This is a genomic window from Paraburkholderia sp. JPY465 (assembly GCF_050436725.1).
Lineage (GTDB): Bacteria > Pseudomonadota > Gammaproteobacteria > Burkholderiales > Burkholderiaceae > Paraburkholderia > Paraburkholderia youngii.
The window spans coordinates 228,620-455,587 of record NZ_JBNDMT010000002.1 but is presented as its reverse complement, the minus strand read 5'-3'; the positions used below and the strand labels follow the sequence as shown (position 1 = coordinate 455,587).

Here is a 226,968-nt window from a genome sequence, read left to right as displayed (position 1 = left end):
CGTTGGCGAGGGCAAAGGCGAACTCCGGTGCGGCATAGTGGATATAGACATCCTTTCCGCTGGAAACGACGGTCGATGTGCCCCAGCCGCTCATGCGCAGGTACTGCGCGATCGTGGTACTGAAGCCGCCGGAGTTCGAGAAGATGGCGATCGATCCCCGGCGCAGCGTTGCGCCCGGATCGTCACCGCCGAGCGCGCCGCCGATACGCACGCGCTGCCACGAGTCCGCGACGCCCAGCCCGTTCGCGCCGAAGATGTCGACGCCCGCCTGTTGTCCCATTGCGCGGATTTCACGGGCGTCGTGCACGGCGATCTTCTCCGTGATGATGAAGACCTTGCGCAGATCCGGATTCACACGGATCAGCTCGGCCACGCCGTCGCGCGCGGCCGACGGAGGCAGGTACACCACGCCACAGTTGAACCGATGACCGGCTTCCAAACCCTCTCTCACGTTGTTGAAGACCGGAATGTCGCCTGCGGGCGTCGCGAGCACTTGCCCGCCTTTGCCGGGCGCGGTGCCGAACACGACGTTCGCGCCCGAGAAAGCGTGGCTCACCGGCGTGACGTCCGACGACTCGCCCCCAAGAATATTGAGCACGCAGACGCGATCTTCACGCGTGGCGATGTCCGCCAGCGACTGGATTCCGACGAAGTATTTGAAGTGGCTGTTGCCTTGCTTGTGCATGTCGATCTCCTCAGGCCGATGCCGTTTGCGATTGAGCGTCGCGCGCGCCGATGCGCGCCGCGACCTGCGAGCGTCCACCCGAGCGCATCCATGCGTCGGCCTTACGGGCGTACTGGATCACTTCGCTGATATCGGAGTCAAAGCCAAAGAGACGATAGGGCAGGCCGAGCGAATCACAGGTGTCGCGCAGTGCGGACATGCCACGAACCAGGTTAGGACCGCCGCGGCCGAGGACGACGTAGAGCGGCGTCGGACCGTGCTCGCTGAAGTGCTCGCGCAGCGCATCGGCCATCGCACGCAGGGTTTCGTAAATATCGGTGTTGTTGGATTTGCCGCCGATGATGAATAGCACGTTCGATTGCTTGAGCCAGTGCCGGAAGCAGATGCGCGCCACTTCCTTCATTTTTTCGTAGGGCGGGTTGCCACCGAAATCGGACGAGATAATGGCGGCGTCGCCCAACATCTCGGTGACGAGTGAGTTCGCCCCGCCCCCGAACGTGGGCGCGAGGATGGTTCCCTTGTCGTTGATCACGTAGACATCACTTTGGCCCTGGTGCGTGCGAAGCTGGTTGATCTCCTGCTCGAAGTCCGAGTAGTCTGCGGCGAACAGGTGGGGCGGGAGACCGAGTCGCGAAAAGCGCGGATCGTCGCGATCGAATCCGCACTTGAAGTCGCATGCCACGGGCGTGAGACGCCCCTTTTTGTCCTCGCGCATGCGGATCGGGTTGAGTTCGAGCGTCGTCATGCCGAAGTCATGGAAGAGTTCCCAGAGCTTCGGCAACTGCTGCACGAGTGGCGAGATGATTTCACGCGGCGCCCCGATCTCGCTCAGCGCATTGGCGACGACGAACGCCTTAAGTCCGGTCAGCGCATCGAACGGCACCATCGCGACGTGCTTTGGATCGACCTCCTCGATGTCCATTCCTCCCATGTGCGACAGCGTCATGGTGGGAGCGCGAAAACGCGTGGAATCGGAGATCGAAAAGTAGACTTCATGTTTGGCGGGCACACCCGCTTCGAATGTCACGCCGTTCGCCTTCGCCCGCACGTGACTTACAACGTGCTCGGCAAAGTACAACCGTTCTTTTTCCGCCAGCGCCGTCTTGAGATCGGTTGCGCGGCCGAGCAGGCCTGCCTTGCCTTTCTTGCCAACGCCGCCCTTGAATACCGGCTTGATGAATATCTGGCCATGCCGGTCGATGAGCGACTTGATCTCTTCTTCGCTGGCGCCCGGGCCCAGCACTTCGCTGGACGGAAAGCCGACGAATTGCAGCAGGCGCGCGCCGTGCAACATTCCGGTGATCTGCATGTGAGTGTCTCCCGAATTTGAAGGTAATGACGAATGAAGCGGATACTGGATATTCAGTCAGCTCGCTGCGGCAGGCGCGAGACGCACCGCTGCCGTGGACGCGCTCGAAGGCGGCGGCAGGAGAATCACGTGGCGAGGTGGGGCGGGCGAGATGCGCGTCGGTACCTCCAGGCGGCAGCCATAATCGGGCTTGCACTGGGAGAGGCGAAACACGGTTTTGCGCTTCGCGCCTTTCTCCGACGAGTTCTCTGTTATGAACGTCTTGGGGATCGATATTTGCGCAGGACGCGCAAAACGGGAAGTGCAATTTTTCGAAGCATTGATGTCCCAAGGTTATCAATGCAGACGTGCAAAGGGGCCCCGCAGCGGGTAACGCATTGGCCCGGCGGTCTCGCTCGCGGTGGCTGAGGCAGGAGCAACCCTCAGGCGAGCAACGCGAACCGCCCGGCTACTGCCTCGCTCGCCACGGGAGCGCGGCCGGTCATAAAGGGGCACCTGGTCTCGTGGGCTGTCTTGCCGACAGTTGCCCCTTCATGCTGGCGCTTCTGTTGCCAGTCAACCGCTCCATGCCTGCCGCGTGGGTTACTGGATCGACGGCACCACGCCGAGCTTTTCAGCCAGCATCCTCTCGTAGACACCGAAGTGCAGGTCGACTTCCTCCTGTGTAACGATGGTCACGAAGATGTTGATCTGCGCTGGCTGCAAACCCAGTACGGTCGCGATCGCCGCTTCAAGCTGCGGCACGCATAACCGGTCGTCAGCGAGCGTGGTGCCAACCGCAATTTTGTAAACGGATTCCTATCCATTCAGCAACGGTTGGAACGCCTTCAAGAAGTTGACGGCACACGCTAGCGCTGGCGAACGCGAGGCTTTGTTCCGGGGAACCGCGCGCAAGGCTTATCGCCTTACGTGAACGGGACGGATGGAGCGGCGGCAAGCAGTAAGCCTGGAATGACCGCAGTCCATCCGACAGCTGTAGCGGCAGTCCTTGCCATCCAATCGGTAATCAAATTTCCAGACTTTCGAACCCGAGACCGAGACCCGCAAATACATGGAATCGCGATCACGAAGTTTATAGGGCTTGCTCTGCGGTTTGGCGTTCTTCAGGAGCGGGTAGGTGAGCCTCATGGAGTTCTCCTTGACGGACAACTACCAAAAATTTTTCCCGCAATTTACCCGCAAAACCGGCGGAAGCAGCCGGATTTCCTCGGCCTGAGTCGGACGTGCCGATCGCCACCGGATGCGCTACCGCAGCGAATCCATAGCGTCTGACCCATTCGCTGTAACCCTTGACCAGAAAGGCTCCGGAGCGTTCTATGTACTGCTGGCGGGACGTTTGATAGACCGTCCGAAGCGCAAACCAGGGCACCTGCGGCAAGTCATGGTGAACCAGATGATAGTTGTTGTTCAGAAACAGCAACCGCCACAGCCATCCCGCTTCATTGATGACCGTGCGATGCGCGGGCTCCTGCGCAATCCGATGCTCATGAAACGAACGCACCGATGCAAGCGCGAGCGAGCCATACCCCGCACCGACGATGAACACCCACGCCGGTATCCCGCACCGCTGCTGCAACCACACAGTGAGTGCAACCAGCGCGGCGAGATGCGCGAGCCATGCGGGCAGGTCGCGCCAATCGCCGTCGCGAATCTTGTCGAGTGCCTGCGCACCGGTCGCGGCAATCGCAAACGCCGGCCCGACCAGCAAGCGACCTATCAACGTATTGCGGAAAACCAGCAACGCACGCAGCGCGGTGCCCGCGCGTTGCCAGTCCGCTGCGCTAACGAAATAGCTTTCCGGATCGCTGCCGGGCTCGGTCAAATACGCATCGTCGTGATGGCGCAGATGCGACTCGCGATACACGTGATAAGGGAACCACACCGCGAGGGGCGCGAAGCCGAGCAGCGCGTTGACGAATCGCGAGCGCGTCGGATGGCCATGCAGCAGCTCGTGCTGCAACGACATGTACCATGCGCCGAAGATGGCCAGCAGCGCGGCCGTCAGCGGCAGACCCAGCAGACGCGCGTGCGCGGCGACGCCGAACCAGCCACCGTAGATCGCGACGATCAGCGCCCATGTCGGCCACTGCGTGCGCCAGGCCCGGCCAGCGGCCAGACGGTCGATATCGTTGCGCTGGGAGTCGTCGAGATAGATCGCCATCGTTGCATCGGTCCGCATTTATGTTCGAACCCGCGATGTTGACTCGCAGGTCCAGACCGATCCTACGGGGCGACGCTGTGCGCCCGAACCATTTTATTGAGCAATGCATCCACGCAATCGTGGAAAAGCGGGCGCGGATAGTGCGTATCCGGTAAGCGTTCAATGATCGTCCGCCACGCGGCAGGCGTGATCGAGCAGCCCTTCGGCCGTGCCGCTGCCGCCATCGATGTCGATACCGCTGTTGACGATCAGCCAGCCATCCCAAGCCGCGGACGGTCCCGCGCCGGTGACCAGGATGGTTTGCGTGGCCATCGTCGCCGGATCGGGATTGTCGCGCGCGACGATCCTGAACGGGGCGTCGGCGCCGCTTAGCGAGCTCACGCGCATGATCCTGTAGCGCTTGCCATCGAGCGTCGCCCAGCGCCATTCGCCGGGCGCGTCGTGAGCGTGACTGGCGAGCGCGGCGCTGACTTCACGCCGCATGCAATCGATGTGGATATGCAGCTGGTTCTGCGAGCGACGATATTCGGAGTTGATTTCGAGGCCGAGCTGATCGTCGGGCAATTCGCGTTTGACCGCTTGCTGAACGTAATGGCGCGAAACCCACGCGTCGCTCCAGTAGTCCTTCGCATCGGCCGCGAGGATCAGCGGACTTTCGATGCCGGTGATGCGATCGGTCGGCATCAGCAGAAACTGCGAGCGGCCGAGAATGTCCTTCAGGATGACATAGCGCTTGTCGAGATCGACGACCGTGCATTGCCCCGGCGTGCCGGTGGCCAGCTGCGAAGGCACGCAGCGAATGTCGACGATCTTCCACAGCGCGTTGGAATCGACCGTATCGAGGCGCGCGCAGGCGCTGGCGGCGAGAGCGGCCGCGAGCACGGCGGTCAAGTGAACGATGCGGCGCGCGAGGCCGCGAGATGAGAGGGCGGTGGCGAGGTCCGTCATCGTCGCTTGGGTGGGGTTCGGGCAGGGAAAGCGCCGCAATGCGGGCTGCAATGCGCAGGCATTAGAGCACAAACCGGATGGCGCCGACGTGAAACTCGGGCTTCACAGCACCGGCGCCGGCAACTCTCCCAGTACCTGTTCAATTGCGACACCGATGGCCAGCAGCCGCCTGTCCGAGCCGAGCGGTCCATCGAGTTCGAGGCCGACCGGCAGCCCGCTCGCGCTGATACCCGCCGGCAGCGACAGCCCCGGAATGCCGGATGTGCTGGCCGGATCGGTATTACGCAGGAACGCTTCCATCGTATCGATCGGCGGACCGCCATCGATCGTGACAGTCGACGAACCGTTCAGATCGTCGATCGGCACCGCGACGAGCCGCGTCGTCGGAAACAGCAACGCATCGAGACCGGCATTCGCGAACGTCGCGGCGACGTAGTTCTGCAGCCGCGGCCGCCAGTAGTTGAGCGCTGCCGAATAGTGCGAGCCGAGCACGTCGGCGAGCACGTCGTCGTAAATCGCGCGCACGTCCGGGCTCGCGATGCGCACGGCCAGATCGGCGACGGTCTGCACCGGCGCCTGATTCGCGACGAGCCACGCGAGCACGTCGTCGCGCGCTTCGTGAATGGCGAGCGGACCGCCGACCATGCCGTTCAGATGCTCCAACTCGGTCATCGCGACCGGCACGAAGGTGACACCGGCCGCTTCGAGCTTTTGCAGCGCGGCGCGCGCGACGTCTTCGACCTGTCGCTCGAGAGCGTCCCACAGCGGCGCGGGCAAGCCGATGCGCAAGCCGTCGAGCGCAATCGCAGGCAACGCGCCGTCGCCGGTGATCACGCCGTCGAGCAGCGCCAGATCGGCGACGCTGCGCGCCATCGGGCCCACGGTGTCGCGCGTATGGCTGATCGGCACGACCGCGTTGGGGTCGTGATAGCGCCGCTCGGCGCCGCCATTGCCGACCGATGGACGAAAGCCCGCGGTGCCGGTCAGCGCGGCCGGGATGCGGGTCGAGCCGCCGGTGTCGGTGCCGAGCCCGGCGGGCGCGATGCGTGCGGCGATCGACACCGCGGTGCCGCCCGACGAGCCGCCCGGCATCAGCGACGGATCGTACGGGTTGCGCACCGGCCCCGCGTGCGCGGACAGGTTGGTACTCGTGATGCCGAACGCAAGCTCGTGCATATTGGCCTTGCCGAGCACGATCGCACCCGCGTCGACGAGTCGTTGCACCGATGGTGCATTGGTGTTCGGCACGAAGCCGGCGAGCGCGGGCGTGCCGGCCGTCGTCGGCAGGCCCGCGGTGTTGATGTTGTCTTTGACGACTATGGCCAGGCCGCAAAGCGGCAGTCGCGCCCGCTCCGCTGGCGTCAATGCGTCGATGCGCTGCGCGGCGGCGAGCGCGCCGTGGAAGTCGAGCGTGGTGAGCGCGTTCAACTGCGTGAGGGCGGCGGCGCGCGCGAGCAGGGTGGCGACGTAGTCGGCGGCTTTGAGCCGACCCGCTTGCAGCGCCTCGACCGCTTGTGCCGCGCTGAGCGCGAGTTGTGCATCGACGGTCCATGTCATTACCGGCGTCTCCGTATCGATGGATGCGTCGCGGGCGGCGCGAGGTTCGACTGCATCCGTCGAAGTAGCGGACAGGTCACGCGGGCAGACAGCGAACGCAAGTGTTCAGCTATTCTGGCACATCCGCCTGAAAGCCGATGCCGGGCGATGCACAACGCGCGTCGCGCTCGCTTTCATCGATATCGATGCGCTTACCGGTGATTATCGATCCACATGCGCCCCCAGTCCGACGCATAGGCGAGCGCATGCTCTTCGTCGAAGAAGTAGTCGAGCGCGTCGAACGAATAAGCTTTACGCGTATTCTCGTCGCGCTGCTCGATCGTCAGATTGGCGGCGAATAATCCGTTGGGGAGCAGTTGCGTTGCCGCTTCGACCTCGTAGCCCTTGTAGCGGATGTGTGAGTTCATGATCCTGACTTGTCTGTGTGTCCGCGGGTGTCGTGCGGAATACCAATGCGTGCGGCGCGGCCCCGTCGTTGCCGAAGGTGGGTGAAGCGGCGGGCAGGGTCAAGCGTAGGGCGCGCTGCGCAGCGGGTGAACCAATCTTTCGTCGGAAGCAAATCAGCGCGGCGCGGGAGTGGTAATCAGAAGCCCGGATTGGATCGAAGTCGCTGTGTTCGGGACTCTATTCGAGCGGGGTCGCGATGTCTGTTATGTGGCGCACGGTCGCTCGACGCAAAGCGTGACGCCACGCGCAATTGCGGCGGCGTCACGGGTGCCGGGGGAGTATTTCAGACCGCGTGCAGGACGCGCGCGGAACGGCCGTCCGCGGCGATCGAGGTGGTGTTTTGTGCGGAGGTCCGGCTCGCGGTCGAATGGCTCGACGTGGCGGGTGCGCCGTGCGCACGCTGTGCATTGAACGCGAGCGCGAACTGCGCGGCTTGCTGGCCGACGGTCGCGAGTTGCTCGATGACTTTCGGATCGGAGCAGCTGTCGACGCTATCGAAACGCGTCTCCAGCGTGTTGATGCCGGCACCGAACGGCGTCGGCCAGCCACGCAGCGCATGCACGATCGAGCGCAGCGACGTCAGCACGGAGCCCGCCGCCTGCCAGCCGTAGGCGGTGACGATGCAGCCCACCGCGCGGCCATCCAGATACGGGCGCTCGTCGGCGCGCAATTCCTCGAGCGTGTCGAGCGCATTTTTCACGAGCCCGGATACGCCGCCGTGATAGCCCGGTGTCGCGATGATCACCGCGTCCGCGCGACGCACCGCGTCGAGCAACTCGAGCTGTTCGTCGGTGCGGGCCGGCTGTTCCGGCGCGTAGTGCGGCAGGCTATGCAGAAAAGTGCCGCCGAACAGGCGGGTTTGCGCACCGGCGGCTTCGGCGCCGCGCAACGCGAAGGCCAGCGCGCGCTCGGTCGACGAGGCCGCGCGCGTCGTACCGCCAATACCGATGATGAGCGGCGGGCGGGAGTGATCGGATCTGCTCAACGAAATGCTCCTTCGATTGCGGTTCACGCTGCGGTTGACGGCGCGGTCGATGCGGGACTCATGCAGCGTCAGCAACGCATGTGCACGGCCGTGAACGGACCGACCGGAGTGAACCGGACTTTGAAGTGTCATCTTAATGAGCGAGCGCCGCGCCGCTAAGCGACTTTTTGTTCTAACGATATAACCATGCGGCCACAACGCGCCGAGTCGCATCTGCGATGCACGTGAGCAAGCGGGCGATAAGCATATGGCGAATCGTTGGTTGGGCGGGTGCGGGCAAGACCCTAAGATGGACTCGTCTCCTCCATAGATCGCGTTAGACATGGGACTCGGCCTCGCTACGCAAGTGGTGGGGCCTTTTTTTCGTGGGTCGCTGGCGGACGTTGCGCCATGGCGGCAATGCCGGTTGCATGCGCCTGCGTGGTAGCCGCTTCACGATGACGCCGCTTTTTGCATGCTACGATGCCCGCAGTGATTTTCCGCGAGATCGAGCCCAGCATGGCAACCCTGTATGACACGCTCGGCGTGCCCGCGCACGCCACCGACGACGAAATCAAGCGGGCCTACCGGAAAGCCGCGATGAAGTGGCATCCGGATCGTAATCACGGTGCCGAGGACGTGGCGCGCGCGGCGTTCCAGGAAATCAAGGACGCATACGCGATCCTGTCCGATGCCGAGCAGCGCAAGGTCTACGACACGGTCTACGCCGAACAGATGCGCGAGTGGGAGGCGCAGCACACGCGTCGGCAACGCGCGCAGGCGAAGCGTGAGGCGGCGGCGCGAGCGGCCGACGAAGCCGCGTATGCGGAGATGGTGTCGATCGCGATCCGCTTCGCCGACCAGGGCCACAATCGCGACGTGCTGTTCGGCGTGCTGCTTGGCCGGCAATGCGAACCACAGCGCGCCGCGCAGATCGCCGACAGCGTCGCGGCGTTGCAGGCGGCGCGCCGCGACGAGGCGGACGCCGCGCAAAATGCCCAGCGCGCGGGTAAGGCGGCGAAGGGCGCGGCAGCGGCGCAAGCTGAGGCGGCCGAGGCCGAACCGGCGAAAACCGCGCACGAAACCAGCACGGCTTCAGAAGCCGCCCTTCACGACACACCGCATGTCAAACGCGCGAACCACGCGAAGCGCGATGAGACCGCCAGCGACATCCATCCGGCCGGTGCGCTCGGCAGCCTGTGGTTCCAGTTCCTCAACAGCCTGAAATTCTGACGCGTCGCGACGATCCGGGTTGCCTGCGGCAATCTCATTCGAGGCGACGCTTCCCGCGTACCGCGTATACCCCTACGCGCAGGTCCGCGCGCTGCGATCACGACCCGGCCACGCCGATCGCGCCGATCGCGCCGGATCGCCGCACCGGCGGCAGCGTCGCCTGATCTGACAAATATTGAAAAAGGGTGCTGAAACTGGGGGCAGGACACTGGTACACTGCCCATTCGCAAAGTTGTGCTCTGTGCCCCGGACTCGAGATAGCTGGCGTGAATCCCGTGGCGCAAATAAAAAAAACGCCGTAGTGTCACGGGGGCGCAAGACTGGAGCGGCACAATTCCGCCCAGAGGTTAAATAAAAAAACATCGGTACGGGGTAAGCGTGTCCAGAAAATATAAGGTGCTGTTTCTCTGCCGCGATAATTCGATCCGCAGCATCATTGCAGAAGCTTTACTTCGCGAACTGGCGGGGCACCGGTTCGAGGCGTTCAGCGCGGGCCCTGAACCGGCCGCGCGCCTTCATCCACTCGCGGTCGCGCAATTGCAGCCCGGCATTTCGGGGCGCGCGGTGCTGAGCCCTAAAAGCTGGCTGGAATTCACCGGCGAATGGGCGCCGCGCATGGATATCGTGATCGCGCTCGACGAATTCGTCGGCGGGCTGCATGCGCCGGTATTTCCCGGCGCGCCGGCATTCGTCTATTGGACCATTGCCGATCCGCTCGCGGGCGGCCACGGGTCCGCTGACGAGCAGGCCCGTCTTTTCGACAAGACCTTCTGGCAGATCGTGCGTCAGGTCAGCGCGTTTATCGAGTTGCCGCAATATGCGCAGCCTGCCTCGAATCGCGCGAATCACGCGAATATCGTCGATGCGGCGAATGCCATCAATGCGGGGAATACGGTGAATGCCGCGAATACCGCGAATATGCCAGGCGGTGGCACAAAACCGGTGCGTGGCACGGCGGTTCGTTTCGAATCCGCAGCCATGGTGTCCGCGCCTTCGAGCGCGGCGGCCTGCACCTAGCGACTATTCGGGCGCGCGAGCCGCGTTCCGGCGAACGGGTCATTCGACCAGTCCACCTGTTTTTTCGGTTGGGCTTTCGGTTGGGGTGCGGGCGCCGGTTTGGCGGCCAATTCAAAATGCTCAATGCTCTGGCCGGCACTAATGGCCTGCTTCAACCATTGCGGCATTTCGCCATTGCCATCCCAGCTGTCTCCGGTCGCATTGCGATAGCGCTCAGCGTTTTTGGCCAATGATTCGTTAGCCAGCGCCGCGGCAAGGTCTTCTGGCCTGATACCAAACTCTTCCATGCGATGGCGGAGATACGCAATCATGCTATCTCGCTTCCGTTCGTCCATAGGATATTTGTCCTTCTAAAACGTGCAGCGTACTGTCGAAGACAGATTGCGGGGAAAAAGCTGCGAAGCGTCGAGCCCGACTGAGTGGGGCCGCCCCGCGGTGGAGTTGTCGATTGACGGAAATGCCATGTGCCGGGTTAAAAAACGTTGCTCCCGAATTTGCAATACGGCCTCGGACAAAGACGGCCGCTGGAACAACCGACCCTCAAACTGAGAGCCCCAATCAGCAAATATTTCAGCATGTCGCAGCGCGGCGAACGAGGCCGGTAAGCCTGACGTTCGCTATGAAAAACTCTGAGTCTCGATGCAATGATTGCGAATGGATGGAGTCACTCCACGCTGTCCGTCTTTCACCGGACTTTCGTCGATGTGCGGGTTCGCTTTTTGTGCTTTGTAGCAACATCATAACGCAATGCGCGAGCAAAGCACGCTTAGTTCACATTGAATTTGTCAGTGAATGCGGTTTATCGAACGGTGTGGACAATCGGCCACTCTGCTGGAAGCTCCTGGATTGAATTCCGGGGGGCGCGACCTATAAAAGAAAGACGAAAAGCTGCGCAACGCAGACTTACAACCGCCTTATGTCCGCCGATTCCGCCGACGCTCCAGGAACGCGTCGAGGCATCGGTTGCAAGCGCGGTAATTCTTCATCTGTTTAGTTCGGTGACCCGTCGCAGCAGTAGCGCATTGGCATCGACCCGTTCCTCGGCCCCATTGGGCAGGCTGGCTGTTCGCGGATCAATTCTTGTGGAGGACGAACACTGCTGCGCCGGATCGAGGAGTCCGGAAATGAGAGCACGTATATTGATGATTGCCGCGACCGCCGTCCTGTTTCTGGTACCGAGAACAGCCACCGCGGAGGAACTGAGCGGCCAGGCGGACCCCGGCATGTCAGGTCGCGCGATGATGCAGTTCAATGCGAACGAATCGGCGCAGGCGACGACCGATATGTCCTACGGTCGCAGTTGGGACCCGCGCGAGCAGGGCGTGCGCAACGCGTCGTATGGCGGTGTTCCGGCGGGCGAGTCACAAGCCGGTGGCCGACACAGCCAGTCCTGCTCGTTCAGCACGGAGTGCAAAACCTATTTCGGTCAATGACCGATCGGTGAGCGGCAGCAGGGCGCGCCTAACGAGGCGCGCCCGAATGACTCTGGGTTTCCAGGCAAAGGGCAGGCGTCGCGCGCCGCCGCGGCGGTGCATGCGCTTGACCGCAAGCGCATGCCATTTCACGAGAATGCCAGTTCCCGCGAAACATCAGCGCTGCGCTCGCCGAGGCGCGCGACGATATCGTCGACGCCGCGTACCGTATCGTTGTTTTCCGCCGGATCGTAGTAACCGCGGAACACTTCCAGCAGTGCGCGCCAGGACCCATGCCAGCGCGTTTCCCTTAGACAGACGCCGGTCGGATCGGCAATACGCAATACGCCGTTGTCCGGATAGAAAGTGAGCGTGACGAGACGGCCGTCGATGACGCAGGCGGCGGTGCAGGGGCGAGTCGTGACCATGTGTGTGGTGTCCTTTCGATAATTCCAATGTTTGTGCGTTAAACGCCGACGCGAGCTGCAGCAAACGCTGTGCCTGCGATGCCAGATGGCTGTGATCTCGATGGCAAAATTCGCTCGATCAATCCGGCCGTGTGGGCAGTATTCCAATGATTGACGACAATTTTTTGTATTCGTCGCGAAGTGATGCGCAATAGCGTCAGTATCATCCATTAAGGGTTTATGCTGAGTCGTTCGCTGATTGCTAATTCGTCCACAGTCGAAACGACGAGCATCATATTTTTATCGCAAATGAATCGCCACTCGTCATAAAAGTTTTGACACAGCAAGCCAGATTAATCCGCAATAGCGATGCGCGATCCTTTGTCTTGCCATTCCTTTACCCGTTTGCTAGCATCCCCGAGACAGTTTGAAATAGTCATAACGTACGGCAATTTCCGGACCCGCTTACATTGGGTCACCCGGTAGTCCATCTCCTTGCGAGGTATATGTTATGGCTAGCTCTCAACCCCTCCGCTGACGCTCCGGGAACGCGTGCGCAAAGCCGCGCCGCTCCTTGCGCGCACTCACCCGCTGCCACGCGCTCTTCACGATCAGTTCTGCGAGACAAATCGGCGCATCAGAAAAGAACCGTTACCGGTTTCAAAAATGCGTACCCGTCTGCTAAAAGCGATTAATAGTCCGTTTTCCTTTTTATTCGAAGCGACCGCAGTTGCCGCTGCTGCGCATAGTACGCGATCTGCGACAAAACATTTGCCGTAACAACGACGCAATCAAAAGGAGCATTTCATGGCTTGCAATACAACGGGCTCCAGGCTCATGCGAGTGAAGGCGATCACGGTTGCGTTCGCGGTTTTGGTCGCGCCGGCGGGTTCGGCGTTCGCGCAGGACAACGCGGCGTCCGCGCCGGAACAGCGGGCAATCGGCGCTGCCGCGCTGCTGCACGTTCAGGCGCGCGTCGTCGCGATCGATCCTGCGACGAACAGCGTGACGCTGCGCGGCCCACACGGCGGCGACGAAACCTTCGACGTGAATCCGCAAGCCGCCGACGTCAGCAAGCTGCATATCGGCGACATCGTGACGATTGCGTACAAAAACGCGCTGCTCGTCGGCGTCGACAAACTCGCGCCGAGCGGAATTCGCCAGCGCATCGATACCGAAGTCACGCAGCCCGCGGCCAACGGTGTGGTTGCATCGGCGCGCCGCGTCGAAGTCGTGGCGACGGTGCGCAAGATCGATCGCAAGAAGCGCACGATCACGCTGCGCGGGCCGTCGCGCACCGAAACGCTCGACGTGGCGCCGGACATTCCGCTCGAAAAACTGAAGGTTGGCGATTCGGTGCGCGCGGTGTTCGTGTCGGCCATCGCGGCGGCGGTGTCGCGCAATGGCGCGGACGTCAAATAACGGCGCTCGGGAAGGCTTAAATAAACTACGCTGAAGCGTATCGAGGCGTGCGGCGTCGAACCGCAACCGGGGGTTCGCCGTCGCGCGCCGGCCATCGCAGCTCAGGTTTCACAAGATCATCGCGTCGCGCGCGAAGGAGCGGGGAATGGAACAGAGCGAAACGGAAACCACTGCCGAATCGGAGCGCAAAAGGCTGGTCCGCAGCAAGATCCACGTGGGCCTCGCGGCGGTCGGCACGTTGTCGTCGGTGTTCGGCATCGGCATAGCGATCATCGGCGGCATCAACTTCGACCGGACCAAGGTGCTGGTCGGCGTCGGCATCATCGTCGTGTCGACCATTCTGTATGTGTCGATGCTTTTCGTCGCTGCCGATGACTAGCATCTTCGCTTCCCATTAGCGCTCGATCCCGCCGCCGATTCACTTTTGCTATCGCCCACTTCGATAGTCGAATTGTTGGTGCATCGCACCGCCCGTATATTGACTGCAGCGATATACAACAACTCGACGGCACGCCACACGGCGGCCCACAGGAGCACAGCAATGAATCGGATCGATCTGGAGGGGCGCGCGGTCGTCATCACCGGCGGCGCGCGCGGTATCGGCTACGCGGTCGCGCAGCGGGCGTTGAAGTCGGGCGCGTCGGTGGCGTTGTGGGACGTCGATAGCGAACGCCTCGCGCGCAGCCAGCGCGAGCTGAGCGAGCTCGGCAAGGTCAGCGCCGTCACGGTCGAGCTGACCGACGAAGCCGCGGTCCAGCAGGCCACCGCGCAAACGCTCGCCGAGCACCGCTCGATCGACGTGCTGATCAACTGCGCGGGCATCACCGGCGGCAACGGCACGACGTGGGAGCTCGAGCCGGACACGTGGCGCCGCGTGATCGACGTGAATCTGATCGGCCCGTACCTGACCTGCCGCGCGGTCGTGCCGCAGATGCTGAAGCAGGGCTATGGCCGCATCGTCAATATCGCGTCGGTGGCGGGCAAGGAAGGCAATCCGAATGCTTCGCACTACAGCGCGTCGAAGGCGGGCTTGATCGGGCTCACCAAGTCGCTCGGCAAGGAACTCGCAACCAGAAACATCCTCGTCAATGCGGTCACGCCGGCCGCGGCCAAGACCGAGATCTTCGATTCCATGTCGCAGCAGCACATCGACTACATGCTGTCGAAGATCCCGATGAACCGTTTCCTGCTGCCGGAAGAAGCGGCGTCGCTGATCCTGTGGCTGTCTTCCGAAGACTGCGCGTTCAGCACCGGCTCGGTGTTCGATCTTTCCGGCGGCCGCGCCACTTATTAATCGCGCTGCTCGAGCATTGCTCACGCGTCGAACGCGCGTTGTCGAGCCGCTTCGACGCCTCTCTCTCACGGAGCCCTTTCATGGCCATGCCTACCATCCGGCACGTGCGTGCCTTCATCGTTCGCGGCGGCGGCGCGGACTATCACGACCAGGCCGGCGGGCACTGGATCGACGATCACATCGCGACGCCGATGGCGCGTTATCCCGAGTACCGCCAGAGCCGCCAGTCATTCGGCATCAATGTGCTCGGCACGCTGGTCGTCGAGATCGAGGCGAGCGACGGTACCGTGGGCTTCGCGGTGACGACCGGCGGCGAGATCGGCGCGTTCATCGTCGAAAAGCATCTCGCGCGTTTTCTCGAAGGGCAGCTCGTGACCGACATCGAGAAGATGTGGGATCAGATGTACTTCGCGACGCTGTACTACGGGCGCAAGGGCGTCGTCCTCAATACGATTTCCGGCGTCGATCTCGCGCTGTGGGATCTGCTCGCGAAGGTTCGCAAGGAGCCCGTATATCAACTATTGGGCGGCCCGGTGCGCGACGAGCTGGTGTTCTATGCGACTGGCGCGCGGCCCGATCTCGCGAAGGAGATGGGCTTCATCGGCGGCAAGCTGCCTTTGCAGCACGGTCCCGCGGAAGGCGAAGACGGACTCAGGCAGAACCTCGAGAAGCTCGCCCACATGCGTTCGCGTGTCGGCGACGACTTCTGGCTGATGTACGACTGCTGGATGAGTCTCGACGTGCGCTATGCGACGCGGCTCGCGCAAGGCGCGCACGAATACGGCCTCAAATGGCTCGAAGAATGTCTTCCTCCCGACGATTACTGGGGTTACGCCGAACTGCGCCGCAACGTGCCACGCGGCATGATGGTGTCGACAGGCGAGCACGAGGCGACGCGCTGGGGCTTCCGGATGCTGCTGGAGATGCAGTGCTGCGATTTGATCCAGCCCGACGTCGGCTGGTGCGGCGGCATCACCGAGCTGATCAAGATTTCCGCGCTCGCCGATGCGCACAATGTGATGGTGGTGCCGCACGGTTCGTCGGTGTACAGCTATCACTTCGTCGTCACGCGCCATAACTCGCCGTTCTCCGAGTTTCTGATGATGGCGCCGAAAGCCGACGAAGTCGTGCCGATGTTCAACCCGCTGCTGCTCGACGAGCCGGTGCCGGTGAACGGGCGCATGAAGGTGCCGGACACGCCGGGCTTCGGCGTGCGGCTCAATCCGGAATGCGCGCTGGTGCGGCCTTACCAGCATTGAACGATTTGAACGCTTTGAACGCGTGCCGAACGGCGAACCCTGGCAAAGGAGACTAAGGTGCTGCTCAAGGACAAAGTCGTGATCGTCACCGGCGGCTCGCGCGGCATCGGACGCGCGATCGCGGTGGCCTGCGCCCGCCAAGGCGCGGACGTGGCGATCAACTACTGGGGTGACAACGACGCATCGTATGGCCGCCGCTCGGCGGTCGAGGAAGTGGTCGGCGAAATCCAGGCGTTGGGGCGGCGCGTGATCGCGGTGGAAGGCAACGTCGCCGCGCGCGATACCGGTCAGGAGCTGGTGCGCCGTACGGTCGACGCGTTCGGCAAGGTCGACGTGCTCGCGAGCAATGCCGGCATCTGTCCGTTCCACGCGTTTCTCGACATGCCGGCCGACGTGCTCGAATCGACGGTTGCGGTCAATCTGAACGGCGCGTTCTTCGTCACGCAAGCGGCCGCGCAGCAAATGAAAAAGCAGGGCACCGGCGGCGCGATCGTCGCGACGAGTTCAATCAGCGCGCTGGTGGGCGGCGGCATGCAGACGCATTACACGCCGACCAAGGCCGGCGTGCATTCGCTGATGCAGTCGTGCGCGATTGCGTTGGGGCCGTACGGCATCCGCTGCAACTCGGTGATGCCGGGCACGATCGCAACCGATCTGAACGCGGAAGATCTCGCCGATGAAGCGAAGAAGGCCTACTTCGAGAAGCGCATTCCGCTCGGCCGCCTCGGGCATCCCGACGACGTCGCCGATTGCGTCGTGTTTCTCGCGTCGGACCGCGCGCGCTATGTGACGGGCGCCGCGCTGCTCGTCGACGGCGGCCTGTTCGTGAACCTGCAATAAGCGACGCGAAATGCGGGCGTCAATTGACCGTGGCGGGCGTAGTCAGCGCGCCAGGTGCGATGGCAGGATTGTCGCGCGCAAGGTTGCGCGAGAAGCCGCGCAGCAGCTCGATCAAGCGCAGCGCCGGCTCGGCGAGCGGCTCTTCCTTGCGCGTCAGAATGCCGAAACCCGCGAGACTCTTGCCGATTTCCAGCGGCAGCGCGACGAGCAGCCCGCCGCGCACATGATCGCGCACGACCGACTCCGGCAGCATCGCGACCGCATCGTAGTTTTCGAGCAATTGCAGCGTCGCGAAGATCGACGCGCATTCGGTCAGATTGACCGGCGTGGCGAGCCCCGCGCGCGCGAGTTCTTCCTCGAACAGCACGCGCGCCGGACTCGTGATCGGCTGCGCCACCCACGGCCACGCGACCAGTTCGCGCAACGTGATGCGCGGGCGCAACGCGAGCGGATGCACGGCGCGCACGACGAGCAGCAGCGTTTCACGTGCGAGCGGCTCGAAACTGAAGTCGTTGTGCTGCAAGGGATTGGTCAGGCGCCCCAGCGCGAGATCGACCTCGCGGCGATGCAGCAATTGCACGACCTGGTCGCTCGTTTCTCCGAGGATGCGCACGTTGAGCAGCGGGCTTTCGGTCTTCAGCGTGGCGACCGACATTGCCAGCAGATCGGGCGCGGCGCCCATGATCGCGCCGACGGTCAGTTGGCCGTGGCCGCCACGGCGTTTGACGTCGAGGTCTTCGGCGAAGCGTGTGAGTTCGGCAAGCGCGCGGCGCGCGTAAGCGAGCGTGACGACGCCGAGCGGCGTCGGCGTCATGCCGCGGGCGTTGCGTTCGAACAGCAGAAAGCCGAACGCTTCCTCGATATCGCCGAGCATGCGGCTCGCGCTCGGTTGCGCAACGTTGACGGCCTCGGCGGCCTGGTGCAGGTTGCGGGTGTCGTCGAGCGCGACGAGCAGGGCGAGATGCTTGAACTTCAGACGGTTGACGAGTGCGACGGCGGCTGAATGTTGGCTCATGGTTGCCAGTAGAGGTGCCCGTGCGATTCGGTTTGTGGATCGCCCAATCCCAACAACGGATTGAGAGGCTATCGATGCAGGAATTATAGTCGTTCGAAGAAGTCGACAGGAGACAGGCCGCAATGGAGACGATCGCTTTCCGAATGGTGCTGAACCCCGGCATGCGCGAAGAGTACGAACGGCGTCATACGGAGATCTGGCCCGAGCTCGTTGACGCATTGCACAACGCCGGCGTGCGCGACTACCGGATTTTCTTCGACCCCGACACGCATCATCTTTTCGCGGTGCTGTCGCGCACGAGCGATCACACGATGGATCAGTTGCCGCAACTCGACGTGATGCGCAAATGGTGGGATTACATGGCCGACATCATGCAGACCGCGCCCGATCACACGCCGCTGTCGCAGACGCTCGAACCGGTCTTTCATCTCAGTCATTGAGGTGCCGCATGCAGGTTGTCGATTCGCATATCCATCTGTGGGATCTGAAAACGCATCGCTATCCATGGCTGGAGAACCCGGGCGTGTCGTTCGTCGGCGATGCGCGGGAGCTGAAGCATGACTATTTGCTCGACGATCTGCTCGGCGAAGCGGGCGACATCGACGTGCTGAAGCTCGTGCACGTCGAAGCGAATCACGATCCGGCCGATCCCGTCGAAGAAACGCGCTGGTTGCAATCGATCGCGGATCGCGGCGCGTCGCGCGGCATGCCGAATGCGATCGTCGCCGCCGTGGACCTGTCCGCGCAGAACGCACCGGCGTTGCTCGAAGCGCATGCGTCGTTCGCCAATACGCGCGGCATCCGGCAGATCCTCAACGTGCACGACAACAAGCTGTTCGATTACGTCGGCCGTCACTATATGCGCGAGCCGCAGTGGCGCGAGCATTTCGCATTGCTGCGCCGGTTCGACCTGTCGTTCGACCTGCAAATTTATCCGTCGCAGATGGAACAGGCGGCCGCGCTAGCGCGTGCGCATGCGGACACGCTATTGATCGTCAATCATGCGGGCATGTTCGTCGATCGCAATAGCGTGGCCGGTTATCGCGCGTGGCGCGACGGCATGCGCGTGCTCGCGGCCTGTCCGAACATCGCGGTGAAGATCAGCGGGCTCGCGATGTTCGATCATCACTGGACCGTCGAAAGCCTGCGCCCGTATGTGCTCGAAACGATCGATACGTTCGGCGTCGAACGCGCGATGTTCGCGTCGAACTTTCCGGTCGACCGGCTGTTCGGTTCGTATACGGATTTGTGGCGCGCGTATGCGGCAATCGTCGCCGATGCGAGCGAGGCTGAGAAAGACGCGCTGTTTCGGCGTAACGCGGAACGGTATTACCGGATTTGACGCGCCGCCGCGTCGAGCAGAACACAGCCGCAAAAAAGGAGACACGCAGTGCAGCCATCCCCATCCGTGGTGCCGCGACTCGAATTGCGGCACGCGAGCAAATCCTTCGGGCGGGTGCGCGCGCTGTCCGACGGCGACCTCGTGCTGTGGCCCGGCGAGGTGCATGCGCTGCTCGGTGAGAACGGCGCGGGCAAATCGACAGTCGTGAAAATTCTCGCCGGCGTGCATCAGCCCGATGCCGGCGAATTGCTGGTGAACGGCGAGGCGCGCCGCTTCGCGACACCCGCCGAAGCGCGCGACGCCGGACTCGCGGTCATCTATCAGGAGCCGACGCTGTTCTTCGATCTGTCGATCGCGGAGAACATCTTCATGGGCCGCCAGCCGGTCGACCGCTTCGGCCGCATCCAGTACGACGCGATGCATCGCGAAGTGGACGGACTGCTTGCCTCGCTCGGCGTCGAACTGCGCGCGGATCAACCGGTGCGCGGTCTGTCGATCGCGGATCAGCAGGTGATCGAAATCGCCAAGGCGTTGTCGCTGAACGCGAGCGTGCTGATCATGGATGAACCGACGGCCGCGTTGTCGCTGCCCGAAGTCGAGCGGCTGTTCGCGATCGTGCGCAAGCTGCGCGAACGCGACGTCGCGATTCTGTTCATCACACACCGGCTCGACGAAGTGTTCACACTGACGCAGCGCGTGACGATCATGCGCGACGGCGCGAAGGTGTTCGATGCACTGACCGCCGATCTGAACACCGACGCGATCGTCGCAAAGATGGTCGGCCGCGATCTGGAAACGTTCTATCCGAAGGCCGATTGCACGCCTGGTGAAGTGCGTCTGTCGGTGCGCGGCTTGACGCGCATCGGCGTGTTCAAGGACGTCTCGTTCGATGTGCGCGCGGGCGAGATCGTCGCGCTCGCGGGTCTGGTCGGCGCGGGGCGCAGTGAGGTCGCGCGCGCGATCTTTGGTATCGATCCGCTCGATGCGGGCGAAGTGTGGCTGTCCGGCAAGCGGCTCGACACCGGCAAGCCCGCGGCCGCGGTGCGCGCCGGGCTCGCGCTGGTGCCGGAGGATCGTCGCCAGCAAGGCTTGGCGCTGGAACTGAGCATCGCGCGCAATGCGTCGATGACGGTGCTCGGCCGGCTCGTGCGGCATGGCCTCATTTCGACGCGCAGCGAAACGCAGCTCGCGAACAAGTGGGGCACGCGGCTGCGCCTGAAAGCCGGCGACCCCAATGCGCCGGTCGGCACGCTGTCGGGCGGCAACCAGCAGAAGGTCGTGCTCGGCAAATGGCTCGCGACCGGCCCGAAAGTGCTGATCATCGACGAACCGACACGCGGCATCGACGTCGGCGCCAAGGCCGAGGTGTATAGCGCGCTCGCCGAACTCGTACGCGACGGCATGGCCGTGCTGATGATTTCGAGCGAGCTGCCCGAGGTGCTCGGCATGGCCGATCGGGTCCTCGTGATGCACGAAGGCCGCATCAGCGCGGAGGTCGCGCGCGCCGACGCGAACGAGGAGCGCATCATGGGCGCCGCGCTCGGTCAGGGACTCTCACCATTGGGACGTGCAGCATGATGCGCCATTCGACCCATCCCGCGCCGGTCCAGCAATCGCTGCCGAAACGTTCGGCCGCTTCGTCGGGCGGTCTTGTCGCGAGCATCGCAAAGAGCCGCGAAACCACGTTGTTCGTCGTGCTGATCCTGCTGATCGCGGGGACCGGGCTTGCGAAGCCGCAGTTCCTGAACATGCAGAATCTGCGCGACGTGCTGCTGAACGTGTCGATCATCAGTCTGCTGACGGCGGGCATGACCGTCGTGATCCTGATGCGGCATGTCGATCTGTCGGTCGGCTCGACGGTGGGTGTCAGCGCGTATGCGGTGGGGAGTTTGTATGTTGCGTTCCCGCATATGCCGGTGCTCGTCGCGCTGGCCGCGGGACTCGCGATCGGGCTCGTCGCGGGCGGCATCAACGCGCTGCTGGTCGCGGTGGGGCGCGTGCCTTCGCTGGTCGCGACGCTGTCGACGCTGTACATCTTTCGCGGCGCCGATTACGCATGGGTGCACGGCGGCCAGATCAACGCGACCAGTCTGCCCGACGCGTACTCGCGGCTCGCGACCGGCACGCTGCTCGGTATCCCGACGCTCGCGCTGATCGCGATCGTCGTGCTTGCCGGGCTGTCGGTATATCTGAAGCAGTTTCGCGCCGGTCGAGAGCACTATGCGATCGGCTCAAATCCGGAGGCCGCGCGGCTCGCGGGCGTCAACGTCGAGCGTCGCGTGATGTCGGGCTTCCTGTTGTCCGGCGCGATCGCGGGCTTCGCGGGCGCGTTGTGGCTCGCGCGCTTCGGCACCGTCGATGCGAGCACCGCGAAGGGCATCGAGTTGCAGGTCGTCGCGGCGGCGGTGGTCGGCAGCGTCGCGATTACGGGCGGCGTCGGCACGATCCTCGGCGCGACGCTCGGTGCGCTCGTGCTCGGCGTGATCAGCATCGCGCTGGTCGTGCTGCACGTGTCGCCGTTCTGGGAGCAGGCGATCCAGGGCGCGCTGATCGTCGCCGCGATCGCCGCCGATACGCTGCTGGCCCGCTCCGTCGCCAAACGCATGATGAGGAAACGCGATCATGGCTAAACCCGATTCCGCGCTGCTGACGCGCAAACGCGAAACGCCGCTGCAATGGGAAGTGTTGCTGGTGATCGTGCTGATCGTGTCGCTGGGGTTGGGGCGCTGGTTGTCGCCGGTGTTTCTGACCGGCGCGAACCTGAGCAACGTGTTCGCCGATCTGACCGAGATCGCGCTGATGGCGCTGCCGATGACGCTGATCATCGTCGCGGCCGAAATCGATCTGTCGGTCGCGTCGGTGCTGGGCGCATCGAGCGCGCTGATGGGCGTGCTGTGGCACATGGGTCTGCCGATGCCGGTCGTGATCGTGCTGGTTCTGATCGCCGGCGCGTTGGCCGGTCTGCTGAACGGCCTCGTGATCGTCAAGCTGAACCTGCCGTCGCTCGCGGTTACGATCGGTACGCTCGCGCTGTTTCGCGGTCTCGCGTATGTGCTGCTCGGCGATCAGGCGGTCGCGGATTTTCCGGCCGCGTATACGGCGTTCGGCATGAACACGCTTGGGCCCACCTTCGTCCCGTTGCCGTTCGTGATCGTGATCGTCGCGGCCGTGCTGTTCACCGTGCTGCTGCAAGCCACCGCGTTCGGCCGCAGCCTCTACGCGATCGGCGCGAATCCGACCGCCGCCGCGTTCTCTGGCATCGAAGTCGCGAAGATCCGCTTGCGCCTGTTCGTGATGTCGGGTCTCGTCAGCGCGCTCGCGGGCATCGCTTATACGCTGCGCTTCACCAGTGCGCGCGGCGATAACGGCGAGGGCTTCGAGCTATCGGTGATCGCGGCGGTGCTGTTCGGCGGCGTCAGCATTTTCGGCGGACGCGGCTCGATGGTCGGCGTGCTGCTGTCGCTGCTGATCATCGGCGTGCTGAAAAACGCGTTGACGCTCGACGACGTATCGAGCGAAACGCTGACCATCGTGACCGGCGTGCTGCTGCTCGCGTCGGTGCTGATTCCGAACCTCGTCGCGCGCTGGCGTGCGGCGCGCGACCGGCGTTTCATCGCGAAGTCCGCAGCGGCGTCTTCTTCATCCTGATCGTCACCGTTCTTACGAAGCTCCCAAGGACCGATAACCCGGCCCCCTCTCTGTCCAACAACAACGCAGGAGACACTTCATGTTCAAACCTCTACGTCACACCGGCATGGCTGCGCTATGCGCCGCGCTGCTCGCGATCAGCTGCGGCGGCGCATTCGCCGCGGACCTGAAAAGCGGCCTGAAGATCGCGTTCGTGCCGAAGCAGATCAACAACCCTTATGAAGTGATCGCCGACGACGGCGGCCTCTCCGCGATCAAGGAGTTCGGCGGCGTGGGCAAGGCGGTGGGGCCGTCGGATGCCGGAGCATCGTCGCAGGTGTCGTATATCAACACGCTGATCACGCAGCGCCAGGACGCGATCGTGATTGCCGCGAACGATGCGAACGCGGTCGTGCCGTACCTGAAGAAAGCGATGGGCCAGGGCATCAAGGTCGTCACGTTCGACTCCGATACCGCGCCCGAAGGCCGCCAGCTGTTCGTCAATCAGGCGAACGCTGAGGGCATCGGCCGCGGCCAGGTGCAACTGGTCGCGAAGCTGATGGGCGGCGAGGGCGAGTTCGCGATCCTGTCCGCGACGCCGAACGCGACCAACCAGAACACGTGGATCAAGTGGATGCAGGAGGAATTGAAGAAACCGGAGTACTCGAAGATCAAGCTCGTCAAGATCGCGTACGGCAACGACGACGATCAGAAGTCCTTCGTCGAAACCCAGGGCCTGCTGCAGGCCTATCCGAACCTGAAGGCGGTCGTCGCGCCGACGACGGTCGGTATCGCGGCGGCGGCGCGCTACATCTCGTCGTCGTCGAGCAAGGGCAAGGTGGCGGTGACGGGCCTCGGCACGCCGAACCAGATGCGCGCGTTCGTGAAGAACGGCACCGTGACCGCGTTCCAGTTGTGGGACCCGAGCGAGCTCGGCTATCTGGCCGCGTACGCGGCGGCGTCGCTCGCGTCGGGCAAGATTTCGGGTAAGGAGGGCGAATCGTTCGACGCGGGCAAGCTAGGCAAGCGCACGATCGGCGCGCAAGGCGAGATCATTCTCGGGCCGCCAACCACGTTCGATGCGAGCAATATCGACAAGTACAACTTCTGAGCTTCGGCGGCGCCGACTGTCCACTCGACCGCCGTCGGCGGCGCGTGGGCAGTTAGCGCATCAGTACGAGCGTTCGCGTGCGGTCTGCTCAGCGGCGGATCGCGAAACGCTGTCCATACGCGGCGGGCGATGATCCGCTTCCCCACACCTCACCATCGATCAATACCCGTGTCACATCCTCGCCAGGCACCCGCACGTTCACCCGCGCGGCGGCCTCGCGATACAGCTGCGTCTGGTTGATGCGCGCGGCGATCGCTTCGTGATCGTTGCGTGCGTCGATGATCCCCCAGCGCTCGAACTGCGTAAGGAACCACGCACCTTCGATTGGATGCGGATAGTTGACCGCGCCGTCGTCGAAGAAGCGCATCGGCAGGCGGCGCGGGTACGCCGTGTCGACCCGGTCGCCAAGCCGCGCTGCGATCAGCGATTCGTCGATACCGATGTAATCGGACCGCGCGAGCCAGCGCGCAATTTCGTCGCGGTGCCCGGCGCCGTCGAGCCAGCGGCACGCTTCGAGCACGGTCTGCACGAGCGCGCGTGTCGTGCGCGGATGCGCGTCGACGAAATCGCGGCGGCAGGCGAGCACTTTCTCCGGATGCTCGGGCCACACCTCGCTCGTATAAGCGATCGTTGTGCCGACGCCATGCGCCTCGGCCATCGCATTCCACGGCTCGCCGACACACAGGCCGTCGAGCCGGTCTTCGGCGAGCGCCGCGACCATCTGCGGCGGCGGAATCGCGACGCTGTCGATGTCGCGCAACGGATCGACCCCTTGCGCCGCGAGCCAGTAGTACAGCCACATCGCGTGCGTGCCGGTCGGGAAGGTGTGCGCGAACACCGGCTTGCGGCCGAGCGTCGCGAGCGCCTCACGCAAAGTCCCGTGCTTCGCGAGCGCATCGGCGAGCCGGTTCGACAGCGTGATCGCCTGGCCGTTGCGGTTCAGCACCATCAGCACGGCCATGTCGGTGCGCGGTCCGCCGAGGCCGAGCTGCACGCCATACACGAGCCCGTAAAGCGCGTGCGCGGCATCGAGATCGCCCGACAGCAGTTTGTCGCGCACGGCGGCCCACGACGGCTGGCGGCACAGTTCGAGCGTGAGTCCATGCGCATGGCCGAACTCGAGCAGCTTCGCGGCGATCAGCGGGGCCGCGTCGGACAACGCGACGAAGCCGAGCCGCAGGTGGGTCTTTTCAGGCGGCTCTGCAAAGGCCGCCGCGGTGACGGAAGTGGCTGGATTCATGAGCGCATCATTTGAGCGAGGCGGCCGACGCGACGACCTCGCGCGCGACCTCGGCGAGTTTGACGCCCTGGTTCATCGCGCGTTTGCGCAGACTCGCGTAGGCGGCCGGTTCGGTGAGTTTCTGCTGATCCATCAGCAGGCGTTTCGCGCGATCGATCAGCTTGCGCTCAGCCAGTTCGTTTTCGGCCTGCGCGAGCCGTTCGCGCAATTGCGACTCCTGCGCGAAACGCGCGAGCGCGACTTCGAGGATCGGCGCGAGCCGCTCGGTCGCGAGGCCTTCGACCAGGTACGCGGTGACGCCCGCGTTGACCGCTTCGCGGATCAGTTGCTGGTTCGCGTCGTGGCTGAACATCAGCACGGGGCGCGGCGCGGTCGCGTGCATCACGGCGAGCTGTTCGAGCGTATCGCGCGACGGCGACTCCGTATCGATGATGATCACGTCGGGCCGCTCGTCCTGCACCGCGCGATGCAGCGCCTGCGGCGTCGCGGTGCCGGCGAGCATTTCGCAGCCGAGACAGGCGAGCGCGTCGCGCAGATCGCCGATGGGTTTGTCGGTGTCGGTGACAAGAAGAACGCGCAGCATGGAGTCAGGGGAAGGGACATCTGACTACCGGTAAAGCAATGGATATGCCAGTCATCGCGCGATGGGGATTGGCGACGTGTGTGAGCAGCGTGCGCGCGCGCAAATGGCGCGGGCAAATCGGGATTTTTGTGACGATCGCCGCGAATCGTCCGCGAACGAGATGTGCGGCTATCTCGATCGCGCTGCACCGGCACGGGGCACGCAGGACAGCGGACGCCCGATGCACCGAAGCGGCGCATCGCATACAAAGCGGTCGAAGGCTCGAAGCCTCAAAGCCAGCGCGAATAACTGCGTGGCGAAAACAGCAAGGTCACCGCCATCATTGCGGCGATGCAGCCGGCGAGCATGATCCACGCGGCGGCGAACCCGCCGCTCCAGCCGCGCACGATCCCGGCCACGAGCGGCGTGACGGCCGCGACGATGAAGCCGACGCCCTGCGTGAACGCGACCAGCTGGCCGGCCACGCGATGATCGCTCGAATGATCCATCGCGGTCACGAGCGTCAGCGAAAACACGCCGCCGAGCCCCGCGCCCGCGATACCGACCCACAGCAGCGGCGCGGCGTCGGGCAGTGCGATCAGGCCGAGCACGCCGGCCAGTTGTGCCGATAGCCCGAGCATCAGCCACGGGCGGCGATCGCGGAACGACGCGGCGGCCAGCGGCAGCAGCAATGCCGACGTGGCCTGGAAGACCGTCATCGCAGCGAGCAGCGAGCCGCTCGCTGCGACGCCCGTGCCGCGCTGCTGATAGAACGCCGGCAGCCACGCGACCAGACTCGTATAACCGCCATTGACGATGCCGAAGTACAGGCCGAGCGTCCACGCGCGCCGCGTGGTCCACGGCGAGAACGCCGACGCGGGCACGGCAGAGGTGCGCAGCGTGGCGGGGGCCAGCGCATGCCGCCGCGTCAACAGCCACCAGCACGCGAGCGCGCCACAGGCCGGCAGCGCCCACACCGCGAGCCCCGCGTGCCACGTCTGCATTGCGCGGCTGACCCACGGACCCAGACTCGCGCCGAGGCCGCCTCCGCCCATGATCGACGCGGAGAACACGCCCATCGCGAGCGGCACGCGGGCGTGGAAACGCTGCTTGATGACGGCGGGCAGCAACGCCTGAATCGCGGCCACGCCAGCGCCTGCGAGCAGGGCCGTAGAAAGCAGCGTGAAGCCGCTCGACGCAATCCAGCGCGCGGCGCACGCAAGCGCGATCGCGGCGAGGCCGAGCGCGACTCCGCGCGTTTCGCCGACGCTGCGCGTCAACGCCGCTGCGCCGAATGCGCCGACGCCCATCGCGACGACCGGCAGGCTGGTCAGCAATGACGCGCCGTAGAAGCTCAGGCCGGTCGCGCCGCGAATCGTGGTCATCAACGGGCTGATCGAGGTCAGCAGCGGACGCAAATTGATGCCGATCACGACGATCGCGCCGAGCCACGCGAGGTCGTGCCATGTGAGCGCGGAGCGGGCGCGGCTTGCGGAGGTACTGTGAGGAGTAGCGCTGGTGGGCGAATTCATGGCGAGCCTGAGAGCCGGACTGCGGGAAAACGTTGCAGTCTGCGTTTTGGTCAACCATAGTAACTTAAAATGGTTAACCATTTTCCCGAATGACCGGTATAAGCAGCGGCGTAGCCCGGCAGATTGGCGTCGTGCGCGGGGCATCGCTAGAATGCTGCGGCGTTGTTCCGTTCTTGTTTTCCACCGTCTACGGTCACTGAAATCATGGCTACGCGTTCCTCGCGTTCTTCCTCCGCAGAATCCGCTCCGACCGAACCCCCCGCGAGCGGCGACGCCTCGCCGAGCGTCGAAGAGCGCATTTACGCGTCGATTACCTCGGCCCTGCTGCAGGGGCGTTTGCGGCCCGGTGCGCAACTGGTCGAGCGCGATCTCGCGGCCGCGTTCGGCTGCACGCGCGGCGCGCTGCGCAAAGTGCTGGCGCGGCTAGGCTTCGAAGGCAAGCTCGTGCTCGAAGCGAATCGCGGCGCGTTCGTGCCGTCGCCGTCGGAGGAGGACATTCGTCAGGTGTATCGGGCGCGGCAGATCGTCGAGGCGGGCATCGTCGCATCGCTGTGCGGGGCGCTGAGCGGCGCGCATAAGCGGCGCTTGCGCGCGCATGTGCGTAGCGAGGAAAAGGCGCTGCGCGCGGGCGCCATCGATGAATCCGTGCGCCTGGCCGGCCAGTTTCACGTACTGCTGACGGAGCTGGCGGGCGGCACCGAGTTGCTTGGACTGGTCGGGCAACTGGTCGCGAAGACGGAGCTGTACAAGGCGCTGTTCGACCCGTCGAAAGGTTCGAGCTGTTCCGCCGATGAGCACGCGCGGATCATCGACGCGCTCGATGCCGGCGACCTGCAAACCGCGTTGACGGCGATGCGCGAGCATCTGTCGGAGCTGGAGGAGCGGGTGGTCGAGCAGGTGCGCAAAAGCGCGGATGGGGAGGATTTGGGGGCGGTGTTCGGAGTGTAGCGAGACGCGCTGCGACGTGCGTGGTCGCCGAAGCGGCGCGCCGCCAGATTTCAGTCAAGACGCCGCGCGTTCGTTCAGGCAGGACGCGGAGTCGGAAGGTATAACGCGAGTCTGTAGGGCCTCGCGCTGACTCTTGATGCTCGGGCGGGCTGCCCGCGTCACCTGCATGGCATCGCAGGTACGCTGGGCGGCGCCGTCACCACTGCTTATCTACGCCGCGCACCCTGCGACGCCGGCCGTGGCGCGCCGCCGCCGCTCGGGCGTTCGTCCTTGTGGCGGAAATTGATCCGTCCCTTGGTCAGGTCGTAGACCGACATTTCGAGCGTCACGCGATCGCCCGCGAGAATACGGATATGGTTCTTGCGCATGCGTCCGGACGCATAAGCGCCGACCACGACGCCGTTGTCGAGCGTCACGCGGTAGCGGCTATCGGGAAGCACTTCGTCGACGATACCGTCAAGTTCAATCAGTTCTTCTTTCGCCATGCATCACTCCTGGTCGATGGGATAAAGGGGAAATCGGCCGCGGGCATTGCGAGCGGCGCGACTGTGGATTCGTTGGAAAAGCAGCGGCGCCCGCAAGCACGCTGCGCGACATGAGTGACGCGCCGATGACGCCGCTCAAAGATCGGTGACCGACTGACCGCTCACCTGGCCGTCGATCAGCCGTTCCGCATGCGCCATGCACGCGATGCGCGCCTTGCCCATGCCGTCGAACGGAAACAGATACTGCAGACGGAACACCCGGCCGTCGGCCGCCGGATTGGCGCCGACGCGGCAGATCCGCACCGACGCGTCGTAACCGGCGCCAGGATTGCGGATCGCTTGCGCGCCCGCCGCGCGGCGCGGATAGACGAGCGGGTGAATTTCGTAACCCTTGTAGGTCCTGACTGCTGAATTCATGAAAACGTGTCCTGTATTGCGTGGTCCGCGCGCCGCGTGCGGGGCGCTGCTTGCGGCAACGTCTCCTCGAGGCGTCGTGACGCGGACCGGCGGCGCAGCACCAATGGGCGCGCCGCGATGAAAATGGTTGGCACAGGCCTGCTAGACCCGGCGGGCTCAATGACAATGGCTCGAGCGGTCGCGCGAAAACGCGGATTCGACCGAAAACGCTGAAGCGGCGCGCCGATTCGTGCGCCGGGCGCATGATGCTGAACCGCTCGGTGTACTTCTCGCGGCGGCGAATGCGGACGTCGCATTGCCGGAGTGACGGGATCGCCGATAAGGGGCGGTCGAACTGTCGGGGGTGGTGCGGCGATGCCGGGTTGAGACTGCCTGGTGCTGCCAGTGCTATATGGGTGCGAGGTGCAACTATTGCAATATGATGCCTGAAATAGGCCTGATTGGATAGTGCAAACTTCAGCACACGGCCGGACCGCCCGCCTGACGGGGCTTCGCGGGCGTCAGCGCGACGTCTCGGCGACGCGCTTCTGCAATTCGCGCGCGGCTGCCAGCGGCAAGCGCGCATCGTTCCAGCTGGCCAGCCATTCGACTTCCTTCGCCGTGAAGACCTGACCATAGTTGCGCAGTGCGTACTGCAGCGAATCGATGATGTGATTACGAATGATCTCAGGCGTACGCGTGTCGTCGAGCACGGCGCGAAGCGCTTCGAGTGTGGCCATCGGTTGGCTCCGGACGGTTGGATGTCGGTGGATCAGTGTTTATCGCACGAAAAAAATGCGCTCGCGAGATCGACAAAATTGCCGTCTGGCGTCGATTCGCGGCGCCCGCGCGAGGCCGCTACAATGGCGGCTTCCTGAATGGCGGACCGAGCATGCGCGCCGAAGCCTGCTGCTGGCATCTGGCAACTGGCATCCGCGATCGCGCGCCGCCTCCCTCGAACCTCGCGTTTTTTCCATGCGCAACCCGAACGTGTCTCCTGTCAAAGACCTGCTGTTGAAGCGCTACGCGCCGATCGCCGACGGCATCGCCGCGCTGCTCTATCCGTGCGCCGAAGTGGTAATTCACGATCTGCGCGATCAGACCATCGCGTATCTGGCGAACAATCTGTCGCGGCTCGAGGTGGGCGCGCCGTCGGTGCTCGACGACGCGCACTTCGCGGCGCGCGGCCAGACCATCGGTCCCTACGAGAAACTGAACTGGGACGGCCGCCGCATGCGCTGCGTGAGCAACATCCTGCTCGACGACGATGGCCGGCCCGCCGGCATCCTGTGCGTGAACTTCAATATCGCGGTGTTCGAGGATGTGCGCTCGACGCTCGATCTGTTCATCAAGGGCGGCACGATGACGGACGCGCCCGGCGACGATCTGTTCCGCGACGACTGGCAGGACCGCATCAACACGTATCTGCACACGTGGTTGCGCGACCGGCAGATCGGCATCAATGCGCTGACGCGCGAGCACAAGCGTGAAATCGTCGAAGCGCTGCACGCGCAGGGCGCGTTTCGCGGCCGCAGTTCGGCGAACTACGTCGCTGCGGTGCTAACGATGGGTCGCGCGACCGTCTACAAGATCCTGAAGCAGATGAAAGAGGGCGGCTGAGCTCAGGCGCGCCGTGCTTGAAAATGCTTCGATGACGCCCAAAATAAGGACATACGCGATGCGCTACCGACACTACAAAGGCGGCATTTAGGAGCTGGTCTGCGAGGCCACGCTCGAATCGGATCCGACGGTCACGATGATCGTCTACAAGGCGGCCAATGGTACGATCTGGACCCGTCCAGCGACGGTGTTTTTCGAGCTGGTCGAGCAGGACGGCGTCAAGGTGCGGCGCTTCGCGCCGCTCGATGAGTTCAACAACGAAGCAGATGCGTCCCGCTCGGACTAACGCATGCTGCCTTAACGACAGGAACAGGAAAACCGAATGCGTCTTTTGCTTGCCATCATTCTGCCGTGGTTGCAGTTTTTCACGATCGGCCGTCCGTTTGCGGGCATCATCTGCCTGATTCTGCAAATCACGGTGATCGGCTGGGTGCCGGCGGCCATCTGGTCGGTGTATGCGCTGAGCCAGTACAACACGGACAAGAAAATCGCCCGCGCGATGGGCAACGGGCGGTAACACGCGGCGTCTGAAGCCGTCGGCGAGTGTGGGCGCGTCGCGCTCACGCTCGCGCCATCATTCACCTCACCGGTATCACGACCGCATCTGGAACTTCGATCACCACGTCGGTTTCCGCGATCGCCACGCACGGCAGGATATAACCGTCCGCCTTTTCCTCACGGCTCACACCGGGCCATTCGATCGAATAGCGCACACGCCCCGACGTCATCCGGCACAAGCATGTGCGGCACGTGCCATTGCGGCACGAACGCGGCAAACGCAGATTTGCGAATGCGGCGGCTTCGAGAATCGTCAGCGAATCGGGCGCTTCGAAGCTCTGGCCGAGCGGTTCGACGCGGACTACAGGCGGGCGGGTGGGGGCGGACATCGTGCGGGTCGGTTACCAGGTGCGCGACACTTTACACGGGATCGGACGCCGCTTGATGCCGCGCTGCAACATAGGCAAATCAGTCGCATCTTCAAGAAAAAATCGGGGAAATCTTGCACCTCGCCCGAACTCGTCTAAAGTGAATCAATTCACCTCCGCGTGGCGCGAACTGACTATGCCGCCTTGAGGTGACGGCCCGCGTCGACTGCATGGGACAAGGAGGAACTAGCGGCTGACGCGATAGCAAACAATCGGCGCGCGCATTACCCGAGCGCATCGCGTGCGCACTCTTCCAGGTGACTCCCATGCAGATCCAATTTCCGAACGAAGCCCCTGAATATTCAGGTCGCGAACTTACTTTGGCGTTTCCGGCAATGGTCGATGGGCAGAGGGTGGAGTGCATGATCACCGCGGAAGCGCTCGAGGATCACTTCGGCGCCGCGTCCCCCCGGCAGGAAGACATGATCGTTGCGTTCGACACGCACCGGCCGCGCATCGAGGCCGCCACGCGCCGGCTGTTGTCGGAAACGCGCGCGCAGTGTCTGGTGCTCAGAAGCGGCTACGTGCGTTTTTACGAGGCGAACTGGCGTAACTGACTGCACGCAGCCGGCCGCATCGCTTTCAAATGATCCGCCGCAGCGCCCGATCCTTGAACACCACATGGTGCGCGATCGCCGCGAGCGCATGCAGGCCGATCACCCAGTAGAACACGTTGCCAAGCCACTCGTGTGCGTCCTTCAACAGCGGCCGCGCGATCGAATCCGCTCGCACCAGCGTGAAGCTGATGTCCGTCCAGGCGAGCGACACCGGCCGCCCGCCCGCGTTGACCATCAGAATGCCGAGCAGCGGCTGCGCGAAGATGAACACATAGAGCGCGAGGTGCGCGGCGCGCGCGACAAAAGCGAGCAGCTGGTTGTTTTCGAGTTCGTCCGGCGCGCCAGCCCACAGTCTCCATAGCAGCCGGAGCACGGCCAGCACGAGCACCAGCGTGCCCGCCCAGAAATGCACGCCGGTCCAGAACTCGCGGCCCTCGGAGCCGCGCGGTCCGCGGATTTCGATGGCCAGATAGGCCAGCGCCACCAGCAGAAAAATCATCCAGTGGAAGAAAATCGCGGGCCTCGTGTAGCGGTCCGTCGTGCGGTTATATGAGGACATGGCGGCTCCTGGGGCGGCGACCCGTGTCGCTGCGACCCGGGCGATCGTCGTTCGAAAGATCGGATGATAAACGGTCCCTGAACCCGACGACACATTCGCCCCCGGCCCCGCAACATCCTCACTCGCTGCCGAGATAGAAATATCGGAACAGGAAAATCGCCGCGATGATCCATACGACCAGCTTCACCTGGCGCGCCTGGCCCGTCAGCAGCTTGAGCGCCGCGTACGAAATGAAGCCGAACGCGACGCCGTTCGCGATCGAGTAGGTGAACGGCATCAGCAGCGCGGTCAGCGCGGCCGGCACCACTTCGGTCGCGTCGTCCCACGGCAGGTCGACCAGTTCGCGCAGCATCAGGCACGACACATACAGCAGCGCGGGCGCGGTCGCATACGGCGGCACCACTTCGGCGAGCGGCGCGAAAAACAGCGCCGCGACGAACAACAGGGCGACCGTGATCGCGGTCGCGCCGGTACGGCCGCCGGCCTGCACGCCCGACGCGCTTTCGATATACGCGGTCGTCGACGACGTGCCGAGCATCGAGCCAGCCAGAATCGAGGTGCTGTCGGCGAGCAGCGCGCGATTCAGCCGATGCATCTTGCCTTCGACGAGCAGCCCCGCGCGGTTCGCGACACCCATCAGCGTGCCGGTCGCATCGAACAGCTCGACGAGGAAGAACACCAGTACGACGTTCAGAATCCCGCTCGACAGCGCGGTGCGGATATCGAGCTTGAACAGCGTCGGTGCGATCGACGGCGGCATCGACAAGACGCCGTGAAACTGGTTGCCGCCAAAGAAAAAGCTCAGGATCGTCACGCCGACGATACCGATCAGGATCGCCCCGCGCACGCGCAGATGATCGAGCGTGACGATGCCGAAGAAGCCGATCGCCGCGAGCACGACGTGCGCGTCATGCAGATTGCCGAGCGTGACGAGCGTGGCCGGATTGCCGACCACGATGCCCGCCGACTTCAGCGAAATGATCGCGAGAAAGAGGCCGATACCGCCGGTGATCGCGATCCGGATCGAATGCGGGATGCCCTTGACGATCACCTCGCGCACGCGGAACAGCGTGACGATCAGGAACAGGCAGCCGGAGATGAACACCGCGCCGAGCGCGGCCTCCCACGTGTAGCCCATGCCCTTGACGACCGTGTACGCGAAGTACGCGTTCAGGCCCATGCCGGGCGCGAGCGCGATCGGGTAGTTCGCGTAAAGCCCCATGATCAGCGACGCGAGCGCGGACACGATGCAGGTCGCGACGAACACCGCGCTCTTCGGCATGCCGGCGTCGCCGAGAATCGCCGGGTTCACGAAGATGATGTAGGCCATCGTCAGGAAGGTGGTCACGCCGGCTAGCACTTCGGTGCGCAGGTTGGTGTCGACGGCGTCGAAGCCGAAGTAGCGTTTGATCGAGTCCATGGGGCGGGTTTCTCTTTCGTCGTTCGGAAAGTGTTTTTGTGATTGAGGCAGTCTCCGCGCGGCCCCGGCAAAACAGGCCGCGCGGCGGTGTTACGGCGGAATTGTAAACACCAACGGCGGCGCCCCCTCGCTTGCGGCTGCCCCGGCAGGCCTGCCGGGCCCGTCAGGCGGGCGGTTTGCCGGGCGACTGTGACGCCGGCACATCACCGCGCGGCGCATGACGCGCGAGCCAGCGATCGAGTTCGCCAGCAAACGTCTTGCCATCCCGCGCGCTGAAGGCGGACGGACCGCCCGTGTCGACGCCGCTCGCGCGCAACTGGTCGAGCATCGAGCGCATGCGCAGCCGTTCTTCGATCGTGCCGGGCGTGAACCAGTTGCCGCGCGGATCGAGCGCGTGGGCATTTTTTGCCAGCACGGCGGCGGCGAGCGGGATGTCGCCGGTGATCACGAGGTCGCCCGCGACGACCCGCTCGACGATCAGCTGATCGGCGGCGTCGAAGCCGGCCGGCACCTGGATCGCGCGGATCAGCGGCGACGGCGGCACGCGCAGGAACGCGTTGGCGACCAGCGTCAGCGGCATGCCGGTGCGGCGCGCCGCGCGATAAAGCATGTCCTTGACGACGGCCGGGCAGGCGTCGGCATCGACCCAGATTGGCATGGTGCGGGTTCCGGCTAGGTGCGGCTGGTTTGCGGCGTGGGGGGTGGAAGGACGGGATGATACCTTGCCGCGACGCAAAGGGCTTCCCTGCCGCCCGCGGCGGGCGGCATTCAGGCTGCGGGTGCGGCAGCGACTGCTTTTACTGCACTGTCGTCGGTTCGAGGCCTTGCCGTTCGGCGCGGCGTTGCGCGACGATCCGGCCGGCTTCCTGCGCGTTCTCCGGATAGTTGACCCAGTCGTTCGGATCGTAGCCGGCGGCAAGCCATTCGATGAGTTCGGCGCGGACCTGGGCGCGCGTTTTCGGCGCCGACGGGTCGTTGGGCTGCATCACCGTTTGCGCGTAGACGGTGCTGATACTTACGGCGGCCAACAGCGTGCCGAGTCCAATGCGGGAGAACAGATTCATGGCGGGCTCCTGCGGAGCGGAAAAACAGCCGGGCCTGGTCATTTTTCGGTGCGCGCCGGGTAAAGCAGTAGAAAGCGGCGCACCATTTCTGCCGGCGGATCGAACCCGCCGCGAGCCGAGTTCCCCACGGAGCGCAAGCAACGCGGAAGCGGGCGGGTTTGGCTAAAACTTCAAAATTTCGGCGCTAGTCGATGCCAAATGGGCGTCCTGACAAGATCTCGTCCTATCACGCCGAGGGCTTGCCGAACCGTTCCATCACCGCGCTCACCAGGTCGATCGGCAGCGGAAACACGATCGTCGAGTTCTTGTCGGCGGCAATCGTCGTCAGCGTCTGCAGATAGCGCAGCTGCATCGCCTGGGGTTGGCGCGCGAGCGTCTGCGCCGCTTCGAGCAGCTGCCGCGACGCCTGCAACTCGCCTTCCGCGTGAATCACCTTCGCGCGCCGTTCGCGCTCGGCCTCAGCCTGACGCGCGATCGCGCGGATCATCGTTTCGTTGATATCGACGTGCTTGATCTCGACGATCGACACCTTGATGCCCCACGCATCGGTTTGCGCGTCGAGCACCTTCTGGATGTCGGTGTTCAGCTGTTCGCGCTCGGACAGCAGCTGGTCGAGGTCGTGCTTGCCGAGCACCGCGCGCAGCGTCGTTTGCGACAGCTGGCTGGTCGCCTCGAAGTAGCGCGCGACCTGGATCACCGCCTTCTCCGGATCGACGACGCGGAAATACACGACCGCGTTGACCTTCACCGACACGTTGTCGCGCGTGATGACGTCCTGCGTCGGCACGTCGAACACGACGGTGCGCAGATCCATGCGCACCGCCTGCTGCACGATCGGAATGATCAGCACCAGCCCGGGCCCTTTGACCTTCCAGAAGCGGCCGAGCATGAACACGACGCCGCGTTCGTACTCGCGAAAAATCCGCACCGACGACGCGATCAGCACGGCCACCAGCAGGATCAGGATGCTGCCGAAGCCGAATGTGAAGCCGATCATGAGGGTTCTCCTTGTCCTTGTATTGGGGCGGCTGGCTTGACGGGCACCACGGTCAGCGTGAGGCCGTTGCGCGCCGTGACGCGTACGCTCTGCCCCGGCGCGGCCGGCGTCGTGCTCGACACGCGCCAGCGCTCGCCGTGCACGCGCGCCCAGCCGCCAAGCGGGCCGCTGGCCGAGTGTTCGGGTTCGGGCAGCAAGCCGCCGTCCAGCACCACGCCGACGCAGCCGATCAGCGCCTCCGAGCCTGTCACGACCGGCCGGCGCCGCGCGCGCAGCGCGAGCCGCGACACGCCGAGCACGAACGCGACGCTGAACACGACGACCGCGGCGATCAGCGGCAGCGGGATGCCGTAGCCGGGCACGTCGGTATCCATCAGCATCATGGCGCCGACCACGAACGCGACCACGCCGCCGAAACCGAGCGAGCCGAAGGTCGGCAGGAACGCTTCACCGATCAGAAAGGCGATGCCGAGAAAGATCAGCCCGAGGCCGACATAGCTGACGGGCAGCATCTGCATCGCGAACAGACCGAGCAGCAGGCTGATCGCGCCGACCACGCCGGGCAGCACGAAGCCCGGATTGGCGAATTCGAAGAACAGGCCGTACATGCCGAGCATCAGCAGAATCAGCGCGACGCTCGGATCGGTGATCACGGCGAGGAAGCGGCTGCGCCAGTCGGGTTCGAGCGTGATCAGCGGCGCATGCGCGGTCTGCAGCGTGACGCTGCCGGCGCTCGTGACGACTGTGCGGCCGTTCAGCTGGCGCAGCAGGTCGGGCACGTCGCGCGCGACGATATCGACGACATGCTGCGCGAGCGCCTCTTCATCGGACAGGCTGACCGCTTCGCGGACCGCGCGCTCGGCCCAGTCGGCGTTGCGCCCGCGCATCTGCGCGAGGCCGCGGATGTAGGCGGCGGCATCGTGGACCTGCTTGCGCAGTTCGGTCGATTGGGTGTCGAGCGGCAGCGCGCTGGCGGCTTCGGATGACGCGCCGGGCGACCCAGGCGCCGACGCGGACGCGGGCCCGGACGCGCCGCCCGGCAGCGTGCGCATGTCCGGCAGTCCCGGCGTGCCTGGGGTGCCCTGCGTTCCCGGTGTTCCGGGTGTTCCGGGTGTTCCTGGTGTGCCCGGCATTCCCGGCGGGCCGCCGGCGGGCGGCTCGTTACCGCCGATGCCCATCTGGATCGGCGTCGCGGCGCCGAGGTTGGTGCCCGGCGCCATCGCGGCGATATGGCTCGCATAGACGATGTAGGTGCCGGCGCTGGCGGCGCGCGCGCCGCTCGGCGCGATGAAGGTCGCGACCGGCACCGGCGACGCGAGGATCGCCTTGATGATCTGCCGCATCGACGTATCGAGGCCGCCGGGGGTATCGAGTTGCAGCACTGCGAGCTGCGCGTGCTGACTGGCCGCGCGCTGCAAGCCCCGCACGATGAAATCGGCGCTGGCCGGCCCGATTGCGCCGTTCACCGGAATCACCTCGACACTGTCGGCGGTTGCGGCGGCAACGTTGGCCACGCGCGCCGCATTGGCCGCTTGCAGCGGCGCCAGCGCTCCGCACGTCGCGAAGCCGAACGCGCAAAGCACGCCGAGCACGGCGATGCCGCGCATCAAACGGCCCGCGATGCCGCCGTGGATAAGCGGCGTGCGCGGACCGGACTGCCGGAGCGGGAGACGCGGAGTCGTGTTCATCGCTGACGGCCGTCGCGCCAGCCGGTGCGAACCGGCGGCGCGGGCCCATACCTCGATCAAGGCTGGCCGGTTGCCGCTTAAAGCTTAGTCCGATTCGGCGCGACGCGTGAGATCGAGCCCCGCGGCCCGGGCCGGCCGATAGTCGGTCGGGCGCATGCCGGTCCATTTGCGGAACGCGCGATGAAACGCGCTCGGCTCGGCGAAGCCGACGGCGTTCGCGATATCGGCGATCGTGCGCTGCGTTAGTTGCAGTTCGGCAATCGCGATGTCGCGCCGCAGCGCGTCCTTGATCGACTGATACGTGTGGCCCTCCTGCTTCAGATGCCGCCGCATCGTCGCCTCGGCAACGTGCAGTCGCGCGGCCATCTGATCGGCCGCGGGCCAGCCGGACATCGGCAGCGCGCGCAGCGCCTTGCGCACGCGCGCGGCGAGCGAACCCGGATTGCGGTACTTGACGATGAAGCTGCCCGGCGCATCGCGCAGAAACGGGCGCGCCGAGCGCGAAGTCTGAATCACTGGCAGTTCCAGAAACGCGGGATCGAGATCGACGTACGATTCGGGCTCGTCGAAATACATGTCTTCGCAGAACATCAGCCGGTATTCGTGCGCGGCCGGAGGCGCGGTGCAGCGAAAGCGCGCTTCGAGCAACGGAATGCGCCGGCCGACGAGCCAGCAGACAAGCCCGTACACGAGAATGAAATACGTCGCGTAAGCGAACATCGCCGGCTTGCGCTTGCCCGCGCGTTCGACGAACTTCAGGCGCACGCGCTCGGCGTCGGTGTCGATCGTCGCGCCGAGGTCGTCGAGCACCAGCCGCATGAAGCCGACCGCGCGCGCGAGCGCCTGCGCGCCGTTGCGCGCGCCGAGCGCCATCTGCGTCATCGCGATGAAGCTGCCGCTTTTCATCGGATGCGAGTCCTGGCCGAAGAACTCGTCGTCGAGCGCGCGCGCGATGCCGGCCCACAGCGCGCCGTATTGCGCCGACGACACGCGGCTTTTCGGCGACGCGAGCATCGGCGCGGCAATGCCGGCTGCTTCGGCGAACGCTTCAGCATCGAGCCCGCGCGCCGTCGCGAGCGCGAGCGTTTCCTCGACGAGACTGACGGAGATCGTGCCTTTGTCGCTTTTCATCGGAATTCGGTTTTTCTGGCAAAAGCGCTCAGCATCGGTTGGCTCGTGGTTCGCGAAGCCCCTGAAATGACGAGGCCCGATGCACGCGCATGGTAGCAGTATGGCAAAAGCGCTCAGCAAATGTGAGCGCAGCGAGCATCGAGTGGCGCGAGCCGCTTGCCTACACTTGCCGCATCACCGAGATCGCCAGCACGGCCGTCAGCACCCACGAGGACGCAGTCATGGACAGCTTCTACACCGACGAACAACGGATGATCCGCGACGCCGCGCGCGACTTCGCGACCGACTGTCTCGCGCCGCACGCGGCGCAATGGGATCGCGACGCGCAGTTGCCGGCCGAGGTCGTCGCGCAGATGGGCGAGCTCGGTTTTCTGGGCATGATGGTGCCGGCCGAGTGGGGCGGCTCCTACACCGACTACGTCGCGTACGCGCTCGCGCTCGAAGAGATCGCGGCGGGCTGCGCCGCCTGCGCGACGCTGATGAGTGTGCACAACTCGGTCGGCTGCGCGCCGATCCTGAACTTCGGCAGCGCCGCGCAGAAGGACCGCTATCTGCGCGACCTTGCCACTGGCTGCACGATCGGCGCGTTCTGCCTGACCGAGCCGCAGGCAGGCTCCGAGGCGAACAATCTGCGCACCCGCGCGCAGCTGCACGACGGGCAGTGGGTTCTGAACGGCAGCAAGCAGTTCGTGACCAACGGCGCGCGCGCCGGGCTCGCAATCGTGTTTGCGGTCACCGATCCCGAGCGCGGCAAGCGCGGCCTGTCGGCCTTCATCGTACCGACCGCGACGCCGGGCTTCGAGGTCGGCCGGCCGGAACACAAGCTCGGCATTCGCGCGTCCGACACCTGTCCGATCTCGCTCGATCACTGCGCGGTGCCCGAGGCCAATCTGCTCGGCGAACCGGGCGAGGGTCTGCGCATTGCGCTGTCGAATCTCGAAGGCGGGCGCATCGGCATCGCCGCGCAGGCGGTCGGCATCGCCCGAGCCGCGTTCGATGCCGCGCGCCGCTATGCGAGCGAGCGTGAACAGTTCGGCAAGCCGCTGAAGGACCATCAGACCATCGCCAACATGCTCGCCGACATGGCGACGCGGCTGAACGCCGCGCGCCTGCTCGTGCATCACGCGGCGCGGCTGCGCTCGGCGGGGCGGCCGTGTCTGTCGGAGGCGTCGCAGGCGAAGCTGTTCGCGTCGGAGCTGGCCGAGCAGATCTGCTCGAACGCGATCCAGATTCATGGCGGCTACGGCTATCTGGAGGACTATGCGGTGGAGCGTCACTATCGCGATGCACGCATCACGCAGATTTACGAAGGGACGAGCGAAGTGCAGCGGATGGTGATCGCGCGCCATGTTTGAGGGCGGCGTTTGAGCGCACAATAGCCTGGCTGCGAATGCTTCGTTGAGCGTCGCGGCGGCAAAAACCAGAGGCAAAAAAACCGAGCGCGCCCTGCGCCGAACAGGAGACGACGATGACAGCAGCGAAAGCCTTTCTCGAAGCGCGCGATCTGCTAGTGCGCCATCGCACCGACTACGAGCGCGCGTACCGCGAATTCACCTGGCCGGCGCTCGACGAGTTCAATTGGGCGCTCGACTACTTCGACGCGATCGCGCGCAACAACGACAACCCCGCGCTGTGGATCGTCGACGATCCTTCCAGCGACGGCCTGCGCCTGTCGTACGCGCAGATGTCGGAGCGCTCGTCGCGGATGGCGAACTTTCTGCGCGGCGCGGGCGTCGGTCGAGGCGACCGTGTGCTGCTGATGCTGCCGAACCGCGTCGAGCTATGGGACGTGATGCTCGCCGCGATGAAGCTCGGCGCGATCGTGCTGCCCGCCACCACGCAGCTATCGGCCGACGACGTGCGCGACCGCGTGCAGATCGGCGGCGCGAAGTTCGCCGTGGTCGACAGCGCGGAGCTGGGCAAATTCGATGCGCTCGAAGTGCCGCTCACGCGCTTCTCGGTCGGCGCCCCGCGCGACGGCTGGATCGATGTCGCCGCCGCGTACGAGGCGGCGCCGGATCTCACGCCGGACGGCGTCACCCACGCCAGCGATCCGATGCTGCTGTACTTCACGTCCGGCACCACGTCGAAGCCGAAGCTCGTCGAGCATACACATCAGAGCTATCCGGTCGGGCATCTGTCGACGATGTACTGGATCGGCCTGCAACCCGGCGACATCCATTGGAACATCAGCTCGCCGGGCTGGGCCAAGCACGCATGGAGCTGCTTCTTCGCGCCGTGGAACGCGCAGGCCTGCGTGTTCGTGTTCAATGTCCCGCGCTTCGTGCCCAAAGACACACTCGCCGCGCTCGTGCGCTTCAACGTGACCACGCTGTGCGCGCCGCCGACCGTCTGGCGCATGCTCGTGCAGGAGCCGCTCGGCGACTATCCGGTGAAGCTGCGCGAGATCGTCGGCGCGGGCGAGCCGCTGAATCCGGAGGTCATCGAGCGCGTCAAGCACGCGTGGGACATCACGATCCGCGACGGCTACGGTCAGACCGAGACGACCTGCCAGATCGGCAATTCGCCGGGCCAGCCGGTCGTGGCCGGCTCGATGGGGCGTCCGCTGCCCGGCTACCGCGTCGAACTGCTCGATGCCGACGACCAACCCGTGACCGAAGGCGAAATCGCGCTGCCGCTCGCCGAACGGCCGCTCGGCCTGATGACCGGTTACGCGAACAATGCTAACGCGACCGCCCAGGCGATGCGCAACGGCTTCTATCGCACGTCGGATGTCGCGCTGCGTCGCGACGACGGCTACTACGTGTACGTCGGCCGCTCGGACGATGTGTTCAAGTCGTCCGACTATCGCCTGAGTCCGTTCGAACTCGAAAGCGTGCTGATCGAACACGAGGCGATCGGCGAGGCGGCCGTCGTGCCGAGCGCGGACGCGTTGCGCCTGTCGGTGCCGAAGGCGTTCGTCACCGTGCGTCAGGGCTATGAAGCCGGTCCCGAACTCGCGCGCGCGGTGTTCGCGTTCTCGCGCGAAAAACTCGCACCGTACAAGCGGATTCGTCGTCTGCAATTCAGCGAACTGCCGAAGACGATCTCCGGCAAGATCCGCCGCGTCGAGTTGCGGCGCCGCGAAATGGAGCGCACGGCCGAGCCCGCGCGTCTGCCCGACGAGTACTGGGAGGAGGATTTTCCCGACTTGCGTTGACTGCCTTTATTCCTCGCTATTGCTGGTTTTCCCGCACCGGTTTGAATCGCACGTGTTGAATTCGAGCTTCGGATTCGACGCGTCGGGGCACCGTTTTTTCTTCCCTATCGCTGTCCGGCCGCCGCGCGGCCATCGCACAGGAGTTTCAGCATGAGCACCCTTGCTTCGAACGAGACCAGCCGCGACGTTGCCGGCGCCGTGGCCACCGTCAAACTGCTGATCAACGGCGAGTTCGTCGAATCGAAGACGACCGAGTGGCGCGACGTCGTGAACCCGGCCACCCAGGCGGTCCTCGCCCGCGTGCCGTTCGCGACCGTCGCGGAAGTCGACGCGGCGGTGCGCAGCGCGCACGCCGCGTTCAAAACGTGGAAGGACACGCCGATCGGCGCGCGCATGCGCATCATGCTGAAGTACCAGGCGCTGATTCGCGAGCATATGCCGCGCATCGCGAAGACGCTGTCGGCCGAGCAGGGCAAGACGATTCCCGATGCCGAGGGCGACATCTTTCGCGGCCTGGAAGTCGTCGAGCACGCGTGTTCGATCGGCACCTTGCAGCAGGGTGAATTCGCCGAGAACGTCGCTGGTGGCGTGGACACCTACACGCTGCGTCAGCCGCTCGGCGTGTGCGCCGGCATCACGCCGTTCAATTTCCCCGCGATGATCCCGCTGTGGATGTTCCCGATGGCGCTCGTGTGCGGCAACACCTTCGTGCTGAAGCCATCCGAGCAGGACCCGCTGTCGACGATGCAGCTCGTCGAACTCGCGCTCGAAGCCGGGCGTGCCGAAGGGCGTGCTGAACGTCGTGCACGGCGGCAAGGAAGTGGTCGATGCGCTGTGCACGCATGAGCTGGTAAAGGCGATTTCGTTCGTGGGCTCGACGGCGGTCGGCACGCACGTCTATCGCCTCGGCAGCGAACACGGTAAGCGCGTGCAAGCGATGATGGGCGCGAAGAACCACGCGGTCGTGCTGCCCGACGCGAATCGCGAACAGACGCTCAACGCGCTCGCGGGCGCCGCGTTCGGCGCGGCCGGGCAGCGCTGCATGGCGACTTCGGTGGCGGTGCTGGTCGGCGCCGCGCGCGAGTGGCTGCCCGAGCTGGTTGCGAAGGCGAAGACGCTGAAGGTCAATGCGGGTCACGAGCCGGGCACCGATGTCGGGCCGGTCGTCTCGCGCGCGGCGAAAGAGCGCATTCTCGGATTGATCGACGCCGGCGTGAAGGAGGGCGCGACACTCGCGCTCGACGGCCGCGACGTGAGCGTGCGGGGCTATGAGCAGGGCAACTTCATCGGCCCGACGGTATTCAGCGACGTCACGACCGACATGGAAATCTACCGCACCGAAATCTTCGGACCGGTGCTTGCGGTCGTCAACGTCGCGACGCTCGACGATGCGATCGCGCTCGTCAACGCGAACCCGTTCGGCAATGGCGTGGGCCTCTTTACGCAAAGCGGCGCGGCGGCGCGCAAGTTCCAGAGCGAGATCGATATCGGCCAGGTCGGCATCAACATTCCGATTCCGGTGCCGGTGCCGTTTTTCAGCTTCACCGGTTCGCGCGGCTCGAAACTCGGCGATCTCGGTCCGTACGGCAAGCAGGTCGTGCAGTTCTACACGCAGACGAAGACGGTCACCGCGCGCTGGTTCGACGACGACACCGTTAACGACGGCGTCAACACGACGATCCGCCTGCATTGAACGCATTGAACGCATTGAACGCACATACGGAGACGACACCATGAAAATAGCCTTTATCGGACTCGGCAACATGGGCGCGCCGATGGCGCTGAACCTGCTGAAGGCGGGCCAGGCGCTCAACGTGTTCGACCTCAGCGCGCAGGCCGTGCGCATGCTCGTCGACGCGGGCGCGCAAGCGGCCGGCTCGCCGAAGGCGGCCGCGAGCGACGTCGAATGCGTGATCACGATGCTGCCCGCCGCGGCTCACGTGCGCAGCGTGCTCGTCGCGGACGACGGCATCCTCGCCGGCATCGCGCCGGGCGTGCCGATCATCGATTCGAGCACCATCGATCCCGCCAGCGTGAAGGCGTTTGCCGAACTCGCCGCGGCACATGGCAACAGCTTCGTCGATGCGCCGGTCTCGGGTGGCACCGGCGGCGCGGCCGCGGGGACGCTGACCTTCATGGTCGGCGGCAGCGCGAGCGCATACGAGCAGGTGAAACCCGTTCTGCTGGCGATGGGAAAAAACATCGTCCATTGCGGCGATACCGGCACCGGCCAGGTCGCGAAGATCTGCAACAACCTCGTGCTCGGCATCTCGATGGCGGGCGTCGCGGAGGCGATGTCGCTCGGCGAGGCGCTCGGTATCGACACGAAGGTGCTCGGCAGCATCATCAACACGTCGACCGGGCGTTGCTGGAGTTCGGACACGTATAACCCGATGCCGGGCGTGATCGAAACCGCGCCTTCGTCGCGCGGCTATACCGGCGGCTTCGGCACCGACCTGATGCTGAAGGACCTCGGCCTCGCCACCGATGCCGCGCGCGGCGTGCGTCAACCGGTCTATCTCGGCGCGCTCGCGCAGCAGCTTTATCAAACGATGAGCACGAACGGCGCGGGACGTCTGGACTTTTCGGCGGTGATCAAGCTGTATCGCTCGCGAGAGCGCGGCGGTGACGGCCAGGGAGGCGCGCAATGATCGAGCTCGATCACGCGCACGACGGCGCCGTTGCGTTGATCACGTTGAAACGGCCGCCCGCGAACGCCTTCACGCCCGACGGCCTGCTGCAATTGCAGCGCACCGTCGAGCAGTTGAACGCCGATGCGCGCGTGCGCGCGCTGGTGATCACCGGCGACGGCCCGAAGTTCTTCAGCGCGGGCGCCGATCTGAACACGTTCGCCGACGGCGATCGGGAAGTCGCGCGCACCGCGGCGGCGCGCTTCGGCGCGGCGTTCGAAACGCTGCAGAATGCGCGGCCTGTCGTGATCGCGGCGCTCAACGGCTTCGCGATGGGCGGCGGTCTCGAATGCGCGCTCGCGTGCGATATCCGCATCGCCGAGCAGCATGCGGTGCTGGCGCTGCCCGAGACCGCGGTCGGCCTGCTGCCTTGCGGCTGCGGCACGCAGACGCTGCCGTGGCTCGTCGGTGAAGGCTGGGCCAAGCGGATGATTCTGACCGGCGAGCGCGTCGATGCGGCGAGCGCGCTGCGCATCGGTCTAGTCGAAGAAGTGGTGGAGCGCGGCGCCGCGCGTGAAGCCGCGCTGAAGATGGCGCAGCGCGTCACCGGTTTGAGCCCCCAGGCGGTCAGCTTCAGCAAGGAGCTGATCCATCAGGCGCGGCATGGCGTGCCGCGCGCCGCCGCGCTCGCGCTCGAACGCGAGCGTTTCGTCGATCTGTTCGATGGCGCGGATCAGCGCGAGGGCGTCAACGCGTTCCTCGAAAAACGCGCGCCGCGCTGGCAGACGAGCCATGCACCACGGGAGACGCAGCGATGAGCACATTGCAAAGCGTTGTGGTCGAAACGCGCGACGCGTCGAATTCGCAGGCCGAAGCGGACGTGCTGTTTCGCATCGTCAACCGCGTGGCGATCATCACGCTGAACCGGCCTGCCGCGCTCAACGCACTGTCGCACGCGATGGTGCGCGAGCTCGCAGTGCTGGTCGAGCATTGCCGCACCGATGCCGGGATCGTCGCGCTGGTGCTGAAGGGCGCTGGCGACAAGGGCTTTTGCGCGGGCGGCGACGTGCGCGAGGTGCATCGGCTCGCAACTCAGGGCGATCCGCGCTGGCTCGCGTTCTTCGTCGACGAATACCGGCTCGACTACGCGTTGCATATGTTTCCGAAGCCGGTGGTCGCACTGCTCGACGGCATCGCGATGGGCGGCGGCATGGGCCTCGGCCAGGCGGCGCGGCTGCGCATCGTGACCGAGCGCAGCCGCATCGCGATGCCGGAAACACGCATCGGCTTCGTTCCCGATGTCGGCGCAAGCCATTTTCTGAGCGTGATGCCGGCCGAGCTTGCGCTGTATGTCGGGCTGACTGGCGCGACGCTAGCGGGCGCCGACGCGATGCGCCTGCAACTGGCCGACCTGTGCGTGCCGGCCGACTGGCTGGCGAGCTTCGAGGAGCGGTTGCAGCGCATGCCGCACGACACGTCGGACACCGGGCGTATCGACGCGCTGCGCGCCGTATTCGAGCCGCCGTGCAATATCGTGCCGCACGCGCCGCTCGGCGTGCTGACGCAACTGATACTGCGCCACTTCGACCGGCGCTCGGGCGTCGAGCGCATCGTCGCGACGCTGCGTCAGGATCTCGAACGCGAACCGCCGCGCGAGGTGCGGCAATGGCTGCAAGCGACCTTCGACGCACTGAGCGCCCATTCGCCGACGATGCTGCACGTGACGCGCGAAGCGCTGCTGCGCGGCCGGCAGATGACGCTCGCCGAATGCTTCCGGATGGAGCTCGGCATCGTGAAGCGCTCGATCAAGGAAGGCGATTTCCGCGAGGGCGTGCGCGCGCAACTGATCGACAAGGACCGCCGGCCGCGCTGGTCGCCGGCGACGCTCGCCGAGGTGCAACCCGAGCGCGTGCGGCATTTCCTGAGCTCGCCGTGGCAAGGCGACGCTCATCCGCTGGCGGGGCTGGGCGCGGATCATGGCGACTGACTTGTGCGGCATCGCGCATGCCGCATGGTGAGCGGCGAGCGGGGCCCGGCGTCCGCGCGCCAGCCTGGAGCGCCAGCGGCCTTAGCTCTGCCTGGCATCACGGCTCCGGACGTCCCACCCGTCAGCCGCCCGGCGCCGATTGTGGTCTGGCGCACACAGACCGCGCGCGCTAATTGACATCCACCTGGGCGCAATCTTAGATGGAGAGTTCAGCCCCGTCCCGACTGGCATAGCCTGCTCACAGCCCTCATCACGGGCGCTCTTCCGACCTACGGTGCGTTCAAACGTCACCGTTTCCGCATTCTCGTGCTCTTGATCGGATCAGGAGGCAATGCGTATGGAAAAGCCGTCAGATGAGAATCGCCGCTCCAAAAGCTTCGGCGACAAACCCGATTCCCGCGTCGAGCAGGGCCCCAGTGCAACAAAGCTCGTCCTCACTGCGCTAGGCGGCATGGTGGTGGTGGCGGGCAGCATCGTCTACTGGGTACTCACCTTTTCGCATCGCGTGCCGGGTGCGAATTGCTTTCCTCCCGGCATCGAGTGCTTTAACAAGGTCGTCGCGGTGATGAAGGAAGTCAGCGACGCGGAGCGCGCCACCAGCATAGGCGAGAGCTGGCTGCTCGCATTGCTGGTCACGGCCTTCACGTTCCTGGTTTTCTACGTGCACATTTGCCGTGGCGAGGAAGAGCGGGCTCGGACGATCGCGGAGCGTGAATTCGAAGAGCGCAAACGCATCGCGGAAGAGGAAGGGGAACCCGCGCCCGCAAGCATCTCCCGTTCGAAGGGGGGAATCGGCAGGCTGCGAAAGTGGTTCGTGTCGCGCTGGTGGATTCCCGTGTTCTGCTATTTCCCCGCGGTACTGCTGTTCGGCGGAGAAATATGGGAGGGCTATACCGATGCGGTCGTACTCGCGTTGGCGCTCGCCGCGATCTATGTGGCCGCCGAACACTATTCCGCGCTCGAGCAGCAGCGCAAGCTCGTCGATGAGCAGGAAGCGGTGCTCGAGACCATCCGCAAGGAACTCAGCGACAAGGTGGCCAGTATCGATAACGCGATGGGAACCCGCTACGGTCTTCGCGTGATTTACGACGCTTATCGCGACCCAAACCGCGACCAGTCCCGCGCGGATGAGAGAAAGCGTTCGCAGCCGGGTGGGGCGCATCAGGCCCAAGGCGGCGCGGCGAACGTTCACGAGTCGGAGAAAGGCATTTTCTCGATCTATCGTTTCTTCGATATCGACAAGCAATGGTGGGCGCGCGAGTCGTGGGACGAGTATTGCAACAGCCCTGCGGCGACGCTGTATCGGACCTTGAAGGAAGGCGCGCGCACGAAGATGACGCTGGTGACGCCGCTCGAATATCCCGAGTTCCACGACGAATCGATGCAGGACAAGGCACTCTTCTTCGGCAAGTTCATCGGCCTCGTATGGCATTACGTCGTGTTGTGGCACGTCCGGCGCGCGCTCGAGGGCGACTCGAAAGAGCTCGTGTGCGAACACAAGATCCGCATTGCGCAGACCTCGCTGTGGCTGCATGTGGTCGACCGGACCGTCTATCAGATTCTCGGCGACGATCGCGGCAGGGACGTCAAGGTGCGCAACCTGACGCATGACATGGATGAGATCTCGGTATCGCTCGCACGCTGGGCCAAGCGCGAAATTCAAACGCTGGCCGCGCGTGGCCCGACCGCCGAGGAGTACATCTGCACCTGCCTGACCGACGCCCATCAGGCCATACCCGCGGACGGCGCCGCCACCTTCGGACAGAACGAGGATCACATACTCGACAGACTCGGATTCAAGGAGTGGGCGAACGAGGGCGACGCGCCGTCGGGCATTCGCAAGAAAGTACTGGCGGCACGCTGCAAGGGCTTGATCCGGTATGCCGTGGCGATCATCGCCGCGTCCGAGCCGACGCAGACGGCGACGATCGACGGCCAACACGATCCGTCGATCAAAGAGATCGCAGCGGAGGTTGAATGATGAGTACTTCCATCGATGCGATGCTGGCCGACCTGGAGATCATCAGCGACCTGGTGATGTCCATCGTGGTGCCGACAAAAACCACGGACCGCTCGAATTTCACGACGCCGATTTCATTGATGGTCAGGCATCATCTGGTCGGCGGGCAGTCGCCGCTTGCCGATCGCGACGTGCGCGCTCTCGTCGACCGGCTCAAGGCCTGCGCCAGCGCGCTGTGCAAGGTCGGTTCGGGCAAGAAGCTGCTCGCCGACCCGCAGTTGATGCGGGGCATTCCGGCAGCGCCTTATCAGGCGAATCAGTTCTATGTCGAGTTGCTGACCGCGGTGTCGCTGGGTCTTTACTTCCTCGGCGTGCCGATCGGCGAGCCGTGGGATCTGGTGCAGACCTGGGCCGACGAAGAGGGCGGCGGACTGCCGAACGGCATCTGCGTGGCGAAGGCGATCGGCGATATCGTGCGCTCGTCGCGCAAGTGGCATCCTTCGTTGCCGGCGCAAGCCGATGCGAACGAGCGCGCCAAACGCCGGGCGTCGACGGATCTGATCGTCCATTCGTTCCTGCCGATGATCCTGTTTCGCGATCTGATCCTGTGGGGCGGCGGACAACCGGAACCGGAGAATTCAGGGCTGCCGGACCATCCGTCGATTCGCAGCCAGACGGCGATCGGACCCAGCGAAGGTGACGAGTCGGATGAAAGGTCTTTGCTCGTACCGTCGATCCATGCGTTGGGGCGCTGTTACGAAGTGTTTCAACTACAACTTTACCTGAGGGCCGGTTATCCGATTTACTATGCCGTGCCAGAGGACATTCTGAAAGCCGAAATCTTGCGGTCTTGCGCGAAGGGAAAATCCACCGCGGAGTGCTGGGAAGAAATGTGCACTTTTCTGCGGGACAAGATCTTCCGTGGCAAGCTGCCGGAGGCCGGCAATCTGCAGAAGCAGTGCGTCTATGTGATCGACCGGACCAAGCCTCCCGCGTGCTTCATCAATCACGATGCGGGGCTGCTGACCTTCGAGGGCATCGATCTCGATGTGGGCAGCCGGGAACTGCCGTTACCGGCGAGCTACATGCTCGACGAACGCAGGGAGCGCTACCGCAAGCGAGTGCTTTCGTTCAAGCCCGCGGATGACGATGCCGCGCTGCGGAACCTTTTGAATGGCGCAAAGAACAAGGAACTATTCCAGCATATCTTTCACGGCCCGAAAGGCGATCATCCTGAACCGGCTCAAGGCAAGGATGCCGCCAGCGACGCCGCGAAGGGCACCGTCACGGTCAAGTGACGAAGTGCGGCGCATGAGTATCGGGAACGTCGCATGCTAGGAATTTTCAGGTTGCTCCGACGCGGATCGTTTCGTCAGAAGGGATCCGCGCCATCACGAGGCGCGTCGCGCCGTACGTTGGCTGTTTCGTTGCAACGCCAGAGGCAACTCCACAGTCAAACCTAGCAGGAAGGCACCATGGACAGGAATCGAGAAGAAGGTACAGCGAAGGAGCTCAAGGGCTCCGTCAAGGAAGCGATTGGCAAGGTCACCGGCAATCGCGCGAAGCAGGCCGAAGGAGCGGCCGAGAAGATCGCCGGCAGAATCCAGGCGAGGATCGCCGAAGAAGCCCAGGAGGAACGTGAGCGCGTGAAGAGCTAGCGCGTCGCGGTTTCGCGTACCCCAGCGTTACCTATCCGGACTGCCCGGTTTCGGGCGCATCAAAGTCAGGCACGCGATTCGTGCACTGACGCACCACGTGCGTAGCGCCTCGCACGCCGTCGGTGCTCGTCGCGTCGCGCCCTCGCGGCGCGGTATTCGACACACGTATCGTGTAAATTTCTGTTACGGTCCAGAGTCGGCCGGCGCATTCCTTGCGTCGGTACCGCATCGCTCATTCGAGGACGCTTCATGCTGGGATTCGACGTCGGCGCGGCCAGGAAGGTCTGGACCGCGTCTCTGCTCGCGCTGCTGTTTTTCGTCATCTATGTCGCGTCGACGACGGTGCTCGTCATCGTGTTCGCGGTGTTCTTCAGCTATCTGATCTACCCGATGGTCGCGCTGGTCGAACGCGTGAGGCCGCGCCGCGTGCCGCGCGTGATGTCGATCGCGGTCGTGTTCGTCGTCGTGGTTGCGCTGCTCGCGGTGGTCGGCTCGGTGTTCGGCGTGGAATTGCAGGATCAGGCGACGCGCCTCTTTTCGCAATTGCCCGGGCTGCTACGCACCGACGTACCGAACCGTTTGCCGTTGCCGCATTTTCTCGAACCGCTGCGCGAGCGGATCGTCGATTTCCTGCGCAGCCAGATCGAGACCGGCTCCGACAAGGCCGTGCCGTTGGCGCGCAGCCTCGGGCTCGGGGTCGTGCATGCGGCGAGCAACCTGATCTATCTGGTGCTGATACCGATCCTGAGCTTCCTGCTGATCAAGGACGGCGAACGGATGCGCGACGCGTTTCTCGCGTTGCTGAACCGGCGGCATCGCGTGCTGTGGAACGAGATCGTCGACGATGTGAACGTGCTGCTGTCGAAGTACGTGCGCGCGCTGCTGTTCCTGTCGCTCGCCACGCTGTTTTGCTACGGCATCGCGTTCTCGCTGCTTGGCGTGCCGTATGCGTTTCTGCTCGCGGTCAGCGCGGGGCTGCTCGAATTCGTGCCGTTCGCGGGGCCGCTGGCGGCAGTCGCGATCACGCTGGTGGTTGCGGTGTTCAGCGGCTATCCGCACCTGTTGTGGCTAGTGATTTTCATCGGCCTGTACCGGCTGTTCCAGGACTACGTGCTCAATCCGTATCTGATGAGCGAAGGCGTCGAGGTCAGTCCGTTTCTGGTGATCGTCGGACTGCTCGCGGGCGACCAGCTCGGCGGCGTCGCCGGGATCTTTCTCGCGGTGCCCGTGATCGCTACGCTAAAAATCGTGATTGGCCGCGCGCGCGTGTTTTACGCGGCGTCGCACGAGCAGGGCGAAGCCGCGCGGCGCGCGCTGACCGGCAGCACCGACGACGAGACGTAGCGCGCGGCCTTGCATCGTCAACCTTCTCCGGCGATGTGCGCTTCGAGGCCAGCAGCGCGAGGCATCGTCGCGCCAGCGTCGCTGGCCGGCGCCGCTTCGCGCGGCGCGGCCTTCACACGCGAGACCCACAACACCGCCGCACACGCGACCGCCACCGCGGTCCAGCCGACGGTTCCATACCCGGCGATGCGGCCATCGGCCGACGTGCTCAGCATCAGGCCACCGAGCCACGCGCCGGTGCCCGTGCCGAGCGCCTGCAGCGCGCTGTTCGCGCTCAGGAACGCACCGCGTCGGGCGGGCTCGGGGACCGTGGTCAGCAGCGCCTGCATCGGCACCATGCGGCCGTTCATCACCACGAGGAAGCACGGGAAGAACAGCAGGAGCGCATAGAACGGCAGGTCCGGCAGATGCGTGACGAACAGCACCGGCACGAACGACAGCAGCGCCGCGCAGCGGAACACGCGCTGCGTGCCGAAGCGGTCGGCGAGCCTGCCGACGAGCCGCGACGTGAAGAAGGTCGCCGCACCGCCGCCCATATACAGCCACGACAGCTGACGCGGCGCGACCCCGTGATTGGCGACCAGCATCGGCGAGATGAACGGAATCACCAGCATGTGCGCAATCATCATCACGAACGTCAGCGCGAACGCATTCAGATGCCGCGGGTTGCTCAGGAGCCTCCACAGCTCGGGCAGCACTTCCGCGAGCGGCGGCTGTCTGCGGCTCAGATGCGCGGCCAGCGACGGCACCTGCCGCGAGGCCGCGAACCACACCAGCAGCGACAACGCGACCAGCAGGAAGAACGGCGCGGCCCAGCCGAACTGCGCGCCGAGCATCACGCCGGCCGGCACGCCGGCGATCGCCGCGAGCGAGAACGCGGTCATGATCGTGCCGGTCGCGGCGCCGCGCCGTTGCAGCGGGATCACGTCGCCGACGATCGCCATGATCACGGAGCCGAGCACGCCGCCCGTGATGCCGGCGAATGCGCGCGCGGCGAGCAGCAGCGCGAAACTCGAAGCGAGCGCGCACGCAAGGTTCGACAGCACGAACAGCGCGTAGATGGCGAGCAGCAGACGGCGGCGGTCGAAGCGGTCGATATAGGTCGCCGCGAACAGACCCGACAGCCCCGAGCACCACGAATACGCGGACACCGCCGTCGCGAACGCGGCCGGCGCGATCTGGAACGCGCTCATGATCTGCGGGCCGAGCGGCATCATCACCATGAAGTCCATGATGATGGTGAACTGCGTGAGCGCGAGCACCCACAGCAAATGGCGTTCGTGCCGTGCAGTGATTGAGTACATCGGTTGATTTCCCTTTGTTGTTGTTCGAAGTACGCCGCTGATGCCGCGCGCGACGCGAGCAGGAGCTCAGTCGTCGATCGTTTCGTGGACCGCGACCGCACCCTGTTTCCAGTAGCTGGCCGCGCGAATCCGCGCTTTGTCGACGCCGCGCTCGCCGCACAGATGCTGACGCACCGCGCGGATCGCCGCCGCCTCGCCGGCGGCCCACACGTAGCCTTCGCCGTTCTCCGGCAGCCAGGTATCGCGCACCGCGTGCAACAGCGCTTCGCCGCGCGTGCCGGTCTGCGTGTCGGCTTCGCTGCGATAGCACCAGACGAGGTGCAGCTCGGCTTCAGTCGTGAACTCGATGCGCGCGGACGGATCGGCGACCTCGATTACCGCGGCGACGCGCGTGCCGGCCGGCAACTCTTCGAGACGTCGTGCGATCGCGGGCAGCGCGGTGTCGTCGCCGATCAGCAGATGCCAGTCGAAGCCGGTCGGAATCACCAGCGAGCCGCGCGGGCCGCCGACGCCCAGATACTGGCCTACCTGCGCCTGCGCGGCCCATATCGCCGCGGGGCCTGCGTCGTGCAGCGCGAACTCGATGTCGAGCTCGCGGGCGTCGCGATCGAAACGGCGCGGCGTGAAATCGCGCGCGGTCGGCCGCTTGCCTTCGGGGAACACCGGGCCGTCGGGGCCGGCTTGCGGCAGCGTCGGTTTGTCGGCGCCGGGTTCGGGGAAAAACACCTTGATGTGGTCGTCGAACGACGCTGACACGAAGTCGTGCAGATCGTCGCCGGTCAAGGTCACGCGAATCAGGTGCGGCGTCAGCGCGCGCACCTGTTTGACCTGCAGCAGACGAAACTTCAACGGATGCCGCACGCGATGCACGGCGAGGTCGGGGCGAGTGAGTTGTTCTTGCATGAGCGTGGTGCTCCTGTTCGGTTTGGGAGGACGCGCGGGTTGTCTCGTGGACGAGCGCGCGTTGTCAGACGGTCGGCTCGCTGTCGTTGCCGGTCTTCGCTTTGTTGCCGTTGCCGCCGCCTTCGATTTCCCTGGCCGCGCTCATCAGGATCGCGGCGATGCGGCGCTGCTCGTCGGCCGGCGCGTTGTCGCGGCGCAGCAGCGCGTTCTTCAGCGTGCGGCGCGCTTCGTTCAGCTCCGGCACCCAGCCGCCTTCGCTGACGTCGGCCGGCTCTTCGCCGGCCAACGCGCGGCGCACCGAATCCATCTTGCGGGCGATATGCGAGAGCCGCGCGAACATCAGTTCGACGCGCTCGCGGTTCGCGGCCAGATATTCGCGGCCCGCATCGGCCAGCTCATAGCGCTTGCGGTTGCCTTCGAGCTGCACGGTGACGTAGCCGAGCTCTTCGAGATAGGTCAGTGCCGGATAGACCATGCCGGGGCTCGGGCTGTAGAAACCGTTCGAGCGGGTTTCGAGCGCCTTGATCAGTTCGTAGCCGTGACTCGGCTGCGTGTCGATCAGCGATAGCAGCAGCAGTTGCAGATCGTCGGAGCTGAATTTGCGGCCACGCGGGAAGCCATCGCCGTCGCCGCCGAAGCCGCCCGGGCCGCCGCCGAAACCACCGTATCCGCCCATGCCGCCGGGGCCGCCATGACCGCCGAAGCGCGAGCCGCGGCCGCCGAAGCGTTGCTCGTGATGATGGCCGAAGCCGTGAAGCAAAACGTGGAACAGGAAGCGGTGCCGAGGGTCGAGGGAAGCGCCGCGGCCGGCGACGTCGCCCGCATGCAGCGGCGGATGGCCGAAGCCCGCGTGACAACGGTTCTGCGCATCGCGCGGACCGGAAAAACGATGAGGATGACGCATCTGGGATGCCTCCCATAAATGTCGTAAGATGCATCGTAAGATATATATCTTAAGATAGTCTGTCAAATTATTTTTTATCTGCCACAGACCTATCGGGGCACAACAAAGTCTGCGGGAAGGCAAAAATTGCGTTTCGGGAACACCAAAGTTTCGGGAATCTCGAAACTCGGTCTACCACGCACAATTTTTCGCGAGCTTTGCTATCGAAGGAGGTGATTCTGATAGAACGACAATGACGCGCAGATTATGTGCACCGCGGAGCACAGGGCGCTTCTTCGTTTGTCCAAAATTTGGGGCCATGTTCAACCCGACCGGCTCGCATGTTTGAAGCGCCGGCTTTTGAAGGCGAAACGTAATATAAAACTTTCCAGACATTCCTAAAGTAAAACCCGGTTCTTGCCGTTATTCGTCACACAAAAGCGCGACTGCAACGACCGCGCGTAGTAGCCGATTGACCAAAGAGAACCCGCAACGACCGGTTGCGTGAACAGAAAAATGTTGACCAGCGTACGAAGTAGCAGCGCGGGCCACGGGGGCTCGCGTCGATATGGATTGCAAGTCAGGTTGATTGTCGCCGCGCTCACTGCCGTCCCCTACAGTTCTTATGCAGTTGGCATATCGGTTGATGGCGGAACTACAACCACTGTTTCAACCAGTGCAAATGGCCATCAAACTGTCAATATCGCGCCGGCGTTCGCGGGCGTTTCAAATAATACCTACACGAATTTCAGCGTAGACGCGGCAGGCGCCACGCTTAATAACGTGGGTATTAATGCCAGAACGATTGTCAATCAGGTAACAAGTACCAATCCCAGCATAATCAGCGGTCAAATCGATGTGCTTGGTTCGCGTGCCAACGTGATATTGGCGAATCCGAACGGCATTACGGTTAATGGTGGGTCTTTCGTCAACACGGGGCGCGTTGCGCTCACCACTGGACAGGTCAGTTTCAAGGACACCATTCCGATCGCGGGGCCTCCGGAGCGGGACATCTTGCTCGACACGAACACCGGGACCATCGTCGTCGGTCCGCAGGGACTGGCGAGTGCACTGATTGGGCTCGATCTGATCGCAAAGAACGTGCAGCTCATCGGGGCGCTCAGCAACAGCTTCTCGTCGCCGACCGCGTACGTGCGTGCCGTGGCAGGCAACAGCCATGTCTCCCTGAACACGGCAGTTTCGCCCAACGATAACTCTAACGACTGGCTTACGCTGAGTCCGACCATCAGCGCGGCCACGGCCAGTTCATTCGCGATCGACATCACCGCTGCGGGCAGCCTGGCGAGTGGCCGTGTGCAGCTGATCGTCACCGACAAGGGCCCAGGCGTGCGCAGCGCGGGGCCAATGAACGCGACCCTCGGCGATTTCACGCTGGCGTCGAACGGCTCGGTGCAGTTCCTGAACACTTCTCTCACGGCGGCGAACAACCTCGATCTGCAGGCGCAGGACGGCATCACGCTGTCGGATACGACGCTGACGGCGAAGGGTGGCTCGGCGACATTGACCACCACTGGCGCCGTGAGCCTCACGGGCAGCAGCGTGCTCGCGAATGCTGGCATCGACGTGAGCGGCGCGGGCATCGCGTTGGCGCAGGACGTCGCCGGGCAATCGGTTATTGGTTCGACCACCAGCGGTGTCGTGCTGACCAGCACGGGCGACATCACCAGCGTCGGTTCGCTGATACAAGGCCAGCAGAAGAACGCTCAGGACAGCGCATCGCTCGGCGCAGTCACGCTGAAGGCGGCAGGCAACGTGCTGAACCGGTCGACGCCCGACAGTTCCCTCGCCGTGATATTCGGGAGGGGCGGCGATGTGTCCGTGACGGCCGGTGGCTCCGTGACGAATCAGAACGCGCGCATTTTGTCGAACCACAATCTGACGATCAGTGCGGGCGGCGATGTCGACAACATCGTCGATCATTCGAGCGGTGTGAACGGCGGCGCACCGGTCAGCTACTCGGACCGCAGCTGGCGCCTGATTTTCGTCGAACACCGTGACGACGGTTTCAACGTCGACTACGGCGCGCTCGCCGATCCGGACAAACTCTCTTACCTGAGCGCGAACGCCGGCAACGTGACCATTGCCGCGCAGAACGTGCACAACATCGGCGGCACGATTCTCGCGCAAATCGACCCGCAGAATCCGACCGTTGGCGGCTCCATTTCGATCACCGCACGTGACCAGTTACTGACGCAGGCGATCTTCACCGGGCAGGCGTCGTTTCATCAAACATGCTTCTTCTTCTGCAGTTCGAGTTCGTCGAGCAATGTGCAGGGCTACGGCGGCGTGATCCAGGCGAACAATGACATCGCGCTGAAAGCCGGCACGCAGATCACCAACACCGGTGGCCTGGTGTCGGCGGAAGGCACGCTCAAACTCGACGCGCCTAAAACCCTCGCACAAGCTGTACTCGGCTACACCGCGATCAATCGTACGCATGATCTCAAGGCGTGGTTCGGCAACTCGTGGTCGGCGATCTTCGCGGCTGATACGGGTGGTTTGTTCAGTGGCGGCTCTGGCCAGGTTGAGCTGACCGGTGAGGCGGATATTGAAGGTGGCTCGTTCAACGCGCCTGGCGGCGTCAACGCCGCGGGCGGTGTGAATACCATTCGCGTGCCGTATCGCGCCCCGGTCACGATCGGCAATCACAACCATCTTGGGCTCGTGTCGTGGTTCGGTCTATGAAGTGGGCCTCGGACATGGTCACGAGTTGGGCAACAAGCCGGACCACTCCGCGCGCTGTGAAGCGCCACAAGCCACGGCTTGGACGTTGCACGCTGGCGATACTCGCCGGTGCAGCGGCGGCGCGGGGATTCGCGCAAGCGCCGCCGAGTATGCCGAATGCGGCGGCATTGGGCGGCGTGCCGTTCCGGGCCGAACAGGACCCGGCGCAACGGCTGCTGCAAGAGCAACGCGACCGCCAGCGGCGCGACGAAATCCAGCAGCCGCCTCCACAGATCGAAGTGCCCCAGCCGACAGTAGTCAATCTGCCCGAAGGCGCGGATGTCGAAACGCTGCCCGACGTCGAGCCGCTGTTCAAGATCGACCACATTGATTTCATCGGTGACACCGTGCTTGGCGCGAGCGAACTCGACCGGATCGCCGCGCCGTTCATCGGCAAGCAGCTCGGCCGCAACCGCATCAACCTGCTGTTGCGCCGCGTGACCGAGGCGTTCATCGCACGAGGCTACATTACGACGCGTGCATATCTCGGCGCGCAGAATCTCGCCTCCGGTACGCTGAGAATCAACATCGTCGACGGCAAAGTGTCGGCCTTCACGCTGAACGGAAAACCGCTGCGTCCACGCGATCCGAACGAGCCGTGGTACACGACACACGGCGGCGGGCTGCTAACGGATGCGGGCACCGTATGGGCCTTCGGCGATAGTACGGGCGATGTGCTGCGCTTGCCCGATCTCGAACAGGGCGTCGACCAGATCAACCGGTTGCGCCGCAATCAGGCCGAGATCCAGATCATGCCAGGCGCGACGCCGGGCGATTCGGTGGTGGCAATCACGAACCACTACGGCGACCGCGTTTTCTATGACATCGGCATCGACAACTACGGCAGCTCGCAAACCGGCACGCTGCGCTACCGCGCCGGTGTCGAAGCGGACAACGTAATTGATTTGCAGGAGTCGTTGTCGTTCAACTACGTCGGCACGCAGGACAGCAACGCCGTGGTGTTTTCCGCGGCGGCGCCGTACGGCTATCAGACCTTTAGCTACACGACGTCGCTCTCCGAATACCAGCAGACCATCAGTGATGTCGCGCTGCTCCAGGGCCGCACATTCAGCCAGATTCTCGGCTGGAACGACGTGCTGACGCGCTCGCGCGCCGGCCGAAGCAGCGTCGACGTGACGCTCACCAAAATGCGCACGGAACGCAGCCTGAATGGCATCGACCTGGCGCCGCAGGACCTCACGGTGTTACGTATCGGCTTGAACGGCTTACGCCGCTTCGTCGCGCAAGATCAGGCCGCGGCCGCGACGTGGGACATCGGTGTGTCGCAAGGCTTGCCGTGGCTCTGCGCGAGCCATGACGCCCCCGATATCGACGAAGTCGATGCGCACAGCCAGTTCACCAAAGTGGACGCGACCGCCACGCTGCAGGTCGCGCTCGGGACGTTGGCTAGTATGCAATGGACCTATCGCGGCATGTTGCGTGGCCAGTACAGCCATGTCGCGATGTTCGGCAACGAGCAGATCTTCCTCGGCGGCATGGGTTCCGTGCGCGGCTTTACCGAAGGCGGCATTGCCGGCGACAGCGGCTTCTATCTGCGCAACGAGGCCGCTTGGCAAAACGTGCCGGTCTGGCACGACGCGCATCTGGAACCGTACGTCTTTCTCGACGGCGGCAAATCGCATCTGGTCGCGCAGGGCGGCTGGCCGACGCTCATGGGCACCGGCATCGGCGCACGCGCGCAATGGCGCTACAAAACACAAACCGTCACTAGCGAGGTGCTGCTTGGTCAGGCCTTGCTCCAACCCGCGGCGCTGGGGAGAAAAGCCACCGTGCTGCTCGCCACACTCAACTGGTCACTCTAAAGAGGTTCACATGAAACATCGTCCGATCGCAGTCAGGATTCGCAACGCCATGCTGATCGCCACGATCGGTCTTGCAGCCGGTTTGCCGCCCGCGGCGCATGCTGCCAACAGGCCCAAGGCAAAAGCCCCGGCCGACAAAGCCGCAGATGCCATCGGTGGTCCGTTGCCCGCCAACGGCGTGGCACGCGTCAACAACGTCGTGATTACGCAGGACCAACTCGACCAGGCCGTGCGTGCGTTGAACGTGCCGGATACGCCCGCGTTGCGCGCGGCAGTCAGGAACCAGCTGATCGCGCGTGAACTGTTCCGCCAGGCTGCTGAGAAGCAGCATTACGAATCGCGTCCGCAAGTCGTGGCCGCCGTCGAGCAGGCGAAGACCGCCGCGATGATCGCTGCGTATCTGCGCGATGAGGTCAAGCCCACACCCGTCACCGATGCCGATGTGAAGGCGAAATACGACGCGATCGTCGCGACCCTCGGTGACAACGAATACAAGCCGAGCGCAATCGCCGTGAAAGATGCCGACACCGCTCAAACGGTGCTAGCGCAACTGAAGAAGGGCACCGACTTCGCGCAACTCGCGAAGCAGTACAGCCAGGGCCCGGGCGCGGCACAAGGCGGCGCAATGAACTGGATTTCGTTCAAGACGCCAATTCAGCCGGGTAACACACAGAACTGGCCGCAGCCGCTCGCCGAAGCGCTCGTCAAGTTGCCGCAAGGCGGCGTTTCAAGCACGCCGGTGCAAACCGGCGACGCGTACTGGATTCTGCGGGTCGACGAAAAGCGTCCGACGCAGATTCCCCAATACGACCAGATCAAAGATACGTTGCGTAAGCAGCTCGAACAGGTCGCGCTGGAGAAAGCCACGGCACAGGTCGTGGTCGATCTGATGAAAAACGCCCGCATTCAGCAGCAATAAAAAGCCTTGCTTTTGCAGAGCGCGCAGCGGACGGGATGAAACCGCTGCAACGCCGTTTGGGTTGGTCGCCCGGAACGGCGAAGAAGAAGTGCCGGAAGTACAAGAACCAAAAAAAACGAGCGCACCATGAACGTGTCCACACGCAACGCTTTACGACAACTCGAACAAAACCGTCAGGCACACGACGAGCGGCACGCCCGCGGCATGCGCTCCGCGCGGCTGTGCCGGGCGGTGCCGATGCCTGCGCGTGCGTTTCGCGTATGGCAGCGCGCGGTGTCGGCGTTCGTCGCATTGACGCTGTTCGCCGGACCGCTCTCGATCACGTTCGAGCAAAGTCGCGACGCTGCAGGAGTGCTGGCTTCCGGCAGCCATCGTCTGGATGACGAGGCGTGGCAACGCATCATCGACCTGAGCGCGGTGCGTATCCGTTTTGCGATGCAAATGGCGCAGGCCGCGCCAATTGTCGATCCGAGTGCGCCGATCACGTTTCAACCTAAGATCACGCAGACCACCGGCGCGGGCGGCGGCGTGCCTGTCGTGAACATCACCGCACCAAATGCGACAGGGATTTCGCTTAACAAGTACCAGCGTTTCAACATCGATCCGGTCGGTCTGATTCTGAATAACAGCCTGATGGGTGGCACCTCGCTCACAGGTGGCGATCTGCAGGCGAATCCAAATCTCGTGGGCCGTACAGCGAGCGTGATTGTCAATCAGGTGACGTCGACGGGCGCTGCGTACGCGAGCTTGCTCAACGGGCCACTCGAAGTGTTCGGTGCGCCTGCAACCGTCATTATTGCGAATCCCAACGGCATCACGACCAACGGCACCGGATTCACGAATACGATCGGCGTCACCTTGACGACCGGCACGCCCCAATTTTTGAGCGACCTCAAAGGCACGGTTACCGATTTTAATAGCGCGCAGGCGATCGGTTATAGCGTAACCGGTGGCCATATTCAGGTCGAAGGCAACGCGGGCGTAAACGGCCCGGGTGCCGGTATTGAAGGCACGGTCGGCACGATCGACCTGATCGGCGAAACCATCGGCATCAATGCACCTCTGTATGCCGGCTCGCGGATCAATGCGATTGCCGGGCGACAGTCCGTGCTGCCGTCGGCGGTGAGCAGTAACGGCACCACGTATGCGACGTCCGCGAACGGTTCGGATAACTCCGCCAACGCGATCAATAGCGCCAACGGCCACGCCAATAACGGTCTCGCCATCGACGCCACGGTGTTTGGCGCGATGACCGCCGGCCAGATCCAGGTGATCGGCACCGCGGCCGGCATGGGCGTGCGCACCGATGCGCAGATGGCGGCGAATACCGGCGATCTGCTGCTGTCGTCGAACGGCGACTTGACGGTGAACGGCTCGGCCGCGCAACAACAAGCCACGCTGCAGGCGAGCGGCAACCTGTCGATGACCGGCGCGCACGTCGGCATCAGCGGTTACTCGATCAACGCGAATGGCGACGTCACGTCGACCGGCACGATTCAGACCGGCGGGAAGCTCGCCGTCACGGCCGGCGGCAACGTCAACGTGGCGAATGCGCAATCGGACGGCGATACGGCGGTCACGGGCGGCGCGAACGTCACGCTTGGCGACGTGCAAACCGGCGGCGCGCTCGCGGTGAGCGCTCGAGGCAACGGCGGCACAGGCGACATCAACCTGAACGGCACCTCCGTCATGAGCGGCGCGACGAGCTTGCAGGCCGCGCGTGACATCAACGTCAACGGGCAGACCAACGGCAGTACGTTGCAGGCGGCAGCGCAGCGCAACGTCAACGTGAACGGCGCGCTGCAAACGTCGAGCGATCTCGCCTTGACCGCGCGGCAAGGCAGCGTGACGACCAACGGAACCGTCAGGAGCGGCAATAACCTCGCGCTGACGTCGGGTCAGGACACGAATGTGGTTGGGCAGGCCACCGCGCAGAAAGGCGTGGTGGTGACGGCGGGCCAGGACTTCTCGGTGAGCGGATCGCTTGCAAGCGGCACCACGCTCGCAGCCAATGTCGTGCGCGATATCTCGGTAGCGGGTTCGCTGCTCGTTGGCACCGGTGCGCAAGTGAGCGCTGGGCGCAACCTCGACGTTCCGGGCGTGGTCATCGTGCAGCAGGATGGCGAGTTCAATGCACAGAACAATCTCACCGGCAGCGGATCGGTGGCGTTCGGCCAGAACGGTACGTTGACGACGGGACAGGACGTCGCGTTCACCGGCAAGCTGCTCGCCAATGGTCTGCAAGTCACGGCGGGCAACGACGCGAGTCTTGCCGATGTGCAGGCGGGCGGTGCGTTCAACGTGGCGGCGAACGGGATCACCAGCAATCCGGCCGGCGGCGGTGACGTGACGTTCAACGGCAACGCTGCTTCGGTTGGCGCGGCGAATGTTCGGGCGGCACGCGATGTGATCGTCAATGGCACGCTGGCGGGTGGCTCGCAGGTCACGCTGACGGCGCAACGCAATGTTGCGGTTGCAGCGGCGGGCACCGTGCAGGCGGTTGGCGATCTGTCGGTCGCGGCGGTGAATGGCAGCGTGAATTCGAGCGGCACATTGAACGGCGCGGCGGACCTCGTCGTTAGCGGTGCGCAGGATGTCGCGCTGATCGGTTCGACGAGCGTAACCGGCGATACGACGCTGACGGCGGGGCATGACCTAACCATCGGTGGCACGCTGGCGGGGCAGGGCGCGGCGACGCTGAGCGCGGGTCATGACGTGATCGCGGGCGGCAGCAGTGGGTTCGCCAATGATGCGAACGTCTCTGCCGCGAACGACTTGTCGGTGACTGGCGCGTTGCAAGGCGCGGGCGTCGCGTTGACTGCAGGTCATGGTGTGGCGTTGAACAACGTGCAGGCGAACTCGGCGCTTCATGTTGTGGCGAACGGTGGCACTCTGGCAGTCAACGGACTGGTGGCGTCGTTGTCGACGGCGTCGTTGACTTCGAGCGGCGACACGTCGATCAATGGCGCACTGCAAAGCGCGAACCCGCTGAACGTGACGAGCGGCGGCAACACGTCGATCGCCGGCAGCGTCGCGTCGAACGGCAACGTCACGCTGACAAACGCAGCGGGCTCGCTGACGAGTACCGGCAACATTCAGTCCGGCGACAACTTGCTGATTAATGCAGCGCAATCGGTCGACCTCGGTACGCAAGGCACTTCCGCGCTCGGCGATCTGACTGTCAACGCGGGCCAGAGCCTGACGATGAACGGCTCGGTCGTCGCGCAAGGCAACGGCACGTTGACGGCTGGCGGCACGATTGCGGGCTCGGCGACCAGCGCGTTCGGCCTCGCGGCGAACGTCAGTTCCGGTGGCGACACGACCTTGACGGGTTCGCTGCGCGGCGGCACCGTGCAGACGAACGCGGGCGGCTCTGCGACGTTGCATGACGTGCAGGCGGCATCGAGCCTCGCGCTTTCGGCGACTCAGGATCTGAACATCACCGGTGCGGTGACGGGCGGTGCGGCGGTCACGCTAAATGCCGGTCAGAACATCGGCATCAGCGGATCGATTCAATCGGCTGGCGACACCACGCTGACCGCGCAGAACGGTAGCGTCGGTTCGACAGGCACGATCGCGAGCAACGGCGCGTTCAACGTGCAGGCTGGCACCGACATCAACTTCGGCGGCACGACCACCGCTGCGTTCGACGCGACGCTCAACGCAACGCGCGACGTCAACGTGACCGGCATGCTTGCCGGACAGGGACAAGGCATTGTCACAGCGGGTCGTGACATTAGCGGCGCGGGCACGATGACCTTCACGCAGGCGACTACGCTGAACGCGGGCCGCGATGTGGCGCAAGGTGGACTGATCCAGGGTCAGGCGGTTCAGGTGACGGCGGCGGGCAACATCAGCGTCAACAACGTCGAATCGGCCAGCACCGTTGCGTTGAACGCGAACGGCACGAATACGGCTAATGGCTCGGGCAATCTCACGGTCAACGGTTCGGTTGCCGCGGCAGGTACTGTGACGGCGACGGCGCAGAACGATGTGACAGTGGCGACGACGGGCAAGATCGCCAGCGGCACGACCGTTGGCATTAACGCGCAACACGATATCAACGTTGCGGGCGCGGTCGAGTCGGTTGGCGATTCAGTGCTCAATGCGCGGCAGGGCAGTCTGAACGCGACGGGCGGTATCAACAGCGGCGGCGCGCTGGCGATCACGGCCGGTCTCGATCTATCGTTGGGCGCGAGCACAAGCGCGGTCGGCGACGTCACGTTGAATGCGGGTCGCGATGCGTTCCTGAATGGCTTGGTGGTCGGCCAGGCGAATGGTGTCGTGGCGGCGGGGCGCGATATCGGCGGTGCCGGTACGCAGGCGTTTACACAAGCGGCGCACTACACGGCGCAACGTGATATCGCGCTGAGCGGCGGGGTGCAGGCGAATGTCGTCAATGCGACGGGCGGCAACAACGCATCGCTGAACGACGTCAATTCGGCGACCACGCTGACGCTCATCGCGAACGGCAATGCGGGCGGCGGCGATGCCGCCATCACGGGCACGGCAACGGCGCCTGGCGTCGTCACGCTGGCTGGCGCGCGCGACGTGCTGCTCACCGGTTCGCTAACCAGCGGCGACGCGCTGACCCTGGCCGCGCAACGCAACGTGACGGCAAGCGGCACGCTGCAAACCACGGCCGGCGATCTGACTGCGACGGCCGCGACCGGCAGCATCGCGCTGTCCGGTGCAACGACGACCTCCGGCGCGCTGAACCTGATATCCGGGCTCGATACGCAGCTCGGCGGCCAGATCAACGTGGTCCAAGCCGTGACCGTGCAGGCCGGTCGTGATATCCAACTGACCGGCGCGCTTGCCGGCCAGCTCGGCGGCACGCTGACGGCATCGCACGATATCAACGGCGCGGGTACGGCGGCCTTTGCTCAGGCAGTAACACTGAACGCGGCGCATGACCTGGCATTGACCGGCGCACTGCAAGGCGCAAGCGTCACGGTGACGGGCGGCAACAACGCCGGCCTCGGTAGCGTGCAGGCGGTGACCGGCAACCTCGCCGTGACCGCGAATGGCAACGCAGACGGCGGTGACGTCACGCTCGCCGGCACGGCGACGGCACTCGGCACGCTGACGCTGCAGGCCACGCGCGATGCCACCGTGGGCGGCGCGATCAATGCCGGTGGAACGACGACGATCGACTCCGCGCGCAACATCGCACTCGCCGATGTCAATGCCGCGGGCGATCTGACGCTGACGGCGACCAATGGCAACGCGAGTGCTGCGAATGTCATAACGCAAGGCAACCTGAACGCGAACGCTGGCCAGGCGCTGACCTTCTCCGGTGCGACGACGGTGGGCGGCAATGCGCAACTCACATCGGCTGGCGACCTGACGTTGACCGGTGGCATCGGCGCACAGAACGTGGGTACCTTGACGGCAGGCGGTTCGATCAACGCGGGTTCCGTCGCGTTTGGCCAGCAGGCTACGCTGAACGCGGGCGGCAGCATCGGTGTGAGCGGCATCGTCGCGACCAACGGCACCTTGAGTGCGACAGCGGGCAACGATCTGTCAATGGGCATGGCGCAAGCCGGCGGCGCAATTGCGTTGCAGGCGCAAGGACACGATGGCGCGGGCGATGTGAGCGTGGGCGGCACGCTCGCCTCGGGCGCGTCGCTCAGCGTGACGGCCGTGCGCGACGCGACGATCGGCGGAAATGCTTCGGCTGTCGGCGCGCTCACGGTGACCGCGGGCCGCAATCTCGCGGCAAACGGCATGCTCGGCGCGAATTCGGATGTCACGTTGAGCGCGGGCGGCGGCATTTTGAGCGTCGGCGGCGCGGTGACGAGTCAAGGCAACCTGAAGGTAACATCGGGAGGCGCGCTGGCGCTGAATGGTGGACTCGTCAACGGCGACACGACGATCAGTTCAGGTGGCAATGCTACGTTGACCGGCGCATTCCTCGGCCTCGGCCTCGCCACCATCAACGCAGGCGGCTCCGTCTACGGCAGTGGCTCGCTGACGTTCGGCAAGGACGTCACGGTCGGTGCGGGCGGCGCCGTCACGCTTGGGGAGATCCAGGGCGCGGGCCTATTCACGGCGACCTCGGTTGGTGATATGTCGCTCGGCGCGACGACGGCCGTGGGCAATGTGACGGCAAATTCCACGGGCGGCAGTGTTGGCTTTAGCGGCAACGTGCAGTCCGGCGGCAACGTGGCGATTCAGGCGGCCAATAACGCGACGGTGATCGGCGCAGTGTCGTCGATGGGCACGGTCAATGTCGCGGGCACGCACGGCAATGTTAACGTGGCGGGCGTCTCGGCGAACGGCGATACGACGCTGAGCGCCGGGCAGACGCTCACGTTGAGCGGGACTAGCACGGTGGCGGGGCAGTTCACGCTGAACGGCGGCAATGTCACGTTGAGTGGCTCGCAAGGCGGCTCGAAGAATGTGAACGTGAGCGCGCAGGGGACGGTCGATGCGAGCCAGACGTCGATGGTGTCGACAGGCAACATGCAGTTCAGTGGCACGAATGTGAGCTTGGGTTCGGCGCTTGTCGGCGGGACCTTGGCGGCCTCTGCGTCGAATCAGCTCTCATTGGTCGGCGCCGCGATAGATGTGGTCGGCGGGGCGACGCTGACCTCCGGCAATGGCTTTTACAACGCGAGCCAGGTGTTGTCCGGCGGTGCGTTGTACGTGTCCGCCCCGAGCCTGACGAATGCGGCGAACGCGTCGCTGGCGTCGACGACCACAACGACGATCAACGCAACGAACTTCACCAACGCGGGCCTAGTGAATGGCTCGACGACGAATATCTCCGTTGCAGGCAGCCTGAATAACTCAGGCGGATCGTTGATGGCCTTGAACGGCCTGTCGGTCAACACGGGCACGTTGAATAACCAGAACGGGCTCATCTTCGCGGGAAATCCGAATGCACCCGGTGGCCCGACGACTGGCGACGTCTCGCTTACGATCAACGGCGGGGACGGTTCGTTCTACAACGCCAGTGGCCAGATTCTCGCGCAGCGCAACAGGGGCATCAGCGCCGTGAATATGGCGTTTGATCCATCGCAGGGAACGATTAGCCAGGGCGGTCAGCTCTCGATTACCGCGGGGTCCATCAATAACACCGGAACGTGGAGTTATGGCGGTCAAAGCGTGACGCTAACGGGGCTGAACGGGATCAACAACTACGGCACGATGACCGGCACGGCGCCGTTGACGATCACGACCAATGGCGCGTTCACGAACTTCGGTCAGATCGCCGGCAACGACGTAACGTTCAACGGCACCTTGAACAACGCCGTCGGCGCGGTGATGCATGCGGGCGACGCGCTGACGCTCAACGGCAACGCTACGAACCGTGGCACTGTGGAAGCGGGCAACCTGCTTTCGGTGAACGGGGGCAACTACGACAACCAGGGCGCGACGACGCAGTCCAACGGCAACATGCAGTTTTCGCTGGGCGGCACGCTGCAGAATACGACGGGCACGATCTCGGCCGCGGGGAACCTCACCATCAATGCGGGCGCGGTCGTCAACGATGGTGTTCAGGGCGGTTTGACATCGTCTACCCAAGTGGTTTCGGCCGCCGACGACCCGTCACTGTATGGCTCGATAGTGGTCGGCACGCAGACGGTTCATGGGTTCACGGGCGGCAACGGCGGATCGTATTACGACGCGACCTATACCTACAACGCGACCTTGTCCGACCTGGGCCCCGACCTGGCGAATGGCGTGCTCGACGTGGCGCACAACGCTGCCTTGACCGGCATGTATGGCGCACAACTCACGGAGCCGACGCAGGTCGGCAGCAATTTGCAGCAAGCCGGCGTTTCATATCAGACGATCGCTCTGCCGGGTATCGATCGCACTGTCACGGCTCCAGGCGCCGGCACGCCGGGCACCATCATGGCGGGGGGCAACATCACCCTGACCGCAGGTTCACTGTCGAACGCCGATGGCATCATTTCTGCCGGCGGCAATGTCAACTTCAACCTTCAGTCGCTGAATAACGGTTCGCTTGGAGATGTGACGGCGACGGTGGTGGACACGGTCGACCAGACACAACTCAACGCTTTCATGGCGCAACTGCATGCGCTGGGGAGCGTCGGTCTTTACAACGCGCCGATCCCTTACGAGCTTGGCGGATACGTGGGCGGCGAAAGTACGGCTACGTTCAATTCGACCGCGTCGGTTCCTGCGAGCATCACGACTACGACCACAACGTTTGGCCAGCAAGGCTTGATCGTGGCCGGCCAGGATGTGAACCTGTCGGGCGGCAACCTCGTCAACAGCGGGAATATCTATGCGGGCCGCAATTTCAACGCAAGTGGCGCCCAGTCATTCAGCAACCAGGGTGAGCGCATTACGTCGACGAGCAGTTCGCCCGGATGCGCGACGGGCGTGTCGGCCAGCGAGTGCGCCGCCGGAATGGGCTATCGGGGAGACAACCCGACGACGACGAGTTTCAGCTACGCGCAGCAGAGCGCGACGATATACGCCGGCAACGACCTCGTTATCGCCGCCGGCCAGGTCAGCAATACGTATGGCAATCTTCTCGCTGGTCACGACATCGTGATTGGCGGTGTCGGTACGACTGCCAGTGCGACAACCCCTGCGCAAGCACTGACCAACACGTCCGGCCAAATCGTGGCGGGCAACAATATCACGCTCAACGTGTCGGGCGCGATAACCAACACGTTGCCGCCGCCAGTTCCGGTTCATCAGGACTATGGCTCGAAGGAACAATATTCGGGCTGTATGACGGCGGGCGGTTACAAGGAGAGCTACTGCGAAGGTTATGTCGACCAGCAGTCGGGCAGTTCCTCGGTGATCAGCGCGGGCAATAACCTGCAGATCAATGCGGGCAGCCTGACGAACATTGGCAGTCTGATTAGCGCGGGGACTGCGGCGACTATCACGGTGGCAGGTCCGGTGGTGAATGAGGCACAGACGCTCAATGCGTACTGGCACTCGCACTGGGTGCAGGAAACCGGCATGTTCAGCGCGGACAAGCGTCATGACGTCTGGGCGTGCGGGTCGCCGGCCGAGTGCACGGCGCTCTATGGCAGTGCCTATACGAACACGGGGGGCACGATCGATCCGCCGCAGCCGGTCGGCAACATTGCGGCCACGATTCAGGCGCCGAATCTGACCATTACGTCGGGCGGACAGATCCAGAATGTCGGCAACGTGATCGGCACGTCGGTTACGTTGACCGGGCAGAAGCTGATCAATGGCATCACGACGGCCAACACCTATACGCCGCGTGTCAATGGGCCGTCGCAGGTTATTTCGCTCAGCCCGGTGAATATGCCTGGCATCAGCATCACGATGCAGCGTCAGGTGGGCGGCGCCTTACCGGCTGCAGTGGCTGGGAAGGCTTCATACGTGGATGGCTCGCTGGGTACGTCCACGCTCGGCAACCTCGGTCCGCAGGATTTGATCAATGCGCTTCCGGCCAACCTTCAGCCTACCTCAACGCTGTTCTATTACAACCCGCAGGAGGAAGACCTGGTTTTGCAGCAGGCGGCGTTGCAGCAAACCGGCAAGGCGAGCTTTGTCGATGGACTGACGTATGACAGCAAGACCAATACCTCGGTGACGGAGCAGGAGAAGAGTTACCTGTATCAGAACGCGCTCGACTACGCGACGGCGAACAACGTCCAACTTGGTGAGGCGCTGACGCAGACGCAGATCAACGCGCTCGACAAGCCGATGCTGTGGTATGTGGAGCAAACCGTTCCGGATCCATCGTGTACGGCGACGGGCCCGGCGTTGAATACGTGTCCGACGATCACAGCGCTAATGCCGCAGGTTTATCTGCCGACCAGCAGCAATGCAATGTCGGCGGGCGGCAATATCTCTGGCCAGGACGTCACGCTGAATTTCGGCAAGGATGACGGTGGCAGCATTCTCAATACAGGGAGCATTAGCGCTTCGGGTACGCTTACGGTCAACACCGATACGTTGACCAACCAGGCCAACCAGGTCGACGTCGGGCAGATCTGGGCGAAGGTGAAGGGCGGCTATATCGAGGAGACAGGTACGACGGTTCAGCCGGGCGGCTTCATGAGCGCGGCGAACATGAACCTGAACGTCGAGACGCTAAGCCAGATTGGTGGAGCGCTGCAGAAGCTCAATGCGGATGGGACGGTTGATCAGCCTGGTACGCAGATGATTCTCGGCCAGATTCAGCAAGAACTCGGCAGCGCGTTTTCGCAAGTCGCAGTGAGCGACAACCTGCATACGCAGTTTGTCCAGGAGGGCGGCCTCGGCGCATTTGGTCAGGTGCTGAGCGCGGCGATTGAGATTGTTGCGTCGTTCTATCTCGGTCCGCTTGCCGGTGCGCTTATCGGCAGCATCGCCGGTCAGATAATCACGACCGGGTCCGTGGATTGGGGTTCTGTCGGTTAAGCGGTAGCGGTTGAAGAACTCACAGCTGGTATTGACTCCGGGCTGGGGCTGGACAGCGTTAGTGGGTTCAGCGACCTCGGCAACGGCGTGGTAGCCGCAGATTCATCCATCACGCTCGCCAATTTGGGACAGACGGCGCTCAGTGTGGGGGAGCGCTCGCTTGTTAGCGCAGGTGTCTCGACTGCGATTTACGGCGGTAGCTTTGGCCAAGCGCTAAAGAACGACCTGGTGACGAATATTGCCGCGGTCGGAGCAAACGCGATTGGAGACACTTTCACTGACTCGTCGGGCATGTTCAGCAACACGAGCCCGCTTTACTATGCGGCACATGCGGCATTGGGCTGCGCGGCCAGTGCGGCGGAGGGCACAGGGTGTGCAGGCGGAGCCGCGGGCGGTGCACTCTCCGCCGGGCTGAACCCGGTTATCGATGCGAACGGGAATATCCCGCCGGCCGCATTGACGGCGATCGAGACGCTCGTGAGTGGCAGCGTCGCGGGAGCCCTCGGCTTCAATGTTCAGGGCGCGATGACGGCGGCCCAGAACGAGACGCTGAACAACTACCTCAACCATGTGCAAACAGCGAATCTTGCCGCGTCGCTGAAGAGTTGCGCACCGGGCGATACGGCCTGTATCAATCAGGTGACGGCGAGCTATCAAAGCATCTCGGCGCAGCAGCAGCGCGACGCGCAGAACTGTAGCAGCGTGACTGACTGCGCGACGATCAAGAACGATACATTGAGCGGTTACCGGGATCAGTGCGTCGGACGCGCAGTCGTATTGTCAGGGTAACGCGAATTGCGTGTCATTCTTGACCGGGTTGGGCAATCAGGACGTTGCCGCGAAGTCGATCGCGACGACGAACTGGAACGACATCTCGAACGCGGTCTACATGCAGAACGCCCAACAGGCGTTGATCAGTTCGGGATTCTCGCCGACTACGGCAGCGGTGTTGTCGGCCGCGACACCGCAGGATGCAGCGGGAGCGACCGAGGCGATCACCGGTTCGTCAGCATCCAATGGGCCAAAAGTACCTCAAAATCTCCAACCATTCACAAATCCTGCCCAAGCTCCAGTCATTCCTTCCGATTGGGTGAGTCGTCCCGGTCGAACGCCCGGAAGTATCATTTACTATCCGCCTGGCACTGATCCCAGTGCTGCGGGGAGTACCTACATTCGCGTGATGCCTTCCGGCTCTACGCCGGTGCCCGGCTTAGAGAATGGTTATTGGACGTCTGTGGTGAATGGACAGCCGATCAATCCGGCCAATGGATCGCCGAACGCAACCAAGGGGGATACTCACATCCCGCTCCCGCCTAACTCTATGCCACCGGCAAGGTAATTCCCATGCTTGAAAAGCGCGATCTTGCGGAGATTGTTGGAAGAGAGGTTACCGGGGTGACGGTAAATCCTAGCTCGGTTTCGTTGTCTTTCAACGGCAGTGGTGGTAACGGCGGCTGGATTCTGGTTCAGTGCCGGTTCGTGTTACAAGCGGCTGGGGGCCAGACGATTGGAAATGCCACCCTTCCTGAGTCTGCCGCTCCTTTGTTGAGTTGTTTGAAAAGGAAGATCGTCGACGCCCGTTTTGACGAAAGTAAAGTGCTGACATTGCACTTTGAGGATGAGCAGTTTTTACAGTTGATTCCGGAGAAGGACGGGCTCGAGTCTTATGTCTTGCACACGGCAGAAGGGGTCGTTCCAGTGATCGACTTCTGAGTCGAACCCGGCCTCGTGCCGGGTTCATGCTTTATGGCGCAGGCGAGCGGCGTTGCACTGCTGTCCGATTTGCTTCCTTCGTTGCCCGCCGCGAGCCGGCACCCGCCCGCTAGAAAATCCCCCTCGCCACTTCGCGGCGCACGTCCTTGAAGCGCCCCGGGTTTTCCGGAGACTCCACTTCTTGAGAAAATGGAGCTATGGAAAACACGAAGAAGAAGTCCCCGAGGTACTCGCCGGAAGTTCGTGAGCGGGCTGTGCGAATGGTACTGGAACATCAAGGCGATCGCGAATCGCAATGGAAGGTGATCGCGTCGATCGCAGCGAAGCTTGGCTGCTCGGGCGAGACGCTGCGTAGCTGGGTACGCAAGGAAGAGCGGAATCGGGGTTTGCGCCCGGGCACGAGCACGCAGGAGCAGGATCGGATCAAGGAACTGGAGCGGGAAGTGCGTGAGCTTCGGCAGGTCAATGAAATCCTGCGCAAGGCGTCAGCGTATTTCGCACAGGCGGAGCTCGACCGCCGACCGAAGTGATGATCACGTTCATCGATGATCACCGGCACGTCTACGGGGTCGAGCCGATCTGCAGGGTGCTGCCAATCGCACCGTCGACGTACTACACGCATGTGGCCCGCCGCGCCCATCCTGAGCTGGTGCCGGCGCGGGCCCAGCGCGACAGGATGCTCAAGGACGAGATCCAGCGTGTGTGGGAAGAAAACTTCCAGGTCTACGGCGCAGACAAGGTCTGGAAGCAATTGAAGCGCGAAGGCATTGTCGTGGCGCGTTGCACGGTCGAGCGGCTGATGAAGCAGATGGGCCTGCGCGGTGTGGTGCGGGGCAAAACGGTCCGCACGACAGTGAGCGATGGTTCGACGCCGTGCCCGAAGGATCTGGTGAAGCGGCAGTTCACGGCCGAACGGCCCAATGCGCTGTGGGTGTCAGATTTTACGTATGTATCGAGCTGGCAAGGCTTCGTCTATGTCGCGTTCATCATCGACGTGTTCGCCCGGCGCATTGTCGGCTGGCGCGTCTCGAGCTCGGCGCGAACGGACTTCGTTCTGGACGCACTGGAGCAGGCCTTGTACGAACGACAGCCGGCGCAGCAGGACGGGCTGATCCATCACAGCGACCGCGGCGTGCAATACGTATCGATCCGCTATACGGATCGGCTGGTCGAGGCTGGCATCGAGCCATCCGTGGGCAGCGTGGGCGACTCCTACGATAACGCGCTGGCTGAAACGATCAATGGCTTGTACAAGGCAGAGGTCATTCACCGCCTCGGGCCGTGGCGCAATCTGCAGGCCGTTGAAATGGCCACGCTCGAATGGGTGGACTGGTTCAACAATCGTCGGCTCTTCGGCCCCATCGGCAACATTCCACCTGCCGAGGCAGAAGCCGCTTACTATGCAAATCTCGCTGAGTCTGTCACTGTGGCATGACGCAAGCAAAACGGTCTCCGGAAAACCCGGGGCGCTTCATCCTCGTCGAGGTGCATCTGCCGGATTCCATCGATCGCGCGCCGGAGCCACGCATCGACAATGACGCGATGATCGTCGTGGAGCCGGTCGGCCGGCGCGGCCGTGGAATTGCGCAATTGCTGGTCGCGGTTCGTCATCGAGATCCCCTTGTAGTAGTACACAGACATGACGCACGTAACAAAACGCGTGCGGATCGGGCTGCCAGCCTTGCCGGTATTGGGTTTGCGGCGGTGCACGGAAAAGTGTAACTTGCCGATGCTGGAAACGGTTGACGGCCTGAAACCCAGGCGTAGCAAGGCTTTGCGGCGTGGTGCAAATTGCACCATGCGGTGTTCAGCGTGGACGCGGTGCCGGGTTCGTCGCACCGGTTCGTCCGTCGTTGTACTCGCGCACCATCTGGCCGAAATGGACGAGGTGTTGCACGATGGTTCGCGTGGTATCCAGCTTCGTTTGTCCAGCAGTCGGTGCCGCGCGGTTTGCCGTAATTCGGGCAATGCGACTGCTGGACATCGGGAATCTGAAATTTAAACTTGACTGCGGAGAATGAAGCCCGATGGGAACTCCTTTATCGCTGAACGGCCTGTTCGGCGTATGGTCTGAGGCCATGGCCCGTAATGAGCCGACGATCGCGTTTGAAGTGCGTAATGGCCGCGGCCGATTCCTGTTCATGATGTTCTTTGATCCTGACGATACGGCCACAAATGACCGCCTGCTTGTGTTTCTGCAGAATACCCGGCACATGCTTGAATTGACGCTCTATGGGGCCCATGCGCGAGGGCAGTTTGATATCTATCTCAAACAGCGGGACGTGGCCGCGATCAGGCGAGAGCTCGAATTGGCAGGGGATACTGGCCTGCCGTTCGATGAAGCTCGCTTCATCGGCGCATTGAATGCCGTGTTGCCTGCTTCATTGCCGCTGGCGGCAAAAGTCGAAACATTGCGGACGAATATGCCAGCCATCCGGGATCGATTGAGCACCATTCTCGACGATCACAACAAGACTGAGCTTATTGGGGAAAAGCAGCTTCCACAGCAGCAGCGTCCGAGAGAGAAGACGTTAAGAAAGCTCTATTTGTATTCGACGGACGCCCCGGAGGCTGTTGCTGTTTACATTGAGAGTCTTAAAAAACGGAATTGCACGTTGGCATGGCGCGTACCGGGTACGGCATGAGTTTGCTTGTATGTTTTAAAAAAAGAAAAGCCACCCCCAAACCCCGGCCTGAGCGCCGGGGTTTGTTCTTTAGCCGTCAGTGTTGCGGCCGGGTCAGTGCTGGGCCTGTGCCAGCACGGCGTCGAGCATCTGGGCGATGAACTGCTGCTTGGCCTTCGGCAGTTGCGCGATGGTTTCGATCTGCTTCTGCCACTTCGGCGCAGGACCGCGCTTGCTGCGCGCGGCGTTCTCCGATTCCCCGAACAGGTCATCCAGCGAAACGGACAGGGCGCGGGCGATGGCAGGCAGGAGCGAAACCGGCAGGCGTCGGCGACCAACCTCATACGACTGGTAGGTCTGTTGCGTGAGTCCGAGGGTTTGTGCGATCTGCGCCTGCGTGATGCTTCGTTCCTTGCGGAAGCGCGCCATACGTTCGCCCAAGGCGACAAAAAAAGCGCGATCGTCGTCGGTGATCGGTAAGGCTGGCATGGCGTCAGGCAGTGCTTCGAACATGAGGATTGCCATAACGATACCCCGAGGTTTGCAAATTGGCGTCGAGTATACGTCATAATGACGTATACTGCTGGCGAGTTATTTTTACGAAAACCCCCTTGACAGGTTTTTAGCGGAGGCCCGAAACACGATGCCGACGATCCCGATCGCGAAGGATGAGCTGGAGCGGCTGAAAAGCGAGGTATCGCTGCGGCGGCTGATCGAGAGCCAGGGGCAACCGGCTCTCGACCGTGGTGTCGAAAACGATCGTCGCGGCGGGGCTGGGCAAGATCGGCAGTTGCCACCTGTTCCGTCACGCGATGGCCACGCAGATGCTGGAGAACGGCGCGGACATCCGCTATGTGCAGGCGATGCTGGGGCACGCTGACCTGAAGACGACAGAAATCTACACCCAGGTCAGTATCCGTGCGCTGAAGGATATCCACACGGCGACACACCCGGCGCGGCTGGGGCGATCGGACGAGGAGCATAGCGCCGATGCGTTTGCCACCGATCCTGATGTCCAGGCGCAGGCCGATGAGCCTGCTGGCCGGTAGCGCCTGACGGCGCGGCCTGCCTGCTTGCTGCGCTTGATGACGAGGTGCAGGAAGAGCGCGGCGAGTAAGGGCGGGCCTCAACGTGGGCCAGAAAACCGGCGCAAGCCTATCCGGCGATGGAAAACGGTTTGTGTTAACACAAATCATGAGATCGAACGCCAGCCTGCGGGCTGGCGTTTCTACATCTGGCATTGCCGTTACCCGGAGCCCGCCCGGTTGACGGCTTCACAAACCTTGACAGTCTGATTGACCCAACCTGGTTAGAGTTGGCCCATCCGCGCGCGTGAAGATGCGCACGCATCGTTCTTTAAGGCGCTTCGGGGTGTGGGCTGAAAAACCGCGTCTGGGGCAAAAAACTTGATCGTAGGACTGCATCCAGGCGGCGGCCGCTGGCGAAGCCGCGCCGCGTCTGGGGTTTGCATGTTGTGCTGAACGCGGGCGCGTCAGGGCAAAGATAAGCGGCATTGGGGTGCGCGGCATCCGCTGCGGAGGGAACGGGTTGCGCTGGCGGGGCGATTGGCGGGGCCGTGTCGGCCGGGCTGAACCCAATCATAAACAGCAGCGGCACCCTCTCGCCCGGGGCCTTGGCAAGTATTGAAACGTTCGTAAGCGGCAGCGTGGCCGGCGCGCTCGGGTTCAACTTTCAAGGGGCAATGACGGCGGCACAGAATGAGACACTGAATAACTTCTGCGACCATAACTCGTGTGGTCGCGCGTTGGCCGCAGTGGGGGCAGCGGTCGGCGGTGGTGCAGCGGTCGCGGGATCAGTTGTTGTGGACGCTGCGACAGGCGGTTTAAATGTCGTTGCGACGCCGGCCGAGGTGGCTGGCGGTGCTACCGTAGGCGCCGCCGTGGGCGGAGCTATCGGATCGTGGTTAGATTGGCTTGGGTCACATGGCGGCGTGACGCTTAATAGTGGAGATACTGGAAGTGCAGGCACCCAAGAAGGAACCTCCGTATCTGGCGATTCGTCTACCGCTCCCGACTTACCGACGGGTCTGGTCGGTGAACAAGACAGTAAAAGCGGGCAAAGAGTAAACCGTAATATCAGCGGTCCTCTCAGCCCGGCGAATGGTGGCACGGGAGACGCGCTGCAAGATTTCAACAAGCTGACCGGAGGTAAGAGTAGCCCTGCGCCAGCAGACAGCGGCTATCCGCCCGGCACTTTAATTGGCCCCAATGGGATTGCTTACCGTCCTGGAAAAAACGGAAGCGGAGCCCGCATCGACATTCCCGCGAACGGTTCGAAGCCGCATGAAACGCTGCATTACTAGAGAGCTATCTTGAAACACCTGAATTTTGCTTTGCACCAAATTGACTCCTTGGGCGAACAGCTAAGCGGTGGTTTTGTGCGTCTTTCGTTGGTGTTTGCCGCACATGGACGACCAATATCGGTCAAGTTGTGGCGTTCCGATGGTACGGGCATACGGGTACGGTGTCGCATGTACGACGTTGCAGAGCGTGTTGAGCATGGCGTGTTGGAGTTTGAGCCACTGGCCGAAAATGGAGGGGACGACGCAGTCATCGACTTGCCGGACGATATGCACGGTAAATGCACCGTCGCAAAGTTAGTGTTGAATGATGACGGCGTTGTGTGCGAGTCCGGTCTAGTAATTCGTGGCTCTCGGGGAGGCGAACTGATTGTAGTAGCGGGCGTGTATCCCCACACGTTGGCGGTTAACGTAGCGAAGGCGTTCGGACCCTTCGAACCCGAATATCCGATGGAGAAGTACGCGCGCGTCGAGAATGTGTGATCGGGGCGATTGGCGGGGCGACGAGCGCGATTGTGGCGCCGTTCCTGGTAGACCAGGCCGGTGGGTCTAACAATCTGACGACTGACCAGCGCGCGGCAATCGTAGGCGTCTCGACGTTGCTCGGTCGCTTGACGGCGGGGCTTGCGGGCCAGAATGCGCAAGCAGGGGCGACGGCGGCTGAGAATGAGTCGCTGAATAACGCGACCTCTACTAAAAATCCGCGATTTGCAGCGAAGATGTTGGGATACGACTACCAGACGTTTGGCGACATGCTACATGTGCTCAAGCCGGCAAACGGATTGGGACCAGCCGACTGACCTTGCCCCTGTTTCACGAATCCCATGGCTGAAGTCATCAGGCCGCTTGCCCCCGCTGAGCAGCGGCCCAAATCTTCTCGAACGTCATGGGGCTGACATAGTCCAATGTCGAATGCAGTCGGCGGGCATTGTAGAAAACAAGCCAGTCAACGATTTCATCCATCGCAGCACGCCGCGTCGCGAAGTGCCGACCGTGCAGTCGTGCGACCTTCAGCGAACCCCACAGGCTTTCGGTCGGCGCATTGACGCTCCTATGTCAAGAAGCGCGGGCCGAATCGGCCAAGTCGGCCAGAATGAGCGGGTACAACTCCCTGACGATATAGCGCTTCAGGCAGCGGTGAATTTCCTTGTTCGACATGCCTTCCTTGGTTCGTCGCTCGACGTACGCCCGGGTTCTCGGATCACTGCGCATGCGCACCATGGCGATGGTCCACAGGGCGTTGTTTGCAGCACGGTCGCCTCCGCGGTTCAGGCGATGCCGGACCGTTTTGCCAGAGGATGCTTGCAATGGGCTCGTGCCACAAAGCGCGGCGAGTGCAGCATCGCTTTTCAAGCGTTCCGGATTGTCGCCTGCAACGGCAACAAGCACAGCCGCCGTTTGAGGCCCAACGCCGAATCGTTCTCGAAGCCGTCTGGCATGCTTGAGGGTCAGGCGTTCGAGCATCGCGTCGAGCGTCTTGAGCTCTTCCGCGAGCGCGAGGTAGCGCTTTGCCAGCAAGCGCAACGTGGTTGCCAGAGTCTGCAACATAGGCGTATCACCCAACGAGCGCAGCCGTGCGCAGCTAGCAACGCATTCGGCAGTCTTTGTCTTCAGAAGACGCTCGCGGATGTCCTGCGGCGCGCTCACCAGCAAGGCCCGCAACTGATTGATCGCCTGCGTCTTGGCCTTGACGGCGCTACGACGAGCAACGGAAACAGTTCGCATCGCTTCGGCCGCTCCAGATTGCTCTTTGGGAATCGCCGTTGCTTTTTCGGCGAGGACCGCTCGCGCAGCGTTTTCCGCATCGGTCGGATCGGACTTTCCGCGCGATCGACGCGCAGCCCGATCAGGACGATTGACCTCCAGCACTTCGATCTCGTGATCGCGCAACACACGGGCAAGGCCTGCGCCATAGGTGCCGGTTCCTTCAACGCCAGCGCGGCGCAGATGACCAAGAGAATTTGCCCAGGTCAGCAGCTTGAGATATCCCGCCGTTTCGGCAGTCACCGACAGGGTTCCGAGGAGCTTCCCCGTTTCGCTGATTACTGCACCGACATGCGTATCGAGATGCGTGTCGACGCCAAGAATGACTTCGTGTTGTTCCATGCGTGTTTCCGTCGAAGTGGGCGCATCGCCAACCCCATTCGCTGGACAGGACACTCACGGTGCAGGACAAAGCTCCTATCAGGTCACAAACGCTGGGCCCGGCAACGCTCGGGGAACGACGGAGCCCGATCGACAGGTCAACGCCAAGGCAGCTCGGCCAATCCCAGCACGGGTCAGATCGGTCCGACGTTCGAGGCGTATTTTGGACTGAGTATCCCAACAATCGCCACGCCGGCTCATTGACGAGCGCATGCCGTACGCCTTGAGCGTGTCCTGGAAGAGTCCGCTGCAATACTGGCTGCCACGGTCGCTATGCACAATCACGCCGGCTTCGGGGCGGCGCCGGAACCATGCCATGCGCAGTGCATCCGTGACCAGTTCGGCCTTCATATGCGGCTGCATCGACCAGCCCACCACTTGCCGGCTGAACAGGTCGATTATGACCGCCAGATACAGCCAGCCTTCGGCCGTCGCCACATACGTGATGTCGCTCGTCCAGACCTGATTCGGCGCTGTCGCCGTGAAGTTGCGCTCCAACAGGTTCGGCGCGACCGGCAGGTTGTGGTTCGAGTTCGTCGTCGCGATGTACTTGCGCTTGTGCCGTGCGCGGATACCATGCTGCGCCATCAGTTTGCGAACTCGCTCCTTGCCAACGCGTACGCCGCGCGCAACCAGCTCTTTCCACATGCGCGGCCAGCCGTATTCGCCCTTGACCTCCGCGTGAATCGCCTTGATGTGCGCCAGCAGTGCGTCGCTGCTCACGCGGCCTCGGTGCGGCTTGTTCCGAGCGACACGTTGCCGTCGCTGATGAAAGCCGCTGGGGCTCACATCGAGTACTTCGCATAGCACCGAAATCGGCCAGTGACGGCGATTGCGTTCGATGAACGCGTACTTCACGTCGAGTCCTTCGCGAAGTACGCACAGGCCTTTTTTAGGATGTCGCGCTCCATCTTCAGCCGCGCCACTTCCGCACGAAGTCTCGACAACTCCATCTGCTCCGGGCTTACCGGCTTCGTGCCTGCTCCGCCAAGCTTGCCTTCCTGCTCAGCCTTGAACCAGTTGGAAATCGACTGCGCCGGCACGGCCAGCGTGGCGGCCACTGCCGCGACGCTCTGACCGGCTTTGACCAGCCGAACCGCTTCCAGCTTGAATTCGAGCGTGTAGCGCGCCCGCGTCGTCTTGCTCATCTTCTGGATTCTCCTTGCTTGAGTTTAAACGCTCAGCAAGGGATTCTTTTTTCGGGGGCAAGCTCAGACAACGTTATTTTCCACAGCAACGGAGACGTTGAGTTCAACGGCAACATTATCGATAACATGCACAACTATGCCCAGTAACCGAGCCACTCGAAAGGCAAGTACGCATGCGCTTGCTCATGCGACTTTCATTATTTCGTCCGATGGTACTGCTCCGGCTGCTTGGACAAACTACTTTGGAATATCGCCGAGTCGGACGATCACCAAAGGGCAGCCATACATATTGCCATCGGGGCGGCTAAGTGATCGCTTGGGAAAGCTCGAATTATGGGCGCTGGAAAGTAAAGCAGTAGTCCGGAGCGATCAGTTGGAGCCACACCTTCGCTATCTGATTGAGCGGCTTGGATTGCCACGTGCGGATCTTAGGGCGCATGTTGAGCGTGCGGATGCACGGATGCGCTTCTTCTGTTACTGGAGCAACGAGGACGGTGATCGGATACCCGATGTGCCGGAGGATATTAAGACAATGATGGAAGCCCTCGGCGGAACAATTGAAATCGACGAGTATCGCTGAAGAACTGCCAAGGGCTATTCCTTAATGAGACATATTGGATTTGACGGCGGGCATTCGATATATGAGCTGGGCCCTGGCTCGGATGTGATTCTGTTCTTCGATTGCCTGAAGAACCGATCGTTTGTATCGCCGCTACTTGCGGCGGGAAGAACTGGACAGGGCTGCGGCGCTGATGGAGCAGGCACGCCAGATCTTTGCACAGCATCCCGCCGCTTCAGCTGTTGACTGGGATACATTGTTGTCGGGTGACCCGGGACGGAGCTGGCTGAATCCGAACCAACCGACTCTTGCCGACGTGTTCAGCAAATACTTCGAGAACTTCGGAAAAGCGTGCGGCTCGGCAAAATCGTTTGTGGATGCATTCAACATTTACCAGCCGGTTCGAGTAGTGATGTCCGACTTGCCGGGCTTCGCGCGCGACAAGAACAAGCCGCTGGCGGAATACGATGCGCTGGAGGGCAAGCCGTTCTGGCTTCAGTAGAGCGCAACGCAGGAAAGGCCCGCGCCGGTTATTGCCCGGACAGCCGCGAAGAGACGAACCCGGCCGCGGGCCGGGTCTGTGCTTTATGGCGTCGAGGTGCTTCGGTTCGATTTGCTTCCTTCGTCGTCGGCCGTGCGCCGATGCCGGACCGCTAGAAAAGCCGTCCCGCGAGTTCGCGGCGCACGTCCCAGTTGAGGTGCATTTGCCGGACTCCGTCGATCGCGCGCTGGAGCCACGCATCGGCAATTGCGCGATGCTCGTCGTATGGTCGCTCAGCCAGCGCGACCGTGGAATTGCGCAATTGATCGTCGAAGTTCGTCATCAAAATCTCCCCTTGAATGATCACAGACATGACGCACGTAACAAAACGCGTGCAAACCGGCCGCAAACCCGCACCGGTCACAGGTTTGCGGTGTACCACCAAAAAGTGTAACTGGTCGGTGCCGGGAGTCGGCGAATCGCCCGAAGCCCATACGGGCAAAGCTGTGCAGCGCGTTACAAAATGCACCATGTGGTGTTCAGCACCACTGACGCGGCGGTGATCATGAAATCGACGTGCACGGCATCGTAAGGGAATTCTATTGTGCCGTCGGCGTTGCGGTCGAGCACCCCGGCGTTGAGCAAAACAGGGGGTTCGACCAGCCCTGCGTGCAAGGCAGCGGTGACGGCCGCGCTGGCCGGTGGCAATGATGTGCAGGCTATCAACGGCACGGTATATGCGTTCGATCCCAACGCTCCGGCAATCAAGGCTGTCGGTGACCCGTATCAGACAGCGTATGCGAATTCGTTCGACGGTCAGGTGGCGCAGAGCACGGCTGAAGGGCTTCAACTCGCGCCGGTGGAAAATACCGGGGACTTGGCGCTGCGCTCGGAACGATTGGGAAGTGGCTCGGCCTTGGGACGGAGGTCACAAACCGTGCAGCGGGACAGTGTGGGACTCGATTACACCTGTTCCTTCCGCTGTCGATCGCGTGGCCCTGCTTGAGCGCATGGTGGCGCTGATACTGCTCGCCGGTGAGAGCTATCGTGCCCAATTCTCGGAACTCGCCAGGCTGGCGCGAACGGGGGCGGACGGACTGGATCCGGGGCCGGAGTGTGCGGGGTTGCTGGCCGAGATTGAGAAACGTGCGCAGGTGGCCGGAGAAGTCTTGCGCTCGACATGAACGTGCTGCGCTGCCTGCACGATCAGGTGCTGCCGACGCTGGAGTGAGTCACGCTGATGCTTCAGGGCTGCTGTGTGGCGCGGCCAGCGGTGGGCCATACCGGGTTCGCCGGTCGTCGTTCCCGCGCCCAATCCGGCCGAAATGGGCGATGTGCCGCGCGATGGCGCGGGCGTCATCGGGCCTCACTTCGTCGCGGATGCGGCGCAGCCTGGCCTGCTGCAATTCGAGCAGTTCGACGCGCTGCGCATCGGGTGCCGGTCGGTGCAATTCGCCGTGAATGGCTGCGGCGAGCAGAGCGATGCGCTGGCCGATGACGCCGCACATGACCTCGTAACCGACGCTCGCGTCAAACCGTCTTCGTGCGTTTCGCTGTTCATCGTGATGGTTCCTGATGCGTTAGCTTGAGCGTGGCAGGGCGCAGTTGGCGCAGCCACTTCCGGGTTGTCGCTACGGGTTGTTGCGCTGCAAAATGAATTTGATGTGGTCCGATTTTTTATATTCACGTATCGGCCGTCCGAGGGCTTCCCGCACACTTTATGTTCCTGGATTCTCCGTAGTTAAGCGTCTGCGATTGGGTCCCCGCAGACTTTATCCGTGGTTTCCGGAGGTGACCGCGACGTAACGACGGACGTTAGAGCGGTCTTTTCCGCAGACTTTAGCGTGCACAGATAAGACCGCGCTCGGCTGAACCTTGTGGGCGAGCAGGCCTGCGCAACCGGTAGCCGCCGGATTGCGCGACAGGTGACAAGACTTTGCGTCTGGCGTAAGGTCATTCAGCGACCAGCGCACCTTGAAGGACTAGGGCGCGCGTCATTTGGCGATGACACAGACGAATTTGTGATGGAGCCGCTATGAGCGCGAACTGGACTGATATTCCGTACGACGCCTGGCGCGACACGTGCGCCGCGTTGCACCTCTACACGCAAATCGCCGGCAAGTACAAGCTCGCCCGAACCCCATGGCTGAATCATTCGTGGCACGCTACGTTGTACGTCAGCGCGCGTGGCCTGACGACGTCGCTTATACCCGATGCCAGCGGCGTGGAGATCGAGTTCGACCTGCTCGAACATCGCGTGCTCGGCAGCGCTGCCGATGGACGCAAGGCGCACTTTGCGCTCGCCCCGATGTCGGTTGCACAATTCCACGCGAACTTTTTGGATCTGGTTGCGCAACTCGGAGGCAAGCCCGTGTTTCACGGCCGACCCAACGAGATCCCGAACCCCGTGCCGTTCGAGGACGACCATGCAGCGCGCCCGTACGACGCCGATGCCGTGAGCCGCTTCTTTCGAGCGCTCGTCACGGTCTGTTGTGTGCTTGAGCGGTTTCGTACCGGTTATATCGGCAAGGTCAGCCCGGTTCATTTTTTCTGGGGTAGCTTCGATCTCGCCGTGACGCGTTTTTCTGGACGCCGCGCGCCTCTCCATCCCGGCGGCGTTCCAGCGCTACCCGATGAAGTGACGCGCGAAGCCTACAGCCACGAAGTATCGTCGGCCGGGTTCTGGCCGGGGGGACCGGCGACACCTTTCCCGGCGTTTTACTCTTACGCTTACCCGTCGCCTGACGGCTTTTCCAACGCAACACCCCAGCCGGGCGGCGCCTATTTCGACGACAAGCTTGGCGAATTCATCCTTCCGTACGAAAGCGTCCGCACGTCGAACGACCCCGAGCAAGCGCTGCTGGCTTTTCTCGAGAGCACGTATCAAGCGGCCGCGGATCTCGGCGGCTGGGACCGGGCGGCACTCGAATGCCGGGGAGGTGAGCCGCTCAGGCCGCGACCGGTGGATCACCATTGAGCGAACCCATCTCACCGGATCTGCGAGAACCCTTTGCTCTTTGCGAATCCTCTGGTAGGATCTCGCCCCTACGTAGGGGAGTCGCCAAGCTGGCCTAAGGCACCGGATTTTGATTCCGGCATTCGAAGGTTCGAATCCTTCTTCCCCTGCCATCACTCTCTTTCAAGCCCTGGATCTATCCAGGCGTCGGTCTTTCTGGCTGACATCGCGCACTTCACTCTCTGTGCGACGACTCCATCCCACATGCATGCAATCGAGCCCTTCACACTCGATGCGTCCCATTTTCAGACATCCCACAGCGTCGATCCTCTGTGAGCGTCCGATTTTGCGACACCTCGCTGCTGCGGATGACCCCTCGCTTTCCTCCCTGAACGCCAACTGAGGACGGCTTCGTTACTTTCTTCTCCTTTATATGCTTTTGACGTCGAGCCAAACTGCCGTGTCGCTCGACGATTTGCCTGCCGAGTTGCTCGATGACATCTCGATGTCCGGGGCCATGCCTTCACTGCGGGACGAGAACGCAAGTCTGGAGGCTGCGGAACGTTCAGCCATTGCACGCGCCCTTGGCGTTTCGCGCAGCACGCTCTATCGCAAGATCGAGTTTTATCGGCTGGAGGGGACGGTCAAGCCAGCGGACAGGGAATGACGAAGGCTGTACGATCTTGGCCAGGCGCGGCAGGCCCAATGCGGCATGCGTTGCTCGACTAGCACAACGATAAACGAGAGCATCAGGGTGGCTGGTGCAATGGCCATAACCGCACAGGAGAGACACCAACAGCGCAGGCTGCTGGAAGTCCTGCTCCATATCGGCGAAGACTACCGGCGCATCAATGACTGTGATCACGAGCTGTTCACCTCTCTGGCGCTCGACGCGAAGGCCTTCCGAATCAGCGACTCACGCGTCGTGATGCGGCAGACCTTCTCGATGACGCGGCAAATGATGCAGGCGAGGCGCACGACGAGATTTAGCTAGCGGACGAGGGGCCGGCGCAAATACGTTTTACGTGTTGTGGCCGGCCCTGTTCTCTGACAAGCGACGCGCCGAGCGGATGACATCAAGTCACTAAACAAATGACATCCACGCTCTCGCGAAATCGCCGCGCCACACCGAGAATTCCTCCCATCACGGCATCCGCCGTCATCGAGGAGAGAAGCATGTTTGCAATTACCGGTGTGACAGGACAGGTGGGCGGCGCGGCGGCACGCGCGTTACTCGACGCGGGGCACGCGGTGCGCGCCGTGCTGCGCGACGAAAGCAAGGCGGCGCCGTGGCGCGAGCGCGGCGCCGAAGTCGCGATCGCGTCGTTCGACGACGCCGACGCGCTCACCGCCGCGTTTCGCGGCACGGCCGGCGTGTTCGTGATGATCGCGCCGAACTTCGCGCCGCTGCCCGGCTATCCGAACGCTCATGCGGCGGCCGCGGTGCTGAAGGAGGCGCTGTCGAAGGCACGGCCGGGGAGGGTGGCGGCGTTGTCGTCGGTGGGCGGGCAGCGCGAAACGGGGCTCGGCCTGATCACGCAGGTGCATATTCTCGAGCAGACGCTCGCCGGTCTGTCGATCCCAACCGCGATCCTGCGGCCGGCCTGGTTCATGGAGAACTCGCTGTGGGATATTGCGCCGGCCCGCATATCCGGCGTGATGCCGAGCTTTTTGCAGCCGCTCGACCGCGCGTTTCCGATGGTCGCGACAGCGGATATCGGCCACGTCGTTGCACAGACGCTCACGCAGTCGTGGCAGGGGCGACGCGTGATCGAGATCGAGGGGCCGCGGCGTTATACGCAGCGCGAGATCGCCGAGATGCTCGGCGACCTGCTCGGACGCCCGGTCGAAGCGCGCGCGGTGCCGCGCGAGGAGTGGCAAGCGCAGTTTCAGGCCCAAGGCACCGAATGGCCCGCGCCGCGGATCGAGATGCTCGACGGCTTCAACTCGGGATGGATCGATTTCGAGGATGGCGTGAACGAGCGGGTGGTCGGGACGACCTCGTATCGGACGGTGCTGGAGCAGTTGGTGAGGCGGGCAGGATAAGCCGGGTCTCGGGCGGGGCCGCGCTCGAGGTTGCCGGACCGTGTGAAGCCGCCCCGCAACCGGGCCCCGCGCGCGTGCTAATCTTGCTCCCTTCGCGGACGTCCCGCGTCAGAGCAGACACCATGACGGAAGCCTTCGATCCGGACGGCATTGAGCCAGCGGTCTTCGTGGTCGGCGAGCGCCATGCGACGCTGGACGGGCCGTGGCGCGCGTATCGGCGCGCGCATCTGATTCACGTCAGCGAAGGCGTGCTGACGGTGCGCACGAAGTCCGGCCGCTGGGTCGTGCCGCCCGCCCGCGCGCTGTGGATTGCCGCGAATACGCCGCACTGCCTGCACGCGAGGCGGCCCGTGCAGTTGTATTCGCTCTACGTCGCGACCGGTTCCGCGATGGACGCCACCGCCGACCCCGCCTTAGACCCCGCGCCGCTACCCACGCAGACCGGCGCGCTGATCCCCGACACGCTGGTGCAGGCGCTGCTCGCCACCGCGGCCGATCTGCCGCACGATCACCCTCCCGACGAACCCGCCCGCCGTCTGCTGCAGGTGCTGCTGGATCGCGTCGCCGGCTTGCCCGCCGCGCCGCTCGGCCTGAACTGGCCGGGCGATCCGCGCGCGCAGCGCATCGCCGAGGCGCTCAGCGCGAATCCCGCGCAATCGCTGGTGCTCGAGGAACTCGCCGCGGCCGCCGGCGTGACCGCGCGCACGGCCGCGCGTCTGTTCGCGAAGGAAACGGGGCAGACCTTCGGGCAATGGCGCCAGCAGTTGCGCCTGCTAGCCGCGCTCGAACATCTCGGCGCCGGTGAGAGCGTCACGCAGGTGGCGCTCGAAGTCGGCTATAACGACGTGTCGTCGTTTATCGCGGTGTTTCGCGATGCGTTCGGCGACACGCCGGCGCGCTATTTCCGCTGACGCAAGCTCGCGGCCACTCCCCAGCCACCGCGCGAGCGTCGCCTCGCGCGCTACCGAAGCTGCGTCAATGCGCGCCGGCCGCATCCGGGCCACCGCCGCCTTTGGCTGGCCGCGTGATCCAGATCAGCGGAATGATCAGCACGAAGATGATCGCCGACACAAAGAAGATGTCGTTCAGGCCCATCATCGCGGCCTGGGTGTTCACGGTGAAATCGAACAGCGCATCCGCCGATTGCGGACTCAGATGCAGCACCGACTGCGTATTGTCGATCTGCTGCGCGAACAACGGGTTGTCGACCGACGCCTGTTCGGTGAGCCGCACGTGATGCAGGATCGTGCGGTTGTTCCATGCGGTACCCGCGATCGACGTGCCCACCGCGCCGCAGAACACGCGCACGAAATTCGATAGACCCGCCGCCGCCGGAATCCGGCTCTGCGGCTGGCCGGACAGGATGATCGCCGTCAGCGGCACGAAGAACAGCGCCATCGGAATGCCTTGCAGCAGCGTCGGCAGCACGAGGTGCCACGTGTCGATCTCGATCACGTACTTCGAGCGCATGTAGAACACGATCGCGAAGCCGACGAACGCGACCGTCGAGATCACGCGCGCGTCCGAGTGCGGCAGCACGCGGCCGAGTATCGGCGCAAGAATGATCGCGAAGATGCCGAGCGGCGCGGTGACCAGACCGGCGTCGATCGAGCGGTAGTTCAGATACTCCTGCATCCATTGCGGCAGCAGCACCAGATTGCCGAAGAACACCCCGTATGCAACCGAAATCGCGATCGTGCCGCCGAGAAAATTGCGCTGCTGAAAAAGCCGCAGATCGACGATCGGATGCTCTTCGGTCAGCTCCCAGACGAGGAAAAACGCAAAGCTGATCAGCGCGACGAGGCCGAGAATCGAGATCACCGGCGACGAGAACCAGTCGAGATCCTTGCCCTTGTCGAGCATGATCTGCAGCGACGCGACCCACGTGATCAGCAGGCCGAGGCCGACCACGTCGATCGGCGGTTTGCGCGTCGGCGATTCGCGGGTGCGGTAGATCATCCACGTGACGCCGGCCGCGAACAGGCCGACCGGGATGTTGATGTAGAAGATCCACGACCAGCTGTAACTGTCGGTGATCCAGCCGCCGAGCGCCGGACCCGCGATCGGGCCGACGGTGGCGGTCATCGCCCACAACGCGAGCGCGGTCGACGATTTCTCTTTCGGATACGAGCCGAGCAGGATCGCCTGCGACAACGGAATCAGCGGGCCGGCCACGGCGCCCTGGAATACCCGCGCGAGCAGCAGGATCGGCAGCGTCGGCGCGACGCCGCACAGCCAGGACGCGAGCGTGAACGACAGGATCGCGCCGACGAACAGCTTCACCTGGCCGATGCGCTGCGTGAGCCAGCCGGTCAGCGGAATCGCCACTGCGTTGGAGGCCGCGAACACGGTGATCACCCACGTGCCTTCGTCGACCGAGACGCCGAGGTTGCCCGAAATGGTCGGAATCGCGACGTTCGCGATCGACGTATCCAGCACGTTCATGAAGGTGGCGAGCGCGACCGCGATCGTCGCGAGAACCAGCCGGCCGCCTTCGAGAGGCGCGGGCGGCGGCGGTGGCGCGGGGGGCTGAGGCGGCGGCGACGCGGAATCAGGCGCGGAGTTGGGCTGGCTCAAACGGCGTTCTCCGGATGGTTTGCCTCGGACCGTGCGGCGCGGCGGCGGGTCCGTCGATGCGCAAAAGCATACCCGCATTCGCCCGCCGGCGTCGGCCGCAGCCGCGGCCGATGCGGCTCCCGGCGACGCGAACGCGGCACGCGGCGTATGCTCGCGGCTAGGGCTGAGCCACCACGGCCAGAGGCACTAAACCACGGAAAAAAGGACACCACCATGAGTTGGCAGCAATTCGAACACGGCTGGCGGCGCGCGCCGAACACGGCACCGCCGAACGCGCCCGCGACGAGCCTCGTCGTGCTGATGCACGGCGTCGGCAGCAACGCGCGCGATCTGATGCCGCTCGCCGATATCTGGAGCGACGAGCTGCCCGGCACCGCATTCGTGTCGCTCGACGGCACGGATCCGTTCGACGGCGGCTTCGGTGGCCGCCAGTGGTTCAGCCTGCGCGACGTCGACGGAGCGAACCGCGAGGCGCGCGTCGCCGCCGCCTATCCGGCGCTGCGCCGCGTGCTCGATGCAGAGCTTGCGCATTGGCAGTTGTCTTTCGATCGGCTTGCGCTGGTCGGCTTCTCGCAAGGTTCGATCATGGCGCTGCATCACGTCGCGTCTAGCGCGGAGGGCGCGGCGGGCGTCGTCGCGTATTCGGGGCGGCTCGCCTCGCCGATCGTCTCGTCGAACCGCGCGACGCCGCTCACGCTGGTCCACGGCGAGGACGACGAGGTGATCCCGGTGCGCGAACTCGAATTCGCGGCCGACGCTTTCAGCGCCGCCGGCTACCCGGTCGACGCCTACATGCTGCCCGGCGTCGGCCATACGATCACGGCCGACGGCGTCGCGCTCGGCCGTGACGCGCTGGAACGCGCACTGGGCAAGCTGTCGCGCGATTGACACAACTCCGATAGAAAGCGGGCCTAAAGATTCTGATGAGCTTGCCGACATACGGGCAATAGCTTGAAAATCACCCCCGCCGCGCGGGAAGCGCAACGCCCAGCGGGCGTGTCGCGCGGCTTCGGGGACCCGGGGGCGCATTTCCAAACCGCCCAAGAAGGCGGATAACGACACATCAGAGCCTGCATATGGCCAGACCGACGCCGCATTACCCGCTCTTTGAGCGATTGTTCCGCCACTCCGTGGCGGTGGATCTCGGCACGGCCAACACCCTTATCTATACCGACGACGGCGGCGTCGTGCTGAACCAGCCGTCCGTCGTGTGCTTCGAGACGCAGCCCGCGAGCGGGGCGAAACGGATCGCCGCGATCGGCGCCGAGGCGCGCCAGCTGCTCGGCCGCGCGCCGCGCAATCTCGAAACGGTGCGGCCGATGCGCCACGGCGTCATCGCCAACTTCGCCGCCGCCGAACACATGATCAAGCAATTCGTCGACATGGCGCGGCCGCGCTCGCTGTTCAGCCGGCGCGCGGCATTCACGCTGTGCGTGCCGGCCGCGGCGACCCATGTCGAGCGCCGCGCGATCCGCGAAGCGGCCGAGGCGGCCGGCGCGTGGAAGGTCAGCCTGATCGGCGAATCGCTCGCGGCCGCGCTCGGCGCGGGGTTGCCGGTGCGCGATGCGACCGGCTCGATGGTGGTCGACATCGGCGGCGGCACCACCGAGGTCGGCGTGATCGCGCTGGGCGGCACCGCGTATAGCGGCTCGGTGCGCGTCGGCGGCGACAATTTCGATGCGGCGATCATCAGCTACGTGCGCAATCTGTACGGTGTGCTGCTCGGCGAGCAGACCGCCGAGCACGTGAAGAGAGCCATCGCCTCGGCCGTGCACGACGTGCCGCTCGAGCAGATCAACGCAACCGGCCGCAGCGTCGACGACGGGCTACCGCGCACGGTGCAGCTGAGCAACCGCGATATTTCGGAGGCGATCGAAGCGCCGCTGAGTCAGGTGATCGGCGCGGTGAAGCGCGGGCTCGAATCGGCCCCCGCTGAACTCATAACGGACATCGCTTACAAGGGCATCGTGCTGACCGGTGGCGGCGCGCTGCTCCGCAATCTGGGGCGGCGTTTGAGTGAGGAAACCGGCCTCGACGTGCACGTCGCCGACGAACCGCTGACCTGCGCGGTGCGCGGCGCTGGGGCGGCGGCAGCGGCGGGGTGGGTGGACGAAGCCGGGGACGCGTGAGCGGTGGGCGGGGGTTGGTTGCCTGCCAAATTGCGCATGCACCGGCTGACATCGAATCTTCCGCGCGCGGCGACGACCAATGGATTACGCGCTCAGAAGGCGCTCCAATTCGTCGAGAAACGATGCAGTCGTATGACTCCACAACTTAGGGTCAAACTGCGAGCCATATGCTTCTTCGAACGCAGCGTCCAGATGGTCGGAATGTGCCTTCCTGAAACTCTCGATTTCAACAAGGATGCCCTTGATGCTTTCTGTGGAGCTATCCCGTTTATAGCAACCTACGATAGCTTCAATGGTGCTTCCCCAGTACGAGCAATCCTCGTTGAGGTACACACCAAAAAGCTGATTGAGTTCGGGATACAGTGGATTCTCTTTCATAAGCGCTTTTCTCACAGACCGACGAAAGCCGTTAGGACGTAATACGGCATGCCATTGTAGGTCTCACGCTTGAGCACAACCAGAATCTTGTTTCCCTTCACGAGCCGGCCCGTTTTTCTGACGACCCCATAACCGACATCTCCGGATACGTGTTTTGTTATACGCAGCGGGGCACGCATTCCGGTTGACTGCGCCCACAGACGAATCCGGTCGGCGTCGGCCATCATCACTTTCGAAATCGCTCTCTCAGCCGTTCTCTGGTCTTTAAATGTATTAGCCGGGACTTGATCTGACAGGTAGTCGAGCCGAAAAAGAACGAGTCATCAATGGGGGATGAGTTTCTCCTTGGCGAGTTCGAGCGAATCGAGGAAAGTGCGCATCGGCGTCTTGCCATAACACCAGCGTCCCTGATGCTCACGTTCATTGTTGTACTGATCGAGCCACGCATCAAGGTCCGTCTGCAAGGTGGCAATCGAGTCGTAGATCTTCTTGCGGAAGGTGATGCGATAGAACTCGTTGAGCATGGTCTTGTGCAGCCGTTCGACGATCCCGTTGGTTTGCGGCGACTTGGCCTTGGTTCGGGTATGGTCGATGTCTTCCAAGGCCAGATACAGTTCGTATTCGTGATGCTCGGGGTTGCCGCAGTATTCGGTCCCGCGATCTGTCAGCACGCGTAGCAGTGGAATGCCAAAACCATCGAAGAACGGAACAACGCGATCGTTGAGCAGGTCAGCCGCCGGCAAGGGCGTCTTGCGATCGTAGAGCTTGGCGAACGCAACCTTCGAGTAGGTATCGACGAAAGTCTGCTGGTAGACACGACCGACGCCCTTGAGGCTGCCGACATAGAACGTATCCTGTGCGCCGCAGTAGCCCGGACATTCGGATTCGAATTCTCCGTGCACTTCCTTCTCGTGCTTGGCGCGTTCGAGCGCGACGAGCTGCGCCTCAGTCAGCACTAACCCCTCCTGGGCGGATTTGGCTTCCAAGGCCTTCAGGCGCTTCGGCATGGTCTCGAGATCGTGGCGCAACCAGATACTACGGACGCCTTGGGGCGAGACGGATAGGGCATGCCGTTTGAGCACTTCGTTGGCGATACGCACCTGACCGTACGCGGGCAATTCGAGGGCCAGTTCGACAACGGCGGCCTCGACTTGCGGGTCCACGCGGTTCTTGAGCAGCGGCCGGTGGTGGGAAATCTCCTGCAGCGCAGCTTCGCCGCCTCGATCGTACAGTTCCTTAAATCGGTAGAAGCTGTCGCGCGAGTAACCCATCACGCGGCAGGCCTGACTGACGTTGCCGAGTTGCCGGGCCAACTCAAGTATGCCGACCTTGGCACGAATTACCTTCCGATCCTGAGTCATGGCGGACTCCTTGCTGTTCGCGGCTCGCATTGCCGCTACGGGCTACGCCCTCCGCGGCAACGCGAGCCACCAGGAAAAACCAAACCACTGTCAGATTTAATCTAGTCCACCGCACTTTAAATGACGTCGCTGCTGGTATCCAAGGTTCGTCTATCAGCCGTTGTCGCAACCACGCCTCATCTTTTCCGACATGCTTCAAAAGCGTATGGCCGCCGATCCCGTTCAGCGTTTTTGCTTCATGCTCCTTCAGTCTGATCCGGCCCATCGTTACGCTGGCCGCGCGTGCAGCCTTGACCGAGCCGGCGAAGCCAAATGGCACGACCATATCGATCGACAGGCCGATATTGTGCGCCATGTCAGGTGGTGCTTTCATCGTCGCGGCCAGCTTGCTCGTGCCCTGCTGGATCAGTTTGGCAGTATCCTGGCCCGTCCAGATTTAACGCAAACCCGCCGAAGCGGTATCTGAGCCATGGACGCCGAACACAACACATCCAGCCTTGCTCGCCATTGTCGGTTCCGGCAGCACACACAGAGCAGCCGCCCCGACCATCTCCAGCGTGGTCGGGGCACCTTGCGGACATCTACCCGACGCGTCGCCGGAGCCTATGTGACAATACGCGTCGCGTCCCGTTTCCCGAGCCGCCGATACGCCCGCTTCTCAATGCCCGTTGCCCGCCCCGCGCACATCCGCGCCCCGATGCCGCGCTGTCCGTAAACCAACCGTGAATCAATCCGTCTCCGCTTCGTCTCTGTCGTCATCGCCATCCTTCATCGACCTACGTAGCGGCTTGCGCATGCCTTACATCGAGGCCGGCGCCGGCGAACCGCTGCTGTTCGTGCACGGCTCGTTGTGCGACTACCGCTACTGGCAGCCGCAACTGGCGGGTCTGTCGAAGCGCTATCGCTGCGTCGCGGTCAGTCTCACGCATTACTGGCCAGTCACCAATAGCGAGGCGGACCTGCCGTTCAGCTGGAGCAGCCACGCCGATGAAGTGGCGGAGTTCATCGCTGGTTTCGGCGCGGGGCCCGCGCATGTGGTCGGGCATTCGCGCGGCGGTTGCGTCGCCTATCATTGCGCGCGACGCCATCCCGAACACGTGCGTACGCTGACACTCGCCGATCCGGGCGGCCCGCTGCAGATCGCCGGACGTCCGCCCGCGAGCGTGCCGGAGCCGGTCAACGCATTGCGCGCGAAAGCGGCTCAACTGATAGAAAGCGGCGCGGTCGAAGCAGGCTTGCAACTGTTCGTCGATTCGGTGAGCCGTCCCGGCTTCTGGGCGATGAGCACGCCGGGCTTTCGCCGCATGGCGACCGACAACGCGCACACGCTCGCGCGGCAATTCCGCGATCCGCTACCCGCCTACGTGCCCGAGGACGCGGCGGACCTGCGCTGCCCGGTGCTGCTGATCGACGGCGAGAAAAGTCCCGACATGTTCCACCGCACGGTGACGGCGTTGCAGGGATGGTTGCCCGATGCGCGCCGCGAAACGGTGCGCGGTGCGTCGCACGGCATGAACCTCGCGCACCCGTCCGCGTTCAATCGTTACGTGGATGAATTCATTCAGGCCGTGAGCGCGCGCTGAGGAAGTGAAGCGAACATCAACGGGCGATCGGCCGGCGCGTCGCCGCCGATCGTCCGTTGACAGCATCAGGCCTTGCGATGCGCGTCTTTGTCGAGCGCGCGTTCGGCCGCTTCGCCGACGAGCCCGTGATAGTACAGATGCACGCCGATCGCGAGCGAATCGTTGCGGATTTCGTGGAACACCTTCCACGCCTTCACCGGGTCCGTGAACAGCAGATAGTGTGCTTCCCGCGCGATCAGAGCCGCGACCTCATGCAGGCCGTGTCCATGCAGCACGTCGACGAGCGTGTCGAGGCTGCGATGGGTGCGCGCGTCGGTGCGCGGATAGAGCATGTGCAGCACCGCAACGTCCTGGGTCTTCAGCGCCGCCGACAACGCGACGACGATATCCTGATGATTCAGCGCGGTGACCGTGTGGTCTTCGGTATGGACGTGATCCGGAAACAGCGTTTCGAGAGAGGCATTCATCTGTATTCGTCCTGCTTTTCTGTGTGATCAAAAAAGCCCGCTTCGAATCGCGGGCCGCAAGCATCAATGCACGCACCCAGTATCGCAGACGGATCGAGCCCGACGCAGCCTGCTGGCAGCAAAACATTGTTGCAGCTGGTGTTCCGACTTTCGAACAACTTTCATCGGCAGCGCGATGCCAGCGCCCCGTGCCGACAACGAATGTTGCGCACGCGGAGATGGACTGTTGCGAGCAATCGACGCAATCAACGACACGCCGGCCCGTAGAATGCGCAGCGGAACCTGAGCATGCCCGTACCGGTTCGAGAGCGGCGACGTCGCGCCTCGCCGTACGACCGCGATGCATGCCGGTACGACTGCGGTATCAAGCAAAAGGAACACGTAGATGAACTCGAAGTCACACGCAACGCTGAGTTTTTCCGACAGCGACCAGACCATCGATCTGCCGATCTATCAGGGCTCGTTGGGCCCGGACGTGATCGACATCCGCAAGCTGTACGGCCAGACCGGCAAATTCACGTACGACCCGGGCTTCATGTCGACGGCGGCGTGCAACTCCGAAATCACGTATATCGACGGCGACAAGGGCGAGTTGCTGTACCGCGGCTATCCGATCGACAACCTCGCGCAGAACGCCGACTTCCTCGAAACCTGCTACCTGCTGCTGAAGGGCGAACTGCCGAACGCGCAGCAGAAAGCCGAGTTCGAGAACACCGTCAAGCAGCACACGATGGTGCACGAGCAGATGCACTTCTTCTTCCGCGGCTTCCGTCGCGACGCGCACCCGATGGCGATTCTGGTTGCCGCGGTCGGCGCGCTGTCCGCGTTCTATCACGACTCGCTCGACATCACGAGCCAGCAGCATCGCGACCTATCGGCGATCCGCATGATCGCGAAGCTGCCCACGCTGGTTGCAATGGCGTACAAGTACAGCATCGATCAGCCGTTCGTGTATCCGAAGAACGACCTGTCGTACAGCGCGAACTTCATGCGCATGATGTTCGCGAATCCGGCCGAGGAGTACGAGGTCAACGACGTGCTGGTGCGCGCGCTCGACCGCATCCTGATCCTGCACGCGGACCACGAGCAGAACGCGTCGACGTCGACCGTGCGTCTCGCCGGTTCGTCGGGTGCGAATCCGTTCGCGTGTATCGCGGCGGGTATCGCGTGTCTGTGGGGCCCGGCGCACGGCGGCGCGAACGAAGCCGCGCTGAACATGCTGGAAGAAATCGGCTCGGTCGACAACATTCCCGAGTTCATCGAGCAGGTGAAGGACAAGAACTCGGGCGTGAAGCTGATGGGCTTCGGCCACCGTGTGTACAAGAACTATGATCCGCGCGCGAAGCTGATGCGCGAAACCTGCCACGAAGTGCTCGAAGAGCTGGGCCTGCACGACGACCCGCTGTTCAAGCTCGCGATGGAACTCGAAAAGATCGCGCTCGAAGACGAATACTTCGTGTCGCGCAAGCTGTACCCGAACGTCGACTTCTACTCGGGTATCGTGCAGCGCGCGCTGGGCATTCCGACGTCGATGTTCACGTGTATCTTCGCGATGGCACGCACGGTCGGCTGGATCGCGCAGTGGAACGAAATGATCGCCGATCCTGAGCAGAAGATCGGTCGTCCGCGTCAGCTGTTCATCGGCGAGACGCTGCGCGAGGCGAAACCCGTCGCAAAGCGGTAACAGGCCGGATCGACGCCCACCAACGCGTTTGACGACGGTCCCGAACCCACGGCTCACGAGGCCGTGGGTTTTTTGCGTTCCGCCGCATGCACGTCCTGTGCCACCGAAACCGGCGTCAAAAAATGGCGCAAAAAGCCGAAACTCCTACGCGATAACTTCGTCTCACGCCCTCAGAGCCTCTACAATCGGATGGGCTGGCTGGCCGACCGGGGCCGGCCAACCGTGGGGGCGGCCAGGCCGGCCACCCCGGCGGCGAATCCGAGGCGAGACCCGAAGTGCAACTGAAAGCAGCAGCGAATTCATAGGAGCGACCTTGAAACAGCAGCCAGAAGCCCTCGGCGGGCTGACCCACTCGGGCGGCGTCGATCATCGCGATCCCGAGCAGGACGGCGTCTTCATCCCGACGGAAAACCTCAACGTCGCGAGCGCCACGCAGCACGTGCTCAAGTCGGGCGACACCTTCATCGTCAACGATCCGCTCGGCGATATCACAGGTCACGACGACGGCCTGTTCGTCAACGACACCCGCGTGATGTCGCAACTGCGGCTGACCTTCGGCGGGCGCGCGCCGTCGCTGCTGTCGGGCAGCGTCAGCAGCGACAACACCACGTTCACCGCGCATCTGACCAACCGACCGCTGCCGCCGCTCGGCGGTGACAGCACTCCCGAAGGCGTGATCCACGTCGAGCGCGTGCGCGTGCTGTCGGGCACCGTGCTCAACGAGGCGATCGAACTCACGAACTACGGCACGAGCGACGCGACCGTGCCGCTGTCCATCTCGTTTTCCAGCGATTTCCGCGACATGTTCGAAGTGCGCGGCCTGAAGCGCGACAAACAGGGTCGCGTGCAGCCCGCGCGGGTCGAGAATCAGCAGGTACTGCTCGGCTACGTCGGTCTCGACGACGTCGCGCGCAACGTGCAGATCGCGTTCTCGCCGCAGCCGGACAAGCTGTTCGCCGACCGCGCCGACTACACCGTCAAGCTGCCCGCGCAGGCATGCGTGTCGATCTATCTGTCGGTGGCCGTGCATGTCGTGCCGATGACCAGCAAGCCCGGCGCCGACGTGTCGCAGCCCGTGCACGCGCTGAGCGAGGCGCATTTGTCGCAGATCGACGCGGAACGCCCGCGCGTCGGGCGTGCGGCGGTACGCGCGGCGCTGGTGGATGCCCATCTGGTGATGCGCGAGCGACGCCGCGCGAGCGCGCGCGTGCGTACGAGCAACCCGCTGTTCAACGCATGGATCGACCGCTCGTTCGCCGACCTGGAACTGCTGACGACGGATCTCGCGACTGGCCCGTACCCGTACGCGGGCATCCCATGGTTTTCGACCCCGTTCGGCCGCGACGCGGTGATCACGTCGCTGCAAACACTGTGGCTGCAGCCGCATCTCGCGGCTGGTGTGCTGCGCTTTCTCGCCGAGCACCAGGCGCGCGAGAACTCGCCGTTTCGCGACGCCGCGCCGGGCAAGATCATGCACGAGATGCGCAAGGGCGAAATGGCCGCGGCCGGCGAAGTGCCGTTCGCGCTGTACTACGGCGGTGTCGACACCACGCCGCTGTTCATCGTGCTGGCTGGCGCCTACGCGGCCCGCACCGGCGACATCGGGTTGATCGACGAATTGTGGCCCGCGCTCGAACGCGCGGCGCAGTGGGTCGCGGGCGTGTGCGACAAGAACCGGTACGGACTGCTCGATTACCAGCGCGAATCGGATGGCGGCCTCGCGAATCAGGGCTGGAAAGATAGTCACGACTCGGTGTTTCATGCGGACGGGCGCTTCCCCGACGGCCCGATCGCGCTGGTCGAAGTGCAGGCCTATGCGAGCGCCGCGTTCGACACGATGGCGCGCTTCGCGAAGCTGCGCGGTCTGCGCGACGCGGCCGCGCAGTATGCGGAGCGCGCGAAGAAGATCCGTCGCTGCGTCGAAGAAAAGTACTGGATGGACGAGGTCGGCTTTTACGGCATCGCGCTCGACGGTCATGGCGAGCTGTGTCGCGTGATGGCGTCGAACGCGGGGCATCTGCTGGCGTTCGGCCTGCCCACGCGCGAGCGCGGCGAAGCGTTGGTGCGGGCGCTCGACTCGACGCTGTTCCACACCGGCTGGGGCGTGCGCACGCTAGCGGCGAGCCAGGCGCGCTTCAATCCGATGGCGTATCACAACGGCTCGGTTTGGCCGCATGACAACGCGCTATGCGCGCGCGGGCTGTCGCGCTATGGCGCGAAGGGGTCGGCCGTGAAACTGCTGCAGGCGCTGTTCGAGGCGGCGGTGAATTTCGACATGCGCTTGCCGGAACTGTTCTGCGGCTTCCCGCGACGCCGCGGCGAGCCGCCCACGGCCTATCCGGTCGCGTGTTTGCCGCAGGCATGGGCGGCCGGCTCGCCGTTCATGATGCTCGAGGCGTGTCTGGGCATCACGATCGACGCCGAGCGCCGCGAGGTGCTGATCGAACAGCCGATGCTGCCCGAAGGCATCGACTGGCTCGAGGTCAGCGATCTGCGGGTCGGCGATGCGTCGGTGTCGATCACGTTCCGCCGGATCGGCGAGAAAGTGGTGGCGTCGGCGGAGCAGGGCGATGTGAGGGTGGTGGCGCTGCTTTGACGCCGCCGACGGTAGCGGGCATCGATGTCGGCGGGGACCGGAAGGGCAACCATCTGGTTATCCTGCGCGGCACCCGGATGCTGTGCAATCTCGCCAACGCGACCCCCGAACAGATGCTCGAGCGGTGTCGCGCGCACGAGGTGGCGGCGGTCGGCATCGATGCGCCGTGTCGCTGGCGAACGGGCGCGGCGGGAAGGCTGGCCGAGAAGGAACTCGCGCGGCAGCGGATCTTTTCGTTCGCGACACCGGCTCGCGAACACGCGATGGCCACTAAAAGCGGCTTCTATGGATGGATGTTCAACGGCGAGCGCATCTACGACGCATTCGCCGCCCAGTTTGCGCTTTTCGACGGCGGCGAAAAAATCACGGGTCGCGTGTGCTTCGAAACGTTTCCTCACGCGATCACATGCGCTTTTCTCGGGACGGACGTTGCATCCGCGAAGCAAAAAGGCCCGCAGCGCCGGGCTATTCTCGAACGGGAAGGCATCGCGACTGCGCCGCTGACATCGATCGACGATGTCGACGCGGCGCTATGCGCGTTGGCGGCACGTTATCTGCTCGAAGGCAGAGTCGATATATACGGTGACGAGTCGGGCGGATTCATCGTGGTGCCTGGACTTTGACGCTCACATTCTCGGAGGACGGGTGCACTTGGCACGACGTATCGGAGTATTGCTGCTATCCCTGGCGGCGTTGGGTTCGACCGCGGCGTCGGCGAACGACATTCAGTGTGCAACCACACAGCAACCCGCTGAGCGCGTCATTTGCGATCACGCGATCCTGAACAACGAGTACGACGACATCTTCGCGCAGCAACAGGCACTGCTCGGCAGCGGCAAACTGTCGTCCGCGCAACTGGCGCAGTGGCGGCACGCGCGCAACGCCTGTATCGATGTGCACTGCGTGGATGGCGTATTCGATAAGTGGAAGACGATGGCGCGGGCGCTCGAAGCTGGTCCGCAGGCGGCCGCGTCCGTCGTGGTGCCTTCTCAAACCACGATGGCGCCTGTCGGACCCAATCCGGAAGCGCCTGCTGTCGCGTCCGCGCCTGACGTGCCGCAGGCGTCGCAGGCCTCGCCGACATCGGAGGCTTCTCTGGTACGTCAAGGTAGCGCCGCCGGTGTGGCGCTTCCGCAACCGGTCGCGCCGGCGGCTTCAGCGCCGGTGGCTGCCTCGGCGGCGCCCCGTGCGGCCAGCAGCATGACCGGTCTGCCCAGCATGGGTGCCGGCCTGATCGTGGTCCTGCTGGTTGCGCTCGGGGCCGGTGTGTACTTCGCGCTTCGGAACCGGGGGAGAGCTTGAGGCGATTATCGGACGAGGAAACCGTAAGTTAGCGGGTCACGCTCGTCCACGATCCAGGTTGCGAAGCCGCAAACATAGGCGCTGCCCTCGACCTCTGGGATGACCGCCTTGAAGTCGCCGACGGTCGCCTCGCTGAGTACGCGCCCCTTGAAGACCGTGCCGATGATGGATTCGTTCACGAGTGTCTCGTTCATGGCCAGTTTCCCGCGCAGATAGAGTTGCGCGACGCGTCCGCCCGTCCCTGAGCCGGTGGGCGAACGGTCCACCTCACGGTCGGCGAACACGCAACAGTTGGCTTGGGTCGAGCCTTCGTGCCGCGGCGGATTGGCAATGATGGTGCCGTAGATGTGGTTGATTTCCGGGATGTCGGGGTGCTCAACCGGGTACGCGTGATTGGCAGCTTGTTTGACCTCGGCGCCAAACCGGATGAGTTCCTCGACAGAAGACTCGCGGACTGAGAGACCGTGCGGCGCACCGTCCGTATAGAAGTAGAACGCACCACCGAATGCGATGTCACCCTTTACTTTGCCAAACGACGGCGTCTGAACCGTGACATCCGTTTTCCAGATGAACGATGGGACGTTCACGAAACGTACGTTGCCGGCGTGTTCACCATCCCATTGCACGAAGGCCTCGATGAAACCGCACGGAGCGTCGATGCCAATGCGCGTCTCGGGAATCTGGCGCTGAACCCAGCCCAACTCGACCGCCGCGGTGGACAGCGCGATCACGCCGTGCCCGCAGTGGTCGCTATAGCCCTCGTTGTGGACGAAGATGATCCCGAAGTCTGCCGTGGGACTAACGGGTTCGGTCAGATATCCGCCGTACATGTCCGCATGACCACGCGGTTCGAACATCAGCGCGGTACGAATTTCGTCGGCGTTCTCTTTCAGCCACGCGCGACGTTTGACGATGGTGTCGCCGGGAAGGCGAGGCAGCCCGCTCGTCACGATACGGAACGCTTCGCCGCCGGTATGAACCTCGACTGTTGAAATGGTGCGACTGATTTTCATGGGTGCGTTGGAGTTCCTCGGTTGAACGTCACTGCCCGTACGGCACCGGAAGGCCGTTTCTGATCACATAGACGGTCGTGGGTGCGCCCTTCAGATCGCCGTTTTCATCGAACGAGTAGGTGCCTGCCACGCCCTTGTAGTTGGTCTTTGCCAACTGGGCGATGAGCTTTGCCTTGTCGGTCGTGGTGCCCGCTTTGACCATCGCATCGGCCAGCAGTTTTACGCCGTCGTAGTAGCTGACCGCATAGACCTGCGTATCGGTGTTGAAAGCGGCCTTGTATTTCTGCAGAAACTCGCGGCCGGCCGGGGTCTTGTCGAGCGCAATGCCGCCCTGGGCGCAATACACGATGGACGCGGCATCACCGGCGACCTTACCCATATCGGCCGAGCAAATGCCATCGCCGCCAAGCAGCTTGGCACGCAGTCCGCGGGCGCGCATCTGCTTGGCCATCGGCGCGCCCTGAGCAGCGTATCCGCCGAAGAAGACGACATCCGGATTTTTGGCCTTGATGCTGGTCAGAATGCCGAGGAAGTCGGTCGCCGACGAGTTCGTGAACTGCTGGTCCACGATCTGGATTCCGTTTGCCCTGGCCTCTTTGATGAACTGCTCCGCCACGCCTTGCCCATAGGCCGTGCGGTCGTCGATCACCGCGGCGGTCTTGGCCTTCAATGTCTTGGCCGCAAACTGGCCCATCGTCCCGCCTAGCTGCTCGTCGCTCGCGCCGATACGGAAGATGTTCTTGAAGCCTTGCTTCGTCAACGCCGGGTTGGACGCAACCGGCAGCATCGGCACGCCGCCCGTGTTATAGACGCGCGATGCCGGAATCGCCACGCCCGAGTTGTACGGGCCCAGCACGGCGATCACGCCGCTGTCGACGAGTTTCTGCGCGACTTGAACGCCGATCTTCGGGTCTGCCTGGTCGTCTTCGGAGTCCAGTTTGAACGTGACTTTCTGGCCAGCTACCGTGACACCGCTCTTGTTGAGTTCGTCGATAGCGAGGCGGGCGCCGTTCTCGTTGTCCTTTCCGTTCGGCGCCTGGGGACCCGTGAGCGGAGCCGAGTGACCGAGCGTGACCACCGATTGAGCGTTGGCGGTTGCGCAGATGCCGGCGGCAGTTAGGATAGCCATTGTTATGACGAGGTGTCGCATGGAGTCTCCAGGTGTTGGACCGGGTTGATCAGATTAGCTCCGCTTCGGCGTGGGATCGCATTCGGGAAAACGCCAGGGTTGGCGAAGAGAAATGAAGCTGTCGCTTCGCCGCTGCATTAAAGTTCTGGTTCCGGCGCTTGCTCAATCCACTGTGGTCTTCATCATGGACATCTGACAGGAGGAGTCGTGAAACTGACCGATTTCGATGCACTGACTTTTGACTGCTACGGCACCTTGATCGACTGGGAGAGTGGCATCTTTGAAGCCCTGAAGCCTCTGCTGGAGCGAGCGAGGACGCCGCTCACGCGTGACCAGGTTCTCGAAGCCCACGCTCGCCACGAGTCGTCGCAGCAGATCTTCACGCCCGCGAAGCGTTATCAGGAACTGCTGTCCATCGTGTATAAGCGCATGGCAGAAGAGTGGGGCCTGCCCCACACCCACGAAGAATGCGTGGCGTACGGCCAGTCGATCAGAAACTGGCCGGCATTCCCCGATTCGGCAGCCGCGCTGCAATATCTGAAGCGGCACTACAAGCTGATCATCCTGTCGAACATCGACAACGAAAGTTTCACCTACAGCAACGCGAGGCTACAGGTTGAGTTCGATGCGATCATCACGGCGGAGGACGTCGGCTCCTACAAGCCGTCGCCGCGCAATTTCGAGTACATGCTTCAGAAGCTCGATCAGCGGGGCATCAGGAAGGAAAAAATCCTGCACACCGCAGAAAGCCTTTTCCATGACCACAAGCCCGCAAACGAGTTCGGGCTGGCGTCGTGCTGGATTTACCGGCGTCATTCGCAGCCGGGCTTCGGCGCGACGATGGACCCGGGCTCGCAGCCGAACATAGACTTCCGCTTCAACAGCATGGCTGACTTCGTCGACGCGCATCGGCAAACGCTGGTGAAGCGCTGACGCAACGCAGAGCGGGCGGCGACATCAGCCCCCACTGCCGATCGAAAATTAAGGGCCTCTCTAGCCACCGTCTATTTGCCCGCACGTGCTATCGGCGCAATATCGCCGTCAAGGCGTGCGCCGACCGGCCATTGGCGCCGAATCTCCGCCCGCCCCGACCGGCCATGCTTGCGGACCCACCGCAGCCGCCATCCTTCTTCATTATTCCGGAGAAGCGAAATGAAACTGTCTGGAATCTCCGTGGCCGCCGCGGCCGCGGCTTTTGCGTTTGTCGGTACCTCCGCTTACGCGCAGGCGCAGGCCACCGCCGACACCTCGCCGCCCGTCGTCGACCAGAACACGCTTACCGCCGTCGGCGGCTCACCTGGGCCGCAAAGCGCTATGGGTGCACCAATCGGCAAGACCCGCGATCAGGTTCGTCGCGAGACCATCGAGTGGCAACACGATCCCGAAGCTCAGCGACGCGAGAAGGAACTGTTCAATGGTGGCCAGTGACCGCGCAACCCGCCCGGCGCGTATCGATCGAGCCGGGCGGATGGAATCACCGGGTGAGCCAGCCTCGCGTGCAGGTTGCGCAATGCTCTTATGGCTGTTTATACAGGTCCTGGATGCGCTGTGCGTCGCCGTTGCGTTGCGACTCGACCATCTCGCGATAAACCTGATCGCGGGTCTTGCCCATGGGAGCGCCCATGGCGGTTTGGCCCGCCGGCGAGCCGCCGACGGCGGTAAGCGTGTTCTGGTCGGCGATGGGCTGCGACATCTCGGCCGTGGTCTGGGCCTGCGTTTGCGCATGAGCGGCGGTCCCAACCAATGCAAGGGCCGCGGCGGCGCCGGCCGCGGCCATTCTCAGCAGTTTCATTTTGCTATCTCCTGACAGTGGAACAGGATGGCGGCTGCGGTGTACCGCAAGTTCCGCCGGCCGGGGCGGACGGGCGTTTGACACGAATGGTCGATCGGCGCACGCCGTGAACCAGATCTTGCGCCGATAGCCCGGGCGGGCAAATAGACCGCGGCTAGAGAGAACCTTAATTCTTGTTCCCGCGAACTCTTCACCAGCAGGTTCGGAGTTGGGAGCCTGGACGCCGTCGATATCAGCCGCGCTGTATGGTTCAGACGCCGATCTGCTTTTCGAGGCTGTCGAACCGGCCGCTCGACCGCCAGCGCTCGAACCACGGATTCGTGCGCAACTCGCAGAGCCGCGATGAGCGATCATCGAGCGCGACGTCGAGCCAGTGGAACATGTCCTCAGGTTGCCCCAGACGCGCGTGGATCTCGGCAAGCAACAACGGAGACGTATAGCTTTCGCGATAGCGCGACAGCAGATCCGTACGCAGCCATTGCAGTACCGCGTCATGGCCGCCGCTGTCCCAACACTCGCGAATCGTCTGGGAGCGCGGTAGTTCGTTACAGCGGATCAGCGCTTCGACCGTGGCGTCCACCGACTCCTTGAGCAATCCCTTCACCTCGAACGCGGTCGCGATCAGCTGGTACATCAGCGGAGCGCGCTCGTCCGTCGCGCGGCTGAAGCATTCGCGCATCGCCTGCTGGTGATTACCTGACAGAATCAGATCGAAAGCTCGCGAGCCCTGAAACGCGAATGGATCCACCTGTTCAGCGCGCTTTTTCAGCACCTGGCCTTCAGCGTCGCGGCCGAGAGCCATCAACATGCGTGCATAGAGGCGATTGGCTTCCGGATGACTCGGATTGAGATGCAGCGCACGCAAAAACTCCGCTTCTGCCTTCGGCCAGTCCCAGTCGTAGAAATAGTGGACCGCCGCCATCGCATGATGGGCTTCGGGCAACTCGGGGTCGAGTTCGAGCGCACGCTCGGCCGCGGTACGCGCGAGCGGCCAGCCTTGCGCCGGTGGATCGAAGCCATGCACGACGGTCGCGCCATGGAAAAGCGCGAGGCCGGCGTAGCCAAGCGCATACGCCGGATCGTGCTCGACGGCACTCTCGAAGTAGCTATGGCTGCGAAAAAAGTCCTCGCCGCTGAGCGCATGCGTGGCCGAAAAACATGGATCGAAATGGACGCGTCGATACCAGTAGTAGCGACCGCGCAGATATGCGTCGTGAGCCTCGGGCACGACGGGCAAGCGTCGCGCGAGCGCGGTCAGCTGATGCTGCGTCAAGGTAGGCGTGACCTCGGCGGCGAGCGCCGCGCCGAGTTGCTGCAAGTTGCTTAGCGCGCCCGCCGAGGCCGGCTCATAGGCGTGGCTCCAGATCTGCGTCTGGTCCGCGCAGCGGATAAGTTGGGCAAGGATTCGAAAGCGACGGCCCTCGCGCATCAGTGATCCTTCGAGCACGTAGTCAAGCCTCAATTCCCTCGCGATTTCGGCGATGCTCTTGCCCGCGCGACGGTAGTACGCAGCGGTCGTTCGCGCGATCACGGCAAGCCGCTCCGCGCCTGCATTTCCGAGCGTGGCGGATATTTCGGCAGCGAGCGCTTCGCAGAGGACGTCCTGATTCTTATCGCCCGTCATGTTGTCGAACGGCAGCACCATCACGCGCACCGGCTGTGCTGCCGCAGCTACCGGCTCGTCGGGCCTGCTGATGCCGTCCAGCCTGTACCCTTTGCCTTTAATCGTTTTCACGTAGCGAGGCGCAATCGGATCGTCGCCCAGTGCGAGACGGATCTTGTAGATCGCGGTGTTAATGCCATTGTCGGTATCGTGAAAGCTTCCCGGGCTCCACAACGCATCGATGATGTCCGCGCGCGAGACCGCCTCGCCCTTACGCGACGCGAGCAGAATCAGCAGTTCCATCGGCAGATGTTCGAGGCGGACTTCGTCGCCGGCGCGCTTTAACTCGTAGCGCTCGATGTCGAGTTCGAATTCCGCGAACCTGACTACTCCGTTGGTCTTCATCGGCTTGTCCGTATGGGCGGGCAGCGCGGCGCCCCTCCCTCATACGCGGATCGTTTCAATTTCTCATAGTAGGAAAGATCCCAGATAATGAAGGACAAATTGCCCCGCGTCGGGCCGGATAAACCTGGGCTGCGTTTCGTCTTCCGCCGCCTCGGGAAGGCTAGCCGATGCCGGTGCGAGCCCCGTCGGTGGCTGCCTTCACTGCGTTGAAATGTGCGTACCCGGTGGTAACATTTGTTGTCATCTCTTATCCCGGCGTCGCGCCACCTCAACATGCCAGACAGCTTCGATCAGCTCGTCGCCCTGATCCGGGCACGCTTCCCCGAACTGAGCCCGCAGTTCCAGATGGGCGCGGGATTCCTGCTCGATCATCCCGACGAGGTCGCGGTGTCGTCGATGCGTAAGGTCGCCGAGCGCGCGCAGGTGCAGCCGGCGTCGCTCGTGCGGCTGTCGCAGCAACTCGGTTTTCCCGGCTGGAACGAATTGCGCGATCTGTTCGTCGCGCGCGTGCGCACGCGGCCCGAGCCGTTGACGAGCCGGGCGCGCTCGATGGTCAAATCGAAAGATGCGCTCGCGAACGACCTGCTCGCCGCGCAGCAGCACAATCTCGAAACGACCGCCGCGCATAACGGTCGCGTGATCGTCGAGGCCGCGCGGGTGTTGCGGCGCGCGCCGCACGTGCACGTGGCGGGCTTCCGCTCGTGTTACCCGGTGGCGTTCGGCCTCGTCTATGGTTACCGGCTGTTTCGGCCGTCGGTATCGCTGCTCAACGGCGAGGCCGGCACGCTAGAAATGCAGCTGCGCACGATCGAGCGCGACAGCGCGACCATCGTCATCAGCTTCGCGCCGTATTCGGTCGAAGCCGCGCGCGTCGCCGAGGCTGCGCTCGAAAAAGGCAGCAAGCTGATCGCCATCACCGACAGCGCGGTGTCGCCGATCGCGCTGAACGCCGACAAGGTGTTGATCTTCTCGCACGAAAGCCCGTCGTTCTTTCCGTCGCTGGTGGCCGCCACCGCGATCACCGAAGCGCTGGTCGCGCATCTGCTCGCGCTCGAAGGCGCTGATGCGCTCGAACAACTCGCGCTCGCCGAACAATCGCTGCACGCGAAGGGCGCATACGTGCCTTGAACGATTGCGTGACGCACGCCGCGCTCCACCTGGTGCCATCCAACAACGTTTGACAACAAATGTTGTGTAGGCGTATAACTACGTACCGATTGTTGATTGTCGGTGCGGCCCGTGGCGTCGAGGCAGCGACAACCCGCACCGTTCCGACGACGAAAACACCTTAGGCGCCCGCGCTGTTCGAAATCGGCAGCGCGGGCGTGTGGATGAACGCGTATCGCCAGCGGCAATGCGTGTTCGACACTTTCATCGCGTGCGCGACGCCCGAGCCGGCCTGCGTTTCAGTCCGCACCTCCATCAGCAGGAGCTGAACATCATGACCAACGTTTTTCATCGTTCTCCGAAGCAGTCCTTGCCGGTGGCCGTCGCGGGCGACGGCATCGAAATCATCGACTCCACGGGCAAGCGCTATATCGACGCGTCGGGCGGCGCCGCCGTGTCGTGCCTCGGCCACAGCAACCAGCGCGTAATCGACGCGATCAAGCGGCAGGCGCAACAGCTGCCGTACGCGCACACGTCGTTCTTCACGACGGAGCCGGCCGAGGAATTGGCCGACCGGCTCGTTGCGAGCGCGCCGGCCGGACTGGAGCACGTGTATTTCGTGTCGGGCGGCTCGGAGGCGATCGAGGCCGCGCTGAAGCTCGCGCGTCAGTATTTCGTCGAGAAGGGCGAGACGCAGCGGCGTCATTTCATCGCGCGTCGGCAGAGCTATCACGGCAACACGCTCGGCGCGCTCGCGATCGGCGGCAATGCATGGCGCCGCGAACCGTTCCTGCCGATCCTGATCGAAGCGCATCACGTGAGCCCGTGCTATGCGTATCGCGAACAGCGCGCGGACGAAACCGAAGAAGCGTTCGCGCAGCGTCTGGCCGATGAACTCGAGCGGAAGATTCTCGAACTCGGCGCGGACACGGTCGCCGCATTCGTCGCGGAAACGGTGGTCGGCGCCACGGCGGGCGCGGTGCCGCCGGTGCGCGAATACTTCCGCAAGATCCGCGCGGTGTGCGACCGCTACGGCGTGCTGCTGATTCTCGACGAAATCATGTCGGGCATGGGCCGCACCGGCTATCTGTTCGCCTGCGACGAAGACGGCGTGGCGCCGGATATGCTGACGATCGCCAAGGGCCTTGGCGCGGGTTATCAGCCGATCGGCGCGACACTGGTCAGCGACCGCATCTATCAGACGATCGTCGGCGGCTCCGGCTTCTTTCAGCACGGTCATACCTATATCGGCCATGCGACCGCGTGCGCGGCCGCGCTCGAAGTGCAGCGCGTGATCGCGGAAGACAATCTGCTGGCGAACGTGCAGGCGCGTGGCGAGCAGCTGCGCGGCCGGCTGCGCGAACTGTATGCGCAGCATGCGCATATCGGCGACGTGCGCGGGCGCGGCTTGTTCGTGGGTGTCGAACTCGTGAAGGATCGCGTTACCAAAGAGCCGTTCGACGCCAAACTGAAACTGCACGCAACGATCAAACGCGAAGCGTTCGCGCGCGGCCTGATGGTGTATCCGATGGGCGGCACCGTCGATGGCAAGAGCGGCGACCATGTGCTGATCGCGCCGCCGTTCATCTGCACGGCGCGCGACATCGACGAAATCGTCAGCCGCCTCGACGATGCGATCGGCGCGTCGCTCGCCGCCATCTAAGCAGTCCAACCCATTGCCCTCAGCGAGAACGATGATGACCGAGCGCTTGCCTCACTTCGACACGTCCACCGCCACGCCCGAGCAGAAGGCGGTGCTCGACGAAATCCTGTCCGGCCCGCGCGGCAACCTGAACGGGCCGTTCCTCGGCTGGATTCACAGCCCGGCACTCGCGCAGCACGCGCAACGCCTCGGCGCGTTTTGCCGCTACCAGACCGGGCTGCCGCTGCGGCTGTCGGAACTCGCGATTCTGGTGACCGCTTCGCGCTGGCAGGCTCAGGCCGAGTGGTACATCCACTATCCGATCGCGCTGCAGGCGGGCGTGGGCGTTGCGGACGCCGAGACGATCCGCCAGGGGCGCCGCCCCGAATTCGCCGATGCCGACGACGCGCTGATCTACGACTTCGCAAGCGAACTGTATGAGACCAAGCGCGTATCGGACGCGACGTATGCGCAGGCGGTCGGGCGGTTCGGGCATCAGGTCGTGATCAACCTGGTCGGCCTGCTCGGCTACTACGCGCTGGTCGCGATGACGCTGAACGTGTTCGACATGCGCGCAGTGGGACAGGAAAGCCTGCCGTTTCCCGAATAGCGCTTTTACTGACGAGCGGCCGCGCAGTAGCGCCGCGCGCGCCAACGAAAAAAAGCCCCGGTTGCCGAACTTCGCAACCGGGGCTTTTTTACTGCGTGCTGCCTTAACTGCCAGCGTGCTCAGTTAGCACGCTCAGTCAGCACGCTCAGTCAGCACAGTTAGTTACCACCCTTTAGTTACCGCGATACGTCGAAAACAGACGTTGCTGCACCGTCGCCGGCGCGCCTGCGTCCGACGTACTGGCCTTCGCGCCGCCGACATCCTGCGTGCCCTGCGCCGATGCGGTGACGATCGTCGAGTCCTGCGGCACGGCCTTCGGATACGTGGTGTCGTTCTGGTTCAGAAGGCCCGCTTTTTGAGCGGCTACGAGTTCGGCGCGCACCTGAGCGCGCGTGATCGGACCGTTAGCCTGCTGGGCGAACGACACTGCCGGAACGATAAGAGCGGATGCGACGACAACTGCGGAAAGAAGCGATTTCATAACTACCTCCAATTGATTGTGTGGTGGACCGGCTTTAATTGCGTTTCCCGATCCGTTGAACGCAGTCTATTTCTTACGAGGTCGGCAAAAAAGCGGCTTTCTGGTGAAATATTGTTTCAAGTTCTGAAATAGTGAAAAGGGCGCTTTTCCGCGCCGAAACACGGAAGCGCCTATGATGAAAGCCGGTCCACGCCCGCGCCTGCAAGCCGCGCGGCACCTGCGACCGATGCCCAGGCGCGGACACATCCGGGCGGACCGCCGCGGCGGGCATCATCTTCGGTCGAGCAGCGTGCGCGGCAAGGCATAAACAGGAGAGAGCGATGAAGCGCAAGGCATCGGCAGTCTGGCAAGGCGGCCTGCAGAACGGTAAGGGCTCGATTTCCACCGACAGCGGCGTCCTGAAGGACACCCAATACTCGTTCGCGACGCGCTTCGCGGACGGCATCGGCACGAATCCGGAAGAGCTGATCGCGGCTGCGCATGCGGGGTGTTTCTCGATGGCGTTGTCGGCGGAGCTGGGCAAGGCCAACATCACGCCGGAGCGGATCGGCACCACGGCCACCGTCACGCTCGACAAGGACGGCGGCGGCTTCACGATCACCGCGGTGCATCTCGACGTCACCGTGAAGATTCCGGGCGGAGACAAGGCCGCGTTCGACAAGGCCACCGCGGACGCGAAGGCCGGTTGCCCGGTGTCGAAGGTACTGAACGCGACGATTACGATGGATGCGAAGCTGGAGACCTAAGCCTTTGCTGTCACTGTCAGCGCCACGAAGCCGGCGAAGGGCCATGCCCGCCGCCGGCTTTTTCATCGCGGTAGTGCGATGAACGGATGACCCCGACTGTCGGGTACGAGTCCCCGTCCGCGAGAGTCCTGCTGCTCGCGGCAGCACATGCCGCACTACCGAAATCGGACTGGTGCGCCCGCTTTGGTGTACTTGGGGTAACCGAGGACATGCTACCGCGCCTCCGCTTTGAGGAACTCTTCGCCGATAACGGCGGAGGTCGAAACGGTCAGACCATCCGCGTTTACCTGAAAGCCTGGGAGGGCTGGATTGAAGCCGAGGATGCGCTTGCGGGAGATGAGATCCAGGATCTGCACGGGCTGGAATCCCTCGCGTGCTGCATACGTCAGGACAAACACGGGTGCATGAGGGTTCGGCAGACCGAAGCCAACTGCAACTGTGAGGCGTGCGTAGGTCGCTTCTGCATAGAGAAGACCGGCGACTGGCCGTAGGTCGTCCGGGCAGTCTGCCATGCGTTCACCGTCGCGACGACCGTTGCGTTGCTGTTCTTGAGATCCATCCCTGAAGGCAGCGCAGCCGGGTCAAAGGTCGCCGTCACAGTCGGTGTCGTCGCCGTACCGCCACCCACCGGAATGTTCGCGCCCGGAATCGTGCCGGCCGTGATCAGGCTCTGGATGAACTGGGACAACGATGTGACCTGCTGCTGCAGTGTCGCGTTCTGGCTCTGGAGCTGCTGCGCCGTCGGCGTGCCGTTCGAGCTTTGAGTCTTTTTGGATGTAACCGCCATTTTTCGCACGAAAGTACGCTTACCCGGACTACGACATGGACCAGATTCCCAACGGGGCCGCACGCGCGGGCTGCTCTGGAACGACGCAGACGAGCTCGCGTTCAAAGCATTTGCGTTGCGTGAGCGCGGGAAGCATGGGGCGCACCACAATACCTACACGTCGATCTATCTTTGGCTGCGAGAGGGCGCTGCCACGAAGTTCTTGACCGGGCCTCGTTTTGAGTCGGTGCTCCAGACGTTCGGGCGCCCGCCGATACAGACATGGCTGCCCGTCGACGTCCGTGCTGAACACTCGGTCGAGGCGCTATCGATATACCGCGAGGATGTGAATGTTCCCGATGGAGCCGATTTAGGCGAGTTGCGCGAAGCTAGAGACGAAGCTCAATGCACAGGTGGCCGACCGCGAGGATACCGTAGCAGCAGCGGTCGGCCTGGACGTGCTGAACTGGCGAGTCGCGCGCTTCACGCTTAGTTCCGCGTCGCTGCGAGCGGTGGAGTGTGGAGTCGGCTATGAGATCGCGTATCTCGCTTCGTCTGGGTTAGCGCAGTTGTCCACCTGATCTGTCGGCTATTGCACCATAGCCTGGTGAGGAACCTGTTCGAAGTGTTCCGATGTTGAATCAAGCTCGCCGTCAAATTTCTTCGCGAAATCAAGGTAATCTGCAGCGATGCGGGCATTGAGGTACGGGCCGGCCACCATTGCGCGCAGCCTATCGTGCGGCGCTTTCGGGCTGGAGGCGACGGTGCGGCCATCGCTCGCGTTCTACAACACGCCGGACGAGGTCGACCGGATGGTCGCGGTGGTGAAGCTGCTGGCGAAGCATTGAGCGCTGACGTTGCGATGCCGGGCGTCCTCGGGCTCCGGCATTGCAAATGTTCATCGCAGTTCGAACCCCAAGGCATTCAACGCGTCACGCAAACGATCGCGGCCATGCAGTGATTCCCGCGTGCGCCAGCGTTCGATCGAACGGTCGGTCCAGAGCGCATCGGATTGACCCTGCCGAACCTGGAAGCCGGCGAGGATGTCGTTATAGAGCGCGATGCCCTGCGTCTGCGCGGGCGCATCGTATTGCTCGCGATGCAGCACCACCGATTGCGGCAGGCGCGGCTTGACCTCGGCAGGCCGCGCCGGGTCCGAGTAACCCACGCACAGGCCGAATACCGGCAGCACGTGCGGCGGCAGCGCCAACTCTTTGGCCACCTGTTCCGGTGCGTTGCGGATCGCGCCGATGTAGACGGAGCCGAGACCCAGCGACTCCAGCGCGACCAGCGCGTTCTGCGCAGCGAGTGCGGCATCGATCACGCCGACGAGCAGCGTCTCCAGATATTGCAGTCCCTCGGGCTTCACGCTGGCGCGCTCGGCCACGCTCTCGAGCCTCGCCAGATCGGCGAGCCAGACGAGAAAGAGCGGCGCCTGGCGAATGTGCTCCTGATTGGCCGCCAGCGCGGCAAGCCGCGCTTTGCGTTGCGGGTCTTCGACAGCAACGACGCTCCACGTCTGCAGGTTCGAGGAACTGGGCGCGGATTGCGCTGCGGCGATCAGCGTTTCGAGCGTACCGGCAGGCAGCGGACGACCATCGTAAGCACGCACCGAGCGATGCGAGAGCAGGGTCTGAAGCGTGTCGTTCCAGTCGGATAACGGCGTGTCGGTTTGCTCGGTGCCGTAGCGCGTTTGAAAGGCCGCTGTGGCTTTGTGCGCGGACTGGCTTTCGTGTTGGTTGCGCGTGAGCGCCTCATCAGTAGACATCTATCGGTGCCTCGTCATTCGGGATGTGAAGGTTTGCTGGGGTCCAGTGCTGCGCATACCTTACCTAAATTATTCCAGAGCAGAAGCGCGGAGCTATATAAAAATCCCCGCTATTCATATGAATCCGCGAACGCCGTGAGCCGCGGGATTGCTCTGCGAAGATCGCGCGATATTCAAATCATAATTAATTGCTTCTGCGCGGGTTCGATCGTCACTAGCATGGTCGGACTTCATCTTTTCACGGCAATTCCATCATGTTGACTTCCCCCGTCTATCGATTCAGGCAACCCGCTATTGAGCGCGTGCTTGCGGTCACGCGGCTCTTCTGGCTCGGCTCCCCGCAACCGGACAGTTCGCGTCTTCAGGACATTCGCCGATGACACAAACGCCCGACCGCGACGCGCGCCGCACACTTGAACTGTTGGGGCCGGCGCCGGAAAACTGGGTGCCGGATCGCCCGGGTATCGACCATAACGTGTTGATCGTCGGCGGTGGGCAAAGCGGCAGCGCCTTTGCGTTTGCGCTGCGGCGTGCAGGCATTGGCCGCGTCAGCGTGATCGACGCGGCCGCCGATGCATCGGGCGCCGGCGTCTGGCGCACTCGCGCGCGGATGAACAAGCTGCGCACGCCGAAGGCGCTGGTGGGGCCCGAGACCGGTCTGCCGGGGCTCGGTTTTCAGGCCTGGTATGAAGCCCGATTCGGTGCGCAGTCATATCGCGAGATCGACCGTATCCCGCGCGAACAGTGGGCGGAATATCTGGCGTGGTATCGCGAGTTTCTCGAGATTCCGATTCGCTACGCAACGCGCCTCGTCAGGATCGAACCGCTCGATTCGTCGCTCGATACCTCTTTCCGGCTGCATCTCGAAGTGAACGGCGAGGCGCGCGTCGAGACTGCGCGCAAGGTGGTGTTGTGCAATGGCGTCGCGGGCAACGGTGGTGCGTTCGTGCCGCAAGTGCTGGCGTCGCTGCCTGCGGCGCGGGTCGCGCACACCTCGCAGGCGATCGATTTCGCCGCGTTGCGCGGCAAGTCGGTTGCGGTGCTCGGCGGCGCGGCATCCGCCTTCGATGCAGCCGCGACGGCGCTCGAAGCGGGCGCGGCCAACGTCCATCTGTTCGTGCGCCGCGCGACGCTGGCGGCCGTGCCGGTATCGCGCGCGCGTGCCTATCCCGGTGCCTACGACAACTACTTCGACCTGCCCGATGCGGTGCGCTGGTCGCAGGCATTGCGCTTCAAACGTTCCGGTTCGACGGCGCCGCTCGACTCCATCGAACGGGTCACGCGTTTCGCGAATTTTCATCTGCATCCCGCTACGCAGTGGGAGTCCGCGCGCGAAGAGGCGGGGCAGATCGCCGCGCGCACGACGGAAGGTGAGACGTTCCAGTTCGACTTCGCGATTGCGGGCACCGGCTACTTCATCGATCCGTCGGCACGGCCGGAACTGGCCGGATTCGCGTCGCACATCCGCCTGTGGCGCGATCAGTACACGCCGCCCGCGGACGATGCCGACGACGGGCTTGGCGCGCATCCGTATCTCGGCTCCGGGCTGGAGTATCTGGAGAAAACGCCGGGGCGGGCGCCGTATCTGCGCGATATCCACGTCTACAACCCGGCGGGTTTCGTGAGCGCGGGCGTGCCGGTGGGCGACGTGCCGAGCATGAAGCGCGATATTCCCAGCGTGGTCAGGCGCATCAGCCGCGACCTGTTTCTCGGCGATCTGGCTGCGCATGAGGCACGCCTTACCGCGCCTGTGCCCGCCGATTTCGACGAGTCCGCGTATGCATCGAGTGTGTGGCAGCGCGAGGCATCGAGCGCCTGAGCGCGCCTTAATGCCGGAGCGTGGGTTTCATATCGATATAAATTGGAAGGCCGTGCGCACGGGCACGGCTACCATGTCCGATTTCCTTCACCGCGTTTGCGCGGATCGAACCGATGTCAGTCAACCTTCCGCGCTTCGGTATCTGGGCGCTCGTGCACGGCAGCCGCGCCGCGTTGCAGGACCCCGCCGAACCCTATGATGCGTCGTGGGCCCGCAACAAGGCCCTCGTTCTCGAAGCCGAGCGCCTCGGCTACGACTCGGTGCTCGTCGCGCAGCACACGATCAATCCGCACGATCCTTCTCTCGATCAGCTCGAAGCCTGGACGTCGTCGGCAGCATTGGCGGCGTTGACCTCGCGCATCGAAATCATCGCGGCGATCAAGCCGTATCTCTATCACCCTGTCGTGCTCGCGAAAATGGCCCAGCAGATCGAGCACATCAGCGGCGGCCGCTTCGCGATCAACGTGGTCAACGCGTGGAATCGTCCTGAACTGGAACGGGCCGGCATCGGCTTTCCCGAGCACGACCAGCGCTATAAATACGGCCGCGAATGGCTTGAAGTCGTCTCCGCGCTGCTGCGGGGCGAAGCCGTGAATCATCGGGGCGAGAACTTCCGTCTCGAGAATTACCAGCTGCTTCCCTCCGATCCGTTTCGTGCGCGTCCGCGGATTTATGTCGGCGGCGAGTCCGAGCCCGCGCGCGACCTGGTGACGGCGCACGGCGACGTGTGGTTCATCAACGGTCAGCCGCCCGACGACGTTGCGCGCCTGATCGCGGACGTATCGGCTCGTACGCGTCCGGCGGGACAAGCCGCGTTGCGCTTCGGTCTGTCGGCGTTCGTGATCGCGCGGGAAACGGCGGCGCAGGCCGACGCGCACCTCGCGCATCTGTTCGCGCTGGCGGATCTGGACAAGCCTCTGCGCGAGCGGCAGAAGGCCAATACCGACGCGAAAGCGGTGATGCATCAAACCTTCGCGCAATCTCCGCGCGTCGGCTCGAATGGAGGCACGGCGGCCGGTCTGGTCGGCGATTACGACACGGTGGCGCAGCGCGTTGCCGCGTTTCATCGCGCGGGCATCGAACTTTTCATGCTTCAATTCCAGCCGTTCGAAGCCGATATGCGAGTCTTTGCCGAAGAGGTAATACCGCGCGTGCGGCGGCTGCTCTCCAACTGAGCTGAATGATGATGGCGCGAAAAGCGCACCATCTGTCATGCAATCAGAAGAACGCGCCGGTGGGCGGCAGTTTTCCCGTCAGCAGGTTTTCACCGAGCAGCCGTTCCTTGTACAGGCGCGGATTGTGCGAAGCAATCACCTTGATGTTGCGCCAGTGCCGGTCCAGCGCGCCCGTGCGTGACACGACGGAGCCCGAACCGAGATCGATCAACCAGCTAGCGATTTGCGGCGCGAGATCGTCGATCACCACTTTAGCTTCCGCGGCCGAGAACGTGGCAGCCAGCGTCAGCTCGTATTCGTCGGCTGTGCCGGAAGCATCCCAGGCACGCTGGAGCGCGGCCAAGGCACGATCGGCGGTCGCCTCGACACTCGCCGCATACGCGCGAATCCGGCCGAGCAGGGTTTGCAGCACGGGTTCGTCGGCGGGATGCGCGGCGTCGCCATGATAGAAGTTGCGCCCCCGTGCGCGCAGAACCTCGACGGCGTCCAGCGCGACCCGCCGCACGATACCGGCGATGCAGTTGGTCAGATACACCTGGTGGAAGGTGTATCCCCACGGCGCGGCATGGTCGTCGCGCGGCGGGTCGGTCGGATAGAGGTGATGCGCGGGCACGCTCACGGCATGAAACTTCGCCGTGCCCGAGCCGGTGAGGCGCTGGCCGAAGCCTTGCCAGTCGTCGTCGCTGCTGACGCCCGGTCCACGATCGAGCACGTACTGCACGGTCCTACCCGCGCGACTCTCGACGGCGACGCCGACAAACGCGTCGTTGTAGAGATTGCCGGTCGCGTAGACCTTCTCGCCTTCGCCCGTATAAGCTTGTCGCCGTTCGTCCCATTCGAGCCGGCTCAGCACCTTGCCGGGGCGCGCGCCGGCCGCCACCGCATCGGTCTTCGTGAAACTGAGGCCGACGGTTTTCTTCTGCCGCGTCAGATCGAGAACGTGGGCGTGCAACGGCTGATCCCGCCGCCGCAGCGCCGCCTCGACCAGCCACAGATGATTGCGAAACGCGTGCGCGATATTCGAGTCCGCCGCGGCAAGGTCGCGCGCGACGACGAAAAGGCCGCTCAGCGACGCGTCATGACCGCCGAGGTGGGCGGGCAGACGAAGCGCGCCGAAGCCCAGTTCCTTGAGCCTCGCGATCTCTTCATGCGGCAAACGATGATGGTGTTCGCGCTCCGCCGCACTTAGCGCAATGTCGTCGATGACCTCGCCGAAGCCAAGGCTCGCGGACAGCGGTGAAACTAGCGTGGTTGCCATCGCGTGTCTCTCACACCTTGACGCTGTAGTCCGCGACCTTGATTCGCGAATTGATGATCTTGCGTTCCGCGAGCCAGTCGGCCGCGCGCTGGAACTGCGCGATGAACGCGGCGTCGTCGGGTTCGTGGAATTGATTCACGCGTTTGAGGCTCGTCAGATAATCGCGCACCTGATCCGGATAACGGGCCTGCTTCTGCACGAGCTGTTCGGATTCGGCGGGATGCGCCGATTGCCATGCGCCTTCGACGTAGTACGCATCGATCACCGCGCGCACCAGCTCGGAGTTCTCTTCGGCGAATTTACGGCGCGTCACGAGCGAGCTGTAGTCGATCAGAAAATCGAGGTCGCGCCCTTCGTTGAAGATGTCCTTGGCGTCGTTGCTGTAACGCGCGATGTCCACCGCCGGCGACCACATCGACCATGCATCGACCACACCTTGCGCGAACGCCGGTGCCGCGTCGGGCGGATTGAGGTAGACGAACTCGACCTTGCTGCGGTCGACGTGATGTTTCTCCAGCGCGGCGATCAGCAGAAACTCGCCCAAGCCCGAGCGGTTCACCGCGAACTTGCGTCCCGCCAGATCGGCCACCGAATTGATGCCGCTCGACTTCTTCACGATGATCGCCGTCGAGCGCGGCGAATAGATATCGAACGCGACGAAGACGAGCGGCGAGCCGGCCAGCATCGCGGCGAGCGCGGGGGTCGTCGAGCCCCAGAAGCCGAAGTCCGCACTCCCGCCGACGACCGCCTGAATCGACGGCGCGTGATTCGGGAACGGCCCGACCCATTCGACCTTGATATTTTTTGCCGCGAGCGTCTTTTCGAACACACCGCGCTGCCGGGCGATATCCGGCAGGCTGCCGTAGCCCCAGCCGAGGCGCACCGTATCGGTGTTGCGGGTCAGCTTGCGCGGCTCGGCTGCGCGTGCCGGAAACAGATTGGCGGTTGCCGCGCCGGCCAGCAGGCCACCCGCCGCGCGCAATAGTTGGCGGCGGCTCAGCAAAGAATCGTTCATCGTTATTTACGTCCTTGAAGTGATGCGCAAATGCAGTGATGCTGTGAATGTGAAAATGCGCTCAGTGGGTCTGAACGCCAAGCTCGTCGAGCAGGATCGGCCGCAATGTTTGCGGCGCGTAGTGGTCGGGGTGAAAAGATGCGGCGATCCGTCCCGAGCGCATCACGAGAATTCGGTCGGCGAGCGTGAGCGCCTCGTCGACGTCGTGCGTCACAAGCAGCACGCCGGGGTGATGGCGCGCGACGAGCTCCTTGACGAGCCCGTGCATCTTGATGCGCGTGAGTGCGTCGAGGGCCGCGAAGGGCTCATCGAGCAGAAGCAAGGCGGGATCGCGCACGACGCTGCGCGCCAGCGCCACACGTTGCGCCTGACCGCCTGAGAGATTGCGCGGCCAGTCGTCTTCGCGTCCCGACAGACCGACTTCGGCCAGCGCATGCGAGGCGCCCGCGCGGCCGACCGTTGTTTCGTGACCGAGCGCGACGTTCTCCCACAACGTCGCCCACGGCAGCAGCCGATGCTCCTGAAACACTACAGACGGACGTTCCGGCGCACGAATCTCGCCGGCGTCCGGCAGATCGAGACCGGCGAGCGCTCGTAACAGCGTGGTCTTGCCGCAGCCGCTCTCGCCGAGCAGCGCGACGAATTCGCCCTTGCGGATGTCGAGGTCCAGCGCATCGATGACGATGCGGGTGCCGTACTGGCGTTGCAATCCGCGTACCGATACGGCGAGCGGCGAAAGCTTGCATTGTTCGCCGGCAACGGCGGAATCATGAGCATCGAGGGACAGGGCGAGATCGACGCTCACTTGCGCGCTCCTTTGGCGTAATTCGGGTGCCACGATAGAAAGTGCGCTTCGAGCAGGCGCACGGAGGCATCGGCCACGACACCGATGATCGCGTAGATGATCATGGTCAATACAATCACGTTGGTCTGAAGAAATTCGCGCGCATCCATCGCGAGGAAGCCGATGCCTCTGGTCGTGGCGAGCGTTTCGGCAATGACGAGCGCGAGCCACGCATGAGCGAGCGCATAACGCACGCCGGTCAGGATGGATGGCATCGCGCCGGGCAGAATGATCCGTCGCACGATCGCGCGCCAGTTCAGCCCGACCACCTTCGCGAGTTCCATCAGCTTCGGGTCGAGCTGCCGGATGCCCAGCATCGTGTTGATGTAAATCGGAAACAGCACCGCGAGTGCGACCAGAAAAATTTTCGCCACCTCACCGACACCGAACCACACGATCACGAGCGGCAGCATCGCGAGAAAGGGAATCGCGCGAACCATCTGGATCGAACGATCGAGCAGGGCCTGCGCCAACGGCGAAAAGCCGACCAGGACGCCGAGCACCAGTCCAACTGTGCCGCCGATCGCGAATCCCGCCGCGGCGCGCAGCAGTGAAACGCCAAGGTGAACGAAGAGATCGCCGCTTTTCGCCAGATCCAGCGCGGTGGTGGCGACTTTGCTCGGGGCGGGAAGGACCTGGGGTGCAATCAGCCCGACGCTCGACGCGAGCTGCCATAGTGCGAGCACTAGGAGCGGCACGATCCACGAAAGCCACTTGTAGAGCGTGCCCTTAGAAATTCGCTGATGCAGCCGGTTCGAAGAGAGATGGCTGTTGCGAGAATACGTGACGTCAGCCATGCCGGTCCCGAATGAACAATGAAAAAAACTGCTTCGCAATCGAGCGAACAGATCAGCTTTCTATTAGAGGACGATTAGCATGGCCGCGACAAACAGTTTTTTATTCTTTGCTTTTTCGTTTTGACGCGTTCAAAGCAGGAATGCCGTTTGAGCGTCCGCCAATCGAATTGCACAGATAACCTAAGCTTGTTTTGTTCGTTTCCCGTTGACGCGGAAAAGTCGGTCCAATCCAGCCGGCGAGTCCCAGCAGGAACAATTCTGGCGTCTGTGCAAACAGGGCGACGAGCACGAGGGCTGCGAGCGCACCCAGCGCAGTTCCGAGGATCCGATACTGGCTCTTCGACACGCTCATGCCGCGACTATTCTGGGCGACGACCCACACGGTGATTGCAGCCCATTTCGGATCGTCCAGGTTCATGCAAAACGCGATGTACAGCGCGATCAGCGATGCGCTTGCAGTCCTGACGGCGTACGCTAGCCCCTCCCATGTAACGCCCGGGACGGGCAAGGGGGTAGTTTCTTGAAGTCCACTAGATACAGAATCCGAATTTATGAGCGGTCGGTGCTTTCGTCCACTGGCAGGGTCGCACGTTATCCGGTCGGATCGCGCCGTTCACGCCAGTATTGTGCGATCGATCTCGCGAATCGCTACCGTGCCGAGCATCGCCATGTTTCGGTCGACTTCGTCCCTGAGAAGGCCGATCGCATGTCGAACACCCGACGCGCCGCCCACCGCGGCGGCGTACATGAACGGGCGCCCTGCGAATACGAACTGCGCACCGAGCGCGAGCGCCTTCAGAACATCTCCCCCTCGCCGGATCCCGCTGTCCAGCATGACGACGGTCTTGTCTGCAACGGCATCACAAATCTGCGGCAACACGGACAGCGGCTCGACTGCCCCGTCCAGTTGGCGCCCACCGTGGTTCGACACGATGATCCCGTCCGCGCCAATCGCGAGTGCGCGCCGCGCGTCGTCCGCCTGAAGGATGCCTTTGATGACCAGATTGCCGCTCCAACGTTGACGAATGCTTGCGATGTCCGACCATGACAGATGGTCGCGTCCGGTGGTGTCGCGTACCGCCGAAGCGGACAGCATCGGTGCCCCTCGTGTCGCGAACGAGTTCTCGAAGTGGGGCATGCCGTGATTGATCAACGTCCGGGCGAAAGTGCCAAGCAGCCAGCGTGGGTGGGAAATGCCGTCCATCGCGAGACGCAGCGATGGGCGCAACGGCAGCGAGAAACCCGTACGCACGTTGTTTTCGCGATTCGCCCAAACGGGAATGTCGACTGTGAGGACGAGCGTCGCGAAGCCAGCGGTCTTGACACGCTCGATCAAGGCGTCGCGGCGCGCAGCGTCGCCGGGGAGATAAGCCTGGAACCAGGTGCCAGGCGCTGCCGCCTGCACCACCTCCATGGGAATGAGCGAGGAGCCGCTCATGATCGCAGGGATATTTTCATCCATCGCGGCCGTGGCCAACGCAATGTCGCCTCGATATGCCGAGATGGCACTGATTCCGACCGGAGCGATTCCGAACGGAGACGAGTAGGTGTGGTTGAAGATCGTTGTCTGCTGCGATCGACGAGACACGTCGACAAGCACTCTTGTGCGGAACTTCAAGCGTTCGAACGCAGCCCGATTCGCCGCGATCGACATGCCGTCCTCCGCTGCGCCGGAGATATAGCCGTAGAGCGGACGCGGCAGAACGCGCCGCGCCGCCCGCTCGAAGTCCGCGAGCGAGAGGATCTGGCGCAGCCGCCGGGGGAGATGTTGCTTGACCCCGTAAGCCTCTTGTTCAACTCGCCCGACGGACGTCGTTTCGTGCACGCTCACGTGCTCTGCGTAGTCGTTCATTTCACCGTCTCACTGTGTTACATCGAAATCGCTGCGTTGGCCCTCGGCGGTCGGTGTGCCCGATCATGCCAGAGAGCGGATGACATCAATACGCAAACGAGCCGCGCTGGCGCATCAGCTCGCGGAACAGCGATTCGTTCGGTTGGAATGGCGCGCGGCCGTGGAGGTAAAAATAGTTGTTCAGCACCACCAGACCGCCGACCGGCAAAGACACTTCCTTCGTGCCGGCCGACGTTTCCATCGACTGGGACAGTGCGCGGAGAAATGCCGCTTCCTCGCGGTTGGACGGCTGAACGAACTGGTCGATGAACGAGATCGACAGACCGAATTCGCTTTGAAAGAACAGCGGCCGCTCGATCTGCTCGCTGACGTTCTTGGAATCGGATCCCTTGTAGAAGAACGGCTTGGTTCCGAGCTTGTGATTGACGAAGCGATCGCGCTCTTCCCAGTCGTCCAGGTGCATAAACCGCGATTCGCCGCCGACCGCGCTTCGCTCCGCGAATTTCATCATCAGCAGCCAGTCCGTTGCGTCGCTCACGTACGTGCCGTCGGTGTGCATCGTGAACAGCCGGTATGCCTGACGAAGATATGAGTCGCTGTTATCGGTGTGCTTCACCACGAAGCGGGCGTAGTACGTTCCCGACATCGCATCGTGATTGCTCGGGCCGAGGATATGACCGATGGCCGTACCGAACTTCACGAAGTCAGAGGGGTCTTGCGAAAGGTCCTGGAGGCCGATGGTGAAACCGCCGTGCCGACGGTCCTTGACCAGCTCGACGAGCATGTCGGCAAAGTCGTCACCGAGACGCTCGACCAGCAGATCGGCAAGGTGATGTCGCATGATCGGGACATACTCGAGATTCTGGACGTCGATATCGCGCACGTCCGCCAGGAATCCGGTCAGTGCGTTCGGGTCGACCGTCACGTTCATGATGCGGTGATGGGTGGGATGCGCCGACAAGCGGAAAAGCGGTTGCCGGTGCGTGATGGAACCAGGGTGGGTGATCAGTGCGTCCATGTTGTCCTCCAGTTGTTTCAGGGCTCTATTTGATGCCCTTTCTTTGATATCATCCAGAAGCAACACGCGAATGTTTATTCGCTTCCGGAGATTAAATGATCGACGCCCGTCAACTGCGATACTTCGTTGCGGTGGTGGAGGATCTGCACTTTGCCAAGGCAGCGGATCGACTGGATGTTGCGCAATCGGCGCTCAGCGCCCAGATTCAACGCCTCGAGCAGGAGATCGGCGTTCGTCTCCTGAACCGCAACAAGCGACAGCCCGTTACGCTGACCGATGCGGGGTGTTTGTTTCATGCCGAAGCGGTTGCAGCGCTACGCCATATCGAGCGTGCGGATCAGGTTGGCCGGCTGGCGGCCAGAGGCCTCGCCGGTGTGGTGCGGATCGGATCGGTGGCATCCGGCGTGAGCAGCGGCGTGCTCTCGAGGATGCTGCATCAGTTTCGGATCTCGCATGGCGACGTGCGAATCGAGGTCGTGGCCATGGAGACCCCGCGTCAGTTCGAGGCGCTCGTCAGCGGCGAGATCGACGTGGGTATCGTGAGACCGTGGCGCCAGCATCCGGCGGGTATCGTGGCCACGATCGTGCAGACCGAATGCCTGTTGGTCGCGATGGCCGAGGACCATGCATTGGCAGCAAGCGGGCACGTTTCGGTCAGAGACCTGAAAGATCAGCGTTTTATCGCCCCCCACTTCGACGACGACACGGGATTCAGCGAGGTGCTTACTGCGCTGGGCGTAGCGGGAGGCTTTGTTCCATTTCTCGAACATCGCGTGCATGACTTCATCGCCGCGATCAGTCTTGCATCGGCCGGTTATGGTGTGGTCGTCGTCCCGGAATCGATGCGCAACTTCACACAGCCGGGAATTTGCTATCGGGCCATCGCGGATTTCGAGTATCCGTGTCATCTTGCAATGGCCAGCAGGCGACGGGAGCTTTCTCCCGCCGTTCGCGCATTCGTGAAGGAATCCTTCGCGCTGTTCTCCGGCCTCGCCCCATCAGACCCAGCTTGAATTGAACTCGCAGGTCTGTCAGTGACGATCCATAGATAGTCAATCACCATTCCCTGATGGTAATCATGGGTGAGTCCTTCAGGGGTTGTTGTTAGTGGATTGATCGCTTGACTCATCGTCGGCATAACACCTATGCCGGCAGTGCTGTCAGCAATTCGGCCGTCGTGACGATCGAATGGGCAAACGTGGGTCCGTTCAGTTCGTGGGCGGCTCGCATCATTTCCGGCGAGAAGGCGGCGGTCGCGTCGCGCACGAGCGTCACGTGATAGCCGAGTTCCATTGCGAATCGCGCGGTGGATTCGATGCAGGTGTTCGCGAGCAGGCCAACGGCGATGACGTGCGAGATTTTGTGCTGCTTGAGCTGGAAATCGAGGTCCGTGTTGGCGAAGCCGCTTTGCGCCCAATGCTCGTGGATGATGATGTCGTTTTCCAGGGGAACAAAATCGGGGTGCCATTCGCCGCCCCACGTCCCTTTTGCGAAGGACTGGCGCTTCTGCACGATCAGTTGCGTCGGGTTCGGATGGTCCCAGTCTTCGTAATCGCCAGGTTGCCAGCGGCGATGCGGGACGTAGAACACCTGGATGCCAGCCTTGCGTGCGGCGCTCACCGCTGCGCGCAAATTGTCGAGAAGCCGAATGTCGTTGGCGACTGCCTCGATCATCGGAAAGATCTTGCCGCCATGCGACAGGAAATCGTTGTAAGGGTCGACCAGCAAAAGACCAGTGTGTTCGGCGCGATAGACAGGGGCAGACATCGTGTTCTCCGGAAAGGGGGTTCGGCCGGGGCGTGTCGCAACCGGAGCCCGGCTGCGCAATTCGTCTGCGCGGACTTGCGCGCGCGGACGTCACACGAATCGATTATAAATATGAAAATCATAGAAACAAGTCTAAGCGTCATATCCATAACCAGTGTCAGGTTTTGACGGACCAAGGGTGACTCGGTCAGCCGTGTATGCGAGGGATGCGAATCCGTGTTACTATGAAAAAAAGAGTTTTGCGGAGGCGGAATGAAGCGTAGAGAGAAGGTAGTGGCCACGGTATGCCCGGTTGCGCGATCGACGGAAGTTGTCGGTGACAAGTGGACAACGCTTGTCCTGCGCGAGATGTACATGGGGGCGACCCGGTTCGAGGAAATCCAGATTCAGACGGAGGCGACGCCACAGATGCTGGCCACGCGCCTGAAGTCGCTGGAAGCAGACGGGATGATCGAGCGCCAACCGTATCAGAAGAGGCCGGTACGGTACGAATACCATCTCACACAGAAAGGGCGGGCGTTCTATCCAGTGATCCAGGCGCTGCGTACATGGGGTGAAACCTGGTGCAAGAGCAAAGGCGAGGAAGTCGCCGTACGGTTTATGCATCGGGTGTGCGGGCACGAGGTCGGGCTTGACTATATCTGCCCGTCTTGCGGCGAATACGTAGAGCGGAGCGATCTCGACGCGGCCTTGAGCCCGACGTTTGCAAAGGAGCGCGAGAAAAGACGCGAGGCGTATCGGGCCGCGAAGGCCAGGTCTGAGTGATTTCCCCCGCGCTAGCGCTCATGCCGCTTTCTGCGCCGAGCCTGCACGATGACGTCGGCGAGGAAGGCTAGGGTGAGCGCGGCCGCACCGCACAGGAAGACGAGCGCGTAGTCATCGTGAAAGCGGGAAAACAGATATGAGTAGCCATAGCCGCCAAGCGCCTGAAAGAGTGCGAACGCCGTAGTCGCTCGGCTCCAGGCTGCGCGCTCTTCGAGGTGATTGTCGCGCATCAGCTCATGAATGCGCCCGAGCACGAGTGGCGCGATTCCGGGCGTGAATACGCCAATGCCCACCGTGGCGACCCCGAACACGAAAGGATTGCCCGTCTTCGCGAGCACCACGACCGCGATGGCCTGCAATGCGAGGGCGGCGCGCCAGGCTGGACCGAAACCGATGCGATCGCCAAGGTTTCCGCAGATCATCGGGCCGGCGATGGCGGCGAGACCGTATAACACCCAGTAGTTCGCACCAACGGCGGCGCCCCGGCCGAGGCCCCGGGCCACGTAGTCGACGAGCAGCACGATCACGGGCACGAGACCGAGCGCGTTAGCAGCGTATTGTGCGTAGAGGACGCGCAGCGCGAGCTGCTGCGATCTGCTCCGTGCAACGGGGCGACCTGTGGCGCGGGAGGGTTCGTCGCCGGCCAGCCGAACCAGCTCAAGGCCGTGAGGGAGAGTGAGAGCGCGCCGAGGCCAAGCCACGTGTCGCGCAACCCCATGTGCAGAAGTTGCGGAATCAGCGTGCCTGATGCCGCAACCCCGAGACCCACGCCAAGGAAGATCATTCCGCTCGCGAAGCCACGGCGCGGCGCAGGAATGTGCGGCAGGATCGACGTCGCGACGAGCACCATGATCGCGCCGCCCGAGATACCCGACAGCAGACGCCAGAAGAAGAACCACGACACCGACACCGGCCACGCGCACGTGAAGAATGCGATCGTGACGACCGCCATCAGAAGCCGCAATGCGGACCGGTTGGACAGCCACGCAGCGAACGGGCGTCCCACCATTGCGCCGATCAGGTAGCCGGCGAAGTTCGCCGCTCCGAGCGTGACGGTCTGTGTGGATGTGAACCAGTGCGCCTCGATCAGCGAGGGGATGAGCGGTGTGTAGGCGAAGTGCGCCAGACCAATGGCGACCAGACTTCCACAGAGCCCGGCAAACGTGGCGAACAGGGCATGGGCATCGAGCGGCGAAGCTTCGCACCGGTGGCATGAAGAAGGAACGGCGGACACGCTGAACTCCTGAATCAAGATTGCTGCTGTGCGCACAGTCTCCGGAGACGAATGACGACAGGGCATTTATGCATTGACGTCGACGATGGTACGTCCCCGAACCTTGCCTTCCAGGATCTGGTGCGCAATCGCAGGAACCTTGGCGAGTCCCACTAACGTCGTCGCGCGGCCGAGCTTGTCCAGGTCGAGGTCATGCGCGAGCCGCGACCAGGCCTCGACGCGCACTGCCTGCGGGGCGTTGACGGAATCGATGCCCGCGAGGGTCACGTTACGTCGGATGAAGGGCAGGACCGAACCGGGGAGGCCCGCGCCATGCGCGAGGCCGCAGGCGGCAACCACGCCGCGGTACTGCGTCTGGGCCAGCACGTTGGCGAGCGTGTGATGATGGCCGACGGAGTCCACGGCACCGGCCCAACGTTCCTGGGTGATCGGTGCACCCGGTTCAGAGAGCGTGCGCCGGTCGATGATCTCTGCCGCGCCAAGGTTGCGCAGATATTCGGCCTCTTCGAGGCGTCCGGTTGATGCGACGACCCGATAGCCGAGGCCAGACAGGAGCGCAATCGCGATCGATCCGGCGCCGCCGTTCGCGCCAGCACCGTTGAATACTCCACGGCGATCGTGACGTCACCGGGCATGAGATCCCGGTCGTGGAAATTGACGATGCGCGTCGAAACCGCGTCGCGCGGCTTTGTCGCGAGCAGTGCCTTGAATGACATCAGACTCTCCTGAGTAAATTGTCTTTCGGCGGCTTGTGCTACGTCGAAGCCACCAAACCTGCGTGCGAATCGTCCGGTTGTTCGGGTCAAACCTGCCCGTCGACAATGGCCGAACTGGGCCGCCCGAACGCGAGCGAATTGACGGCAACGGCCGCGAGCGAGAGCAACACGCCGACCGCGGCGAGGCCAACCCAGGCGGCGCGCAACGCGCCGGCCCCGCCAAGCGCCGCACCGACCGCGCCACCCAGAAAGTACGAAACCATGAAAACCGTATTAAGGCGGCTGCGGGCCTCGGGACGCAGCGCATAGATGCGGGCCTGGTTGGCGATAAAGCTCGTGCGGTTGCCCAGATCCAGCAACACCATGCCGACGATCAGCCATACGAGGCTGCGGCCGCCCGCTGCGACAAACGCGAATGCAATCAGAACCGTTAGTGCGCCGGCGGTCGCGATGTGGCGGGAGCCCATCCGGTCGACGACGGCACCGAGTTGTGGTGATACCGAAAGGCCGACCAGCCCGATCAGTCCGAATGCGCCGATGGTGGCAGGACCGTAGTGATAGGGCGGTCGGGCGAGCAGCACCGCGAGTGTTGCCCACAGCGCGCTGAAGGCGGCGAACACGAGAAAGCCCATCGCCGCCGAGACGCGTAGCAGCCGCTCCTCTCGCACGAGACCAGCGAGCGACTGCATCAACTCGCGGTAGCGGATAGCCACGAGTGTGTTCGACATGGGCAACTTCCTGATGACGAACAGGAGTGCTATATCGATGACAGAGGCGATCACGAATATCGAGCGCCAGCCCCACAGTGCGCCAACGATGCCGCTTAGCGTGCGTGCCAGCAGGACGCCCGAAGATAGCCCGCCCAGCAGCGAACCGACCACTCGCCCGCGTGCGGCAAGCGTGGCCTTACCGGAGACCGCCGGAATGATGATTTGCGCCGAGATTGAAGTCGTTCCGACGAGGAAGCTGCAAACGCTCAAGGTGGCGAAGGACGGTGCGGCTGCACAGGCGATCAGCGCCATCGCATTCGCCACGATGGCCCGCGACGCCAGCGTGCGCGGCTGGACGCCGTCTGCGAGCGGCACGAAGAGCAGCAGTCCCATTGCGTAGCCAAGCTGGGTCAGCGTGGCGATCAGGCCTCCGCGAGCGGACGGCACGCCGAACGTCGACGCGATCTGTGGCAGGAGTGGCTGGTGGTAGTAGATGGGTGAGACGGCGAGCGCGCAGCACAAAGCCATCAGAAAGACCTGGCGCGGGGAGATCATCGGTGTCGTCCAGAGGGTAAGGGGGATCCGGCACCGCGCGGCGGTGACCAAATCGTCGCAAGCCTGATGGCCTCGTCCAGCAAGTCAGGCGGCAACATGCCATGCGGACGAATGCGTCACGGAGTCAGCTCAGGCCGTTGGCAACGCATCGATGAGCTCGCGCGTGTTGACGATACTGTGCGCAAAGGTCGGCCCGTTCAGATCGTGCGCCGCGTGCATCATTTCCTGACGGAACGCGGCCGTTGCATCCTTCACGAGGGTCACGTGGTAACCGAGTTCCGTTGCGTAACGGCCAGTCGCCTCGATGCAGGTGTTGGCCAGCAGGCCGACGAGAACCACGTGCGTAATGCGATGCTGCTTGAGCTGGAAATCCAGGTCCGTATTGGCGAAGCCACTCGCGCCCCAATGTTCGAGCGCCACGACGTCGCCCGGTTGCGGCGCGAAGTCGGGATGCCATTCGCCGCCCCAGTCGCCCCTGGCGAAATGATGACCGTCCATGATCTTGCGCTGGCTGGGGCTCGGGTGACACCAGCACTGGTAATCCCCCGGCTGCCACCGGCGGTGCGGGACATACACGACCTGTATCCCGGCACGGCGGACGGCGCTGTTGATGGCCCGAAGATTGTCGAGCAGTCCGACTTGTGCCGCGACGTCCTTGACGAAGGGCCAGACTTTGCCGCCCTCCGAGAGGAAGTCGTTATAGGGATCGACGAACAGCAGTGCAGTCGAATTGGTGTCGTAGGCGACGGGCGTCATTTGCGTTCCTTTGGAAGGGGGGCATCGAACCTGCGTCCCGACACGGCCTGCGTTTTATACGGATACCTGTGCCGCTCGCGAACCCGGTTCAGCTGGCGATGAAGTTTGTCTGTGACTGCATTGTATATATGAAAGTCATAGTGTCAAGATAAAGCTTGAATTCCCGAATGCTACGTGCGCAGTCTCCAGAAATTAGCTGCGCTTCAGGTGAGGTTTGCACGATAGAAGAAATCTATTGCTATGAAAAACATAGGTGATGTATGGTTCGGTCAGACGCCGGATTAGCTGCCCAGTGACCACATCCACCGATGCCTCGGAGGATGCAAGAGGAGCGGGTGTGCCGTTCTTCAGGCTGAGATGACCCATTCCTCCCAGCACTGAGTTCCGGATTTGTTCACGCGGAATTCATAGCCGGAGCGCAACGCCTTCCCAGGAGAGCAAAATGCAATACCTCGTGATCATTTCCCGTTCGGAAAACGCGTCCTCGATGTCCCCTGCCAAGGAGGACGTCGAGGCGGAAGCCGAGTATGTTCGCCGGCTCTACGCCTCGGGAGTCGTGCGCCAGATATGGTTGAGAGCAGAAGGTGGCGCCTGCATGATTTCGGAGGCCGATGACGAAATCCGCCTCGCGGAACTCCTGTCAGAGCTTCCATTGGTCAAATCCGGTTTTCTCGCACGGCCTCAGATCAGCCAGTTGCGCTCCTACTCAGGATTTGGGCCGCGTAGTCACTGAACCAGACGCTGCGCGCGCGTCTGGCCGGCCGCGCCACCGTACCGATACAGGCCCGAAAGCCGGCGTCTCTCGCAATCGCCGGCTCGTTGCCCAGCAATCGACAAATATCGATCGGATTATCCATATGACCCGCTGGAAGCTTTTTGGTGTACTTACCATATGTCTTTCTTGCTTGGCAGTGGCGGCCTTCGCACTGGCGCCGGACTGGGTGAGATCGTTGCAGTATGTTGTGCGTGCGACGGCTCGCACGTCCTTTGTTCTGTTTCTCGCCGTTTTCATGGCCGCGCCGCTTGTAAAACTGGCGCCGTCGGTGCCAACCAGAGCGCTGGCAAGAGAGCGTCGCTACATCGGGTTGTCGTTTGCTGTGTCGCAGTTTCTGCATGCGTTAGCACTCGTCGCCTACGTCGGTACGGCACCCGAAGCATTCTGGGCAGGCCGTACGACAGTGACCAACATACCGGGCTTCATCGGCTATCTGATGATTCTGCTGCTCACGGCTACGTCGTTCGCGACGCCGGCGCGCCTTATCGGCCCGGAAAACTGGAAACAGCTGCATCTGCTGGGCGTGTGGATACTCGCCATCATTTTTGCGGGCTCTTTCTTTACCCGTGTCCATCTCCATGCCAGCTATCTCGCCCCGGGCATGGCCATGGTTGCGGCCATGCTGTTACGTGTGGCTGCGCGGTTCGGCACGTGAGGCTGGCTGTTCGTCGCGCCTTGGAGATGCGCCGGATGGACCAGGCGTGTCGAAACTCCCACAGGGGTCAACGCCGGTTCTCCCTTTTGTGCCTTTCGCGCCAGCCGCCAGGCTCATCGTCAACTGGAGTTCGCATGACAGACAAGCTTATCCCTCAATCGACATCCCGCCGGCAATTCGTGAGCCTCGCCGCGGCAGCCGTAGCCGCGCAATCTCTGAGCCCACTTGTATCTGCGCACACGGACCGCGGTATTACCGATGTCCAACCGCAGACGGGCAGCGGCACGGACGCAATTCGCCGCCTTCGCGTGCAGGTTCCCGTGTCGCTGCTCGTAGATCTGAGAAGACGCATCAGGGCCACCCGATGGCCGGAGCGCGAAACCGTCGATGACGACTCGCAAGGCGTGCAACTCGCGACGCTTCAGGGCCTCGCGCACCATTGGGCGACCGACTACGACTGGCGCAAGTGCGAAGCGACCCTGAACGCTCTGCCGCAGTTCGTCACTGAGATCGACGGGCTCGACATTCATTTCATGCACGTGCGCTCGAAGCATGAGAATGCATTGCCGCTGATCGTATCGCACGGGTGGCCCGGTTCGATCATCGAGCAGATCAAGATCATCGATCCGCTCGTCAATCCCACCGCCTATGGCGCGAGCGCATCCGACGCCTTCCATCTGGTCGTTCCGTCGTTGCCGGGCTATGGCTTCTCAGGCAAGCCTACGACGACCGGCTGGGGTCCGGAGCGTGTCGAATGTGATGGCCAAACAGGCGCCGCCTGGATTGCTGGGCATCCATGTCAATTTCCCGGCGGCAGTTCCGCCGGATATCCTCACGGTGATCCAGGGCGGGAACCCGTCACCGGCAGGGCTATCGTCCGACGAAAGGCTCGCGTATGAGCAATTGAGCGTCAATTTCAAGAAGCGCCGCGCCTACGCGTTCGAGATGGCGACTCGTCCGCAAAGCCTCTATGGACTGGCCGATTCTCCGATTGCGCTGGCAGGCTGGCTGCTCGATCACGGCGATGCATATGGCCAGCCGGCGGCACCGATCACCTCGGCCGTGCTAGGGCGCACGGTCAACGGGCATTCAGCCGGTGCCATCACACGCGACGACGTCCTCGACAACATCACGCTTTACTGGCTGACCAACACGGGCGTGTCGGCGGCCCGATTCTATTGGGAAACGGCCCACTTCAACTACCTCGTTGCAGCGAATGTTTCCGTGCCGGCTGCCGTCAGCGCGTTTCCCGGGGAGAACTATCAGGCGCCGCTCAGTTGGACAGAGCAGGCTTACCACGACCTCATCTATTACAACCGGCCTGAACGGGGCGGCCATTTCGCCGCCTGGGAGGAGCCCCTGCTACTCGCGCAGGAAGTTCGGGCGGGTCTGCGGCCGCTGCGCAGCTAATGGGCAGGCAGTCCGACCGGCTTCGAAGTCGCTAGCGGCGAGGCCCCCGGGCCACTCTCGGATTCTCCGCGCAAGACTATCCTTCGGATAGGGATAGCACCATCAAGGTCGAACGTCACCACAGAAGGGGCGTTCGAAGAGCCAATATCAGCGAATAAAACGTTTCAGGAGTAAGGCATGAAATCAGAGACTCTGTATCTGGAAGATCTCGCCGTGGGTGCGGTGTACAAAAGCGCGGAGCATAAACTCGATGTCGACCAGATACACGCCTTCGCGCGACAGTTCGATCCCCAACCTTTCCATCTGGACGAGGAAGCGGCTCAACGCTCCTTCTTTGCGGGGCTTGCAGCGAGCGGCTGGCACACGGCAGCGATCACCATGAAACTTCTCGTTCAGAGCCTGCCGATTGCGGGTGGCATTATTGGTGCGAGCGGCGAAATCGCGTGGCCAAGACCCACTCGCCCGAACGATGTCCTGCACGTCGTCAGCACCGTCCTGGAGATCGCGCCGTCGCGTTCCAAACCCGACCGCGGCATCGCGACAGTCCGCAGCGACACGATGAACCAGCAAGGTGAGCTTTGTCAGCGAGTGGAAATGCGCCTTCTGGTTTTTAAACGGCCCTGAAGCTTAATCTCGGATGGCCACTTGTTTCGCCGCGCCACCTTGCAGTTTGGGTTCAATCAGGGCTGGCCCATTCAAGACAATCCAGACAGACGCCGGCGTGGGCACACCCCTGACGGCGCCGAGTTTATCGAGCAGCCGGTAATACGCGTTCGACAGACCAAGCGTATAAGTCCGGCGGAATGTCTGTGCGAGGGTAGTGTGCGTTGTCGAACGATGACAGGGTTTCGCCGACTCGTTGCCGCCTGACGGATGCGATACCTGAAGGTCAGGTATGGTCGAGCACTTGCCGGTCAGCTTGCTCGGCATATGGCTGCTGTACTCAGAGACCTGACGGAGGAGCCACGCACAGAATTCGGCCATTGCAGACGCTCAGATACCGACACTCATCGGACGGCTACACGGTGCTAACCGGCCGTTCGCCCCAGCCGAAGCCGGAGCGTCGACTCTCACATCCGCGAACGCGTACTTACGCGTCGTTCTGAGTCGATCGCATCGCGAAGAGGTCGGCCGCTGTCGGCGCTCATCGCGTTCATTCAGATTGGCTGCGTTCGCTGGGTCACAGTCGAATCGGCCAACCATGCGTCACCATCACGCATTGCGCCCGGCCCCGGACACCCTCGACGCCGGCCGCATCATGCCTCCAACACGCGAGGGCCCATGCTGACGCTCTATTCCTACCCGGACCTGTTCGGCGTCGCCGACAACAATCCGTTTGGCCTGAAGGTCTATGCATTCATGCGCTTGTGCGGTCTCGACTTCGAGCACAAGCACATTCTCGATACGAAAGAGGCGCCGCGAGGACAGTTGCCCTATCTGGTCGACGGCGAGGAATCAATCGGTGATAGCGATGCGATCATCAGCTACCTGAAGCGCAAGTACGACCTACGCATCGACAGCGCGCTTTCCACGGGGCAAGCGAATCTCGACTTCCTGGTCCGGCGCACGCTCGACGACCTGTACTGGCCGATGAGCTTTTCGCGCTGGCGCGACGAGCGCTTTCGCCCGGCGTTTTGCAACGCCTTCATGGCGGCGCACCCCGAAGTCACCGCCAGTGCGCTCGAAGCCGCGAGCGAGTACAACCGGCTTCGGTATCACTATCAGGGCATCGGCCGCTACGAGCCGGATCAGGTGTATGAGCGCGGCATCGGCGATTTGCGCGTCGTGGCCGATCTGCTCGGCGACAGCGGCTTTATCTTCGGGCCCGAGCCGGCCACGGTCGATGCCGCGATCTACGGCTGCGTCGCGAACATCTACTACTACGACATCGATACGCCGTTGAAGCGCTACGTGCTGTCGCGGCCGACCCTCGTGCGGCATTGCAAGGCGATGCACGAGCGGGTCGTTACCTCAAATGAACAACATGGTAGCGACACTTAGGATCCGGATGTGTATGGAGTTGTACCGCTGGCCAGCGGGGAGACCGCGCGAATGGCCATGTCGGACCGAGTTCGGCCAGGAACAGCCGGTCGACGTCGCCGCTGAGATCGTCGACAATTGGTAGCAATGGACGCGATGTGAAGTCGTTAAACAGGGCCCTACGACATGGCACATGAATACCTCGTCATTTTCCAGTACCACGAGCCTGAACCGCGACAGCTATTCGAGCGCGGACTGATCGAAGACTATGAATCGACAACTGGAGTCTTTATCTCAGCAGGGTCGGCCGACGAAGCTTTGACTTGGTGCGAGGCAATCGCGCAAGAGCTCCTTTGGCGCTGCAATGATGACAAGTCGGTGGATTGGAAGCGCTTGGGACATTCGTGCTGGATTGAGTCCAATCCCGAAAAATCGCCTTGGGGCCATTGCCTGAGCTTTTTCCAGCACGTCCATGTCGGTGAAATGCCGAACGTCGACGAAATGGGTACCGCAGCGTATGTCAACTGGCAGAAACACTATGACGGTGCGACTAGCTGAAGTGGAGCCCGGTCGTTCAGCGGCCAAGCGCAGTCCCAATGACCGGTTTCGAGAAATGCGAGGGGCCGCTCTGGGTCGGTGGACTGATATGACTTTCCGTGTCAATCGCGATCGGTTCTCGGTCTGGGTACATCTGAATTTCCTGAGGGCGACGTAGCAGTACGTCTCGACGGTGGGTCACACTGATATCCGCGGGTTGGTTACCGCATTACTGTGGTCCGCCCTATGAGCCTGCCGCTACCTAAAGTCGCAAGTCGCATAAGATGTGTTGCATAGTCCAATCGCGGGTTGCTCGGGTGCCGGGCTACGCCGCCTTCAGGAAACTCTCCGTGTCCTCGTTAAGATGAGATAGTGTCAGACCGGCCTGGCATCTTTCGGTATGGCGAGAGACATCGCCAGTCTGCCGATGTCCCAGATAAACCCTGAGAGCTCTCGCGCAACGGCAACCACGCCGGTGTTCACATTCTTGCCGCGCGCTGCGAGCTTGCGATATCGCCGGCATAGCCGCAGCTGGGCATCCCATGCGCGGTCAATGATCGGTTTCGGAATTCCTTCATGGCGGCGTTGGATGTCGGGGCTCACCCGAGCGGGGTATCTGTAACTCCACGCAGCCTCCACGAGCAGCTTTCTTGCATAACTGTTCCCGTTTTTTGTAATGCTGCCTTGACGGCGCCGCTCGCCTGACGAGTGTTCGGAGGGCGTCACCCCGAGCCAGGCCATCAGCTGTCGCGGATGCTCGAATCGCGACAGGTCACCCAGTTCGGCGAGCATGCCAACGGCCGTGGTGAACTGGATACCGCGCATGGTCTGCAGTCCCAGTACGGCCGGATAGAAGCGCCAGTTGACGACAGCCTCGCGTAGTGCCGCCTCGAGGCGGTCGCATTGGGCGAGTCTGTCTTCAATGGTGCGGCGGCACTCGTCAAAGGCCAGTTGTTGCCAGTGGTTGGGGAATACGAAGGTGCTGATCCACCGTCGATGTGCCGGCCCCCAGTTCGCGCTGCCGGTGTAACGAATACCATGAGAGAGCAGAAACGACTTGAGGCGCTGACGCGCGTGCTTGAGATCCGCTTTGGCGGCGGCCCACGCGCGGGCCAGGTCCCGGAATGCCTCATCTTCGACGCCTGGCACGTAGACTGACGAGAGATCACCTGCACGCAACGAGCGCACGAGTTTGAGTGCGTCGCGGCGGTCAGTCTTGACCCGCTCGCCTGGTTTCTTCGGAATCAGCGACGGGGCACATACCACGCAGTCGAATCCCTTCTGCACCAGTTGCCGGTAGAGGCCATAGCCGCATGGCCCTGCTTCGTAGACGATGCGAACGTGCGTCGCCTTGGACTGCATGCGCTGGCACAGGCGATCGATGTCTGTCTTCGAAGTGCCGATCTTGCCCAGCAATTCCACCTCGCCTATCCCGACGGCGTAGGCTGCCGTGATGGATTCCTTGTGGACATCCAGACCGACGTACACAGTGCTATCGTGTCCCATGCTGGCCTCCGTGCTGGAAATCGCCGGGTGTCGCCCTCGTGCACACCATGCGGCTCTGGCAGCAATGCTAACCCGCGTCTGGTTTCTCACGGCGGGCCAGCCACCACATCACGGAAAGTCATACTGCCTAAACCGCTCGCGCGGTAAGGGGCTGCGGCCGGCGGTAGTAGCAATGGAGAGGAAACCGACTCTGTTCTCATGTTGATGGGCGAGGTAATTCGCCTCGCCGTTCAACGGGAGCAGAGTCATGACTGATACCCTCCAGACTGTCAGCCCACTGCGCCAGCGCATGATCGACGACATGCGTATGCGCCATCTGGCGCCGAAGACGCAGGCCGGTTATCTGCGCATCGTACGCGAGTTCACCCGGTTTCTGGGGCGCCCGCCCGACACCGCCACCGTCGAGGATCTACGGCGTTACCAGCTGCATCTGGTCGACCACGGCACGTCGCCCGTGTCGCTCAATGCGGCGATCACCGGACTGAAGTTCTTCTTCGAGATCACGCTTCACGAACCCGAACGGATGGCCCGGATGCAGCCGGTGCGCGTGCCCCGCACGCTCCCGGTCGTGCTCAGTCCGGACGAAGTGGGACGCCTGATCGCTGCGACCGGCAACCTGAAGCACCAGACCGCACTGTCAGTCGCCTACGGCGCCGGCCTGCGTGCCAGTGAAGTGGTGGCGCTGAAGGTCGGCGACGTGGACGGCCAGCGCATGACGCTGCGCATCGAGCAGGGCAAGGGCCGCAAGGACCGTTACGCCATGCTCTCGCCGGTACTGCTTGAACGCCTGCGTGTCTGGTGGCGCGTGGCGCACGCGCAGGGCCGGATGCTGGAGGGCGGCTGGCTGTTTCCAGGCCTCGACCCGGTCGATCCGCTCAGCACACGGCAGCTCAACCGCGCCATCCACGCCGCCGCCGTCGCTGCAGACATCAACAAACGTGTCTCGATGCACACATTGCGACACAGCTTTGCGACCCACCTGCTGGAGCAGAAGGTTGATATCCGTGTCATCCAGGTCCTGCTGGGCCACAAGAAGCTGGAGACGACCGCGCTCTATGCCCAGGTCGCGACGGACCTGCTGCGCGAAGTGATCAGTCCGCTGGAGAAGCTGCACAACAACAGCTGAAACACGGCGCACTGCCGTGCCCGAAGTCGCGGACGTCTTCCGCGCGCATGGGCCCGCGTGGCGACAGACCGTACAGCTGAGCCTGGGACAGCTGAAGGTCATGTCGGCGATCGAACAGTGCCGCAGCGCGGCGCTGGGTGGGCACGTGTTGCGCTGTTGTGGCTGCGAACAGATCGAGGTGGCCTACAACTCCTGCCGTAACCGCCATTGTCCGAAGTGCCAAGGGAGCGCCGCGCACCGGTGGCTCGAGGCACGTCAGGCCGATCTGCTACCGGTCGGGTATTACCACGTGGTCTTCACGCTGCCTGCGGCGATCAGCGCGATCGCCTGGTACAACAAGTCGATCATCTACGGGCTGCTGTTCGACGTTGCCGCCGAAACCCTGCGTACCATCGCCGCCGATCCGAAGCATCTGGGCGCGCGGATTGGCGCCACGCTGGTGCTGCATACGTGGGGTTCGGCGCTGACGCACCATCCTCACGTACATGGCATCGTTCCCGGAGGAGGCCTCGCGCCTGACGGTGAACGGTGGGTCGCATGCCGGCCCGGCTTCTTCCTGCCAGTACGTGTGCTCTCGAGGCTGTTCCGGCGGCGCTTCCTGGAAGAACTCACCCATGCCTGTCGCCGGGGCCAGCTACGCTTCTTTGGCGAGTACGCTGCACTTGCCGATCCCGCGGTCTTTACCCGGTGGCTTGCGCCACTGCGCGCCTGCGAATGGGTGGTGTATGCGAAGCGCCCGTTCGCTGGTCCTGAGGCAGTACTCGCGTATCTGTCGCGCTATACGCATCGCGTGGCCATCTCCAACCAGCGCCTCGTCACGTTCGACGAGCGCGGCGTGACCTTCCGCTGGAAGGACTATCGGGCCAGCGGCCGCACACGCCACAAGACGATGACGCTTGCGCCCCAGGAATTCATGCCCGGGGGCTTCCACCGCATCCGCCATTACGGTCTGCTCGCCAACCCGGTGCGCCGGCAGAACCTGGCGACGATACGCGCGCTGTTGCACGCTCCGGCAACCATTGCCGCCAGTAAAGACGCGTCAGCCCAGACAACGGCACCGACATTTGTCTGCCGGCATTGCGGCGCACCGATGGTCATCGTCGATATCCTGCCGCGTAGCCACCCGATTCGCGCGCCACCTGGTTGCAGAGGTGATGCGTGAACCAGAATGACCAGGTATCTTCAGTCCGACTGTCGGCTCCTCGGCAACGAGCGCCAGCAGGAGACGTTTGTGTGCATCTCGCCAGGCAGAAGTTGCCGCCTGTCGGCAGTCGCGACCAATGCGCTGTGCGACGGCATCGCAACTTCATCGGCATCAGGCCAGCCTCGGCTTCGTCCGATCAACGCGTGATCAGCCGGGCCACGCGATCACTTCAATCCCCATAACCGCCTCGGTACACCCCGCGGTTTCCTCCCTCGAGCGTTGTCCAACGCCTGCCCGCATACGCCGTCGCTTACTCACGCGGCAGCAGACATGGGCAGGCGTCGAACAACGCTTAACGAGAGTACGCATTCGCTGAACTCGGTTGCGGCCGTTCGTCGCCCCGTCTCCGCGAACGACCGGTGAGCGACCGCAAGCAGGCATGTCAGCGCCGACACACGACCGTCAGCTTCTATGCGGACCTGTTTGTCAAGCCGTGTTCGCTCGTCAGGTAAACGGACCAGATTTCATCCTGGGACCTTTGGATCGCTGGTGATGTGAAGCGGTCGTGTCGCACGGTGGTTCGATCCTGATCCAAGGTCGGGGTGTGGCGAGCGTTCCAGCCAGTGCCGGAACGAACTTCTATCCGTGCAGTGCATAGACAGCCTGCACCTCATGCAGCATGCGCGCAAGGCGCACTGGCAAACCCCAGTTATCGGCGCGCCCCATCTTTGGCTTCGGTCACCGTGCGGTGACCCGCCGATGGTACGGGCGTGTCGACCTCTGATCATGATGTGTTCTTTGCGAGACCACGCGAACGATGTTGACCTGGCACGTCAGGGGACAACAGGTTTGAGCGAGGCCCCGGCCGGGATCTCGCCGTGTTCCAGGTAGCGCCATAGCGCAATGGCAAGACGCCGTGCCAGCGCGACGATGCCCACCCATCGCATGCGCTTGCCGTTGCCCGCAAAGCGCCGGTTGAACCACTCAGTCAGGGGGCTGCCGGGCTGCCGGGCTGCAGGCGCAGCCAGCGCCACGCCAGTTCGACGAGCATCGTGCGCGCCCGGTGATTGCCTGCCTTGCTGATGCCCTGTTCGACCTGACTATCTCCGCTGTCGTAGGGAGTAGGTGTCAGCCCGAGACACCCGGCGACCTCGCGCCGGTTGGCGAATCGTTGCCAGCCGAACACTTCCTTGACCAGCACCCAGGCGCTTTTGGAGCCGATCGCACGCAGCCGCGCCAGTTGTGCCACCAGCGGGTGCTTGCCTTCGGCCAGCTCGTCGCGCCGCGCGGATTCAAGCATCCTGATCTGTTGCCTGACCAGCGCCAGTCGCGCGCTCTCACGCTCGATCTCGCCGCATAGGATGGGCGGCACCTGCTCCGGTGGTTGGCCCACCAGCGTGCCCAGTCGCGCCCGCCAATGATGACCTGCGGACGCACATTGTGCAGCACGAGCAGTGAGCGGACGGGATTCATGTGGGCGATGTGCTCCTGGGTCAGCCGGGCGAGTTCGCGGCGCGTGCAGCGAGCATCTTCCTGCGCGGGCGTAGGCTCTCGCAGCACCGCCCATACGCGCTCCCCGGCGTGATGGCGCCTGAGCATGGCGAGCAGCTTGTCGCCATCGAGGCGGTCGTTCTTGGGCCGCCTTGCGCGTCGGTTCACTTCGATGCTGGCAGCATCAACCACGACGTTGTCGATGCCTTGCCCGCTCAACCAGCGGTGCAGCCACCAGCCGTCGCGCCCGACCTCATAGCAGGAGTGAACCTTGGCCTTCGGCTCGAGGCCGCAACGCTCCCTGGCTCGACGTGCACAGTCGAGTACGGCAGCGGTGTCACCCGCGTGCACACTATAGCGGCTCGGGCCGTGCCGCCCATCGCTGGCGGTCAGCTTCCAGGATTTGTCGCCGAGCTCGAAGCTTGTGTACAGTTCGACCTCGATCGCCGTATTCTCGGCTTGTGGGACTGCTTGGTTCGTGGGCATTTCCATCTCCTTCGCACAGAGTTGGAAATTCCGTCTTAGCTAAACGGACCTTTCACCGGTAGTCCCACATAGCATCTTTGGCCGAGGACGAGTCCATTGACGAAGGCCCGGTATGGCCGTTGCACTCTGATACCTGCCGCTGGAACCGCGGCGACCCGATCGTGGGCAAGGGGGCGACTGCCGGCGGAGGGGGCCGACGGTGTGGCCAACTCCCGCGCTGGCCACGCGTGCAGATGCCGGGCCAACAAAAAAAGCCCGCGCGCGGCGGGCCCCGAAGCCATGTGGAGACATGGAGGAAACGGATCCGGTCTGAACCCTGACCCAATCCTCTGCATGCCCTGGGTGAAAGACCGCGGCACGGGACCCGGCCCGCGTGTCACGGCCGGGCAGGGCGGTCCTACGCACCGGGGACGGGGAAAGCCCCGGTTGCGATGCGGGCAGGCCGGCGAGGGCGGGGGCGGGCCGTGATAAGCGGCGTTATCACACTCCTGCCTTGACTGACGACTTGATGATGAACCCTGCGCGATCGCCGCTGGGGTCTGCCATCTGATTCTCCGCGTCATTTGCCACGCCGCGACGGACAGTCTGAAGGATTGCCTCCGACTAACGGCCACTGAGACCTATATTTGATTGAACCGCGGCGAGCCTTCGCGGTATGCGTTTTTAGTGGGGCCACGCAAACGGAGCTTGACTGCCCCCAAACAGGGATCGGGTCCGACGCCAGATGAGACCTGGACGCGTTCGGAGTGAAGCGGGATGCGGAAAAAGTACCTCGCGTCGATTGTCTTCACTCCGCTTTCAATTTCGCGAGTCTTTTGTCCGCACTACCGCACGGTTTTTGAGTCTATTGCAGCTTTTTCCCCTTCTATTGTGCAGGGACCCCGACGCGAGTAGGCCTACGGAAGGCCTTCCTTGATTTATTGAACATTCAGTCATAATATCCACAGACCGACGCCAACGCAGCAACGAGGTCATCGCAATTGAGTCATTCCAGGCAAGCCGCCAAAAAAGCCGGCGAAACATCTCAGCGGGGCCGTCCGCGTGAGTTCGACACGGACACCGTGCTGGCGAACGCAAGCCAGGTGTTCTGGGATCACGGCTACCACGCGACGTCGATCGACGATCTGTGCAAGGCCACCGGTCTGCTGCGCGGCAGCCTGTACGGCGTGTTCGGCGACAAGCACGGCATCATGCTCGCCGCGCTCGAGCATTACTCGGAAGGCGCGGTCGCACGGCTTGCACAGCGACTGAGCGCGACGGCTGATCCGGCGCAGGCGTTGCGCGACGCGCTGCTGCACTACGCGCGGGTATCGTGCGGGTTGAGCGGCCGGCGCAGCTGTTTCATCACGAATACGACGCTCGAAATGCAGCCCGATGACGAAGCGCTGCGCGCGCGCGTCGCCGCGATTCAGCGCCGCATGGCGACCTTGCTCGCGGCGGCGGTGATTCGCGGGCAGGCGAGCGGCGCGTTCGATTCGACACTCGACGAAAAAGCCGTCGGCGATTTCCTGTTATGCGTGATGCAGGGCTTGCGGGTCATGGGACGGGTCGCGCATGAGCAAGACGCGCTGATCGATATCGTCGATGTGGCGATGCGCGCGCTGGTGTAGCGGTTCGTTCGCGAACGCAGGCGCAAAATTTTTTTAACTATTTCTTGAACGTTCGGTCATGAAAAGCGAAGCGATCAAGTCCGCTCCGGCGGCATTCGGTGGATCCGCTAGCGGCGCGGCGAGCGCGGCCGGGGCCGTGACCGGTCCTGGACCAGCGATGGCAGGCATGGCTGTGGCCGTCAAAGCGGCGGCGCCCGGCTTCCCGCGCCAAGCGCTTGCGCTCGCGGCGCTGTTTGTCGGCGCCTTTCTCGCGCCGCTCGATTACTTCATCGTCAACCTCGCGCTGCCGTCGATTCGCACGGGCCTCAACGCGAGCGACGCGCAACTGCAACTCGTCGTCTCGGCTTACGCGTCCGCCTACGCGGTGCTGCTGATCACGGGCGGCCGCCTCGGCGATCTGTTCGGCCGCCGTCGCATGTTCATGACGGGCATGGCGGCATTCGTCGTCGCGTCGGCGTTGTGCGGCTTCGCGACGAGCGGCCATATGCTGGTGATCGCGCGCATCGTGCAAGGCATCGCGGCCGCGGTGATGGCGCCGCAAGTGCTCGCGACGATTCGCGCGGTCGTACCGTTGCATCAGCAGACGCGCGTGATGAGTCTGTATGGCTTCGTGTTCGGCTTGTCGTCGATCGTCGGGCAGCTCGGCGGCGGCGCGCTGATTACGTATCACCCGTTCGGGCTCGACTGGCGCGTGATCTTTCTGATCAACATTCCGATCGGCATCGCGGCGTTCATCGGCACATGGAAGTTCGTGCCGGAGAATCAGCCGGCCACGCATACCGGCGTCGATCTGAAGGGCGTCGCGCTGCTGTCGGCGGTGCTGCTGCTGGTGATCTATCCGATGACGCATGGCCGCGAAGCCGGCTGGCCCGCGTGGACCTTCGCGATGTTCGCGCTCGCGGTGCCGGTGTTCGCGCTGTTCGTCGCGACCGAGCGGCGCGTCGAGCGCGGCGGTGGCCATCCGCTCGTCGATCTGCAACTGTTCCGCAATCGCGCGTTCGCGCTCGGTCTGGTGCTCGCGTTCCTGTTCTATTGCAATAGCGCGTTCTTCCTGACCTACGGCATCTTCCTGCAGACCGGCCTGCACTGGACGCCGCTCGCGTCGGGCATCGCGATCATGCCTTTCGCGCTCGGCTTCGTGATCGGGCCGCTGACCTCGCCGGCCGTGGTCAAGCGCATCGGCGCGCATGTGCTGACGCTCGGTTTCTCGATGATGACGCTCGGCTTCACCGTGACCGGCTGGTCCGCGACCCGATCCGCGACGCCCGATCTGCTGTTCTACTGCGGGCTGGTGTGCGCGGGTGTCGGACATGGTCTGCTGTTGCCGTCGATCATGCGCATCGTGCTGCAGGAGGTGGTGCCCGAGAAGGCGGGGCTTGCATCGGGTGTGGTGTCGTCGACGCTGCAGATCGGCTCCGCGTTCGGCACCGCGGCGGTCAGCGGCGCGTTCTTCGGCGCGCTCGGTGGCAGCGCGGCCCCCGCGTATTATGCACACGCGTTTCAGCTGAGCCTCGCCATCAATGCCGCGCTGATGTGCGTGTGTATCGGCCTGAGCGTGCTGCTGGTACGGCATCAGCAAAGCGTACGGCGCTCAGTCGCTCCGGGAGTTTGAAATTAAGCCGCTGGTAATCGTTTTCATTTGCTGGCTCGCCCGGAAAATCGTTCAATTTGAACGAAGCGGTATAACGAACTACATGGCATTTACCGGCGATCTACTCGTTCACAGGTAATTCTGATTTAGATCAAACGGGTCTTTCTGATTAACGGCTCAACGCTATCGCGTCAGGTTTTCTAATCAGACGAAACCCGTCTCGTATTTCCTACCGGCCTGCAACCGGCCTGCAGTAACTGTTGCATTTGTGCGGTAGCGCACATAGGGTTAGCCGCAATGTTTTCGCCGGAGAATGTTTCAGAATGCCGGGAACTTAAACCATTGGGCATCAACCCCGGTTCCGTGAAAACGGTATCAATAAAAAGCGCTTGCCGCGTTTAAATTCGATTGTTAATCTGTCTAAACTTTAGAGTACCCATTCAACAGGTCGAAGTCGATAAAGCCGGGCTCAAGTTAAAAACGCTCAAGATAGGGGGACCCAAGATGCTGACCGCTACCATTGACGCATTCCAGACAACATCCGCCGCCTTCAATGTGGGCGACGTCGTCAAGTTAAAAGAAGGTGGCCCGCGCATGACCGTCACGTACGCAGGTCCGGTCGCGCGCAATCCGGGCGACTGGCTGATCTGCGAGTGGTTCGACGAACACGGCGAACTGCGTCATGAAACCTTTGCCGCGCAAGCGGTGCGCGCGGAACCGCGCTCCATTCCGGCGGGCTCGGTACAGTGGAGTCGCATCGGGCGCGCGGCCTGAATGACGCACGTGCGCTTCAATCAATCCGTTTCCTGTTGTTCGTGTATTGCTCGTATTGCTGGAGCCGCCCGAATCGTTTCAGCGCTCGGGCCGGTCGCGCGCGGCCTCGCGTCGCCGCACGCGCAGCGTCAGTGCCGATGAAAACGCGCGCAAGGTCGATATCTTGCGAGTCTCGACGATGTCGCTCGCAAGGGTCTGCGCCGGATTCGGCTGTAGCGCCCAATACAGCGCGAGCACCCAACCAAGCACGGTCCAGCCGAGGCAGGCGTTAAATAGCGCGAGCGTCAGCACGTCACGACGCTTGCGCCGGTCCGCGATGATCGCCGGCAGAAAATACAGCGCTAGCGCGAACGCCGCGCCGATGGCCTGAACGGCCACGTTGCCACCCATAAAAGCTCCTGATGCACGAGGCATGTAGTGATTGTCGCGCGAATGGCCGCCGCCCGCCGCGCACCATGCGCGTTCCGGTCCCCACCCAATCACCGCAAGGGGTTCAGCCCGACACGCATCGGGACTATGATGATCGTTTCGACCGAACAGTACTTCACGGACCCGATCATGATCACCGACGACACGACCCAGCAGGCCCAACTCAACCCGGACACGCTACGAGAATTCGTCGAGCGCAAGTGGAACGACGAGATCGTGCCCGCGCTGACGGACTACATCGCGGTGCCGGCGAAGAGCCCGGCGTTCGATCCCGACTGGGCGAAGCATGGTTACCTCGAGCGCGTGATCACCGACGCCGCGAAATGGGCCGAGCAGCAACCGGTGCGCGGCCTGAAGCTCGAAGTGATCCGCCTGCCGGGCCGCACGCCGGTGATCTTCTTCGAGACCGCCGCGACGCGCTCGGGCAGCACCGAAACCATCGTGCTCTACGGCCACCTCGACAAGCAGCCCGAGTTCGATGGCTGGCGCAACGACCTCGGTCCGTGGACGCCGAAGCTCGAGGACGGCAAGCTGTACGGCCGCGGCGGCGCGGACGACGGCTACGCGATCTATGCGAGCCTGACGGCGCTCGCCGCGCTCGATGCGCAAGGTGTCGAGCGTCCGCGTTGTGTCGGGCTGATCGAAACCTGCGAGGAGTCGGGCAGCTACGATCTGCTGCCCTACGTCGACGCGCTGCGCGAGCGGCTCGGTAACGTCGGGCTGGTCGTGTGTCTCGATTCGGGCGCGGGCAATTACGATCAGCTATGGCTGACCACGTCGCTGCGCGGGCTCGTCGCCGGCGATCTCGAAGTGCAGGTGCTCGACGAGGGGATTCACTCGGGGGTCTACGGCGGCATCGTGCCATCGAGCTTCCGCATCATGCGGCAACTGTTCGATCGTCTCGAAGACTCCGCGAACGGCACGCTGCTGCCGAAGGGTTTTCATTGCCCGGTGCCGGCCGATCGTCTGCGCGAAGCGGAGGCTGCCGCGAGGATTCTCGGCGATGACGTATGGAAGAAGATGCCGTGGGCGTGCGGGCAGGACGGCCGTCAAGTGCTGCCCACCACGACCGATCCGCAGGAGGCGCTGCTCAATTCGACGTGGCGTCCGTCGCTGTCGGTGACGGGCGCGGCCGGCTTGCCCGCGCTCGCCGACGCCGGCAACGTGCTGCGTCCGCGCACCGCGTTCAAGCTGTCGCTGCGTCTGCCGCCGACCATCGAAGCGGAAAAGGCCGTCGCCGAACTGAAGGCGCTGCTCGAATTCGATCCGCCGTACAACGCAAAGGTCACGTTCAAGCCGGATGCGGGCGCGGCGAGCGGCTGGAACGCACCGGAGGTCGCACCGTGGCTGGCCAGCGCGCTCAGCGACGCATCGCGTCAGCACTTCGGCGCCGATGCCGCGTACATGGGACTCGGCGGCACGATCCCGCTGATGAACGTGCTGAAGGCGGGCTTCCCGAAGTCGCAGTTCATGGTGTGCGGCGTGCTCGGGCCGAAGTCGAACGCGCATGGGCCGAACGAGTTCCTGCACGTACCGTACGGCAAGAAGCTGACGGCCGCGGTTGCGGAAGTGATCGCCGCGGCGCCGTGAGTTGTCGCCTCGTTTGAGTGGGGCTCGGGTGCGACCCGGGCCCGTTGTTTATTGATGCTCCCTTCCGTTCGAACTACACCGACACGCTGAATGAGCGACTCCCAGACTGCCCAAACCAACACGCCCCGGATTCCGGCCGATCAACTGCATGCCTACGTCAGAGCGATCTGGGAGCGAGCGGGCAGTGCGCCGCGCGAAGCGGAGCTGATCGCCGATCATCTGGTGGCCGCGAATCTGACCGGGCACGACTCGCATGGCGTCGGCATGATCCCGCGCTATGTCGAATCGCTCGCCGACCAGCAACTGCAACTCAATGGACATGCCGACGTCGTCAAGGACGCGGGCGCGGTGCTGACCGTCGAAGGCGGCAAGGGCTTTGGTCAGGTGATCGCGTTCGAGGCGATGGAGCGGGGCATCGAGCGCGCGCGGCGGCTCGGCATCTGCGCGGTGGGCTTGCGCGGCGCGCATCATATCGGCCGCATCGGGCATTGGGCCGAGCAGTGCGCGCGCGCCGGTCTGGTGTCGTTTCACTTCGTCAACGTAGCGGGCGATCCGCTCGTTGCGCCGTTCGGCGGCGCGGACCGCCGCATCGGCACGAATCCCTTCTGCGCCGCTTATCCGCGCCCCGGCAAACCGCCACTCGTGCTCGACTTCGCGACCAGCACGATCGCGTTCGGCAAGACGCGCGTCGCGTATAACCAGGGCAAGCACACGCCACCCGGGGCGCTGATCGATCACGAAGGCATGCCCACGCTCGAACCGAAAGTCATGCACGAAGCGCCGTTCGGCGCGCTGACACCGTTCGGTGGCCACAAGGGTTTCGGGCTCGCGGCGATGTGCGAGATTTTCGGCGGCGCGCTGTCGGGCGGCTTCACGACGCACGCCGACACGCTCTGTACCACGCACGCGATCATCAATTGCATGCTGTCGGTGATCATCGATCCAGCCGCATTCGATGCGCCCGATGCGCAAGCCGAAGCCGATGCGTTCCTCGAGTGGGTGAAGGCGTCGCCGCTCGCGGCGGGCACCGAGCGCATCTACGAACCCGGCGAGTCCGAGCGCGTCACGCGCGCGCAACGCGAGGCCGCCGGCATTCCGATCGACGCCGCGACGTGGGAGCAAATCCACTCCGCGGCGCGCGCCGTCGGGATGAGTGCGGACGAAGTGGCAGGCTGGTCCGCGCGCCTCGGCTGAAGCGCGCGAGGCAAGGCTCAGGCGATCAGCCTGAGCTTGCGCCGATCGAGCAGCCAGCGCTCGAACTCGGTGGCGGGCATCGGCCGCGCGTACAGGAAGCCCTGCACGTAATCGACGCCCAGGCCCTTCATGAAGGCTTCTTCCGCTTCGGTTTCGATCCCCTCGGCGACGACCTGGAAATCGAGTTCCTGCGCGACCGCGACCATCGAGCGCACCAGCGCCTGTGCCTTCATGTCAGCGTGGATCGAGCGCGTGAAGCTGCGGTCGAGCTTGATCACGTCGAGCGGAATACGGCCGAGTTGCGACAGCGACGAGTAGCCGGTGCCGAAGTCGTCCAGATGCACCTGCGCGCCGAGCTGGCGGAACTGCTTGATCAGTTCGATCGCGGCCGCTTCGTTTTCGATCAGACAGCTTTCGGTCAACTCGAGATCGATCAGGCATGGATCGAGACTCGCATGCTGCAACGCCTCGGTGAAATGGCGGACCACGGCCGTATCCGTGAGCTGTCGCGCCGACACGTTAATCGCGACGCGCAGATCATAGCCGGCCGCCTTCCAGCGGGCCGCCTGTTTCGCGGCGGTCTCCATCACCCAGCGGCCGAGCACGCCGATCAAGCCGGATTCCTCGGCATAACGGATGAATTCCGCAGGCATGATCTGCCCGCGCTCCGGCGAGTTCCAGCGCACCAGCGCTTCCGCGCCTTGCACGGCGCCCGTGGCGAGGTTCAGCTTCGGCTGATAGTGCAGCGCGAACTGGCCTTCCTCGAGCCCGCGGCGCAGATTCGTGTCGAGCCACATGAACTCAGCGACGCGACGGTTCATGTCCGGCGAAAACACGCGATGCGTGCGCTTGCCTTCGTCCTTCGCGACGTACATTGCGGTGTCGGCCGAACGGATCAGCGATTCGAGGGTTTCGCCATGCTCGGGCCAACGCGCGATGCCGATCGAGCAGCCGGTGTAGACCTCGACGAGCCCGACCGCGAACGGCATGCGCATGCGATCGAGAATGCGCTGCGCGGTGTTTTCCAGGCCATGCGCGGAGCCCTTCGCGGCGAGCACGATGAACTCGTCGCCCCCGAGACGCGCGAGCGAGTCGCCCGGATTCAGACAGTTGCGGATCGCGTCCGACACATCGCAGATCAGCCGGTCGCCGAACACGTGGCCGTAGTGATCGTTGACCTTCTTGAAGTTGTCGAGATCGAGAAACAGCACGCCGATGGTTTCGCCGGGCGCGGCCTGCTCGATCGCGATCTGGATGCGCTCCTGGATCGCATTGCGATTGGCGAGGCCGGTGAGCGGGTCGGTGGTGGCCTGCTCGATCAGACGGTCTTGTGCGAGCCGTTGCTCGGTGATGTCGGTGCCCGAGCAGATCAGGAACTGGTCTTCGATGCCGCTGCCGCTGCGCACGAACTTGTTGCGAAACAGGAATAGCCGCTCGCCATGCACCGTTTTGATGCGCCGTTCGATCTCGTACGGTTGGCCACGGTTGAAGAAGTGCGCGCTGACCTGGTTCGAGACCACGCCGTCGTCGGACGACATGAACAGCGTCCAGACGCTGCGGCCGATGATGTCCTCTTCCTTGAGCCCGGTCAGCTCCTCGGCGAGCCGGTTAAAGCGCTGTATCCGGCCGTGCCGGTCGACGATGACGACGACCGAATTGACCTCGGAGACGACCTGTTCGGCGAACGACAGACCGTGCAGTAGTGCGCGCGCGACGGATTCGGTGTCGGCATGGGTCGAGGCGGTGCCGCCCCAGCGATGGCAATCGAGTTTCTTGCCGACCAGATGCAGCCGCAGCGGCGCGGCGTCCAGCTGCACGTCGACGACTACGTGCGAGGTGACGCCGCTCAGCGCGCGGACCTGGGAGGCTTGGGAAGAGGTGAGGGGAATGGCGACGCCGACAGCCGCGTGGCCATGGGCCGGCACGATCTCCAGCGTGTCGCTCGCCGCCGCAAGGCGCCAGCGAGGGCTGCTCGTGCCGAACCGCGCGTGAAGCACCTGGTCGTGTAGCTCGTCGCTCATGAAATCCCCGGAGAGTGCCGGCGGTCCGTATCAAGGCGGGCGGCGGCAGACGGTCTTCCTCATACTAAAGTGAAACTGCCCCATTGTATCTAAGCGTGACAATTCGAGCGAAGAAACATTAACGTTTTGCTAACCCTGGGCACGGGCCGGCGCGGCCGCGCGCGGCGGCATGATGGCGTGGCGAAACGACGCCACGGTGACGTCGTTAGAAGCGATGTGTGAGCAGCGCGCGGGCACGTTCGCGCTCGATCGGATTGGCGTCGAGCGCCGCGTCGAACCAGAACTTGCCGGCCACCAGCGTGGCCGCCGCCATGCCGTCGCGATACAGCACGCGGTTGCCCGCCACGGCCGGCACCTTGTCGCCGACCAGCAGCGTGCCGACGAGATTCAGCGGATCGGTTCCCGCGACGCAGATCAGCGCACCGTCGTTCGCTTGCCGCCGCACCTCGCGCAGCAGCGGAATCGCCTCGGGCAGCGCGAACTGTTCGCCCGCGAGCCCGTTGACGAAACGCCCGCCGCGGATCACGCCGCGCGCCTCGAGCCGCTGCAGCACGCGCAGCAGATCGCGCCACGGCGGCAGCCATTCGGCCTCGCGTTCGAGCACGCGCCAGAACACCACGCCGTAGCGGCGCAACAACGTCATCGCGACGTGTTCGAGCACCTCGGGCGGCAACTGACTCCGTCGCTCGGACGGATGTTCCGGCGCGACGGCGGACGGGCGGCTTACGAGCGCCCAACGCCCGGCGTCGTCCATGCCGCCGATCAGCGCGCTCGCGCGCGCGCGCCGGCTGCTGGAAAACGCGTTGCGTTTGGCGACCGGCTTGAGCAACGCGCGCAGACCCGCGAAGCTGTCCGAGTTCGCGAGGCCGGCCGCGACCAGCTCGCCGAGCGCGTTTTCCAGTTCCATGCGCAGCACGCGCACCTCAGCGAGCAGTTCGTCGAAGAACATCGCGCCGTGTTGCGCGAGCGTGTCGTGCACGCTTTGCGCGAGTGCCGACAACTCGACCTGACGCGCGGGATCGAGCAGCGCGCGCCACGCGCGCAACTGCGCGCGCGGCAGCAGCACGATCGGCGTGCCGCGGACCGGACCGGCTGCGCCGCGCGCCCGCTCGGTCAGGCGGGTCCAGACGATCTTGCCGGCCCGGCATAGCTCATCGAGCGAACTGCTGGTGTAGGCGCGCACCCGCGCGGGCAGGATGTCCTCCTCCCATGCGCCGGCCGCGGCCTGGAAGCCTTCGAGCTGGTCCAGCGCGGCGGCGAGCGCGTCGCGGCCTTCGGCGCGCGTGGTCGGCGTCAGATGCTGCCATTCGAACAGGAAGCGCATGAAGTCGTGCCGCTCGACCGGCTCGATCTCACGCCGCAGCCGCTTGACCGTGTAGCGGTGGATGCGTGCGAGCAGGTGCCGCTCGCACCATTCTTCGTGGCTCGTGTGCGGCGTGAAGCGCCCGCGCAACAGATAACCTTCGGCTTCGAGACGGATCAGCGCCGGTTCGATCCGGTCGGCCGGCAAACCGAGCGGGCGCGCGATCGCGTCGACCGTCTGCGGGCCGAAACCGGTCAGCCGCGCGCGCAGCACGTCCACGAGCGCGTCGTCGGCGCTCCAGCTTTCGGTGTAGCCCTTCGGCGCGCTCAGCGGCGGCTCATAGCGACTACGCGCGATGCCGGGGTAGAGCGCTTCGAAGCAGGTCACGCGTTCGGCGGGCAGCCACAGTGCGCCTTCGCTGACGTTGTGGTTGCCCGTGCTTGCGTCTGCTTGCGCGGCCAGCGGCAAGCGCGTCACCCGGCCGGCTTTCGCCAATGCCGCAAGCAGGGTGGGCCAATCCTCCTGTGTGCGCGCCTCGGTTTCTGTGATGCACGCGAGGCCCGTCAACGCTTCGTGCATCTCGTCGGCGTTGCGAGCTTGCGGCCAGGCCTCGTCGCGCACGCTGTCGATCGCGGCGGCGTCGAGCGCGCCGAGATCGTCGGCGCTTTCCGGGTCGGTCCAGCGGCGGTTCAGCACTGCCTGGGTGCGGCGCTCCTCGATCGGCGCGTCGTCCAGATACGCATAGGGCTTCGCGGTCAGGATTTCGGCGGCGAGCGGCGACGGCGCCGGCAGATCACGCGCGACGAGCCGCAGTTCGCCGTGCTCGATCTGGCGTAGCAGCGCGAGCCAGCGTTCGCTGTCCATCGCGTCGTGCAGGCAGTCGTCGATGGTTTGGTCGACTAATGGGTGGCGCGGCACCTCGCGTTCGCCGACGATGTTCTCCAGACACGCGGCCTGCTCGGGAAACACGCTTGCGAGCAGATCCTCGCTGCGCATGCGCTGCAGTTGCGGCGCGGTCTTGCGTCCGCCCGTGTAGCGCGGCAGGCCGAGCGAGGTCGTCGCGTTCCAGCGCCAGCGCACGCCGAACAACGGCGCATCGAGCAGCGCCTGGATCAGCAGATGCTCGGCGCTGTTCGAATGCAGATAGCGCCACACATCGTCGAGCACGAACGAGTGGCTGCCGGTCAGCGACAGCACGATCGCGTCTTCGGTGGCCGCGGCCTGCAGCTCGAAGTTGAAGCTGCGGCAGAAGCGCTTGCGCAGCGCGAGCCCCCACGCGCGATTCACGCGGCTGCCGAACGGTGAGTGGATCACGAGCTGGGTGCCGCCCGATTCGTCGAAGAAGCGCTCCATCACGAGCGTGCTCTGCGTCGGCAGCACGCCGAGCGCGGCGCGGGCGCGCGCCAGGTATTCGACGATCTGGCGCGCGGCCGGCTCGCTGAGCGCGAGGTTGTCGGCGAGCCAGGCGATAGCGTGGTCGAGACGCGGCGCGGCGGGATCGGGTTCGCGTGCGGCTACGGCGGTTTCCGTTGTTGCTTGCGTCTCGCCCTCCGTCAGCAACGCTTCGACCTGCTCGCGCAATCTCGCGACCGCGAACGACAGCTCGTCGCTGCGTCCTGGCGCCTCGCCGAGCCAGAACGGAATGTTCGGCGGCTGGCCTTGCGCATCCTCGACCCGCACGCGGCCGCTTTCGATGCGCAGAATCCGGTACGACGCGTTGCCGAGCTGGAATACATCGCCGGCGAGGCTTTCGACCGCGAAGTCCTCGTTGACGGTGCCGATATTGAGCGCCTGCGGTTCGAGCACGACCGCGTAATCGGCGTTTTCGGGAATCGTGCCGCCGGAGGTCACCGCGACCAGCTTGCCGCCGCGCCGGCCGCGCAAGGTGCCGCTGACCGCATCGCGATGCACATACGCGGCACGCGGACCGTGGCGGCTCGTGTAGCCCTCGGCGAGCATGCGCAGCAGCGCGTCGTATTGCTCGCGCGGCAGATCCGCGTACGGCGCGGCACGCCGCAGCATGTCGAACAGCGCATCCTCGCTCCACTCGGCGCTCGACACCTCCGCGACGATCTGTTGCGCGAGCACGTCGAGCGGCGCGCGCGGGATGCGCAACGCATCGAGCTCGCCACGCCGCACGCAATCGAGCAGTGCCGCGCATTCGAGCAGATCGTCGCGCGAGACTGGAAACAGCCGCCCCTTCGGCATGCCGCCGACGTGGTGCCCCGAGCGGCCGACGCGTTGCAGGAACGGCGCGATCGCGCGCGGCGAACCCATCTGGCAAACGAGATCGACGTCGCCGATATCGATGCCGAGTTCGAGCGACGCGGTCGCGATCAGCACGCGCAGCTCGCCGCGTTTCAGGCGCTGTTCGGCGTCGAAACGATGTTCTTTCGCGAGGCTGCCGTGATGCGCGGCGACCGCGTCCTTGCCGAGCCGCTCGGTCAGATGGCGGGCGGCGCGCTCGGCCATGCGGCGCGTGTTGACGAAGACGAGCGTCGTGCGATGCTGCGCGACCAGCTCGGCGAGCCGGTCGTAGACGCGCTCCCACACTTCGTTGGCCATCACCGCTTCGAGCGGCACCGGCGGGATCTCGAGCGCGAGGTCGCGCGCGCGAACGTGGCCGACGTCGATCACCGCGCATTCGGCCGGCACGTCGCTATCCAGACTCGCGCCGCCGACCAGAAACCGCGCGACCGCGCTGACCGGTTTTTGCGTCGCCGACAGCCCGATACGCGGCAGGCGTCGCCCGCAAAGCGCGTCGAGCCGTTCGAGGCTCAGCGCGAGATGACTGCCGCGCTTGCTGCCCGCGAGCGCGTGAATCTCATCGACGATCACCGTGCGCACCGTCGCCAGCATGCGGCGGCCCGAATCGGAGCCGAGCAGCACGTACAGCGACTCGGGCGTCGTCACGAGAATGTGCGGCGCGCGTTTTTTCAGCGCGTTGCGTTCCTGCTGCGTGGTGTCGCCGGTGCGCACGGCGGTGCGGATGTCGAGCGGCGGCAGGCCGAGCGCGTCGAGTTCGGCGGCGATGCCTTGCAGCGGCAGTTGAAGGTTCAGACGGATATCGTTCGACAGCGCCTTCAGCGGCGACACGTAGACGACCAGCGTTTCGTCGGGCAGCGCGCCGTCGTTCGCGAGGCCTTGCGACACGAGGTCGTTCAGCGCGGACAGGAACGCTGTCAGCGTCTTTGCCGGAGCCGGTCGGCGCGGCGACCAGCGTCGAGCGGCCGCTGCGGATTTGCGGCCAGGCGGCCGCTTGTGCGTCGGTCGGGGCGGTGAAGGTTTTCTGGAACCAGTTGGCAACGGCCGGGTGAAAGCCGGCGAGCGCCTGCGGGGCTGGCGGTAAGGCGGGTGCGACGGGCTGCCCCGCGCTCGCAGTGGAGCGGGCCTTGCGGGAGCGGGGCGCCGCGTCGAGTGCGGCGGAAGTTTTGGCCGAAGTCATGCTCGTGTAGATGAGGGCGGCGCGGGGGATATCCAGTGGGGGCGGCTGGATCAGTACCCGCTAATGTCGCCCGTTTTTGCGGTTGCGGGCTATTCGACGCTGACGACGCAATAGCGGTCAGTCTCGCAGGTTTTCGGCGCTCGTGTGCGGCGCGTTGGGCGGTGCGTAACTGCTGGAATTCGTAGTCTCGCCGCGTGCGCCCGTCCTGCCAGCCTCCGGCATTTGCAGTACGCTTCACAATTCTCCCTGTCCCCACGATGGAGCGTCGACGATGCGATATAACCAGTTGGGCCGTACCGGTGTGTTTGTATCGGAGTTGTGTTTGGGCACGATGACCTTCGGCGGTGGCGAAGGCATCTGGCGGCAGATCGGCGATCTGCAGCAAAGCGACGCGGAGCGGCTGGTCGGCCGGGCGCTCGACGCGGGCATCAATTTCATCGACACGGCCGACGTCTACTCGGGCGGCCTGTCCGAACTGATCACGGGCAACGCGCTGAAAAACCTGAAAGTGCCGCGCGACAAGGTTGTGATCGCGACCAAGGTGTTCGGCCAGACCGGCGAGTTCGCCAACGCGCGCGGTGCGTCGCGCTATCACATCCTCGACGGCATCAAGGCGAGCCTGAAGCGTCTACAACTCGATCACGTCGACCTGTATCAGATCCACGGTTTCGATCCGGCCACGCCGATCGAAGAAACCGTGCGCGCCCTCGATACGCTCGTGCAGCACGGCCACGTGCGCTATGTCGGCGTGTCGAATTGGGCCGCATGGCAGATTGCGAAGGCGCTCGGCATCGCAGAGCGGCTCGGCGCCGCGCGCTTCGAAACGCTGCAGGCGTATTACACGCTCGCGGGCCGCGATCTCGAACGCGAACTCGTGCCGATGCTGCAAAGCGAAGGCCTTGGCCTGATGGTATGGAGTCCGCTCGCGGGCGGTTTTCTGAGCGGCAAATACGGACGTGAACAGCAGGGCGAAGCGGGCAGCCGTCGCACGACTTTCGATTTTCCGCCGGTCAATCGCGAACGCGCGTACGACTGCATCGACGTGATGCGCGAGATGGCCGCGGCGAAGACCGTATCGGTCGCACAGATCGCGCTGGCGTGGCTGCTGCATCAGCGTGTCGTCAGCACGGTGATCGTCGGCGCGAAGAAAATCGAGCAGCTCGACGACAACATCGCGGCGACCAACGTCGCGCTATCCGCGGATGAGCTCGCGAAGCTCGCCGAGGTCAGCGCGCTGCCAGCCGAGTATCCGGGCTGGATGCTGGAGCGGCAGGGCGAGCAGCGCCGGCAACAACTGGCCGAGGTTCGGCACGTCGTGCAGCGATAGCGCGACGGCGTTCTCGCGAACGCTGAGGAAAGCCTGAATCGTCTTCGTTGGGCCGCGCGAATTTGATGCTCGCGCGGCGGCGACGGTCATCACATTTGCCACGCGATTGCGCGTAGACTTCATACGGCAGGTCGTCTTCCGCATCGGCCGCACCGATGCCCACGTGTCGTATTTCAGACTCCTATCCGGTTCGTGACATTCGCATTCGCTTCGATTACAAAAGCCGGCGCTTTCGCGGCGTTGGCTTGCTGTTCGCTGACAACGCCTCATCTCGCCCACGCCGCCGACAACGTGATCGTGCTCGACTCCGGCGAAGCGCAGCTCACGTTGATCGATCCCGTCACCCACAAAGTGATCGGCACCGAGCCGACCGGTAAGGAACCGCATCATCTGATGATCACGCCCGATGGCCGTTCGCTGATCGTCGCGGATGCGATTTCGAACGACCTGATGTTCGTCGACCCGCACAGCGGCCAGGTGCAACGCCGTGTCGAGGGCATCGAAGATCCGTACCAGCTCGGCTTTTCGCCCGACCACAAGTGGTTCGTCACCGCGGGCCTGCGGCTCGATCGCATCGATATCTATCACTACGATGGCGAGAGCGTGACGCTCGCGAAGCGGATAGCGCTCGCGAAGACACCGAGCCACCTGACCTTTTCAGCCGATAACCGCACCGTGTTCGTCACGCTCCAGGACACCGGCGAGGTCGCGGCGATCGATCTGCCGACACAGTCAGTGTCGTGGAAGCTGCATGTAGGCAAGACGCCAGCCGGACTCTGGATGACGCCGGGCGATCGGTATCTGCTCGTCGGCATGACGGGTGAAGACAATGTCGCGGTGGTCGACTGGAAAAACCGCCAACTCGTGAAGAAGATCCACACGGGCCGCGGCGCGCACAACTTCCGCAATCTCGACGATGGCCGGCACATCGCCGTGTCGAATCGCGTGGAGAACACGATCAGCATTCTCGATTACAACACGCTGACCAAAGTGGCCGACATCACCGGTTTGATGCCGGGCCCTGACGACATGGAACTATCGGCGGACCGGCGCTATCTATGGGTCACGTTCCGCTTCGCGAGGCACGTCGGCGTCATCGATCTGAGCACGCATCGGCTGGTGGATACGATCGCGGTGGGGCGCTCGCCGCACGGACTGTATTTCGCCAACCGCGCGCCGGTCTACGCACCCAATCCCGACTGAGGCAACCCGAAAGGCTTTACATGTTTCACGAACTCGCCGCTCAACTCGACAACGGCATCTCAGCCCTGCAGACGCTGCTGTACGTCGACGTGGTCCAGCCGATCTTCTACCGCTTCAATCTGATGGGCTACGACGAAGAATCTTACGACGCGCTCTACTGGGTGATCGTCGGCGCGTTGCAGATAGTCGTGTCGTATCTGCTGTTGCGCCCGCTCGAAGCGCTGCGCCCGGTAGAGACTTGGGCGGACCGCAGGGCGCTGCGCGCGGACGTGATCTACACGTGGATCGCCAAGCTCGGCATCATCAATCTTGCATTCTTCTTTCTGCTGCAGCCGTTCTTCAACCATTGGCAGAGCCTGATGGCGATCCACGACGTGCCCAACATCGAGGTCGATGATTTGTGGCCGGGCGTCACCGATCAGCCGCTCGTGTCGTTTCTGATCTACCTGATCGCGCTCGATTTCGCCGGCTACTGGTATCACCGCTGGCAACATCGGTTCGGCGTGTGGTGGGAACTGCATGCGGTTCATCACAGCCAGCGGCAGATGTCGCTGTGGGCCGACGACCGCAATCACTTTTTAGGCGACATCTTACAAGCGGCGTTTTTTGCGGCCATTGCGCTATTCATCGGCGTGCAGCCAAACCAGTTCGTCGTGCTCGTCGCGCTCGGCAATTTCATGCAGAGCGTGCAGCACGTGAATGCGCGCCTCGCGTATGGATGGCTGCTCGAACGGCTGATCGTGAGCCCGGCGTTTCATCGGCGGCATCATGCAATTGGCTATGGCCACGAAGGCACCCGCTACGGCTGCAACTTCGGCGTGCTGTTCCCGTGGTGGGACATGCTGTTCGGCACCGCGTCGTGGGCGCGCGCCGTCGAGCCGACCGGCATCCGCGATCAGTTGCCCGCGCCGCATGGCGCCGCGCGCTCGTATGGGGATGGGCTGATCGCGCAGCAGTGGTACGCGTTCGGCCGCATCGCCGCGCGGCTGCGTGGCCGGCACGGTGCGGGCGAGATCAATCCGTGAAGGTCGGTGCGAACCGAAAAATGGCCGCGGAGCACCTCCGTCAGGTTATCCGCGGCCATTTCGTTTCGGTCCCCGCTCAGGTCTCGACGTCCGCGAGACTGAAGGTTTCCGTCTTGTCGTTGTACGAGAAGATTTCCGCGTAACGGCCCCAGTCGATCACCGCATCGAGGGTTTCCTGCGCCGCGCTGTCGGACAGCAGGTCCTCGAGTTCCTGCTCGAAGCGCACGCGCGGCGCGCGATGTCCGGGCCGTTCGTTGAGCACCTTCCTGATTCGCGCGGCGAGCGGCACGCATTGCAACAGATGATCGGCGAACATGATCTTGCGCTCCTGCGTGCTGCCCTCGGCGAATCGGTGCGCGGGCGGCGTGAGAAACACGTCGCCCTCGCTGACTTCGGCAAAGCCGAGGTACTGCAGCATCTCCGCGATCGGGAACAGGTCGTCGACTTCCAGCTGCAGCGTGCGCGCAATCTCGGGCATGTCGGCGCGGCCGTTATAGGGCGCTGCCGCAAGGGTTTCGATCAGACCAGCCATCAGGTTCGTCGACACGTTCGGCAACCAGCTGCCGGGTTCGAGTTCGCGCCTGGCCGCGGCTCCAGTGGGGCGCGCGGTCATCTTCGCGTAGATTTCGTCGACGAGCGCGCGAAAATCCGGGTCGAGCCGGTTGCGCGGATGCGCGAACGGCACCATGGTCTCGCCCACCACGCGCCCGGGGTTCGACGACAGTACGAGAATGCGATCGCACATGAACACGGCTTCCTCGATGTTGTGCGTGACGATCAGCACCGACCTGATCGGCATGCGGTCCTGGTTCCACAGGTCGAGCAGGTCGGTACGCAGCGTTTCGGCGGTCAGCACGTCGAGCGCGGAGAACGGCTCGTCCATCAGCAGGATGGTCGGATCGACGACGAGCGCGCGTGCGAAGCCGACGCGCTGGCGCATGCCGCCCGACAGTTCGCGCGGATACGCGTTTTCGAAGCCGTCGAGACCGATCAGATCGATCGCCGCGAGCGCGCGCGTGCGCCGCTCCTCGACGCCGACGCCGAGCGCCTCCAGCCCCGCTTCGACGTTCTGCAGCACGGTCAGCCACGGAAACAACGCGAAGGTCTGGAACACCATCGCGACGCCCTCGGCTGGACCGTCGAGCGGCTTGCCCAGATAGGTCACATTGCCGCTCGTCGGCCGGATCAAACCGGCGATGATGCGCAGCAGCGTCGACTTGCCCGAGCCCGAGCGGCCGAGCAGTCCGACGATCTCGCCCTCGCGCAGCGTCAGATTCACGTCGTCGAGCACCAGCAGCTCGCTCTGATTTTTATGGAAGCCGCGGCTCACGTGCTCGATGTTCAGCACTTGCGCGCCCAGGCGCGGCGACGACTGTGGCAGGTCGGCGGGAATGGCTTGAATGACGTTTTGCATGGGTTCACTCCTGGTCGAGTCGGAGCCTTGATTCGGCGAAGGCATACAGGGGGCGCCACAGCGCGCGGTTGAACAGCGTGACGAATAGCGCCATCACGGCGACGCCAAGGATGATTTTCGGAAAGTCGCCGGCGGCGGTCGTCTCGGCGATATAGGCGCCGAGGCCGTGTGCGACCACATTGGTATCGCCCCACTGGACGAACTCGGACACGATGCTCGCGTTCCACGCGCCGCCCGATGCGGTGATCGCGCCGGTCACGTAGTAAGGGAACACGCCCGGCAGCATCACCTGGCGCCACCATTGCCAGCCGCGGATGCGGAAATTGGTGGCCGCCTCGCGGTAGTCGTTCGGATAGGCGGTCGCGCCCGCGATCACGTTGAACAGGATGTACCACTGCGTGCCGAGCACGATCAGCGGCGACAGCCAGATATCCGGATTCAGATGAAAGCGCACGATCACGATCACGAATACCGGGAACAGCAGATTCGCGGGAAACGCGGCGAGAAATTGCGCGAGCGGCTGGACCTTCTCGGCGAGCGCCGGACGCAGGCCGATCAACACGCCGATCGGCACCCAGATCAGCGACGAGATCGCGATCAGCACGGCGACGCGCAGCAGCGTGATGAGCCCGAGCAGGAACACGTGACCGACCTCGTCGAGCGTCACGCCGGTACGCACATAGGCGACGACGCGATAGATCACATAGACCGTCAGCACGAATACGAGCAAGGCCCACACGATGTCTGCGACGCGTGTCGACGTGTCGCTGCGCGCTCGGCTGGCACGCCGGACGCTCGCGAAAGGCACACGCAAAGGGATGCGCGCGGTGCTCGCGAGCATCACGCCCGCCGGCGTCAGCAACTGGTGAATCAGACGTGTGCGCCGCATCATGTCGAGCAGCCAGGACTGCGGCGCGTTGCCCGAACTCGTGGTCTCCATGCGGAACTTGTCGGCCCACGCGACGAGCGGACGGAACAGCAGCTGGTCATAGGCGAGGATCACGACCGTCATCGCGAGGATGACCCAGCCGATCGCGTGCAGGTTCTTGTCGCTGATCGCCTGCGCGAGGTAGGCGCCGATGCCCGGCAGCGTAATCGTGTTGTTGCCGACCGTAATCGCTTCGGAAGCCACCACGAAGAACCAGCCGCCCGACATCGACATCATCATGTTCCAGATCAGGCCCGGCATCGAGAACGGCACTTCGAGCTTCCAGAAGCGCTGCCACGAGGTCAGGTGAAAGCCGCGCGACACTTCATCGAGGTCGCGCGGCACCGTGCGCAGCGACTGGTAGAAGCTGAACGTCATGTTCCACGCCTGGCTCGTGAAGATCGCGAAGATCGCGGCGAGCTCGGCGCCGAGCACACGGCCCGGGAACATCGCGAGGAAGAAGGTCACCGTAAACGAGATGTAGCCGAGCACCGGCACCGACTGCAGGATGTCGAGAATCGGCACCAGCACGAGGCCGGCGCGGCGGCTCCTGGCGGCCAGCGTGCCGTAGACCAGCGTGAAGATCAGCGAGGCGACCATCGCCGCGAGCATGCGCAGCGTGGTGCGCATCGCGTACTCGGGCAGGTTGGCCGGATCGAGCGAGATCGCCTGGGTCTTTAGCGTCGACATCGGCGCGAGCGTCTCGTGAAAGCCGATCGACGCCATCGCGATCAGGCAGATGATCAGCGGAAAGGCAACGAAGTCCCAGCCGTTTGGAAGCAGCCGCCGGGCGGATGCATTGGCGGTGCGGTTCAGATTGAAACCGAACTCCATCAATCACCTCCGTGGCCGTGAGTATTTGTGAGCAGCGAAGTCGTGACGCCGTACAGGGTGGTGGCCTGCGCATCGATTCGCGACGGATCGTTGAGTTGGAACATGACGAATTGCAAGTTGATAAAAGGACTGTTCAGCAAACAACGGTCACGACGAGGCAACGCCACAATCTTTCGATGATGGCGTTGATTCGTGACACCAGCTTGGCAGAACTTAAGAGAACAGCGAGCCGATGCGGCGCCAGAGCGTGGCGAGCCGATTCGATCGGACTGGAGCGAGCGATAGAAGCGACTCGTAGTGAGCACGCGACTCGTTGCGATAAGGCAGATGCGGCAAAAGCAGAGCGAAATTCATGACGTTTCTCCGCGCGTCGTGTGCGACGCGGCAAGCGGAAAGCGGGCAGACGGTCCAACGTCGCACGCTTGGCGCGGCGTCAGGGTGCTAGCTGCTTTCCTTCTGTAAGGCTGAAGGCAAGGGGCATAAACAACAACAACTGTCACCGTCGGGCATGTCGGCTCCTCGTCGGGTTGAACTGCGCGCAGGCGCGCAGCGTGGTTCTGCCGGACTCGCCCGAACCCGTGAGCAGGCGCGGGTATGGGCGAGCGTCGGCCGCAAACCAGAAGGCTTGCGAAGGCGTGCCAATGCGGACGAGCGAAGGCCGCGTCCACATGGCGCTAATGATCGAGGTGCACGAAGGAGCTTTGCTACGGCGCGCACCGTTCTGCCTGCTGGCGGAACGGCGGCGCGAGGACGAGGGCGCGGACGTTCTGCCGGTCAGGCAGTGAAACTGTTCGAAGATTGACTACTGCAGGTGTCCAAGGCATCAGCCTCATTCGGGAAGACGGGCGAATTCTAGACGCGGTAAAAACCCGGAGTCAACCTGGTTCTGTAAGCAGAGCCAACATTTTTCAACGAAGGCTTGCTCGACGAGTTTGAGAATCATTGCGCGAGCCCCCAAGAACCCGATGTCGTCTTTGCGCGATTTTTACTTGCGCTTTTGCGGAGCATGTCAATACAATCCGCCCCAACGTATCGAAGGAGTCGTCCATGGACCCTTGTCCAGAAAGTGGAAGTCCGATGCCGGCCAGCGCCGGCAGCACCACCGCGAGATAGTCGCCGCAGGTTCACTCCTTCGCCGCTAACTCGCCCCAAGTCGGGTTAGCGCGCTTCAATTCCAAGCGGCCTTGCTGCCGGTTTTCTGTAGCACGCCTGCTCTTTTTTGATCGTCGTCTGCGAGCCTGCCTGCTCAGGCGGTTGCGCTTTCGCATTTGCGCTTGCTGTTTGCCGGATCTTTCGCACACCTCGGTGCGCATGTGCGAATCACGACGGAGCGATCCGCCCATAACTCCAATCCCCAATAACCGATGAAAAATATCGACAAGCGCAGACTACTGGGCTCCGGCGGTTCCATCGCGGTGACTGCGGTCCTTTCTCTCGGCCTCGTTCCTTGCGGGTTCGCGCAGACACCCGGCGAAGCCACGCCTGCGCAAACAGCACCATCGACTGCACCGGCCGCACCGGTTCCCGGCGCCGCGGACAACGCGGCGCCCGCCGATCAGACCGTCGCAGCGCCGAGCGGATTGTGGGAGCGCTCGAACCTCTTCGGCGAAATGGGCGGCCTGCGTCCCTGGCTCGGCAACTACGGTGTGACGTTCAATCTGCAGGAGACCAGCGAGTACATGGGCAACCTGTCGGGCGGCACGAATCGCGGCGGTGCCTATCAAGGCTTGACCGGGTTCGGACTCGTCGTCGATACGGAAAAGGCCTTCGGATTGCCGGGCGGCACCTTCAATGTCTCCGGTCTGCAGATTCACGGCACGAGCCTGACCGCCAGAAATCTGCAAACACTGCAAACCGCGAGCGGGATCGAAGCCGACGCCGCCACCCGTCTGTGGGAACTGTGGTATCAGCAGTCGCTCGGCAACGTCGATGTGAAGATCGGCCAGCAGAGTCTCGACCAGGAGTTCATGGTCAGCCAGTACGCAGCCACCTTCATGAACGCAACGTTTGGCTGGCCGGTGCTGCCGGCCGTCGATCTGCCCGCGGGCGGGCCGGCCTATCCGCTGTCGTCGCTCGGTGTGAGGGCGCGCGCATCGTTCGCGAACGGCGTCACAGTGTTGGGCGGCGTATTCGACGGCAATCCGGCGCCAGGCGTCGGCGATCCGCAAAAGCTCAACGCGAGCGGCACGAACTTCAATCTCGGCAACGGCGCGCTCGTGATCGGCGAATTGCAGTACGCGATCAACCAGCCGTCGGCGAATTCTTCCGATCCGAGGCCGGCTGGCCTGCCCGGCACCTACAAGCTCGGCTTCTGGTACAACAGCAACCACTTCGCGGATCAGGGTTTCGACACCGGCGGCCTGTCGCTGGCGAATCCGGCGAGCAACGGCGTGCCGACGAGTCATCGCGGCAACTACAGCTTCTACGCAGTCGCCGATCAGATGGTGTGGCGCGCGGGCCCCGACAGTCCGCAGTCGGTCGGCGTGTTCGCTCGCATCATGGGTGCGCCGGGCGATCGCAATCTGGTCGATCTCGGCGTCAACGCGGGCGTCACGCTAAAGGCGCCGTTCAAGGGCCGCGACAACGATGTGGTCGGGCTCGCGCTCGGCTATGCAAAGATCGGCTCGCACGCGCAGAATCTGGCGAGCGCGCAGGCGTTGTACACGCCGGGCTATCCGTCGCGCAGCGCGGAGACGGTGCTCGAAGCCACCTATCAATACCAGGTCGCGCCGTGGTGGATGCTGCAAGCGGACTTCCAGTACTTCTGGCGGCCGGGCGGCGGGATTCCGGACCCGGACGATTCGTCCCAGCGCATCAGGAACGAAGCGGTTCTCGGCTTGCGCACGACGATCCAGTTCTGACGAAAGGTCGCGAGCAGGCTGATACGCGCTTCATCAATTGCTTCAACAAAGGCCGCGCGCCGCATCGCCGAACATGATCGGCCGATGCGGCGTGTTACGCCACACGATGATTTAGCGAGCGCCCCGGCTCATCATCGACTCGCTTACGCCTGCGTATGCGCGGCGACCGCGTCCAGCGTGCGCGCCGAGTACACCAGCGTCGCGCCCGCGTTGACCGCCATCGCGACGCCGAGCGCTTCGGCGATTTCCTCGCGGGTCGCGCCGTGCTTCAGCGCCTCGGCCGTATGGACCGTGATACAGCCGTCACAGCGCAGGCTCACCGCAACCGCGAGCGCAATCAGCTCGCGCGTTTTCGCGCCGAGCAGATCGGTCTTCTGACCGGCGCTCGACATCGCCTGATACGCCTTCACGCTCTCCGGCGCGAATTTCGACATTTCGCCGATACGGCCGAACAGTTCCTTGCGGTAATCGATCCAGTTCAACATGGCAGTGCTCCTTGGTCTGTTGCGCGACGGCGGTTGCCGTCGTCGTGGAAACAGTATTGCGCCGCGCCGCGATATCCTGAATACTCATTCCACTCAACTTTTAGCGCGCTCGTCTCATGGACACGCTCAGTCGCCTGATCGACCTTGCCCGCCCGCAAGCGAGCCTCGATCTTCGCTGCCTGCTATCGGGCGCATTCGATATCGATCACGCGCCGCTGGAGGGGGGTGTCGCGCCGTTTCATCTGGTGCTCGACGGCAGTTGCGTGATCGAGACCGCGGCCGGCGCGCAACTCGAACTGAAGACTGGCGATTTCATGATGTTTCCGCGTGGCGCCGCGCATCGCGTGCGCGACGTGAAGCGCTCGGCGGGCGGCCTGCCGCTGACGCTCGGGCACGACGGCATGCTGCCGGTGCGGCGCAACGATGGTGAGGAAGCCGCCACATCCGCGCAGACGCCCAACCACACTGCGACTCATGACGGCGTCGATCTGCTGTGCGGCCGCTTCGTCTATGCGCCCGGTTCGTCGGCGTTGCTGCTCAATGCGCTGCCCGATCCGCTGCACGTGTCGCTCGGGGACGCGCAAACGCTCGATGCGTTGCAAACTGTGATCACCTTGATGCGCAGTGAAGCGGCGCGGCGTCAGCCTGGCGCGCTGACCATCGTCACGGCCTTGAGCCACGCGCTGTTCGCGATGGCACTGCGCGTGCACGGCGAGCGCAATGCGAACAGCGCCGGCATGCTCGCGTTGCTGACGGACGCACGACTTGGCGCATCGGTGCAAGCGATGCTCGACGCGCCCGAACGCGCGTGGACCATCTCTGAACTCGGCGAGCGCGCCGCGATGTCGCGCGCGACCTACGCGCGCCGCTTCAACGAGCGCGCGGGGGTGACCGTGATGGATTTTCTTACGCAGATCCGCATGGCGATCGCCAGCGACCTGCTGTTGCGCACGCAACGCAGCGCGGCGGACATCGGCGAGGCGGTCGGCTATCAGTCGGAGGCGGCGTTCGGCAAGGCGTTCGCGCAAAGCGTCGGCGTGACGCCGGGACGCTACCGGCGCCGCACGCAAACGGACGATGCTCCGGACGACTGACCAAAGAATCGACGCGCGCGTGTGATTCTATTTGGGCGTTTCGCCCTTTCTGAACGCACGTCTTTCGAGCGACGCCATCAGCCGCGCGACTACGAGCGCGCAGACCGTCCCGAGCGTCACTTCGGCAAGCCGCAGAAAGGCCTTGTCCCACGCGGGACCGATGCCTGGCACCAGCAGCATGATCGTAGCCGTGATGCCGCCGAGGCGCGCCGCGCTGCCGACGTTGACGACCCAGCAGATCAGGATCGCGGCCGCGACGGTCGCCGCGTACGCGGCAAAATGGCCGCCGCCCAAGAGCGTGCCGATCAGCCCGCAGATGCCGCCGACCATCGCGCCGATGAACTGGTCGCGCGACAGCTTGCGAGTGTCGATATAGCTGTGCTGGCTCACCGCGATCGCGGTGATCGCGGCCCAGAACGCCTGCTCGGTGTGCAGCGCGCGGCCGATGCCGAACGCCAGACTCGCGCCCGCCACCGCCTGCACGGCCATGAAGCCACCCTCGATCAAGCGGTCGCCGAGCGGCAGCGTCTTCAGGAACGCGAACAGCGCATCAGCGGCGGGCGTGCGCGAGGAGGGGCTTGAATCGTCGGACGGAGTCATCGGATGAAGGCGGCTCGGCAGGGGCAGGGTCGTGCCGTATTCTAGCGGCTCCGCCCGATGCTTCCACCGCAGTCTAGATCGTGCCGAACAGCGCGCGCGGCCGGTCGCGCAGCGTGTGCGCGAGAATTTGCAGGCCGCGCGTCAACTGCTCGCGCGACTCGGCGCAAGCGAGATTGATGCGCACGCCGTGTTCGACCGTCGAGCGATCCACCGCGAACGCGGAGGCCGGCATCGTGTTGACGCCGCGCGCGAGCGCGTTGGCCGCGAAATCGTCCGAGCGCCACGGCGGCGGCACGCGCAACCACACGAACATGCATGCGGGATCGCTCTTCAGATGCTCGGCGGGCAGTAATTCGCGCGCGATCTCCTGGCGCGCGCGCAACTCGGTGCGTTGCGCGTCGAGGATCGTCTGCGCGGTGCCGTCCTCGATCCAGCGCGTGGCGATCAGCGTCGACAGCGGCGCGGGCATCCACGCGGTCGTGCGCACCGCTTCCGCGGCCAGCGCCGCGCCATGCGGCGGCGTGTGCAGATAGCCTATGCGCAGGCCCGGTGCGAGGATCTTCGACGTCGACGTGATGTGGAAGGTCAACTCGGGGCACAGGCTCGCAATCGTCGGCAGGCGCGCTTGCAGCAGCGGGCCGTACACGTCGTCTTCAATGATCACGATGTGATGCCGGCGCGCGATGTCGGCGAGCGCCGCGCGGCGCGCGAGGCTCATCGTCACGACGGTCGGGTTCTGCAGATTCGGCACCGTGAAGATCGCCTTCACGCGCCGATGCCGGCACGCGTCTTCGAGACGGTCGGGCAGCAGCCCTTCGTCGTCGCTCGGAATGCCGACGAGTTCGAACTGAAACACCGGCGCCAGGGCTTTCAGGCCGTAGTAGGTCAGCTGATCCGACAGGATCACGCCTTCATGTCCCATCAGGCTGCTCAGCACCGCATACAGGCCATGCTGCGCGCCGCTCGTCACGACCACGCTGTCGGCGCCGGGTGTGAAGCCGGGCGCGGCGAGCCATTGCGCGCCCGCGGCCCGCGCCCATTCGGGGCCCTGCGGCGGCTGATATTCCTGAGTCTGCGGATAGCGGGGATCGTGCGCGATCTGTGCCATCGTCCGCGCGAGCTGGGTGAGGAATTCACCGGTGGCAGGCCGGTTCACGGTCAGGTCGAGCACGGCGTTCGCGTCGGCGTGGCCGCTTGCCGATGTGTTGTCACCGCGGGCATGCACGGCAGGCATGGCGCCGCCGGTGACGATCGAGCCGCGCCGCTTGCTCGCGACGATCAGCCCTCGCGCCTGCAACTCCTTGTACGCGCGCGACACGGTGGAGACATTCAGGCCCAGCTCCAACGCGAGTTCGCGCTGCGGCGGCAGACGGCTGCCCGGCGGGTAGAGGCCGCTGCGGACTTTTTCCTCGAGGCTGCGCGACACTTCGAGATAAGTCGGCTGACGGCCCTTTGTCTGGAGAACGTCCTCACCGTTTGTGTGGTCAATGGCGCTTTTCATCCAGCGTGAATCTCCATACAAAAACTCGTCCGAGCGTGCGGGACAAGCCAATACTAAACCCCTTCGGAGTCGGATCGGCAACCGGAAGTACCTCGAACTGCACGATGCCAGCCCGTCTCGCTCGGGGAAAGTACCTAAGTCCACACAAAGCCAAATTAATTGCACACAAAAAAACTTTGTGTGAGTATTAAATCATGATTTGTGTGGCGCTGTGTCCAAAGACGACGCGCAACTGTAGTACAGGAGGGACGGTCGTGACAGAGCAGCAGAGCACGCTCCTGCCGGTCGGTGCATCCGGCGCAAGTTCGGGTCGGGCGGCCAGTGCGGCCGGCCGGCGAGCGCGATGAGCGAAGTCGCCGTGCTGGGCGCGGGCTTCATCGGCGTGTCGAGCGCCTACTGGCTGATGCGCGACGGTCACCACGTCACGCTGTTCGACGCACTGGGTCCGGGCGAGGCCACGTCATATGGCAATGCGGGCACGTTCGCCAACTATGGCTGCATTCCGGTGAACAACCCGGCGGTGTTCCGCAATCTGCCGCGTTTCCTGTTTTCGCCGACGAGTCCGCTGCGGATTCGCTGGCGCTATCTGCCGCAACTCGCGCCCTGGCTCGCGCGCTTTCTATGGGCGTCGATGCCGCGGCGCTACGAGCACAGCGCTCAAGCGCTCGCAAGCCTGCTGTCGCGCGCGTTCGACGGTTACCGCGAGATGCTCGAAAGCGACGACCTGTCGCGCTTCGTGCGGCCGCGCGAATGCCTGTACCTGTATTCGAATGCGGCGTCGTTCGACGCGGCCCAGCCGTCGCTCGCGTTGCGCCGCTCGCTCGGCGTGTGCTTCGAAAACTTCGACCGCGCCGGCATCGCCGCACTCGAACCGAATCTCGCGCCGATCTTTGCGCACGGCACGTTGTTCAACGGCAGCTGGTTCCTCGGCGACCCGCGCGGCTTTCTGCAGGCGCTGCACGCGGCGTTGCTCGCTCGCGGTCTCAGGCATGAGCGCGTCGCGGTTCGCGCGCTGGTGCCGGGCACCGCCAGCGTGCGCATCGTCGACGAAGCGGGTCGCGCATACGATGCCGCGCAAGCGGTCGTCTGTGCCGGCGCATTTTCCGGCCGCTTTGCGCGCCAATGCGGCGACCGCGTACCGCTCGATACCGAGCGCGGCTATCACGTGCGCTTCCCCGGCACTTCGTCGCTGATTTCACGGCCGTGCGGCTGGGCCGAGCGCGGCTTCTACATGGTGCCGATGGACGGCGGCATCCGCGCGGCGGGCACCGTCGAACTGGGCGGCTATGGACCGCAGCGCAATGCCGCGCTGCTCGATCTGATCACGCGCTCCGCGCGGCTCGCGCTGCCGCAATTGACGCAGCCTGATAGCGACTGGCTCGGTTTCCGGCCGAGCCTGCCCGACGGCCTGCCGGTCGTCGGAGCGTCGAGCGCGTCGCCGCGCGTCGTCTACGCGTTCGGTCATCAGCATCTGGGCGTCACGCTGGGCGGCGTGACGGGCAGCGTCGTCGCCGATCTGGTGGCGGGACGCGTGCCGCCGCTCGATCTCGCGCCTTATAGCCCGCGTCGTTTTTAATCACCGCAACTGCTGCACGGAAGAGGACGGACATCATGAAACGCAGAAACCTGGTTGTCGCACTCGCCCTTGGGATGTTGTGCGCGCATGCGCCGTCGTATGGCGCCGAGCCGCAAATCGTCAAGATCGGCTTCGTCGGACCGCTGACCGGACCGGTCGCGCGGGTCGGCAAGGATCTGCAGAACGGCGCGCAGCTCGCGGTGGACGAAGCAAACGCGAAGCATCCGATGATCGGCGGCAAACCCGTCAAATACGTGCTCGACGTGCAGGACGATCAGGCCGATCCGCGCATCGCGATCCAGGTCGCGCAGAAGCTCGTCGACGACGGCGTGGTCGGCGTGATCGGCCATTACAACTCGGGCTGCAGCATTCCGGCCTCGGCCGTCTATCACACGGCGAACGTCGCGATGATCACGCCGGGCTCGACGAATCCGGCGCTCACCGCGCAGGGTTTCGCGAACGTGTTTCGCACGATGGGGCACGACGGCGTCGGCGGTGTGATTGCGGGCGAGTTCGCGGTGCAGCAGTTGAAGGCGAAGCGCATCGGCATCATCGACGATCGCACCGCGTTCGGCCAGGGCCTCGCCGATGCCTTCGAGAAGGGCGCGAAGCAGGCGAACGGCAATGTCGTCGATCGCGAATTCACGAACGACAAGGCGGTCGATCTGCGCGCGATCCTGACTTCGTTGAAGCAGAAAAACGTCGACCTGATCTTTTTCGGCGGACTCGACGAGCAGGGCGCGATGCTGGTCAAACAGATGCGCTCGCTCGGCATGCCCGCGCAACTGTTTGGCGCGGGGGCGCTGAAGAGCAACGCGTTCCTGCAGATTGCGGGCAACGCGGGCGAGGGCACGCGCGATCTCGAGCCCGGTCCTGCGCTCGACAAGCTGCCGTCCGCGCAGGAGTTCGGCAAGCGCTACAAGGCGCGTTTCAATCAGGACGTCGAGCTGTATGCGCCGTTCGCCTACGACGCCGCGCTGGCGATGATTCAGGCGATTCAGAACGCGGACTCGCTCGATCGCGCGAAGATCGTCGCGGCTTTCCCGAAAGTGAACATAACGGGGGTGACGGGGAAAATCGCGTTCGATCCGCATGGAGATCTGATCAAGCCGCCTTATACGCTGTTCGAGGTGCAGCAGGGGCAGTGGAAGAGTCAGCGGACCGTGGGCGGGAGCGGAGTGTAAGGCTAATCCCGGCCGGGCCGGTGGTGGCGACGGTGCATTTGTGGCGTGCCGCCGCGGGCCTCGGCCGCGATCATTTCGCCGTCAAAACCTCGGGGCTGGAACGCGCATCTGGTCAAAGAACGAGGCCAAGCCGCGCAACCAGCTTGTCTATCTGTTCGGCTGCGATCGACGGCCGTTCCGACACCCTCTACGACGACCCGCTTCCCAAGTCGTCTTCCAAGCTCGATCAGCGATTCGACCACGACTCTCGAATTCGCATCGTCCCGAACATCGCGCATGAACCTGCGGTCCAGCTTCAACGTGTCGATGCCGGGATGGTGAAGAATGCCGAGAGACCAGCACCCCGCGCCCAAGTCGTCGATCGCGACGCTTACACCGCATTCTCGCCGGCATCGCCGGCGCGACCGCGTTGACGATGATCCCTGACGTCGACCCCGGCAGGACCCTCGCGGTCGGAATCGGCTCGGGCAACTACAAGGGCTACACAGCCCGGTTGCGATCGGCTTCCCTGCGCGCGTGACCGACAACCTGAAGGTCAAGGGCGGCGTCAGTACGAGCGCTTCGGGCAGTGTGGTGGGCGCCGGTGTCGGATATCAGTGGTGACACGGACCGTTCGAACATAGTCGGGGGGCCGACCACGCTAGATGACCCCCCCTTCGAAAACGCCATCCCCCCTCCGCGAAGGCTGAGCTTTACCCACAAGTTACGGACCTGAATTAAAGATGCGGAACATCTCGGTGATTTCGTGCAAGACGAGGAAACCTCGCCAGATGACCGTGGCGCCGGGTGGTGGATCATGACGTCGATTCAGGTAGCCGCCCAGGGCGGCAATCCATCGTATCGCCTTATGCAGCGACGGCACCGTGTCCGGTGGCCGGGTGGTTCGATGCACTCGGCAATACAGGGCTTGCCATTCGACGGGCTGGAGGACCACCTCACAAGGCAGGTCACCGTCCAGCCGCGCCAGCAGCGTGGTGTAGAGAATGCGCCAGGCAATGACCGCGAACAGGGAGGTGGCCCGAACAAAGCGTTCGAGCGTGCCGAACTGGCGGGCCTCGATGCGGCAGCCACTCTTGAGTACCCGGTGCCAGGTTTCAATCGTCCAGCGCCGTGCATACCATTGCAGCCGCTCAAGTGCCTGCCCGGGCGAGTGAGTGGGCACTGAGGTGAGCAGCATCCATTCGAGTGGCTCGATACCGGCAGGCGGTTTGTCCTCGATGACGTGCACGGCGAAGACGTCCAGCTCGGGCAAACGGGTCCGCGTCTGAGGCGGTCGCAGACGTACGCATGCGTATCGCAATGTCAGGCGTGCAGTGCGCTGGGGGCGAGTCCCTTTGGCCGGCACCAGCAACTCGGTGTGACCTGCTGCGGGGGGGTCCAGTACTGCTTTCCAGAGATAGCGCTGGGGGTGCCGCGCGCAGCGGTTCCACGCCGCGCGCACCAGCCAGTCCACTCCGTCCGGGCGTTGCGCAGCAAACAGTTCATAGACATCGCTTTCGCGATCACCGATGCCAATGACTTGCGTGTGCTCACAGCGCGACTTCAGCGCCGACAGGTGCGCAAGTCCCTCGATCCACTTGATGCTTTCCTTCTCGTGGATGGGCCGGGATTTGCGCTGCGCGGCGCTGCCCTGGGTCTCTTCGCGACGCGCCCACGTCTTCATGCCCAGTACGCCGAGTGGCAAGCCTTCCGGACTGACCGCCAGCAGGCTGTGCATCAGGAACCCGCGTTCATTGCCACCGGTACAGCGCCCCAAACCATCTGTGGCAGGCAGATGCGTCAGGTTGAATTCGGTGGTGTCCTGTATCGCCAGCACCACCGGGATCTGCTCCATACGGTGCAGCGTCTGCGCGATATGCGGCGCCAGTACACCGTCGGTGTCGATCTGGTCGTTGTCAAAGAACCGGTAGGCCGCCTTCAGTTCAGCAGGCGAGAGAGCCTGCGGCAGCGACGTGTGGGGGCTGCTCGCCAGTTGACGTGCTAACACAATCAGGCGATGCGATAGGCGAGCGTCTCCGAGATTCGCTTGCGCGAATTCCTCGCTCGCCCAGTCTGCCGTGTCGTCTCCGATCGCCAATCCGCAGCCGCTACATCAATTGAATGCGCGAAAGTTAACACCGTCCGATCCAGTTTACAAGCGGACTTGTGGGTAAAGCTCAGCCGCGAAGGGGGGGATTTGAAAAGCGACTGGCTCTATCGTTCTTCTCGAAATTCACAAGGCCTACGGGACCGGCTCAACTGGCCGCTCGCGCTTACCCGGTGCCGTATGCGATTTGTAGGTTGGCTTTTTCGTCCTGTTTGAACTGGTTGCTCGTGTGAGTGGAATTCCCGATACAAATGTCTTTCGCCGCGTTTGTGGGGGGCCGGTCTTCCAGTCGGCAGCGAGAAGGAAAAAAGGTGATAGATGAATATCCTGTTGGTGGAAGACGATCCCGTACAAGCTGATTCGGTCGAAAGGGAAATCGGACAGTCCGGACATCGAATCAGCAAGGTCGAACGGGGCAAGGACGCAATCAGTTTTCTGCAGACCAACGAGGTCGATCTGGTTGTGCTCGACTGGGAATTACCGGGCATGAGCGGCTTCGAGGTGCTGTACTGGATACGCCGTCATCTGGGCCGCGAACCCGCGGTGCTGTTCGTGACCAGCCGGCTTCTGGAAGTCGACATCGTGCAGGCGCTGGACGCCGGCGCGGATGACTACGTCGTCAAGCCGTTCCGGGCCAAAGAGCTGGGGGCAAGGGTCGGCGCACTATTGCGTCGCACACGGCGCAGCATAAAAGTGGAAAGCGCCATCGCGGTTGGGCCATATATCTTCGACGTCACGCAGCGCAGCGTTTTTCTGCACGGCGAATCGATTCTGTTGACGGAAAAGGAATTCGACGTGGCCGCCTATTTCTTCGCGAACGTCGGCCGGGTCGTTTCCAAACGGCTTCTGGCAAAGCTTGCGTGGGGCCGCGAACTGGACAGTACCTCGCGCACGATCGACACGCACATCTACCGGCTTCGACGCAAGCTGGCGCTGCGGCCGGACAACGGCGTGCGATTGACGACCGTCTATACGCACGGTTACCGGCTCGACGAGGTCGATGCCGGCAGTGCGGTTGCGCAGGCCCCGGAGGTCTGCGAACCGGACGATCCCGTCGCGGAGATCGACACGCCCGCGCAGCGCGCGCGAAGCAATCTGCGCTAGCGATTCGACCGGACCCTGTGCGACCCGAAGCGGATACCGGTCCTCGCGGCTCGTTGCGCGGTTCTGCAGTGAGTCGTCACACGGTTCGGCGTATCTTCAAGACAAATTCACAATGACCCCTCCATGCCTCTCACGGATAGCCGGTGAGAGGACCACTCATGAATACACCCGCTGATAGTTTCGAGCGTGAATGGATCGTGTCGCTGATCCAGACCAAGATGATGCCGCCGCGTCTTCCCGCGGGTTGCGTGCAACGGCCGGCCTTGCTCCGGCGACTCGATGAACGACGTCCGCGTCACATTACGGTCGTGACCGCGCCCGCGGGTTTCGGCAAAACGACTTTGCTTGCCGCGTGGAGCGAAGCGCAAGCGAGAAAGAAGCGTCCCGTTGCGTGGCTCAGTCTCGATGCAGAAGACGACGATCCGCAGCAACTCGGCGCCTATCTGGTGGCGACGCTTTGTCGGGCGTCGAAGGAGATCGCGTGGCAGGCGCAGCAACTCCTCGATAACGATGCGCACACGCCGGTCAGAACGCTCATTTCAGTGCTGCTCAATGGCATCGCCGCATACGGCCGCGGGGTTTTCCTCGTGCTCGACGACGTCGACCGCCTCAGCGCGAAACCCGTTCTCGCGATCGTGTCGCGCCTGCTGCGCTACGCGCCCGACAACCTGCACGTGCTGCTCGGCGCGCGCGGCGAACCGGCGTTGTCGCTGAGCGCGCTGCGCTCGCCCGACAAACTTTCACGTGTGACCGTCGACGATCTGCGCTTTTCGCTCGACGATGCTCAAGCGTTTTTCCAGCACACCGGTAATGCGCTGCTCAACCGCAACAGCGTCGAACTGTTGAACAGCGCGACCGAGGGATGGGTTGCCGGCTTACAACTGGCTTCGCTCGGACTGAACCGGGTCGATGACGTGGCCGCGCTCGCCAGTCATCTCGCCGGTTCCCGGTTCGGCATCGATCGCTATCTGAACGATACGGTGTTTGGTCATTTGCCGCCGCATATGCTGACGTTTCTGCTGTACACGTCGATTCTCGAACGGCTTACCGCGACGCTCTGCGACGACGTCATGGGGGGAGAAGGCGACAGCGGAGAGAAGCTCGACTGGCTCGAGCGTCATAACGTGTTCATCCGGCCGCTCGATGAAACGCAAAGCTGGTATCGCTATCACGCGCTGCTGAGCGATGCGCTGCGCCGCCGTCTGATGCGTCAGACGCCACGACAGGTTCCGTTACTGCATCGCCGGGCCAGCCTCTGGTTCGCACGGGCGCGCCTGTGGCCCGAAGCGGTGCGACATGCGCTGGCCGCGGGCGACATCGGGCAGGCGGCGCAGTGGGCCGAAAACTGTGCGATGGAGATGCTTCAACGCGGCGACCCGTTCATGCTGCCGGGCTGGATTCGCAAACTTCCGCCGGACGTGATCGTGGGTCGACTGCGCTTGCGTCTGGCGAAAGCGTGGGCACTCGCGATGTCGCTCGAAACCGCGCGCGCGTCGAAGGAGATCAGCGAGATTGCCGACGAGTTCGAGCGTATGGCCCGTGATGATCGGACGGTAGCCGACGAGATCGCGTGGGCGGAGATCAACGCGATCCGCGCGGTGATCGCTTGTGTGAACGACGACAGCGAGCATGCGCTGGAACTCGGGCGTGCCGTCGAGGCATCGACGGCGCCTGCGGAACCTTGGGTTCGCCAATACGGGCAAAGCGCGGAGATTTTCGGCTTGATGTATAGAGGGCAGTTCGCCTATATCTCGCGCGTGTGGAGAGCGCGGGTCGATCAGGTTGGGCTCAGCCGGAAGCCGAACAGCGCGGATATGCTGCGCGACGCGGTGTACGGCGTCGCCGCGCTGATACACGGCGATCTTCCCGATGCGAGGCGCGTGATGGAGATCGCAATGCGCTACTCCGAAGACAAGCTGGGGGAGTGGTCGGCGGCCGCGGCCGCGGTTTCCGGTTGCCTTGCGTCGATTTACTACGAGTGCAACGAGCTGTCCAAGGCGCGGAAGTTGATCGACGGTCGCATGACCATCGCGCTGGAGAGCTCGCCGCTCGCCGCGTTGATGCGCTATATGCTCACCTCGTCGCGCCTGCTGTGGCGCGATGGCAAAAAGGGGCCGGCGCTGGCCGTACTCGAGGACGGTCGACAGCTCGCGATTACCCGTCGATGGTTGCGTCTGAAGCTCGCGTGCGATGCGGAATCCGTTCGGCAGCTGCTTGCCGACGGTAGGGTGATCGAGGCGCGACAGGTCGCCGACGAACTGAGCGCGAGCGTACCGATGATATGCGAAGGGCGACGGGGCTCGGCGATGGAAACGTGGTCAAGCTACTGTGTGCTGCAAGCCCGTGTTCTGCTCGCCGAAAATGCCGCCGCGGACGCCGTCGGTTTTCTTTCGCGCTTACTCGACAATCTGGTTGCACTGGGCTGGCGCTATGCCGAGGCCGTGGTTTCGTTGCTGCTTGCTCTCGCGCACGAGCAGAACGGTGCTTCGGACCAGGCGTTCGCGGCGCTGGGAAACGCGCTGCGGATCGGCGGCGCGATGGGCATGATCAATAGCTTCGTGGACGAGGGAGCGCCGATGCGTGCATTGCTGGACCGGTTTCGCCGCACGCCATCGGAAATCGCGAGGGGGCACGCGACGTATATCGGCACGGTGCTGTCGGCTTTCGACGAAGCGGATGACACGCCATCATCTTCTCCGGGCTATGCCGGCAACAAGGTCACGCCGGGCACACTGAGCGCGCGCGAACTCGAAATACTGGGCTACGTCGCTCGCGGGCTGTCCAACAAGGAAATCGGGCGTTCGCTGAACCTGGCGCCCGAGACGGTCAAATGGCATATGAAGAATGTGTTCGAGAAACTGAACGTCAATTCGCGATTCGAGGCCGTGCAGAGTGCCTTCGGCATTCAGCCGGGCACCGACTGAAGCGTCTGGCCGCGTAATGCCGCCGCGATCCCGGCAGTTCAGCGCGGCTCGCGTCCAAACGCTTCGCGCAGCTTGCGCTTGGCTTGTTGCAAGGTATCGCGCCGCTCCTTCGGCAGGTTTCGACCCGCTCGATTAATGTAGAAATTGAGCATCGACATCGCCGATTGAAACGGCGTGCCCTTGCGTCGACGGCTCGCCGTCGACGAGTGCTTCAACGATCGCGCGATGGACTCCGCGCTGCCGGTTTTGAAAATATCCTTCTCGATGTCCATCGCGTCGCTCGTTTCCATCACGTGATGCGACCATTTCTTTGCGCCGGATGCGCCGCTCGACTTCGCGGTTTTGGCGCGATGCGCGGCCTGCGCCTGCGCATGGCGCTGGCGCGGCGGCCGTCCCGACTTGCCACGCGACACAGGGCGTTTCGATCTGCTGCTGCTCTTTCGGGTCGCCATTGTGTTCTCTCCTGAAGCGGAACGCCGCACTGGCCACGCATCGGAAGTGGTCGATTCGGCGATCAGAGCTTCACGCCACCGGACTCGGGTGCATCCGACGAACCCGGGGGAATGTCGCCGACACCCACGTCGTTGCGGTTCGTATAGACGTCGCCACCCCAGTACGGTTCGCTGCCGTAGTACTGATGCACGGTGGTGGCCCACGTCTGGTCCGCCATCGATGGCCAGTGATCCTTATCGAATCCCGGTGCGTTTTTCACGCGCTCGGCCACCATGTTCAACACGAAGCATTTCTCCTGCGTATCGAGCGTCAGCGCGCTCCACGGAATCGCCAGCAGCTTGTCGCCGATGCCGAGAAAACCGCCGCTCGACAGCACCGCATACGCGATGCGGCCTGAACGCACGTCGAGCATGATGTCCTTGATCTTGCCGATGTGCTCGCCGTCGCTGCTGATGACCTTGTTGCCGTCAAGCGTGGCCGCGGCCATTACGTCCGGGCCTGGGCCTTCCGCGGTCGCGGCGCCTTTACCGACGATGTTCGCGCCTTGCGTCTGGGTCTGCATCACCATGATGGGCTCCTTTGATGGGGGGAATGTACCGAGGCATTTAGCAACGGCCGTTCCATCGAGCCGTGCGGCGCAGTTACTCCGCCGTTGCTCCGCAATTTGCTCGATACCACCCGGCGCCGCATCTCCCGACGAGGCGCCGCGCGCGTAAAGGATGCGAGCCCGTTTGCAATTATTGCGTCCATGCCGACGCAAGCGCTGCCCAGCGAAGCGCGATGAGCGCATACGACGCATGCATCGCGCGGCATAGGCCTTGCTCGACTTTCAGTGATTGCGGCAGGAACTGAAGGATCACAACCGTCCTTTTTACTTGATGGAGAGAAGCCAGATGAGCAAGTATCCGAAGGCATGGCTGGTAGCGGCATGTGTGGCCGCGTCGGGCGCCCTGGCGTCGGGCGCCGCGTTCGCGCAGACGGGCGGCGGCAACGGCAATGGCGGCGCCGGCGGCGGCAATGCGCATGGCGCGGCGACCGCTGCGCCGACGGCGGGCAACGAGCCCGCATCGAATGCAATGGGCAGCACCGGGGGCTCGACTTCGTCGATGAAACACCATCACAAGAAGTCGAACGCAAAGAAGCCGATGAACGACACGACGAACATGCCCGGCGCCGATGCCAGCAGCGATACAAAGGGACAGTAACGCTGGATCGATGCGGAAGCGGCAATGAACCGTTGCGGTCGTTGTGACGCCGGACGATGCCGCTTCGCATCGGGGGGAGAATATCGTGATCAGGAAGATTCATTATCAGGCGAACATCTGCGGCGGGGACTTCGCGCACGTTCGCGAGTGCTTCAGCAACTGGAAATCCGAGACGCTCGTGTATCGTCGGCAACAGCCGATGTTCGAAGGCAAGCAGGAAGTGCGGCCGTTGTCGGAGCGTGTGTTCGAGAACGGTGAAGTCGCGCATAACACGCTCGCGCGGGTTTGTTCGCCAGGCGATGAGTATGCGCTGGCGGCCGAAATACGCGACGGCGAGCGCGATGTCTGGCTCGTGATGGCGGCATTCGAGGAAGAGGCTTGAGCCTTCGCCGATTCATCGCCGAGCCCGTCACTGGGCCGCCGGTTTCGATTCAGATGGCAATTCCAGCCCGGTGTGCAAAGGGGCCGCGCCGCTTTCGCGTTTCGCGTCGGGGGTTTTCTTGCGCGCCACGCGCGATTTTTTCAGCAGACTCGTCAGCGAACCGTTGATGCTGTCGTCGGCCGACGACTCCCGCGCCTTGCGTCCTTTGGCACCGGTTGCGCGCGCGAGTTTCGCCGCGCGCTTTTCCGCCTGCGCGAGCAGCACCGCGAAGGCCACTTCATCCACCTTGAGTCCGCGGCGCGCTTGCCCTGACGCGAGGCTGCGCAACTCGTCGGCCTCGAACGCGCTGATGATCGCCGGGTGGATATAACAGCGCCGGCAGACAGCGGGCGTATTGCGCAGCAGCGTCGCCACCTCTTTGACGGTGGCGACGATATGGCCGCGCGCTTCGGCTGCGCTGCTGCACATCAATCGGCGCAATGCCGCCAGCGCGTATACGCTGCCGGCCCAGGTGCGGTAGTCCTTCGCGGTGAAGTCCGCGCCGCTCACGCGGCGCAGGTAGTCGTTGATATCGCTCGAGCCGACGCTGTGGCGCGTGCCGTCTTCGTCGAGATACTGGAACAGGTCGTGGCCGGGCAGCTCCGCGCAACGCCGCACGATGCGCTTGACGGTTGGATTGTCCACAGTCACGTCGTGCTCGATGCCGCTCTTACCGCGAAACTGGAAGCGCAATTGACCCGCCTTTATCTTCACGTGCCTCTTGCGCAACGTCGTCAATCCGAATGAATGATTTTCGCGCGCGTATTCGGCGCTGCCGACGCGAATCAGCGTCGTGTCCAGCAGGTGCACGATGGCCGCGACGACCTTGTCGAGCGGCATGCCGGTCAGCTTCAGGTCACGCGCGACACGCGCACGGATTTTCGGCAATGCCCGGCCGAACTCGGCCATCCGTTCGTACTTGTCGGCGTCGCGCGTTTCGCGCCAGCGCGGATGGTAGCGGTACTGCTTACGGCCACGCGCGTCGCGGCCGGTCGCTTGAAGGTGACCTCGCGGATCGGGGCAGATCCACACGTTTTCGTAGGCGGGGGGAATCGCGAGCGAGTTGATGCGTTGGATCTCGTCCTCTTCGACGATGCGCTTGCCGTTCACGTCGAAATAGATAAAGCCGTTCCGCTCCCGCTTGCGGGTGTAGCCGGGCTTGGTGTCGTCGGCGTGGCGCAGGCCCGGTGGCATCGGCTGCGGTGCGGTGTTGCCGTTCGCGGTCGCCGGGTTGCGTGATGCTGTCGTTGAATGAGTCGCGGTAGCCATGGTCGCAAGTAGAAGTTTCAAGCGGCTGAAGCAAGGGGGATGCCATTGACACAGCACCGGGGCGCTCGAGCGGAACGGTCCTTGCGAAATGGTTGGCGTAATCAACTGAAAGGGGGCTTTCATGAGCAGCACACTCAATCCCGATGAAGAACCGCAGCGGACTGTCAAGCCAACCTCCGACACGACGGGCGCGCTGGGTCCCAGCGACTCGTCCGACAGCGGCAGCGACGTCGCGGGTGCGAAGCGTCACGATTTCGACGTCGATACGGAGCTCGACAATCACGCGCTCGAAACCGGCGACGCGGAACTCGCCAGCGATACCGATCGAGCAGGTACCGGCGAGCGTGCGTCGGCCGACGGCGATTCGACGTTGGAAGCGGATCGCGATATCGACACCGACCACATCGTCGATCCACGGGTGCCTCCGGGCGCGGAGGGATCAGGTGAAGAGGGAACCGACGCCTGACCAGCTTGCGTTTCGCACACTACACGGCTTGCGCCAGTCGGCGCAGCCGGGCACGTGTTTTGCGTGACAACGCTTTAGTAAAGGCGCCGCGCTATGCACATGCATAACGAGCAAGCGCATGACCGCGGCGCCACAGCAAGGAGAAGACGCATGACTGATGCACTGAATGGCTACAAGGTAGCGGTACTCGCCGTAGACGGTTTCGAACAGGCGGAACTCGTGGAGCCGAAACGCGCGCTCACCGAGGCGGGCGCGACGGTCCACGTGATTTCGGAGAAGCCGGGCAAGATCCAGGGCTTCAGGCACGTCGACAAGGGCGACACCGTCGATGTCGATGCGACGTTCGACAAAGCCCGTCCCGAGGACTACGACGCGCTGGTGTTGCCGGGCGGCGTCGTGAACGGCGACGCGTTGCGACTGGTGCCGCAGGCGCAGGCCTTCGTCAAAGCGGTCGACAGCGCGAAGAAGCCGATCGCGGTGATCTGCCACGGCACGTGGCTGCCGGTATCGGCGGGCATCATCAAGGGGCGCACGGTGACGAGCTGGCCTAGCCTGCAGGACGATATTCGTAACGCGGGCGGCACGTGGGTCGATCAGGAAGTGGTCGAGGACGGCAATCTGATTTCGAGCCGCAAACCCGCCGACCTGCCCGCATTCAACAGGACGCTGATCGGGCAACTGACGAAGCGCAAGGCGGCTTGATCGAAGGCGGCGCGCTGGCTTCGACGCCAGCGCATTGCCGATTCGACACTGCGCATCGCCGATTCGACAGGGAGAAAGTGCATGAAATTCCGGTATTCCCTACAAGTGCTGAGTGCCGCGCTAGCCGCGTTGGGCGCGAGCGCGGCAACGATCGACACGGCCAGCGCGCAGGCGAGCGATGCGCCCGCGAGTGCTGCGCCGGCCGGTAAAACGACGCTGTCGCCCGCGGATCAGCAGTTCGTCCTCGAAGCGTCGAAGTCGGACGCCACCGAAATCGCCGCCAGCAAGATCGCGCTGAAGAACTCGAACGATCCGCAGGTCAGGAAGTTCGCGCAACAGATGATGACCGACCACACGAAGCTGTCGCACACAATGGCCGCGCTGGTCGCGAAGAAGGGCTTCAAGCCGACCCCATCCGCGGATTCCGCGCTGGTCGGCAAACTGCAGACGTTGAAGGGCTCCGAGTTCGATGCGGCCTACGTCGAGCAGGTCGGCGTGGAAGCGCATCAGCGTGCGGTGGACCTGTTCCAGCAGCAAAGCGAAAGCGGCACCGACGCGCAACTGAAGGCCGCGGCCACGCAAGCGCTGCCGACCATCAAGCATCACCTCGAGATGGCGCAGCAACTGGCCGGCAAATTGAAGGGCGCGTCATGAACGCGATCCTGCCACGGCCTGCTTATGAGGACTCTCTGATGCAGATCACTTTCCCCGACGACGACCCGGTCTTCGACGGCGCCAATCTGACAGTGCGCTTTCTCGCGCGTGTAGATGGCGAGCCGGTGGTCTGCGCGATCACCGCCGAGGCGCTGGAAGATCATTTCGGCGCTGAATCCGCGCTCGAACCGGCGGTCATGGCCGCTTTCGACAGAGGCCGACAGCGCATCCGCTCGGTGTGCGCGGAAGCGCTCGACCAGAACAACGGAGAAAGCGTGGTGTTGCATAGCGGACTGTTCAGAGTGGAAGGCATGGAACCGGATCGCGGCAGCGCGGCGTCGTAGGGCTGCCGCGTGTCGCACCGACTGGGCGCGCTGCTCGTCACGCGCGCCACCCCCGGCGACGGTATGGTCCGCGAACGCTAATCAACGATAAAGGAGGCGTAATGTCACTCATCGTCGCAGCACGCTTCACGACGTTTCCGGCAGCGGAAGGCGCGGCGCAAAAGCTTTTCGAGGCGGGTTTCGTCGAAGAGGACGTCACGCTGTTTTTCGTCAATCCGCGCGGCCAGCACGCACGTTTCCCGATCGGAGGCGACACGGATACCGACCCCGGGGCGCGAGAGGCGCCTAAAGGCGGAGGCATGGGCGTGACGATCGGTGCGGTCATCGGCGCGGTGATCGGCGTCGCGATTTTCGCGGCGTTTTCTGCACCGCTGCTGGTGTCGCCGATCGCGGCGGGCGTCGGTGCGTATGTCGGCTCGCTGATCGGCGCGATGTCGCGCACCAAGGAGCATGGCAAATCGGACTATCGCGTGCCGTATCACGAGGAGGCCCGCAAATCGGGCGTGCTCGTCGCCGTGCACGTGTCGCCCGACAATCAGCTCGATGCCGCACGCGTGCTGCGTGAAGCGGGCGGCGTGTCGATCGAGAAGGCGACCGGCCGCTGGCAGCAGGGACACTGGGCCGATTTCGATCCGCTGAAGACGCCCGAACCGATCAAGGAATTCGCGGAGAAGCGCGAGTGATGTAAGCGATGCGGTATGCCAACGGAAAACGGCCCGATGACGATGATCGGGCCGTTTTCGGTTTACCGCGCGATGTCGACGTCTCGCTACACCCATGGTTGCCGCGTGTCGTGCGGCGGCTGAAATCGTTCGAGCTGCCTTTCGCTATTCGTCGGCCAGCATGAGGCCGGCGTGATGCCGTCATGCGAGCGACCGCACGTCGATATCGTTGCATGCGGCTCAGGCGCCGCCGCGTCCGGCGACGCAATGTGCGCGCGAATCTGCATCACGGTAGCCGAAGTGACGATTGCGACCGCCGCCAGGAATTTGATGCTGCCGGATTTTTTCATCGCGATTCCCCTGTCTTTATAGATTGCCGAATCGATTGGATTAGCAACGGCTGTGCCACTCCGGCGAAGATCGAGACGCGGCGCCAAGCGTGCATGCCGGGCACGTGTGATGCGTGCCATTCAATGCAGCCCGCCGCGCGTCGAACCGATTCATCGCGACGCGCATAAAAAGCTCCGCGCGGCGGATTCCGCGATGAACGAAACCCTTGGAGGTATTGAATGGCTACCAACGTTGTTTCCGTATTGAATGACCTGGTCGAAACGTCGAAGGATGGCGAAAAGGGCTTTATGAAGGCAGCCGAGGATGCGCACGACGAAGAGCTGAAGATGCTGTTTCGCTCGACAGCAGACGAGTGCTCGCGCGGCGCGCGTGAGTTGCAGGATGTCGTTCAGACCCTCGGCGGCAAGCCGGAAACCGGCGGCAGCATGACCGGTGCCCTGCATCGCGGCTGGGTCGACGTCAGATCGGCGGTTTCGGATCGCAGCGACCATGCGATTCTCGCCGAGTGCGAAAAGGGCGAGGACGTCGCGAAGAAGCGCTATCACGATGCGCTCGAAAAGGATTTGCCGGCCGATGTACGTGCGATCGTCGAGCGGCAATACCAGGGCGTACTGCAGAATCATGATCGCGTGCGCGATCTGCGCGACCGGTATGCGGCGATGAAGCGTTGATCGACGCGTCGATGCAATAGAAAGAGCCGGCTCCGCAGCCGGCTCTTTTTCGTTCCGCTCAGTCGAATCGGCGTGAACCGATCATGCGGATATCAGTCGGCGGCCACCTTCAGATGGTTCTTCACGCTCTCGACACCCTTCACGTTCTGCACGACATCCTCGGCGGCGGTCTTGTCTTCGGCCGATGGCACCGAACCCGTGAGCCACACGACGCCCTTGCGGGTCTTCACGTGGATATGCGTCGATTTGACGTTCTTCGCGGCAAGCAGATCGGCCTTGACCTTGGTCGTAATGGTGCCGTCGTCGATATGCTGGCCGACGCTTTCCGACGCCGCGGGCGGAGCCGAAGTGCTGGTCTGGGCGTTCGCGTTCAGCGCGAACGCGACGACAGCGATACTGCCTGCGGTCTTCAGAAGCTGGATCGTCTTCATGGTTTTCTCCTTCAGGTGGTGATGAAAATGGCGGTCTTGTTGCCGGTGGCCGATCGCGGCGTAAGCCGCTGATGACACACGTGGGTCGTGGCCGCTACGGTACCGTCAGGGGCCCGTTTCTCGACACCGGGCGCCGTCCTCGCCTCCGCATGACTGGCGTGTTTGCAAAAGGCGGCGTCCGTCCACACAACGCTGCCCCGCATGCATCGTGCCCGGCCGCTGCGATCCCGGTGATGCCGCTCGCGAAAGCCGCATCCATCGGGGTTTTTCGACTGACGAATAGGCCCGCGGCGCGACCGTGCGCGAGGCCGCCCGAGGTGTGAAGAAAGGGACCGGAAATTGCCTGCCGTTTGTAAAAACCGGCTCTCGCGGTCCGGTCAATTCACCCGCCTGAATAAACAAAGCGTAATCAAAACAGCGTCTTGCGCGACCTGGTACGGACGTTGCATTGAAGAGTGCACTCGGCTCATTGAGTCTTTGACTACCAACGAACGGGATCTACTCCAATGCCTTCAATCGAACTACGCACAAGGCAGTCGCTTGCACTGACGCCTCGTCTTCAGCAGTCGGTGCGTCTCCTGCAATTGTCGGCTCTCGAGTTCCAGCAGGAATTGCGCACGGCGCTCGACACCAATCCGTTCCTCGAATACGACTCATCCGAAGCAGAGGACGTCGCGCTCGCCGGCACGACGCCAGCTGATGGCGAAGACGCCACCGTGCCCGCCGCCGATACGCTAGCCGCCGCCGAACCGGACGGACTGGCGGCGGAAAACTCCGCTAGCGATACGCTCGAAAGCGCGGGCCAGGACGACATGCCCGCCGATTTTTCCGGCGACTACGGTTCGCGCAGTTCGGCGCGCCAGAACGGCGACGCGGACGGCAGCGACCCGGCCGAATGGGCTCGCTCGCAACCCACGCTGCGCGAGCAGTTGCACGACGCGTTGCGCCTCTACCGGCTCGACGACCGCGATCGCGCGGTGGCGCGTTTCATCATCGAGGCACTCGACGAAGACGGGTATATGCGGCAGTCGCTCGCCGACCTGGCCGACAGCGTCGATCTCGAGCCCACGCTGACCGAGGAAGAACTGCTGGTGGCGTTGCGCCTCGTGCAATCGCTCGATCGTCCGGGGCTCGGCGCGCGATCGCTATCGGAATGCCTGACGCTGCAGATCAATGCGCTGCCCGCCAGTACACCGGGGCGCGACGTCGCGCGGCAAATCGCCGAGCATCATCTGGAACGTCTCGCGCGCCGCGAACAGGCAGAGTTGCAAAAGCAGATCGGCTGCAGCGCCGAGGAACTGCGCGTGGCCTGCGCGCTGGTGCGCAAGCTCGATCCGAAGCCGGGCAATTGCTACGGCCGCGCCGAGGATAACTATGTGGTCCCCGACGTGATCGTGCGTCAGGCGCGCAACAAGTGGGTCGTGTCGATCAATCCGGCAGTGCAGCCGCGCGCGCGAATCCATCGCATGTATGCACAGCTATTCGCGCAGTCGGCCGGCGCGAGCCGCTCGCCGCTCGCACAGCAGCTGCAGGAAGCGCGCTGGCTGATCCGCAACGCGCAGCAGCGCTTCGATACGATCCAGCGGGTGGCCGAATGCATCGTCGCGCATCAGAAGGCCTTCTTCCAGTACGGCGAGATCGCGCTGAAGCCGATGGTGCTGCGCGACGTCGCTGACGAGCTGGGCCTGCACGAATCGACGATCTCGCGGGCGACGGGCAACAAATATATGGCGACGCCGCGCGGCATCTTCGAATTCAAGCATTTCTTCCCGCGCGAGCTGGGCACCGAAAGCGGCGGCACCTGTTCGGCCGCCGCGGTGCGCGCGCTCCTCAAGGAGATGATCGCCGCGGAGAACACGCGCGATCCGCTGTCGGACGTGACGCTCGCGAAGATGCTCGCGGATCAGGGCGTGCTGGTCGCGCGGCGCACGGTGGCGAAATACCGGCATCTGATGAAGGTGCCGCCGGCGGAACTGCGCCGGCAGCTTTAACGCACCGAAGTTTTAACGGGGGTTTGAAGCAAAGCAAGGCAGTCGTTCAAACAGCAGTACATTGCGCACAGGGTCATGCGAGGTTGTCCGCTCGCATGACCCTTTTTCGTATCTGGACGTTTCGCCGGCGTGCCTTTACATTGGCGGGTCGAATGGAACGGGTGAGCGCAATGAAGTATTCGAATCTGGTCGAGCGGCTGCAAGGGCGCCGCACGTCGGCGTGGGAAATTCATCGGGTCGCGCAGCAGGCGGCTGCGAGGGGCGAAGACGTGATCGTGCTGAGCGTAGGAGACCCCGAGTTCTCGACGCCCGCGCCGATCGTCGAGCGCGCGATCGATGCGCTGCGCGTCGGCGATACGCACTATACGGCGATGGCCGGTCGCGAGCCGCTGCGCGCCGCGATCGCCGCCGAGCACGCGCGTACCTCTGGCCGTGACGTGAGCGCGGCCAACGTAGTGCTGACCGCCGGCGCGCAAAACGGCGTGTTCGCGGTGTCGCTGTGCCTGCTCGAAGCCGGCGACGAAGTGATCGTTCCCGAGCCGATGTATCTGACCTACGAGGCCTGCGTGCGCGCGGCGGGCGCGACGCTGGTCGCGGTGCCGGTCGATCCGGCGCGCGCGTTTCACGTCGATTGCGACGCGCTCGCAGCGGCGATCACGCCGCGCACGAAGGCGATCTTCTTCGCGACGCCGTGCAATCCGACCGGCGTCGTGATGCAGCGCGCGGATCTCGAGCGCATCGCGCGGCTCGCGTGCGAGCACGACCTGTGGGTGCTGTCCGACGAGGTCTATGCGGAACTGACGTTCGAACGCGACCATGTGAGCATTGCGTCGCTGCCCGGCATGGCGGAGCGCACGGTCACGATCGGCAGCCTGTCGAAGTCGCACGCGATGGCGGGATGGCGCGTCGGCTGGGCAATCGGGCCCGCGACGCTGATCGAGCACATGGCGCGGCTCGCGCTCGCGATGCTGTACGGCCTGCCGGGCTTCATCCAGCAGGCCGCGTTGACGGCATTGGAGAACAGGGCGGAGTTCGTCGCCGATATTCGCGAGATCTACCGGCGGCGGCGCGACGTCGTGTTCGAGCGCTTGCATCGCGTGCCGCGCTTGCGATGCCTGTTGCCCGAAGCCGGCATGTTCGTGATGGTCGACGTCAGCGGAACCGGGCTCGATACGACCGAGTTCACCTGGCAGCTGTTTCGCGCGCAAGGCGTGGCCGTGCTCGACGCGAGTGCGTTCGGGGAAACGGCGAACGGCTTCGTCAGGTTGGGGCTGGTGGTAGGCGAGGATCGATTGATCGAGGCGTGCGACAGGATCGCGCGGTTCGTGGAAGGGGTGCGGGGCTGAGCGGGCACCTCAGGCAACCTCAGGCCGCCGCATAACCCAGCCGTCGCGCCTGGCTACCCGCGAGAGCGAGCAGCGCGTCGTCGCTCGCGGCCGTATCGGGAATCAGATATAGATCGCCGATATCGGTCACCGGATCGCTGAACGGCGTCGGCGAACGGCGTTGCGAGATCAGGAAGTCGCTGATCGGCGATGCATCCGCGAGGCCGAGAAACTGCCCGATGCTGGCCGCCGTCTCACGCGGTTCTTCGATAACCTTCCGGTACGACACGGTCAGCGCGTGAGCCGCTGGTATCTCTTCGAAGAATGCGTTGATCTCGCCGACGTATTGCCCCCACACGCGGATGCCGTCTTCGATCGATCCGGTCCAATGCTTGTGCACGAGCGAATTGGCCACGTGGCGAGGATCGCGGTGGATATGAATGAAGCGCGCCTGCGGCAGCAGTTCGCGTATCAGACGCAAGCAGGAACCGGAGCGCGGCACGCGCTCGATCGAACCCGTTCGGCCCGACAGGATCGTAGGGTCGGCGTACGACGGATGCTTATCGCCCCAGATCGGCGCGCCGAACTTCAACTCTTCGCGATAGAAGCGCTCGACCCACCCGCCCAGCGTACGACGGCCGAATCCGAGCAGGCGGTCGCGTGAAGTCTCGCCGAGCAGGTCGGCGCGATGGCAGCCGACTTCGAGGAAGTCCTTCAGCAATGCAAAGACCCGGCATTCGTTGGTCAGCTGGATCAGAGGATGCGCGTTGAGCACGGAACAAAGAAAGGTCGTGCCGGACCGGGGCGAGCCGACGATGAACAGCGGGAAGGACTCCATTGCGCGCTCCTTGTCGTTTGCCTGGGTTCCCAGCTTACGCAAGCAGCATGGCGCCAGCCTGACGCGGGCATGACTGCCGCGCCATTCGCTTCGATGGCGCGTGACTTCGACCGTCAAGCGGCGATTCGCAGTTCTCGAACGTGGGGCGCGCGCCGGCTGAACGCTGGCGCGCTCGGCGCGGCTTACTCGCGGTTTACTTTTTCTTGCGCACGAACTTCAAGCCGAAGCGCACCAGCCGCGGCATCGTTTCGGGCCGCAACAGCCGTGGGTCATACCCCGCGAAGCGACGTTCGTTTTCCTGAAGACACAGTTGCATCAACTCGGGCACGCTGATATCGACATCCGTTACCGACTGCGCGCCGTTGACCGTGAAGTTGTTGTCGTGCTCGTGGACGTTGCCATCGGCATCCATCGCACGCGCGAGTCCGATACGCTCCCAGATCAGAAACGCCCACACGCCCGCCACCTTGAGCTCGAAGCGGATGCGCTGCCACCACGAAAGCTGCGCGCGATGCCAGGCGACCCAGTTCGCGAACAGCAGAATATGGCGGCACTCTTCCTGCATCACCGGCTCGAACGTCTCGGTCAGTTCCGGCGGAAACAGACCCGAGCGCCGCGCCACCTCGAACAGGCCGAACGCGAAGAAGCTGTCGATACATTCGCTATAGCCGGTCACGAGGTAAGCCCGTTCCGTGTCTTTCGGATAGACGTACGGCGGCTCGCTCGCGAGTTCAATGCCGTATGCATGCACCATGCGCGACAGCACTTCCTTATGGCGGTTTTCTTCCCACGCATTCAGCGCGAGCGCGTCGCGCAGGTCCGGGGTGTCGAGCGTCGCCGCGTAGGCGGCCATGCGCAGGCGCGCTCTGCCTTCGGTTTGCACGGCGATGTCCCAGATCGGCAGCTCGACGATGCGCTTGAGCGTCGCGGCTTCGAGCGGCGGCCATGCGAGCACGGACGGGCGATACGGATTGAAGGTTTCGCGAAACATGCGGCACATTTCGTGCCGGTGCACGTCGGAGCCGGGCGTCAGCGGGCCGTTGACGGCGCTCGTCCAGTGCCGCATCGCGTGCTCGGCGGCGTCGAGGGTCGAGGGGTCCGGCTGCTCCTGCGGCAGGTGCGGCGCGCGAAAGCCGGGGATCAGCGCGGCAGCGTCGAATGTGTCCAGTACCAGTTGATCCATTGGGTATTCTCGGCGAGGCGACGAAGGCGTTGTCGATTCTGCCATGACTGCGCAGGTGTGCGCCATGTGGAGGAAAAAGCGCTATGAAATGTTGGAGCGTGCCGTGACACCGGCGGTTGACGCCGCGCAAACTTGCGTCAAGAATCGAACGCCGGGTTTGCCCCGGAATCAGGCTAGACGGATTCCAGCGCATTTCGACTCGTCGCGGACGACTTCATGATTCTTCGCTTCTCTTCCTCATTGCGCCGCTTGCTGACAGCGGGATTGCTGGCCGCCGCGCTGACGGTGACGTTTTCGGTCGCCGCTGTAGTGTCGTTCGGCGAACCGTGCATGGCAGCCGAACAGGCCAATGCGAGGGCAGGCACGGACGCCGCCGCATCGGCGCCGCCCGCGCAGCAGGTCGGCGAATCGAACGAGCCGCACAAGCGGACTGCCGCATCGAATGCACCGGATTCGGGCGACGCGACGGCGAAGCCTCGCAACGACAGGACGTCGGCGCCCGCGGTTCCGGTGCCGCCCGAGACTACCAGCGTGACCACGCATTCGCTTCGCTTGAACGGTCGCAAGCTCGACTACACGGCGAGCGCCGGCAATCTGTTGCTGCACGATAAGTCCGGCGCGCCCACCGCGAGCGTGTTCTATGTCGCGTACACGGTGCCGACCAAAGCGCCGGCGACGCGTCCGATCACCTTTCTGTTCAACGGCGGTCCCGGCGCTGGCAGCGTATTCCTGATGATGGGCTCGGTCGGCCCGAAACGCGTGCGCACCGCGAGCCCCGCGAGCACGCCGCCCGCGCCGTACACGCTCGAAGACAACCCCGACAGCCTGCTCGATGTCTCGGACCTCGTGTTCATCGACGCGGTCGGCGCGGGCCTGTCGAGACCGGTCGGGCATGGCACGGGCAAGGACTTCTGGGGCGTCGATCAGGACGTCAGTGCATTTGCGCAATTCATCGACCGTTATCTGACGGTGAATCAGCGCTGGAATTCGCCGAAGTACCTGTTCGGCGAATCTTATGGCACCGCGCGCGCCGCGATGCTCGCTTATCATCTGGGGCAGAACAATATCGCGCTGAACGGCGTGATCCTGCTGTCGTCGGTGCTCAATTCCGCGGCGTTCACGCCCGGCACCGATTTCAAGAGCGTGAGTTATCTGCCGAGTTTCGCGGCGATCGCGTGGTATCACGACAAGGTCACGCCGAAGCCCGCGAGCTTACCGGCCTTTCTCGACGAAGTGCGCGCGTTCGCACGCGGACCGTATGCGCAGGCGCTCGATCAGGGTGATGCGCTGCCCGACGATCAGCGCGACGCGATCGCCGCGCGCGTCGCGTACTTCACCGGTCTCGACGTGGGCTTCGTGAAGCGCAACCGTCTGCGTCTTTATCCGACGCGTTTTCGAAACGAGTTGCTGCGCAACGAGTCGCGCAGCGTAGGGCGCTACGATGCGCGTGTCGAAGGCCGGAATTACGACGATGCAGCGGAAGATCCCGATTTCGATGCGTCGGTGAGCAGCGTGTCGAATGCGTTCAATGCGGCGCTCCATCAGCATCTGTCGGAAGACCTGCACTACACGCCGACCGACCGTTATCTGGTGTTCAGCGACGACGCGTTGAAGCAGTGGGACTGGAAACATCGCGAATGGTGGGGCGAACGGCTGGAACTGCCGTACGCGGGCGGCGATCTGGCCGAAGCGATGCGGCAGAATCCGCAGTTGCGGGTGCTATCGCTGAACGGCTACTTCGATCTCGCCACGCCGTTCTACGCGACCGAATACGCGCTCGCGCATCTCGGCCTCGACCGGTCGCTGCGCGAGAACGTGCGCATCGCCTACTATCCGACCGGCCACATGGTGTACCTCGACGATGCCGCGATGCACGCGATGAAGCGTGATCTCGTGAGCTTTTATACGGCACAGCCGCGTTGAGATCGGCGCATCGGCGCACGATATCGAACGGTATAATTCCACGCACCGTGCAGTAGCCGCGCGCTTCGTCAACCGCGCTTCACCGTTTGCCGCTTATGCCATTCACCCCGATTCCGTCCTTCGCGCGCAAGCGCATTTCCGACGTGGTGTCCGACCAGATCAAGCAACTGATCTCGGAGGGCTCGCTGATGCCCGGTGACCGGCTGCCGGCCGAGCGCGATCTCGCGGCGCAACTCGGCGTGTCGCGGCCGTCGCTGCGCGAGGCGCTGATCAGGCTGGAGGCGGACGGGTACATCGAAACGTCGGGGCGCGGCGGTTTCACGGTGGTCGACGTGACCGCGCCGATCATCTCGAAGCCGCTTGCCGAACTGCTGCTGCAGAATCCGCGTACCAGTGCCGACATTCTGGAGTTGCGCCAGGGGCTCGAAGCGATTTCGACGGTCTATGCCGCGCAGCGCGCAACCGCCGCCGACCTGAAGAAAATCCGCGCGGCGTTCGAGGCGTTGAAGGCTGCGTCGTTGTCGCGGGATCGCGCGAATCTCGCCGAACTCGATGCCGCGTTTCATCTCGCGATCGCCGACTCCACGCACAACGTCGCGCTGGCGCATGTGATGCACGGCATTCACACGCTGATTCGCGAGGGCATGCGCCAGTATCATCGCTTGATCGATTACGACGATGCGATGGAAAAGCAGTTGATGAGCCAGCACCAGGCGATTTACGACGCGGTCGTCGCACGCGATGCGCCCAAAGCACGCAAGGCAGCCGAGCGGCATCTGGCCTTCGTGCGCGAGATTTACAACGACGATGCGACGAAGCCGTCGGCTGCGGTGATTTCCTGAGTTGCCCGGCCACGCGAAACTTCGGGCGACCGGGGCTAGGCGAGTCAGTCGCCGAGAAACACCTCTTCGCCTCGCCCCAATGGCACGACGACGGGCCGTTGCACGGGGGTCTCGATATCGATGTGCCGCCCCTCGCGCGAAGAGCGTTCGAAGGCATCCAGCACCTCCAGCACGTGTAAAGCCAGTTCGCCGCTCGCGCGATGCGGCCGATCCCGACGCAACGCCAGCGCCATGTCCAGCACGCCCACGGCGCGGTAGTTGGCCACGCGCGCGCCACTCCTCAACGTGAAGTTGTCGACGCCAAAGGCATGATGCTGTGTGTCGAGCGGCTTGAAGCCACTATCACGTTCAGCCACGCGCGGACTTCCGCCAAAGAAATTCGGGTCGACGCCCAGCAGGGTGCCTTCGGTGCCATAGATCTCGATGGGCGCACGCTGATGGGCCCACACGTCCCACGAGGCGCTCATCGACACGTTGGCTCCGCTTGCAAAATGCAGGATGCCGTTGACCGTCGTGGGCACCTCGACTTCGATGATCTGACCGCGGAGCGGTTCACTCGAGATGATGCGCTGTGGAAAACCGATGGTCGTGCACCCGCTCACGCGTGCTACCGGTCCCAGCAGGTTGACCAGTTGGGTCACGTAATACGGGCCCAAGTCGTGAATGGGACCGCCGCCCGGCTTGAAAAAAAACTCTGGATTGGGGTGCCAGGATTCCATGCCGCGGGACAACACCGCCACGGCCCCGCCTATGGCGCGCCCAATGCGGCCGGCATCGAGCGCCGCGCGGCAGGCCTGATGGGCCGCGCCGAAGAAAGTGTCCGGTGCGCAGCCCACGCGTAACCCTGACGCCTCGGCTCGCGCCAGCATCGCGCGTGCGGACGCGAAATCGGTAGCCAAAGGCTTTTCGAGGTAGACGTGCTTGCCGGCCTCGAGAATCTGCAGGCTCACCGGCACATGCGCGTGCGGCACCGTCAGGTTGATGACGATTTCGATGTCGGGGTCGGCCAGCAGCGCGTCCACCGACATCGCGGCCACACCGTGCTGCGCGGCCTTGGCCTGGGCGGCCTCCGGACGCAGGTCGGCGCAAGCCTTGACGCGGGCGAACTCCGAATTCGCCGCGCCGGTAAAATACGCATCGCTGATGTTGCCGCAACCGATGATGCCGATGAGGACAGGTTTCATGGATCAGGCTCCGAGCTGGTGCAGATAGGCAAAGGCATTGCGGGCGAAGCGTTCGCCGTCGCTGGGATTGTCGTGCTCGGCGGCGAGGAAACGCGCACCCGCTTCGCGGCAGGCCGCGGACAGCGTGGGCCAGTCCATCACGCCGTGACCCACGTCGGCCCAGCCGTCTTCGTCGAGTTTTTCACCCGCCGGCGCGAGGTCTTTCGCATGAGCCGAGACCACGCGGCCCGTATAACGGCGCAGCCATGGCAGCGGATCGGCGCCGCCGCGCACGAGCCAGGCAACATCCACCTGCCAGCCGAGCGGGCTGGCCCCGGCGGACTCGAACAACAGTTCCAGCGCCGTTGTGCCGTTCTCTTTCGCTCTGAGTTCCCAATCATGGTTGTGGTAAGCGAGACCGATGCCCTGATCGGCGAGCCGATGAGCGAACTCGCCCAACTCGCTGCCGAGCGCCCGCCAATATGCGGCGTCGCTGTCGCGCTCGGCTGGCGGCACTGCGGGCATGACCAACTGCGTGAAACCGATGGTCTCGCACGCCGCGACAACTTCTTGCAAACGCTCACGCAGCATGGCCATGCTGAGGTGGCTGGACGAGGCGCTCAGGCCGCGCGCCTGAAGCTTGTTCCGGGTGTCGGCCGCATCTTCCAGCAAGGACCCGATCAGCTCGACGTGGCGAAATCCGGCTTGGGCTGCAATGTCGAACTGCCGGTCGAGATCGCCCGCATTACGCAGGCTGTAAATCTGGATGGAAATGGGCAAGGCTTGATTCATGGTCGTCAGTCCAAGGAGTCAAGGGGATGCGGTGCGGATGGGAGCAGCGATTGCTGTGAAGCGGTGCAGGTCAGAGGGTAAGCGCTTTCCCGTTTCTCCGGAACATGGGCTTTACCCTATGCAGGCTGGGAGACCCACATCTCCGCCAATCCGCGTCTTAATCTCTGAGCGTTTTCGTTTCTGAATAACGCGCGTTGGGAAAAAATTTTCCCGGCGGTGCTACAATCATTGCCTATGCGAAGCAAACCCTCTATCGAAGCCGTTGCCCGCGAGGCTGGCGTATCTATTGCCACGGTCTCGCGTGTGCTCAACGGGACGAAGCCCGTGTCGGCGGCCACGCGTGAGCGGGTCGAGGCGGCAGTGAGCGCACTGGACTACCGCGTCAATCCGTTCGGCCGCAGCCTGAGCACCGGGCAGAGCCGCATTCTGCTGATGCTGATGCCGGATTTCGCCAACCCTTATTACGCCGAGATCGTGCGCGGGGCCGCCGCGGTCAGTCGCCAGGCCGGTTACACGCTGCTTCCGGCGGACCTGGAAGCCTGGACGGGCACGGCGGACGCGTCGCTGCCGACGCTGCTCGGCAGTCTGAGCGACGGCGTCATCAACCTCGTGCCGATGTCCGACCAGGCAGCCCGGCGCGAGGCGGCGAATGGCAAGCCGTGGGTCAATTGCTCGGAGTTCATGCCAGGTAGTGATGTGCCTTATGTCAGCATCGATCACCGCCAGGCCGCTACGGACGCCGTGCAGTACCTGATCAACAAGGGCCACCGGCGCATCGGCTTCATCACCAGTGATGAGCGCTTCCTGTATGCGCGTCAGCGCCGCGAGGGCTATGACGCAGCGCTACTGCGCGCGGGGCTCGCGCCTGCGCCCGAGCTTGTCTGTGTGACTGGCGACAATAGCTACGCCGCCGGCAGCCAGGCGGCGGCAAGTCTGCTGGCGGTGGTGGACCCGCCGAGCGCGGTGTTCGCCGTGTCGGACACGTTGGCGATCGGCGCGATCAAGTGCTTTAGCAAGGCCGGCCGGCGGGTGCCGCACGACGTCGCGGTAATGGGCTTCGACGATGTGCCCATCGCCGACATCTTCGAGCCGGGGCTGACGACCGTGGCCCAGCCGATGGTCGAACTGGGCGCCGCGGCCGCAGAAATGCTGCTGGCGCTGCTGGACGGTCGACGCCCTGCGCCGCGTATCTTGCAGCACCGGCTGGTGCTGCGGGAGTCGGTTTGAGCGGTTGTGGTGGAGAACAAACGCGGCGGCTCGCTTCCGCTGGCGGAGGGTCGCGCTTACTCGGGGGTAGTGATCGGGCCGCTCGAATTGACACCGTCAACCGACTTTCTTATAGTCTTGGTCAGACCAACATGACCAAGACCGGCCAAACGGGCCGCACCGGTCAACCGGCATCATCCCGCCGCATTTCCTGAAGGCCCTATGAAAGTCGCGCTGTTTATCCCGTGCTTTATCGACGCGTTCTATCCCGAGGTCGGTATCGCGACGCTCGAACTGCTCGAACGTTTCGGCATCGAGGTCGACTATCCGCAACAGCAGACCTGCTGCGGCCAGCCGATGGCCAATAGCGGCGCGCATACGGACGCCGCCGCCACCGAGCGACTCTTCGCGCGCAACTTCGCCGGTTACGACTACATCGTCGGGCCGTCCGCGAGTTGCATTCATCACGTGCGCGAACATCTGACCGCGCTCGAGCAGACCGATGAAGTGAAGAAGGTGCGCGCAAGCGCTTACGAGTTGGTCGAGTTTCTGCACGACGTGATCGGCGCGCGCGAATTTCCGTGGGCCGAGTTTCCGCATCGCGTTGGTCTGCACACCAGTTGCAGCGCGCTGCGTCATCTGAAGCAGGCGTCGGCGTCGGAAATTGCCGGCACGCCGTTTTCAAAGCCGCGTGCACTGCTCGAAGGCGTGAAAGGCATCGAGTTCGTGAAGCCGGCGAGGCCCGACGAATGCTGCGGTTTTGGCGGCACGTTCTCGGTCACCGAAGAAGCGGTGTCGGTGCGCATGGGGCAGGACAAGGTGCGCGACCACCTGAATGCGGGCGCCGAGTACATCGTTTCGGGCGATATGTCCTGCCTGATGCACCAACAGGGTTGCGCCGAACGCATGAAGGCCGACGCGCGCTTCATTCATATCGCGCAGGTTCTCAATGGAGCACGCGCATGAGCGGCGACCATCACTGCGTCGATCACGCCAAAGCCGCGGGTTCTTTTATCGGCAAAACCGAGCATGTCGCGTTTCACGACAAGCGTCTGTGGGACCTGCGCGAGAAGCGCGACGCGCAGGCGCACGGCATTGCCGAATGGGAAACGTTGCGCTCGCTGGCGTCGGGCATCAAGGAACACACGCTGTCGCATCTGGCCGACTATCTGGAGCAGTTCGCGGCGGCCGCCGAGGCCAATGGCGTGGTCGTGCATTGGGCGGCGAACGCGGAAGAGCACAACGCGATCGTCCACCAGCTGATGTCCGAGCGCGGCATGACGACGCTCGTGAAGAGCAAGTCGATGCTGACCGACGAATGCCGGATGCGCGAGTACCTCGAACCGCGCGGCATTACGGTGATGGAGACGGACCTCGGCGAGCGCATCCAGCAACTCGATCATCAGGACCCGAGTCATATGGTCGTGCCGGCCGTCCACAAGCTGCGCGCGGACGTGGCCGAGTTGTTCGGCCGTACCATCGGCACCGATCCGAAGAATAGCGACATCCATTATCTGGCCGAAAGCCAGCGAATGAATACGCGGCCTTATTTCGTGCGCGAGAAAACGGCTGGCATGACCGGCTGCAATTTCGCGGTGGCGGAAACGGGCACGGTCGTCGTCTGCACGAACGAAGGCAATGCCGATCTTTCGGCGAACGTGCCGCCGTTGCATATCGCATCGATCGGAATCGAGAAGCTGATACCGAAGGTGTCGGACCTCGGCGTGTTCGTGCGCATGCTGTCGCGCAGTGCGTTGGGTTCGCCGATCACGCAGTACACATCGCATTTTCGTGCGCCGCGGCCGGCCACCGAGATGCATTTCATTCTCGTCGATCATGGCCGTTCCGAACGGCTCGCGATGGAGGACTTCTGGTACTCGCTCAAATGCATACGCTGCGGCGCGTGCATGAATACGTGTCCGGTGTATCGACGCAGCGGCGGCCTGTCGTATGGCGGCACCTATTCGGGGCCGATCGGCGCGATCATCAATCCGACTTTCGATCTGAAACGCTATAGCGCATTGCCGTTCGCATCGACACTCAACGGCAGTTGCACGAACGTGTGTCCGGTGAAGATCAACATTCACGAGCAGATCTATAAATGGCGCGCGGTGATCGCCGAGCAGCACGAAGTGCCGTTCGTGAAGCAGGAAGTGCTGAAGATGGCGGGGCGTCTGCTATCGAGTCCGACCTTGTATCGCGCGACGGTGGCGTCGATGGGCAGCGCGTTGCGGCGGCTGCCGAATTTCGTGCTGTACAACCCTCTGAATATCTGGGGCCGGCAGCGCGAATTGCCGGAAGCGCCGAAGATGACTTTTCATGCCTGGTACAAGAAGAATCGCGGAGGCGGCAATGACAACGCGTGAGGCTTTTCTTGCCAAAGTACGCGCCGCGCAACCGACCGCGCGGCCGCGTCCCGACGTGCCGCTGTTCGATGCGGTTGGCGGCGATCTGCGGGCGCGTTTCGCAGCGGCGTTGCAAACGATGGGCGGTACTTGCGTCGAAGCAGCGAGCGCGAACGACGTCAGCGGTCTGATTCGCGAGCGCTTTGGCGCGGCTGCATCGATCGCATCGGCGAGCGCCGAAGTGCCTGGCACGCGCGTGATCCGCGCCGATACGGACCCCGCGTCGCTGCAGGATGTCGACGTCGGTGTGGTGCGCGCGCGCTTTGGCGTCGCCGAAACCGGCTCGGTGTGGTTCAGCGAGCGCGAATATGTGGTCAATGCCTTAGGCTACATCGTCCAGCATCTGGTCGTGTTGCTCGATCCGGCGCAATTGCTCGATGGACTGCAAGACGTCTATCGTCGCGACGATTTCCGCAGCGCTCGCTACGCGGCGCTGGTTACCGGCCCCTCGGCCACCGCCGATATCGAGGGCGTACTGATTCGCGGCGCGCAGGGCGTGCGTTCGTTGACGGTCGTGTGGCTCGCGGGCTGATGCACGGCGGTTGCCGCGCCGGACTTTGCTATCATCACTGTATAAACATACAGGTCCTGCACAAAGTCCGTGGCAACCGATGCTCGCTCAGAGATCCGCTCTGACGCCCCTTACTACCTGCTGAATTTCGAGCGCGCGCTGGCGTGGCTCGCCGCGCGTTACGACGACCTGCTCGACGACGAAGAGCACGCTTTTCTGAGCACTTTCGCGACATTGCCGCAGGCCTCGCGTGCGTTGCTGGTGCGCATGCTGATGCGCAAGGGCATGCTGTTTCGCGCGAGCCGCCTTGTTTATGAGGAAATCGGCTGCCCGTTGCAGGCGGCGATGCCGATGACGGTGCATCGCTGGATCGACATCGAACCGGCTCTGTCACTCGACGATCTGTTTGCCCTCAGTACACGTGCGCAATTGCTGGAGATGTTCGCGGACGCGATCGCGCGAATTCCCGGCGCAAAGGCATTGCGCAAACCGGATCTGCTCGAAACGCTGCGCGCGTTTTACGAAACTGAAAGCGGCGACGCGCAAGCATGCCCATCACGTCCGCTTGCCGCGTGGCACGGCGCTACAACGGACCGGGTGCTGCACGTCGCTATCGCGCCGTTGTGCGATCGCTTGCGGCTAATGTTCTTCGGCAATCTATATCAGGACTGGTCGGAGTTCGTGCTCGCCGATCTTGGCGTGTTCCAGTACGAGAAGGTCGCGTTCGGACCGTCGTCGCGGGCGTTCCAGCAACGCGCGGACATCGACGTCTATCTCGCGCTGCACGCGTGCCGCGAAGCGCTCGAATGGCTGCCGGTCGACACCGGCGCCGCCACGCTTGAAGAACTGATCACGACCGTCCGCTCGATCGATACCGCGAATCCGTGGCTTGAAACGCGTCGCGCGAAACTGCTGTTCCGGATCGGCCAGGATTGCGAGCGGCGCGAGCAGTGGGACACCGCACTCGAGGTGTACGGCGCATGCGCGTGGCCGGGTGCGCGTCATCGACGCATGCGCGTGTTCGAGCGCAGCGAGCGTTACGGCGAAGCGCTCGCACTGGCCTTGCAGGCCGATGCCGCGCCCGAGAGCGAAGAGGAGGCGCAGCGTGTCGCCCGGATGTTGCCGCGCTTGCGGCGCAAATGCGGCGTGCCCGTGCCGCGCGCGGCGGCGGCACGGCCTGTAGAGCGCGGCACGCTGGTGCTGCTGAAGCCTGACACGCCGGTGCCCGTCGAATACGTGGTGCGCGATCATCTGAGCAGCGACGCCGCGCCGGTGCACTATGTCGAGAACGCGCTGATCAACTCGCTGTTCGGCCTGCTGTGCTGGGAACCGGTGTTCGCGGCGCTGCCCGGCGCGTTTTTTCATCCATTCCAGCGCGAACCGGCCGATCTGCACGCGCCCGATTTTCACGCGCGCCGCGCCACCCAGTTCGCGGCGTGCTTCGCGCAACTCGATAGCGGCGTCTATCGCGAGACGATTTTGCGGCATCTGCATCAGAAGACCGGTATGCAGTCGCCGTTCGTATTCTGGGGACTGTTGACGCCCGAACTCGTCGCGCTCGCGCTCGACTGTCTGCCCGCCGCGCATCTGAAGCTATGGTTCGAGCGGCTGCTGCGCGACATTCGCGGCAATCGTTCCGGCTTGCCCGACCTGATCCGGTTCTGGCCGGCCGAGCGTCGCTATGAATTGATCGAGGTGAAAGGCCCCGGCGATCGTCTGCAGGACAACCAGATCCGCTGGCTCGCGTACTGCGTGCAGCACGGCATGCCGGTGCGCGTCGTCGACGTGCGCTGGGCCGGGCAAGAGGCACAGGGCGAAGCGGACGTCGCGACGCGAGCCGCGGCGGAGCGCGTCGTATGAGCTATGTGGTGGCTGTCCGCGCGATGTGCGAATTCACCGCGCGGCGCGGCGATCTCGACCTGCGCTTCACGCCCGCGCCGACTTCGCTCGAAGGCATTGCCGGTCATCAGATGGTCGCCGGCCGTCGCGCGAGCGGCTACGAAACCGAACTCACGCTGACGGGCACGCATCGCAGTCTGACCGTGCGTGGCCGCGCGGACGGCTACGATCCAATCGCGAACCGGCTCGAAGAAGTGAAGACCTATCGCGGCGATCTCGCGCGCATGCCTGCCAATCATCGGGTGCTGCACTGGGCGCAGGCGCTCGTCTATGGGCATCTGCTGTGCCGGGCGCGCGGGCTCGGCGAGCTGACGGTCGCGCTGGTGTACTTCGATATCGGCAGTCAGAAGGAAACCGTGCTGACGCAGCAGCACAGCGCGCGCGAACTCGAAATCTTCTTCGTCGACCAGTGCGAACGATTTCTCGATTGGGCCGTGCAGGAAGACGCGCATCGCGCTGCGCGCAATGCGGCGCTCGTCAAGGTGCAGTTTCCGTATGGGCAGTTTCGCCGTGGGCAGCGCGAGCTCGCGGTGGCCGTGTATCGTGCGGCGCGCGACGGCAAGCCGTTGATGGCGCAGGCGCCGACCGGCATCGGCAAAACGCTGGCGACGATTTTTCCGTTGCTGAGAGCCTGCGGCGAAGACCGGCTCGATCGCGTGTTCTTTCTGACCGCGAAGACGCCGGGCCGTGCGCTTGCGCTCGATGCGATCGACTCGCTGCACCAGAGCGCGCCGCTGCCGCTCAGAACGCTCGAACTCGTCGCGCGCGACAAAGCCTGCGAGCATCCGGACAAAGCCTGCAACGGCGAGTCATGTCCGCTCGCGCGCGGCTTTTACGATCGTCTCGATGCGGCGCGCGCCGCCGCGCTGGCGACGCCGCGGCTCGATCGCGCGGCGGTGCGCGAGGCCGCGCTCGCGCACGACGTCTGTCCGTATTATCTGGCGCAGGAGCTCGCGCGCTGGGCCGATGTGATCGTCGGCGACTACAACTACTACTACGACGCGAGCGCGATGCTGCATGCGCTCACGCAGATCAACCAGTGGCGCGTCGGCGTGCTGGTCGATGAAGCGCATAACCTGCTCGAACGCGCGCGGCGCATGTATACCGCGTCGCTCGATCAAGGCGCGTTCCGGCTCGCGCGCAACAGCGCGCCGGCAGCGCTGAAGAAGCCGCTCGAACGCTTGCAGCGCGAGTGGAATGCGCTCAAGCGCGCGCAGACGGCGAGCTACCAGCTGTATGCGGAGATACCCGGCAAATTGTTGTCCGCCGCGCAGAATCTGATTGGCGCAGTGACCGATCAGCTCGCCGACGCGCCGTTGTCGATCGACGAACACGCGCTGCGCTTTTTCTTCGATGCGATGCACTTCGTCGCGCTCGCCGAGCAGTTCGGCGAGCACTCGATGTTCGATGTGACATTGAGCGCCGACCGTTACGCGCCGCGCGACAAAACCAGTGCGACGCTATGCGTGCGCAACGTGATTCCCGCGCCGTTTCTCGCACCGCGCTATGCGGCCGCACGTACCACGGTGATGTTCTCCGGCACGCTGAATCCGCAGCATTTCTATCGGGACACGCTTGGGCTCGCCGACGACACGCAATGGCTCGACGTCGAAGGTCCGTTTCGCGCGGAGCAGTTGCAGGTGCACGTGGCCGCTCATGTATCGACGCGCTGGCGTGACCGCGAGCGATCGCTCGCGCCGATCGTCGAGCTGATCGCGAAGCAGTACGACACGCAGCCCGGCAATTATCTCGGGTTCCTGAGCAGTTTCGATTATCTGCAACGCGTAGTCGCGCTGCTGCGCGAGCGGCATCCCGGTTTGCCGGTGTGGACGCAGGAGCCCGGCATGGACGAAGCCGCGCGCGATGCGTTTCTCGCGCGCTTCAGGACGATGAATCAGGGAATCGGCTTCGCGGTGCTCGGCGGCGCGTTTTCGGAAGGTGTCGATCTCACCGGACAGCAACTGATCGGCGCGTTCGTCGCGACGCTCGGTCTGCCGCAGGTCAACGACGTCAACGAGCAGATGCGCCGCGCGCTCGATGCGCGCTTCGGCAATGGCTACGACTACACGTACCTGTACCCGGGATTGCAGAAAGTCGTGCAGGCGGCGGGGCGCGTGATCCGCACCGAACAGGATCGCGGCGTCGTGCATCTGATCGACGACCGCTTTCGCAGGCCGGAAGTGCGGCGCCTGCTGCCGCGCTGGTGGCAGGTTCGCTAGCGCTGCGCCGCGCTAGCGAACCGTTACGCGCTCGAGGCGCGACGCGTCACGTCATGCGTGCGGCGAGGTCGAGCCAGGGTTGGCGGGTGTACCGGGTCCACCGGCCGGGCTCGGATCGACTGGGATCTGATCGTCGAGCGGCGCGTCGCCCTTGTGCGGAGTGTGGTCGCCGCCATCAGGCTGTCCAACGTGGTGGATGCGCGGCACGCCCGCATCGACCTTGGCCTTGCTCGCCGGGTCCCACGTGAGCAGATGACGCTGCGGATTCGCGATCTCGATGCCGAGCTCGCTGAAGCGTTCGAGGATGCGCCGGTTGAACTCGCGTTGCACGCCCCAGCGCGACGTATCGCGGCATTGCATCTGGCCGGCCAGCGTGATCGCCGAACCGTCGACCGCATCGACACCCCAGAACGAGAAGTCCGCGAGGATGCCGTCCTTGAACTTGTCATCCGCGCGCAGCGATGCGCCGATTTCCTTCAGCGTGTCGATCGCGCGCTCGACGTCCTGGCCGAACACGATATTCACGCGCACCGCCGCGTTGCCGATGCCGCGATTCGTGTTGTTCACGGTCGACACCGAACTGAACGGCACCGTAAACAGCGAGCCGTCGCTGCCGCGCAGGCGCACGGTGCGAATCGACAGATATTCGACGGTGCCCGACACGCCCGCAAGCGTGACCCAGTCGCCGACCTGCATCGCGTTTTCCATCAGCAGGAAGATGCCGGTGATGAAATCCTGCACCAGCTTCTGCGAGCCGAAGCCGAGCGCGACGCCGAAGATGCTCGCGCCCGCGAGCAGCGGCCCGATGTTTACACCGAGTTCGCTCAGCCCCGTCAGCACGACGACGAGCGCGATCACGCAGAACAGCGCGCTACGCAGCATCGGCATCAGCGTGCGCAGGCGCGCGGCGCGCACCAGATCGCCGCTGCTCGTCCAGTTGTCGAGGCGGCGTTCGGCCGACACGTTGACCACCTCCCACACCACCAGCGCGATGATCGCGGCCACGGCAATCGTCGCGAGCGCCGAGGCGAGGCGGTGGCCGATCGTGCCGCTGCGGAACAGATCGACGACGTCGACGCCCCACGCCTGCAAGAGCACGAACGCGGTGACGACGCCGATGACCCAGCTGATCACGCGCCGCAGCGCCGGATAGTAACGGTACGCGTGCTGATGCACGAGCGAGCGCGACGCTTCGTCCTGCACGTGGAAGATGCGCGCGAGCGCACCGAAGATCACGATCGACACGACCCGCGCGCCGATCAGTATCGCGAGCGTCATGCCGCCGATATTCACGAGCGCGTGATAGCCGTTCCGTACGTCGAAGGCCCACACGAACCACAGGCCCATCACGATGACCACGGCAACCCAGGCCCACGCGTCCGCGAGCGCGTTGCCCAACATCTGCAACGACTCGTGCGCGGTGAAGCGATCGCGGATCCGGCTGGCGACCGGCTTTGCACAGCGCAGCACGAGGATCGAGATCATCACGTGACCGACCAGCGCGACCACTTTCAGCAGCGCGAGATGCGCGGCGTCGTTCATGCCGAGCGCCTGCGCGACTTCGGCTAGCGCGACGCCGGCGCCCACCACGCTGACGATCCGCACGATCCAGCCGAGGATGAACGCGGCCCACGCATCGCCCATGCGCAGCAGCCGCAGACGCGGCGCGCTCGGCTGCAGAAAGAACGCGCCGACGATCACGACGCAGCGGCACACCACATAGACGTCGATCAGCGAATCGAGCGCGCGGTCCTGCGGCGTGCCGTTGTCGGTGATGATCGAAATCACCGCGCTTGCGGCGGCGACGAATACCACCAGCGGGATCAGGCGAACCAGCGTAATGAGCAACGCGCGCGGCAGACGTTGCAGCAGCGTCCAGTGGTGCGTCGCGTTGCGCTTGCCTTCGGCTTCGATCGCGCGGCCTTTCTCGGATGGCGTCGCGTACGGCGCGGCGGGGCCCGTGGCGACCGCTTGCGCCTCTGCCTCGAGCACCGGCGGCACCGACGACATCGCGGGCAGCGGCGGCGTGTTCGTCGGCGTATGACCGGCCGGCGCGGCGCCGGCGGCACGCGTGGACGGCGGCGCGCTGTCGTTGTCATCCTGCTGCGCGGCTTCGCGGCGCGCAGCGATCGCCCGGTAGATGCGCCGCAGCAGCCGGCGCGTCAGCCATTCGAGCAACAGTGCGGGAATCAGCGCGGCGAGCAGCGACGACAGCACCTTGAACAGCACCACGCGCGCGTGCGGGTTGGCGAACTGCCAGTTCCACCAGGCGCGCACCGACGCGACATCGAGCAGCGCGGCGACCGAGCCGCGCAGCGAGGTCGCGAGATAGCTCGCGTAATGCGCGCCCTGACGCGCGATCTGCGACGCGAGGCCATTGCTTTTGAACGCGGCCGGCACGAGCGACGCTGCGCCGCTGGCGGCGGCCGGTGCCGACGCCGCTGCCGGCGCGGAAGCGGGCGGCGCGCTCAATGCGCCAGCCGCGGCGATCGCCTGCAGCGTATCGGCGACCTGCGCGCGGCGCTTGGGGTCGTTCAGGACGGAGAGCGCGTCGCGGGCCTGCTGAGGTGTCAGCGTGACGGCGGCGGAAGCGGACGTGGGATGGGCGGGCTCAGGCGCGGCGGCAAACACGGGCGCCGCGCCGGCGACCAGAAAAATGAAAAAACAGATACGGAGAAATTTTTGCATGGGGTGTAGAGCGGGATGAAGCCAGGGCGGACGATTGTGCTGGAACGTAGGGCGGTTTCAGCGGGGCGACCCCGGACGGACACGGGCTCGGGCGCCGAAGTTCCTGCGGCGGAGGCCCGCCGGACGGGCGAAAGGGCCGCGAGGGCGGCGCTCGCCGGATGGGGCGTTGAGCCGATAGCATAGCCGATGATCGCCGGCAGGCCTGGCGAAGTCAGCAGAAAGCCTGCCCGGAAGGCCCCGTGGGCGGGGCGGCGCAACGGGCGAGGGGCCGCTTGCCGGGTGGCAATGCTGGCGGTGGCGCGAGGACGCGCTGGATGATTGCGCTAGCTGTAAGCAGAGCGCTTGTGAGTTTTCATTGATCAATCGCCGTCAGCATGCGCTGCTAAGCGTTCACTACAAAAAACGCTTAAATCCGCGCACATGCCACCGACGAGGACTGGCGCTCGGCTTCGTCGCCGGCATCGGGACCGCTGCTCGCGCCGCGCCCGGCTGGCTCCTGATGCAGCCGGTTCGCGTGCATCAGCCGGTACAGCGTCGCGCGCGAAATGCCGAGTTCGGCGGCCGCATCGGACAGCTTGTAGCCGTGTCGCAGCAGCGCGTTCTCGATCGCATCCTTTTCGGCCTTGCTGCGGATTTCCGCGAGCGTGACCGCGGGGCCGTTGTCGGCCTCGGGCAGGCCGAGGTCGCTCGCCGTGATGAAGCGGCCGTCGCTCATCACGACCGCGCGGCGCACGCAGTTGATCAGCTCGCGCACGTTGCCGGGCCAAGGATAGTTCGACATGGCGACGATCGCGTCGCTCGACAGCCCGCGCAGCTTGCGCGCACCGTCCTGCTTGTACATGCTGAGCGCGTAATTGGCGAGCAGCTTGATGTCGCCGCCGCGCTCGCGCAGCGGCGGTTCGATGAGGCGCAGCACACACAGCCGGTGATAGAGGTCGGAGCGGAAACGGCCATCTTCGACGGCGCGCTCCAGGTCGACGTGGGTGGCCGAGATCACGCGCACGTCGACGCTGATCGGACCGTTGCCGCCAAGCCGCTCGATCGTGCCTTCCTGCAGGAAGCGCAGCAGCACCGCCTGGCATTCGTGCGGCATGTCGCCGATTTCGTCGAGAAACAGCGTGCCTTCATGTGCGCTCTCGATGCGGCCGATCTTGCGTTGCAGCGCGCCGGTAAATGCGCCGCGCTCGTGGCCGAACAGTTCGGCCTGCAACAGGCTCGGCGGAATCGCCGCGCAATTGATCGCGACGAACGTGCGGCCCGCGCGCGGCGAGCGATCATGAATAGCGCGAGCGGTCAGCTCCTTGCCGGTGCCGGATTCGCCTGCGATGAACACGGGTGCGTCGGTCACGCCGCACTTGTCGATGCGCCGGTAGAGCTGCTGCATCGGCTCGCATTGACCGACCATGCCGTGACGGCCGACCGACGGCTCGGGCGCGACGCGCGGCTGACGCAGGTTCGACAGCCCATGCGCATGGCCGAGCGCGAACACGAGCCGCTCGTTGAGCCACGGCTGCGTGACGAAGTCGAAGCAGTAATCGAGGATGAAACGGCTGACCAGTTCGTTGTCGGCCTGGCCCGGCACGATCTGCGCGACCCAGTTGGTCTCGACGCGGCGCATGCACAGCGCGAACGCGGATAGCTGCTGGGACGTGCAATCTTCGGGCAGCTGAACGAGACCGACCTTGATGTTGCCGCGTTCGATCATGCGTTCGGCCACAGCCGTGCTTTTTGCGTGCACGGCTTGCCATCCCGACGCGGCCAGAAACTCGACGAGTTTCTGGTCGGGCGCGTTCGCCACGTACAGAACCGTGCGTTCCATCTCGGCCGGCGTGCAAGTCGTAGTCATGATTCCCCCCGTTCGATCCTCAGGACTGCTGTGCGGCGTTGTGAGATTCAGGCGGCCAGTTACTGCAGTCCGGCTGCGACGCATTCACGGCAGCAGCGATCACGAACAAGGGACACTGCAAGCGCGGCGCGAACCGGAACGCGCTGCATGGCGGACCGATTCATGCAATGGCGGCGACCTTGTCGTTCATTGCTGAAACTGCCCGGCGACTTTATCCCCGAATCGTGAAAACCACTTGAACCGTGGCTTGCCTCGTTGACCTGATACAAGCGCTCTGATTGGCGCATGGCCTAACGATAAGCGAAAGCGCCTGAAAGCGCCAGATAAAGAAACATGGATAAGCAATGCGTGTTGGTTTTCCGATTAACACGGATCACTAATGAATAAACGGTCAAGGCCGGATATGCGAGGAATCGCACATTGCATAGCAATTGCTCTGGTATTAAGGAGTGGCTATAACTGACGAGGCGTAAGCAGTCGTGTTTCACAGTTGCGACAGATTGGACAGCACGAGTCGACTGCGCTTTGCCGTGCCCGGCAGGACGCTTCTCCGGCCCTGCGGAACGGCGAAGCCACGTGTGGCCGGCCCCGCGGCCACCCTGCAGGCTGGCGAGACACAGCGGGGGGCGCGCTTTGCCGCCAGCGCGCGGCGAATTGGCGTGTCAGAAACGAATCAATGCCCGCTGCGCAAAAAAATCGGGCGGGCTCGCGGCGCGTCGAAAGCAAACCGATTTCCCCGCAGCGTGAAGCTTTGACGGGCGCCTTACCGATTGTTAAGCGGGTTGGCATAAGCGTTGCAATAAGGTCTGCACAGAAAAATGTTTGCAGCCAGGTCGACGGTACGGGGAAAACCGGATTAAAAAAGACCGGCGGTAAAAAGCTCACTCGCAGGCATGGTCGGGGAAGCCATCAAGTGTCTGCGGGAGCGCGGCGGGGCCTTATTAAATACGTGAGAAAAACGGTTGAGTGGCGGACCGGTGTGACGGCCATTCAAAACCGGACCACAAAAAGGGCATCGACTTCGCCGTTTTTCCTTTTCGACTTTTTGTCCTGACGACGCGAAAAGGATGGCGATAACGACAGGCAACGCGCTGGCAACGTTCGCGAGCGACGCGCCGCAAAGGGAAGGGGCAGCGCCGGATCAGGACCGGCCGGCGCGATGAAGCGGGGAGAGAGGCCATCGTCTCCACAGAGAGACGAATGTACGAGGTGAACCAGGGGCCGTGTCCGTGAGTTGGCACGGGCACGGCGACCTGGCCCGACGGCCGGGGCGCTGCAACGAAGCGGCGTCACCTGGCGCAAATCCGATCGACATCGGGGGCTGTCATGAAACCACAACTGATTCGAAGGCCGGCCGCTTCGGAGGGAACGGGGCGCACTTACCGGCGGTACGTCGCGGCGTCGCGCGCGCGCTTTTTCGCGCAGGCGGCGGGGGCGTCCGTTGATCTGCTGACGCTCGTCGTCGCCGAGGCGCTCGAGCGCCGCGCGCAGGCGGAGATCCGCCGGGGTGTGCTGCGCGACGCGCTGTACGAGAGGCCGGTGCGCGCTGAACGCAGCGCGGCGCATCGGCGCGACGACGATGAAAACGACGTTTGACGCCTGCTGCTCGATACCGGCTCGCGACGGCCGTACGGGAATTCGATAACACCGTTTGCCGGCTCATGGTTTTCACGGAGGAGCGCCGCGGTAAGGAGTTCGCGCCGAAGCCTGCGTCGTCAATCGTGAACAGACGACTTGAATAAAAACCGCGCATGACGCGCCAAGCGCCGCAGAGCTGCCATGATCGACATCTTCCTGATTGCCGCGAGCATTGAAAACGCGCAGCGCATCGTCATGCGGCTCGAACAGAGCGGCGTGCGTTATCGGCTGCACACCGCGTACGGTTCGGCCCGGCAACTGCCAATCCACGCGCGCATGCTCCGCACAGCCGACCTGCTGATCGTCGACGACGCCCATCTGAACGTCCGCGGACTTCGCGGCGTCGAGGAAGCGCTTGCCTGCGCGCCGACGCTCCATTGCATGCTGGTGACGCCGGCGCCGTCCAGCGCGCTGATCGGCGCGGCGCTGCGCATCGGCGTGCGGCAGGTGCTGTCGTGGCCGCTCGACGCGCAGGCCGTCGCCGATGCGCTCGCGCAGATCGAAGCGCGGCGTCGCGCGCCTCAGCGGCGTCGCGCGCGCGTGGTCACGCTGGCGTCGAGCAAGGGCGGCAGCGGCACCACGCTGATCGCGGTCAACCTCGCGTGCGCGCTCGCCGCGCAGCGTGAGCGGCGCGTGCTGCTGATCGACCTGAGCCAGCAATTCGCCGACGCGAGCCTGCTGATGGCAAATCGCCCGCCGCCGATGACGCTCGCCGATCTGTGCTCGCGCAATGAGCAACTCGACGCGGCGCTGTTCGACGCGTGCGCGATGCACGTGCGTCCGAACCTCGACCTGCTCGCCGGCGCCGGCGATCCGCTGAAGGCCGCCGAACTGCTGCCCGGCCAACTCGAGCGGATTCTGACGCTGGTGCGCCCGCGCTACGACGCGGTGCTGATCGACGTCGGCCCGAGCCTGAATCCGTTGACGATCCGCGCGCTCGCGCACAGCGACGCGATCTGCATGGTGGTGCGGCAGAACCCGCTGTACCTGCATGGCGCGCGCCGCATGCTCGATATCTTTCGCGAGCTGGGGCATCCGGCCAGCAAGGTGCGAGTCGTCGTCAATCAATACGACAAGGACGCGCAGATCAATCTGCCGATGTTCGAACGCACGCTCGGCGCGAGGGTCGCGCATCAACTGCCGCGCGACGATCAGCACGTCGACGACGCGCTGAGCCTCGGTGTGCCGCTCGTCGCGTGCGCGCGCGACAGCGGGCTTGCGCAAGGCATCGTCCTGCTCGCGAACATGCTGTGGCCGGCCGGTGCCGAGCGCCGCAAAAGCATGCTCGGCCGGCTGCTCGCGACGTGGCCGAATCTGCCGCCGCAATTGAAGCCGGGCATCTAGTCCGACGACGAGCGCTATCGCGCATACCGTAGTAAGGTGAGATACAGGGTCCTCCCCCGGCCTTTTTGAACAGGTAGAGCGGCGGCGTCAGAGTTTCGAAAGCCGCGAGCAGGCTCGCGCCGTCCGGTCATTCCAGCGAGAAAATCACGTGAGCGCAGCACCGTCCATGCAAAACGCGCAGGGTTTCAGCGACCTCGCGTCGATCCTGTCCAATCCGATTCTGAATACGGATTCGTACAAGGCATCGCACTTTCTGCAATATCCGCCCGATGCGACGGCAATGTTCTCGTATATCGAATCGCGCGGCGGACGTTACGAGCGCACGCTGTTTTTCGGCTTGCAGATGCTGCTGAAGGAATACCTGTGCCGGCCCGTCACCGGCGCGATGATCGACCAGGCGCGCGCGTTCTTCAGCGTGCACGGCGAGCCGTTCAACGAAGCGGGCTGGCGCTACGTCGTGCAGCAATACGGCGGCCATCTGCCGGTGCGGATTCGCGCGGTGCCCGAAGGCTCGGTCGTGCCGACGCACAACGTGCTGGTCACCGTCGAATGCGACGATCCCCACGTATTCTGGCTCGGGTCGTATCTGGAGACGATGCTGATGCGCGTGTGGTATCCGATCACGGTCGCGACGCAAAGCTGGCATCTGCGCCAGACGATCCGCGCAGCTCTGCTGAAAAGCAGCGACGATCTTTCGCAGTTGCCGTTCAAGCTGCACGATTTCGGTGCGCGTGGCGTGTCGAGCGCGGAGTCGGCGGCGATCGGCGGCGCGGCGCACCTCGTCAGCTTCATGGGCTCGGATACGGTGCTCGGGGTGGTTGCGGCGAATCACTACTACCACGACAGCATGGCCGCGTTCTCGGTGCCCGCGGCCGAGCACAGCACGATCACGGCGTGGGGCCGCGAGCGCGAAGTCGACGCGTATCGCAACATGATTGACCGCTTCGGCAAGCCGGGCGCGATCGTTTCGGTGGTGTCCGACTCTTACGACCTGTTCGCCGCGCTGAACGCATGGGGCGGCGAGCTGAAGCAGGCCGTGCTCGATTCCGGCGGCACGCTGGTGATTCGCCCGGACTCCGGCGATCCGTGCACGATCGTGCTGTACACGCTGCGCTCGCTCGAGGCGTCGTTCGGCTCGCAGACGAACAGCAAAGGGCGGCGCGTGCTCAACCACGTACGCGTGATCCAGGGTGACGAGGTGAACCCCGATTCGATCCCCGCGATTCTCGCCGCGATGGACGAGGCCGGCTTCGCCGCCGACAACATCGTGTTCGGCATGGGCGGCGCGCTGTTGCAGAAGATCAACCGCGATACGCAGCGCTTCGCGATGAAGTGCTCCGCGATCCGGCTCGGCGACACGTGGCACGATGTGTCGAAGGACCCGGTCACCGATCACGCCAAGCGCTCGAAGAAAGGCCGGCTCACTTTGCTGCGCCATCGCGCCAGCGGCGAGTACCGGACGGTCACGTTGCCGACCGTGTGGGACGAGCGCACGGTGGCGGGCGAGTGGGACGAAGTGCTCGAGACGGTGTTCGATACGGGCCGCTTGCTGGTCGATACGTCGTTGGCCGAGATTCGAGGCCGCGCGTATGCGGACGAAGTTTGATCAGCCATGCCTGACGATCCGTTGATGAACGACTGCATCGCCCATGCGTGTTTGCGTCCGGATCATCTATGGCGCGACCTTGGTCTCGCAGGCCGCGATGACGTGACGTGGATGTTCACGCGCTACTTCCCGACGCTGGTCGAGCGCAACATCGATAACCTGCGCTGGAAGAAATTCCTCGCATCGCAATGCGCGCTCCCGTTGGGTCTGGAGCCGGGACCCGCGCCGGGTTGCCCGGGCTGCAGGACTACGGGTACTGCTTTCCACGGCAGCCTTGAAGCGCGCCACTGAGGGGTCGGCGCGAAACCGTTCGTGTATGCTTGCGCGCACGGCCGACACCGCAAAAGCCGCTAAAAGCAGAGCCGCTCCGGCGACGAAGTCCACCAGGGCGCGTCCCGAAGTGCGCTTCAGAATGCGCATCCGTAGCGGCGATGCGGTTGCACTCGGGCCAGGCAAGGTCGATCTGCTCGAGGCGGTGCGCGACTATGGATCGATCTCGGCGGCGGGGCGGAGTCTCGATATGTCGTATCGGCGCGCGTGGCTGTTGATCGACAAGCTGAATCGCTCGCTGAAGTCGCCGGCCACGCAATCGGAGCAGGGCGGTCAGAGCGGCGGCGGCTGCACGCTGACGCCGGTCGGCGAAACCATCATCCGGCTGTATCGTGACGTCGAGGAAGAGGCGCGGCGAAGCTGCGCGAAGCAGATCGCCGAACTGGCGAAACTGATCCGCTCGTGAAGGCCACGATCGCGTCGGCGCTATCGGTGCGCTCAGCCGTGCCGCAAACAGAACACCGAAGGCGGCGGATGGCGAAGCTGCGCGACGTGCTCGGGATGCAGCCGCGCGATCAACTCGACGAAACTCGCGACGCTCGCAGATCCGCTTCAGCGTATTCATCGAACCGTGATCGATGCAATCGACTGGAAACACGACGATATCCGCGCCCGGTAGCGCGGCGACCAGCAGCCCCTTGCGATCCTCGACACCGCCGTCGTGCGCGACCCTTGAGCGCGGCATCGGAGCCGGGCCGGCCACCCACGGATACTGCTGATCGCGCTCGGCAATCTGCTGACCGCGCTCGCGGCCGGCGGCGCGCGCTACGTGTGGGTTCTTCGCCGCGGGTTTTGCGGCGGCGCTGGGAGTGGCGGCGCTCGTCGCGGCGTCGGTGGCGGCGGTGGTGTGGGGGCTCGCCGGGCGGGCGGAGGTGGCGCGTTTCCAGGCGGCGGTATCGGAAGGGGAAAGCCGTCGTCGGCTCGCGCCGGTCCCCCATTCGCGCCGTTTTCCTATATCGTGTGCGCCAGGTCCGCCGCCTACCGCGCGCGGGCTGTCTTTTCGGAGCGCGGCGCGCCTCTGCGCGCGCATGACACGTGATGCGCTCCCGCAATACACCACACGACATCAATGAGCCATCCGAACACCGAGCTGATCGAACGCTTCTACACCGCCTTCCAGCAACGCGACGCCGAGACCATGGTCGCCTGTTATGCCGACGACGCCGTCTTCAGCGACCCCGCCTTCGGCGAACTGGTCGACGACGAAGTGCGCGACATGTGGCGCATGCTCGTCAAGCACGCGCAGGACTTCACGCTGACCTTCAGCGACATCGAGGCCGACGACCGTACCGGCCGCGCGCAGTGGGTGGCGCGCTACCGTTTCGTCCAGACCGGGCGCGACGTCGTCAACCGGATCGAAGCGCGTTTCGTGTTCCGCGACGGGCTCATCGTCGAGCATCGCGACCGCTTCGATCTGTGGCTGTGGATGCGCCAGGCGATGGGCATGCGCGGCACGCTGCTCGGCTGGTCGCCGTTCGTGCAGCGGATGCTCAGGCAGCAGGCGCGCCGGGGGCTGCTGCACTATCGCGGGCAATTGAATCGCGAGCGCGGCTAGCCGCGTGCGTGCGGCGCGCGCATCGCGCTTGCTATGATCGAAGCACGCGCGCGCCCGCACTCCTTGCCGGGCCGCCGCACAGGAAACGCTATGCGAGTCGTCGATGCCGCCTGGCAAGAATGGCTGAGCAGCAATGTCGCGCGCGGCTGCACGCCGGGCTCGATGATCGACGCGATGGTGCAGGCCGGCTTTGCCGACGGCGAGGCCCGCGTCGCGGTCCACCATGCGTTCGACCGGCGCGCGTGCCGCCCCGCGGCGCCCGCCACACTCGCCGATCCCGCCACCAATCCTTATCGCTACGACGCTGCGCCGGTTGCACGCGGCAACCTGATCCGCGCCGCTGACCGCGAGGTACGCGTGTTACTCCGCTGCGAGCGCCCGCAGCTGGTCGTGTTCGCCGACGTGCTGTCGGCCGTGGAATGCGCGGAGCTGATCGAACGCTCGCGGCATCGGTTGAAACGCTCGACGACGGTCAATCCACTCACCGGCCACGAAGACGTGATCCGCAGCCGGACCAGCGAAGGCGTGTGGTATCGGCGCGGCGAGGACCGGTTGATCGCGCGAATCGAACAACGCATCGCGAGCCTGACGAACTGGCCGCTCGAAAACGGGGAAGGCCTGCAGGTGCTTCATTACGGCACGAGCGGCGAGTACAGCCCGCATTTCGACTTCTTCGCGCCCGATCAGCCCGGCAGCGCGGTGCACACCGCGCAGGGCGGCCAACGCGTCGCGACACTGATTATCTATCTGAACGACGTCGCCGACGGCGGAGAGACGGTGTTCCCCTCAGCAGGCCTGTCGGTCGCGGCGCGGGCGGGCGGCGCGGTGTATTTCCGCTACATGAATGGTGAGCGTCAGCTCGACCCGTCGACGCTGCACGGCGGCGCGCCGGTGCTGGCCGGCGACAAATGGATCATGACGAAGTGGATGCGCGAGCGCGCGTATGGCTGACGCGGCGCCTATTCGGCCGCTTTATAAACATCCGGCCGATGCAGCTCCATATACCGCTCGGGGTTCGCGAGCGACGTGAACCCATGCGGCGCATAGACGTGATGCGCGTCGGTCGTGACTAGCACGACTCTGCGCAGACTGGCGAGCGACGGGCTCGCAAAGATATGTTTCATCAACGCCGACGCATAGCCGTGGCCGCGATGCGCCGGCAGCACGAACACGTCGCACAGGTAAGCGAAGGTCGCCTCGTCGGTGATCAGACGTCCGAACGCGATCTGCTCGCCGTCGACAAATCCGCCGAAGCACAGCGAACCGGCGACGGCCCGCTCGAAGGTCGCGCGCGGCATGCCCTTGGCCCACGGCGTTTCCTGCGACAGGAACGCGTAGACCATGTCGAGGTCGAGATCGGCGATGCGGCTGGATATCTTCAGTTCGCTGGCTTGCATGGGGTGTCTCCTGTTTCGCGTAGCGGCAGCGTGTGCCCTTAGCCCTTCGCGGTAGTCTCGCCACCGCGCGAACCCCCGCCAATGCTCTGGCCGGCATTGCGCGCGAGCCCCATATAACCGATCACCGACAGCAGCGTCAGCACGCCGGCGAACAGGAACGCGAGGCGGAAATCGTCGAGCGTGAACACGTGGCCGGTCGTCTCGCCGTTGAACAGCGCCGCGACGCGCAGCGACACCGCGCCGAACGCGATGCCCAGACCGATCGTCATTTGCATGGCCGCGCTCCATAGCGTGCTCGCCGCACTCATCTGCGTCTGCTGGATATCGGCGTAGGCGAGCGTCGCCAGCGTCGAGAACTGCATCGAGCGCGTGACGCCGTACACGAACACCACGATCAGCACCAACACCAGCGGTACGTCCGGCGTCAGCAGTCCGCACAAGGTGATGAAAATGCCCGCCACGACGACGTCGACGATCGCCACCGTCCGGAAGCCGTAGCGCTGCAGGATGCGCGTGGTCAGCGCCTTCATGCCGAGGTTGCCGACCGCGCTCGCGAGCAGCAGCAGACCCGAGCGGAACGCCGACAGCCCGAAGCCGACCTGGAACAGCAGCGGCATCAGATAGGGCACCGCGCCGATGCCGATGCGCGTGAACGAACCGGTGATGACCGTCACCGAGAACGTCGGCACCTTCAGCGTCGACACGTCGACGAGCGGATGCGGATGACGCTTCGCGTGCAGGAACGCGCTCGCGCCGACCAGCAGACCGCCCGCCACGACTGCGATCGCGAGCCACGCATTGGTGGCCGGCTGGCTCGCGAGCTCCGCACCGTACAGGATCGCGGTCAGCGCGACGCCGCTCAGCAGCAGGCCGACGACGTCGAGCGGCTTGCGTTCGGAGCCGCGCAGGTTCGGCACGATGGCGAGCGCGACGGCGATCGCCGCGAGGCCGAACGGCACGTTCAGCAGGAAGATCCAGCGCCACGACGCGTAGGTCGTGATGAAGCCGCCGATCGGCGGGCCGACCACCGGTGCCGCGATGGCCGGCCAGGTGATCGTCGAGATCGCCTGCATCATGCGGGCTTTCTCGGTGCTGCGGACCACGATCAGACGGCCGACCGGCACCATCATCGCGCCGCCGATGCCTTGCAGCAGCCGCGCGGCCGTGAACTCGGGCACGTTCTGCGACAGCCCGCACAGCACCGACGCGACCGTGAACACGCCGATCGCGCTGACGAACACGGTGCGCGCGCCGCAGCGGTCGGCGACCCAGCCGCTCGCGGGGATGAAGATCGCGAGCGCGAGCATGTAGGCGGTCATGCCGAGGCTCAGGCTGTTCGGGCCGACGCCGAACGAACGCGCCATCTGCGGCAGCGCCGTGGCGATCACCGTGGTGTCGAGGTACTCCATGAAGAAGGTGGCCGCGACGATGTAAGGCAGCCAGCCGACGTGCGCGGTGCGGGTGCCGCTGCTGCTCATCGCGCGAGCTCCCGCGGCGCGCTGAGGCGCGCGCAAAGACCATTGACGGGCCGGCGCGCGGCGCGCGAAGCGTGTGACTTCATGGTGCTTGAGATGACCTTTCGTGTGCGTTTTTATGCTTCGGGCTGGCGGGAACATCAGCTTGGCTGAGTTTCAGCCCCGCTTTCCAGCCCTGAATCCTAACGCAAGAAAGGTCCCCTTTCATGCAGGCGTGCAGCGCGCCGCCGCGCCGCCGCCGTTGCGTCAGTCCTTCGCCGCGTACTCCTTGTCCAGCCGGTCATACAGCGGCTTGTTGACGAGCCGCTGGCGCTCGCTGAACGGCGCGACGATCGTCGCGTCCTCGTCGAGGCGGCCATTGCTTTGCAGCGTGCCGAGCGCGCGCTGCATGCCGAGCACCGCGCCCTGCAGCGCCGCGTTCGCGTACAGCACGATGCCGTAGCCGAGCTTCGCGAGCGCGTCGCGCGACTGCACCGGCGTCTTGCCGCCGATCACGATGTTGATCAGCTGCGGCACGTCGAATAACCCCGGCAGACGCTCGATGTCGGCGAGCGATTCGGTTGCCTCGATGAACAGGATGTCGGCGCCCGCCTCGATGAAGCGATGACCGCGTTCGATCGCGTCCTCGATGCCGTGGACCGCGGCCGCATCGGTGCGCGCCATGATCTGCAGGTTCGCGTCCTCGCGCGCGTCGACGGCCGCGCGGATCTTGCCGACCATCTCGCTCGTCGCGACGACTTCCTTACCCGAGAAGTGGCCGCATTTCTTCGGCATCACCTGGTCTTCGAACTGGATCACGTCGGCGCCGCTGCGCTCGAGCACGCGCACGGTCTGGCGCACGTTCAGCGCGTTGCCGAAGCCGGTGTCGGCATCGACGATCAGCGGCAGCGCGACCGCGTCGCGGATGCGCGCGGTGTGCTCGGCGACTTCGGCAAGGCCGATGAAGCCGAGATCGGGCAGACCGAGCGACATGTTGGTGACGCCCGCGCCGGTGATGTAGACCGCCTCGAAGCCGGCGTCCTCGATCACGCGCGCGCTCATCGCGTTGAACGCGCCGGGCACGAGGAGGCCCTGACGCTGATTGACCTTGGCGCGGAACGCGGCGCGGCGGGTGGCGGAAGTGGTGGTCATGATGCGGGTCTCCAGAAGGGAAATCGGTAGTGGAACGCGGGTGACATTCTGCAGGAAACGTGCCATTGGCCGATGTTCCGCGCGTTGTGCCGATGGAACAAGGGTTTGCGCGCTGCGGGCTCGGCTCGGAGGTTCGTGGCAAAATCGGTGGAACGTTTCATGAAACGTTTCGCGGAACGTTTCAATCAAGGAGAACACGGTGTCCACGTTTAGCCCATTCGTCGCGAACCCGAGTCCCGCCGTCGATGTCGGGCGCCCCGGCGTCGCACTCGTCAGTATCAGCCGACTGCAATCGCTTTGCGAGGCGGTAGCGCCGCGCTATGCCGGCCGCGCGAAATTCTTCACGGTGCGGGAGGGCTATGGCGCTGCCGTCGCCGCGTTGCAGGCATACGTGGACGCAGGTTCCGTCGATGTCGTACTGTCCGCCGGCTCGAACGGCGCGTATCTGCGCGAAAATCTCAGCGTGCCGGTCGTGATGGTCAAGGTGAATGGCTTCGACGTGTTGAGCGCGATCACGCGCGCCACCGCCACGTGGCCGCAGGCGCGCATCGGGCTGGTGCTGCATGAAGCGATCGCGCAGGAACTGGCCGACCTGAGCCCGCTGCTGAACGTCGATTTGCGGCAGCGCGCGTACCGGTCGATCGACGAAGTGCGGCACGCGGTCGATGAACTCGCCGCGCAGGGCTGCCGCGTGGTGGTCGGCGCGGGCATGGCCTGCGATCTGGCGCAGCAGGCCGGCATGGAAAGCGTGTTCCTGTACTCGCTCGCCGCGGTCGAGGAAGCGTTCGAGCGCTCGGTCGAACTGGCGCGCGTGAGCCGCCAGAAGGAATCGAAGCGGGTGCGCCTGAATACGATCGTCGCGCACCTGCGCGACGGCGTCGCCGCGTTCGACGAAGCCGGCCAGCTCGAAGCCGTCAACCCGGCGATGCTCGACCTGCTCGGTTTAGGCCCGGCGCAGGAGGCGCCGAAGGACGACGAGGACACCCCCGCGCGGGTCGGACGCGCGCTCGCGCCGCTGTTGCGCGAGACGCGGGTCGCCGATGAGCCGGTCGACGAACGCATCGAGCAGATCGGGGGGCGCGCGCTGATCGTCAACTGTGTGCCGATCGTCGAGCAGGGCGAGCGGGCAGGTTTTGTCGTGACCGCGCAGGACGCGCTGGTTGCGCAGCGGATCGACCGTTCGCTGCGCACCAGCCAGCGCCCACGGCATCTGGTCGCGCGGCATCGGCTCGACGATCTGATCGGCGAGTCGGTGGCGCTCGAACGCGTGCGCCGGCTCGCGCGCGCCGGCGCCGCGCACGACGCGACCGTGCTGCTGAGCGGCGAAAGCGGCACCGGCAAGGAACTGGTCGCGCAGGGCATCCATAACGCGAGCCGGCGGCGCGGCAATCCGTTCGTCGCGTTCAACTGCGCGGCGCTGCCCGAGGGGCTGATCGAAAGCGAGCTGTTCGGGCACGAGGAAGGGGCGTTCACGGGCGCGCGGCGCGGCGGCAAGCCGGGACTATTTGAAATCGCGCACACCGGCACCATCTTTCTCGATGAAATCGGCGAAATGCCGGCCGCGCTGCAAAGCCGGCTCTTACGCGTGCTGCAGGAACGCGAGGTGATGAAGCTCGGCGCGGGCCGCGCGACCCCGGTCGACGTGCGTGTGATCGCCGCGACGCACCGCGATCTGCACGCGCTCGTCGAGCAGGGCGCGTTTCGCGCGGATCTGTATTTCAGATTAAATCTGCTTCAGATAAAATTGCCGCCGCTGCGCGAACGCCGCGCCGACATCGCGCCGCTGGCGCGGCATCTGCTGGAGCGCGGCGCGCTGCAATACGGCTTGTCGGCGGCGGCGCTCGAGCGGGTGCTCGCGTTTCTCGACCCGCTTTTCGCGAATTACGCGTGGCCCGGCAACGTCCGCGAACTGGAAAATCTGCTGGCGCGCGCGGCAATTTATATCGGCGACGTGACCGGCGAGTTGTCCGGGAACTCGACCGCCGACGCCTTGCCAGACTGGTTGGCGGTATTTCCCGAGTTCAGCCGGATCAGGCCGGCTGGGGACGAGCGAATCACGGAAGCGTCTCAGGACGCTGGCCCTGGCAACACGGCGCCCCGCGCCAGCCCCACCCGCGAGGATGCGCTGCGTGCCCTGGAACAATCCGGCGGCAATCGCGCCGCCGCCAGCCGCGCGCTCGGCATCGGCCGAACCACGCTGTGGCGGCTTCTGAAGGGCTGAATCGCCCGGCCATTCGACCGATAGTCTGAACCGCCAAAATTAATAGGGATGGACTATCGAAGTCATTAATACAATCCACTTTACCTATTAAGTGTAGTCTGACATACTGGCTCTACTTTCCAACCACCCTCCAAAGAGGATTCAGCAAATGCCGATCATCAACAGTCAAGTCAAACCGTTCAAAGCACAGGCTTACCACAACGGCGATTTCAAGACCGTCACTGAAGAAGACCTGAAGGGCGAGTGGTCGGTTTTCGTGTTCTACCCGGCAGACTTCACCTTCGTGTGCCCGACCGAACTGGGCGACCTGGCCGATCGTTACGAAGAGTTCAAGAAGATTGGCGTTGAAATCTACAGCGTGTCGACCGATACGCACTTCACGCACAAGGCCTGGCACGACACGTCGGACACGATCCAGAAGATCAAGTACCCGATGCTGGCTGACCCGACGCTCGCTATCTCGCGCAACTTCGACGTGCTGATCGAAGAAGAAGGCCTCGCGCTGCGCGGCACGTTCGTGATCAACCCGGAAGGCGAGATCAAGCTGTGCGAAATCCACGACAACGGCATCGGCCGTGACGCTGGCGAACTGCTGCGCAAGGTTCAGGCTGCGCAATACATCGCGGCTCACCCGGGTGAAGTGTGCCCCGCCAAGTGGACGCCGGGCGCAGAAACGCTGACCCCGTCGCTCGACCTGGTCGGCAAGATCTAAGGTCCGCGCAGCTCACGCTGCACTCGCAGTCTGCATCTGCCGGGATCTTCCCGGCGCATCACCGCGCGAATCGCATGCTACGGCGTTTCGCGCGTTCCCCGGGCCCAGCATGTCCTATCCGGATGTGTGCGGCGCCGGGACACCAACACCCCTCGTCACGGAATCGCAACGCCATGCTTGACGCCAATCTCAAGACTCAACTGAAGTCGTACCTCGAAAAAGTTAGCAGGCCTATCGAGCTCGTCGCATCGGTCGACGACAGCGCGAAGTCGCAGGAGCTGCTGGCCCTGCTGAACGACATCGCGACTCTGTCGGAGCGCGTGACGGTGATCGAGCGTCGCGGTGACGATGAGCGCAAGCCGTCGTTTTCGATCGGCGAAGCGGGCAAGGAAGCGGGCATTCGTTTCGCCGGCATTCCGATGGGTCATGAATTCACGTCGCTCGTCCTCGCACTGCTGCAGGTCGGCGGCCATCCAGTCAAACTCGACGATGCGGTGATCGAACAGATCCGCAGCCTCGACGGCGACTATCAATTCGAAACGTATTTCTCGCTGTCGTGCCAGAACTGCCCGGAAGTCGTGCAGGCGCTGAACGTGATGGCACTGATCAATCCGCGCATCCGTCACGTCGCGATCGACGGCGCGCTGTTCCAGAACGAAGTCGAAGCGCGCCAGGTCATGGCGGTACCGACGATGTTCCTGAACGGCGAAACCTTCGGCCAGGGCCGCAGCGGCGTGAAGGAAATCCTCGCGAAGCTCGACACCAACGCCGGTGCGCGCGCCGCGAAGGAACTGGCAAAGAAGCCGGTGTTCGATACGCTGATCGTCGGCGGCGGCCCTGCGGGCGCTGCGGCGGCGATCTACTCGGCGCGCAAGGGCATCGCGACTGGCGTCGTGGCGGAGCGTTTCGGCGGCCAGGTGCTCGATACGCTGGCGATCGAAAACTTCGTGTCGGTGACCGAAACCGAAGGCCCGAAGTTCGCGACCGCGCTCGAACAGCACGTGAAGGCCTATGACGTCGACATCATGGACGTGCAGCGTGCCGAAGCGCTGATTCCGGGGCGCATCAACGAAGTGCGTCTCGCGAACGGCGCGGTGCTGAAGGCGAAGACGATCATCCTCGCAACCGGCGCACGCTGGCGCGAAATCAACGTGCCGGGCGAGCGCGAGTACCGCAATCACGGCGTCGCCTACTGCCCGCACTGCGATGGCCCGCTGTTCAAGGGCAAGCGCGTCGCGGTGATCGGCGGCGGCAACTCGGGCGTCGAAGCGGCGATCGACCTCGCGGGTCTCGTGCGCGAAGTGACGCTGCTCGAATTCGGCGCGACGCTGCGGGCCGACGAAGTGCTGCAACGCAAGCTGCGCAGCCTGCCGAACGTGAAGATCGTCACCCAGGCGCAGACCACGGAAATCACCGGCGACGGCAAGAAGGTCGACGGTCTGGTCTATAAGGACCTCGCTTCGGGCGACGTGAAGAAGGTCGAACTCGAAGGCGTGTTCGTGCAGATCGGTCTCGTGCCGAACACCGAATGGCTGAAGGGCACGGTCGAACTGTCGAAGCACGGCGAGATCGTCGTCGATGCGCGCGGCGCGACGTCGGTGCCGGGCGTGTTCGCCGCCGGCGACGTGACCACGGTGCCGTTCAAGCAGATCGTGATCGCGGTAGGCGAAGGCGCGAAGGCATCGCTGTCCGCGTTCGATCACCTGATCCGCCACAGCGAAGAAGTCGCGGCGGTCAGCGAAGCGGAAGCCGAAGCAGCAGTTTGATCCGGTAGATCAGAGACGCAAACGGCGGCCCGCGGGCCGCCGTTTCAGTTTGCGCACGAAAAAAGGCCCGCGGCATGCGGGCCTTTTTCGTTAAAGCGCGGCAATCGGTATCAACGACGGTCGAACGAATACTTGCCGGGGCCGGTCACGCACAACAACAGCAAGCCGCCGATGATGCCGATGTTCTTGTAGAAATGGATCATGTTGTCGTATTGCATCGCGCCCGTCATATTCCAGTAGTGGTGGCCGATGATCGCGGTGCCGAGCGTATACAGCGCAAGCAGCAGCGCCAGCGGTCGCGTGAAGAAACCCACTAGCAGCGCGACGCCCACGACCAGTTCCATCACCACCGCGATAACGGCGGACAACTCCGGCACAGGCGCGCCGGTCGACGTCATATAGGCGACGGTGCCGGAAAAGCCGGTCAGCTTCGACCAGCCGAACATCACGAACAGCACCATCAGCAGGATTCGGGCGACGAGAACCACAGCGTCTTTCTGGTTTTCAAACAGCGTATAGCGCATGATTTTTCCCGTTAGGGTAGAGAGTTGAAGCTCGCTGGACCTTGTCGTCCAACGAGCCAGATCAAGATTGAGTCATTAGCGGCGCAAGCGGAGCGCTTATGCCCACAACGCCGAGGTCTCGATGTTGCGCAGGTCGAACACGAGCACTTCCGCGTCGCGGCCCTGCGTGAACGTCAGCGCTTCTTCGCCACGCACCCGTGCGCCATCACCCTCGCCAAGCTCGACGCCATTCACCGTGACGCTGCCGCGCGCCACATGAACATACGCATAACGGTCCTTCGCGAGTTCGAGCCGCGCGGTTTCGTCGCCGTTGAAAAGACCCGCATACACACGTGCGTCCTGTTGCAACTGCAGCGAACCGTCCGCACCATCCGGCGACAGCACCAGCCGCAGCACGCCGCGCTTGTCGGCCGCGCCGAAATGCTGTTGCTGATAGCGCGGCTGCGTGCCTTGCTGCGCCGGTGCGATCCAGATCTGCAGGAAGTGCACCGGCTCGCTCTTCGAATGGTTGTATTCGCTGTGCGCCACGCCGGTGCCTGCGCTCATCAACTGGATGTCGCCCGGCACGATCACCGAGCCCGTGCCCATCGTGTCCTTGTGTTCGAGCGCGCCTTCGAGCACGTACGAAAAGATCTCCATGTCGCGATGCGGATGCTTGCCGAAGCCTTGCGCCGGTGCCACACGGTCGTCGTTGATCACGAGCAGGTCGGAGAAGCCGTTCTGCTTCGGATCATGATAGTGCGCGAATGAAAACGTATGGCGCGAGCTGAGCCAGCCGTGTTCCGCGCGGCCACGTTGGTTGGCGTGTCTGATTTCGAGCATGCTGTTTTCTCCTTGAGTTTTGTCGTGTGATCCGGGCCAGATGTTTGGCTGCGATCGATGAATGACAGTGTAGGTCAATCCAGATCGTTATAATCATGGTAAAACCGGAAACACTGTCGCATTGGAGTGGACAATAAGATGCAGCTCGATGACATGCGGATCTTCGTCGCGACCGTCGACGCCCACAATTTCACCGCCGCGGCAAACCGGCTGTCGCTGTCGAAACAGTTCGTGAGCCGCCGTGTGATGGCGCTCGAAGAGGCGCTCGGCGTGCAACTGCTGATTCGCAATACGCGCAAGCTGGCGGTGACCGATCTGGGCCAGGAGTTCTACGAGCGGGCCAAGCGCATCCTCGGCGAGGTCGAGGACGCCGAGCAGGCGATGTCGCTGCGCCGTGCCGGGCCGCGCGGGCTGCTACGCGTGAGCGCGCCGATGTCGTTCGGCATGACGCATCTGTCGCCGCTCGTCGCCGCGTTTCTGCGCGAGCATCGCGACGTGCGCTTCGATATGGAACTGAGCGACCGCGCTGTCGACGTGGTCGGCGAGGGCTTCGACATGGCGATCCGCATCGGCACGCTGGCGGATTCGTCGCTGATCGCGCAGAAGCTGATCGACGTGAGGATGATCGCGTGCTGCAGCCCCGGTTATTTGCGGCGGCGTGGCAGCCCGGCCGTGCCGGCAGATCTCGCGAATCACGATTGTCTGCTGTACGGCCATGGCGGCGCGGTGAGCTGGGAGTTTCGCGTCGACGGCGCGGCGAAGAGCGTCGAGGTGCGCGGGCCGTTGCGGGCCAATAACGGCGAGCTGATTCGCGATTCGGCCGTCGCGGGACTGGGAATCGTCCGGCTGCCCGATTTCATCATCGCCGATGCGCTCGCCAGCGGACAGCTCGTGCCCGTGCTAGAAGCATTCCTGCCGTCGGCGACGGGCGTCTATGCGGTGTATCCGCAGCATCGGCAAAGCTCGGTCACGATCCGGGCATTCGTCGAGTTTCTGCGCACGCATCTGAGGAAAAAGCTCGCGGCCGAACCGCGGACGCCCGTCGGCTAAATCTTCTAAACCCCATCAACCGTCGCGGAAGATGAAGCTGTACGCGCTCAACGCCGGCACGCCGCCCAGGTGCGCATACAGCACGCGCGAGCCGGCCGGAAATTCGCCGTTACGGACCTTGTCGATCATGCCGTGCATCGATTTTCCCTCGTACACCGGATCGGTCAGCATGCCTTCGAGCCGCGCGCACAATCGGATCGCCTCGAGCGTGCCGTCGTTGGGCAGACCGTATTCCGGGCCGCCGTAGCGCTCGTCGAGCACGATGTCCTTCGCGGTGATGTCGCGGCCCAGCTCGACGCTCTCGGCGGTCCGCTTCGCGATGCGCGTGATCTGCTCGCGCGTCTGCGCCGGTTTCGCCGAGGCGTCGATGCCAATTACCCGCTCGGCGCGGCCGTCGGCGGCGAAACCGACCACCATGCCCGCCTGGGTGCTGCCCGTCACCGAGCACACGACGATGTAGTCGAATTTGAAACCCAATTCGGCTTCCTGCTGGCGAACCTCTTCGGCGAAGCCGACGAAGCCGAGCGCGCCCAGCGGATGATCCGAGCAGCCGGCCGGAATCGCGTACGGCTTGCCGCCGGCGGCGCGCACACTGTCGAGCGCGTCTTCCCAGCTCTTGCGAAAGCCGATGTCGAAGCCGTCCGGCACGAGCCGCACGTCGGCGCCCATCATGCGCGACATCTGGATGTTGCCGACACGGTCGTAGACCGCATCCGAGTAGTTGACCCAGTTCTCCTGCACGAGCACGCACTTCAGACCCAGATGCGCGGCAACCGCCGCGACCTGGCGCGTCTGGTTCGACTGGATGCCGCCGATCGATACCAGCGTGTCGCAGCCTTGGGCGAGTGCGTCGGGGATCAGATATTCGAGCTTGCGGGTCTTGTTGCCGCCGAACGCGAGGCCGCTATTGCAGTCTTCGCGCTTGGCATAGAGCTTGACCTTGTCGCCGAGATGCTCGCTCAGACGGTTGAGCGGCTGGATCGGCGTCGGCCCGAAGGTGAGCGAATAGCGGGGGAATCGTTGCAGGTTCATCGGGGCTCCGTGGTGGGTGATTTCCGAGAGTTCATGTTAGAAAAAACCGTCGGAAATGAGCTTGCGAAAAAAATCGGCCAGACCTATTTTTAAAAATCAGCGAATCTCCGCTTCCTCACAAAACTTCGTAAAGATGGCCACTAGCGCAACAAAAGTTCGTGCTGGATCGAAACCTTCCGATCGGCAACACGCGCTCGATCGCATCGATCGCGCGATCCTGCGGCAGTTGCAGACCGACGCGTCCATTTCGAACGTGGCGCTCGCGGCGAAAGTGAAGCTGAGCGCGCCGGCGTGTTTGCGGCGCGTCGAGCGCTTGAAGGAATCGGGGCTGATTCGAGGCGTGGTCGCGCTGCTCGACCCCAAGGCGGCGGGCGCGGGCATGCTGGTGATCATCGGCGTGGTGCTCGATCGCTCG

203 protein-coding genes, 1 tRNA gene, 16 pseudogenes and 1 other annotated feature (2 of these 221 only partly in view) are annotated in these 226,968 nt (G+C 63.8%); of the genes and pseudogenes, 126 read left to right on the top strand and 94 right to left on the bottom strand.

Annotated elements, in window-relative coordinates:
- From QFZ94_RS04210 to QFZ94_RS04200, 3 genes and pseudogenes are all read right to left on the bottom strand, one after another.
- Nucleotides 1-685: pseudogene (locus QFZ94_RS04210) on the bottom strand (CoA-binding protein); it reaches 2,016 nt to the left of the window's first position.
- Between the two features lie 10 nt (nt 686-695).
- Entirely contained in the window at nt 696-1,994 is a 1,299-nt protein-coding gene (locus tag QFZ94_RS04205) for an ATP citrate lyase citrate-binding domain-containing protein (protein WP_429455684.1), read from the bottom strand.
- 582 nt (nt 1,995-2,576) lie between these two features.
- Nucleotides 2,577-2,777, bottom strand: a pseudogene (locus tag QFZ94_RS04200) (hypothetical protein); the annotation flags it as partial.
- Between the two features lie 13 nt (nt 2,778-2,790).
- On the opposite strand from QFZ94_RS04200, the pseudogene QFZ94_RS04195 reads away from it, so the two are divergent.
- Nucleotides 2,791-2,907 (top strand): annotated as a pseudogene (locus QFZ94_RS04195) (amidohydrolase family protein); the annotation flags it as partial.
- Here QFZ94_RS04195 and QFZ94_RS04190 read toward each other — a convergent pair.
- From QFZ94_RS04190 to QFZ94_RS04165, 6 genes are all read right to left on the bottom strand, one after another.
- On the bottom strand, nt 2,892-3,047 hold the full coding sequence (locus QFZ94_RS04190) for a hypothetical protein (RefSeq protein WP_429457701.1): 156 nt from the start codon (nt 3,045-3,047) through the stop codon (nt 2,892-2,894). The pseudogene QFZ94_RS04195 and the gene QFZ94_RS04190 overlap by 16 nt on opposite strands.
- A 19-nt stretch (nt 3,048-3,066) precedes the next feature.
- Nucleotides 3,067-4,155, bottom strand: a complete 1,089-nt coding sequence (locus tag QFZ94_RS04185; RefSeq protein ID WP_429457699.1) for a fatty acid desaturase — start codon at nt 4,153-4,155, stop codon at nt 3,067-3,069.
- A 159-nt stretch (nt 4,156-4,314) separates the two neighbouring features.
- On the bottom strand, nt 4,315-5,103 hold the full coding sequence (locus QFZ94_RS04180; RefSeq protein WP_429455683.1) for a CDP-diacylglycerol diphosphatase: 789 nt from the start codon (nt 5,101-5,103) through the stop codon (nt 4,315-4,317).
- 102 nt (nt 5,104-5,205) lie between these two features.
- Nucleotides 5,206-6,660: an indoleacetamide hydrolase gene (gene iaaH / locus QFZ94_RS04175; protein WP_429455682.1), complete on the bottom strand. Its 1,455-nt coding sequence runs from the start codon at nt 6,658-6,660 to the stop codon at nt 5,206-5,208.
- 191 nt (nt 6,661-6,851) lie between these two features.
- Nucleotides 6,852-7,067 (bottom strand): transcriptional regulator, encoded by a 216-nt coding sequence (locus QFZ94_RS04170; protein ID WP_176106231.1) that lies wholly within the window; start codon nt 7,065-7,067, stop codon nt 6,852-6,854.
- A gap of 323 nt (nt 7,068-7,390) precedes the next feature.
- Nucleotides 7,391-8,092 carry an NADPH-dependent FMN reductase gene (locus QFZ94_RS04165; protein ID WP_429455681.1) on the bottom strand — a complete coding sequence of 234 codons (702 nt, stop codon included), beginning with the start codon at nt 8,090-8,092 and terminating at the stop codon, nt 7,391-7,393.
- A gap of 498 nt (nt 8,093-8,590) precedes the next feature.
- Between QFZ94_RS04165 and QFZ94_RS04160 the strand changes: the two genes are divergently transcribed.
- Together QFZ94_RS04160 and QFZ94_RS04155 are read left to right on the top strand one after the other, a co-directional pair.
- Nucleotides 8,591-9,304: a J domain-containing protein gene (locus QFZ94_RS04160; protein WP_429455680.1), complete on the top strand. Its 714-nt coding sequence runs from the start codon at nt 8,591-8,593 to the stop codon at nt 9,302-9,304.
- A gap of 378 nt (nt 9,305-9,682) precedes the next feature.
- Nucleotides 9,683-10,321 (top strand): arsenate reductase ArsC, encoded by a 639-nt coding sequence (locus tag QFZ94_RS04155; RefSeq protein WP_368581903.1) that lies wholly within the window; start codon nt 9,683-9,685, stop codon nt 10,319-10,321.
- Here QFZ94_RS04155 and QFZ94_RS04150 read toward each other — a convergent pair.
- Nucleotides 10,318-10,656, bottom strand: coding sequence for an H-NS family nucleoid-associated regulatory protein (locus tag QFZ94_RS04150; RefSeq protein WP_368581904.1), 339 nt, complete (start codon nt 10,654-10,656; stop codon nt 10,318-10,320). The genes QFZ94_RS04155 and QFZ94_RS04150 overlap by 4 nt on opposite strands.
- A 789-nt stretch (nt 10,657-11,445) precedes the next feature.
- On the opposite strand from QFZ94_RS04150, the gene QFZ94_RS04145 reads away from it, so the two are divergent.
- Complete coding sequence (locus QFZ94_RS04145) at nt 11,446-11,754, top strand: hypothetical protein (protein WP_368581905.1); 309 nt, start codon at nt 11,446-11,448, stop codon at nt 11,752-11,754.
- A gap of 128 nt (nt 11,755-11,882) precedes the next feature.
- Here QFZ94_RS04145 and QFZ94_RS04140 read toward each other — a convergent pair whose 3' ends face one another.
- Complete coding sequence (locus tag QFZ94_RS04140; RefSeq protein ID WP_410848498.1) at nt 11,883-12,161, bottom strand: hypothetical protein; 279 nt, start codon at nt 12,159-12,161, stop codon at nt 11,883-11,885.
- A gap of 786 nt (nt 12,162-12,947) precedes the next feature.
- Between QFZ94_RS04140 and QFZ94_RS04135 the strand changes: the two genes are divergently transcribed.
- The 5 genes from QFZ94_RS04135 (at nt 12,948) to QFZ94_RS04115 (ending at nt 16,955) form a co-directional block, all read left to right on the top strand.
- Nucleotides 12,948-13,562: a copper-binding protein gene (locus QFZ94_RS04135; RefSeq protein WP_410848307.1), complete on the top strand. Its 615-nt coding sequence runs from the start codon at nt 12,948-12,950 to the stop codon at nt 13,560-13,562.
- Between the two features lie 145 nt (nt 13,563-13,707).
- The gene (locus QFZ94_RS04130; protein WP_018434370.1) at nt 13,708-13,941 is read left to right on the top strand and encodes a hypothetical protein; all 234 of its coding nucleotides are present in this window, start codon (nt 13,708-13,710) and stop codon (nt 13,939-13,941) included.
- A gap of 162 nt (nt 13,942-14,103) precedes the next feature.
- Entirely contained in the window at nt 14,104-14,856 is a 753-nt protein-coding gene (locus QFZ94_RS04125) for an SDR family NAD(P)-dependent oxidoreductase (RefSeq protein WP_429455679.1), read from the top strand.
- A gap of 80 nt (nt 14,857-14,936) precedes the next feature.
- Entirely contained in the window at nt 14,937-16,115 is a 1,179-nt protein-coding gene (gene rhmD, locus QFZ94_RS04120) for an L-rhamnonate dehydratase (RefSeq protein WP_429455678.1), read from the top strand.
- A 57-nt stretch (nt 16,116-16,172) separates the two neighbouring features.
- A complete protein-coding gene (locus QFZ94_RS04115; RefSeq protein ID WP_429455677.1) occupies nt 16,173-16,955 on the top strand; it encodes an SDR family NAD(P)-dependent oxidoreductase in 783 nt (260 codons plus the stop codon).
- Between the two features lie 19 nt (nt 16,956-16,974).
- Here the strand turns inward: QFZ94_RS04115 and QFZ94_RS04110 are convergent, their stop codons facing one another.
- Nucleotides 16,975-17,970 carry a LysR family transcriptional regulator gene (locus QFZ94_RS04110; protein WP_429455676.1) on the bottom strand — a complete coding sequence of 332 codons (996 nt, stop codon included), beginning with the start codon at nt 17,968-17,970 and terminating at the stop codon, nt 16,975-16,977.
- A 122-nt stretch (nt 17,971-18,092) separates the two neighbouring features.
- Between QFZ94_RS04110 and rhaM the strand changes: the two genes are divergently transcribed.
- The 6 genes from rhaM to rhaS all read left to right on the top strand — a co-directional run bounded on the left by rhaM (nt 18,093) and on the right by rhaS (nt 24,050).
- Nucleotides 18,093-18,410, top strand: a complete 318-nt coding sequence (gene rhaM / locus QFZ94_RS04105) for an L-rhamnose mutarotase (RefSeq protein WP_176106219.1) — start codon at nt 18,093-18,095, stop codon at nt 18,408-18,410.
- A gap of 8 nt (nt 18,411-18,418) precedes the next feature.
- Entirely contained in the window at nt 18,419-19,312 is an 894-nt protein-coding gene (locus tag QFZ94_RS04100; RefSeq protein WP_429455675.1) for an amidohydrolase family protein, read from the top strand.
- 48 nt (nt 19,313-19,360) lie between these two features.
- Nucleotides 19,361-20,890, top strand: a complete 1,530-nt coding sequence (locus QFZ94_RS04095; RefSeq protein ID WP_429455674.1) for a sugar ABC transporter ATP-binding protein — start codon at nt 19,361-19,363, stop codon at nt 20,888-20,890.
- On the top strand, nt 20,887-21,942 hold the full coding sequence (locus tag QFZ94_RS04090) for an ABC transporter permease (protein ID WP_429455673.1): 1,056 nt from the start codon (nt 20,887-20,889) through the stop codon (nt 21,940-21,942). Before QFZ94_RS04095 ends, QFZ94_RS04090 begins: the two co-directional genes overlap by 4 nt.
- Entirely contained in the window at nt 21,935-22,960 is a 1,026-nt protein-coding gene (locus QFZ94_RS04085; RefSeq protein WP_429455672.1) for an ABC transporter permease, read from the top strand. Before QFZ94_RS04090 ends, QFZ94_RS04085 begins: the two co-directional genes overlap by 8 nt.
- Nucleotides 22,961-23,039: 79 nt before the next feature.
- Nucleotides 23,040-24,050 carry a rhamnose ABC transporter substrate-binding protein gene (gene rhaS / locus QFZ94_RS04080; RefSeq protein ID WP_429455671.1) on the top strand — a complete coding sequence of 337 codons (1,011 nt, stop codon included), beginning with the start codon at nt 23,040-23,042 and terminating at the stop codon, nt 24,048-24,050.
- Nucleotides 24,051-24,138: 88 nt separating this feature from the next.
- On the opposite strand, the gene QFZ94_RS04075 is transcribed toward rhaS, so the two are convergent.
- The 3 genes from QFZ94_RS04075 to QFZ94_RS04065 form a co-directional block, all read right to left on the bottom strand.
- On the bottom strand, nt 24,139-25,290 hold the full coding sequence (locus QFZ94_RS04075; protein WP_368581917.1) for a CmpA/NrtA family ABC transporter substrate-binding protein: 1,152 nt from the start codon (nt 25,288-25,290) through the stop codon (nt 24,139-24,141).
- A gap of 7 nt (nt 25,291-25,297) precedes the next feature.
- Nucleotides 25,298-25,873 (bottom strand): ANTAR domain-containing response regulator, encoded by a 576-nt coding sequence (locus QFZ94_RS04070; protein ID WP_368581918.1) that lies wholly within the window; start codon nt 25,871-25,873, stop codon nt 25,298-25,300.
- 269 nt (nt 25,874-26,142) lie between these two features.
- Nucleotides 26,143-27,384 (bottom strand): cyanate transporter, encoded by a 1,242-nt coding sequence (locus QFZ94_RS04065; RefSeq protein WP_368581919.1) that lies wholly within the window; start codon nt 27,382-27,384, stop codon nt 26,143-26,145.
- 204 nt (nt 27,385-27,588) lie between these two features.
- Between QFZ94_RS04065 and QFZ94_RS04060 the strand changes: the two genes are divergently transcribed.
- Nucleotides 27,589-28,332, top strand: a complete 744-nt coding sequence (locus QFZ94_RS04060) for a GntR family transcriptional regulator (RefSeq protein ID WP_429455670.1) — start codon at nt 27,589-27,591, stop codon at nt 28,330-28,332.
- A gap of 206 nt (nt 28,333-28,538) precedes the next feature.
- Here the strand turns inward: QFZ94_RS04060 and infA are convergent, their stop codons facing one another.
- The 3 genes from infA to QFZ94_RS04045 form a co-directional block, all read right to left on the bottom strand.
- A complete protein-coding gene (gene infA / locus QFZ94_RS04055) occupies nt 28,539-28,817 on the bottom strand; it encodes a translation initiation factor IF-1 (protein WP_008924062.1) in 279 nt (92 codons plus the stop codon).
- 135 nt (nt 28,818-28,952) lie between these two features.
- The gene (locus tag QFZ94_RS04050) at nt 28,953-29,234 is read right to left on the bottom strand and encodes a hypothetical protein (RefSeq protein WP_429455669.1); all 282 of its coding nucleotides are present in this window, start codon (nt 29,232-29,234) and stop codon (nt 28,953-28,955) included.
- 500 nt (nt 29,235-29,734) lie between these two features.
- Nucleotides 29,735-29,953, bottom strand: a complete 219-nt coding sequence (locus QFZ94_RS04045) for a hypothetical protein (RefSeq protein WP_368581922.1) — start codon at nt 29,951-29,953, stop codon at nt 29,735-29,737.
- A gap of 235 nt (nt 29,954-30,188) precedes the next feature.
- On the opposite strand from QFZ94_RS04045, the gene QFZ94_RS04040 reads away from it, so the two are divergent.
- The 3 genes from QFZ94_RS04040 (at nt 30,189) to QFZ94_RS04030 (ending at nt 31,350) form a co-directional block, all read left to right on the top strand.
- Nucleotides 30,189-30,833, top strand: coding sequence for a helix-turn-helix transcriptional regulator (locus QFZ94_RS04040; RefSeq protein ID WP_429455668.1), 645 nt, complete (start codon nt 30,189-30,191; stop codon nt 30,831-30,833).
- 94 nt (nt 30,834-30,927) lie between these two features.
- Complete coding sequence (locus QFZ94_RS04035) at nt 30,928-31,119, top strand: DUF1653 domain-containing protein (RefSeq protein ID WP_429457697.1); 192 nt, start codon at nt 30,928-30,930, stop codon at nt 31,117-31,119.
- A gap of 36 nt (nt 31,120-31,155) precedes the next feature.
- Complete coding sequence (locus tag QFZ94_RS04030; RefSeq protein ID WP_013092013.1) at nt 31,156-31,350, top strand: YqaE/Pmp3 family membrane protein; 195 nt, start codon at nt 31,156-31,158, stop codon at nt 31,348-31,350.
- A gap of 61 nt (nt 31,351-31,411) precedes the next feature.
- Here QFZ94_RS04030 and QFZ94_RS04025 read toward each other — a convergent pair whose 3' ends face one another.
- A complete protein-coding gene (locus tag QFZ94_RS04025) occupies nt 31,412-31,720 on the bottom strand; it encodes a 2Fe-2S iron-sulfur cluster-binding protein (protein WP_410848319.1) in 309 nt (102 codons plus the stop codon).
- A 305-nt stretch (nt 31,721-32,025) separates the two neighbouring features.
- Between QFZ94_RS04025 and QFZ94_RS04020 the strand changes: the two genes are divergently transcribed.
- A complete protein-coding gene (locus QFZ94_RS04020) occupies nt 32,026-32,316 on the top strand; it encodes a DUF1488 domain-containing protein (RefSeq protein WP_013092011.1) in 291 nt (96 codons plus the stop codon).
- Nucleotides 32,317-32,341: 25 nt separating this feature from the next.
- Here QFZ94_RS04020 and QFZ94_RS04015 read toward each other — a convergent pair whose 3' ends face one another.
- The 7 genes from QFZ94_RS04015 to QFZ94_RS03985 all read right to left on the bottom strand — a co-directional run bounded on the left by QFZ94_RS04015 (nt 32,342) and on the right by QFZ94_RS03985 (nt 39,175).
- Nucleotides 32,342-32,875 carry a cytochrome b gene (locus QFZ94_RS04015; RefSeq protein WP_429455667.1) on the bottom strand — a complete coding sequence of 178 codons (534 nt, stop codon included), beginning with the start codon at nt 32,873-32,875 and terminating at the stop codon, nt 32,342-32,344.
- A gap of 118 nt (nt 32,876-32,993) precedes the next feature.
- Complete coding sequence (locus QFZ94_RS04010) at nt 32,994-34,295, bottom strand: NCS2 family permease (protein WP_429455666.1); 1,302 nt, start codon at nt 34,293-34,295, stop codon at nt 32,994-32,996.
- 163 nt (nt 34,296-34,458) lie between these two features.
- Nucleotides 34,459-34,953 (bottom strand): YaiI/YqxD family protein, encoded by a 495-nt coding sequence (locus QFZ94_RS04005; RefSeq protein WP_410848322.1) that lies wholly within the window; start codon nt 34,951-34,953, stop codon nt 34,459-34,461.
- A gap of 139 nt (nt 34,954-35,092) precedes the next feature.
- Entirely contained in the window at nt 35,093-35,359 is a 267-nt protein-coding gene (locus QFZ94_RS04000; RefSeq protein ID WP_368581928.1) for a DUF4148 domain-containing protein, read from the bottom strand.
- A 226-nt stretch (nt 35,360-35,585) separates the two neighbouring features.
- Nucleotides 35,586-36,356 carry a slipin family protein gene (locus QFZ94_RS03995; RefSeq protein WP_368581929.1) on the bottom strand — a complete coding sequence of 257 codons (771 nt, stop codon included), beginning with the start codon at nt 36,354-36,356 and terminating at the stop codon, nt 35,586-35,588.
- Nucleotides 36,353-38,044: an NfeD family protein gene (locus QFZ94_RS03990; protein WP_429455665.1), complete on the bottom strand. Its 1,692-nt coding sequence runs from the start codon at nt 38,042-38,044 to the stop codon at nt 36,353-36,355. The genes QFZ94_RS03995 and QFZ94_RS03990 overlap by 4 nt, the downstream gene beginning before the upstream one ends.
- Nucleotides 38,045-38,128: 84 nt before the next feature.
- Nucleotides 38,129-39,175: an AraC family transcriptional regulator ligand-binding domain-containing protein gene (locus QFZ94_RS03985; protein ID WP_429455664.1), complete on the bottom strand. Its 1,047-nt coding sequence runs from the start codon at nt 39,173-39,175 to the stop codon at nt 38,129-38,131.
- A gap of 221 nt (nt 39,176-39,396) precedes the next feature.
- Here QFZ94_RS03985 and QFZ94_RS03980 point away from each other — a divergent pair, with 221 nt between their 5' ends.
- From QFZ94_RS03980 to QFZ94_RS03935, 10 genes and pseudogenes are all read left to right on the top strand, one after another.
- Complete coding sequence (locus QFZ94_RS03980) at nt 39,397-40,530, top strand: acyl-CoA dehydrogenase family protein (RefSeq protein ID WP_429455663.1); 1,134 nt, start codon at nt 39,397-39,399, stop codon at nt 40,528-40,530.
- A gap of 113 nt (nt 40,531-40,643) precedes the next feature.
- Nucleotides 40,644-42,335, top strand: a complete 1,692-nt coding sequence (locus QFZ94_RS03975; RefSeq protein ID WP_429455662.1) for an AMP-binding protein — start codon at nt 40,644-40,646, stop codon at nt 42,333-42,335.
- Nucleotides 42,336-42,485: 150 nt separating this feature from the next.
- Nucleotides 42,486-44,028 (top strand): annotated as a pseudogene (locus QFZ94_RS03970) (CoA-acylating methylmalonate-semialdehyde dehydrogenase).
- A gap of 40 nt (nt 44,029-44,068) precedes the next feature.
- Nucleotides 44,069-44,986 (top strand): 3-hydroxyisobutyrate dehydrogenase, encoded by a 918-nt coding sequence (mmsB, locus tag QFZ94_RS03965; RefSeq protein ID WP_429455661.1) that lies wholly within the window; start codon nt 44,069-44,071, stop codon nt 44,984-44,986.
- The gene (locus tag QFZ94_RS03960; RefSeq protein WP_429455660.1) at nt 44,983-45,783 is read left to right on the top strand and encodes an enoyl-CoA hydratase; all 801 of its coding nucleotides are present in this window, start codon (nt 44,983-44,985) and stop codon (nt 45,781-45,783) included. The genes mmsB and QFZ94_RS03960 overlap by 4 nt, the downstream gene beginning before the upstream one ends.
- Entirely contained in the window at nt 45,780-46,952 is a 1,173-nt protein-coding gene (locus tag QFZ94_RS03955; protein ID WP_429455659.1) for an enoyl-CoA hydratase/isomerase family protein, read from the top strand. Before QFZ94_RS03960 ends, QFZ94_RS03955 begins: the two co-directional genes overlap by 4 nt.
- 337 nt (nt 46,953-47,289) lie before the next feature.
- Complete coding sequence (locus tag QFZ94_RS03950; RefSeq protein WP_429455658.1) at nt 47,290-48,933, top strand: hypothetical protein; 1,644 nt, start codon at nt 47,290-47,292, stop codon at nt 48,931-48,933.
- Complete coding sequence (locus tag QFZ94_RS03945) at nt 48,933-50,210, top strand: hypothetical protein (protein WP_429455657.1); 1,278 nt, start codon at nt 48,933-48,935, stop codon at nt 50,208-50,210. The genes QFZ94_RS03950 and QFZ94_RS03945 overlap by 1 nt, the downstream gene beginning before the upstream one ends.
- 177 nt (nt 50,211-50,387) lie before the next feature.
- Nucleotides 50,388-50,570 carry a CsbD family protein gene (locus tag QFZ94_RS03940; RefSeq protein ID WP_368581940.1) on the top strand — a complete coding sequence of 61 codons (183 nt, stop codon included), beginning with the start codon at nt 50,388-50,390 and terminating at the stop codon, nt 50,568-50,570.
- 249 nt (nt 50,571-50,819) lie between these two features.
- Nucleotides 50,820-51,914, top strand: coding sequence for an AI-2E family transporter (locus tag QFZ94_RS03935; RefSeq protein WP_429455656.1), 1,095 nt, complete (start codon nt 50,820-50,822; stop codon nt 51,912-51,914).
- A 17-nt stretch (nt 51,915-51,931) separates the two neighbouring features.
- Here QFZ94_RS03935 and QFZ94_RS03930 read toward each other — a convergent pair whose 3' ends face one another.
- The 3 genes from QFZ94_RS03930 to QFZ94_RS03920 all read right to left on the bottom strand — a co-directional run bounded on the left by QFZ94_RS03930 (nt 51,932) and on the right by QFZ94_RS03920 (nt 55,025).
- Entirely contained in the window at nt 51,932-53,218 is a 1,287-nt protein-coding gene (locus QFZ94_RS03930) for an MFS transporter (RefSeq protein WP_429455655.1), read from the bottom strand.
- 66 nt (nt 53,219-53,284) lie between these two features.
- Nucleotides 53,285-54,121 (bottom strand): siderophore-interacting protein, encoded by an 837-nt coding sequence (locus QFZ94_RS03925; RefSeq protein WP_429455654.1) that lies wholly within the window; start codon nt 54,119-54,121, stop codon nt 53,285-53,287.
- 64 nt (nt 54,122-54,185) lie between these two features.
- Nucleotides 54,186-55,025 (bottom strand): PadR family transcriptional regulator, encoded by an 840-nt coding sequence (locus QFZ94_RS03920; RefSeq protein ID WP_429455653.1) that lies wholly within the window; start codon nt 55,023-55,025, stop codon nt 54,186-54,188.
- 495 nt (nt 55,026-55,520) lie between these two features.
- Here QFZ94_RS03920 and QFZ94_RS03915 point away from each other — a divergent pair, with 495 nt between their 5' ends.
- The 10 genes and pseudogenes from QFZ94_RS03915 to QFZ94_RS03870 all read left to right on the top strand — a co-directional run bounded on the left by QFZ94_RS03915 (nt 55,521) and on the right by QFZ94_RS03870 (nt 75,223).
- The gene (locus tag QFZ94_RS03915) at nt 55,521-57,710 is read left to right on the top strand and encodes a filamentous hemagglutinin N-terminal domain-containing protein (protein ID WP_429455652.1); all 2,190 of its coding nucleotides are present in this window, start codon (nt 55,521-55,523) and stop codon (nt 57,708-57,710) included.
- A gap of 149 nt (nt 57,711-57,859) precedes the next feature.
- Nucleotides 57,860-59,572: a ShlB/FhaC/HecB family hemolysin secretion/activation protein gene (locus tag QFZ94_RS03910; protein WP_429457695.1), complete on the top strand. Its 1,713-nt coding sequence runs from the start codon at nt 57,860-57,862 to the stop codon at nt 59,570-59,572.
- A gap of 10 nt (nt 59,573-59,582) precedes the next feature.
- Nucleotides 59,583-60,491: a peptidylprolyl isomerase gene (locus tag QFZ94_RS03905; protein ID WP_429455651.1), complete on the top strand. Its 909-nt coding sequence runs from the start codon at nt 59,583-59,585 to the stop codon at nt 60,489-60,491.
- 126 nt (nt 60,492-60,617) lie between these two features.
- Complete coding sequence (locus tag QFZ94_RS03900; RefSeq protein ID WP_429455650.1) at nt 60,618-70,865, top strand: filamentous hemagglutinin N-terminal domain-containing protein; 10,248 nt, start codon at nt 60,618-60,620, stop codon at nt 70,863-70,865.
- A 15-nt stretch (nt 70,866-70,880) separates the two neighbouring features.
- A pseudogene (locus QFZ94_RS03895) lies at nt 70,881-71,654 on the top strand (DUF637 domain-containing protein); the annotation flags it as partial.
- Nucleotides 71,655-71,664: 10 nt separating this feature from the next.
- Nucleotides 71,665-72,204, top strand: a complete 540-nt coding sequence (locus QFZ94_RS03890; RefSeq protein WP_429455649.1) for a hypothetical protein — start codon at nt 71,665-71,667, stop codon at nt 72,202-72,204.
- 5 nt (nt 72,205-72,209) lie between these two features.
- Nucleotides 72,210-72,578: a hypothetical protein gene (locus QFZ94_RS03885; RefSeq protein WP_429455648.1), complete on the top strand. Its 369-nt coding sequence runs from the start codon at nt 72,210-72,212 to the stop codon at nt 72,576-72,578.
- A 197-nt stretch (nt 72,579-72,775) separates the two neighbouring features.
- Nucleotides 72,776-74,013 (top strand): IS3 family transposase gene (locus QFZ94_RS03880; RefSeq protein ID WP_429455647.1). Its coding sequence is split into 2 segments (ribosomal slippage): nt 72,776-73,070 and nt 73,070-74,013, totalling 1,239 coding nucleotides; the frame shifts between segments, so codons are not numbered across the junction.
- Nucleotides 73,066-73,182 (top strand) — a sequence feature (AL1L pseudoknot). It overlaps the preceding gene by 117 nt.
- Nucleotides 74,010-74,300 (top strand): hypothetical protein, encoded by a 291-nt coding sequence (locus QFZ94_RS03875; RefSeq protein ID WP_429455646.1) that lies wholly within the window; start codon nt 74,010-74,012, stop codon nt 74,298-74,300. The genes QFZ94_RS03880 and QFZ94_RS03875 overlap by 4 nt, the downstream gene beginning before the upstream one ends.
- 305 nt (nt 74,301-74,605) lie before the next feature.
- Complete coding sequence (locus QFZ94_RS03870; RefSeq protein ID WP_429455645.1) at nt 74,606-75,223, top strand: hypothetical protein; 618 nt, start codon at nt 74,606-74,608, stop codon at nt 75,221-75,223.
- Between the two features lie 93 nt (nt 75,224-75,316).
- Here QFZ94_RS03870 and QFZ94_RS03865 read toward each other — a convergent pair whose 3' ends face one another.
- Nucleotides 75,317-75,715: a helix-turn-helix domain-containing protein gene (locus tag QFZ94_RS03865; protein ID WP_429455644.1), complete on the bottom strand. Its 399-nt coding sequence runs from the start codon at nt 75,713-75,715 to the stop codon at nt 75,317-75,319.
- A gap of 230 nt (nt 75,716-75,945) precedes the next feature.
- Here QFZ94_RS03865 and QFZ94_RS03860 point away from each other — a divergent pair, with 230 nt between their 5' ends.
- From QFZ94_RS03860 to QFZ94_RS03845, 4 genes are all read left to right on the top strand, one after another.
- Nucleotides 75,946-76,251: a tyrosine-type recombinase/integrase gene (locus QFZ94_RS03860; protein WP_429455643.1), complete on the top strand. Its 306-nt coding sequence runs from the start codon at nt 75,946-75,948 to the stop codon at nt 76,249-76,251.
- Between the two features lie 584 nt (nt 76,252-76,835).
- Nucleotides 76,836-77,525 carry a hypothetical protein gene (locus QFZ94_RS03855; protein ID WP_429455642.1) on the top strand — a complete coding sequence of 230 codons (690 nt, stop codon included), beginning with the start codon at nt 76,836-76,838 and terminating at the stop codon, nt 77,523-77,525.
- Nucleotides 77,526-77,534: 9 nt separating this feature from the next.
- Nucleotides 77,535-78,005: a hypothetical protein gene (locus tag QFZ94_RS03850; RefSeq protein WP_429455641.1), complete on the top strand. Its 471-nt coding sequence runs from the start codon at nt 77,535-77,537 to the stop codon at nt 78,003-78,005.
- Entirely contained in the window at nt 78,002-78,322 is a 321-nt protein-coding gene (locus tag QFZ94_RS03845) for a VENN motif pre-toxin domain-containing protein (RefSeq protein WP_429455640.1), read from the top strand. Before QFZ94_RS03850 ends, QFZ94_RS03845 begins: the two co-directional genes overlap by 4 nt.
- A gap of 37 nt (nt 78,323-78,359) precedes the next feature.
- On the opposite strand, the pseudogene QFZ94_RS03840 reads toward QFZ94_RS03845, so the two are convergent.
- The 3 genes and pseudogenes from QFZ94_RS03840 to QFZ94_RS03830 all read right to left on the bottom strand — a co-directional run.
- Nucleotides 78,360-78,566: pseudogene (locus QFZ94_RS03840) on the bottom strand (IS3 family transposase); the annotation flags it as partial.
- A 12-nt stretch (nt 78,567-78,578) separates the two neighbouring features.
- The gene (locus QFZ94_RS03835; protein WP_368587999.1) at nt 78,579-79,628 is read right to left on the bottom strand and encodes an IS110 family transposase; all 1,050 of its coding nucleotides are present in this window, start codon (nt 79,626-79,628) and stop codon (nt 78,579-78,581) included.
- Between the two features lie 213 nt (nt 79,629-79,841).
- A pseudogene (locus QFZ94_RS03830) lies at nt 79,842-80,815 on the bottom strand (IS3 family transposase); the annotation flags it as partial.
- 136 nt (nt 80,816-80,951) lie between these two features.
- Between QFZ94_RS03830 and QFZ94_RS03825 the strand changes: the two are divergent.
- Nucleotides 80,952-81,395, top strand: coding sequence for a DUF4279 domain-containing protein (locus tag QFZ94_RS03825; RefSeq protein WP_429455639.1), 444 nt, complete (start codon nt 80,952-80,954; stop codon nt 81,393-81,395).
- A gap of 121 nt (nt 81,396-81,516) precedes the next feature.
- A complete protein-coding gene (locus QFZ94_RS03820) occupies nt 81,517-81,876 on the top strand; it encodes a hypothetical protein (protein WP_429455638.1) in 360 nt (119 codons plus the stop codon).
- A gap of 151 nt (nt 81,877-82,027) precedes the next feature.
- Here the strand turns inward: QFZ94_RS03820 and QFZ94_RS03815 are convergent, their stop codons facing one another.
- Together QFZ94_RS03815 and QFZ94_RS03810 are read right to left on the bottom strand one after the other, a co-directional pair.
- Complete coding sequence (locus QFZ94_RS03815) at nt 82,028-82,198, bottom strand: hypothetical protein (protein WP_429455637.1); 171 nt, start codon at nt 82,196-82,198, stop codon at nt 82,028-82,030.
- Between the two features lie 173 nt (nt 82,199-82,371).
- On the bottom strand, nt 82,372-82,608 hold the full coding sequence (locus tag QFZ94_RS03810) for a hypothetical protein (protein WP_429455636.1): 237 nt from the start codon (nt 82,606-82,608) through the stop codon (nt 82,372-82,374).
- Between the two features lie 197 nt (nt 82,609-82,805).
- Between QFZ94_RS03810 and QFZ94_RS03805 the strand changes: the two genes are divergently transcribed.
- Entirely contained in the window at nt 82,806-83,039 is a 234-nt protein-coding gene (locus tag QFZ94_RS03805) for a hypothetical protein (protein WP_429455635.1), read from the top strand.
- Between the two features lie 48 nt (nt 83,040-83,087).
- On the opposite strand, the gene QFZ94_RS03800 is transcribed toward QFZ94_RS03805, so the two are convergent.
- A complete protein-coding gene (locus QFZ94_RS03800) occupies nt 83,088-83,363 on the bottom strand; it encodes a hypothetical protein (RefSeq protein ID WP_429455634.1) in 276 nt (91 codons plus the stop codon).
- Nucleotides 83,364-83,890: 527 nt separating this feature from the next.
- On the opposite strand from QFZ94_RS03800, the gene QFZ94_RS03795 reads away from it, so the two are divergent.
- From QFZ94_RS03795 to QFZ94_RS03770, 6 genes are all read left to right on the top strand, one after another.
- Nucleotides 83,891-84,832, top strand: coding sequence for a DUF5996 family protein (locus QFZ94_RS03795; RefSeq protein WP_368583682.1), 942 nt, complete (start codon nt 83,891-83,893; stop codon nt 84,830-84,832).
- A gap of 74 nt (nt 84,833-84,906) precedes the next feature.
- A tRNA-Gln gene (locus QFZ94_RS03790) sits at nt 84,907-84,984 on the top strand.
- 287 nt (nt 84,985-85,271) lie between these two features.
- A complete protein-coding gene (locus tag QFZ94_RS03785; protein WP_429455633.1) occupies nt 85,272-85,478 on the top strand; it encodes a helix-turn-helix domain-containing protein in 207 nt (68 codons plus the stop codon).
- Nucleotides 85,479-85,577: 99 nt separating this feature from the next.
- Entirely contained in the window at nt 85,578-85,805 is a 228-nt protein-coding gene (locus QFZ94_RS03780) for a hypothetical protein (RefSeq protein ID WP_429455632.1), read from the top strand.
- 182 nt (nt 85,806-85,987) lie between these two features.
- Nucleotides 85,988-86,857 (top strand): NmrA family NAD(P)-binding protein, encoded by an 870-nt coding sequence (locus QFZ94_RS03775; RefSeq protein ID WP_429455631.1) that lies wholly within the window; start codon nt 85,988-85,990, stop codon nt 86,855-86,857.
- Between the two features lie 122 nt (nt 86,858-86,979).
- Nucleotides 86,980-87,768, top strand: coding sequence for an AraC family transcriptional regulator (locus QFZ94_RS03770; RefSeq protein ID WP_429455630.1), 789 nt, complete (start codon nt 86,980-86,982; stop codon nt 87,766-87,768).
- Nucleotides 87,769-87,832: 64 nt separating this feature from the next.
- Here the strand turns inward: QFZ94_RS03770 and QFZ94_RS03765 are convergent, their stop codons facing one another.
- Nucleotides 87,833-89,434: a DHA2 family efflux MFS transporter permease subunit gene (locus QFZ94_RS03765; protein WP_429455629.1), complete on the bottom strand. Its 1,602-nt coding sequence runs from the start codon at nt 89,432-89,434 to the stop codon at nt 87,833-87,835.
- A gap of 213 nt (nt 89,435-89,647) precedes the next feature.
- Here QFZ94_RS03765 and QFZ94_RS03760 point away from each other — a divergent pair, with 213 nt between their 5' ends.
- Together QFZ94_RS03760 and QFZ94_RS03755 are read left to right on the top strand one after the other, a co-directional pair.
- On the top strand, nt 89,648-90,322 hold the full coding sequence (locus QFZ94_RS03760; RefSeq protein ID WP_429455628.1) for an alpha/beta hydrolase: 675 nt from the start codon (nt 89,648-89,650) through the stop codon (nt 90,320-90,322).
- Between the two features lie 188 nt (nt 90,323-90,510).
- A complete protein-coding gene (locus QFZ94_RS03755; protein ID WP_368583688.1) occupies nt 90,511-91,563 on the top strand; it encodes a rod shape-determining protein in 1,053 nt (350 codons plus the stop codon).
- Nucleotides 91,564-91,647: 84 nt separating this feature from the next.
- Here the strand turns inward: QFZ94_RS03755 and QFZ94_RS03750 are convergent, their stop codons facing one another.
- The 4 genes and pseudogenes from QFZ94_RS03750 to QFZ94_RS03735 all read right to left on the bottom strand — a co-directional run.
- Nucleotides 91,648-91,941: a contact-dependent growth inhibition system immunity protein gene (locus tag QFZ94_RS03750; RefSeq protein ID WP_368583689.1), complete on the bottom strand. Its 294-nt coding sequence runs from the start codon at nt 91,939-91,941 to the stop codon at nt 91,648-91,650.
- A gap of 11 nt (nt 91,942-91,952) precedes the next feature.
- Complete coding sequence (locus QFZ94_RS03745) at nt 91,953-92,237, bottom strand: RNase A-like domain-containing protein (protein WP_429457693.1); 285 nt, start codon at nt 92,235-92,237, stop codon at nt 91,953-91,955.
- Nucleotides 92,238-92,264: 27 nt separating this feature from the next.
- Nucleotides 92,265-93,302 carry an IS481 family transposase gene (locus QFZ94_RS03740; RefSeq protein WP_429455627.1) on the bottom strand — a complete coding sequence of 346 codons (1,038 nt, stop codon included), beginning with the start codon at nt 93,300-93,302 and terminating at the stop codon, nt 92,265-92,267.
- A gap of 118 nt (nt 93,303-93,420) precedes the next feature.
- A pseudogene (locus QFZ94_RS03735) lies at nt 93,421-93,858 on the bottom strand (RNase A-like domain-containing protein); the annotation flags it as partial.
- Nucleotides 93,859-94,024: 166 nt separating this feature from the next.
- On the opposite strand from QFZ94_RS03735, the gene QFZ94_RS03730 reads away from it, so the two are divergent.
- Nucleotides 94,025-94,885, top strand: coding sequence for an alpha/beta fold hydrolase (locus tag QFZ94_RS03730; protein ID WP_429455626.1), 861 nt, complete (start codon nt 94,025-94,027; stop codon nt 94,883-94,885).
- A 65-nt stretch (nt 94,886-94,950) separates the two neighbouring features.
- On the opposite strand, the gene QFZ94_RS03725 is transcribed toward QFZ94_RS03730, so the two are convergent.
- Nucleotides 94,951-95,352 (bottom strand): hypothetical protein, encoded by a 402-nt coding sequence (locus tag QFZ94_RS03725; RefSeq protein WP_368583691.1) that lies wholly within the window; start codon nt 95,350-95,352, stop codon nt 94,951-94,953.
- Between the two features lie 385 nt (nt 95,353-95,737).
- Between QFZ94_RS03725 and gltA the strand changes: the two genes are divergently transcribed.
- The 4 genes from gltA to QFZ94_RS03705 all read left to right on the top strand — a co-directional run bounded on the left by gltA (nt 95,738) and on the right by QFZ94_RS03705 (nt 100,934).
- The gene (gene gltA / locus QFZ94_RS03720; protein WP_429455625.1) at nt 95,738-97,036 is read left to right on the top strand and encodes a citrate synthase; all 1,299 of its coding nucleotides are present in this window, start codon (nt 95,738-95,740) and stop codon (nt 97,034-97,036) included.
- A 313-nt stretch (nt 97,037-97,349) separates the two neighbouring features.
- Complete coding sequence (locus QFZ94_RS03715; protein ID WP_368583693.1) at nt 97,350-99,632, top strand: amylo-alpha-1,6-glucosidase; 2,283 nt, start codon at nt 97,350-97,352, stop codon at nt 99,630-99,632.
- Entirely contained in the window at nt 99,629-100,255 is a 627-nt protein-coding gene (locus QFZ94_RS03710) for a DUF429 domain-containing protein (RefSeq protein WP_368583694.1), read from the top strand. Before QFZ94_RS03715 ends, QFZ94_RS03710 begins: the two co-directional genes overlap by 4 nt.
- 22 nt (nt 100,256-100,277) lie before the next feature.
- Nucleotides 100,278-100,934 (top strand): hypothetical protein, encoded by a 657-nt coding sequence (locus QFZ94_RS03705; RefSeq protein ID WP_429455624.1) that lies wholly within the window; start codon nt 100,278-100,280, stop codon nt 100,932-100,934.
- A gap of 5 nt (nt 100,935-100,939) precedes the next feature.
- On the opposite strand, the gene lhpH is transcribed toward QFZ94_RS03705, so the two are convergent.
- Together lhpH and QFZ94_RS03695 are read right to left on the bottom strand one after the other, a co-directional pair.
- Nucleotides 100,940-101,947 carry a trans-3-hydroxy-L-proline dehydratase gene (gene lhpH / locus QFZ94_RS03700; RefSeq protein WP_429455623.1) on the bottom strand — a complete coding sequence of 336 codons (1,008 nt, stop codon included), beginning with the start codon at nt 101,945-101,947 and terminating at the stop codon, nt 100,940-100,942.
- Nucleotides 101,948-101,975: 28 nt separating this feature from the next.
- Complete coding sequence (locus QFZ94_RS03695; protein ID WP_429455622.1) at nt 101,976-103,097, bottom strand: branched-chain amino acid ABC transporter substrate-binding protein; 1,122 nt, start codon at nt 103,095-103,097, stop codon at nt 101,976-101,978.
- Nucleotides 103,098-103,283: 186 nt separating this feature from the next.
- Between QFZ94_RS03695 and QFZ94_RS03690 the strand changes: the two genes are divergently transcribed.
- The gene (locus QFZ94_RS03690; RefSeq protein ID WP_429455621.1) at nt 103,284-104,009 is read left to right on the top strand and encodes a haloacid dehalogenase type II; all 726 of its coding nucleotides are present in this window, start codon (nt 103,284-103,286) and stop codon (nt 104,007-104,009) included.
- A gap of 219 nt (nt 104,010-104,228) precedes the next feature.
- Nucleotides 104,229-104,504 carry a hypothetical protein gene (locus QFZ94_RS03685; RefSeq protein WP_429455620.1) on the top strand — a complete coding sequence of 92 codons (276 nt, stop codon included), beginning with the start codon at nt 104,229-104,231 and terminating at the stop codon, nt 104,502-104,504.
- Between the two features lie 88 nt (nt 104,505-104,592).
- On the opposite strand, the gene QFZ94_RS03680 is transcribed toward QFZ94_RS03685, so the two are convergent.
- Both QFZ94_RS03680 and QFZ94_RS03675 read right to left on the bottom strand, forming a co-directional pair.
- A complete protein-coding gene (locus QFZ94_RS03680) occupies nt 104,593-104,868 on the bottom strand; it encodes a hypothetical protein (RefSeq protein ID WP_429455619.1) in 276 nt (91 codons plus the stop codon).
- A 250-nt stretch (nt 104,869-105,118) separates the two neighbouring features.
- Nucleotides 105,119-106,876, bottom strand: a complete 1,758-nt coding sequence (locus QFZ94_RS03675) for a winged helix-turn-helix domain-containing protein (protein WP_429455618.1) — start codon at nt 106,874-106,876, stop codon at nt 105,119-105,121.
- A gap of 273 nt (nt 106,877-107,149) precedes the next feature.
- Here QFZ94_RS03675 and QFZ94_RS03670 point away from each other — a divergent pair, with 273 nt between their 5' ends.
- A complete protein-coding gene (locus QFZ94_RS03670; RefSeq protein WP_368583702.1) occupies nt 107,150-108,004 on the top strand; it encodes a MurR/RpiR family transcriptional regulator in 855 nt (284 codons plus the stop codon).
- A gap of 160 nt (nt 108,005-108,164) precedes the next feature.
- Here the strand turns inward: QFZ94_RS03670 and QFZ94_RS03665 are convergent, their stop codons facing one another.
- Complete coding sequence (locus tag QFZ94_RS03665) at nt 108,165-108,335, bottom strand: hypothetical protein (protein WP_368583703.1); 171 nt, start codon at nt 108,333-108,335, stop codon at nt 108,165-108,167.
- Here QFZ94_RS03665 and QFZ94_RS03660 point away from each other — a divergent pair.
- A complete protein-coding gene (locus tag QFZ94_RS03660) occupies nt 108,318-109,646 on the top strand; it encodes an aspartate aminotransferase family protein (protein WP_429455617.1) in 1,329 nt (442 codons plus the stop codon). The genes QFZ94_RS03665 and QFZ94_RS03660 overlap by 18 nt on opposite strands.
- Before the next feature lie 34 nt (nt 109,647-109,680).
- Nucleotides 109,681-110,235: a carboxymuconolactone decarboxylase family protein gene (locus QFZ94_RS03655; RefSeq protein ID WP_429455616.1), complete on the top strand. Its 555-nt coding sequence runs from the start codon at nt 109,681-109,683 to the stop codon at nt 110,233-110,235.
- A gap of 172 nt (nt 110,236-110,407) precedes the next feature.
- Here the strand turns inward: QFZ94_RS03655 and QFZ94_RS03650 are convergent, their stop codons facing one another.
- On the bottom strand, nt 110,408-110,716 hold the full coding sequence (locus QFZ94_RS03650; RefSeq protein ID WP_429455615.1) for a DUF4148 domain-containing protein: 309 nt from the start codon (nt 110,714-110,716) through the stop codon (nt 110,408-110,410).
- 320 nt (nt 110,717-111,036) lie between these two features.
- Between QFZ94_RS03650 and QFZ94_RS03645 the strand changes: the two genes are divergently transcribed.
- Complete coding sequence (locus QFZ94_RS03645) at nt 111,037-111,462, top strand: OsmC family protein (protein WP_013091854.1); 426 nt, start codon at nt 111,037-111,039, stop codon at nt 111,460-111,462.
- A gap of 212 nt (nt 111,463-111,674) precedes the next feature.
- On the opposite strand, the gene QFZ94_RS03640 is transcribed toward QFZ94_RS03645, so the two are convergent.
- Nucleotides 111,675-111,818 carry a hypothetical protein gene (locus QFZ94_RS03640; RefSeq protein WP_429455614.1) on the bottom strand — a complete coding sequence of 48 codons (144 nt, stop codon included), beginning with the start codon at nt 111,816-111,818 and terminating at the stop codon, nt 111,675-111,677.
- Nucleotides 111,819-111,847: 29 nt separating this feature from the next.
- On the bottom strand, nt 111,848-112,249 hold the full coding sequence (locus tag QFZ94_RS03635; RefSeq protein WP_429455613.1) for a hypothetical protein: 402 nt from the start codon (nt 112,247-112,249) through the stop codon (nt 111,848-111,850).
- On the opposite strand from QFZ94_RS03635, the gene QFZ94_RS03630 reads away from it, so the two are divergent.
- Nucleotides 112,233-112,721, top strand: a complete 489-nt coding sequence (locus QFZ94_RS03630; RefSeq protein WP_429455612.1) for a DUF4865 family protein — start codon at nt 112,233-112,235, stop codon at nt 112,719-112,721. The two genes, QFZ94_RS03635 and QFZ94_RS03630, sit on opposite strands and share 17 nt — an antisense overlap.
- A gap of 198 nt (nt 112,722-112,919) precedes the next feature.
- Nucleotides 112,920-113,076, top strand: a pseudogene (locus QFZ94_RS03625) (aminotransferase class V-fold PLP-dependent enzyme); the annotation flags it as partial.
- A gap of 50 nt (nt 113,077-113,126) precedes the next feature.
- Here the strand turns inward: QFZ94_RS03625 and QFZ94_RS03620 are convergent.
- Entirely contained in the window at nt 113,127-113,996 is an 870-nt protein-coding gene (locus QFZ94_RS03620; protein WP_429455611.1) for an NADPH-dependent oxidoreductase, read from the bottom strand.
- Between the two features lie 254 nt (nt 113,997-114,250).
- Between QFZ94_RS03620 and QFZ94_RS03615 the strand changes: the two genes are divergently transcribed.
- From QFZ94_RS03615 to QFZ94_RS03605, 3 genes are all read left to right on the top strand, one after another.
- Nucleotides 114,251-114,376, top strand: a complete 126-nt coding sequence (locus QFZ94_RS03615; protein ID WP_429455610.1) for a hypothetical protein — start codon at nt 114,251-114,253, stop codon at nt 114,374-114,376.
- Nucleotides 114,373-115,815: a SidA/IucD/PvdA family monooxygenase gene (locus QFZ94_RS03610; RefSeq protein WP_429455609.1), complete on the top strand. Its 1,443-nt coding sequence runs from the start codon at nt 114,373-114,375 to the stop codon at nt 115,813-115,815. Before QFZ94_RS03615 ends, QFZ94_RS03610 begins: the two co-directional genes overlap by 4 nt.
- A 113-nt stretch (nt 115,816-115,928) precedes the next feature.
- Nucleotides 115,929-116,990, top strand: coding sequence for an LLM class flavin-dependent oxidoreductase (locus QFZ94_RS03605; protein WP_429455608.1), 1,062 nt, complete (start codon nt 115,929-115,931; stop codon nt 116,988-116,990).
- 43 nt (nt 116,991-117,033) lie between these two features.
- Here QFZ94_RS03605 and QFZ94_RS03600 read toward each other — a convergent pair whose 3' ends face one another.
- The 7 genes from QFZ94_RS03600 to glaH all read right to left on the bottom strand — a co-directional run bounded on the left by QFZ94_RS03600 (nt 117,034) and on the right by glaH (nt 123,774).
- Nucleotides 117,034-118,248: an acyl-CoA dehydrogenase family protein gene (locus tag QFZ94_RS03600; protein WP_410852698.1), complete on the bottom strand. Its 1,215-nt coding sequence runs from the start codon at nt 118,246-118,248 to the stop codon at nt 117,034-117,036.
- Nucleotides 118,249-118,258: 10 nt separating this feature from the next.
- Nucleotides 118,259-119,263, bottom strand: coding sequence for an NrtA/SsuA/CpmA family ABC transporter substrate-binding protein (locus QFZ94_RS03595; RefSeq protein WP_429455607.1), 1,005 nt, complete (start codon nt 119,261-119,263; stop codon nt 118,259-118,261).
- A gap of 61 nt (nt 119,264-119,324) precedes the next feature.
- Nucleotides 119,325-120,068, bottom strand: coding sequence for an ABC transporter ATP-binding protein (locus QFZ94_RS03590; RefSeq protein ID WP_429455606.1), 744 nt, complete (start codon nt 120,066-120,068; stop codon nt 119,325-119,327).
- The gene (locus QFZ94_RS03585; protein WP_429455605.1) at nt 120,065-120,904 is read right to left on the bottom strand and encodes an ABC transporter permease subunit; all 840 of its coding nucleotides are present in this window, start codon (nt 120,902-120,904) and stop codon (nt 120,065-120,067) included. Before QFZ94_RS03585 ends, QFZ94_RS03590 begins: the two co-directional genes overlap by 4 nt.
- Before the next feature lie 100 nt (nt 120,905-121,004).
- A complete protein-coding gene (locus QFZ94_RS03580; protein WP_410852702.1) occupies nt 121,005-121,412 on the bottom strand; it encodes an FUSC family protein in 408 nt (135 codons plus the stop codon).
- A 105-nt stretch (nt 121,413-121,517) separates the two neighbouring features.
- The gene (locus QFZ94_RS03575) at nt 121,518-122,756 is read right to left on the bottom strand and encodes an alpha-hydroxy acid oxidase (RefSeq protein WP_429455604.1); all 1,239 of its coding nucleotides are present in this window, start codon (nt 122,754-122,756) and stop codon (nt 121,518-121,520) included.
- A gap of 85 nt (nt 122,757-122,841) precedes the next feature.
- The gene (gene glaH, locus QFZ94_RS03570) at nt 122,842-123,774 is read right to left on the bottom strand and encodes a glutarate dioxygenase GlaH (protein WP_429455603.1); all 933 of its coding nucleotides are present in this window, start codon (nt 123,772-123,774) and stop codon (nt 122,842-122,844) included.
- A 95-nt stretch (nt 123,775-123,869) separates the two neighbouring features.
- On the opposite strand from glaH, the gene QFZ94_RS03565 reads away from it, so the two are divergent.
- Nucleotides 123,870-124,787, top strand: a complete 918-nt coding sequence (locus QFZ94_RS03565) for a LysR family transcriptional regulator (RefSeq protein ID WP_429455602.1) — start codon at nt 123,870-123,872, stop codon at nt 124,785-124,787.
- Nucleotides 124,788-124,917: 130 nt separating this feature from the next.
- Here the strand turns inward: QFZ94_RS03565 and QFZ94_RS03560 are convergent, their stop codons facing one another.
- Entirely contained in the window at nt 124,918-125,541 is a 624-nt protein-coding gene (locus QFZ94_RS03560; protein ID WP_429455601.1) for an isochorismatase family cysteine hydrolase, read from the bottom strand.
- A gap of 252 nt (nt 125,542-125,793) precedes the next feature.
- Here QFZ94_RS03560 and QFZ94_RS03555 point away from each other — a divergent pair, with 252 nt between their 5' ends.
- Entirely contained in the window at nt 125,794-126,306 is a 513-nt protein-coding gene (locus tag QFZ94_RS03555) for a winged helix-turn-helix transcriptional regulator (RefSeq protein WP_368583718.1), read from the top strand.
- A gap of 11 nt (nt 126,307-126,317) precedes the next feature.
- Here QFZ94_RS03555 and QFZ94_RS03550 read toward each other — a convergent pair.
- The 4 genes and pseudogenes from QFZ94_RS03550 to QFZ94_RS03535 form a co-directional block, all read right to left on the bottom strand.
- A pseudogene (locus QFZ94_RS03550) lies at nt 126,318-127,558 on the bottom strand (YbfB/YjiJ family MFS transporter).
- Nucleotides 127,559-127,606: 48 nt separating this feature from the next.
- Nucleotides 127,607-128,131 (bottom strand): annotated as a pseudogene (locus QFZ94_RS03545) (zinc-binding dehydrogenase); the annotation flags it as partial.
- Between the two features lie 211 nt (nt 128,132-128,342).
- Nucleotides 128,343-129,572: an MFS transporter gene (locus tag QFZ94_RS03540; RefSeq protein WP_429455600.1), complete on the bottom strand. Its 1,230-nt coding sequence runs from the start codon at nt 129,570-129,572 to the stop codon at nt 128,343-128,345.
- 78 nt (nt 129,573-129,650) lie between these two features.
- A complete protein-coding gene (locus QFZ94_RS03535; RefSeq protein ID WP_429455599.1) occupies nt 129,651-130,277 on the bottom strand; it encodes an isochorismatase family cysteine hydrolase in 627 nt (208 codons plus the stop codon).
- Nucleotides 130,278-130,719: 442 nt separating this feature from the next.
- Between QFZ94_RS03535 and QFZ94_RS03530 the strand changes: the two genes are divergently transcribed.
- The 4 genes and pseudogenes from QFZ94_RS03530 to QFZ94_RS03515 all read left to right on the top strand — a co-directional run bounded on the left by QFZ94_RS03530 (nt 130,720) and on the right by QFZ94_RS03515 (nt 133,741).
- A complete protein-coding gene (locus tag QFZ94_RS03530; protein WP_410852710.1) occupies nt 130,720-131,010 on the top strand; it encodes a muconolactone Delta-isomerase family protein in 291 nt (96 codons plus the stop codon).
- A gap of 124 nt (nt 131,011-131,134) precedes the next feature.
- A complete protein-coding gene (locus tag QFZ94_RS03525) occupies nt 131,135-131,707 on the top strand; it encodes a ferric reductase-like transmembrane domain-containing protein (protein ID WP_429455598.1) in 573 nt (190 codons plus the stop codon).
- 134 nt (nt 131,708-131,841) lie between these two features.
- Nucleotides 131,842-133,117, top strand: a pseudogene (locus tag QFZ94_RS03520) (epoxide hydrolase family protein).
- 177 nt (nt 133,118-133,294) lie between these two features.
- Complete coding sequence (locus QFZ94_RS03515) at nt 133,295-133,741, top strand: MaoC family dehydratase (protein WP_176106355.1); 447 nt, start codon at nt 133,295-133,297, stop codon at nt 133,739-133,741.
- Between the two features lie 3 nt (nt 133,742-133,744).
- Here QFZ94_RS03515 and QFZ94_RS03510 read toward each other — a convergent pair whose 3' ends face one another.
- Entirely contained in the window at nt 133,745-134,101 is a 357-nt protein-coding gene (locus tag QFZ94_RS03510) for a hypothetical protein (RefSeq protein WP_429455597.1), read from the bottom strand.
- A 297-nt stretch (nt 134,102-134,398) separates the two neighbouring features.
- On the opposite strand from QFZ94_RS03510, the gene QFZ94_RS03505 reads away from it, so the two are divergent.
- Together QFZ94_RS03505 and QFZ94_RS03500 are read left to right on the top strand one after the other, a co-directional pair.
- The gene (locus tag QFZ94_RS03505; protein ID WP_429455596.1) at nt 134,399-135,118 is read left to right on the top strand and encodes a glutathione S-transferase C-terminal domain-containing protein; all 720 of its coding nucleotides are present in this window, start codon (nt 134,399-134,401) and stop codon (nt 135,116-135,118) included.
- 165 nt (nt 135,119-135,283) lie between these two features.
- A complete protein-coding gene (locus QFZ94_RS03500; RefSeq protein WP_368586637.1) occupies nt 135,284-135,655 on the top strand; it encodes a hypothetical protein in 372 nt (123 codons plus the stop codon).
- 354 nt (nt 135,656-136,009) lie between these two features.
- Here the strand turns inward: QFZ94_RS03500 and QFZ94_RS03495 are convergent, their stop codons facing one another.
- The gene (locus tag QFZ94_RS03495) at nt 136,010-137,140 is read right to left on the bottom strand and encodes an IS110 family transposase (protein ID WP_184229108.1); all 1,131 of its coding nucleotides are present in this window, start codon (nt 137,138-137,140) and stop codon (nt 136,010-136,012) included.
- A gap of 247 nt (nt 137,141-137,387) precedes the next feature.
- Here QFZ94_RS03495 and QFZ94_RS03490 point away from each other — a divergent pair, with 247 nt between their 5' ends.
- Together QFZ94_RS03490 and QFZ94_RS03485 are read left to right on the top strand one after the other, a co-directional pair.
- Complete coding sequence (locus QFZ94_RS03490) at nt 137,388-138,266, top strand: tyrosine-type recombinase/integrase (RefSeq protein WP_429455595.1); 879 nt, start codon at nt 137,388-137,390, stop codon at nt 138,264-138,266.
- 16 nt (nt 138,267-138,282) lie between these two features.
- Nucleotides 138,283-139,428, top strand: a complete 1,146-nt coding sequence (locus QFZ94_RS03485; protein WP_429455594.1) for an IS91 family transposase — start codon at nt 138,283-138,285, stop codon at nt 139,426-139,428.
- Nucleotides 139,429-140,243: 815 nt separating this feature from the next.
- On the opposite strand, the pseudogene QFZ94_RS03480 reads toward QFZ94_RS03485, so the two are convergent.
- Nucleotides 140,244-141,387: pseudogene (locus QFZ94_RS03480) on the bottom strand (IS110 family transposase).
- Nucleotides 141,388-142,367: 980 nt separating this feature from the next.
- Between QFZ94_RS03480 and QFZ94_RS03475 the strand changes: the two are divergent.
- The 3 genes from QFZ94_RS03475 to QFZ94_RS03465 all read left to right on the top strand — a co-directional run bounded on the left by QFZ94_RS03475 (nt 142,368) and on the right by QFZ94_RS03465 (nt 145,362).
- The gene (locus QFZ94_RS03475) at nt 142,368-142,997 is read left to right on the top strand and encodes a TetR/AcrR family transcriptional regulator (protein ID WP_368583727.1); all 630 of its coding nucleotides are present in this window, start codon (nt 142,368-142,370) and stop codon (nt 142,995-142,997) included.
- A gap of 58 nt (nt 142,998-143,055) precedes the next feature.
- Complete coding sequence (locus QFZ94_RS03470; RefSeq protein WP_429455593.1) at nt 143,056-144,609, top strand: MFS transporter; 1,554 nt, start codon at nt 143,056-143,058, stop codon at nt 144,607-144,609.
- Nucleotides 144,610-145,092: 483 nt separating this feature from the next.
- A complete protein-coding gene (locus tag QFZ94_RS03465) occupies nt 145,093-145,362 on the top strand; it encodes a YodC family protein (protein ID WP_176123714.1) in 270 nt (89 codons plus the stop codon).
- A gap of 78 nt (nt 145,363-145,440) precedes the next feature.
- On the opposite strand, the gene QFZ94_RS03460 is transcribed toward QFZ94_RS03465, so the two are convergent.
- Nucleotides 145,441-145,752: a superinfection immunity protein gene (locus QFZ94_RS03460; protein ID WP_368583729.1), complete on the bottom strand. Its 312-nt coding sequence runs from the start codon at nt 145,750-145,752 to the stop codon at nt 145,441-145,443.
- 168 nt (nt 145,753-145,920) lie between these two features.
- Here QFZ94_RS03460 and QFZ94_RS03455 point away from each other — a divergent pair, with 168 nt between their 5' ends.
- Nucleotides 145,921-147,381, top strand: coding sequence for a M20 family metallopeptidase (locus QFZ94_RS03455; protein WP_429457691.1), 1,461 nt, complete (start codon nt 145,921-145,923; stop codon nt 147,379-147,381).
- A 90-nt stretch (nt 147,382-147,471) separates the two neighbouring features.
- Complete coding sequence (locus QFZ94_RS03450) at nt 147,472-148,575, top strand: malate/lactate/ureidoglycolate dehydrogenase (protein ID WP_429455592.1); 1,104 nt, start codon at nt 147,472-147,474, stop codon at nt 148,573-148,575.
- A 17-nt stretch (nt 148,576-148,592) separates the two neighbouring features.
- Here the strand turns inward: QFZ94_RS03450 and pdeR are convergent, their stop codons facing one another.
- Together pdeR and QFZ94_RS03440 are read right to left on the bottom strand one after the other, a co-directional pair.
- Nucleotides 148,593-150,596, bottom strand: coding sequence for a cyclic di-GMP phosphodiesterase (pdeR, locus tag QFZ94_RS03445; RefSeq protein WP_429455591.1), 2,004 nt, complete (start codon nt 150,594-150,596; stop codon nt 148,593-148,595).
- Nucleotides 150,597-150,801: 205 nt separating this feature from the next.
- A pseudogene (locus tag QFZ94_RS03440) lies at nt 150,802-155,344 on the bottom strand (DEAD/DEAH box helicase).
- 271 nt (nt 155,345-155,615) lie between these two features.
- Here QFZ94_RS03440 and QFZ94_RS03435 point away from each other — a divergent pair.
- The 3 genes from QFZ94_RS03435 (at nt 155,616) to QFZ94_RS03425 (ending at nt 158,899) form a co-directional block, all read left to right on the top strand.
- A complete protein-coding gene (locus tag QFZ94_RS03435) occupies nt 155,616-156,671 on the top strand; it encodes an aldo/keto reductase (RefSeq protein WP_410849349.1) in 1,056 nt (351 codons plus the stop codon).
- A gap of 192 nt (nt 156,672-156,863) precedes the next feature.
- The gene (locus tag QFZ94_RS03430; protein WP_429455590.1) at nt 156,864-157,874 is read left to right on the top strand and encodes a YncE family protein; all 1,011 of its coding nucleotides are present in this window, start codon (nt 156,864-156,866) and stop codon (nt 157,872-157,874) included.
- A 20-nt stretch (nt 157,875-157,894) separates the two neighbouring features.
- On the top strand, nt 157,895-158,899 hold the full coding sequence (locus QFZ94_RS03425) for a sterol desaturase family protein (RefSeq protein ID WP_429455589.1): 1,005 nt from the start codon (nt 157,895-157,897) through the stop codon (nt 158,897-158,899).
- A 76-nt stretch (nt 158,900-158,975) separates the two neighbouring features.
- Here the strand turns inward: QFZ94_RS03425 and QFZ94_RS03420 are convergent, their stop codons facing one another.
- The 3 genes from QFZ94_RS03420 to QFZ94_RS03410 all read right to left on the bottom strand — a co-directional run bounded on the left by QFZ94_RS03420 (nt 158,976) and on the right by QFZ94_RS03410 (nt 162,429).
- Complete coding sequence (locus tag QFZ94_RS03420) at nt 158,976-160,313, bottom strand: AAA-associated domain-containing protein (RefSeq protein WP_429455588.1); 1,338 nt, start codon at nt 160,311-160,313, stop codon at nt 158,976-158,978.
- A gap of 4 nt (nt 160,314-160,317) precedes the next feature.
- Entirely contained in the window at nt 160,318-162,075 is a 1,758-nt protein-coding gene (locus tag QFZ94_RS03415; protein WP_429455587.1) for an ABC transporter permease, read from the bottom strand.
- 213 nt (nt 162,076-162,288) lie between these two features.
- Nucleotides 162,289-162,429, bottom strand: coding sequence for a hypothetical protein (locus QFZ94_RS03410; RefSeq protein ID WP_368583737.1), 141 nt, complete (start codon nt 162,427-162,429; stop codon nt 162,289-162,291).
- A gap of 1,010 nt (nt 162,430-163,439) precedes the next feature.
- On the opposite strand from QFZ94_RS03410, the gene QFZ94_RS03405 reads away from it, so the two are divergent.
- A complete protein-coding gene (locus QFZ94_RS03405) occupies nt 163,440-164,936 on the top strand; it encodes a carbohydrate porin (protein ID WP_429455586.1) in 1,497 nt (498 codons plus the stop codon).
- Between the two features lie 143 nt (nt 164,937-165,079).
- Here the strand turns inward: QFZ94_RS03405 and QFZ94_RS03400 are convergent, their stop codons facing one another.
- Nucleotides 165,080-165,421: a carboxymuconolactone decarboxylase family protein gene (locus QFZ94_RS03400; protein WP_429455585.1), complete on the bottom strand. Its 342-nt coding sequence runs from the start codon at nt 165,419-165,421 to the stop codon at nt 165,080-165,082.
- 116 nt (nt 165,422-165,537) lie between these two features.
- On the opposite strand from QFZ94_RS03400, the gene QFZ94_RS03395 reads away from it, so the two are divergent.
- Complete coding sequence (locus tag QFZ94_RS03395) at nt 165,538-166,515, top strand: cupin domain-containing protein (RefSeq protein WP_429455584.1); 978 nt, start codon at nt 165,538-165,540, stop codon at nt 166,513-166,515.
- Between the two features lie 27 nt (nt 166,516-166,542).
- On the opposite strand, the gene QFZ94_RS03390 is transcribed toward QFZ94_RS03395, so the two are convergent.
- A complete protein-coding gene (locus QFZ94_RS03390) occupies nt 166,543-167,115 on the bottom strand; it encodes an FUSC family protein (RefSeq protein ID WP_410849343.1) in 573 nt (190 codons plus the stop codon).
- 73 nt (nt 167,116-167,188) lie between these two features.
- Complete coding sequence (locus QFZ94_RS03385; RefSeq protein ID WP_410849342.1) at nt 167,189-168,616, bottom strand: PLP-dependent aminotransferase family protein; 1,428 nt, start codon at nt 168,614-168,616, stop codon at nt 167,189-167,191.
- A gap of 343 nt (nt 168,617-168,959) precedes the next feature.
- On the opposite strand from QFZ94_RS03385, the gene QFZ94_RS03380 reads away from it, so the two are divergent.
- Together QFZ94_RS03380 and QFZ94_RS03375 are read left to right on the top strand one after the other, a co-directional pair.
- Nucleotides 168,960-170,192, top strand: a complete 1,233-nt coding sequence (locus tag QFZ94_RS03380) for an NAD(P)/FAD-dependent oxidoreductase (protein WP_429455583.1) — start codon at nt 168,960-168,962, stop codon at nt 170,190-170,192.
- Nucleotides 170,193-170,227: 35 nt separating this feature from the next.
- A complete protein-coding gene (locus tag QFZ94_RS03375) occupies nt 170,228-171,376 on the top strand; it encodes a branched-chain amino acid ABC transporter substrate-binding protein (RefSeq protein WP_429455582.1) in 1,149 nt (382 codons plus the stop codon).
- 2 nt (nt 171,377-171,378) lie between these two features.
- On the opposite strand, the gene QFZ94_RS03370 is transcribed toward QFZ94_RS03375, so the two are convergent.
- Nucleotides 171,379-171,729 (bottom strand): EAL domain-containing protein, encoded by a 351-nt coding sequence (locus QFZ94_RS03370; RefSeq protein ID WP_429455581.1) that lies wholly within the window; start codon nt 171,727-171,729, stop codon nt 171,379-171,381.
- A 32-nt stretch (nt 171,730-171,761) separates the two neighbouring features.
- Here QFZ94_RS03370 and QFZ94_RS03365 point away from each other — a divergent pair.
- Nucleotides 171,762-171,979, top strand: a pseudogene (locus QFZ94_RS03365) (YadA C-terminal domain-containing protein); the annotation flags it as partial.
- 100 nt (nt 171,980-172,079) lie between these two features.
- On the opposite strand, the gene QFZ94_RS03360 reads toward QFZ94_RS03365, so the two are convergent.
- The gene (locus QFZ94_RS03360) at nt 172,080-173,453 is read right to left on the bottom strand and encodes an IS4 family transposase (protein ID WP_429455580.1); all 1,374 of its coding nucleotides are present in this window, start codon (nt 173,451-173,453) and stop codon (nt 172,080-172,082) included.
- Nucleotides 173,454-173,780: 327 nt separating this feature from the next.
- Here QFZ94_RS03360 and QFZ94_RS03355 point away from each other — a divergent pair, with 327 nt between their 5' ends.
- Together QFZ94_RS03355 and QFZ94_RS03350 are read left to right on the top strand one after the other, a co-directional pair.
- A complete protein-coding gene (locus QFZ94_RS03355) occupies nt 173,781-174,566 on the top strand; it encodes a response regulator transcription factor (protein ID WP_429455579.1) in 786 nt (261 codons plus the stop codon).
- Nucleotides 174,567-174,724: 158 nt separating this feature from the next.
- Entirely contained in the window at nt 174,725-177,490 is a 2,766-nt protein-coding gene (locus QFZ94_RS03350; protein ID WP_429455578.1) for a LuxR C-terminal-related transcriptional regulator, read from the top strand.
- Nucleotides 177,491-177,528: 38 nt separating this feature from the next.
- Here the strand turns inward: QFZ94_RS03350 and QFZ94_RS03345 are convergent, their stop codons facing one another.
- Nucleotides 177,529-177,942 carry a DUF3175 domain-containing protein gene (locus tag QFZ94_RS03345; protein ID WP_368583746.1) on the bottom strand — a complete coding sequence of 138 codons (414 nt, stop codon included), beginning with the start codon at nt 177,940-177,942 and terminating at the stop codon, nt 177,529-177,531.
- A 62-nt stretch (nt 177,943-178,004) separates the two neighbouring features.
- The gene (locus QFZ94_RS03340) at nt 178,005-178,511 is read right to left on the bottom strand and encodes a PRC-barrel domain-containing protein (protein WP_018438199.1); all 507 of its coding nucleotides are present in this window, start codon (nt 178,509-178,511) and stop codon (nt 178,005-178,007) included.
- A 325-nt stretch (nt 178,512-178,836) separates the two neighbouring features.
- On the opposite strand from QFZ94_RS03340, the gene QFZ94_RS03335 reads away from it, so the two are divergent.
- Together QFZ94_RS03335 and QFZ94_RS03330 are read left to right on the top strand one after the other, a co-directional pair.
- Nucleotides 178,837-179,148 (top strand): hypothetical protein, encoded by a 312-nt coding sequence (locus QFZ94_RS03335; protein WP_368583747.1) that lies wholly within the window; start codon nt 178,837-178,839, stop codon nt 179,146-179,148.
- Nucleotides 179,149-179,233: 85 nt separating this feature from the next.
- Nucleotides 179,234-179,530 carry a hypothetical protein gene (locus QFZ94_RS03330; protein ID WP_368583748.1) on the top strand — a complete coding sequence of 99 codons (297 nt, stop codon included), beginning with the start codon at nt 179,234-179,236 and terminating at the stop codon, nt 179,528-179,530.
- Between the two features lie 27 nt (nt 179,531-179,557).
- Here the strand turns inward: QFZ94_RS03330 and QFZ94_RS03325 are convergent, their stop codons facing one another.
- The gene (locus tag QFZ94_RS03325) at nt 179,558-180,838 is read right to left on the bottom strand and encodes a DNA topoisomerase IB (protein ID WP_429455577.1); all 1,281 of its coding nucleotides are present in this window, start codon (nt 180,836-180,838) and stop codon (nt 179,558-179,560) included.
- 121 nt (nt 180,839-180,959) lie between these two features.
- Between QFZ94_RS03325 and QFZ94_RS03320 the strand changes: the two genes are divergently transcribed.
- From QFZ94_RS03320 to QFZ94_RS03300, 5 genes are all read left to right on the top strand, one after another.
- Nucleotides 180,960-181,304, top strand: coding sequence for a chemotaxis protein (locus tag QFZ94_RS03320; protein WP_368583750.1), 345 nt, complete (start codon nt 180,960-180,962; stop codon nt 181,302-181,304).
- Between the two features lie 150 nt (nt 181,305-181,454).
- Complete coding sequence (locus tag QFZ94_RS03315; RefSeq protein ID WP_368583751.1) at nt 181,455-182,006, top strand: type 1 glutamine amidotransferase domain-containing protein; 552 nt, start codon at nt 181,455-181,457, stop codon at nt 182,004-182,006.
- Between the two features lie 81 nt (nt 182,007-182,087).
- A complete protein-coding gene (locus QFZ94_RS03310) occupies nt 182,088-182,660 on the top strand; it encodes a DUF4142 domain-containing protein (RefSeq protein WP_429455576.1) in 573 nt (190 codons plus the stop codon).
- Nucleotides 182,657-183,004, top strand: a complete 348-nt coding sequence (locus QFZ94_RS03305) for a DUF1488 domain-containing protein (protein WP_429455575.1) — start codon at nt 182,657-182,659, stop codon at nt 183,002-183,004. Before QFZ94_RS03310 ends, QFZ94_RS03305 begins: the two co-directional genes overlap by 4 nt.
- A gap of 101 nt (nt 183,005-183,105) precedes the next feature.
- Nucleotides 183,106-183,687 (top strand): hypothetical protein, encoded by a 582-nt coding sequence (locus QFZ94_RS03300; protein ID WP_429455574.1) that lies wholly within the window; start codon nt 183,106-183,108, stop codon nt 183,685-183,687.
- 86 nt (nt 183,688-183,773) lie between these two features.
- Here the strand turns inward: QFZ94_RS03300 and QFZ94_RS03295 are convergent, their stop codons facing one another.
- Nucleotides 183,774-184,016 (bottom strand): hypothetical protein, encoded by a 243-nt coding sequence (locus QFZ94_RS03295; protein ID WP_429455573.1) that lies wholly within the window; start codon nt 184,014-184,016, stop codon nt 183,774-183,776.
- A 219-nt stretch (nt 184,017-184,235) separates the two neighbouring features.
- Here QFZ94_RS03295 and QFZ94_RS03290 point away from each other — a divergent pair, with 219 nt between their 5' ends.
- Nucleotides 184,236-184,688 (top strand): PA2169 family four-helix-bundle protein, encoded by a 453-nt coding sequence (locus QFZ94_RS03290; RefSeq protein ID WP_176106061.1) that lies wholly within the window; start codon nt 184,236-184,238, stop codon nt 184,686-184,688.
- Between the two features lie 92 nt (nt 184,689-184,780).
- Here QFZ94_RS03290 and QFZ94_RS03285 read toward each other — a convergent pair whose 3' ends face one another.
- A complete protein-coding gene (locus QFZ94_RS03285; protein WP_429455572.1) occupies nt 184,781-185,119 on the bottom strand; it encodes a BON domain-containing protein in 339 nt (112 codons plus the stop codon).
- Between the two features lie 506 nt (nt 185,120-185,625).
- On the opposite strand from QFZ94_RS03285, the gene QFZ94_RS03280 reads away from it, so the two are divergent.
- Both QFZ94_RS03280 and QFZ94_RS03275 read left to right on the top strand, forming a co-directional pair.
- The gene (locus QFZ94_RS03280; protein ID WP_429455571.1) at nt 185,626-187,110 is read left to right on the top strand and encodes an RNA polymerase factor sigma-54; all 1,485 of its coding nucleotides are present in this window, start codon (nt 185,626-185,628) and stop codon (nt 187,108-187,110) included.
- Nucleotides 187,111-187,280: 170 nt separating this feature from the next.
- Complete coding sequence (locus tag QFZ94_RS03275; RefSeq protein WP_429455570.1) at nt 187,281-188,456, top strand: pyridoxal phosphate-dependent aminotransferase; 1,176 nt, start codon at nt 187,281-187,283, stop codon at nt 188,454-188,456.
- A 19-nt stretch (nt 188,457-188,475) separates the two neighbouring features.
- Here QFZ94_RS03275 and QFZ94_RS03270 read toward each other — a convergent pair whose 3' ends face one another.
- Together QFZ94_RS03270 and QFZ94_RS03265 are read right to left on the bottom strand one after the other, a co-directional pair.
- Nucleotides 188,476-189,273, bottom strand: coding sequence for a sulfotransferase family protein (locus tag QFZ94_RS03270; protein WP_429455569.1), 798 nt, complete (start codon nt 189,271-189,273; stop codon nt 188,476-188,478).
- 193 nt (nt 189,274-189,466) lie between these two features.
- Nucleotides 189,467-190,456: a ferritin-like domain-containing protein gene (locus QFZ94_RS03265; protein ID WP_368583758.1), complete on the bottom strand. Its 990-nt coding sequence runs from the start codon at nt 190,454-190,456 to the stop codon at nt 189,467-189,469.
- A gap of 216 nt (nt 190,457-190,672) precedes the next feature.
- On the opposite strand from QFZ94_RS03265, the gene QFZ94_RS03260 reads away from it, so the two are divergent.
- A complete protein-coding gene (locus QFZ94_RS03260; RefSeq protein WP_429455568.1) occupies nt 190,673-192,379 on the top strand; it encodes a S10 family peptidase in 1,707 nt (568 codons plus the stop codon).
- Between the two features lie 95 nt (nt 192,380-192,474).
- The gene (locus QFZ94_RS03255; RefSeq protein WP_429455567.1) at nt 192,475-193,221 is read left to right on the top strand and encodes a FadR/GntR family transcriptional regulator; all 747 of its coding nucleotides are present in this window, start codon (nt 192,475-192,477) and stop codon (nt 193,219-193,221) included.
- 44 nt (nt 193,222-193,265) lie between these two features.
- Here QFZ94_RS03255 and QFZ94_RS03250 read toward each other — a convergent pair whose 3' ends face one another.
- Together QFZ94_RS03250 and QFZ94_RS03245 are read right to left on the bottom strand one after the other, a co-directional pair.
- Nucleotides 193,266-194,405: a Gfo/Idh/MocA family protein gene (locus QFZ94_RS03250; RefSeq protein WP_429455566.1), complete on the bottom strand. Its 1,140-nt coding sequence runs from the start codon at nt 194,403-194,405 to the stop codon at nt 193,266-193,268.
- Between the two features lie 3 nt (nt 194,406-194,408).
- Entirely contained in the window at nt 194,409-195,176 is a 768-nt protein-coding gene (locus tag QFZ94_RS03245; protein WP_368583762.1) for a sugar phosphate isomerase/epimerase family protein, read from the bottom strand.
- Between the two features lie 234 nt (nt 195,177-195,410).
- Here QFZ94_RS03245 and QFZ94_RS03240 point away from each other — a divergent pair, with 234 nt between their 5' ends.
- From QFZ94_RS03240 to QFZ94_RS03215, 6 genes are all read left to right on the top strand, one after another.
- On the top strand, nt 195,411-196,403 hold the full coding sequence (locus QFZ94_RS03240) for a LacI family DNA-binding transcriptional regulator (protein WP_176123748.1): 993 nt from the start codon (nt 195,411-195,413) through the stop codon (nt 196,401-196,403).
- Nucleotides 196,404-196,604: 201 nt separating this feature from the next.
- The gene (locus QFZ94_RS03235) at nt 196,605-197,348 is read left to right on the top strand and encodes a (Fe-S)-binding protein (RefSeq protein WP_429455565.1); all 744 of its coding nucleotides are present in this window, start codon (nt 196,605-196,607) and stop codon (nt 197,346-197,348) included.
- A complete protein-coding gene (locus QFZ94_RS03230; RefSeq protein ID WP_429455564.1) occupies nt 197,345-198,748 on the top strand; it encodes a lactate utilization protein B in 1,404 nt (467 codons plus the stop codon). The genes QFZ94_RS03235 and QFZ94_RS03230 overlap by 4 nt, the downstream gene beginning before the upstream one ends.
- Complete coding sequence (locus QFZ94_RS03225) at nt 198,735-199,319, top strand: LutC/YkgG family protein (RefSeq protein ID WP_429455563.1); 585 nt, start codon at nt 198,735-198,737, stop codon at nt 199,317-199,319. Before QFZ94_RS03230 ends, QFZ94_RS03225 begins: the two co-directional genes overlap by 14 nt.
- A gap of 69 nt (nt 199,320-199,388) precedes the next feature.
- Nucleotides 199,389-201,158 (top strand): VRR-NUC domain-containing protein, encoded by a 1,770-nt coding sequence (locus QFZ94_RS03220; protein ID WP_429455562.1) that lies wholly within the window; start codon nt 199,389-199,391, stop codon nt 201,156-201,158.
- A complete protein-coding gene (locus QFZ94_RS03215) occupies nt 201,155-203,416 on the top strand; it encodes an ATP-dependent DNA helicase (protein ID WP_429455561.1) in 2,262 nt (753 codons plus the stop codon). Before QFZ94_RS03220 ends, QFZ94_RS03215 begins: the two co-directional genes overlap by 4 nt.
- Nucleotides 203,417-203,467: 51 nt before the next feature.
- Here the strand turns inward: QFZ94_RS03215 and QFZ94_RS03210 are convergent, their stop codons facing one another.
- A complete protein-coding gene (locus QFZ94_RS03210) occupies nt 203,468-206,104 on the bottom strand; it encodes a mechanosensitive ion channel domain-containing protein (protein WP_429455560.1) in 2,637 nt (878 codons plus the stop codon).
- A 406-nt stretch (nt 206,105-206,510) separates the two neighbouring features.
- Entirely contained in the window at nt 206,511-207,950 is a 1,440-nt protein-coding gene (locus QFZ94_RS03205; protein ID WP_429455559.1) for a sigma 54-interacting transcriptional regulator, read from the bottom strand.
- A 1,326-nt stretch (nt 207,951-209,276) separates the two neighbouring features.
- On the opposite strand from QFZ94_RS03205, the gene QFZ94_RS03200 reads away from it, so the two are divergent.
- The 7 genes and pseudogenes from QFZ94_RS03200 to QFZ94_RS03170 all read left to right on the top strand — a co-directional run bounded on the left by QFZ94_RS03200 (nt 209,277) and on the right by QFZ94_RS03170 (nt 215,374).
- On the top strand, nt 209,277-209,546 hold the full coding sequence (locus tag QFZ94_RS03200; RefSeq protein WP_410849320.1) for a hypothetical protein: 270 nt from the start codon (nt 209,277-209,279) through the stop codon (nt 209,544-209,546).
- A gap of 183 nt (nt 209,547-209,729) precedes the next feature.
- Nucleotides 209,730-210,932 carry an AAA family ATPase gene (locus tag QFZ94_RS03195; RefSeq protein ID WP_429455558.1) on the top strand — a complete coding sequence of 401 codons (1,203 nt, stop codon included), beginning with the start codon at nt 209,730-209,732 and terminating at the stop codon, nt 210,930-210,932.
- Nucleotides 210,933-211,098: 166 nt separating this feature from the next.
- Nucleotides 211,099-212,538, top strand: a complete 1,440-nt coding sequence (locus QFZ94_RS03190; RefSeq protein WP_429455557.1) for a nicotinate phosphoribosyltransferase — start codon at nt 211,099-211,101, stop codon at nt 212,536-212,538.
- Nucleotides 212,539-212,541: 3 nt separating this feature from the next.
- A pseudogene (locus QFZ94_RS03185) lies at nt 212,542-212,816 on the top strand (nitrogen fixation protein NifQ); the annotation flags it as partial.
- Between the two features lie 38 nt (nt 212,817-212,854).
- Complete coding sequence (locus QFZ94_RS03180; RefSeq protein WP_429455556.1) at nt 212,855-213,274, top strand: winged helix-turn-helix domain-containing protein; 420 nt, start codon at nt 212,855-212,857, stop codon at nt 213,272-213,274.
- 663 nt (nt 213,275-213,937) lie between these two features.
- A complete protein-coding gene (locus tag QFZ94_RS03175; protein ID WP_429455555.1) occupies nt 213,938-214,423 on the top strand; it encodes a nuclear transport factor 2 family protein in 486 nt (161 codons plus the stop codon).
- Between the two features lie 90 nt (nt 214,424-214,513).
- Complete coding sequence (locus QFZ94_RS03170; RefSeq protein WP_429455554.1) at nt 214,514-215,374, top strand: 2OG-Fe(II) oxygenase; 861 nt, start codon at nt 214,514-214,516, stop codon at nt 215,372-215,374.
- 8 nt (nt 215,375-215,382) lie between these two features.
- Here the strand turns inward: QFZ94_RS03170 and QFZ94_RS03165 are convergent, their stop codons facing one another.
- From QFZ94_RS03165 to QFZ94_RS03155, 3 genes are all read right to left on the bottom strand, one after another.
- Nucleotides 215,383-215,820 carry a GNAT family N-acetyltransferase gene (locus QFZ94_RS03165; protein ID WP_429455553.1) on the bottom strand — a complete coding sequence of 146 codons (438 nt, stop codon included), beginning with the start codon at nt 215,818-215,820 and terminating at the stop codon, nt 215,383-215,385.
- A 38-nt stretch (nt 215,821-215,858) separates the two neighbouring features.
- Nucleotides 215,859-217,298 carry an MFS transporter gene (locus QFZ94_RS03160; RefSeq protein WP_429455552.1) on the bottom strand — a complete coding sequence of 480 codons (1,440 nt, stop codon included), beginning with the start codon at nt 217,296-217,298 and terminating at the stop codon, nt 215,859-215,861.
- A gap of 243 nt (nt 217,299-217,541) precedes the next feature.
- A complete protein-coding gene (locus QFZ94_RS03155) occupies nt 217,542-218,426 on the bottom strand; it encodes an isocitrate lyase/PEP mutase family protein (protein ID WP_018438163.1) in 885 nt (294 codons plus the stop codon).
- A gap of 199 nt (nt 218,427-218,625) precedes the next feature.
- Between QFZ94_RS03155 and prpR the strand changes: the two genes are divergently transcribed.
- The 3 genes from prpR to ahpF all read left to right on the top strand — a co-directional run bounded on the left by prpR (nt 218,626) and on the right by ahpF (nt 223,125).
- Nucleotides 218,626-220,647 carry a propionate catabolism operon regulatory protein PrpR gene (gene prpR, locus QFZ94_RS03150; protein WP_429455551.1) on the top strand — a complete coding sequence of 674 codons (2,022 nt, stop codon included), beginning with the start codon at nt 218,626-218,628 and terminating at the stop codon, nt 220,645-220,647.
- A 148-nt stretch (nt 220,648-220,795) separates the two neighbouring features.
- Nucleotides 220,796-221,359 (top strand): alkyl hydroperoxide reductase subunit C, encoded by a 564-nt coding sequence (gene ahpC, locus QFZ94_RS03145; protein ID WP_429455550.1) that lies wholly within the window; start codon nt 220,796-220,798, stop codon nt 221,357-221,359.
- A gap of 173 nt (nt 221,360-221,532) precedes the next feature.
- Nucleotides 221,533-223,125 carry an alkyl hydroperoxide reductase subunit F gene (gene ahpF, locus QFZ94_RS03140; RefSeq protein WP_368583783.1) on the top strand — a complete coding sequence of 531 codons (1,593 nt, stop codon included), beginning with the start codon at nt 221,533-221,535 and terminating at the stop codon, nt 223,123-223,125.
- Nucleotides 223,126-223,235: 110 nt separating this feature from the next.
- Here the strand turns inward: ahpF and QFZ94_RS03135 are convergent, their stop codons facing one another.
- Both QFZ94_RS03135 and QFZ94_RS03130 read right to left on the bottom strand, forming a co-directional pair.
- Complete coding sequence (locus QFZ94_RS03135; protein WP_176123767.1) at nt 223,236-223,649, bottom strand: DoxX family protein; 414 nt, start codon at nt 223,647-223,649, stop codon at nt 223,236-223,238.
- 96 nt (nt 223,650-223,745) lie between these two features.
- Nucleotides 223,746-224,471, bottom strand: a complete 726-nt coding sequence (locus QFZ94_RS03130) for a pirin family protein (RefSeq protein WP_368583784.1) — start codon at nt 224,469-224,471, stop codon at nt 223,746-223,748.
- Nucleotides 224,472-224,609: 138 nt separating this feature from the next.
- Here QFZ94_RS03130 and QFZ94_RS03125 point away from each other — a divergent pair, with 138 nt between their 5' ends.
- Nucleotides 224,610-225,521, top strand: a complete 912-nt coding sequence (locus QFZ94_RS03125) for a LysR family transcriptional regulator (RefSeq protein ID WP_410849311.1) — start codon at nt 224,610-224,612, stop codon at nt 225,519-225,521.
- A gap of 15 nt (nt 225,522-225,536) precedes the next feature.
- On the opposite strand, the gene QFZ94_RS03120 is transcribed toward QFZ94_RS03125, so the two are convergent.
- A complete protein-coding gene (locus QFZ94_RS03120) occupies nt 225,537-226,553 on the bottom strand; it encodes a 1-aminocyclopropane-1-carboxylate deaminase (RefSeq protein ID WP_429455549.1) in 1,017 nt (338 codons plus the stop codon).
- A gap of 133 nt (nt 226,554-226,686) precedes the next feature.
- Between QFZ94_RS03120 and QFZ94_RS03115 the strand changes: the two genes are divergently transcribed.
- On the top strand, nt 226,687-226,968 hold the 5' portion of the coding sequence (locus tag QFZ94_RS03115; RefSeq protein ID WP_429455548.1) for an Lrp/AsnC family transcriptional regulator. Its footprint extends 231 nt past the window's final position; 282 of the gene's 513 nt are visible here — the first part of the coding sequence; the start codon lies at nt 226,687-226,689; its stop codon lies off the right edge, out of view.

What these genes read in the sequence shown, in the direction of transcription:
- QFZ94_RS04205 (WP_429455684.1), bottom strand. Translation starts at nt 1,994, where the DNA reads ATGCAGATCACCGGAATGTTGCACGGCGCGCGCCTGCTGCAATTCGTC.
- QFZ94_RS04190 (WP_429457701.1), bottom strand. Translation starts at nt 3,047, where the DNA reads ATGTATTTGCGGGTCTCGGTCTCGGGTTCGAAAGTCTGGAAATTTGAT.
- QFZ94_RS04185 (WP_429457699.1), bottom strand. Translation starts at nt 4,155, where the DNA reads ATGGCGATCTATCTCGACGACTCCCAGCGCAACGATATCGACCGTCTG.
- QFZ94_RS04180 (WP_429455683.1), bottom strand. Translation starts at nt 5,103, where the DNA reads ATGACGGACCTCGCCACCGCCCTCTCATCTCGCGGCCTCGCGCGCCGC.
- iaaH (WP_429455682.1), bottom strand. Translation starts at nt 6,660, where the DNA reads ATGACATGGACCGTCGATGCACAACTCGCGCTCAGCGCGGCACAAGCG.
- QFZ94_RS04170 (WP_176106231.1), bottom strand. Translation starts at nt 7,067, where the DNA reads ATGAACTCACACATCCGCTACAAGGGCTACGAGGTCGAAGCGGCAACG.
- QFZ94_RS04160 (WP_429455680.1), top strand. Translation starts at nt 8,591, where the DNA reads ATGGCAACCCTGTATGACACGCTCGGCGTGCCCGCGCACGCCACCGAC.
- QFZ94_RS04150 (WP_368581904.1), bottom strand. Translation starts at nt 10,656, where the DNA reads ATGGACGAACGGAAGCGAGATAGCATGATTGCGTATCTCCGCCATCGC.
- QFZ94_RS04145 (WP_368581905.1), top strand. Translation starts at nt 11,446, where the DNA reads ATGAGAGCACGTATATTGATGATTGCCGCGACCGCCGTCCTGTTTCTG.
- QFZ94_RS04140 (WP_410848498.1), bottom strand. Translation starts at nt 12,161, where the DNA reads ATGGTCACGACTCGCCCCTGCACCGCCGCCTGCGTCATCGACGGCCGT.
- QFZ94_RS04135 (WP_410848307.1), top strand. Translation starts at nt 12,948, where the DNA reads ATGGCTTGCAATACAACGGGCTCCAGGCTCATGCGAGTGAAGGCGATC.
- QFZ94_RS04130 (WP_018434370.1), top strand. Translation starts at nt 13,708, where the DNA reads ATGGAACAGAGCGAAACGGAAACCACTGCCGAATCGGAGCGCAAAAGG.
- QFZ94_RS04125 (WP_429455679.1), top strand. Translation starts at nt 14,104, where the DNA reads ATGAATCGGATCGATCTGGAGGGGCGCGCGGTCGTCATCACCGGCGGC.
- rhmD (WP_429455678.1), top strand. Translation starts at nt 14,937, where the DNA reads ATGGCCATGCCTACCATCCGGCACGTGCGTGCCTTCATCGTTCGCGGC.
- QFZ94_RS04110 (WP_429455676.1), bottom strand. Translation starts at nt 17,970, where the DNA reads ATGAGCCAACATTCAGCCGCCGTCGCACTCGTCAACCGTCTGAAGTTC.
- rhaM (WP_176106219.1), top strand. Translation starts at nt 18,093, where the DNA reads ATGGAGACGATCGCTTTCCGAATGGTGCTGAACCCCGGCATGCGCGAA.
- QFZ94_RS04100 (WP_429455675.1), top strand. Translation starts at nt 18,419, where the DNA reads ATGCAGGTTGTCGATTCGCATATCCATCTGTGGGATCTGAAAACGCAT.
- QFZ94_RS04090 (WP_429455673.1), top strand. Translation starts at nt 20,887, where the DNA reads ATGATGCGCCATTCGACCCATCCCGCGCCGGTCCAGCAATCGCTGCCG.
- QFZ94_RS04085 (WP_429455672.1), top strand. Translation starts at nt 21,935, where the DNA reads ATGGCTAAACCCGATTCCGCGCTGCTGACGCGCAAACGCGAAACGCCG.
- rhaS (WP_429455671.1), top strand. Translation starts at nt 23,040, where the DNA reads ATGTTCAAACCTCTACGTCACACCGGCATGGCTGCGCTATGCGCCGCG.
- QFZ94_RS04075 (WP_368581917.1), bottom strand. Translation starts at nt 25,290, where the DNA reads ATGAATCCAGCCACTTCCGTCACCGCGGCGGCCTTTGCAGAGCCGCCT.
- QFZ94_RS04070 (WP_368581918.1), bottom strand. Translation starts at nt 25,873, where the DNA reads ATGCTGCGCGTTCTTCTTGTCACCGACACCGACAAACCCATCGGCGAT.
- QFZ94_RS04065 (WP_368581919.1), bottom strand. Translation starts at nt 27,384, where the DNA reads ATGAATTCGCCCACCAGCGCTACTCCTCACAGTACCTCCGCAAGCCGC.
- QFZ94_RS04060 (WP_429455670.1), top strand. Translation starts at nt 27,589, where the DNA reads ATGGCTACGCGTTCCTCGCGTTCTTCCTCCGCAGAATCCGCTCCGACC.
- infA (WP_008924062.1), bottom strand. Translation starts at nt 28,817, where the DNA reads ATGGCGAAAGAAGAACTGATTGAACTTGACGGTATCGTCGACGAAGTG.
- QFZ94_RS04050 (WP_429455669.1), bottom strand. Translation starts at nt 29,234, where the DNA reads ATGAATTCAGCAGTCAGGACCTACAAGGGTTACGAAATTCACCCGCTC.
- QFZ94_RS04045 (WP_368581922.1), bottom strand. Translation starts at nt 29,953, where the DNA reads ATGGCCACACTCGAAGCGCTTCGCGCCGTGCTCGACGACACGCGTACG.
- QFZ94_RS04040 (WP_429455668.1), top strand. Translation starts at nt 30,189, where the DNA reads ATGCGCAACCCGAACGTGTCTCCTGTCAAAGACCTGCTGTTGAAGCGC.
- QFZ94_RS04030 (WP_013092013.1), top strand. Translation starts at nt 31,156, where the DNA reads ATGCGTCTTTTGCTTGCCATCATTCTGCCGTGGTTGCAGTTTTTCACG.
- QFZ94_RS04025 (WP_410848319.1), bottom strand. Translation starts at nt 31,720, where the DNA reads ATGTCCGCCCCCACCCGCCCGCCTGTAGTCCGCGTCGAACCGCTCGGC.
- QFZ94_RS04020 (WP_013092011.1), top strand. Translation starts at nt 32,026, where the DNA reads ATGCAGATCCAATTTCCGAACGAAGCCCCTGAATATTCAGGTCGCGAA.
- QFZ94_RS04015 (WP_429455667.1), bottom strand. Translation starts at nt 32,875, where the DNA reads ATGTCCTCATATAACCGCACGACGGACCGCTACACGAGGCCCGCGATT.
- QFZ94_RS04010 (WP_429455666.1), bottom strand. Translation starts at nt 34,295, where the DNA reads ATGGACTCGATCAAACGCTACTTCGGCTTCGACGCCGTCGACACCAAC.
- QFZ94_RS04005 (WP_410848322.1), bottom strand. Translation starts at nt 34,953, where the DNA reads ATGCCAATCTGGGTCGATGCCGACGCCTGCCCGGCCGTCGTCAAGGAC.
- QFZ94_RS04000 (WP_368581928.1), bottom strand. Translation starts at nt 35,359, where the DNA reads ATGAATCTGTTCTCCCGCATTGGACTCGGCACGCTGTTGGCCGCCGTA.
- QFZ94_RS03995 (WP_368581929.1), bottom strand. Translation starts at nt 36,356, where the DNA reads ATGATCGGCTTCACATTCGGCTTCGGCAGCATCCTGATCCTGCTGGTG.
- QFZ94_RS03990 (WP_429455665.1), bottom strand. Translation starts at nt 38,044, where the DNA reads ATGAACACGACTCCGCGTCTCCCGCTCCGGCAGTCCGGTCCGCGCACG.
- QFZ94_RS03985 (WP_429455664.1), bottom strand. Translation starts at nt 39,175, where the DNA reads ATGAAAAGCGACAAAGGCACGATCTCCGTCAGTCTCGTCGAGGAAACG.
- QFZ94_RS03980 (WP_429455663.1), top strand. Translation starts at nt 39,397, where the DNA reads ATGGACAGCTTCTACACCGACGAACAACGGATGATCCGCGACGCCGCG.
- QFZ94_RS03975 (WP_429455662.1), top strand. Translation starts at nt 40,644, where the DNA reads ATGACAGCAGCGAAAGCCTTTCTCGAAGCGCGCGATCTGCTAGTGCGC.
- mmsB (WP_429455661.1), top strand. Translation starts at nt 44,069, where the DNA reads ATGAAAATAGCCTTTATCGGACTCGGCAACATGGGCGCGCCGATGGCG.
- QFZ94_RS03960 (WP_429455660.1), top strand. Translation starts at nt 44,983, where the DNA reads ATGATCGAGCTCGATCACGCGCACGACGGCGCCGTTGCGTTGATCACG.
- QFZ94_RS03955 (WP_429455659.1), top strand. Translation starts at nt 45,780, where the DNA reads ATGAGCACATTGCAAAGCGTTGTGGTCGAAACGCGCGACGCGTCGAAT.
- QFZ94_RS03950 (WP_429455658.1), top strand. Translation starts at nt 47,290, where the DNA reads ATGGAAAAGCCGTCAGATGAGAATCGCCGCTCCAAAAGCTTCGGCGAC.
- QFZ94_RS03945 (WP_429455657.1), top strand. Translation starts at nt 48,933, where the DNA reads ATGAGTACTTCCATCGATGCGATGCTGGCCGACCTGGAGATCATCAGC.
- QFZ94_RS03940 (WP_368581940.1), top strand. Translation starts at nt 50,388, where the DNA reads ATGGACAGGAATCGAGAAGAAGGTACAGCGAAGGAGCTCAAGGGCTCC.
- QFZ94_RS03935 (WP_429455656.1), top strand. Translation starts at nt 50,820, where the DNA reads ATGCTGGGATTCGACGTCGGCGCGGCCAGGAAGGTCTGGACCGCGTCT.
- QFZ94_RS03930 (WP_429455655.1), bottom strand. Translation starts at nt 53,218, where the DNA reads ATGTACTCAATCACTGCACGGCACGAACGCCATTTGCTGTGGGTGCTC.
- QFZ94_RS03925 (WP_429455654.1), bottom strand. Translation starts at nt 54,121, where the DNA reads ATGCAAGAACAACTCACTCGCCCCGACCTCGCCGTGCATCGCGTGCGG.
- QFZ94_RS03920 (WP_429455653.1), bottom strand. Translation starts at nt 55,025, where the DNA reads ATGCGTCATCCTCATCGTTTTTCCGGTCCGCGCGATGCGCAGAACCGT.
- QFZ94_RS03915 (WP_429455652.1), top strand. Translation starts at nt 55,521, where the DNA reads ATGTTGACCAGCGTACGAAGTAGCAGCGCGGGCCACGGGGGCTCGCGT.
- QFZ94_RS03910 (WP_429457695.1), top strand. Translation starts at nt 57,860, where the DNA reads ATGCCGAATGCGGCGGCATTGGGCGGCGTGCCGTTCCGGGCCGAACAG.
- QFZ94_RS03905 (WP_429455651.1), top strand. Translation starts at nt 59,583, where the DNA reads ATGAAACATCGTCCGATCGCAGTCAGGATTCGCAACGCCATGCTGATC.
- QFZ94_RS03900 (WP_429455650.1), top strand. Translation starts at nt 60,618, where the DNA reads ATGAACGTGTCCACACGCAACGCTTTACGACAACTCGAACAAAACCGT.
- QFZ94_RS03885 (WP_429455648.1), top strand. Translation starts at nt 72,210, where the DNA reads ATGCTTGAAAAGCGCGATCTTGCGGAGATTGTTGGAAGAGAGGTTACC.
- QFZ94_RS03875 (WP_429455646.1), top strand. Translation starts at nt 74,010, where the DNA reads ATGACGCAAGCAAAACGGTCTCCGGAAAACCCGGGGCGCTTCATCCTC.
- QFZ94_RS03870 (WP_429455645.1), top strand. Translation starts at nt 74,606, where the DNA reads ATGGGAACTCCTTTATCGCTGAACGGCCTGTTCGGCGTATGGTCTGAG.
- QFZ94_RS03865 (WP_429455644.1), bottom strand. Translation starts at nt 75,715, where the DNA reads ATGTTCGAAGCACTGCCTGACGCCATGCCAGCCTTACCGATCACCGAC.
- QFZ94_RS03835 (WP_368587999.1), bottom strand. Translation starts at nt 79,628, where the DNA reads ATGGAACAACACGAAGTCATTCTTGGCGTCGACACGCATCTCGATACG.
- QFZ94_RS03825 (WP_429455639.1), top strand. Translation starts at nt 80,952, where the DNA reads ATGCCCAGTAACCGAGCCACTCGAAAGGCAAGTACGCATGCGCTTGCT.
- QFZ94_RS03815 (WP_429455637.1), bottom strand. Translation starts at nt 82,198, where the DNA reads ATGACGAACTTCGACGATCAATTGCGCAATTCCACGGTCGCGCTGGCT.
- QFZ94_RS03800 (WP_429455634.1), bottom strand. Translation starts at nt 83,363, where the DNA reads ATGTGCGGCGTCATCGGCCAGCGCATCGCTCTGCTCGCCGCAGCCATT.
- QFZ94_RS03795 (WP_368583682.1), top strand. Translation starts at nt 83,891, where the DNA reads ATGAGCGCGAACTGGACTGATATTCCGTACGACGCCTGGCGCGACACG.
- QFZ94_RS03780 (WP_429455632.1), top strand. Translation starts at nt 85,578, where the DNA reads ATGGCCATAACCGCACAGGAGAGACACCAACAGCGCAGGCTGCTGGAA.
- QFZ94_RS03775 (WP_429455631.1), top strand. Translation starts at nt 85,988, where the DNA reads ATGTTTGCAATTACCGGTGTGACAGGACAGGTGGGCGGCGCGGCGGCA.
- QFZ94_RS03770 (WP_429455630.1), top strand. Translation starts at nt 86,980, where the DNA reads ATGACGGAAGCCTTCGATCCGGACGGCATTGAGCCAGCGGTCTTCGTG.
- QFZ94_RS03760 (WP_429455628.1), top strand. Translation starts at nt 89,648, where the DNA reads ATGAGTTGGCAGCAATTCGAACACGGCTGGCGGCGCGCGCCGAACACG.
- QFZ94_RS03755 (WP_368583688.1), top strand. Translation starts at nt 90,511, where the DNA reads ATGGCCAGACCGACGCCGCATTACCCGCTCTTTGAGCGATTGTTCCGC.
- QFZ94_RS03750 (WP_368583689.1), bottom strand. Translation starts at nt 91,941, where the DNA reads ATGAAAGAGAATCCACTGTATCCCGAACTCAATCAGCTTTTTGGTGTG.
- QFZ94_RS03740 (WP_429455627.1), bottom strand. Translation starts at nt 93,302, where the DNA reads ATGACTCAGGATCGGAAGGTAATTCGTGCCAAGGTCGGCATACTTGAG.
- QFZ94_RS03725 (WP_368583691.1), bottom strand. Translation starts at nt 95,352, where the DNA reads ATGAATGCCTCTCTCGAAACGCTGTTTCCGGATCACGTCCATACCGAA.
- gltA (WP_429455625.1), top strand. Translation starts at nt 95,738, where the DNA reads ATGAACTCGAAGTCACACGCAACGCTGAGTTTTTCCGACAGCGACCAG.
- lhpH (WP_429455623.1), bottom strand. Translation starts at nt 101,947, where the DNA reads ATGAAAATCAGTCGCACCATTTCAACAGTCGAGGTTCATACCGGCGGC.
- QFZ94_RS03695 (WP_429455622.1), bottom strand. Translation starts at nt 103,097, where the DNA reads ATGCGACACCTCGTCATAACAATGGCTATCCTAACTGCCGCCGGCATC.
- QFZ94_RS03685 (WP_429455620.1), top strand. Translation starts at nt 104,229, where the DNA reads ATGAAACTGTCTGGAATCTCCGTGGCCGCCGCGGCCGCGGCTTTTGCG.
- QFZ94_RS03680 (WP_429455619.1), bottom strand. Translation starts at nt 104,868, where the DNA reads ATGAAACTGCTGAGAATGGCCGCGGCCGGCGCCGCCGCGGCCCTTGCA.
- QFZ94_RS03675 (WP_429455618.1), bottom strand. Translation starts at nt 106,876, where the DNA reads ATGAAGACCAACGGAGTAGTCAGGTTCGCGGAATTCGAACTCGACATC.
- QFZ94_RS03670 (WP_368583702.1), top strand. Translation starts at nt 107,150, where the DNA reads ATGCCAGACAGCTTCGATCAGCTCGTCGCCCTGATCCGGGCACGCTTC.
- QFZ94_RS03660 (WP_429455617.1), top strand. Translation starts at nt 108,318, where the DNA reads ATGACCAACGTTTTTCATCGTTCTCCGAAGCAGTCCTTGCCGGTGGCC.
- QFZ94_RS03665 (WP_368583703.1), bottom strand. Translation starts at nt 108,335, where the DNA reads ATGAAAAACGTTGGTCATGATGTTCAGCTCCTGCTGATGGAGGTGCGG.
- QFZ94_RS03655 (WP_429455616.1), top strand. Translation starts at nt 109,681, where the DNA reads ATGACCGAGCGCTTGCCTCACTTCGACACGTCCACCGCCACGCCCGAG.
- QFZ94_RS03650 (WP_429455615.1), bottom strand. Translation starts at nt 110,716, where the DNA reads ATGAAATCGCTTCTTTCCGCAGTTGTCGTCGCATCCGCTCTTATCGTT.
- QFZ94_RS03645 (WP_013091854.1), top strand. Translation starts at nt 111,037, where the DNA reads ATGAAGCGCAAGGCATCGGCAGTCTGGCAAGGCGGCCTGCAGAACGGT.
- QFZ94_RS03635 (WP_429455613.1), bottom strand. Translation starts at nt 112,249, where the DNA reads ATGGCGGTTACATCCAAAAAGACTCAAAGCTCGAACGGCACGCCGACG.
- QFZ94_RS03620 (WP_429455611.1), bottom strand. Translation starts at nt 113,996, where the DNA reads ATGTCTACTGATGAGGCGCTCACGCGCAACCAACACGAAAGCCAGTCC.
- QFZ94_RS03615 (WP_429455610.1), top strand. Translation starts at nt 114,251, where the DNA reads ATGTTGACTTCCCCCGTCTATCGATTCAGGCAACCCGCTATTGAGCGC.
- QFZ94_RS03610 (WP_429455609.1), top strand. Translation starts at nt 114,373, where the DNA reads ATGACACAAACGCCCGACCGCGACGCGCGCCGCACACTTGAACTGTTG.
- QFZ94_RS03605 (WP_429455608.1), top strand. Translation starts at nt 115,929, where the DNA reads ATGTCAGTCAACCTTCCGCGCTTCGGTATCTGGGCGCTCGTGCACGGC.
- QFZ94_RS03600 (WP_410852698.1), bottom strand. Translation starts at nt 118,248, where the DNA reads ATGGCAACCACGCTAGTTTCACCGCTGTCCGCGAGCCTTGGCTTCGGC.
- QFZ94_RS03595 (WP_429455607.1), bottom strand. Translation starts at nt 119,263, where the DNA reads ATGAACGATTCTTTGCTGAGCCGCCGCCAACTATTGCGCGCGGCGGGT.
- QFZ94_RS03585 (WP_429455605.1), bottom strand. Translation starts at nt 120,904, where the DNA reads ATGGCTGACGTCACGTATTCTCGCAACAGCCATCTCTCTTCGAACCGG.
- QFZ94_RS03575 (WP_429455604.1), bottom strand. Translation starts at nt 122,756, where the DNA reads ATGAACGACTACGCAGAGCACGTGAGCGTGCACGAAACGACGTCCGTC.
- glaH (WP_429455603.1), bottom strand. Translation starts at nt 123,774, where the DNA reads ATGGACGCACTGATCACCCACCCTGGTTCCATCACGCACCGGCAACCG.
- QFZ94_RS03565 (WP_429455602.1), top strand. Translation starts at nt 123,870, where the DNA reads ATGATCGACGCCCGTCAACTGCGATACTTCGTTGCGGTGGTGGAGGAT.
- QFZ94_RS03560 (WP_429455601.1), bottom strand. Translation starts at nt 125,541, where the DNA reads ATGTCTGCCCCTGTCTATCGCGCCGAACACACTGGTCTTTTGCTGGTC.
- QFZ94_RS03555 (WP_368583718.1), top strand. Translation starts at nt 125,794, where the DNA reads ATGAAGCGTAGAGAGAAGGTAGTGGCCACGGTATGCCCGGTTGCGCGA.
- QFZ94_RS03535 (WP_429455599.1), bottom strand. Translation starts at nt 130,277, where the DNA reads ATGACGCCCGTCGCCTACGACACCAATTCGACTGCACTGCTGTTCGTC.
- QFZ94_RS03530 (WP_410852710.1), top strand. Translation starts at nt 130,720, where the DNA reads ATGCAATACCTCGTGATCATTTCCCGTTCGGAAAACGCGTCCTCGATG.
- QFZ94_RS03525 (WP_429455598.1), top strand. Translation starts at nt 131,135, where the DNA reads ATGACCCGCTGGAAGCTTTTTGGTGTACTTACCATATGTCTTTCTTGC.
- QFZ94_RS03515 (WP_176106355.1), top strand. Translation starts at nt 133,295, where the DNA reads ATGAAATCAGAGACTCTGTATCTGGAAGATCTCGCCGTGGGTGCGGTG.
- QFZ94_RS03510 (WP_429455597.1), bottom strand. Translation starts at nt 134,101, where the DNA reads ATGGCCGAATTCTGTGCGTGGCTCCTCCGTCAGGTCTCTGAGTACAGC.
- QFZ94_RS03505 (WP_429455596.1), top strand. Translation starts at nt 134,399, where the DNA reads ATGCTGACGCTCTATTCCTACCCGGACCTGTTCGGCGTCGCCGACAAC.
- QFZ94_RS03500 (WP_368586637.1), top strand. Translation starts at nt 135,284, where the DNA reads ATGGCACATGAATACCTCGTCATTTTCCAGTACCACGAGCCTGAACCG.
- QFZ94_RS03495 (WP_184229108.1), bottom strand. Translation starts at nt 137,140, where the DNA reads ATGGGACACGATAGCACTGTGTACGTCGGTCTGGATGTCCACAAGGAA.
- QFZ94_RS03490 (WP_429455595.1), top strand. Translation starts at nt 137,388, where the DNA reads ATGACTGATACCCTCCAGACTGTCAGCCCACTGCGCCAGCGCATGATC.
- QFZ94_RS03470 (WP_429455593.1), top strand. Translation starts at nt 143,056, where the DNA reads ATGAAAAGCGAAGCGATCAAGTCCGCTCCGGCGGCATTCGGTGGATCC.
- QFZ94_RS03465 (WP_176123714.1), top strand. Translation starts at nt 145,093, where the DNA reads ATGCTGACCGCTACCATTGACGCATTCCAGACAACATCCGCCGCCTTC.
- QFZ94_RS03460 (WP_368583729.1), bottom strand. Translation starts at nt 145,752, where the DNA reads ATGGGTGGCAACGTGGCCGTTCAGGCCATCGGCGCGGCGTTCGCGCTA.
- QFZ94_RS03455 (WP_429457691.1), top strand. Translation starts at nt 145,921, where the DNA reads ATGATCACCGACGACACGACCCAGCAGGCCCAACTCAACCCGGACACG.
- QFZ94_RS03450 (WP_429455592.1), top strand. Translation starts at nt 147,472, where the DNA reads ATGAGCGACTCCCAGACTGCCCAAACCAACACGCCCCGGATTCCGGCC.
- pdeR (WP_429455591.1), bottom strand. Translation starts at nt 150,596, where the DNA reads ATGAGCGACGAGCTACACGACCAGGTGCTTCACGCGCGGTTCGGCACG.
- QFZ94_RS03435 (WP_410849349.1), top strand. Translation starts at nt 155,616, where the DNA reads ATGCGATATAACCAGTTGGGCCGTACCGGTGTGTTTGTATCGGAGTTG.
- QFZ94_RS03425 (WP_429455589.1), top strand. Translation starts at nt 157,895, where the DNA reads ATGTTTCACGAACTCGCCGCTCAACTCGACAACGGCATCTCAGCCCTG.
- QFZ94_RS03420 (WP_429455588.1), bottom strand. Translation starts at nt 160,313, where the DNA reads ATGCAAAACGTCATTCAAGCCATTCCCGCCGACCTGCCACAGTCGTCG.
- QFZ94_RS03415 (WP_429455587.1), bottom strand. Translation starts at nt 162,075, where the DNA reads ATGGAGTTCGGTTTCAATCTGAACCGCACCGCCAATGCATCCGCCCGG.
- QFZ94_RS03410 (WP_368583737.1), bottom strand. Translation starts at nt 162,429, where the DNA reads ATGAATTTCGCTCTGCTTTTGCCGCATCTGCCTTATCGCAACGAGTCG.
- QFZ94_RS03405 (WP_429455586.1), top strand. Translation starts at nt 163,440, where the DNA reads ATGAAAAATATCGACAAGCGCAGACTACTGGGCTCCGGCGGTTCCATC.
- QFZ94_RS03400 (WP_429455585.1), bottom strand. Translation starts at nt 165,421, where the DNA reads ATGTTGAACTGGATCGATTACCGCAAGGAACTGTTCGGCCGTATCGGC.
- QFZ94_RS03395 (WP_429455584.1), top strand. Translation starts at nt 165,538, where the DNA reads ATGGACACGCTCAGTCGCCTGATCGACCTTGCCCGCCCGCAAGCGAGC.
- QFZ94_RS03390 (WP_410849343.1), bottom strand. Translation starts at nt 167,115, where the DNA reads ATGACTCCGTCCGACGATTCAAGCCCCTCCTCGCGCACGCCCGCCGCT.
- QFZ94_RS03385 (WP_410849342.1), bottom strand. Translation starts at nt 168,616, where the DNA reads ATGAAAAGCGCCATTGACCACACAAACGGTGAGGACGTTCTCCAGACA.
- QFZ94_RS03380 (WP_429455583.1), top strand. Translation starts at nt 168,960, where the DNA reads ATGAGCGAAGTCGCCGTGCTGGGCGCGGGCTTCATCGGCGTGTCGAGC.
- QFZ94_RS03375 (WP_429455582.1), top strand. Translation starts at nt 170,228, where the DNA reads ATGAAACGCAGAAACCTGGTTGTCGCACTCGCCCTTGGGATGTTGTGC.
- QFZ94_RS03355 (WP_429455579.1), top strand. Translation starts at nt 173,781, where the DNA reads ATGAATATCCTGTTGGTGGAAGACGATCCCGTACAAGCTGATTCGGTC.
- QFZ94_RS03350 (WP_429455578.1), top strand. Translation starts at nt 174,725, where the DNA reads ATGAATACACCCGCTGATAGTTTCGAGCGTGAATGGATCGTGTCGCTG.
- QFZ94_RS03345 (WP_368583746.1), bottom strand. Translation starts at nt 177,942, where the DNA reads ATGGCGACCCGAAAGAGCAGCAGCAGATCGAAACGCCCTGTGTCGCGT.
- QFZ94_RS03340 (WP_018438199.1), bottom strand. Translation starts at nt 178,511, where the DNA reads ATGGTGATGCAGACCCAGACGCAAGGCGCGAACATCGTCGGTAAAGGC.
- QFZ94_RS03335 (WP_368583747.1), top strand. Translation starts at nt 178,837, where the DNA reads ATGAGCAAGTATCCGAAGGCATGGCTGGTAGCGGCATGTGTGGCCGCG.
- QFZ94_RS03325 (WP_429455577.1), bottom strand. Translation starts at nt 180,838, where the DNA reads ATGGCTACCGCGACTCATTCAACGACAGCATCACGCAACCCGGCGACC.
- QFZ94_RS03320 (WP_368583750.1), top strand. Translation starts at nt 180,960, where the DNA reads ATGAGCAGCACACTCAATCCCGATGAAGAACCGCAGCGGACTGTCAAG.
- QFZ94_RS03315 (WP_368583751.1), top strand. Translation starts at nt 181,455, where the DNA reads ATGACTGATGCACTGAATGGCTACAAGGTAGCGGTACTCGCCGTAGAC.
- QFZ94_RS03310 (WP_429455576.1), top strand. Translation starts at nt 182,088, where the DNA reads ATGAAATTCCGGTATTCCCTACAAGTGCTGAGTGCCGCGCTAGCCGCG.
- QFZ94_RS03305 (WP_429455575.1), top strand. Translation starts at nt 182,657, where the DNA reads ATGAACGCGATCCTGCCACGGCCTGCTTATGAGGACTCTCTGATGCAG.
- QFZ94_RS03300 (WP_429455574.1), top strand. Translation starts at nt 183,106, where the DNA reads ATGTCACTCATCGTCGCAGCACGCTTCACGACGTTTCCGGCAGCGGAA.
- QFZ94_RS03295 (WP_429455573.1), bottom strand. Translation starts at nt 184,016, where the DNA reads ATGAAAAAATCCGGCAGCATCAAATTCCTGGCGGCGGTCGCAATCGTC.
- QFZ94_RS03290 (WP_176106061.1), top strand. Translation starts at nt 184,236, where the DNA reads ATGGCTACCAACGTTGTTTCCGTATTGAATGACCTGGTCGAAACGTCG.
- QFZ94_RS03285 (WP_429455572.1), bottom strand. Translation starts at nt 185,119, where the DNA reads ATGAAGACGATCCAGCTTCTGAAGACCGCAGGCAGTATCGCTGTCGTC.
- QFZ94_RS03280 (WP_429455571.1), top strand. Translation starts at nt 185,626, where the DNA reads ATGCCTTCAATCGAACTACGCACAAGGCAGTCGCTTGCACTGACGCCT.
- QFZ94_RS03275 (WP_429455570.1), top strand. Translation starts at nt 187,281, where the DNA reads ATGAAGTATTCGAATCTGGTCGAGCGGCTGCAAGGGCGCCGCACGTCG.
- QFZ94_RS03270 (WP_429455569.1), bottom strand. Translation starts at nt 189,273, where the DNA reads ATGGAGTCCTTCCCGCTGTTCATCGTCGGCTCGCCCCGGTCCGGCACG.
- QFZ94_RS03265 (WP_368583758.1), bottom strand. Translation starts at nt 190,456, where the DNA reads ATGGATCAACTGGTACTGGACACATTCGACGCTGCCGCGCTGATCCCC.
- QFZ94_RS03260 (WP_429455568.1), top strand. Translation starts at nt 190,673, where the DNA reads ATGATTCTTCGCTTCTCTTCCTCATTGCGCCGCTTGCTGACAGCGGGA.
- QFZ94_RS03255 (WP_429455567.1), top strand. Translation starts at nt 192,475, where the DNA reads ATGCCATTCACCCCGATTCCGTCCTTCGCGCGCAAGCGCATTTCCGAC.
- QFZ94_RS03250 (WP_429455566.1), bottom strand. Translation starts at nt 194,405, where the DNA reads ATGAAACCTGTCCTCATCGGCATCATCGGTTGCGGCAACATCAGCGAT.
- QFZ94_RS03245 (WP_368583762.1), bottom strand. Translation starts at nt 195,176, where the DNA reads ATGAATCAAGCCTTGCCCATTTCCATCCAGATTTACAGCCTGCGTAAT.
- QFZ94_RS03240 (WP_176123748.1), top strand. Translation starts at nt 195,411, where the DNA reads ATGCGAAGCAAACCCTCTATCGAAGCCGTTGCCCGCGAGGCTGGCGTA.
- QFZ94_RS03235 (WP_429455565.1), top strand. Translation starts at nt 196,605, where the DNA reads ATGAAAGTCGCGCTGTTTATCCCGTGCTTTATCGACGCGTTCTATCCC.
- QFZ94_RS03230 (WP_429455564.1), top strand. Translation starts at nt 197,345, where the DNA reads ATGAGCGGCGACCATCACTGCGTCGATCACGCCAAAGCCGCGGGTTCT.
- QFZ94_RS03225 (WP_429455563.1), top strand. Translation starts at nt 198,735, where the DNA reads ATGACAACGCGTGAGGCTTTTCTTGCCAAAGTACGCGCCGCGCAACCG.
- QFZ94_RS03215 (WP_429455561.1), top strand. Translation starts at nt 201,155, where the DNA reads ATGAGCTATGTGGTGGCTGTCCGCGCGATGTGCGAATTCACCGCGCGG.
- QFZ94_RS03210 (WP_429455560.1), bottom strand. Translation starts at nt 206,104, where the DNA reads ATGCAAAAATTTCTCCGTATCTGTTTTTTCATTTTTCTGGTCGCCGGC.
- QFZ94_RS03205 (WP_429455559.1), bottom strand. Translation starts at nt 207,950, where the DNA reads ATGACTACGACTTGCACGCCGGCCGAGATGGAACGCACGGTTCTGTAC.
- QFZ94_RS03200 (WP_410849320.1), top strand. Translation starts at nt 209,277, where the DNA reads ATGAAACCACAACTGATTCGAAGGCCGGCCGCTTCGGAGGGAACGGGG.
- QFZ94_RS03195 (WP_429455558.1), top strand. Translation starts at nt 209,730, where the DNA reads ATGATCGACATCTTCCTGATTGCCGCGAGCATTGAAAACGCGCAGCGC.
- QFZ94_RS03190 (WP_429455557.1), top strand. Translation starts at nt 211,099, where the DNA reads ATGCAAAACGCGCAGGGTTTCAGCGACCTCGCGTCGATCCTGTCCAAT.
- QFZ94_RS03180 (WP_429455556.1), top strand. Translation starts at nt 212,855, where the DNA reads ATGCTTGCGCGCACGGCCGACACCGCAAAAGCCGCTAAAAGCAGAGCC.
- QFZ94_RS03175 (WP_429455555.1), top strand. Translation starts at nt 213,938, where the DNA reads ATGAGCCATCCGAACACCGAGCTGATCGAACGCTTCTACACCGCCTTC.
- QFZ94_RS03170 (WP_429455554.1), top strand. Translation starts at nt 214,514, where the DNA reads ATGCGAGTCGTCGATGCCGCCTGGCAAGAATGGCTGAGCAGCAATGTC.
- QFZ94_RS03165 (WP_429455553.1), bottom strand. Translation starts at nt 215,820, where the DNA reads ATGCAAGCCAGCGAACTGAAGATATCCAGCCGCATCGCCGATCTCGAC.
- QFZ94_RS03160 (WP_429455552.1), bottom strand. Translation starts at nt 217,298, where the DNA reads ATGAGCAGCAGCGGCACCCGCACCGCGCACGTCGGCTGGCTGCCTTAC.
- QFZ94_RS03155 (WP_018438163.1), bottom strand. Translation starts at nt 218,426, where the DNA reads ATGACCACCACTTCCGCCACCCGCCGCGCCGCGTTCCGCGCCAAGGTC.
- ahpC (WP_429455550.1), top strand. Translation starts at nt 220,796, where the DNA reads ATGCCGATCATCAACAGTCAAGTCAAACCGTTCAAAGCACAGGCTTAC.
- ahpF (WP_368583783.1), top strand. Translation starts at nt 221,533, where the DNA reads ATGCTTGACGCCAATCTCAAGACTCAACTGAAGTCGTACCTCGAAAAA.
- QFZ94_RS03135 (WP_176123767.1), bottom strand. Translation starts at nt 223,649, where the DNA reads ATGCGCTATACGCTGTTTGAAAACCAGAAAGACGCTGTGGTTCTCGTC.
- QFZ94_RS03130 (WP_368583784.1), bottom strand. Translation starts at nt 224,471, where the DNA reads ATGCTCGAAATCAGACACGCCAACCAACGTGGCCGCGCGGAACACGGC.
- QFZ94_RS03125 (WP_410849311.1), top strand. Translation starts at nt 224,610, where the DNA reads ATGCAGCTCGATGACATGCGGATCTTCGTCGCGACCGTCGACGCCCAC.
- QFZ94_RS03120 (WP_429455549.1), bottom strand. Translation starts at nt 226,553, where the DNA reads ATGAACCTGCAACGATTCCCCCGCTATTCGCTCACCTTCGGGCCGACG.